At 70.6% G+C, this 179,002-nt stretch carries 177 protein-coding genes and 3 pseudogenes; 92 read left to right on the forward strand and 88 right to left on the reverse strand.

Annotation, left to right across the window (positions count from 1 at the left end):
• Positions 1-941, reverse strand: a pseudogene (locus Q8W67_RS09340) (IS3 family transposase); the annotation flags it as partial.
• A gap of 611 nt (positions 942-1,552) precedes the next feature.
• Between Q8W67_RS09340 and Q8W67_RS09345 the strand changes: the two are divergent.
• The gene (locus Q8W67_RS09345; protein WP_305544195.1) at positions 1,553-2,080 is read left to right on the forward strand and encodes a DUF3280 domain-containing protein; all 528 of its coding nucleotides are present in this window, start codon (positions 1,553-1,555) and stop codon (positions 2,078-2,080) included.
• Between the two features lie 66 nt (positions 2,081-2,146).
• Here Q8W67_RS09345 and Q8W67_RS09350 read toward each other — a convergent pair whose 3' ends face one another.
• Positions 2,147-2,389 carry a hypothetical protein gene (locus Q8W67_RS09350; protein WP_305544198.1) on the reverse strand — a complete coding sequence of 81 codons (243 nt, stop codon included), beginning with the start codon at positions 2,387-2,389 and terminating at the stop codon, positions 2,147-2,149.
• Between the two features lie 563 nt (positions 2,390-2,952).
• Here Q8W67_RS09350 and Q8W67_RS09355 point away from each other — a divergent pair.
• Both Q8W67_RS09355 and Q8W67_RS09360 read left to right on the forward strand, forming a co-directional pair.
• Positions 2,953-3,159 (forward strand): hypothetical protein, encoded by a 207-nt coding sequence (locus tag Q8W67_RS09355; protein WP_305544201.1) that lies wholly within the window; start codon positions 2,953-2,955, stop codon positions 3,157-3,159.
• A 157-nt stretch (positions 3,160-3,316) separates the two neighbouring features.
• Positions 3,317-3,487, forward strand: coding sequence for a hypothetical protein (locus Q8W67_RS09360; protein ID WP_305544203.1), 171 nt, complete (start codon positions 3,317-3,319; stop codon positions 3,485-3,487).
• 126 nt (positions 3,488-3,613) lie between these two features.
• Here Q8W67_RS09360 and Q8W67_RS09365 read toward each other — a convergent pair whose 3' ends face one another.
• Entirely contained in the window at positions 3,614-3,976 is a 363-nt protein-coding gene (locus tag Q8W67_RS09365; RefSeq protein ID WP_305544206.1) for a CsbD family protein, read from the reverse strand.
• Between the two features lie 172 nt (positions 3,977-4,148).
• Here Q8W67_RS09365 and Q8W67_RS09370 point away from each other — a divergent pair, with 172 nt between their 5' ends.
• The 3 genes from Q8W67_RS09370 to Q8W67_RS09380 all read left to right on the forward strand — a co-directional run bounded on the left by Q8W67_RS09370 (position 4,149) and on the right by Q8W67_RS09380 (position 5,413).
• Complete coding sequence (locus Q8W67_RS09370) at positions 4,149-4,592, forward strand: hypothetical protein (RefSeq protein ID WP_305544208.1); 444 nt, start codon at positions 4,149-4,151, stop codon at positions 4,590-4,592.
• A 9-nt stretch (positions 4,593-4,601) separates the two neighbouring features.
• Positions 4,602-4,997: a phage holin family protein gene (locus Q8W67_RS09375; protein ID WP_305544211.1), complete on the forward strand. Its 396-nt coding sequence runs from the start codon at positions 4,602-4,604 to the stop codon at positions 4,995-4,997.
• A gap of 62 nt (positions 4,998-5,059) precedes the next feature.
• A complete protein-coding gene (locus Q8W67_RS09380) occupies positions 5,060-5,413 on the forward strand; it encodes a hypothetical protein (RefSeq protein ID WP_305544714.1) in 354 nt (117 codons plus the stop codon).
• A 317-nt stretch (positions 5,414-5,730) separates the two neighbouring features.
• Here Q8W67_RS09380 and Q8W67_RS09385 read toward each other — a convergent pair whose 3' ends face one another.
• Together Q8W67_RS09385 and Q8W67_RS09390 are read right to left on the reverse strand one after the other, a co-directional pair.
• Positions 5,731-6,111 carry a nuclear transport factor 2 family protein gene (locus Q8W67_RS09385; protein ID WP_305544214.1) on the reverse strand — a complete coding sequence of 127 codons (381 nt, stop codon included), beginning with the start codon at positions 6,109-6,111 and terminating at the stop codon, positions 5,731-5,733.
• A 219-nt stretch (positions 6,112-6,330) separates the two neighbouring features.
• Complete coding sequence (locus tag Q8W67_RS09390) at positions 6,331-6,618, reverse strand: hypothetical protein (protein WP_305544218.1); 288 nt, start codon at positions 6,616-6,618, stop codon at positions 6,331-6,333.
• 711 nt (positions 6,619-7,329) lie between these two features.
• On the opposite strand from Q8W67_RS09390, the gene Q8W67_RS09395 reads away from it, so the two are divergent.
• On the forward strand, positions 7,330-8,451 hold the full coding sequence (locus Q8W67_RS09395; RefSeq protein ID WP_305544221.1) for a branched-chain amino acid ABC transporter substrate-binding protein: 1,122 nt from the start codon (positions 7,330-7,332) through the stop codon (positions 8,449-8,451).
• A 305-nt stretch (positions 8,452-8,756) separates the two neighbouring features.
• Here Q8W67_RS09395 and Q8W67_RS09400 read toward each other — a convergent pair whose 3' ends face one another.
• The 3 genes from Q8W67_RS09400 to Q8W67_RS09410 form a co-directional block, all read right to left on the reverse strand.
• Complete coding sequence (locus tag Q8W67_RS09400; protein WP_305544224.1) at positions 8,757-9,209, reverse strand: MucR family transcriptional regulator; 453 nt, start codon at positions 9,207-9,209, stop codon at positions 8,757-8,759.
• A gap of 323 nt (positions 9,210-9,532) precedes the next feature.
• A complete protein-coding gene (locus Q8W67_RS09405) occupies positions 9,533-9,721 on the reverse strand; it encodes a hypothetical protein (protein WP_305544227.1) in 189 nt (62 codons plus the stop codon).
• Positions 9,722-9,731: 10 nt separating this feature from the next.
• Positions 9,732-10,364, reverse strand: a complete 633-nt coding sequence (locus Q8W67_RS09410; protein ID WP_305544230.1) for an acyl-homoserine-lactone synthase — start codon at positions 10,362-10,364, stop codon at positions 9,732-9,734.
• A 106-nt stretch (positions 10,365-10,470) separates the two neighbouring features.
• Between Q8W67_RS09410 and Q8W67_RS09415 the strand changes: the two genes are divergently transcribed.
• Together Q8W67_RS09415 and Q8W67_RS09420 are read left to right on the forward strand one after the other, a co-directional pair.
• Positions 10,471-11,265, forward strand: coding sequence for a LuxR family transcriptional regulator (locus Q8W67_RS09415; RefSeq protein WP_305544232.1), 795 nt, complete (start codon positions 10,471-10,473; stop codon positions 11,263-11,265).
• Positions 11,266-12,117: 852 nt separating this feature from the next.
• Positions 12,118-12,877 (forward strand): annotated as a pseudogene (locus tag Q8W67_RS09420) (IS5 family transposase).
• Between the two features lie 89 nt (positions 12,878-12,966).
• On the opposite strand, the gene Q8W67_RS09425 reads toward Q8W67_RS09420, so the two are convergent.
• The 3 genes from Q8W67_RS09425 to Q8W67_RS09430 all read right to left on the reverse strand — a co-directional run bounded on the left by Q8W67_RS09425 (position 12,967) and on the right by Q8W67_RS09430 (position 15,387).
• Positions 12,967-13,227 (reverse strand): hypothetical protein, encoded by a 261-nt coding sequence (locus Q8W67_RS09425; protein WP_305544235.1) that lies wholly within the window; start codon positions 13,225-13,227, stop codon positions 12,967-12,969.
• 266 nt (positions 13,228-13,493) lie between these two features.
• On the reverse strand, positions 13,494-13,775 hold the full coding sequence (locus Q8W67_RS26795) for a PilZ domain-containing protein (RefSeq protein WP_370693846.1): 282 nt from the start codon (positions 13,773-13,775) through the stop codon (positions 13,494-13,496).
• A 559-nt stretch (positions 13,776-14,334) separates the two neighbouring features.
• Positions 14,335-15,387, reverse strand: coding sequence for a YeiH family protein (locus tag Q8W67_RS09430; RefSeq protein WP_305544679.1), 1,053 nt, complete (start codon positions 15,385-15,387; stop codon positions 14,335-14,337).
• 180 nt (positions 15,388-15,567) lie between these two features.
• Here Q8W67_RS09430 and Q8W67_RS09435 point away from each other — a divergent pair, with 180 nt between their 5' ends.
• Entirely contained in the window at positions 15,568-15,810 is a 243-nt protein-coding gene (locus tag Q8W67_RS09435; RefSeq protein ID WP_305544247.1) for a hypothetical protein, read from the forward strand.
• A 9-nt stretch (positions 15,811-15,819) separates the two neighbouring features.
• Here the strand turns inward: Q8W67_RS09435 and Q8W67_RS09440 are convergent, their stop codons facing one another.
• The 3 genes from Q8W67_RS09440 to Q8W67_RS09450 all read right to left on the reverse strand — a co-directional run bounded on the left by Q8W67_RS09440 (position 15,820) and on the right by Q8W67_RS09450 (position 18,697).
• Positions 15,820-16,077: a hypothetical protein gene (locus tag Q8W67_RS09440; protein ID WP_370693847.1), complete on the reverse strand. Its 258-nt coding sequence runs from the start codon at positions 16,075-16,077 to the stop codon at positions 15,820-15,822.
• A gap of 270 nt (positions 16,078-16,347) precedes the next feature.
• A complete protein-coding gene (locus Q8W67_RS09445; protein ID WP_305544250.1) occupies positions 16,348-17,211 on the reverse strand; it encodes an amidohydrolase family protein in 864 nt (287 codons plus the stop codon).
• A 67-nt stretch (positions 17,212-17,278) separates the two neighbouring features.
• Positions 17,279-18,697 (reverse strand): MFS transporter, encoded by a 1,419-nt coding sequence (locus Q8W67_RS09450; RefSeq protein WP_305544253.1) that lies wholly within the window; start codon positions 18,695-18,697, stop codon positions 17,279-17,281.
• A 221-nt stretch (positions 18,698-18,918) separates the two neighbouring features.
• Here Q8W67_RS09450 and Q8W67_RS26800 point away from each other — a divergent pair, with 221 nt between their 5' ends.
• Positions 18,919-19,101 (forward strand): LysR family transcriptional regulator, encoded by a 183-nt coding sequence (locus Q8W67_RS26800; protein WP_370693848.1) that lies wholly within the window; start codon positions 18,919-18,921, stop codon positions 19,099-19,101.
• Between the two features lie 321 nt (positions 19,102-19,422).
• Complete coding sequence (locus tag Q8W67_RS26805) at positions 19,423-19,800, forward strand: LysR substrate-binding domain-containing protein (RefSeq protein WP_370693851.1); 378 nt, start codon at positions 19,423-19,425, stop codon at positions 19,798-19,800.
• Positions 19,801-20,064: 264 nt separating this feature from the next.
• On the opposite strand, the pseudogene Q8W67_RS09455 reads toward Q8W67_RS26805, so the two are convergent.
• The 6 genes and pseudogenes from Q8W67_RS09455 to Q8W67_RS09480 all read right to left on the reverse strand — a co-directional run.
• A pseudogene (locus tag Q8W67_RS09455) lies at positions 20,065-20,517 on the reverse strand (CRISPR-associated endonuclease Cas1); the annotation flags it as partial.
• A 393-nt stretch (positions 20,518-20,910) separates the two neighbouring features.
• Positions 20,911-22,536: a phage terminase large subunit gene (gene terL, locus Q8W67_RS09460; RefSeq protein ID WP_305544256.1), complete on the reverse strand. Its 1,626-nt coding sequence runs from the start codon at positions 22,534-22,536 to the stop codon at positions 20,911-20,913.
• Positions 22,533-23,069 carry a DUF5681 domain-containing protein gene (locus Q8W67_RS09465; protein WP_305544259.1) on the reverse strand — a complete coding sequence of 179 codons (537 nt, stop codon included), beginning with the start codon at positions 23,067-23,069 and terminating at the stop codon, positions 22,533-22,535. Before Q8W67_RS09465 ends, terL begins: the two co-directional genes overlap by 4 nt.
• Positions 23,059-24,507 carry a DNA methyltransferase gene (locus Q8W67_RS09470; protein ID WP_305544262.1) on the reverse strand — a complete coding sequence of 483 codons (1,449 nt, stop codon included), beginning with the start codon at positions 24,505-24,507 and terminating at the stop codon, positions 23,059-23,061. The genes Q8W67_RS09465 and Q8W67_RS09470 overlap by 11 nt, the downstream gene beginning before the upstream one ends.
• Positions 24,508-25,304: 797 nt before the next feature.
• Positions 25,305-25,697: an HNH endonuclease signature motif containing protein gene (locus tag Q8W67_RS09475; RefSeq protein WP_305544265.1), complete on the reverse strand. Its 393-nt coding sequence runs from the start codon at positions 25,695-25,697 to the stop codon at positions 25,305-25,307.
• Positions 25,697-26,140 carry a hypothetical protein gene (locus Q8W67_RS09480; protein ID WP_305544269.1) on the reverse strand — a complete coding sequence of 148 codons (444 nt, stop codon included), beginning with the start codon at positions 26,138-26,140 and terminating at the stop codon, positions 25,697-25,699. The genes Q8W67_RS09475 and Q8W67_RS09480 overlap by 1 nt, the downstream gene beginning before the upstream one ends.
• Before the next feature lie 1,298 nt (positions 26,141-27,438).
• On the opposite strand from Q8W67_RS09480, the gene Q8W67_RS09485 reads away from it, so the two are divergent.
• Together Q8W67_RS09485 and Q8W67_RS09490 are read left to right on the forward strand one after the other, a co-directional pair.
• Positions 27,439-28,452 (forward strand): threo-3-hydroxy-L-aspartate ammonia-lyase, encoded by a 1,014-nt coding sequence (locus tag Q8W67_RS09485; RefSeq protein ID WP_305544682.1) that lies wholly within the window; start codon positions 27,439-27,441, stop codon positions 28,450-28,452.
• A 122-nt stretch (positions 28,453-28,574) separates the two neighbouring features.
• On the forward strand, positions 28,575-28,952 hold the full coding sequence (locus Q8W67_RS09490) for an iron-sulfur cluster assembly accessory protein (RefSeq protein WP_305544272.1): 378 nt from the start codon (positions 28,575-28,577) through the stop codon (positions 28,950-28,952).
• A gap of 32 nt (positions 28,953-28,984) precedes the next feature.
• Here the strand turns inward: Q8W67_RS09490 and Q8W67_RS09495 are convergent, their stop codons facing one another.
• From Q8W67_RS09495 to Q8W67_RS09505, 3 genes are all read right to left on the reverse strand, one after another.
• Entirely contained in the window at positions 28,985-30,043 is a 1,059-nt protein-coding gene (locus Q8W67_RS09495; RefSeq protein ID WP_305544274.1) for a GGDEF domain-containing protein, read from the reverse strand.
• Between the two features lie 104 nt (positions 30,044-30,147).
• Positions 30,148-31,668, reverse strand: a complete 1,521-nt coding sequence (locus tag Q8W67_RS09500; protein ID WP_305544277.1) for a DEAD/DEAH box helicase — start codon at positions 31,666-31,668, stop codon at positions 30,148-30,150.
• A gap of 184 nt (positions 31,669-31,852) precedes the next feature.
• Complete coding sequence (locus Q8W67_RS09505; protein ID WP_305544280.1) at positions 31,853-32,245, reverse strand: hypothetical protein; 393 nt, start codon at positions 32,243-32,245, stop codon at positions 31,853-31,855.
• A gap of 418 nt (positions 32,246-32,663) precedes the next feature.
• On the opposite strand from Q8W67_RS09505, the gene Q8W67_RS09510 reads away from it, so the two are divergent.
• Both Q8W67_RS09510 and Q8W67_RS09515 read left to right on the forward strand, forming a co-directional pair.
• A complete protein-coding gene (locus tag Q8W67_RS09510; RefSeq protein WP_305544283.1) occupies positions 32,664-33,533 on the forward strand; it encodes an outer membrane protein in 870 nt (289 codons plus the stop codon).
• A gap of 177 nt (positions 33,534-33,710) precedes the next feature.
• A complete protein-coding gene (locus tag Q8W67_RS09515) occupies positions 33,711-34,202 on the forward strand; it encodes a PRC-barrel domain-containing protein (RefSeq protein ID WP_305544286.1) in 492 nt (163 codons plus the stop codon).
• Between the two features lie 98 nt (positions 34,203-34,300).
• On the opposite strand, the gene parE is transcribed toward Q8W67_RS09515, so the two are convergent.
• Positions 34,301-36,361 (reverse strand): DNA topoisomerase IV subunit B, encoded by a 2,061-nt coding sequence (parE, locus tag Q8W67_RS09520; RefSeq protein ID WP_305544289.1) that lies wholly within the window; start codon positions 36,359-36,361, stop codon positions 34,301-34,303.
• Positions 36,362-36,719: 358 nt separating this feature from the next.
• Between parE and Q8W67_RS09525 the strand changes: the two genes are divergently transcribed.
• The gene (locus Q8W67_RS09525; protein WP_305544292.1) at positions 36,720-36,908 is read left to right on the forward strand and encodes a hypothetical protein; all 189 of its coding nucleotides are present in this window, start codon (positions 36,720-36,722) and stop codon (positions 36,906-36,908) included.
• A gap of 23 nt (positions 36,909-36,931) precedes the next feature.
• Here the strand turns inward: Q8W67_RS09525 and topA are convergent, their stop codons facing one another.
• The 3 genes from topA to Q8W67_RS09540 form a co-directional block, all read right to left on the reverse strand.
• Positions 36,932-39,616: a type I DNA topoisomerase gene (gene topA / locus Q8W67_RS09530; protein WP_305544295.1), complete on the reverse strand. Its 2,685-nt coding sequence runs from the start codon at positions 39,614-39,616 to the stop codon at positions 36,932-36,934.
• A 160-nt stretch (positions 39,617-39,776) separates the two neighbouring features.
• Positions 39,777-40,742, reverse strand: a complete 966-nt coding sequence (locus Q8W67_RS09535; protein ID WP_305544298.1) for a molybdopterin-dependent oxidoreductase — start codon at positions 40,740-40,742, stop codon at positions 39,777-39,779.
• Positions 40,739-41,602 (reverse strand): cytochrome b/b6 domain-containing protein, encoded by an 864-nt coding sequence (locus tag Q8W67_RS09540; protein WP_305544302.1) that lies wholly within the window; start codon positions 41,600-41,602, stop codon positions 40,739-40,741. The genes Q8W67_RS09535 and Q8W67_RS09540 overlap by 4 nt, the downstream gene beginning before the upstream one ends.
• A 174-nt stretch (positions 41,603-41,776) precedes the next feature.
• On the opposite strand from Q8W67_RS09540, the gene Q8W67_RS09545 reads away from it, so the two are divergent.
• The 3 genes from Q8W67_RS09545 to coaA all read left to right on the forward strand — a co-directional run bounded on the left by Q8W67_RS09545 (position 41,777) and on the right by coaA (position 44,175).
• Complete coding sequence (locus tag Q8W67_RS09545; RefSeq protein ID WP_305544305.1) at positions 41,777-42,724, forward strand: aspartate carbamoyltransferase catalytic subunit; 948 nt, start codon at positions 41,777-41,779, stop codon at positions 42,722-42,724.
• A 141-nt stretch (positions 42,725-42,865) separates the two neighbouring features.
• Positions 42,866-43,189, forward strand: a complete 324-nt coding sequence (locus Q8W67_RS09550) for a phosphoribosyl-ATP diphosphatase (protein WP_305544307.1) — start codon at positions 42,866-42,868, stop codon at positions 43,187-43,189.
• Complete coding sequence (gene coaA, locus Q8W67_RS09555) at positions 43,186-44,175, forward strand: type I pantothenate kinase (protein ID WP_305544310.1); 990 nt, start codon at positions 43,186-43,188, stop codon at positions 44,173-44,175. Before Q8W67_RS09550 ends, coaA begins: the two co-directional genes overlap by 4 nt.
• A 4-nt stretch (positions 44,176-44,179) precedes the next feature.
• Here coaA and thpR read toward each other — a convergent pair whose 3' ends face one another.
• Entirely contained in the window at positions 44,180-44,719 is a 540-nt protein-coding gene (gene thpR / locus Q8W67_RS09560; RefSeq protein WP_305544313.1) for an RNA 2',3'-cyclic phosphodiesterase, read from the reverse strand.
• A complete protein-coding gene (locus tag Q8W67_RS09565) occupies positions 44,719-45,318 on the reverse strand; it encodes an arylesterase (RefSeq protein ID WP_305544315.1) in 600 nt (199 codons plus the stop codon). The genes thpR and Q8W67_RS09565 overlap by 1 nt, the downstream gene beginning before the upstream one ends.
• A 204-nt stretch (positions 45,319-45,522) precedes the next feature.
• Between Q8W67_RS09565 and Q8W67_RS09570 the strand changes: the two genes are divergently transcribed.
• From Q8W67_RS09570 to Q8W67_RS09585, 4 genes are all read left to right on the forward strand, one after another.
• On the forward strand, positions 45,523-46,209 hold the full coding sequence (locus Q8W67_RS09570; RefSeq protein ID WP_305544685.1) for an ABC transporter ATP-binding protein: 687 nt from the start codon (positions 45,523-45,525) through the stop codon (positions 46,207-46,209).
• Positions 46,209-48,788 (forward strand): ABC transporter permease, encoded by a 2,580-nt coding sequence (locus Q8W67_RS09575; RefSeq protein ID WP_305544317.1) that lies wholly within the window; start codon positions 46,209-46,211, stop codon positions 48,786-48,788. The genes Q8W67_RS09570 and Q8W67_RS09575 overlap by 1 nt, the downstream gene beginning before the upstream one ends.
• A 385-nt stretch (positions 48,789-49,173) precedes the next feature.
• Positions 49,174-49,944, forward strand: coding sequence for a Bax inhibitor-1/YccA family protein (locus tag Q8W67_RS09580; RefSeq protein ID WP_305544319.1), 771 nt, complete (start codon positions 49,174-49,176; stop codon positions 49,942-49,944).
• Positions 49,945-50,038: 94 nt separating this feature from the next.
• A complete protein-coding gene (locus tag Q8W67_RS09585; RefSeq protein ID WP_305544321.1) occupies positions 50,039-50,932 on the forward strand; it encodes a dihydrodipicolinate synthase family protein in 894 nt (297 codons plus the stop codon).
• A gap of 30 nt (positions 50,933-50,962) precedes the next feature.
• Here Q8W67_RS09585 and Q8W67_RS09590 read toward each other — a convergent pair whose 3' ends face one another.
• Positions 50,963-51,337, reverse strand: coding sequence for a DUF2794 domain-containing protein (locus tag Q8W67_RS09590; RefSeq protein WP_305544324.1), 375 nt, complete (start codon positions 51,335-51,337; stop codon positions 50,963-50,965).
• A 378-nt stretch (positions 51,338-51,715) separates the two neighbouring features.
• On the opposite strand from Q8W67_RS09590, the gene bluB reads away from it, so the two are divergent.
• Positions 51,716-52,369, forward strand: a complete 654-nt coding sequence (gene bluB / locus Q8W67_RS09595) for a 5,6-dimethylbenzimidazole synthase (protein WP_305544334.1) — start codon at positions 51,716-51,718, stop codon at positions 52,367-52,369.
• Positions 52,370-52,535: 166 nt separating this feature from the next.
• The gene (locus Q8W67_RS09600) at positions 52,536-53,045 is read left to right on the forward strand and encodes a L,D-transpeptidase (RefSeq protein WP_305544338.1); all 510 of its coding nucleotides are present in this window, start codon (positions 52,536-52,538) and stop codon (positions 53,043-53,045) included.
• A 21-nt stretch (positions 53,046-53,066) separates the two neighbouring features.
• On the opposite strand, the gene Q8W67_RS09605 is transcribed toward Q8W67_RS09600, so the two are convergent.
• On the reverse strand, positions 53,067-53,375 hold the full coding sequence (locus Q8W67_RS09605; RefSeq protein WP_305544341.1) for a cupin domain-containing protein: 309 nt from the start codon (positions 53,373-53,375) through the stop codon (positions 53,067-53,069).
• Between the two features lie 62 nt (positions 53,376-53,437).
• Complete coding sequence (locus Q8W67_RS09610; RefSeq protein ID WP_305544344.1) at positions 53,438-53,659, reverse strand: DUF1674 domain-containing protein; 222 nt, start codon at positions 53,657-53,659, stop codon at positions 53,438-53,440.
• A 56-nt stretch (positions 53,660-53,715) separates the two neighbouring features.
• Between Q8W67_RS09610 and Q8W67_RS09615 the strand changes: the two genes are divergently transcribed.
• The 3 genes from Q8W67_RS09615 to Q8W67_RS09625 all read left to right on the forward strand — a co-directional run bounded on the left by Q8W67_RS09615 (position 53,716) and on the right by Q8W67_RS09625 (position 58,596).
• Positions 53,716-55,095: an RsmB/NOP family class I SAM-dependent RNA methyltransferase gene (locus tag Q8W67_RS09615; RefSeq protein WP_305544347.1), complete on the forward strand. Its 1,380-nt coding sequence runs from the start codon at positions 53,716-53,718 to the stop codon at positions 55,093-55,095.
• Between the two features lie 133 nt (positions 55,096-55,228).
• On the forward strand, positions 55,229-57,256 hold the full coding sequence (thrS, locus tag Q8W67_RS09620) for a threonine--tRNA ligase (protein WP_305544350.1): 2,028 nt from the start codon (positions 55,229-55,231) through the stop codon (positions 57,254-57,256).
• 257 nt (positions 57,257-57,513) lie between these two features.
• A complete protein-coding gene (locus tag Q8W67_RS09625; RefSeq protein ID WP_305544354.1) occupies positions 57,514-58,596 on the forward strand; it encodes a diguanylate cyclase domain-containing protein in 1,083 nt (360 codons plus the stop codon).
• Positions 58,597-58,645: 49 nt separating this feature from the next.
• On the opposite strand, the gene Q8W67_RS09630 is transcribed toward Q8W67_RS09625, so the two are convergent.
• From Q8W67_RS09630 to Q8W67_RS09650, 5 genes are all read right to left on the reverse strand, one after another.
• A complete protein-coding gene (locus Q8W67_RS09630) occupies positions 58,646-59,077 on the reverse strand; it encodes a hypothetical protein (RefSeq protein WP_305544358.1) in 432 nt (143 codons plus the stop codon).
• Positions 59,078-59,178: 101 nt separating this feature from the next.
• On the reverse strand, positions 59,179-59,412 hold the full coding sequence (locus tag Q8W67_RS09635; protein WP_305544360.1) for a hypothetical protein: 234 nt from the start codon (positions 59,410-59,412) through the stop codon (positions 59,179-59,181).
• 138 nt (positions 59,413-59,550) lie between these two features.
• Positions 59,551-59,805, reverse strand: coding sequence for a hypothetical protein (locus Q8W67_RS09640; protein ID WP_305544363.1), 255 nt, complete (start codon positions 59,803-59,805; stop codon positions 59,551-59,553).
• A gap of 83 nt (positions 59,806-59,888) precedes the next feature.
• Entirely contained in the window at positions 59,889-60,074 is a 186-nt protein-coding gene (locus Q8W67_RS09645) for a hypothetical protein (RefSeq protein WP_050731805.1), read from the reverse strand.
• Between the two features lie 34 nt (positions 60,075-60,108).
• Positions 60,109-60,315, reverse strand: a complete 207-nt coding sequence (locus Q8W67_RS09650) for a hypothetical protein (RefSeq protein WP_305544368.1) — start codon at positions 60,313-60,315, stop codon at positions 60,109-60,111.
• Between the two features lie 380 nt (positions 60,316-60,695).
• On the opposite strand from Q8W67_RS09650, the gene Q8W67_RS09655 reads away from it, so the two are divergent.
• The 5 genes from Q8W67_RS09655 to Q8W67_RS09675 all read left to right on the forward strand — a co-directional run bounded on the left by Q8W67_RS09655 (position 60,696) and on the right by Q8W67_RS09675 (position 63,658).
• Positions 60,696-61,145, forward strand: coding sequence for a MucR family transcriptional regulator (locus Q8W67_RS09655; RefSeq protein ID WP_305544371.1), 450 nt, complete (start codon positions 60,696-60,698; stop codon positions 61,143-61,145).
• A gap of 296 nt (positions 61,146-61,441) precedes the next feature.
• A complete protein-coding gene (locus tag Q8W67_RS09660) occupies positions 61,442-61,717 on the forward strand; it encodes a hypothetical protein (protein WP_305544688.1) in 276 nt (91 codons plus the stop codon).
• 477 nt (positions 61,718-62,194) lie between these two features.
• Positions 62,195-62,557: a hypothetical protein gene (locus Q8W67_RS09665; RefSeq protein WP_305544374.1), complete on the forward strand. Its 363-nt coding sequence runs from the start codon at positions 62,195-62,197 to the stop codon at positions 62,555-62,557.
• 341 nt (positions 62,558-62,898) lie between these two features.
• Entirely contained in the window at positions 62,899-63,081 is a 183-nt protein-coding gene (locus Q8W67_RS09670; protein ID WP_305544377.1) for a hypothetical protein, read from the forward strand.
• Positions 63,082-63,358: 277 nt separating this feature from the next.
• Positions 63,359-63,658: a PilZ domain-containing protein gene (locus tag Q8W67_RS09675; RefSeq protein WP_305544380.1), complete on the forward strand. Its 300-nt coding sequence runs from the start codon at positions 63,359-63,361 to the stop codon at positions 63,656-63,658.
• A gap of 451 nt (positions 63,659-64,109) precedes the next feature.
• Here the strand turns inward: Q8W67_RS09675 and Q8W67_RS09680 are convergent, their stop codons facing one another.
• A complete protein-coding gene (locus tag Q8W67_RS09680) occupies positions 64,110-64,301 on the reverse strand; it encodes a hypothetical protein (RefSeq protein ID WP_305544383.1) in 192 nt (63 codons plus the stop codon).
• A gap of 516 nt (positions 64,302-64,817) precedes the next feature.
• On the opposite strand from Q8W67_RS09680, the gene Q8W67_RS09685 reads away from it, so the two are divergent.
• Both Q8W67_RS09685 and Q8W67_RS09690 read left to right on the forward strand, forming a co-directional pair.
• Complete coding sequence (locus Q8W67_RS09685) at positions 64,818-65,306, forward strand: phasin (RefSeq protein ID WP_305544386.1); 489 nt, start codon at positions 64,818-64,820, stop codon at positions 65,304-65,306.
• 101 nt (positions 65,307-65,407) lie between these two features.
• Positions 65,408-65,650, forward strand: a complete 243-nt coding sequence (locus tag Q8W67_RS09690; RefSeq protein WP_305544389.1) for a hypothetical protein — start codon at positions 65,408-65,410, stop codon at positions 65,648-65,650.
• 269 nt (positions 65,651-65,919) lie between these two features.
• Here the strand turns inward: Q8W67_RS09690 and Q8W67_RS09695 are convergent, their stop codons facing one another.
• A complete protein-coding gene (locus Q8W67_RS09695; protein WP_305544392.1) occupies positions 65,920-66,177 on the reverse strand; it encodes a hypothetical protein in 258 nt (85 codons plus the stop codon).
• 468 nt (positions 66,178-66,645) lie between these two features.
• Between Q8W67_RS09695 and Q8W67_RS09700 the strand changes: the two genes are divergently transcribed.
• Positions 66,646-66,882 carry a hypothetical protein gene (locus tag Q8W67_RS09700; protein WP_305544395.1) on the forward strand — a complete coding sequence of 79 codons (237 nt, stop codon included), beginning with the start codon at positions 66,646-66,648 and terminating at the stop codon, positions 66,880-66,882.
• Between the two features lie 24 nt (positions 66,883-66,906).
• Positions 66,907-67,065: a hypothetical protein gene (locus Q8W67_RS09705; protein WP_305544398.1), complete on the forward strand. Its 159-nt coding sequence runs from the start codon at positions 66,907-66,909 to the stop codon at positions 67,063-67,065.
• A gap of 250 nt (positions 67,066-67,315) precedes the next feature.
• On the opposite strand, the gene Q8W67_RS09710 is transcribed toward Q8W67_RS09705, so the two are convergent.
• The 4 genes from Q8W67_RS09710 to Q8W67_RS09725 form a co-directional block, all read right to left on the reverse strand.
• On the reverse strand, positions 67,316-67,648 hold the full coding sequence (locus Q8W67_RS09710; RefSeq protein ID WP_305544401.1) for a hypothetical protein: 333 nt from the start codon (positions 67,646-67,648) through the stop codon (positions 67,316-67,318).
• Between the two features lie 73 nt (positions 67,649-67,721).
• On the reverse strand, positions 67,722-67,973 hold the full coding sequence (locus tag Q8W67_RS09715) for a hypothetical protein (protein WP_305544404.1): 252 nt from the start codon (positions 67,971-67,973) through the stop codon (positions 67,722-67,724).
• 88 nt (positions 67,974-68,061) lie between these two features.
• A complete protein-coding gene (locus tag Q8W67_RS09720; RefSeq protein ID WP_305544406.1) occupies positions 68,062-68,943 on the reverse strand; it encodes a hypothetical protein in 882 nt (293 codons plus the stop codon).
• A 75-nt stretch (positions 68,944-69,018) separates the two neighbouring features.
• A complete protein-coding gene (locus Q8W67_RS09725) occupies positions 69,019-71,055 on the reverse strand; it encodes a molybdopterin oxidoreductase family protein (protein ID WP_305544409.1) in 2,037 nt (678 codons plus the stop codon).
• Positions 71,056-71,161: 106 nt separating this feature from the next.
• Between Q8W67_RS09725 and Q8W67_RS09730 the strand changes: the two genes are divergently transcribed.
• The 6 genes from Q8W67_RS09730 to Q8W67_RS09755 all read left to right on the forward strand — a co-directional run bounded on the left by Q8W67_RS09730 (position 71,162) and on the right by Q8W67_RS09755 (position 76,742).
• On the forward strand, positions 71,162-72,061 hold the full coding sequence (locus Q8W67_RS09730; RefSeq protein WP_305544412.1) for a fatty acid desaturase: 900 nt from the start codon (positions 71,162-71,164) through the stop codon (positions 72,059-72,061).
• Positions 72,058-73,071, forward strand: a complete 1,014-nt coding sequence (locus Q8W67_RS09735; RefSeq protein WP_305544415.1) for an alpha/beta fold hydrolase — start codon at positions 72,058-72,060, stop codon at positions 73,069-73,071. The genes Q8W67_RS09730 and Q8W67_RS09735 overlap by 4 nt, the downstream gene beginning before the upstream one ends.
• Before the next feature lie 93 nt (positions 73,072-73,164).
• On the forward strand, positions 73,165-75,219 hold the full coding sequence (locus tag Q8W67_RS09740; protein ID WP_370693849.1) for a BON domain-containing protein: 2,055 nt from the start codon (positions 73,165-73,167) through the stop codon (positions 75,217-75,219).
• A gap of 70 nt (positions 75,220-75,289) precedes the next feature.
• Positions 75,290-75,559 (forward strand): hypothetical protein, encoded by a 270-nt coding sequence (locus tag Q8W67_RS09745; RefSeq protein WP_305544421.1) that lies wholly within the window; start codon positions 75,290-75,292, stop codon positions 75,557-75,559.
• Positions 75,560-75,664: 105 nt separating this feature from the next.
• Positions 75,665-75,835 carry a hypothetical protein gene (locus tag Q8W67_RS09750; protein WP_305544424.1) on the forward strand — a complete coding sequence of 57 codons (171 nt, stop codon included), beginning with the start codon at positions 75,665-75,667 and terminating at the stop codon, positions 75,833-75,835.
• Positions 75,836-76,037: 202 nt separating this feature from the next.
• The gene (locus tag Q8W67_RS09755; RefSeq protein ID WP_305544435.1) at positions 76,038-76,742 is read left to right on the forward strand and encodes a YidB family protein; all 705 of its coding nucleotides are present in this window, start codon (positions 76,038-76,040) and stop codon (positions 76,740-76,742) included.
• A 233-nt stretch (positions 76,743-76,975) separates the two neighbouring features.
• On the opposite strand, the gene fabF is transcribed toward Q8W67_RS09755, so the two are convergent.
• From fabF to fabD, 4 genes are all read right to left on the reverse strand, one after another.
• Positions 76,976-78,235 (reverse strand): beta-ketoacyl-ACP synthase II, encoded by a 1,260-nt coding sequence (fabF, locus tag Q8W67_RS09760; RefSeq protein WP_305544439.1) that lies wholly within the window; start codon positions 78,233-78,235, stop codon positions 76,976-76,978.
• A 189-nt stretch (positions 78,236-78,424) separates the two neighbouring features.
• A complete protein-coding gene (locus tag Q8W67_RS09765; protein ID WP_007559070.1) occupies positions 78,425-78,664 on the reverse strand; it encodes an acyl carrier protein in 240 nt (79 codons plus the stop codon).
• 394 nt (positions 78,665-79,058) lie between these two features.
• Entirely contained in the window at positions 79,059-79,796 is a 738-nt protein-coding gene (gene fabG / locus Q8W67_RS09770; protein WP_305544441.1) for a 3-oxoacyl-[acyl-carrier-protein] reductase, read from the reverse strand.
• 18 nt (positions 79,797-79,814) lie between these two features.
• Entirely contained in the window at positions 79,815-80,756 is a 942-nt protein-coding gene (fabD, locus tag Q8W67_RS09775; RefSeq protein ID WP_305544444.1) for an ACP S-malonyltransferase, read from the reverse strand.
• A 243-nt stretch (positions 80,757-80,999) separates the two neighbouring features.
• Between fabD and rpoZ the strand changes: the two genes are divergently transcribed.
• The 3 genes from rpoZ (at position 81,000) to Q8W67_RS09790 (ending at position 84,882) form a co-directional block, all read left to right on the forward strand.
• Positions 81,000-81,410 carry a DNA-directed RNA polymerase subunit omega gene (rpoZ, locus tag Q8W67_RS09780; protein WP_305544447.1) on the forward strand — a complete coding sequence of 137 codons (411 nt, stop codon included), beginning with the start codon at positions 81,000-81,002 and terminating at the stop codon, positions 81,408-81,410.
• Positions 81,411-81,612: 202 nt separating this feature from the next.
• The gene (locus Q8W67_RS09785) at positions 81,613-83,883 is read left to right on the forward strand and encodes a bifunctional (p)ppGpp synthetase/guanosine-3',5'-bis(diphosphate) 3'-pyrophosphohydrolase (RefSeq protein WP_305544450.1); all 2,271 of its coding nucleotides are present in this window, start codon (positions 81,613-81,615) and stop codon (positions 83,881-83,883) included.
• Positions 83,884-84,240: 357 nt separating this feature from the next.
• The gene (locus Q8W67_RS09790) at positions 84,241-84,882 is read left to right on the forward strand and encodes an NYN domain-containing protein (protein ID WP_305544453.1); all 642 of its coding nucleotides are present in this window, start codon (positions 84,241-84,243) and stop codon (positions 84,880-84,882) included.
• A 4-nt stretch (positions 84,883-84,886) separates the two neighbouring features.
• Here Q8W67_RS09790 and Q8W67_RS09795 read toward each other — a convergent pair whose 3' ends face one another.
• From Q8W67_RS09795 to dapA, 3 genes are all read right to left on the reverse strand, one after another.
• Positions 84,887-85,456: a peroxiredoxin gene (locus Q8W67_RS09795; protein ID WP_305544456.1), complete on the reverse strand. Its 570-nt coding sequence runs from the start codon at positions 85,454-85,456 to the stop codon at positions 84,887-84,889.
• Between the two features lie 135 nt (positions 85,457-85,591).
• Positions 85,592-86,065, reverse strand: a complete 474-nt coding sequence (gene smpB / locus Q8W67_RS09800) for an SsrA-binding protein SmpB (RefSeq protein WP_305544459.1) — start codon at positions 86,063-86,065, stop codon at positions 85,592-85,594.
• A gap of 15 nt (positions 86,066-86,080) precedes the next feature.
• Positions 86,081-86,980, reverse strand: coding sequence for a 4-hydroxy-tetrahydrodipicolinate synthase (gene dapA / locus Q8W67_RS09805; RefSeq protein WP_305544461.1), 900 nt, complete (start codon positions 86,978-86,980; stop codon positions 86,081-86,083).
• 248 nt (positions 86,981-87,228) lie between these two features.
• Between dapA and Q8W67_RS09810 the strand changes: the two genes are divergently transcribed.
• Complete coding sequence (locus tag Q8W67_RS09810; RefSeq protein WP_305544691.1) at positions 87,229-89,484, forward strand: lytic transglycosylase domain-containing protein; 2,256 nt, start codon at positions 87,229-87,231, stop codon at positions 89,482-89,484.
• A gap of 60 nt (positions 89,485-89,544) precedes the next feature.
• On the opposite strand, the gene Q8W67_RS09815 is transcribed toward Q8W67_RS09810, so the two are convergent.
• Positions 89,545-90,594: a ketopantoate reductase family protein gene (locus tag Q8W67_RS09815; RefSeq protein ID WP_305544463.1), complete on the reverse strand. Its 1,050-nt coding sequence runs from the start codon at positions 90,592-90,594 to the stop codon at positions 89,545-89,547.
• A gap of 354 nt (positions 90,595-90,948) precedes the next feature.
• Positions 90,949-91,557 (reverse strand): thermonuclease family protein, encoded by a 609-nt coding sequence (locus tag Q8W67_RS09820; RefSeq protein ID WP_305544466.1) that lies wholly within the window; start codon positions 91,555-91,557, stop codon positions 90,949-90,951.
• A gap of 175 nt (positions 91,558-91,732) precedes the next feature.
• On the opposite strand from Q8W67_RS09820, the gene Q8W67_RS09825 reads away from it, so the two are divergent.
• Genes Q8W67_RS09825 through Q8W67_RS09835 form a run of 3 tightly spaced genes read left to right on the forward strand, consistent with a single transcriptional unit; the run spans position 91,733 to position 94,104 of the window.
• The gene (locus Q8W67_RS09825) at positions 91,733-92,056 is read left to right on the forward strand and encodes a PepSY domain-containing protein (protein ID WP_305544469.1); all 324 of its coding nucleotides are present in this window, start codon (positions 91,733-91,735) and stop codon (positions 92,054-92,056) included.
• A 39-nt stretch (positions 92,057-92,095) separates the two neighbouring features.
• Positions 92,096-92,764: a response regulator transcription factor gene (locus Q8W67_RS09830; protein WP_305544472.1), complete on the forward strand. Its 669-nt coding sequence runs from the start codon at positions 92,096-92,098 to the stop codon at positions 92,762-92,764.
• On the forward strand, positions 92,761-94,104 hold the full coding sequence (locus tag Q8W67_RS09835; RefSeq protein ID WP_305544475.1) for an ATP-binding protein: 1,344 nt from the start codon (positions 92,761-92,763) through the stop codon (positions 94,102-94,104). The genes Q8W67_RS09830 and Q8W67_RS09835 overlap by 4 nt, the downstream gene beginning before the upstream one ends.
• A gap of 18 nt (positions 94,105-94,122) precedes the next feature.
• Here Q8W67_RS09835 and cysC read toward each other — a convergent pair whose 3' ends face one another.
• From cysC to Q8W67_RS09875, 8 genes are all read right to left on the reverse strand, one after another.
• Complete coding sequence (gene cysC, locus Q8W67_RS09840; RefSeq protein ID WP_305544693.1) at positions 94,123-94,743, reverse strand: adenylyl-sulfate kinase; 621 nt, start codon at positions 94,741-94,743, stop codon at positions 94,123-94,125.
• Between the two features lie 26 nt (positions 94,744-94,769).
• Positions 94,770-95,891, reverse strand: coding sequence for a hypothetical protein (locus Q8W67_RS09845; RefSeq protein WP_305544478.1), 1,122 nt, complete (start codon positions 95,889-95,891; stop codon positions 94,770-94,772).
• A gap of 376 nt (positions 95,892-96,267) precedes the next feature.
• The gene (gene metW / locus Q8W67_RS09850; RefSeq protein WP_305544480.1) at positions 96,268-96,960 is read right to left on the reverse strand and encodes a methionine biosynthesis protein MetW; all 693 of its coding nucleotides are present in this window, start codon (positions 96,958-96,960) and stop codon (positions 96,268-96,270) included.
• Positions 96,957-98,162, reverse strand: coding sequence for a homoserine O-acetyltransferase (locus tag Q8W67_RS09855; RefSeq protein WP_305544483.1), 1,206 nt, complete (start codon positions 98,160-98,162; stop codon positions 96,957-96,959). Before Q8W67_RS09855 ends, metW begins: the two co-directional genes overlap by 4 nt.
• A 184-nt stretch (positions 98,163-98,346) precedes the next feature.
• Positions 98,347-98,538: a hypothetical protein gene (locus Q8W67_RS09860; RefSeq protein ID WP_305544485.1), complete on the reverse strand. Its 192-nt coding sequence runs from the start codon at positions 98,536-98,538 to the stop codon at positions 98,347-98,349.
• Between the two features lie 83 nt (positions 98,539-98,621).
• Positions 98,622-98,864: a hypothetical protein gene (locus tag Q8W67_RS09865; RefSeq protein ID WP_305544488.1), complete on the reverse strand. Its 243-nt coding sequence runs from the start codon at positions 98,862-98,864 to the stop codon at positions 98,622-98,624.
• 18 nt (positions 98,865-98,882) lie between these two features.
• Positions 98,883-99,050, reverse strand: coding sequence for a hypothetical protein (locus tag Q8W67_RS09870; protein WP_305544491.1), 168 nt, complete (start codon positions 99,048-99,050; stop codon positions 98,883-98,885).
• A gap of 143 nt (positions 99,051-99,193) precedes the next feature.
• The gene (locus Q8W67_RS09875; protein WP_305544493.1) at positions 99,194-99,490 is read right to left on the reverse strand and encodes a hypothetical protein; all 297 of its coding nucleotides are present in this window, start codon (positions 99,488-99,490) and stop codon (positions 99,194-99,196) included.
• A 192-nt stretch (positions 99,491-99,682) separates the two neighbouring features.
• Between Q8W67_RS09875 and Q8W67_RS09880 the strand changes: the two genes are divergently transcribed.
• Complete coding sequence (locus tag Q8W67_RS09880; protein ID WP_305544496.1) at positions 99,683-100,798, forward strand: histidinol-phosphate transaminase; 1,116 nt, start codon at positions 99,683-99,685, stop codon at positions 100,796-100,798.
• Between the two features lie 70 nt (positions 100,799-100,868).
• Positions 100,869-101,771, forward strand: a complete 903-nt coding sequence (locus Q8W67_RS09885; RefSeq protein WP_305544696.1) for a prephenate/arogenate dehydrogenase family protein — start codon at positions 100,869-100,871, stop codon at positions 101,769-101,771.
• Positions 101,772-101,842: 71 nt separating this feature from the next.
• Here the strand turns inward: Q8W67_RS09885 and msrA are convergent, their stop codons facing one another.
• Positions 101,843-102,559: a peptide-methionine (S)-S-oxide reductase MsrA gene (gene msrA, locus Q8W67_RS09890; protein WP_305544499.1), complete on the reverse strand. Its 717-nt coding sequence runs from the start codon at positions 102,557-102,559 to the stop codon at positions 101,843-101,845.
• A gap of 156 nt (positions 102,560-102,715) precedes the next feature.
• On the opposite strand from msrA, the gene trpB reads away from it, so the two are divergent.
• Positions 102,716-103,957, forward strand: a complete 1,242-nt coding sequence (trpB, locus tag Q8W67_RS09895) for a tryptophan synthase subunit beta (RefSeq protein ID WP_305544502.1) — start codon at positions 102,716-102,718, stop codon at positions 103,955-103,957.
• Between the two features lie 226 nt (positions 103,958-104,183).
• Here trpB and Q8W67_RS09900 read toward each other — a convergent pair whose 3' ends face one another.
• Positions 104,184-104,702: a helix-hairpin-helix domain-containing protein gene (locus Q8W67_RS09900; RefSeq protein WP_370693850.1), complete on the reverse strand. Its 519-nt coding sequence runs from the start codon at positions 104,700-104,702 to the stop codon at positions 104,184-104,186.
• A 180-nt stretch (positions 104,703-104,882) separates the two neighbouring features.
• On the opposite strand from Q8W67_RS09900, the gene Q8W67_RS09905 reads away from it, so the two are divergent.
• Positions 104,883-106,727, forward strand: a complete 1,845-nt coding sequence (locus Q8W67_RS09905; RefSeq protein WP_305544505.1) for an ABC transporter ATP-binding protein — start codon at positions 104,883-104,885, stop codon at positions 106,725-106,727.
• Between the two features lie 286 nt (positions 106,728-107,013).
• A complete protein-coding gene (locus tag Q8W67_RS09910) occupies positions 107,014-107,922 on the forward strand; it encodes a cell envelope integrity EipB family protein (RefSeq protein WP_305544508.1) in 909 nt (302 codons plus the stop codon).
• Between the two features lie 113 nt (positions 107,923-108,035).
• On the opposite strand, the gene Q8W67_RS09915 is transcribed toward Q8W67_RS09910, so the two are convergent.
• A complete protein-coding gene (locus Q8W67_RS09915; RefSeq protein ID WP_305544520.1) occupies positions 108,036-108,332 on the reverse strand; it encodes a DUF3572 domain-containing protein in 297 nt (98 codons plus the stop codon).
• 80 nt (positions 108,333-108,412) lie between these two features.
• Here Q8W67_RS09915 and Q8W67_RS09920 point away from each other — a divergent pair, with 80 nt between their 5' ends.
• From Q8W67_RS09920 to Q8W67_RS09945, 6 genes are all read left to right on the forward strand, one after another.
• Positions 108,413-108,784 (forward strand): response regulator, encoded by a 372-nt coding sequence (locus tag Q8W67_RS09920; protein WP_243945167.1) that lies wholly within the window; start codon positions 108,413-108,415, stop codon positions 108,782-108,784.
• A gap of 79 nt (positions 108,785-108,863) precedes the next feature.
• Complete coding sequence (locus Q8W67_RS09925; RefSeq protein WP_305544527.1) at positions 108,864-110,237, forward strand: PleD family two-component system response regulator; 1,374 nt, start codon at positions 108,864-108,866, stop codon at positions 110,235-110,237.
• Positions 110,238-110,385: 148 nt separating this feature from the next.
• Entirely contained in the window at positions 110,386-111,594 is a 1,209-nt protein-coding gene (locus tag Q8W67_RS09930; protein WP_305544530.1) for a DUF2252 family protein, read from the forward strand.
• A 211-nt stretch (positions 111,595-111,805) separates the two neighbouring features.
• Positions 111,806-112,768, forward strand: a complete 963-nt coding sequence (locus tag Q8W67_RS09935) for an acetyl-CoA carboxylase carboxyltransferase subunit alpha (RefSeq protein ID WP_305544533.1) — start codon at positions 111,806-111,808, stop codon at positions 112,766-112,768.
• On the forward strand, positions 112,765-113,496 hold the full coding sequence (locus Q8W67_RS09940; protein WP_305544536.1) for a DUF1796 family putative cysteine peptidase: 732 nt from the start codon (positions 112,765-112,767) through the stop codon (positions 113,494-113,496). The genes Q8W67_RS09935 and Q8W67_RS09940 overlap by 4 nt, the downstream gene beginning before the upstream one ends.
• A gap of 225 nt (positions 113,497-113,721) precedes the next feature.
• Positions 113,722-115,194 carry a murein L,D-transpeptidase family protein gene (locus Q8W67_RS09945; protein WP_305544539.1) on the forward strand — a complete coding sequence of 491 codons (1,473 nt, stop codon included), beginning with the start codon at positions 113,722-113,724 and terminating at the stop codon, positions 115,192-115,194.
• Between the two features lie 13 nt (positions 115,195-115,207).
• Here the strand turns inward: Q8W67_RS09945 and Q8W67_RS09950 are convergent, their stop codons facing one another.
• From Q8W67_RS09950 to Q8W67_RS09990, 9 genes are all read right to left on the reverse strand, one after another.
• Positions 115,208-115,381 (reverse strand): YqaE/Pmp3 family membrane protein, encoded by a 174-nt coding sequence (locus Q8W67_RS09950; RefSeq protein ID WP_305544542.1) that lies wholly within the window; start codon positions 115,379-115,381, stop codon positions 115,208-115,210.
• 155 nt (positions 115,382-115,536) lie between these two features.
• The gene (locus tag Q8W67_RS09955; protein ID WP_305544545.1) at positions 115,537-117,123 is read right to left on the reverse strand and encodes a cytochrome c; all 1,587 of its coding nucleotides are present in this window, start codon (positions 117,121-117,123) and stop codon (positions 115,537-115,539) included.
• Positions 117,124-117,145: 22 nt separating this feature from the next.
• Positions 117,146-117,493, reverse strand: coding sequence for a hypothetical protein (locus Q8W67_RS09960; protein WP_305544701.1), 348 nt, complete (start codon positions 117,491-117,493; stop codon positions 117,146-117,148).
• The gene (locus tag Q8W67_RS09965) at positions 117,493-117,990 is read right to left on the reverse strand and encodes a TspO/MBR family protein (protein ID WP_305544548.1); all 498 of its coding nucleotides are present in this window, start codon (positions 117,988-117,990) and stop codon (positions 117,493-117,495) included. Before Q8W67_RS09965 ends, Q8W67_RS09960 begins: the two co-directional genes overlap by 1 nt.
• A complete protein-coding gene (locus Q8W67_RS09970; protein WP_305544550.1) occupies positions 117,987-119,267 on the reverse strand; it encodes a geranylgeranyl diphosphate reductase in 1,281 nt (426 codons plus the stop codon). The genes Q8W67_RS09965 and Q8W67_RS09970 overlap by 4 nt, the downstream gene beginning before the upstream one ends.
• A 4-nt stretch (positions 119,268-119,271) precedes the next feature.
• Positions 119,272-120,795 (reverse strand): BCD family MFS transporter, encoded by a 1,524-nt coding sequence (locus Q8W67_RS09975; RefSeq protein ID WP_305544552.1) that lies wholly within the window; start codon positions 120,793-120,795, stop codon positions 119,272-119,274.
• On the reverse strand, positions 120,795-121,679 hold the full coding sequence (gene chlG / locus Q8W67_RS09980; RefSeq protein WP_305544555.1) for a chlorophyll synthase ChlG: 885 nt from the start codon (positions 121,677-121,679) through the stop codon (positions 120,795-120,797). The genes Q8W67_RS09975 and chlG overlap by 1 nt, the downstream gene beginning before the upstream one ends.
• Before the next feature lie 441 nt (positions 121,680-122,120).
• The gene (gene ppsR, locus Q8W67_RS09985; protein ID WP_305544557.1) at positions 122,121-123,578 is read right to left on the reverse strand and encodes a transcriptional regulator PpsR; all 1,458 of its coding nucleotides are present in this window, start codon (positions 123,576-123,578) and stop codon (positions 122,121-122,123) included.
• A 31-nt stretch (positions 123,579-123,609) separates the two neighbouring features.
• Positions 123,610-124,515: a B12-binding domain-containing protein gene (locus Q8W67_RS09990; protein ID WP_305544560.1), complete on the reverse strand. Its 906-nt coding sequence runs from the start codon at positions 124,513-124,515 to the stop codon at positions 123,610-123,612.
• Between the two features lie 316 nt (positions 124,516-124,831).
• Between Q8W67_RS09990 and bchF the strand changes: the two genes are divergently transcribed.
• From bchF to Q8W67_RS10070, 16 genes are all read left to right on the forward strand, one after another.
• Positions 124,832-125,338, forward strand: a complete 507-nt coding sequence (gene bchF, locus Q8W67_RS09995) for a 2-vinyl bacteriochlorophyllide hydratase (protein ID WP_305544562.1) — start codon at positions 124,832-124,834, stop codon at positions 125,336-125,338.
• Positions 125,335-126,612 (forward strand): ferredoxin:protochlorophyllide reductase (ATP-dependent) subunit N, encoded by a 1,278-nt coding sequence (locus tag Q8W67_RS10000; protein WP_305544565.1) that lies wholly within the window; start codon positions 125,335-125,337, stop codon positions 126,610-126,612. The genes bchF and Q8W67_RS10000 overlap by 4 nt, the downstream gene beginning before the upstream one ends.
• Before the next feature lie 4 nt (positions 126,613-126,616).
• Positions 126,617-128,224 carry a ferredoxin:protochlorophyllide reductase (ATP-dependent) subunit B gene (bchB, locus tag Q8W67_RS10005; protein ID WP_305544568.1) on the forward strand — a complete coding sequence of 536 codons (1,608 nt, stop codon included), beginning with the start codon at positions 126,617-126,619 and terminating at the stop codon, positions 128,222-128,224.
• Positions 128,199-131,960, forward strand: a complete 3,762-nt coding sequence (locus Q8W67_RS10010) for a magnesium chelatase subunit H (protein ID WP_305544570.1) — start codon at positions 128,199-128,201, stop codon at positions 131,958-131,960. Before bchB ends, Q8W67_RS10010 begins: the two co-directional genes overlap by 26 nt.
• Positions 131,957-132,850, forward strand: coding sequence for a ferredoxin:protochlorophyllide reductase (ATP-dependent) iron-sulfur ATP-binding protein (gene bchL, locus Q8W67_RS10015; protein ID WP_305544572.1), 894 nt, complete (start codon positions 131,957-131,959; stop codon positions 132,848-132,850). Before Q8W67_RS10010 ends, bchL begins: the two co-directional genes overlap by 4 nt.
• 1 nt (position 132,851) lies before the next feature.
• The gene (bchM, locus tag Q8W67_RS10020; RefSeq protein WP_305544574.1) at positions 132,852-133,586 is read left to right on the forward strand and encodes a magnesium protoporphyrin IX methyltransferase; all 735 of its coding nucleotides are present in this window, start codon (positions 132,852-132,854) and stop codon (positions 133,584-133,586) included.
• A 32-nt stretch (positions 133,587-133,618) separates the two neighbouring features.
• Positions 133,619-135,013, forward strand: a complete 1,395-nt coding sequence (locus tag Q8W67_RS10025) for a BCD family MFS transporter (protein WP_305544704.1) — start codon at positions 133,619-133,621, stop codon at positions 135,011-135,013.
• A gap of 18 nt (positions 135,014-135,031) precedes the next feature.
• On the forward strand, positions 135,032-135,811 hold the full coding sequence (puhA, locus tag Q8W67_RS10030) for a photosynthetic reaction center subunit H (RefSeq protein ID WP_305544576.1): 780 nt from the start codon (positions 135,032-135,034) through the stop codon (positions 135,809-135,811).
• Positions 135,808-136,467 carry a photosynthetic complex putative assembly protein PuhB gene (gene puhB / locus Q8W67_RS10035; protein WP_305544579.1) on the forward strand — a complete coding sequence of 220 codons (660 nt, stop codon included), beginning with the start codon at positions 135,808-135,810 and terminating at the stop codon, positions 136,465-136,467. Before puhA ends, puhB begins: the two co-directional genes overlap by 4 nt.
• A gap of 10 nt (positions 136,468-136,477) precedes the next feature.
• Entirely contained in the window at positions 136,478-136,972 is a 495-nt protein-coding gene (gene puhC / locus Q8W67_RS10040) for a photosynthetic complex assembly protein PuhC (RefSeq protein WP_305544583.1), read from the forward strand.
• Positions 136,972-137,268, forward strand: a complete 297-nt coding sequence (locus Q8W67_RS10045; protein ID WP_305544586.1) for a hypothetical protein — start codon at positions 136,972-136,974, stop codon at positions 137,266-137,268. The genes puhC and Q8W67_RS10045 overlap by 1 nt, the downstream gene beginning before the upstream one ends.
• A complete protein-coding gene (gene acsF / locus Q8W67_RS10050; RefSeq protein ID WP_305544588.1) occupies positions 137,265-138,353 on the forward strand; it encodes a magnesium-protoporphyrin IX monomethyl ester (oxidative) cyclase in 1,089 nt (362 codons plus the stop codon). Before Q8W67_RS10045 ends, acsF begins: the two co-directional genes overlap by 4 nt.
• Position 138,354: 1 nt before the next feature.
• On the forward strand, positions 138,355-139,149 hold the full coding sequence (gene puhE, locus Q8W67_RS10055) for a putative photosynthetic complex assembly protein PuhE (protein ID WP_305544591.1): 795 nt from the start codon (positions 138,355-138,357) through the stop codon (positions 139,147-139,149).
• A gap of 199 nt (positions 139,150-139,348) precedes the next feature.
• On the forward strand, positions 139,349-140,566 hold the full coding sequence (gene hemA, locus Q8W67_RS10060) for a 5-aminolevulinate synthase (RefSeq protein WP_305544594.1): 1,218 nt from the start codon (positions 139,349-139,351) through the stop codon (positions 140,564-140,566).
• 138 nt (positions 140,567-140,704) lie between these two features.
• On the forward strand, positions 140,705-141,718 hold the full coding sequence (bchI, locus tag Q8W67_RS10065) for a magnesium chelatase ATPase subunit I (RefSeq protein WP_305544596.1): 1,014 nt from the start codon (positions 140,705-140,707) through the stop codon (positions 141,716-141,718).
• A 271-nt stretch (positions 141,719-141,989) separates the two neighbouring features.
• On the forward strand, positions 141,990-143,633 hold the full coding sequence (locus Q8W67_RS10070) for a magnesium chelatase subunit D (protein ID WP_305544707.1): 1,644 nt from the start codon (positions 141,990-141,992) through the stop codon (positions 143,631-143,633).
• Between the two features lie 51 nt (positions 143,634-143,684).
• Here the strand turns inward: Q8W67_RS10070 and Q8W67_RS10075 are convergent, their stop codons facing one another.
• On the reverse strand, positions 143,685-143,831 hold the full coding sequence (locus Q8W67_RS10075; protein WP_305544599.1) for a hypothetical protein: 147 nt from the start codon (positions 143,829-143,831) through the stop codon (positions 143,685-143,687).
• 207 nt (positions 143,832-144,038) lie between these two features.
• Here Q8W67_RS10075 and bchO point away from each other — a divergent pair, with 207 nt between their 5' ends.
• The 5 genes from bchO to Q8W67_RS10100 all read left to right on the forward strand — a co-directional run bounded on the left by bchO (position 144,039) and on the right by Q8W67_RS10100 (position 149,668).
• Positions 144,039-144,938, forward strand: coding sequence for an alpha/beta fold hydrolase BchO (bchO, locus tag Q8W67_RS10080; RefSeq protein WP_305544601.1), 900 nt, complete (start codon positions 144,039-144,041; stop codon positions 144,936-144,938).
• Between the two features lie 234 nt (positions 144,939-145,172).
• A complete protein-coding gene (locus Q8W67_RS10085) occupies positions 145,173-145,958 on the forward strand; it encodes a gamma-glutamyl-gamma-aminobutyrate hydrolase family protein (protein ID WP_305544604.1) in 786 nt (261 codons plus the stop codon).
• A gap of 302 nt (positions 145,959-146,260) precedes the next feature.
• Complete coding sequence (gene gntA, locus Q8W67_RS10090; RefSeq protein WP_305544606.1) at positions 146,261-147,019, forward strand: guanitoxin biosynthesis heme-dependent pre-guanitoxin N-hydroxylase GntA; 759 nt, start codon at positions 146,261-146,263, stop codon at positions 147,017-147,019.
• 35 nt (positions 147,020-147,054) lie between these two features.
• A complete protein-coding gene (locus Q8W67_RS10095) occupies positions 147,055-147,651 on the forward strand; it encodes an urea carboxylase-associated family protein (protein WP_305544709.1) in 597 nt (198 codons plus the stop codon).
• A 277-nt stretch (positions 147,652-147,928) separates the two neighbouring features.
• Complete coding sequence (locus Q8W67_RS10100) at positions 147,929-149,668, forward strand: methyl-accepting chemotaxis protein (RefSeq protein ID WP_305544609.1); 1,740 nt, start codon at positions 147,929-147,931, stop codon at positions 149,666-149,668.
• 251 nt (positions 149,669-149,919) lie between these two features.
• Here Q8W67_RS10100 and Q8W67_RS10105 read toward each other — a convergent pair whose 3' ends face one another.
• The 3 genes from Q8W67_RS10105 to Q8W67_RS10115 are packed head-to-tail and all read right to left on the reverse strand — an operon-like array spanning position 149,920 to position 152,713.
• Complete coding sequence (locus Q8W67_RS10105; protein ID WP_305544612.1) at positions 149,920-151,173, reverse strand: cytochrome P450; 1,254 nt, start codon at positions 151,171-151,173, stop codon at positions 149,920-149,922.
• A 21-nt stretch (positions 151,174-151,194) separates the two neighbouring features.
• Positions 151,195-152,466 (reverse strand): NAD(P)/FAD-dependent oxidoreductase, encoded by a 1,272-nt coding sequence (locus Q8W67_RS10110; RefSeq protein ID WP_305544615.1) that lies wholly within the window; start codon positions 152,464-152,466, stop codon positions 151,195-151,197.
• A 1-nt stretch (position 152,467) separates the two neighbouring features.
• Entirely contained in the window at positions 152,468-152,713 is a 246-nt protein-coding gene (locus Q8W67_RS10115) for a ferredoxin (protein WP_305544618.1), read from the reverse strand.
• A gap of 282 nt (positions 152,714-152,995) precedes the next feature.
• Between Q8W67_RS10115 and Q8W67_RS10120 the strand changes: the two genes are divergently transcribed.
• Positions 152,996-153,568: a hypothetical protein gene (locus tag Q8W67_RS10120; RefSeq protein WP_305544621.1), complete on the forward strand. Its 573-nt coding sequence runs from the start codon at positions 152,996-152,998 to the stop codon at positions 153,566-153,568.
• Here Q8W67_RS10120 and Q8W67_RS10125 read toward each other — a convergent pair.
• The 9 genes from Q8W67_RS10125 to Q8W67_RS10165 all read right to left on the reverse strand — a co-directional run bounded on the left by Q8W67_RS10125 (position 153,535) and on the right by Q8W67_RS10165 (position 164,285).
• Positions 153,535-155,307 (reverse strand): class I adenylate-forming enzyme family protein, encoded by a 1,773-nt coding sequence (locus tag Q8W67_RS10125; RefSeq protein ID WP_305544624.1) that lies wholly within the window; start codon positions 155,305-155,307, stop codon positions 153,535-153,537. The two genes, Q8W67_RS10120 and Q8W67_RS10125, sit on opposite strands and share 34 nt — an antisense overlap.
• Positions 155,304-156,074, reverse strand: a complete 771-nt coding sequence (locus Q8W67_RS10130) for an SDR family NAD(P)-dependent oxidoreductase (protein ID WP_305544627.1) — start codon at positions 156,072-156,074, stop codon at positions 155,304-155,306. Before Q8W67_RS10130 ends, Q8W67_RS10125 begins: the two co-directional genes overlap by 4 nt.
• A 166-nt stretch (positions 156,075-156,240) precedes the next feature.
• The gene (locus Q8W67_RS10135; RefSeq protein WP_305544630.1) at positions 156,241-157,023 is read right to left on the reverse strand and encodes an SDR family oxidoreductase; all 783 of its coding nucleotides are present in this window, start codon (positions 157,021-157,023) and stop codon (positions 156,241-156,243) included.
• Position 157,024: 1 nt separating this feature from the next.
• Positions 157,025-158,083 (reverse strand): phosphotransferase family protein, encoded by a 1,059-nt coding sequence (locus tag Q8W67_RS10140; RefSeq protein ID WP_305544633.1) that lies wholly within the window; start codon positions 158,081-158,083, stop codon positions 157,025-157,027.
• Positions 158,080-159,315: an acyl-CoA dehydrogenase family protein gene (locus tag Q8W67_RS10145; RefSeq protein ID WP_305544636.1), complete on the reverse strand. Its 1,236-nt coding sequence runs from the start codon at positions 159,313-159,315 to the stop codon at positions 158,080-158,082. Before Q8W67_RS10145 ends, Q8W67_RS10140 begins: the two co-directional genes overlap by 4 nt.
• Before the next feature lie 140 nt (positions 159,316-159,455).
• Positions 159,456-160,967, reverse strand: a complete 1,512-nt coding sequence (locus tag Q8W67_RS10150; protein ID WP_305544639.1) for an ATP-binding cassette domain-containing protein — start codon at positions 160,965-160,967, stop codon at positions 159,456-159,458.
• Positions 160,964-161,884: a branched-chain amino acid ABC transporter permease gene (locus tag Q8W67_RS10155; RefSeq protein WP_305544642.1), complete on the reverse strand. Its 921-nt coding sequence runs from the start codon at positions 161,882-161,884 to the stop codon at positions 160,964-160,966. Before Q8W67_RS10155 ends, Q8W67_RS10150 begins: the two co-directional genes overlap by 4 nt.
• Positions 161,885-162,131: 247 nt before the next feature.
• Positions 162,132-163,007: a branched-chain amino acid ABC transporter permease gene (locus Q8W67_RS10160; protein WP_305544645.1), complete on the reverse strand. Its 876-nt coding sequence runs from the start codon at positions 163,005-163,007 to the stop codon at positions 162,132-162,134.
• An 18-nt stretch (positions 163,008-163,025) separates the two neighbouring features.
• A complete protein-coding gene (locus Q8W67_RS10165; protein ID WP_305544647.1) occupies positions 163,026-164,285 on the reverse strand; it encodes an ABC transporter substrate-binding protein in 1,260 nt (419 codons plus the stop codon).
• 316 nt (positions 164,286-164,601) lie between these two features.
• On the opposite strand from Q8W67_RS10165, the gene Q8W67_RS10170 reads away from it, so the two are divergent.
• From Q8W67_RS10170 to Q8W67_RS10195, 6 genes are all read left to right on the forward strand, one after another.
• Complete coding sequence (locus Q8W67_RS10170) at positions 164,602-165,579, forward strand: transporter (protein WP_305544650.1); 978 nt, start codon at positions 164,602-164,604, stop codon at positions 165,577-165,579.
• 201 nt (positions 165,580-165,780) lie between these two features.
• On the forward strand, positions 165,781-166,806 hold the full coding sequence (locus Q8W67_RS10175) for a cyclase family protein (RefSeq protein WP_305544653.1): 1,026 nt from the start codon (positions 165,781-165,783) through the stop codon (positions 166,804-166,806).
• Positions 166,807-166,819: 13 nt separating this feature from the next.
• Positions 166,820-167,770 carry a 3-hydroxyacyl-CoA dehydrogenase family protein gene (locus Q8W67_RS10180; protein ID WP_305544656.1) on the forward strand — a complete coding sequence of 317 codons (951 nt, stop codon included), beginning with the start codon at positions 166,820-166,822 and terminating at the stop codon, positions 167,768-167,770.
• Positions 167,767-168,525, forward strand: a complete 759-nt coding sequence (locus tag Q8W67_RS10185; RefSeq protein ID WP_305544659.1) for an SDR family NAD(P)-dependent oxidoreductase — start codon at positions 167,767-167,769, stop codon at positions 168,523-168,525. Before Q8W67_RS10180 ends, Q8W67_RS10185 begins: the two co-directional genes overlap by 4 nt.
• A gap of 17 nt (positions 168,526-168,542) precedes the next feature.
• Complete coding sequence (locus tag Q8W67_RS10190) at positions 168,543-169,427, forward strand: 3-keto-5-aminohexanoate cleavage protein (RefSeq protein ID WP_305544661.1); 885 nt, start codon at positions 168,543-168,545, stop codon at positions 169,425-169,427.
• Positions 169,428-169,570: 143 nt separating this feature from the next.
• A complete protein-coding gene (locus tag Q8W67_RS10195) occupies positions 169,571-170,788 on the forward strand; it encodes an ABC transporter substrate-binding protein (protein WP_305544664.1) in 1,218 nt (405 codons plus the stop codon).
• Between the two features lie 234 nt (positions 170,789-171,022).
• Here the strand turns inward: Q8W67_RS10195 and Q8W67_RS10200 are convergent, their stop codons facing one another.
• The gene (locus tag Q8W67_RS10200) at positions 171,023-172,789 is read right to left on the reverse strand and encodes a methanol/ethanol family PQQ-dependent dehydrogenase (RefSeq protein WP_305544667.1); all 1,767 of its coding nucleotides are present in this window, start codon (positions 172,787-172,789) and stop codon (positions 171,023-171,025) included.
• A 160-nt stretch (positions 172,790-172,949) separates the two neighbouring features.
• The gene (locus Q8W67_RS10205; RefSeq protein ID WP_305544670.1) at positions 172,950-173,546 is read right to left on the reverse strand and encodes a TIGR00730 family Rossman fold protein; all 597 of its coding nucleotides are present in this window, start codon (positions 173,544-173,546) and stop codon (positions 172,950-172,952) included.
• Between the two features lie 228 nt (positions 173,547-173,774).
• On the opposite strand from Q8W67_RS10205, the gene Q8W67_RS10210 reads away from it, so the two are divergent.
• Complete coding sequence (locus tag Q8W67_RS10210) at positions 173,775-175,220, forward strand: LysM peptidoglycan-binding domain-containing protein (protein WP_305544712.1); 1,446 nt, start codon at positions 173,775-173,777, stop codon at positions 175,218-175,220.
• A 162-nt stretch (positions 175,221-175,382) separates the two neighbouring features.
• Complete coding sequence (locus Q8W67_RS10215) at positions 175,383-177,332, forward strand: ABC transporter ATP-binding protein/permease (protein WP_305544673.1); 1,950 nt, start codon at positions 175,383-175,385, stop codon at positions 177,330-177,332.
• A 14-nt stretch (positions 177,333-177,346) separates the two neighbouring features.
• On the opposite strand, the gene Q8W67_RS10220 is transcribed toward Q8W67_RS10215, so the two are convergent.
• Positions 177,347-178,249, reverse strand: a complete 903-nt coding sequence (locus tag Q8W67_RS10220) for an NAD(P)-dependent oxidoreductase (RefSeq protein ID WP_305544676.1) — start codon at positions 178,247-178,249, stop codon at positions 177,347-177,349.
• Between the last annotated feature and the right edge of the window lie 753 nt (positions 178,250-179,002).

Below are 179,002 nucleotides of genomic sequence, written 5' to 3' on the forward strand. Positions count from 1 at the left end.
TCGATAGGCCTCGGCGGCGTACTGGCTGCCGCGATCGGAATGACAGATGAGCCCAGCGGCCGGGCGCTGCCGTTGGGTGGCCATCATCAGGGCGGCCGACGTCAACTCGGTCCGCATGTGATCACGCATGGACCAGCCGACGATCTTGCGAGTGGCGAGATCGAGCACGGCGGCCAGGTAGAGCCAGCCCTCGCCGGTGGGTAGGTACGTGATGTCGGCGAGCCAGACCGTGTTGGGCAACGCCGCCGAGAACTTTTGCTTCAGGAGATTGGGGGCGATCGGCAGATCGTGGCGGCTGTCGGTCGTGCAGGGCCGGAATCGGCGCCCTGCCAGGGCTCGGATGCCATGACGGCGCATCAGGCGCTCCACTCGCCCGCGACTGGCCGTTCGTCCCTCCGCACAGAGGGTGGCATGCACCCGAGGCGAGCCGTAGCGCCTGTGATGCCCGGCATGAATACGCCGGACGTCGTCGAGAAGGCGACGGTTGGACGCCGACCGGGCACTCTCGGGACGGGATCGCCAGTCGTAGTAGCCGCTGTGAGAGACTTCGAGCACGCGGCACATGAGACGCACCGGCCAGGTGCTCGCATGCTGCTCGATGAAAGCGAACGTCACTTGGGCATCTCCGCAAAGATGCCGATCGCTTTTTTTAGGACGTCGCGCTCCATGCGCGTCCGATCGAGTTCACGCCGCAGACGAGCGATCTCGGCGGCTTGGTCGGAGGGGGAAGCCACCGGGCTCGCAGCCGCGGCTCTTGGCGATGCTGCTGCCCGTGGTGGTGGTGAAGAGCCTCCCATCAGCGCCGTGCGCCACTGCCTCAGCATGGAGGGTTGGATCCCAAGTTCGGCCGCGATCTGCATCTGTGGTCGCCCGCTGCTTTCCAGCAGGGCCACCGCCTCGCGTTTGAACTCGGGCGTGAACTCCCGTCTCGTCTTCGCCATCAAACACCTTCCCAGCCCACAAGGAGCGTATCAGAGGTGTCCGTAGAGCCGGGGGAGGATCAGACTTCGTCTCCCTGGTGCTGGCGGTGCTCCTCAGCTTCGTCCTCGGTCCCATCGCTAAGCTCCTGCGTCGGCTGCACTGGGCCGCGTGCCGTCCGTCATCGTCGCCGGGCTGCTCGCACTCTTAGCTGAAGCTGCAGCGGCGGGGCGCTCGCCCGAACAGGACGCCGCGATCGACCAGTGGCTAGCCGAGCGCTGGGTCGCATCATGCAAGAGGTGGCGAGGACCGCCTACAAGACCGGAGGCGGCCGACAGGGGCGGCTTGCGGCATCGATACGCTTAGCGCCACCGCCAACGTCGGACCTTCTCGGACCGTTATTCCCAGACGTGGCTCTGTTTGCCACCCTGGTCGCCGTCTCCGCGATCGACGCCCTCGTCTATGCTGTGACGGCCCGCCATCGGGCGGGGGGGGTCAGCGCGGCCGATAGGAGCCTGAGGGGGTCGAAGCGCTGCCCCGATGGGCGTCGAACCATCCGCGGCAAATATCACAGCGCGACGGATCGCCCGCTCGTGCGTTCTCTGATCGACGTCAGATCACCGAGGGCCCACCCATGAAGCTCCGCACAAGCGGGCTGTCTGCCACCGTTGCGATGCTGTTCGCTGCCACGGTCGCTCACGCCGAGCCGCCAAAAGCCGCCGTCTTCGACTTCCAGCTCGCCAATCTCGGAGCCCAAGGGCCGACCGAGGCCGATGTGGCCCGACTCGGCCCTTTGAGCGATCTGCTTCGCGCTCAGCTCAAGGAGACGGGTCGCTACGAGATCGTCTCGACGGCCCCTGTGAAAGCGGACGTTGCCAAGGGTGCAGAGTTGCGCAAATGCGGCGGCTGCGCGGACGATTTCGCCCGCAGGCTCGGAGCGGATGTGGCGATCACGGGCGAGATCCAGAAGGTCTCGAACCTGATCCTGAACATCAACGTCTATGTGAAGGACTTGAAGGCCGGGACGCCCGAGCGGGCCTACAGCGTCGATATCCGCGGCGACAACGACGCCTCGTTCGATCACGGGGTGAAGTACCTCGTGAAGAACAGTCTCCCGCCGCCCGGAGCGGACGCCGACGCGACCCAGGGCAAGCACAAGTAGGATGGCTGCCCCGCCGGTCCCGTGCTCAGATCGGGCGGCGGGGCTGAGGCGGTACCGGATCAGCCGCTACACAGGCAAGCGCTGTAGGCGGACGAGACCGGCGTCCGTGATTTGCCACGTCGCGAAGGTGCCGCCGATATGCGGCCCGGCCTGCTCACCGAGCCATACGAAATCGCCTCGGCTTTCGAGGCTACAGAGGTGACCGTGGTCGCTCGGCCAAGCCCGATCCAGCGCGCGCTTGACGGAGATGCGCCCGTTCGTCGAGCGGGCGGCCTTCGTGAGGAGGCGGTGTTCGTGGTTGACCAGCAAGAGCATTCTCCAAAGCGAGCGGGGAGAAACTACGCAGGCACTGCGTAGCAGATTACCCAATCAGAAATGTTTGGCAACAGACGGGGCGCGGCCTGGCGCCCCCTCTGTACGGGCTGGGCGGCCACATCATAACGGCTCGCCCGGTTCCCCACCGCGAGGCGCTACGCGCCCCGATCGTCGCGGCCTGAACCGTTCATCTCTGGCGGCCCCGCGATAGGGGTGCTGTCCACCAGGATCCGGATCATCTCGGATCGATTTGCGAGCATCGTGGCAGGCGGCTCCCCGACCAGGGCTTTCCACGCTGCGACAAACTCGGATCGCGATATGTCAGCAAGTCCGTCCGTGCGCAGAGACAGCGGCTCGACCGGCTTGGCGCGTTCGTTGACCATCGGCACGGTACGCACATGACTCGATCCAGGTTTCGCGGCACTGCAACCAGGGTAAGCGTGGCTTTAACGGAGTGGTCGAAATGGAGTCACACCTTCCCCAGCCTGTAGTCGGACCGCGCCGCGGGATCGAACTCGGCAGTGGCGTCATCGAAATCGGCCTGGCATAGCGTGTCGATGACCGACAAAGTCCCGTACCCCTATGCCATCGAGGTCTCGCCGCTTCCCAAGCCGGAAGGCCATTTCCAATGGGCGATTCGTCGAAGCGGCAAGCTGATCGAGCGATCTGACCGTCCGCATCGCAGCGAGGCGAAGGCGTATGAGAGCGCCCTGGAGGCCGTCGAGCGGGCGATGAAGCCGGGCGCCGATGGCGGCCGTCGCTGAGCGCGCCAACGTCCGCATGGCCCACCTCAGCGCCGCAGAATCACGTCAGCGGTAGGCTAGAAATAAGCATGTTTGGATGGACGGCGGTTTCGGTAGACCGCCGCGGCAGCGAGCTTGGCGGCAGCGACGTTTGAGGTCCGGTCGAAACTGGAGATCGATGATGCTCAAGACGCTGACCGCTCTGATCCCGGCCGTGGCACTCGCCGCTGCCGTTTCGGCCACGCCAGCCTCGGCCAAGACCATCATTATCAAGAAGGGCGGCCATCACCACGGCTTCATGCACCATCACGGTAGCAAGAAGGTCATCATCAAGAAGCGCGAGGGCTGATAGGCCGTCCGCTCAACGGCCTCGTTTCTTGCAACGGAGACGAGGATCGCGTCCACTGCTAATGTGCGAGCCCAGGCCGCCACCCTCACGGCTCGTCCGGCCTCGCGCAAATGCGGCCGAGGATCTCTACCGGCGCCCGTGAATCGCCAGAGCGAGCAGGTAGCCGATCGCTCCCGCCATGACGGCCAGTACCAACGGTGACTCCTTGGCATACTGGCTGAGTGCCTCGTTTCCCTGGCGGTAGGCGCGCTCTGCGTCGGGATAGCGCTCACGAGCCCGATCGAGAGTGTCGCTGGCAAATTCCTTTGCCTGGCTCGCCGCGTCCCCGAGTGTGTCTTTGGCCTGCCTGTACCGGCTCTGAGCCGAACCCTTCAACTCGGTCGCTTTGCCCTCGGCCTGCATCTGTCGGTCTCCGCTTAGTTCGCCGGCAGCACCTTTGATCTTGCCGCCGACTTCCTTCGCGGCACCGGTGACCCGATCCTCGTCCATAGCTCTTCCTCAGAAATCCGATACCCGTGTGTGCAGGGCGTCATCGCATTGATAACGCGCGGTCAGCCCCATTGGTCTCGACGGCGGACTTGGTGACTATCGACAGCGCAGCGGAACTGTATCGAGCCCTCATGGTTCCCTCCGGTCCAGACTGCCCCGGAGGAACAGCCCGATGCCGAACGGTGCTCAAGATCACCGGCCAAGCGCAACCGATCCAGGTTTTGGTGAGGCGCGCGGCTTTGCCGACGCACTGCGCGATCAGGCCCAGGGCTATGTGGACAAGCGCAAGGCTGACGCGGCGCGGATGGTCTCGGATGTCGGCGATGCCATCCGAGTCACAGGCGCCAGCTTCGACGGCCTGCCGCAGCTGAGAGAGTTCTTCGATCAGGCCGCCCTCGGCGTCGATGAGTTGGCCGAGGATATCTCCCGGCGCTCGTTCAGCGAGATGTACGACGAGGTCCACGCGGCGGCCCGGCGCCGCCCCGCTCTGGCGACCGCAGCCGCCGCGCTAGCCGGCTTCGCGCTCTTCCGGCTCCTGAACCTGCACGCTGTCCGGCCGGTCCCACGCTCGCATGCCTTGGTTCCGGTCGACACGCTCCCGCAGTCGACTCTGTAGGAGGGCGAGATGGCTGAGCCCGGAACACGAAGCATCCCCACGCTCGTGGGCGATGCGGTTCGCGAATTGCGGGATCTCGTCGGCAGCGAGATCACGCTGTTCCGCACCGAGATGGCGCACGGCGTACGTCGCATCTCCCTTGGTCTGAGCCTCCTCGTCGCGGCGGCGGTGTTTGCGATCGCTGGCCTGTTCACGCTGCTTCTGGCGTTGGTGAAGGGTATCGCGGTTCTCGTACAGTCGGATGCCCTTGCGGCGCTGATCGTCGGAGGCGTCTTCCTCCTGCTCGCGCTCGGTCTGGGGCTGTTTGGGCGCAGCAAAGCGGCGCTCTCCGGTCTGGAGCCAAGGCGGACAGAACGGCAGATCAGACAAGACGCGCAGATTTTGACGGAGCGCAGGGACGCATGAGCAACTCACCGGATGCACTGGAGCAGGATGTCGAGGCGAGCCGCGGGCGGTTGGACCGCACGTTGGGCGACCTGCAGATGCGTCTGAACGCCCCGGGCATGCCCCGTAATCTCGCCGACCTACGACGCTCCGGGCAGGAGGCTGGCGAGGTCGTCGAACGCCTCGTCGCCGATGTGCGGACCAATCCCGTTCCAGCGCTGCTGATCGCAGCCGGGTTCGGCTTGCTCGTCTTCGAAGCCTTCCGATCGGCGGCGGACCGACGGCGCTTGGCGGTGGTCGCAGCTGGCTCCGCGGTTGCACCGAACGATCGACATCTTCCGGAGAATCATCAGGATCGGATGCGCGAGCGGCTCGACGATGCGCTGGAGGACAGCTTTCCCGGAAGCGATCCGGTCTCGGTGCGGATCACGAAATAAGGCGTTCGATCCTCGGCGATGCGGGCCAGCGCGTCGTGCCGGCTGCGATCCTGGGAAAGCGTCCGCCGGGCGGTCGACGGCGCGGCGTCCCTTCGGCCGCCCGATCGGGCTCGAGCCCGGCGAGATGCGAAACGGCGCCCAACGCGGGAGAACCTGCCTCGGGCGGAGCTAGTGGTCAGAACCTGACGCTTGGTACCCGCTTGCAGGACCCGCTACAGATAGATAGCGGCCGTTCGGGTCGAGCCACACCGCAGATGAAACAGGGAAGGCGCGCGTGTCGAGCCTGCCTCGTTGGCCTCCTTCATGGCGACCCGGTCTCAGACCATCTGCTCGACCCATTGCGCGCGGGAAGACCCCGGCTCGAACGCGTCGCCAAAATACTGGGTTTCCCGGATCACCTTCCCCTCAAGAAATTCCATAATGCTCACAGCGTAAGAGGGTCGTCCGTCATACATCAAAACATATTCGGTGACCCAGAGACCGCCTGCACCGATGATCCGCCGCACCGTAAAGCGCTTCCGGTTCGGTTGCGCTGCGCGAGACGACTGGATGCGTTGTCGCCCGCGGATGCGCTCGCCTGATTGCGGGTACTCAAGGACCGCCTCCTCACGGTAGATTTCGTGCTCCTGATCGAAATCGTTCGCGTCGGATGCGGCCCAATGACGATCCAGAGCCGCTCGAACTTCTTGATCGTTCATATTGAGCCTCCTTGAGCATGGCCGATGATCTTATGCCGTCATACCACGCGCTTGCCCCGGAACAGGCTTCCGGAGGTGTGGGGGAAGAGCTGCTGCATCGTGAGCGCTGAGTGGTTGAGAACGGGCGAAAGCCACCCTTGGCGGTGGGTACCAAGTCTCAGTTTCTAACCACTAGCAGTTCGACGGCGGAGACCACCACCTGTTCCGGCCGCATCCTGCTCAGCCTCGCGCGCGCCTTCCGTGCGGCGAAGTCGGGTCTTGTTGGCCGTCGGGCCCGCGATCCATCTCCCCTTTGATCGGCAGTCGACCCAAGACTGATCCTGCTTCATCCCGTACGATCAGCGTCCACGGCTGGTCTGGATCGACTTCGATCACCGCGTCCGCCATCTCGGCGATGACGCTGCGCGCCTCGGCGAGCGCTTGGTCGAGGTTCCCGGCTTCGGCACCCTCGCCGTCGCGGATCACCTCCTCGCCGCTCACGAGATCGAAGAAGTAGCGCGCGGACATCGACAAATTCCCTGACGCACGAACTCGGAGAGGAGCGGCCGCGGTCGCCTACGTAGTTTGACCGACCCTAACTCCGCCCTTTCGCGAAACAAATATATCCCAACGATTTACCTGTGTATGTATTCTGACTTGTGAAAATGTAAAATGTATGGCGTATTAGGTCTCTGTAGGTATCCAACTGCTCCGCATCTCGCACCCACTCCGGTGATGTATTGAGTTGAAAACAGCCAATTTAGGGGAATTATTATGCTTGCGATGCTCGAGGATTTGCCGCAGAAAGCGGATATTTCGATTGACATAAATAAATATAAACTGCGATCACACATCGCCAAGATGATCGCGAAAATTCAAGCCGATAAGCGAATTGCACTGGGTGACGACAAAGATAGCCTCGAACCTAGGACTTGATCGATCGCCCGCCACGTGCGCGCTCTTCGCCGCTCGTTGATCCGCGTAGTTTGATGGCCGTTCGAGGTGGGCCCACCGCGCTCAGCGCGACCCGGGCCTCGGACTGATCACGCTGCAGGGTTGCCCGCTGGAGCGATCGTCCTGGAAGCCGCCGGCCTTGGGCGTGGCCGCCGACGCAGGCCACGCGATGTCGAGCCCCTGAGCTATGCTCCCCAGAGCGTCGACCTGATCGTCAGGCACGCCGGCCGCAATCTTGCGTCAGGGCAGACCGATTGCCCCTGGGCGACGGTTTGAGAGGACGCCATGCGAGCATCGATATCCACCGCACTCCTCCTGGGCCTGCTGATGGCCAGCGCCGCGCAGGCGCAGGTCAAAATCGGCATCGTGGGTTCGATGACCGGGCCGAACGCGGCCTTCGGGGCGCAGATCAAGAACGGCGCGAGCCAGGCGGTCGAGGACATCAACAAGGCTGGCGGGATCAAGGGTCAGAAACTTGAGGTGATCATCGGCGACGATGCCTCGGATCCGAAGCAGGGCGTCTCGGTGGCCAACAAATTTGCGAGCGCCGGCGTGAAGATGGTCGTCGGCCATTTCAACTCCGGCGTGTCGATCCCGGCCTCCGACGTCTATCTCGACGCCGGCATCATCCAGGTCACGCCCGCCTCCACGAACGTGAAGTTCACCGAGCGCGGGATGTGGAACACGTTCCGCACCTGTGGCCGCGACGACCAGCAGGGCGCGGTGGCCGGCGCGTATCTCGCCGTGCACCTCAAAGGCAAGAAGATCGCCTTCGTCCACGACAAGACCCCCTATGGCAAGGGCTTGGCCGACGAGACCCTGAAGGCGCTCAAGGCCAAGGGCGGCAAGGACGTGATGTACGAGGGCGTCAATCCGGGCGAGAAAGACTACTCGGCGCTCGTTTCCAAGCTGAAATCGGCCGAGGTCGACGTGGTGTACTACGGCGGCCTGCACACCGAGGCCGGGCTGATCCTGCGCCAGATGCGTGACCAGGGGCTGAAGGCGCCGATGATGAGCGGCGACGGCATCACCGACAAGGAATTCGTGCAGATCGCCGGTCCGGGTGCCGAGGGCACACTGATGACCTTCTCGCCGGATGCCCGCAAGAACCCGAACGCCAAGGCGGCGGTGGCCGCGTTCAAGGCCAAGGGCATCGATCCGGAGGCGTACACGCTGTACTCGTACGCGGCGGTGCAGGTGCTCGCCAAGGCGATGGCCGAGACCGGCTCCAGCGACGGCAAGACGCTCGCCGACTGGCTGCACCAGGGCAAGAGCATCGACACCGTGGTCGGGCCGATCGCCTACGACAAGAAGGGCGACATCACGCGGCCGGACTACGTCATGTACGCGTGGAAGAAGGGCGCCGACGGCAAGATCGACTACACCGGCAACGAGCTGACGCAGTAAACCCTACGTCCGCCACACCCTCCGCTCCGGGGCTTGCGGCGCCCGATCTCGCCGAAGCGCTGCCAGGCGGCATCGCGGTGGCGCCGGAGGCGGTCTACGCCGATCGCCTCGATACAGCGTCGCGCGTTCTCACCGAGACGGCCGCGGGCGCACCAGTTCAACCAGGGACGCGCATCTTCTCGCCTATGCCTGAGCCTTCGACGCTGATGTCCGAAGCCACGACTGCGACTTCGTCGGTACCGGCTGGCCGTCGTGGTCGAACGCGAATCTGCATCGCTTGATCGGCGCAGAACCGACTGCACAGCCTACTCCGCGGCGTGCCGCGTCGCCTGCGCCCCGGGCACGCCGAGCCCGATCCGCTTGGCAATCGCCGAACGCTGAGCGGCGTAGCTCGGTGCGGTCATCGGATAATCGGCCGGCAGGCCGTAGCGGGTGCGGTACTGCTCAGGCGTGAGACCATGCGCGGTGAGGTGGCGCTTCAGCATCCTGTAGGGGCGCCCATCGATAAAACTAATCAGCGCGCCCTTCGTCACCGACTGGGTGATCTGCCCGGGGCTAGGCCGCTCGATGCCGGACGCAGGGATCGCGGACCCATCGGATGACCGATCCAAGTCGCAGAAGGCCCTGTGGATGGCCGTAAGCAGCTTTGGCAGGTCGTAAGCCGCGACGTGGTTGTGGGCCACGTAGGCGGACATGGTCCTGGCCGCGAGCGCGACGAACTCGTGGGCTTCCAGATATCGGACGGTGGTTCTGGGCATTGGAGATTTCCTCGCGTTGGCTGTTAACGGGGATGCATTCGGCGGGGTGACGGCACGCCTCGCCGCTTTGAGGCGCCGGGGCCTTTCGGCTGTCCGTCGTGCTCTGTCCGCTGCGCTCCACCTTCCGAGGGCTGATCACCGGTTGTGGATTGGCGCGCGATGTAGTGGTGACGCACAGATGCAGAGGCGACTCGCGGACCGAGAGCGTTCCGTCGCCGGGTCCTGCAAGGACCGCATGACAAGGCGCGGGTGCCGGGCGGCGGGTGGGTCCGCCGCTCGACACTTGCCGCACACCATCAGCCCGAGCCGATGGTGCGACAGGGTTACCGACTCAGCGTGGCGATGCGCCGCCCGAGTTCGATCAGCACCACGTCCACGAGCTCGCGTAGCTGCGGATCGAATAGTTCAGCCACGGTTTGACGGAGATCGAGTGCTTGCTGCACCGCTCGCTCCATGCGGCTAGCCATCTCGTCGGGTTCGCTGTCGTTGGCCAGCTTGCTGCTCATGACCATGGTGCTTTCTTCAGCTCGCCAGTCGAGCGGCCACGCGGCTTTCCGGAGTCAGAACCGATTCCGTGCTGCCGCGCATCTTTTGCAATTGCTTGAGGCTGCGGCCATCGAAGCCGGCATTGACCGCAACGATCTCGACGTCGTCGATCGTTTGCGGGAGCCCGAGCGGCAAAGCGTGGATATGCAGCTGCAGGAGCCGCAGGAGCCAACTCGTCGGCATCTCAGAGACGAAGCCTCTCAGACCTCGCGGCAGCCCCCACTCTACGATCGCCGTGAGGAGCGCCAGGGCGGTCGGATTGAGCCGACGGCCCGAGGTGCGCATGCTGTCGGCGACCCCGATCCGGCTCCACTCGACGATGTGCGGCGAGGACGGCGGAGCGGCCTCACAAAGCTGCGGCAGATGCTTGGACAGGACGTAAGGACGCGATGTCGGAAGGAGCCGCGAATAACCGACAACTTCATCGTCTTCGACGGCGAGAAGATGGACGGCATATTCGTCATCGAACTCGTCGATCTCGCGCCTGTCGTCTCTAGCGATGGCCGACCAACCCATTTCCTCGACGAAGATTTTGTGACGCAACCGCCATGCTTGCTCCATCAGCTCTTTGTTCCGATCGATGTCGGCCGCGGTGATGACTTGAATCATGAAACACCTCCTTGCTTGGTGTGCGCGCGCAACGGGGCGCGCGACACCACGCGAACGCGTGGTGTCGGCACGCTTGCTGCGCGTGCCCGCCAGTGTCGGATGAGAGGTGCTCTATTTCGTAGGCGAGGCCGCCGATCCGGGTTACCAGGAGCGGAGGACAGGAGCCGTCGTGAGCAGGAAGCCGCTCGATCACACGCTCAAGCTGCTGAAGGAGCTCGACCGAGCGGGCAGCGTGCCGGAGGTTGTGGCCACGGTACAGCGACAGCTTGCGGGCTTCGGGATCGATGCGATCATCGCGGGTCTGCTTCCCACATCGCTCGCGCTGAATGGCTTCAACCGCCAGTTCCTAGTCATGGAAAGCGTGCCCGACGAGTGGCGCCAGAGATATCTGCATCGGCGATACGCTGCGCATGATCCGATCGTCGCGCAGACCCTGCAACGACAGACAGGGTTTGCATGGAGCGATCCCGCTCTGCCGCCACCGACGTCGGCGACCGCCATCCAGATCATGAATGAGGCGGCCGACTTCGATCTACGCGACGGCTACACGGTGCCCTTGACGACCGTCGAGGGCGAGATCGGCGGGATGAGCTTCGCGGGTTCTCGGCTGGAGCTCGCCCCGGAGCATCGTGGCATGCTCACGCTGGTAGCAAGCTACGCCTTCGGTCACGCCTTACTCCTGCGAGGTCAGCCCATAGAGAAATCGGCGAAGCTGTCGCCGCGCGAACGCGAGACGCTCCAGTGGGCTGCAGAGGGCAAGACCGACTGGGAAATCGGAGAGATCATGGGGATTTCGGAACACGGGGTCGATTCGAACCTCCGCTGCGTGCGCGCGAAACTTCGGACCCGCAACCGAGCCCAGTCGGTGGCCGAGGGTTTTCGGCTCGGCCTCATCGTCTAAGTTGTTTGCAGGCTGCATTGACCGGACACGCAGCGGAGCCGCGACCTTGGCAAATCACGAACAGCACGACCGTCTCCTACAGAGTATCTCGGCAGCCCTAGGCGTTCATATCGCCGCCTTCACTGGGGATCTGACTTCTGAGCAGGACAGTGCGACGGCCTATCATCATGCAATCCTACTCCATCGGTTGATCCGAGCGTTTCGCTCGCTTCCCGACGATGACACACGACTCAAGGCGATTCGCACACTTGAGGAACTGGCAAATCAAACAATATAGTGCCAATATATTTCATCATCGCATGACCTCGTCGTGAGCCGCAAGATCTATTGCCAATCAAGTTTGGTCATAAGCGTCGTCTCCGGCCGCTGTGATTGAGTCGCAGCATTTGGTTGGACCGAAGACTTCGAAGGTCCGTTGGATGGCGTCCGAGAGATCCAGGACTGGTCGAACGGCGGCTGTGCGCAGCAGTGCCGTGAGATTGGCGACGTTTTCTCATCCTCATCTTAGGCGCGTTTGCTAGTTTGCCCCTGTCGGGCGATCGATGCCGTGTCTTAGGTGGCCATCCGGGACCCGGCGGCCGTCCGTCGGGTCGACTTCATCGGATGCCGCTCGGGAATGAGGCTCAGCAGGATCGTGGACGACCCATTCATACGTTCCGATTGCCGATCCGCTCACATCGGGGGTGAGTGAGCCGTGCTCGCCGCCCTTCAAGCATGCTCCAGCACCACTGGCCTCCCCGCGGGCGCGACCAACATCAGAACCGCATGATTCTAGAGCCTGAACCGAACCAAGCTCTTGCAGGTGCAATCATTTTGTGGTTCAGGGCCGCCGCTTGCAACACAGAGGCTGCGATGGCGGACCTGTTCTGGCTCTCGGACGGGCAGTGGGCGGAGATTGAGCCATTCATGCCCAAGAACCAGCCCGGACCTGAGCGGAAGGAGGACCGGCAGATCATCTCCGGCATCCTGCACGTGCTCATCTCCGGGTGCCGCTGGCGCGACTGCCCGTCGGCGCGTGGACCCCGCACCACGGTCTACAACCGCTTCAACAGGTGGTCGCGACGTGGCTTCTGGAAAGCGATGCTCGCCGCGCTGGCCAAAGCGGGATGGTCGGGTGAGGCGGCCGCCATCGACAGCAGCTACGTCCAAGCCCACCGCTCTGCCCATGGCAGCAAAGGGGGGCGAAAGCACAGGCCATCGCCCCGTCGCGCGGCGGCCAGACGACCAAGATCCACGCGCTCACCGATGTGCTCGGCCGGCCTGGCGTCCTCCTGCTGACGCCCGGCAACGACAGCGACGTGACGACCGCCCCGGCGGTGTTGGCCGAAGCGCCTGGCCGGATCTCCAGCGTCTGGCCGCTGACAAGGGCTACGACGCCGACTGGCTGCGCGCTGACCTACCCAAGAGCGGCATCACGCCGGTTATCCCGCGCAAGCGCGGCCGCAAGCGCCGGATCCGCCATGACAGGCTCCGCTATCGGGAGCGCTGGCGGATCGGGGCCACCTTCTGTCGCCTCAAAGACTTCCGCCGACTCGCCACTCGCTACGATAAGCTGGCTCGCAACTACGCCTCAGCCATCGCGCTCGCAGCCATCATCGCGTTCTGGTGCTGAACGGGCCCACAGGGCAGGATGTGTCTTAAATCAATTGGTCAGATCAAAAAGGCGGTGCAATTCTGCCGGGAATCGGCCGTATTTACATCTTATAAGGTATAAAAATCCAGCTTTCCGCATTGAACGCAGCGCCACGCTGAAATCCTCCTCCGACTATTCTCAAGTTGTTTTCGTTTGATTTTTGACTCCTGAGCGGCGGTTCCGCAGCCGACGACGACCGTCCCCTGCGCATCATTCAGGCCAGGAATGACTTCAACCCATTCTATTGGGAAAGTTTGCTGTTTGATGCTAAGCTGACCTTCCTGCATGGATGCGCCGCATTGAATGCACTTAGCCTTGACCTCTGACATATCAGCTCGACTCCTTTGAGGTCGGGCGAGTACAGGCACCACAAGCCGCAGCCATGTGAAATGTGCGGAAAATAATTAAATAGTGTTTATTGTTGCAGATCTAATTTTAATTCCAGGCCGTTTCTGCCAACGGGCACATTCTTAATCCACCGGTGCTCGCGTCAGTTGGTCGAACCCCCATGTCCGGCAGCTAAAGCAATCGCGCCCAATAGCGTACCTCAGCCGTTACGTTCGCGCTCGTCCCTGATGTTGATCGAGTCCAAACCCTAACCCGGAATGACGTCCGGCACACGGGCTCGGGGAGCCAGAAAGGCCACGCCCACCACATCCTCCCGTCGCCAGACGACACGCACCGTGGAGGCGGCGGGCTCCGCCCCGATCGCGAGGTCAAAGACGCGTGGAACGGTTGTCCCGGCCGAGAACGCCAGGCACGCCCCAATGGGTGAGAAGTTTAGGACGATGCAGCGTACGTCCGCCTCGCGGCCGGGCAAGCTTGCTCGGCCTTCAACGGTAGCCTGGACACGAAGTTTTTCGCGGCGCTGTTGCATGATGCGGGCCCTGCGCAAATGTAGCGCAGTGAGTACGCAGACAGATTTAAGACTTTGCGCTCACCGGCGGGGCGTCCCCATCGCCCGACTGGCCGCGCCCGCATGCGTCCATTCAGCTCAGGAGAATATCAGGATCGAGAACGGTCTGCCTGAACGCGGAGGCCTCGCGCCTGAGCTTCCGCGCAGGGCCGGGTAGATAGAGGCCATTGAGAGGAATACCGGCCGCTCCGAGACAGCTCAGGTCATCGAGACCACCGTGTGGCCGGGCGCGGACGCGAGCGACGACCGTTCGCGACAGAAGAGTCCGGCCCCCACCTCGCGGACGGGCTAGAGATAGGCGCTTTCGTGGGCCAGATTTGACCCGAAGCGGACCATTGGAATGCTGGCTTCCGGATATACAATATTATCCGGTCCAGGAGACTTATTTTGGCTGAAGGCGGCAAATTCACATTTGGACTTCCGACGCCAGATTCGGACATATCGCTACCCACCAACGGGGCAAATATTGTCCAAATACTTCGATGGTGTTCACGTCGTTTGTTGGCATCGACGAGCGAACTCAGGATATCCCGAGCACGTGGATGAGCAACAGGCTGGTCCCCACCAGCACCACCAGCGAGCCTGTCACCGCCAGCGTCACTCTGCCGCCGACGCGGGCGAGCACGCGCACGTCCACGCCGAGACCCAAGGCCGCCATCGAGAGCACGGTAAGGAAGCCGGCGAGGTGGGCGAGCGGCTTCACCGCCGCGTCCGGGATCACACCGATCGAGCGGCAAGTGGCGAGCGCCAGGAAGCCGAGGATGAACCACGGAACCAGCTTGGTGAACCCGACGCGCCCGCCCTTTCCAGATACGGCCCCCGGCTCGGCGGGCAGGCGGGCGGCGACGAGGGAGAAGAACAGGACGACGGGGCCGAGCATCAGCACGCGCACGAGCTTCACCAGGGTGCCGACCTGGGTCGAGAGCAGGCTCACCGGGACGGTGGCGGCCAGCACCTGCGGCACCGCGTAGACGGTCAGCCCGGCGAGCACGCCGTACTGGTTGTCGCTCATGCCGGCGAGCGGCACGAACAACGGCAGGCCGAGCACCATCAACACGCCGAGCACCGCGGTGAAGGCGATCGAGGCGGCGATGTCCTTGGGCTGCGCCCCGATCACCGGCGCCACCGCGGCGATGGCCGAGTTGCCACAGATCGCGTTGCCGCAGGCCACCAGGATCGCCATCCGCACCGGCAGATCGAGTGCCCGGCAGATGAAAAAACCCGCTACGATGCCGATCGCCACGGTGCCAACGATGCCGGCCAGCAGAGCCGGCCCGGAGGCGAGGATCGCCCCGAGGCTCAACGAGGCCCCGAGCAGCACGACCGCCACCTCAAGGAGCTGCTTGGCGGAGAACGCGATGCCGGTCCGGTAGCGCACATCCGGCGACCAGACCGTGCGCACGGCGATGCCCAGAAGGATCGCCAGTACCAGGGCCTCGACATAGGGGTGCTCCAGCACGCGCTCCTCCAGGGCTTGGGCCGCCACCGAAACCAGGGTTATGGCGAAGCACAGAGCGATACCAGGCAACAGGTTATGCCAGTTCGCCAAGAAGCCCGGCTTGTCGCTGGCCACAGGGGGCGGGACGGCGGGTACATTCGGGGACGCGTCATTGCTCACGGGACGGGTTCTTGCCTCGCTTTGAAGGAAACGGTCGTCGCTTTGGCCGAGTTGGGAAGAAACCACTCCGGGTGGACGAAACGTCGAAAGACGCATCCATTGAACCGACGGCGGTCAAGCGCGACTTTGCCATTCATGAACACTGGCTCCAGCATACGCCCCACGGCGACGTTCGACCCATTCGGCGAGCCCGTCCCCGAGGGCGTGATCAGCGTCTGCACGCGCGATGCCGTAGACCGGGCCGCCCGCCGGGTCGGCGGCGCGGTGTTCTGGAGCCTCGCCCTGCTCAGCCTAGGCGGCCGGGTCTATGCCTACGACATGCAGGTAGTAGCCGCGCAGGTGGCTGCCTACATTACGCAGATAGTGGCGATGCGCTGAGGCGCGTCCTCAGTATGCGTCCGTGAAATAAGAACCGATCGCCTTGGCATCGGCCTCTTCGATCGGCGCGCGATAGACGTTGATCATCTTGGTCACCTCGGAATCCGAGAACGCTTTGCCCTGCCCGAACGGCTGCGTCGCGATGTCGTCGACCGAGTGACAGCCCAGGCAATTGGCCTGCGCCGCCTCAAGCCCGGCCTCGTGGCCCGTGAGTGGCTTGAGCTGCGGCCATCGGCTCCGGCAGCGCGTAGGTCGTCGGGGCGGCATGCGCCGCAAACGAGCAAGTGCGGTCGCGAGCGACCGAAGGGGAGAGTGACCTCGTCGGCCAGGGCGGAGCGGCCGGCAAGGGCTGAGGCGCCCGGGCCGAACAGGACATCGCGTCTCAGCATTGTCTTGGCCCTCCCACGTTTTTGTTCACGGCACCGCATAAACCGCCAGACTACCTCCGCTCCAACCCGTCATCTCGGAGCGCTGCAGGCCAACCGGGAACGATTATGTCTGCGGTGTTGGATTGGCGATCGGAGCATCATCTCCGACTCACCCGCCGAGCCCGAGCCCGAGGATCCGGTCGGCGTTGCGCCAGAGTGCTGCATCGAGCGCCGCCTCCGACAGGCCGAGCGTGCGGAAATCTTCCACGCCCTGCCGCATCGGTCGGAACGGGAAGGACGAGCCAAACAGGAATTGGTCCTTCATCGGGCCGTTGGCCGCCTCGATGTAGAGCTTCCCGCCCGCCGCAAACGTGTACATGTCCGGCGAGACATAGACGTTCTCATTACGGAACGCGACTGTGACCATGTTGGCGACGTTCGGATAGAATCCGTGGCAGCAGACCAACGGCAGCTTCGGGAACGTCCTGGCGACGCGGTCGACGGCGAGCGGATCGTTGAGGCGCAGGTCTGGCGTGGTCGGGCCCGACATTACGAAGGCCGGGACCTTCAGCTCCTGGCACAGCTCGTAGAGCGGCAGCAGACGTTCGTCGTCGGCGCGCATGCCATCCGCGTAGAAGCCGGCATCGAGATTGATCGCTTTGAACCCGAGCTCCGTCACCGCGCGCCTAGCCTCGGCCAAAGCCGCGTCGCGGCCGAGTTCGATCGGATCGACCGAGGCGATGCCGATCAAACGCTTGGGATCGTGCCTGGCGACCTCGGCCAGCGCATCATTGGAGATTCGAACTCCCGGCACCGAGCGGGCGACCATGATCGCTACGTCGATCCCGGCGCTGTCCATCTCGGCTTCGAACCCCTCGACGCTCATGCCGCGGTTGAAGTGGTCGATCTCGTGGGCGTGGGTGCCGACCCGCTTGTTCAGCCAACGCACCACCCCGTAGGACGGCGTCTGCGGCTCGGCCCCGAAGAAGGCGTGCAGGAAGGTCGGGCGGCTGCGCATGTCCACGACGGGCATTTTTTGACTCCACGATAGGGAAGCGGGGCCGGCGCGCGACGTCCAGGCGCGCCGGATGAATCGAGCCTCAGTGGGAGACGGCTTCGAGCACCTTGCCGCGGGTTTCGACGCCGAGTGTGAGGACCAAGACGGCGGCGATCAAAAAACCGCCCGCGCCGACTTGGAAGGCGGTTGCCGGGCCGTAGTCCCGCACCAACACCGGCACGATCATCGGCCCGAGGATGGCGCCGATCCGCCCGAAGGCCGAGGCGAAGCCGGCCCCGGTCGCCCGCGCGCGGGTCGGGTACAGTTCCGGCGTGTAGGCGTAGAGACAGCTCCACATGCCGAACATGAAGAACTGCATCACGAAGCCAGTGACGAACAGCCAGGTCTGGTCGACGGCGTTGCCGTAGAAGTAGGCCGCCACCGCCGCGCAGATCAGGAACGCCGCCGTCGTGGCCTTGCGCCCGACCTTCTCCAGCATCAGTGCCGCTGTGAAGAAGCCCGGGATGCCTCCGACCGTGATCAGGGTCACGAAGCCCACCGAGCCGACGATCGAGAAGCCGCGCTCCTTGAGCAGCACCGCGATCCACGAGTTGAGGCCGAAGAAGCCGATCAGCGCGAAGAACCACATCCCGAAGGCCATCACCGTCCGCAACCGGTATTCCGGCGAGAACAGCGTGAGGATCGGGTTCTGGTGCGGCGCTGGAGCGGCAGCGACAACAGCCAACGTGGGGGCGACAGGCGGCAGCGGTCGGCCGGTGGCGCGCTCGACCTCGCGCTCCATCATGGACATCACCGCATCCGCCTCGGCATGGCGACCATTGTCCGCGAGCCAGCGCGGTGACTCCGGCATGGAGCGGCGAACCACGAGCACAACCATCGAGAGTAGACCGACGACGGCAAACGCCCAGCGCCAGCCGAGATAGGGCAGCACGAAGAAGCTGATCGCCCCCGACAGCACGTAACCGATGGCCCAGAAGCCCTCCATGAAGGCGATGTACTTGCCGCGCACATTGGCGGGCACGATCTCTGAGACCATCGCTTGGGCCACCGGCGCCTCGCCGCCGACGCCGACGCCGATCAGGAAGCGGCAGACCATCAAGGCGGTGAGGCTCCAAGCGGCCGCCGCAGCGAGGCTGGCGAAGCCCCAGACCAGCATCGTGACCTGGAACACCGTCTTGCGCCCGAAGCGGTCGGAGGCGGTTCCGGCGATCACATTGCCGATGAGCTGGCCCGCGAAGGTCATCGCGGCGAGCTGGCCGGCCTCGGTGGGGGTCAGCCCGAAGGCGACGACGATCGAACCGAGCAGGAAGGTCAGCAGCGCCACGTCGACTTGGTCGACGAGCCATGCGGAGGCGATGATCGCGAAGATCTTCCGCTGGTAGCCCGACATCGGCAGCCGTTCGAGACGGCCGGCGATGTCGGTTGTGGCCGCCGCGGCGACCCGGTCGGAGGCGGTCAGTTCGATCCCCATCCCGATCGGAGGGTCGGTGGCAAGGCGCATGGCGTTCTCTCCCTAGACGCTGCTCTACGGACGCCCACGGCAGGTGCCTTCGGCGTTCATCCAGCTTTGTTGAACCTGCAAGCTCTCCCACCACACCCGATCGGGCGGTCGGCGGTCATGCATCATTTTTTCTTTTTTTCGTTTTTTAGACAGCGGGAACCTTCCTCATTTTGCCAGAACGACGCAAGTATAATTCTCTTATAGGTGTATAGCACTGTGTTATGGCTCTCAATCTCCATTTCCTGCGCTTTTTCTCCGCTGCCGCGCATACGGGCAGATTCTCTCGGGCAGCCTATGAGCTGAACGTCAGTCAACCTGCCATCGAAAGGTGTGCGCGACTTCGAGCTACAGGTGGGATGTCGGCTGCTCGACCGGGGTCCACGCGGCGTCCGGCTAACACGTGAGCGGGACGCACTTTTCCGGCATGCCAAGACACTGTTCGCGATGGAACGGGCCGCCGAGGAGGAATTACGTTCGTTGCGCGGGTTAGGAATTAGAATTTTGAGGATTGGCGCAAGTACGACGATGGATACCTATATCATACCAATGTATATCTGATCTTTTACTCGCGCAAATCCATGTATTGGACTTAGTATTTTCTGTGAAAATAAGCTTGCTATTGCCGGATTATTGCTCGAACACAAAATTGATTTCGCGTTGGTCGAGGGGCCTATCGATGATCTCTGTATCGTGAGTGAGGCCTGGATTGCAGACGAAATGGTCTGATCACCTCGGCAGAGCATGTCTTCGCGCGCGAGGTGGACCCAATTGATCCAATCCGACTTGAGGGTGAGACTTTCATATTCAGAGAGCCGGGATCCGGATCTCGCGAGGTGGTCGTCGAGGCTCTGAAGGCGAACAGGGTCAACCCCATCCGCCGACTTGACGTCGGGAGCACCGAAGCGATCAAACAACTCGTAGCGAGTGGCGTCGGGATAGCAATCACATCCGTAGCCACCATTCGTGATCAGCTTGCGTTAGGCACATTGATCGCCGTTCCGATCCGTAACATGCGATTCGAGCGTACACTATGGCGACTGTCTGTGCCTGGGCGGTTAGCCAATCAAGCTATAATAGCTTTCGAGCGCCTGATGCAGATTTAATTCACGGCGTTTATCTTGCTGTCGTGCCGCCTCTCCCGGCCTGCTAAGCCGTAATTTAAGTTCCAGAATGCCTTTTTCGCCCTGTTTTCAGCTATGACCCTGGCTATAAACGGCGCATACTGCGGAAAGCTCTCGTCATGGTCGATTAGAGGGTTGGCCAATTCCGAGAATATAAATGAGAGCGCTGAATGAAAGGGATGGGTGCGAGGCCGAAGATCCGCTTTCCGGCCGGGAGCCATGGTCCGGTGACGGCGCATTCCCGCCTTACAATGTCCCAGCGGCTACTTCGACGAGTCGCTTTGCCACCTGCGGGTTGAGCCGGCACACGCTATCCCTGCGGATCGTTAAATCCGCTGGGTTCAGGCCTTGCTCCATCGCAAAACCAAGCACAGCACGATTCAACATCGGGCGCACCGGCTCAACAAGATCGAGCGCGTAGGCCGGCCCTTCCCTGTACTCGTGGTGCATGATGCCGATGGTTGGATCGTACCCGTCCGCGAGCGCCCGGATCTTGGTTTGCCCTACGGCGACGGCACAGGCGTAGTTCAGCATGGCGTTGACCGGGTGCGTGGCGTTGTAGTTTTTGATCTTCTTAATGCCTCGCATTGATGAGCGCGGCCCCATTCTGCGCCACGCCTCCGGCATCGGGCGGCGCTTCACGCCGGCCCAGCGCAGCGGTAGGCCCTGCCACACACGGAAGTAGGCCTGTGCGGCCTGACCTTCGAGCCGATCATCTTCGGTTACCCAAAGGCAAGGCCAGCACGAACGAGCATGGTGGCGCTCTGACGGCGGACTACATCGCCTATACGGTCCAGGACACGCAGGTCACCTGGGAGTGCTAACGCGCGCTCAAGGCGCAGTACGAGGCGCTCGAGCTCGACCCGAGCCTGCACCCACATCTTCTCCGAGGCAAGCCTCGGCAAAGCCTACCTTGCCCAAATGGGTGCACCACGCGATCAGGCACAGAACCCAACAGGAATCCGATCCACACGCTGCCTGCCATGAGCTGAATTGGCTGGCCGGCGACCGACAGCCCTGAATTCTGCAGCTTGCGTCTGCACGCGCCAGCTCGCATCCGATCAAGCGACCCGCAACCGGAGTCGCACGCACTCAGTCGCGGTCACGCACCGAGCGGCGGACCGTCCGACCGCGCGGCTCGCTTGGCGCGTCATGCGCCGGGAACGGCGTCGAGGCTGGGACGCTGAGGATACGGCGTCCATCCACGACAGACACCTGCGCGCCCTCAACGATGAGGTCAGCAGGCTCCTCGGCCACGACCGCCGTGTCGTCGGCCCGACGGCGCGCGTTCGATCCACGGATACTCTCACGGCTTCGCCGGACCGGCGGCTCGGACCGGGGCCGGCACGCCGTCAGGTAATGGAGGGCGTACGTGGTGGCATCCACCTGATCGTCATGGCGTCCGTTTGGAAACGCCAACAATTCGCCGATGTACGCACCCAGCCACGGCGCATCGGCCGGGAGATGCACCTGCCCAGCCTCAAACCGGGCCGATTGCGCCAACAGCCGCGCTTCCTTGTCGTAGCGCGGCTCGACCAGAATCGGCGCCAATGCCTTGGTCCGGCGCAGGTCCTGCAGCAGTGCGTGCCCGAGTGGAGTCTTCTCGATCAAGGTCGCATCCGCCCGCCACCGCTCGCTCAGCGCGACGATCTTCTGACGCAACTCCCAAGACTCCCAGCGGCCCCGAACCACGTCGAGGAGATAGTAGTCGAGCCCCAGCGCGCCCCAGACCGTGCCCACCGACCAGTCGCTGGCCTCCGAGAGGGTCGAGGCGGTGTCCCAAGCCGCCACGACCCGATCAAAGCGCCTCGGCCGCGCGTCGTAGCTGCGCAGCCACGCGCGCCGGATCACGTTGCCGCCGGTAGGTGCGGGATCCTGCTGGTACTGCGCCTGAAAGGTCAGCGAGCCTTGGGCACGCCGCATCTGCTCCAACACAGCCATAGGTTCGCGCTCAGGGTGCAGCAACTCACCGACCCGGCGCCGGTACAGGTCCCCGGGCACATGACTCAGGCGATGACAGGTCTCCTCCGTCGCGATCGCGGGGAGCGACACCACCTCCCACGCATCTCGCTCCAGGACATGGCCGACGAGGTCATCCGCATGCAGCCGCTGCATCACGATGACGATCGCACCGCGCCGCTTGTCATTCAGGCGCGTGAGCAACGTGTTGTCGAACGCCTCGTTGACCCGCCGCCGCTCGGCCTTGGAGAGCGCATCCACCGCCTTGATCGGATCGTCGACCACGATGACATCGGCGCCGCGCCCGAGCACCGCCCCGCCCATGCCGGCGGCGAAGACCGAGCCGCGCAGCGTCGTCGTCAGTTCGAGGTCGCGGGGACGGGACCCCGTCAGCCGAAAGGTGGGAAAGGCCGCGTTGAACCACGGGCTCTGGGCCACCGTGCGCCGATCCAGGCTGAACTTTCGCGCGAGATCCTCCGTGTGCGAGACGCAGATGATCCGTCGGCTCGGGTCGTGACCCAAGGCGAACATCGGGAACGCCACGCTCGCGATGATCGACTTGCCCGAGCGCGGCGGTACGTTGATGATCAGCCGGCGCAGGTCGCCGCGCAGCACCCGCGCGAGCGCCCAGCACAGGTGCTCGTAGTGCCAATTCGGCGAGAACGCCGTTCCCGGCTCGAGGGTGGCGAAGGTCTGCTCGACGAAGGTGGCGAGATCGCCGCGTAGCGCGACCGACATCATGTCGACGAACGCAGTCATGGCGCTCGCTCCGGATCGGATGCGGGCCCCGGATTGTCGTTGTCGCCTGCGCCCGAACCTGCCGCGCTTGCCGCCGAGAGCTCGGCAATGATCTGGCGCCGCATCCGTGCGAGATGGTGATCGAACGCCGATTCACTCTGCGCTAGGCGTGCGTCCATCTCGCCGGCATCGGCCATCGCCTCGCGCGCCGCGACCAGCCTGAAGACATCCTTGCCGAGCCGCGGATCCGTCATCGCCCTGTGGCACAGCGCGCGAAAAATCGCCTCGCCGCACGGCATCTCCACGCGCTTCCCGCCGCGATTCAGCTGGACCGCCTCATTCAAGACGCGCGTCATCATCGCGATGACGGGCTCGGGCTGCTTGCGGGGGCGGCCCCGCGGGTTGCCGGACTGGCCCGGGCAGAAACGGCCGCCGCCAGCGCGCACGCGCTGGTGCTGTGCATCGTCTTCATCCCGCGCAGACGATGCCTGCGACGCGCGATCGTCGTCCCGCGCGACAGCGTTGTCGTTCGTCTCGATCGGCTCATCGGACATCGTGGCCTCCTCGCGCGTCAGCCGAGACGGCTGCGGCCCCCTGATGAGCCAAAAGCTCGCGCGCACGCATTTCCGCTTCTTGGGCGAAGGTCAGCCCGGTGCGCGCATGATGCGCCGGCGAACCCGTCAGAGCCTCCATCCGCCTGACAGCGACGTCGACGTAGACGGGGTCGAGCTCGATCCCATACCCGATCCGACCCGTGCGATGGGCTGCGAGCAGGGTCGTGCCCGAGCCGCAGAGCGGATCGAGGATCAGGCCGCCGCGGTGCGAGGTGTCGAGCAACGCCTCGGCGATCAGCCCGACCGGCTTCACGGTCGGGTGCAGGGCCAGCGCCTCTTGCCGCCCGGGCCCGAACCCGTTGAGCCCCGGCGCCGACCAGATCGTGGTGCGGTTGCGCCCGTGCCGGCCCAACGCGATGTTGTTGATGTGCCGGCCCGATCCGTACTTCATCACCAGCACGAACTCGGCTTGCTGGCGGTAGAGCGAGCCCATTCCGCCCACGCCTTTATCCCAGACGCAGGTGGTGAGCTGGGTGAGGCCAGCGCCCCGCGCGGCGTTCATCAACGGGAGCATCCCGCGCGAATCGATGAACATCTCGACGATCGCACCGTCTGTGAGATGAGGGACCATCGCGCCGAGAAATTCGGAGAAGAAGGCAGCCGCCTCCGCCTCGCTCATTCCGGAACCTTCGACGAACTCCCCGTGCGAGCCGCTGACATAGCCGCGGATGACGCATCCATAGGGCGGATCGGTCGAGACCTTTTGCACGCGCTGGCCGGCGAGCAAGGCGGCGTAGCTGTCATCGGCGCGGGCGTTGCCGCACAAGAGCCTGTGGCCTCCGGCGAAGGTCCAGAGATCGCCTGCGCGTGAGATTGGCGCGCTCGGCCTCTCTGGAACGGCGTCGTCCGGGTCAGTATCGTCGACATTGAGCGCCGTCAGCGCGAGGTCGATCTCCGGCATGTCGAACCCGCTGAACGCGACGAGGTCCGGCTCCACCGCCAGCAGATGCGCGAACTCGGCCGCGAGGGCATCGGGATCCCAGGTGCTCCTTTCAGCGATGCGATTCAACGAAAGGCGAAGGGCTCTGATCTCATCGGTCGAGAGATGGTCGATGACGATCGTCGGCACCGTCGTGTGCCCCAGTCGCCGGCAGGCCTCGTAGATGGCATGGCCGTCGATGATCTCGCCGGAGGCGGTGACCAATATCGCGACGAGGCAGCCGAAGCGCGCGATGTTGGCGGCGAGGCGCTCGACCTGCCCCTTGCCGCGTTTGCGCAACGGCTGATTCAACGGCCGAACGGCAGCGATCGGCTGGAGCGTAATGGTGATGCCCGGCGTGGGCGCATGCGCCCCCGTGCTGGGGGCAAGCGGCGAGGCCGGCGGTGCGCCCGCAGGGATACGGCGTTGGCGAACGCGGATCGGAGGTGCTGCAGACATAACGGATCAAGCTCCGCGAAGGACGGGACGATAGGCTGACGGAATTCGAGCTTCAGCGGGCCGCAGAGCGATACTGCAGCACGACAAAGCCTATTCCAGGTCTGCCAGTCGCTCGCCGAAAACGGGCGAAGCTTGATTGCCTGGTGCTCCTGCGTCGCAGGAACTTTTGTGAAGAAGAGGATGACGCTACGGATCACCCCTGAAAACCGGGGGGACCGGCGAATTCCTCGACGAGCCGCCGTTACGGCGGCCTCGAATTTCTAGATGCTAGCTTAACCGAAAGTCAACGGGTCTGATCGGGCTTGGTCACAGCTCCGACCTGAGCCTGTCGATTGAGCTGCTGCGCTGATCGGCGCACGGCTTGACGATCGCATTCGAGCGTCAGGTTATCGCCAGCAGCACGCGGATAAGTCGTCGACTGCCGTGCTCCATGAGGCAACTGCCCGGCCGGTTTGCTCACCACCATCCAAATTTGCCGCATGTCCTCGGAGCCGTCCTGATGATTGCGGACGAGGTGTTGGTCGCGCTGCCTTGAGGACCTCCGGGCTCGGAACCGTTTGGTCGACTTATCAGCCTGTTCGTGGAGTTCAGGCACCTGATGGCCGCCTGTTCGTTCTCAAGACTTCCTGCCCCACCTGCGCTCGCAACCCTCTGCTGGACCAGCAGAAACGCCCGCGACGACCCGGGAGCGTCACGCAAGGCGCCTGTAAAACCGCCATAACAGGCAGGCGACGCCCGCGCTGGCGCAAAGGCTGCCGTTTCCATTGTCATCGCGGGCAGATCGCCTCGGAAGCCCGTCAGTGATTTCGCTTATCCAGCCGCTCGCCGGTAGCGCGACAGATAACGCCGCCGCCGATCAGCCGCTTGAACGGGCTGGCCTTACTGCCCGGCAGCGGACGCCGGTACGGATCCACGATGCCCGCGTGCCGGTCGCGCACCCGGCGCACCCGGGCGATCGTGCCGACATCCACGACCGTCTTGGCTGCGTGGCACGGCCGGCACAACACCTGACAGTTCGCCAGTGAGGCGTCCTCCGTCAGGGCGGTCGGGATGATGTGGTCGTAGTGGAACCGGCCGACCTGCAGCCTGCACGGGCAGCGGCTGCCGTCCGTGAGCACCCCCTCGAAGCGCCCGTCCGCCCGGGCGAGTGCGGCCCGCAGTACCGCCTTGCTGAACTCCCGCCGGGCCATCACGCCGCTCCCGCAGGGGTTCTTGCGGTCGGGCCGCCCAAATCCGCCGCGATCACCGCGCGCTCGGCGGCCGTCTCGGCCAGACGGTAGGCGTGCAGTTCCCGCGCCCCGAGGCCGGCGCAAGCGGCGAGCCAGCCGAGAAAGCCGGGATCGCCCCTCTCGCAGGCGCGGGCGGCGACGATCGCACCCTGTCCCTGCGCCGCGCGAGCGACGGCGAGGACGAGCGCGGCGTCTTCGGCGACAAGATCAAGGGTGTCGAGCGGCTGGACCACGACGACATAGCGCCGGCCCGAGTGCCCCCGCCAAGCGCTCATGGCGAGGGCGGGCGCGCCGCGCAGGCCCGTGCTCGTGCGCAGGCGCTCCTCGCGCACAGGGGAGGGGGCGGCGCGGTCAGCCTTGAGTTCGCGCAGGGCAGCGGCCCAGGAGATGCTGCGGTTGGACATGGCCGCCCTCATGCCGATGGAGAGGAGGACGGCGTGAAGCGCAGGCTCGATGCCGCGCGGCACAGGGGTATCGGCGCCGGGTCGCCATCACGGGGTGCGGGGAGGGGGCGGATTCGGACCGGATGTCGGGTTTGCATGACGCGCCTCGAGCTCGCGGCGGGATCAGCCCCGCCACTGCCCCGACCCCGCACGCGGCTCGATGAGCCTGCGGGGCAACGCGATCGTGTGGGTCCCTATGCCCGGCAGCCGGTGGCGAGCCTCAGTCCGCCGGCATCGGACCGCTGAACGCTCTCCGCATCCGGCCCCTCGGGCACAGGGCGCCATGCAGTGCGGCGGCCGCCTGCGGCAGGGCATCGGCATCGAAGGGCGCGCACCCCGTTTCGGCCTCCGTGTCGTCCGCGACGGAACTCCGGATGTCTTTCAACCGCGCGGCCACGTTGGTCGGGCACACGTGGCTCGCGGGGGGACGAGGCGTCTGGCTCAGACTGGGCCTGCTCATAATCCTCTCGCCTCGACTCGCGGGAGCTCGCTATCCCGTGACGCGACCACTCACGCTCCATTCGTCGCGGCAGTCCAGTCGAATGTAGTCGGCGCCATGAAGTGCCTCCTGCAAGAGCATCAATGGTCCTCACAACTCGACCCTGCATTGAGCCTAAGTGCTCAATCTCGGATCGCGTGCGTGCGAGTTCTGCAACCCGCGGCTGAACAGCCCGCGAGCCGTGAGCCGCTGGTTCCGCCCGCACAACGGAGCGCGGCCAGCCGCCTCTACGGTGCGGCTCGTCTCGCGGTGGGAGGATGTGAAGGAGATCGCCTTCAAGGCCCCCACCCCAGGTGCCGGACGACAGTCCGGCTCAAGCGGATGCGGCGCGGATGTTGATCGCGGACAATGGGGTATTGGCGGCTAGCATGGTTGCCTTCCTGGGGCTGGCCGATGCCTGCCGCGAGGTCGAGCAGCCCTGTCAGCCAAGAGGCGACGTTACCCCGGCGCTCCACACGCTCCAGATCCGCAACCAGAGTGACCTTGCCTCCTGCGCCGCGTCACCCAATCGCCGCACCCGCATCCCGTCGCTCATCCCGCGGCTGCGCCGTACGGCTAAATCCGGGCCGGGACACGCCCGCCGGTCGAATTCGTCGGCACGGCAAGGCAACCCCGATCGCGCTCAGGACTGCAAGCTGCGAGCCAGCGAATGGCTCCGCTTCGCATCGGGATCCTTGGCATCGGGATCCTGGGCATCGGGATCCTGGGGATGCGCGAGTGCGGAATCGTCCGTATGACTCGCTCCGGCAGGGCGGGAGCGATGCGAGGCACGATGCCGGGCGAGCAGGCAGAGACGACGGCCGTGAGCGGCCTTCCCACCTTCGCGGACGTGGCGCGCGCGGCAGAGCGCATCGCCGGGGTCGCACACCGCACACCCGTGCTGACGTCGCGCACGGCGGACGCGATGACCGGCGGCCGGCTGTTCTTCAAGGCCGAGAACCTGCAGCGGGCGGGCGCCTTCAAGTTCCGTGGCGCCTACAACGCGATCAGCGCCCTGCCGGAGGCGGCCCGCGCCCGCGGCGTCCTGTCGTTCTCCTCGGGCAACCATGCCCAGGCGATCGCCCTGGCGAGCCGGCTGCTCGGCGTCCCGGCGACGATCATCATGCCCAGCGACGCGCCGGCCGCGAAGATCGCGGCGACGCGGGGCTACGGCGCCGAGGTGGTCCTGTACGACCGCTATACGCAGGATCGGGAGGCGCTGGGCCGGGAGATCGCGGCGCCTCGGGGCCTGACGGTGATACCGCCGTTCAATCATCCCGACGTCATCGCCGGGCAGGGGACCCTGGCGCAGGAGCTGATCGAGGCGGTGGGCCCGCTCGACGTGCTGGTGGCATGCCTCGGCGGCGGCGGCCAGCTCGCGGGCTGTGCCCTGGCCGCCGATGCCCTGTCGCCCGGCTGCCGGGTGATCGGCGTCGAGCCTGAGGCGGGCAACGACGGCCAGCGCTCGTTCCAAGAGGGCCGGGTCGTGACGATCCCCGTCCCCCGGACCATCGCGGACGGGGCGCAATCGACCGCGCTCGGCGACCTCACCTTCGCGATCATCCGGGCGCGCGTCGCCGACATCGTCACCGTCACCGACGCGCAGCTCGTCGAGACCATGCGGTTCTTCGCGGGCCGGATGAAGCTCATGGTCGAGCCGACCGGCTGCCTCGCGGCGGCGGCGGTGCTGCACGGGCTCGTCGACGCGCGGGACAAGCGCGTCGGCGTGGTGATCAGCGGCGGCAATGTCGACCTCGCGGCCTTCGCACGCCTGATCGGCGACGCGGAGGCCTGACGCGCCGAATGCCGCGGCGGCGTGCCTCCGCCGCGGTGGACCGGCGGGGTCGGGATGCTTATCTTGTCGGTGTCAGAATGCGCGCTCCCGGGCCTTGAACCCGGATGGGCGGGAGGGTGACGATGTCCGCAAGTTTCAAGGTTCTCTCGCTGACCGATCGGGCTGCCGATCGGATCAAGGCGATCATGGCGGATGCCGACCGGCCGATCGCCGGCCTTCGCGTCGGCGTCCGGAACGGCGGTTGCGCCGGGATGTCCTACACGATGGAATATGCCGAGGCGGCCAAGCCCGGGGAGGATGTGGTCGAGGACCGCGGCGTCCGGGTCTTCGTCGACCCGAAGGCGGTGCTGTTCCTACTCGGCACGGAGATGGACTTCACCACCACCAAGCTCGCCTCGCAGTTCGTGTTCAACAACCCGAACCAGACCTCGGCCTGCGGCTGCGGCGAGTCGGTGGCGATCACACCGGTCGCGGAGGACCGGATCCCGGCGCGGGCCTGAGCGGACCGGGACAGCCGCCGTCAGGCCGGTCGTCAGGCCACCTGCGAGAGCGACTCGGCCGCGTCGTCTACGACGCGGTTCCGGCCGGCACGCTTGGCCGCGAACATGCACAAATCGGCCCGCTCGAGGAGCGAGGCGGGGGTATCGCCGGCGCGCAGCACCGCGATGCCGAGGGACACCGTGACCTTGCCGAGGGACTCGCCGGTCGAGCGCTTGACGAGTTCACGCCCCATCACGCTGGACCGGACCGTCTCGGCCACCTGCCGGGCCGTGACCCGGTCCGCCCCCGGCAGCACGATGCCGAATTCCTCGCCGCCGAAGCGGGCCAGCTGGGCCTGCTTCCCCGCGTTCTCGCGCATGACGATCGCCACCAACCGCAGCACCTGGTCGCCCGTGAGGTGACCGTAGAGGTCGTTGAAGCGCTTGAAGAAATCGATGTCGAGGACGATCAGGCTCATCGGAGCGGCTCGCCCGCGCGCGGCGTCGAGGGACGCCTTCAGCATCTCCTCGAAATGCTTGCGGTTCGACAGCCCCGTCAACGCGTCGGTGAGGCTCTCGAGGCGCGTCGCCTCCAGCTTCTCGCGCAGGGTCTCGATCTCGCTGCGGGTCTCGCGCATCCGCGCCTCGAGCACCCGGTTGTCGGCCGCGACTTCGCGGGTCGTGGACACCAGGGTCGAGACGATCTCGCCGAGCCGGGCCCGAGTCGGCATGCCCTGCGCCAGGTCCTGGGCCAGCCCGCGCAGGGATTCGCCGTACTGCGTGGCCGAGCCGAGCGACAGGTCGAGGATCTCGGTCACCGCGGCGATCTCGCCCAGCACCCCGCGGCTGATGTCGCCCGTGGCGTTCGTCAGTCGGCGCTCGTCGACATAGGTTTCGTGGAGATCGTCGATATCGGCTTCCGTGAGGCAGCCGTTCTGCGTTGTTAGGCGCTTGACCGCGTCGCCGAGGAGCGGAAGCTCTCCCGAGACATAGGAATACCAAACCGCGTAGGCGCGCGGGGTCGCGGATGGGCCGTAATCGCGAATCAGCTCATGCGTGCGTTTCGCCAACGCGAAGCTGCGATCCCGATCCGAATAGGTCTCCTGGCTCATCCGTATCCTGCGGTCCGGGGCCGCCAGCACGGTGCTGATTCACGGCCCGAAACCTAATCTAGGACGGCTTGGTAGCCGGACGGTTAAGCCGAGAGCGTGAAACGTTACTTCTCTTTCTTCGCCAAGACTGGACGAAGCAAGAAGGCAGGGACATGCGAGCCGAGTCCGATCGGCGTGTCGCCATCGGCCTCGCTCCGGCGGCCTCGCTCGTCGCGCGCCGGCTCGGGGCGTGGCGCCGGACGGCCCTCCGTCCGGGGGGTCGCGGGCCCGCCGCGGCCGGCGCGAGCCTTCGGGCGCTCCGCGACTTCGCCGGCACTCTTCCCGGTGGACCTGACCTCCGCCTTCGCATCCGCCCTGACGTCCGATTTCGCCTCCGACCTAGCTTCGGATTTGGCTTCGGACTTGCCGTTGGACCGCCCGGGGCGCGCACCCCGGCGGCTCTCGCTCGAACGCCCGCGGTGACGCGTGCCGGTCTCGGCCGACGGTTCGGCGACCGTGGACAGGTCGCCGTCGAGCCAGGGGATCGGCTGACCGATCAGGGCCTCGATGGCGCCCAGGGATCGATCGTCCCCGGGGGCGACCAGGGTATAGGCTTTACCGCTCCGGCCTGCGCGGCCGGTGCGGCCGATGCGGTGAACGTAGTCCTCGGGGTGGTGCGGCACGTCGAAATTGAAGACGTGGCTGACCGCCGGGATGTCCAGGCCCCGCGCGGCCACGTCGCTGGCGACCAGCAGCGCGGTCTCGCCGTTGCGGAACGCGTCGAGCGCGGTCGTGCGCGCGCGCTGGTCCATGTCGCCGTGCAGGGCTGCGGCATCGAAGCTGTGGCTGACCAGCGACTTCTGCAGCAGGGCGACGTCGCGCTTGCGATTGCAGAAGATGATGCCGTTGGTCAATTCGGTCTCGCCGCGGATCAGGCTGCGCAGGCGCTCGCGCTTGGCGTGCCCCTCGGACCCGACCGCGACCAGCCGCTGCGTGATGGTCGAGGCGGTGGAGGCCGGCCGCGCCACCTCGACCCGCTGCGGATTGTGCAGGAACATGTCGGCGAGCCGCTCGATCTCCGGCGGCATGGTCGCGGAGAAGAACAGGGTCTGCCGGGTGAACGGCACCATCTTGGCGATCCGCTCGATGTCGGGGATGAACCCCATGTCGAGCATGCGGTCGGCTTCGTCGATGACCAGCAGCTCGACGCCGGTGAGCAGCAGCTTGCCGCGCTCGAAGTGGTCGAGGAGACGGCCCGGCGTGGCGATCAGCACGTCCGTGCCGCGCGTGAGCTTGGCGTCCTGGTCGGCGAACGACACGCCGCCGATGATCAGCGCCACGTTGAGCTTGTGGTTGGTGCCGTAGCGGTCGAAGTTTTCGACCACCTGCGCCGCCAGTTCGCGGGTCGGCTCCAGGATCAGCGTACGCGGCATGCGAGCGCGGGCGCGACCATTCTCCAGCAGCGTCAGCATCGGGAGCGTGAAGGCCGCGGTCTTGCCTGTGCCGGTCTGGGCAATCCCGAGAACGTCGCGACGCGCCAGCACATGCGGAATGGCTTGAGCCTGGATCGGGGTCGGCTCGGTGTAACCCGCCGCCGTGACGGCGTTCAGGACTTTTTCGCTCAGTCCCAAGTCGGAAAAAGGCATCTGCGTTCAGGAACCGTTGCGCGCCCGGCCGGCGCGATGGACACCGTCGCGGCAACGGCTGGAATGGCTCTCAAGGGCGCTCGTACGCTCCCGTGGCCGCGGGGCGCGTGTGACTGTCAGTTAGGGGCTTGGCGCAGCTTGTCAATCTCGCAATGCGCGCTTGCGCGTCACCACGCACAGGCGATCAGGGTTGCGCAGGGTCCAGGGCGGGCAGCAGGCAGGGGTCCAGGCGGATCGCCCGCGCGGCACCGGCCGGGGTGATCGAGCCGGTCGTCTCCGGCTCGGCCGGCAGTGGGCGGCCGTTGGATGCGAGTCTTGCAGGCGCTTGAGCAGGAGCTTCGGCGAGAACCTGGGCACCGGCTCCGGCCGGCTGGCCGAGCCGGGCGAGGTGGTGGACTGCGAAGACCGCCAGGAGCCCGACGACCGCCGAGACGCGCAGAGCCCAGGCGAGGGATCTCGCCGGCCGGTCCGGGCCATCCCGGTCCAGGGTTGTCGGCGAGGTTGCGCGCGCGTCTGCTTCCGCCGCGACCCGGCGGCTCCCGAACGGCTTCGTGACCCGGTCGCCGGGCGCGAGCATGGGCGGTCCTTTCAGCCGGGCGGCAAGCCGGCGAGGGGTTGAAGCGGCATCCTGAGCGAACTCGGTTAACTGCCACCTTACGCGACTCAAGCCGCGGGCGCACAAAACGTGCCGAAATAAAACGCCCCCTCCGGCCTCCGGATGCGGCGAGCAATCCAATGCCGGCTCCTAGAAGCCCAGATGCCACCGCATTCACGAGCACCAATCCTGATGCGTCTTCACGGCTACTCTGACCGCCGATGTGGCACCCGGAGTCGTACTGCGTCCCGGCGAAAAGGAATGTCTGGCGCTAACCTTCATCTTTCGTTGACGGGATCCGGCTAATCTAGCCAGGCTTGTTGCAGGAAAGCGACAGACCCACCGACCGAGAGCGCCTAGAAGGCCGCCGGCATCAGCCCAACCCAGGACCCACGACCCGATGAAAAAGCTCCTCCTCGCATCGACCGTTCTCGCCGGCATGTCCGCCGCGGCTTCCGCGGCCGATCTTCCGCGCCGCGCTGCGCCGCCGCCGGTGTTCACGCCGGTGCCGGTGTTCACCTGGACCGGTGCCTATTTCGGCGTGAACGCCGGCTACGGCTTCGATGCCAGCAGCCGCAACACCGCCAACTACGCCCTGCCGGCCGGCTCGCTGATCAACTCGCCCGGCACCAACGGCATCGTCAGCGTCAACAACCGCAGCAACAACGACGGTTTCACCGGCGGCGCGCAGATTGGCTACAACTACCAGTTCACGCCGGGTTCGGGCATCGTGATCGGCTTCGAGGCTGACGCCCAGTACGTCGACTTCGCGCGCCGGGCCAACGCCACCCAGAACTACGCCTTCACGGGCAGCAGCACGGGCGTGGCCTTCGCGGCTCCGCGCGCCTTCGTGGCCACGAGCGGCAACGGCCTCGACTACTTCGGCACCGTGCGCGGCCGCCTCGGCTACGCCTTCGACCGCACCCTCGTGTACGGCACCGGCGGCTTCGCCTACGGCTCGGGCCAGGACGATCAGAACTTCGCCGGCAACAGCTTCCGCAACAGCTTCCGCACCGGCTACGCGGTCGGCGGCGGCATGGAATACGCCCTCCCCACCGACTCGTTCCTGAACTTCTTCAAGTCCTCGGCCGTGACGCTGAAGGTCGAAGGCCTGTACGTGAACCTCGACCGCCAGAAGAACACCGCCGGCGGCGTGTTCTACGGCAACCTGCTGGCCCCGAACGGCACCGCCTATCTCAACGGCGCGGCCGCCAACACCGAGTTCGCCGTCGTCCGCGCCGGCGTGAACTACAAGTTCGGCTCGTACTAAGATCGGACATCGGCGCCGGTCGCACCGGCGCCGACGCCCAGAGGGGTCTGGCCGCAAGGCCGGGCCCCTTTTTCGTTCTGGGGTGGCCGGGGCGACATGCACGGCAGGAACCGCGCCCGATCCGGGCGATTGTGACCGCGGCACCCGGACGGATCGGGCGCTCCGGAGCGATCCCCGATGCGTAGCCCCATCCTTCTCCTGCCCCTCGCGATCATCGCCCTGGCTTGGTCCCCGGCCCGCGGGCAGGATGCCAGCGTGATCGGCTCGGGCACGGTGTTGCCCGGCACCGGACCCGGCACCTCGACGGACGGAACCGGGGGCGGACAGCTGATGGAAGCCGCGAGCGCCGAGGCCGCAGCCAAGCGTCAGGGCCTCAAGCCGGCGGCCGTCCTGGCCTCGACCATGATCGGCGTCGAGGTGCGCAACATGGCCGGCGACAGCGTCGGCAAGATCGACGACCTGCTGATCGCGGATGGCGGCAGCCTGAAAGCGGTCGTGCTGGACGTGGGGGGCTTCCTCGGCCTCGGCAGCAAGCACATCGCGGTAGAGCCCGGCGCCCTCGTCCTGCGGCCGGGTGGCAACCGCTTCTCGGCCGTGCTGAACATGAGCAAGGAAACGATCGCCGCCGCCCCGGCCTTCGACCCGGCCGCCGCGATGGCCTCGCATTAGGACGCCGCTTCGAGACGAAGTCCGGTTCGGCGCCGGGGGCACTTGGCATCAAGCGCGTTGAGCCGCTCCACGACGCGACCGGGACGCGGGGCGTGCCCTCAGATGTCGAGATCCGCCCCTTCGGCGAAGGCCGCGCGCTCGCTGATGAAGGCGAAGCGGGCCTCGGGCTTGTTGCCCATCAGGCGCTCGACCGTGTCGCCAGTGGATTCCCGGGCCTCGTCGAGGATCGCGACCCGCAGGAGCGTGCGCTTCTTCGGGTCCATGGTGGTCTCCTTGAGCTGGGCCGGCATCATCTCGCCCAGGCCCTTGAAGCGCCCGATCTCGACCTTGCCGCCCTTGAACACCGTCTTGGTGATCCGCTCCCGATCGGCATCGTCCCGGGCGTAGGCCACCTTCGAGCCCTGCTGCAGCCGGTAGAGCGGCGGGATCGCGAGGTAGAGGTGCCCGCGGTCGATCAGCTTCGGCATCTGCCGGTAGAAGAACGTGATGAGCAGGGACGCGATGTGGGCGCCGTCCACATCGGCGTCCGTCATGATGATCACCTTGTCGTAGCGCAGGTCCGCCTCGCGGAAGGCCAAGCCTGTGCCGCAGCCCAGCGCCAGGGTCAGGTCCGAGATGAGCTGGTTGGCGCCGAGCTTGTCCCGGCTCGCCGAGGCGACGTTGAGGATCTTGCCCCGCAGCGGCAGGATCGCCTGAGTCATGCGGTCCCGGGCCTGCTTGGCCGAGCCGCCGGCGGAATCGCCCTCGACGATAAAGATCTCGGAGCCCGCGGTGCCGGCCGCCGAGCAATCCGCCAGCTTGCCGGGGAGGCGGAGCTTCCGGGTCGCGCTCTTGCGGGCGACCTCCTTCTCCTGGCGCCGCCGCAGCCGCTCCTCCGCCCGGTCGATGACCCAGTCCAGCAGCTTGTTGGCCTGGGCCGGGGAGGCGGCCAGCCAATGGTCGAAGGCGTCGCGCACCGCCGTCTCGACGATGCGCTGCGCCTCCACGGTGGCGAGCTTGTCCTTGGTCTGGCCCTGGAACTCCGGCTCGCGGATGAACACCGAGAGCATCGACGCGCAGGTCGCCATCACGTCGTCGGTGGTGACCGCCGTCATGCGCTTGGCTTGGTTCACGCGCTCGGCGTGCTCGCGCAGGCCCCGGAGCAGGGCGACCCGAAGGCCGGCCTCGTGGGTGCCGCCCTCGGGCGTCGGAATGGTGTTGCAGTAGGAATGCGAGACGCCGTCCTCGGTGACCATCCAGGCCACCGCCCATTCAAGGGAGCCGTGCGAGCCCGGCTTCGTCACCTTGCCGGAGAACATCGCCTCGGTGACCAGCTCCTTGCCGTCGATGTCCCGAGCGAGGTAGTCGCGTAGGCCGTCGGGGAACCGGTGCACGGCCTCGGCGGGCACGTCCTCCAGCCCTTCAAGCAGGGCGGGCGCGCAGCGCCAACGGATCTCGACGCCGCCGAACAGATAGGCCTTGGAGCGGGCCATCTTGAACAGACGCCGCGGGTCGAACTTCAGCGAGCCGAAGATCTGGGCATCGGGATGGAATCGCACCCGAGTGCCGCGCCGGTTCTGCACCCGGCCGACCAGTTCCAAGGCCCCCTGCGCATGTCCGCGCGAAAACGTCTGGCGGTAGAGGGTCTGGTTGCGGGCGACCTCGACCTCCAGGAGGTCGGACAGGGCGTTGACCACCGAGATGCCGACGCCGTGCAGGCCGCCGGAGGTCTCGTAGACCTTCGAGTCGAACTTCCCGCCGGCGTGCAGCGTGGTCATGATGACCTCGAGCGCCGACTTGCCGGGGAATTTCGGGTGCGGGTCGACCGGGATGCCGCGGCCGTTGTCGGTCACCACGAGGGCGCCGGTCTCCTCCAGCTCCACCTCGATGAAGCTCGCATGGCCGGCCACCGCCTCGTCCATGGAATTGTCGATCACCTCGGCGAAGAGGTGGTGCAGGGCACGCTCGTCGGTGCCGCCGATGTACATGCCGGGACGGCGCCGCACCGGCTCCAAGCCCTCCAGCACCTCGATGTCGGAAGCAGTGTAGCCGGCCTCGGGCTCCGCCGCCGCGATCGTCGGGACCGGGGCCGAGGCAGCCAAGCGCCGCCGCGGCTCGGCCGGCTGCGGAGAGGGGGGTTTGCTCCCCGGTCCGAACAGGTCGCGCGCGGGGTCGCTCACGCGCGGCCTCCGTGAGCGCGGCCCATCGGCCGGGTCGGTGTCGCGCAAACGGATGTCGGGTCGTGCAGCATGCGCCTTCATCCCCGCATGATAGCGGAACAAAACGTAAACATCAAAGCCGTTCGGCGCGTCGCCGAACGTCCGTACCATCGCATGCTGCGCCGCCGCGAGCGAGGGGCAGGGCGAGGTCGAGACGGCATCGGCGCAGCGCCGGGTGTCATCTCGACGTTGCACAACAGTGGGTTAAGGCTTCCTCGCCACCCACCCGTCCGGCGTGCACGGCGTCGGCCGGAACCGTGTGCACCGAGCCGCGTTACGGCCGGGAAACAGCGTGACCGTGGTCAGGGAGCCGCCGTCGATGAACAACGCCGCACTCGAGGCGCGTCGCCTCACCCTGATCCGTTTCGAGCATGCCGCCGGCGCTGCCTTCGGCTGCGACGAGGAGACGGCGACCGTTCCGCCGGCCCGCTTCCTCATGAATTCCGTGGCGATCGCGCTCGCGACCTTCGCGACGGCGGTGGCGGCGACGATCTCGTACCTCGCCTGACGCGGAAAACCGGTTGCCGGCCCTCAGCCGGCACCCGTCTTCTTCGCTGTCGTCTTCTTGGCTGCCGGCCTCTTCGCGGCGGTCTTCTTCGCCGCCGGCTTATCGCCCGCAGATGCCCGCGCCGGCGCCTTTCTGGCGGAGCCGCGCTTGGCCGGCTTGCCGCCGCCGGACGCCCGCTTGGCGTTCACCAGCCCGATCGCCTCCTCGAGAGTCAGCGCCTCGGCGCTCATCGTCTTCGGCAGTGTGGCGTTGACCTCGCCGTCGGTGACGTAGGGGCCGTACTTGCCGGCCTTGACCACGAGGTCGCGCCCGCTGGCCTCGTCCTTGCCGAGCGGCCGGCCCGGGTCGGCGGCCGGTCGGCCGCGACCGCCGCCCTGCTCCTTGGCCACGATCAGATCGATGGCGCGGTTGCCGCCGATCTCCAGCACGTCGTCGTCCCGGCCGAGATTGGCGTAGGTCTTCCCGTGCTGCACGTAGGGACCGAAGCGGCCGAGATTGGCCAGGATCGGCTCCCCGGTCTCAGGATGGCGCGCCACCTCGCGGGGCAGCGCCAGCAGGGCCAGAGCCTTCTCCAGATCGACCGAGGAGGGCGAGAGGCCCTTCGGCAGCGAGGAGCGCTTCGGCTTCTCCGCCCCCTTCTCGGTGGAGGCCTCTCCGAGCTGGACGAAGGGCCCGAAGCGCCCGTCCCGGATCGTCACCGGCATCCCGGTCACGGGATCGTTGCCCAGCACGCGGACGCCCGGCTGGCCGCCCTCGGCCGAGGATCCGTCGCCGTCGCCGTCGACCCCCGAGGCGGAGAGCTGGCGGGTGTACTTGCACTCGGGATAGTTCGAGCAGCCGATGAAGGCCCCGAACTTGCCGAGCTTCAGCGAGAGCTGGCCGGCGCCGCAAGTCGGGCAGGTGCGCGGGTTCGAGCCGTCGCCCTTGTCGGGGAAGATGTGGGGCCCGAGCAGGCCGTTCAGCGCTTCCAGCACGTCGGTGACGCGCAGTTCCTTGGTCTCGCCGATCGCCGCGGAGAAATCACGCCAGAAGTCGCGCAAAACCGCGCGCCAGTCGATCTCGGCGTTGGAGACGCGGTCGAGCTGCCCCTCGAGGTCGGCGGTGAAATCGTACTCGACGTAGCGCCGGAAGAAGCTCTCCAGGAAGCCCGTGACGAGACGGCCCTTGTCCTCCGGCTGCAGCCGTTTCTTTTCGATTTTCACGTATTCGCGGTCGCGAAGAGTCTGGAGAACGGCCGCGTACGTGGAGGGCCGACCGATCCCCAATTCCTCCATGCGCTTGACGAGGCTCGCCTCCGAATAGCGCGGCGGCGGCTCGGTGAAGTGCTGGGTCGAGGCGATGCGCTCGCGGGTGAGCGGGTCGCCTGCCTTCATGGGCGGCAGGCGCTTGCTCTCCTCGTCCTCCTCGTCGTCCTTGCCCTCCTGGTAGAGGGCCAGGAAGCCGTCGAACTTCACGACCTGGCCGGTGGCGCGCAGGTCGATCCGGCGCGGGCCGACGCTCGCCGCGACATCCACGGTGGTGCGCTCCAGCTCGGCCGATTCCATCTGGCTCGCCATGGTGCGGGTCCAGATCAGGTCGTAGAGCTTGGCCTGCTCCGGCTCCAGGTGGCGCGCCACCATCTTGGGCAGGCGGCCCATGTCGGTCGGGCGCACGGCCTCGTGGGCTTCCTGCGCGTTCTTGGCCTTGACGCTGTACTTGCGCGGGACGCTCGGCACGTAGCGGTCGCCGAACTCCTTGCCGATGACCTGCCGGGCATCCTGAATCGCCTCCGGCGCCATGTCGACGCCGTCGGTCCGCATGTAGGTGATGATACCGACCGTCTCGCCGCCGACATCGACGCCCTCGTAGAGGCGCTGGGCGACCCGCATGGTCTGCGCTGGCGCCATCCCGAGCTTGCGGGAGGCCTCCTGCTGGAGGGTCGAGGTCGTGAAGGGCGGCTGCGGGTGGCGCTTGGCGGGCTTGGCCTCGACGCTCGCCACCTGGAAGGTCGCGAGTTCGAGGTCGCGCTTGAAGGCGGCGGCCTCTTCGCCGGTGCCGACATCGAGCCGCTGGATCCGCTTGCCGTCGGCGCCGACGAGACGGGCCTCGAAGGTGGCGCCCTCGGCGGTCGTCAGCGTGGCGATGAGGGTCCAGTACTCGCGCGGTTTGAAGCTCTCGATCTCCATCTCGCGCTCGACCACGAGCCGCAGCGCCACCGACTGAACGCGGCCGGCCGAGCGGGCGCCCGGGAGCTTGCGCCACAGGACCGGCGAGAGATTGAAACCGACGAGGTAGTCCAGGGCGCGGCGGGCCAGGTAGGCGTCGACCAGCGCCTGGTCGATCTCCCGGGGCTTGCGCATCGCCGCCTCGACCGAGGCCTTAGTGATGGCGTTGAAGGTCACGCGTTCGACAGGGATGCCTTTGAGCACCTTGCGGGCGTTCAGGGCCTCCAGCACGTGCCAGGAGATCGCCTCACCCTCGCGATCCGGGTCGGTGGCGAGGATCAGCTTGTCCGCCCCCTTGACCGCCTTGGCGATCTCGCTGACGCGGCTGGCGCCCCGGTCGGCCAGCTCCCAGACCATGCGGAAATCCTGGTCGGGATCGACCGATCCGTCCTTGGCCGGCAGATCGCGGATGTGCCCGAAGGAGGCGATCACCTCATAGTCCCGGCCGAGATACTTGTTGATCGTCTTGGCTTTGGCCGGCGACTCGACGACGACGACTTTCATTCAGACCTCTGCCCCTCGACGGAGCCTGGGCGCGACGGACGAATTCTGTTCGAAATTCGCGTGGGACGAGTGCCCGCCGTCGGGCCGGGGCCGCGCGCCGGGCACAAGTGGGTCACGGGCGACGGGTTGTCAAATGGCGGCCCACCGCGACCGGGACGGCTCAGATCCCCGCGTACCACTCGTAGCCGCGATCCTCCCAGTAGCCGCCGCGGCCCTGGCCGAGGCCGGAGAGCGTCTCAACCAGCTCGACCCGCATCACGTACTTCGCCTGCTTGTAGCCGAGCTGACGCTCGACCCGCAGGCGCAAGGGGGCGCCGTTCGACACCGGCAGCGGCTTGCCGTTGAGATCGTAGGCCAGGATCGTCTGCGGGTTGAAGGCGTCGAACAGGTCGATGCTCTCGTAGTAGCGGATCGGCGTGCGCTTATCCGCGGGCCCGGCATCCGCGGGGGTATCCGCATCCGGCGCGCCCTGGCCCCAATCGTCCTTCTGCGCATCGTCCTTGGCCGGCGCACCGCCCCAATCCTCGGCGGCGGCGAGCTGGATAGTGCCGTCGCGGACCGTGCCCGGATGCTCGGGGCGCCACAGGGAGGCGCCGTCGCCGCCCTCGAGACCGCCGCCGGCATATTCCAGCGTGTCGGCGCAGTGGAACACGGCGTAGCGCGCCTGCGGCTTCAGCCCGGCCCGGTTCAGCACTTCGGCCAGCGGCACGCCGGACCATTGGCCGATGCAACTCCAGCCCTCGACGCAATCGTGGCGGGTCACCTGGGTGCGGCCCGGCAGCCCGCGCAGATCCGCCAGGCTGAGCGACAGCGGCGTCCGCACGAGCCCGTCGACCGTGAGCTTGAAATCCGCGAACTTCCTCGCCGCCAGCGCGCGGAAATCCCGGTCCGGCGGGTCGATGGTGCCGTTCGGCTTGAACCACGGCGAGATCATCGCGGCCGGGTATTCCCGGGCCAGGGTGGCGGGCGAGAGCAGCAGGCGCTGGACGAAGAGGTTGGCATCCTCGCCGGCCTGGAGAGTGCGGCGGCCGGCATCGGTCCCGGCGAAGCGGTCGCAGCCGCCGAGCAGGGCGGTTCCCGCCAGCCCGGCGCCGGCGGTGAGCAGCTTGCGGCGGTGGAGGATCATCGCGCGGTCTCCGTTCCGGGACGGCCGAGGCTGAACCAGCCGGTGATCATGCCGCGCATGTTGTTGGCGAGGCCGGAGACCACCACGAGCAGCACGTGGACCACCACGAACAGCACGATCAGCCCCGCGGCGATGAAGTGCACGCTGCGCGCCGATTGCCGGCCACCGAACAGCTCCGGGAGCCAGGGCCAGGCCGCATCGACGCCCGGGGACATGGCGAGCCCGGCCAGGACCATCGCGGGCAGGAGACCCAGCACCACGACCAGGTAGGTGAGCTTCTGGATCACGTTGTAGCGCTTGGCCTCCTCGCCTTCGGGGAAGCGCAGCAGCAGATGCTCCTTCACGGATCCGCCGAAGTCGCGGATCTGATCGCCGTCGGGGATGAGACGGCGGCGGAGCTGGCCGCTGAAGAGACCGTAGAGGAGATAGAGGGCGCCGTTCAACACCAGGAACCATGCGAACAGGAAGTGCCAGCGCCGACCCGTGGCGAGGTCCTGGTCCGACGGGAGGGTCGCCCAGGACGGAAACGCCCGCTCGGCCTCGGTGCCGCCCGCCCGCGAGAGGCCGAGCACCCCGGTGGTGTCGAACCTGTGCGCGCCGATCGTCACCACGCCGCGGTTCCTGCCGTCGCCGCCCGGCTCGCTGGTGATCGCAAAGGCGGGCGTGTCGAAGGTCGAGACCGCGCCCCAGTACAGGGCCGGGTGGGCGTTGAAGATCTGCAGGCCGCTCATCAGCAGCACCAGCAGCACCGCCGCGTTGATCCAGTGCGCGACCCGGATCACCAGCGGGTGGCGGTAGAACCAGCGGCGCCCCTGCCGGTCGACGGTCTCGGGGGCTTCGAGGGCGGGGGAGGCGGCCAAGCTTTCGGTTCCCAGGCTTTCGGTTCCCGAGCGTACGCTCGAAGGGAGCGGTTCGCCCCCCGGATCCGGCTGATACGTGGGGCAGGCGCCGAAGTTACCAACCGACGAAAAAAGGCCGCAGGGCCGGCGCCGCCTTGCCCGGACGGCGAGCCGGACCTACACCCCGACCTCATCATGACGACCCCCGCGCCTCCGGCCTTCCCGCACCGGCACCTCCTCGGCATCGAGGGCCTGACCCGGCCCGACATCGAGGTCCTGCTCGACGCGGCCGACGCCGCCGTCGACATCTCGCGGCAGGTCGAGAAGAAGCGCACGACGCTGCGGGGCCGCACGCAGATCAACCTGTTCTTCGAGCCCTCGACGCGGACGCAATCCTCCTTCGAGCTGGCCGGCAAGCGGCTCGGCGCCGACGTCATGAACATGTCGGTGGCCTCGTCCTCGGTGAAGAAGGGCGAGACCCTGATCGACACCGCCGCCACGCTCAACGCGATGCGGCCGGACATCATCGTGGTGCGCCACGAATCAGCCGGCGCCGTGCACCTGCTGGCGCGCAAGGTCGATTGCGCTGTGGTCAACGCCGGCGACGGCGCCCACGAGCATCCGACCCAGGCGCTCCTCGACGCCCTCACGATCCGCCGCAACAAGGGCCGCATCGAGGGCCTGCAGGTGGCGATCTGCGGCGACGTCCTGCACTCGCGGGTGGCGCGCTCGAATCTCATCCTGTTGCAGGCGATGGGCGCGCGGGTGCGCCTGATCGCCCCCTCGACGCTGCTGCCGTCCGGGATCGAGCGCTTCGGCGTCGAGACCTTCACGGACATGCGCAGGGGTCTCGTCGGCTGCGACATCGTGATGATGCTGCGCCTTCAGCGCGAGCGCATGAACGGCTCGTTCGTACCCTCCGTGAAGGAGTACTTCCGTTATTTCGGCCTCGACGGCGAGAAGCTGGCGCTGGCCAAGCCCGACGCTCTGGTGATGCATCCGGGACCGATGAACCGCGGCGTCGAGATCTCCTCGGAGGTCGCCGACGGCGCGCAGTCCCTTATCCGCGAGCAGGTCGAGATGGGTGTCGCCGTGCGCATGGCCGTATTGGAGGCCCTGGCCCGGCACCTGCCGAACGGCTGAACGCGCCGCCGTCAACCCTGGCCGGACAAAGCCGGGCCGCCTTCACCCGCGCCGCTTGCCCGCGAGGCGGCCGTAGCGCAGTTTCCTGCCGACCGCGGCCCCGACCGATCCTGCGGAGCCGGCCCACATGCAGATCGCTTCATGACCGCCTACACGCTCGCCGACCTCGCCGCCCTCGTGGCGAGCCGCGCCGGGACCGACCCGGAGACCTCCTACACGGCCAAGCTCCTGTCCGAGGGCCCCGCCAAGGCGGCTAAAAAACTCGGCGAGGAGGCGGTGGAGGCAGCCATCGCGGCCGTCCAGGGAGACAAGACCGGCTTGAAGAACGAAGCCGCGGACGTGCTCTACCACCTCATGGTGCTGCTGCGGGCCGGCGGGGTCGAGCTCGACGCCGTCATGGCGGAACTGGAGCGCCGCACTGCGCAGAGCGGGCTCGCCGAGAAGGCCGCGAGGCGCCACGCGTGAACGCGGCCGCTCTGCCGGGCTCGGTCGAGGCGATCCTCGACGAATCGGACCGGCTCTCGCCCTATCGCCGCTTCAGCCGCGAGGAATGGGCGCAGCTGCGCGCCGACACGCCGCTGACCCTCAAGGTGGAGGATATCGAGCGGCTGCAGTCGCTCAACGACCCGATCTCGGTCGAGGAGGTTGTGGCGATCTACCTGCCGCTGTCGCGGCTGTTGTCGCTCTACGTCGCGGCGACGCAGGGGCTGTTCAAGGCGACGCAGCGCTTCCTGCTCGCGGAGCGCGAGACCAAGGCGCCCTACATCATCGGGTTGGCCGGGTCGGTGGCGGTGGGCAAGTCGACCACGGCCCGCATCCTGGCCGCGCTGCTGGCGCGCTGGCCCAACACTCCGAAAGTCGACCTCGTCACCACCGACGGGTTCCTCCTGCCCAATGCCGAGTTGGCCGAGCACGGGCTGATGGAGCGCAAGGGCTTCCCCGAGAGCTACGACACCGCCGCCCTGTTGCGCTTCCTCCACGACGTGAAGGCCGGCCACAAGCGGGTGACCGCGCCGCTCTACTCCCACCTCGTCTACGACCGGGTGCCCGGCGAGGAGCGGGTGGTGGAGAGCCCCGACATCCTGATCGTCGAGGGCCTGAACGTGCTCCAGCCCGCCCGCCTGCCGCGGGACGGCACGGCGATCCCGTTCGTGTCCGACTTCTTCGATTTCTCGATCTATCTCGACGGCCACGAGGACGACCTGCACCGCTGGTATGTCACCCGGTTCATGCGGCTGCGCCAGACCGCGTTCCGCGACCCGCGCTCCTACTTCCGGAAATACGCCGAGGTGCCGGAGACCGAGGCGCTCGACATCGCCGACCGGCTCTGGACCACGATCAACCTGCCGAACCTGCGCGAGAACATCCTGCCGACCCGTCAGCGCGCGAGCCTGATCCTCACCAAGGGCGCGAGCCACCGGATCGAGAGCGTGGCGCTGCGGCGGCTGTAGCGCCTCACGCGAACCGGTACTCCGCCTCCGCCAGGTAGGGGCCGCCGCCGGTCGATTCCCGCGCCGAGAACAGCGTCACCCGGTCAGCGGTGAAGGCCAGCGGCGTGAAGACCGGCGCCTGGGAGAGATACATCGCCACCGCCTCCGGGCTGGCCTCGCGCTTCAGGCGGGCCAGGGTCACGTGCGGGGTGAACTTCCGGCGCTCGGGCTCGACGCCGGCGCGGCGCACCAGCCGCTCCTGCTCGGCCTGGAGGTCGATCAGGTCCGCGCCCGGGGCGACCGCCGCGTAGAGCGCCCGGGGCTTGTCGCCGCCGAAGATGCCGAGCCCTTCGAGGGTCACCGTCAGGGCGGGGCGCGCCCGCATCTCGGCGAGCGCCTCCAGCACATCCTCGGCCACGGGCACCTCGACATCGCCGAGGAACCGCAGGGTGACGTGATAGTCGGCCGGCTCGATCCAGCGCGCGCCCGGCAGGCCGCCGCGGTATGTCCGGAGGGTCTCAGCGATCGCCGGCGGCATTGCGAGCCCGGTGAACAGGCGCGGCATTACCGGGACGCCCCCTGCCGGAGCCCCCCCAGAAACGCCTCGACCGTGGGCAGGATGTGGGCCGCGATGGTCTCGACCCCCTGCCTGTTCGGATGCAGCCCGTCGTCGAGGTGCTGCACACGGTCACCGACGATCCCGTCGAGGAAGAACGGATAGAGGGTGAGGCCGTAGCGCTTGGCGAGGGTGGGATAGATCGCGTCGAAGCGCGCCTTGTAGTCCGGCCCGAGATTGGGCGCGGCCTGCATGCCCGCCAGCAGCACCGGGATCCCGCGCGCCTTCAGCCGCTCGATGATCGCCGCGAGCGCGCCCTCGGTCACCTTCGGGTCGGTGCCCCGCAGCATGTCGTTGGCGCCGAGTTCGAGGATCACCCCGGCGGTCCCGTCCGGGACCGACCAGTCGACCCGGTCGAGGCCGCCCGTGGTGGTGTCGCCGGAGACGCCGGCATTGGCCACCGTGGCGTCCTCGCCCTTGGCCTTCAGCAGGCGCTCCAGCACCGTGGGGAAGGCGGCGTCGGCGGGCAGGCGGTAGCCCGCGGTCAGGCTGTCCCCGAGCGCCACGAGCCTGAGCGCGCCCCCCGGCTCGGCCCGGGCGGCTGTCATGAAAGGGACCATGACAAGCGCTAGCGCTGCGGCAAACAGGGCACCGCGCCCTGGGCGGCGCGCTTCGTCATGGCGCGGCCCCAATGCGGGACCCATATCGCGGTGCAACCGCAACCCGTGCAGCCCAGAACGCATCCCAGTCAGGACCTCGCGCGCCATGCTCGTCATCGCCCACAGATCGGCCGCCCCGTGAGCCATGGCAAGATGCCGCGCGAGCCGGCGATCGCGCTGTCCGACATCGATCTCAGCCTCGGCCGCGGCGCCGCGCGGGTGCACATCCTGCGCGGCATCTCGCTCACCGTCGAGCGCGGCGAAGCGGTGGGTCTGGTCGGCCCTTCCGGCTCGGGCAAATCGACGCTGCTGATGGTGATGGCGGGGCTGGAGCGGCCGGATTCCGGCGGCGTGGTGATCGAGGACACCGACCTCGTCCGCCTCGACGAGGACGCGCTCGCCCGCTTCCGGGGCCGGCGCATCGGCATCGTGTTCCAGGCCTTCCACCTGGTGCCGACCATGACGGCCCTGGAGAACGTCGCGCTGCCACTCGAACTCGCGGACCGGCCCGGCGCCCTGGAGCGCGCCCGCGCCGAGCTGGAGGCCGTCGGCCTCGGGCACCGGCTGCATCACTATCCGGCGCAGCTCTCGGGCGGCGAGCAGCAGCGCGTGGCCATCGCCCGCGCGGTCGCCCCCGATCCCGCGATCCTGGTTGCCGACGAGCCCACCGGCAACCTCGACGAGGCCACCGGCCGCCAGATCGTCGACCTGCTGTTCCGGCTCAAGCGCGACCGGGGTGCCACCCTGGTCCTCGTCACCCACGATAACGGCCTCGCGCGCCTGTGCGACCGCACCGTGCGCCTGCGCTCGGGCCGGATCGAGCAGGCGGTGACCGCCTGATGCACGGCACGGTCACCCGCCCCGAACCCACACCCCGGCGCATCCCGCTCACCCTGCGCTTGGCGCTCCGCGAGCTGCGCGCCGGCCTAACCGGCTTCGCGGTGTTCCTCGCCTGCATCGCGCTGGGCGTCGCGGCGATCGCCGGCGTGGCCTCGATCTCGCGCTCGCTCTCGGACGGGCTCGGCCGGGAGGGGCGGCGGATCCTCGGGGGCGACCTCGCCTACAACCTGATCAACCGCGAGGCGACCGAGACGGAGCGCGACGCCCTGGCGCGGGAGGGCGGGCTCGACGTGGTGGCGTCCCTGCGCGCCATGGCGGTGGCGGCGAATCGCGACGCGGCGCTCGTCGAGCTGAAGGCCGTGGACCCCGCCACATACCCGGCTGCGGGCGAACTGGTCACCGATCCGCCGGGTCCTCTCGCCGACCTGCTGGCCGAGAGGGACGGGGATCCGGGCGCCCTCGCCGACCCGGCGTTGCTCACCCGCCTCGACGTCAAGGTCGGCGACCGCGTGGCGCTCGCCGGCCACGACGTGGCGATCCGCGGCACCATCGTGTCGGAGCCCGACAAGATCGCCGGCGGCATCGGCTTCGGGCCGCGCCTGATGGTGTCGGAACCGACCCTGCGCGCCACCGGCCTCGTCCAGCCGGGCAGCCTCAGCCGCTGGAGCTACCGGATCATCCTGCCCCGCGACGCGGCCCGGGATGCGGACCTCGACGCCGCGCAGGTCCGGATCCGCGCGGCGACGCCGGAGGCCGGCTGGGAGATCCGCGCGCGCACCAACGCCGACCCGCGCTTCGCCAAGAGCATCGAGCGCTTCACCCAGTTCCTGACCCTGGTGGGCCTCACCGCACTGATCGTCGGCGGCGTCGGCGTCGGGAACGCCGTCCACGCCTTCGTGGATCGGAAGCGGCCCTCGATCGCGACGCTCAAGAGCGTAGGCGCGCCGGGCTCGCAGGTGGTCGCACTCTACCTGACGCAGGTGATGCTGATCGCCGGTCTCGGCACGGTGATCGGGCTCACGATCGGCGCGAGCCTGCCCTTCATCCTGGACGCGCTGTTCTCCGCCGACCTGCCGCTGCCGCTGAACCCGACGCTCGCCCCGGTCGAGCTGCTGCTCGCCGCCGCCTACGGCCTGATAACCGCCTTCGCGTTCGCGATCACGCCGCTCGGCCGGGCCCACGACGTGCCGGTCTCCGGCCTGTTCCGCGACACGGTCGACCGGGCCCGGGTCAGCCCGCGCTGGCGATACCGGATCTGGCTGGCGTTGAGCCTCGCGGCCCTGGTGGGCCTGTCGGTCGCCACCGCGTTCGACCGGCGCGTTGCACTGATCTTCATCGCCGCGGCCGCCATCGCGTTCGCCCTTCTGCACGGGGTGGCGCTCGGCCTGATGGCGCTCGCCCGCCGCCTGCCGCATCCGCGCTGGCCCGCGCCCCGGATGGCGCTGGCCAACCTGCACCGGCCCGGCGCGCTGACGCCCGCCATCGTCCTGTCGCTGGGGCTTGGCGTGACCCTGCTGGTCACGCTCAGCCTGATCGACGCCAACGTCCGCCGGACGATCAGCGCGACCCTGCCGGCGCGGGCGCCGAACCTGTTCTTCCTCGACATCCCGTCCCGCGACGCGGCCGAGTTCCGCGCGTTCCTGGGGCGCTCGGCCCCCAACGGGAAGATCGAGGACGTGCCGATGATGCGCGGCCGGATCGTCGCCCTGAACGGCGTGCCGGCGAGCAAGATCCGGCCGCCGGAGGACGCCGCCTGGGTCCTCGACGGCGACCGCGGCATCACCTACGCCGACACGGTGCCGGAGGGATCGAACCTCACCGAGGGCGCGTGGTGGAGCACCGAGCAGGGGGCCAAGCCCCTGGTCTCCTTCGAGGCCGACCTCGCGCGCCAGCTCGGGCTCAAGGTCGGCGACAGTGTGACCGTCAACGTGCTCGGCCGCGACCTCACCGCGACGATCTTCAACCTGCGCCGTGTGGAGTGGCGCAACCTCGGCATCAACTTCGTGATGGTGTTCTCGCCGGGCACGTTCCGCGGCGCGCCGCACTCCGACCTCGCTACGCTGACGCTCCCGGGCGGCACCGACGCGACGGCCGAGAACCGCATCCTGCGCGACGTGGCCAAGACCTTCCCGTCGGTGAGCGCCGTGCGGGTCAAGGACGCGCTGGACGCCATCGGCGATCTCGTCGGCCGCCTGGTCCTGGCGATCCGCGGGGCGAGCGCCGTGGCGGTGCTGGCAAGCCTGTTCGTATTGGCCGGCGCCATCGCGGCGGGCCACAGGGCGCGCCTCTACGACGCCGTCGTGCTCAAGGTGCTGGGCGCCGGGCGAGCCCGGCTGCTCACCGCCTACGCCATCGAGTACGCCGCCCTGGGGCTCGCGACGGCCCTTTTCGGTCTCGCCGCCGGAAGCCTCGCCGGCTGGGTCATCGTCGCGAAGGTCATGCATCTCGACTTCCGCCTCGACCTTTCGGGAGCGCTCGTCGCGGCGGCGGCCGCGGTGGCCCTCGCGATCCTGCTCGGACTCGCCGGCACTTGGCGCATCCTCGGACAGAAGCCGGCGCCCTATCTCCGGCAGATCTGAGGTACGCGGGCCCCGGCGCTTCGGGCGGCGGCCGCGAGCCCGCGGCGCTGTCGATCCCCGTGCGTGGCTGCGGTCCGGACCGCGCCAGATGCCGCCCGGCGTCTTGTCGGCTTTGACTTCAGTCGAGGGCTGACGATCGGTGCCATCCGGGCAACCGGCAGTCGAACCACCGTCCCTTCAAGGGTGAAGCCATTTTAATCCCTGACTTCATGGACAAAAATACATCGTCCAGGACCTGAAAAGCGGCGGCGTAACCGTGGCCGGGGACTTGTGCGGGAGGCGGCCGCGCAACATATTCCGGTCCGAGGCGCCAGCCTGGCGCCAGAGGTCCTGCGTGGGCCTCGCCCGAACACCACGCTGAGAGAGCCTCCGCAAGGAAACTCCCATGGCATTCGAGAACTCTCCCTTCCGGTACGGCGCCCAGCAGCCCTCCGGTTACGCCGGCACTCAGGTCGAGGTCGATCAGGGCCTGCGCACCTTCATGCTCGGCGTCTACAACAACATGGTCGTCGGGCTCGGCATCTCCGGACTGGTCGCGCTCGGCCTGAACATGGCCTCGGTCGCGGCCTATCAGGGCACGCGCCCGATCCTGACCCCCTTCGGTCAGGCCCTCTATACGAGCCCGCTGAAGTGGGTCCTGATGCTCGCCCCGCTCGCGTTCATCTTCGTCTTCTCGATGCGGATGGACCGGATGTCCGCCTCCTCCGCCCGGACGATGTTCTGGGCCTTCGCGGCGGTGATGGGCGCCTCGATGTCCTCGCTTCTCCTGGTCTTCACCGGGGCGAGCGTGGTGCAGGTGTTCTTCATCACCGCGGCCGCCTTCGGGTCCCTGAGCCTGTACGGATACACCACCCGGCGCAGCCTGTCGGGCATGGGCTCGTTCCTGATGATGGGCCTGATCGGCATCATCATCGCGTCCCTGGTGAACATTTTCTTCGCCTCGTCGGCTCTGCAGTTCGCGATCTCGGTGCTCGGCGTTCTGATCTTCGCGGGGCTCACCGCCTACGATACGCAGAAGCTCAAGGAGATGTATCTCTACGGTGGCTTCGACGGCGAGATGGCGGCCAAGATGTCGGTCAACGGCGCCCTGACTCTCTATCTCGACTTCATCAACATGTTCCAGTTCCTGCTAAGCCTGATCGGCGACCGCCGCTAAGCCTGCAAGAACGCGGATCGAGGAAGCCCCGGCGGATATCCGCCGGGGCTTCTTTTTTGCCTGTATCGCGGGGCCGGTCGCGCTATCGTCCCGTATGCTTTCGCTCTCCGGCCTCTCCGCCTTCCCGATCACCCCGAGCGACGCCGAGGGACGTGTCGACGCGGCGGCCCTGCGCCGGCTGCTGGAGCCCCTGGCGGCCGCCGGCATCGATTCGATCGGGCTGCTCGGCAGCACCGGGACCTACGCCTACCTCTCCCGGGACGAGCGCCGCCGCTCCGTGGAGATCGCGGCGGAGACGGTGGGCGGGCGAGTGCCGATCCTGGTCGGAGTGGGGGCGCTCCGCACCGACGCAGCGATCCGGCTGGCCCAGGATGCACGGGCGGCTGGCGCGGATGCGGGTCTGCTCGCGCCGGTCTCGTACACGCCGCTCACCGACGAGGAGGTTGTCCGGCACTTCGAGGCTGTGGCGGGGGAGGGCGGCCTGCCGCTGGTGATCTACGACAATCCCGCGACCACGCATTTCCGCTTCTCGCCGGCCCTGATCGGCCGGATCGCGCGCCTGCCCGGGGTGCTGGCCGCCAAGTGCCCCGCGCCCGAGCCCGCCGCCGCAGGGGTCGGCGTCGCGGCCCTGCGCGAGGCGGTCCCGGCGGCGTTCCCGGTCGGGTTCAGCGGGGATTGGAACGTGACCGAGGCGCTGATCGCGGGTGGCGCGGCTTGGTTCAGCGTGGCGGCGGGCCTGTTCCCCCGGACATGCTTGGCGATCGTGCGCGCGGTCCAGTCAGGCGACGCGGCCCGGGCGCGGGCGCTCGACGCGGAATTGGCGCCCCTCTGGGCGCTGTTCAAGGCGCATTCGAGCCTGCGGGTGGCCTACGCCCTGGCAGACCATCTCGGCCTCTGCCGCGCCGAGCCGCCGCGGCCGATCCTGCCGCTGGCGCCGGAGATCCGGGCGGAGATAGGCGCCACCGTCCGGGCGATGTCCCTCGCCTGACGGGCCGCCCCGGCGAGAGAGCCGGGATGCTCAGACCGCCCGCGGCGGCGGCTCCAGCACGGCCAGCACCCGGGCAAGCTCGGTCCCGCGCTTCATGACGAGGCCGCCGGCAGCGATCACCGCGTAGGCACCCTGGCGACGGGCGAGCTTAGGATCCTTCTCGATGCGGTACAGGGGCATCTCGGAGGCGCGGCGATAGATCGAGAACACCGCCTTGTCGCGGCGGAAGTCGAGGGCGTAGTCGCGCCACTCGCCCGCGGCGACCTGACGGCCATAGAGGTTGAAGATCGTGCGCAACTCGTCCCGATTGAAGGCGATCTGCGGAGGAGCCGCGCGGGCAGGGAACGGAATGACATGGCCCGCCGCTTCGTCGGGCCTCGGCCCGGCGCTCGTCCTCTCCGTCATCGTCACTCCCATGTGCCCATCCTTTGCGGGATGATGGCCTCCGCCGGGGCGGCCCGCAAGAGAGGCGGCAGCGGGGCTCCGTGTCGCCCACGACACACCCAAGCGACAAAAAACACGGTTCTGCCCAAATACCGCCTTTTGCGGGCCGCGTTGCAGCAGCACAACAGCGCCTGAACCTCGCCGGGTCCTGCCCGGCCGGCGGCCGAAACCCAGCTCCCCAGCCTCGGTCGCCGGTCCGGACACTCAGAATTCGGCACTCCGAGGTTTCGAGACCCAAGACTTCAGGCCGCCCATCCGGGCGGCCTTTTTTCGTCCGCCCCTCTACCGCCCGATCCGGTCGGCCGTTTTTCCAGTTCCGGTTTGCGGTGGGATGCGGGTATGGCGAGCGGCATCATGGGGCCACCCGCCTTCGACGACACCTTCGTGCAGACCCTCGACGCGCTGTTCGCGTGGCGTCGCGACGTGCGCCGCTTCCGGCCGGACGCGGTCGACGCGGCGATCCTGCGCGCCTGCCTGGGGGCCGCCCACCGGGCGCCGTCGGTGGGCAACAGCCGGCCCTGGCGCTTCGTGCGCGTGTCCGATCCCGGGCGCCGGGCCGCCATCGCGGGCAATTTCTCCCGCTGCAACGCCGCGGCGGCCGAGGGCTACGACGCGGCCCGCGCCGCACGGTACAGGGCCCTCAAGCTCGCCGGGCTGAACGAGGCGCCGGTGCATCTCGCGGTCTTCTGCGACGGTGCCACGGAGACCGGCCTCGGGCTCGGCCGGGCGAGCATGCCGGAGACGCTGGACTACTCGGTGGTCGGGGCGGTGCAGTGCTTCTGGCTGGCGGCCCGGGCGCGGGGGCTCGGCGTCGGCTGGGTCTCCATCTTGGAGCCCGCGACCGTGACGGAGATCCTGGCCGTGCCGGAGACGTGGCGGCTCGTCGCCTATCTCTGCGTCGGCCACCCGGTCGAGGAGCACCTCGACCCGGAGCTGGAGCGCCACGGCTGGCAGGCCGAAGACCCGCGCGGGACCGAGTTGTTCGAGCGCTGATCCACCGCCCCGTCGCGCTTTCCGGAGGTCGGATTCACGCTGATCCTTTACCGTCCCGGACGGTTCCTGGGATGTGGGCCACATCAACCATAGCTTTTCCTGGAACGACAAGCTCGGCCGTGGATTACTGGCCCGCATACGCTCACGCTTGTCGAGGATTACGGTGATGTCGGGTCGGGTGGCGGCTTCATTCGGGTTGGCCGGCGCGATGCTGGCGGGTTGCTGCGGGGTGGTTCAGGCGCGCGAGGTCGTGCCGTTCCAGAACGGCGTCGCGCCGGGCTCGATCGTGATCAGCGTCACCCAGCGCAAGCTCTACCTGGTGAACGGCGACGGGACCGCGATCCGCTACCCCGTGGCGGTGGGAAAGCCCGGCAAGCAGTGGTTCGGCACGGCCTCGATCGACGGCAAGTACGTCGCCCCCGCCTGGTCGCCGCCGGCGGAGGTGAAGCGCGACAACCCCCGGCTGCCGAACCTCATCGCCGGCGGCTCACCGCACAACCCGATGGGCGCAGCCGCCATGACCCTTGCGGGCGGCGAATACGCGATCCACGGCACCAACCGGCCGACCTCGGTCGGCACCTACGCATCCTATGGCTGCATCCGGATGTACAACCAGGACGTGGTCGACCTCTACGCCCGGGTCGACGTGGGCACGCCGGTCTACATGACCCGGTGAGGCGGACCGCCCGCGACGCCCCTACTTGGCCGGCGGCGCGGTCGCCTCGACGGCCGTGAAGGTCTCCATGATGCGGTAGGTGTGCTCCGCGCCGGCAGGCACGCAGTACGAGTCGCCGGCGGCGAGGGGGACGGTCTCGCCCCCGACCACCAGCTCAGCGCGGCCGCTGATCACGTAGCCCACGGTCTCGTAGGGCGAGGTGGTCTTCGGCTTGTCGGTGCCGGGCTCCTCGGCCCGCCACATCCGCATCCCGAGGCGTTCGCCCTTGGCCAGGACGATTTCGCCGTGCGGTCCCGCGGCCGCGCCGTGGGCCGATACTCTCGTCGCCATGGTGTCGTCTCCCTGTCCCTGAGGCAGGGCAACGGCGCGTGGACCGCCGCGTTCCGGCGGGATCAGAAGTCGACGGCGAGCCCCTTCACCTCCCAGTCGTCGTAACGCACCGGCTCAAGGCCGCCGCGCCCCTTGCGCTCCGGCGCGGCGCTGATCGCGGCGGCGCGGGCGTCGATCGCGGCGCGGCGCGCGGCCGCCTCTGCCAGCGCGCGCTCCGCCGCGGGGCTGAGCGTGCGCGGGGCGGCCCCCCGATCGTCCGCGTCTTGTCCGTTGGGGTCTTGCATCGAACTCGCTCGGGTGTGAGGGCGTGGGCCTGAAGGCATCGGGTTCGGGAGTAGAAGTGGCATCGCGGGACAAAGGCCGCAACACGCGGGTCGAGACTTCGACGGGTGCGACGGCGCCCGACAGCGCGGGCCTCGGCGCCCGGCGGGCGGCGATGCAGGCGGTGGCCGAGCTGATCGGCCAGGAGCGCCCGCCCGCCCTCGACGAGGCGCTCGCCCAGGCGATCCGGGCTGAGGCGCTGAGCCCGGCCGACGCGGCGCTGGCGCGGGCCATCGCGGTGGCGACCTTCCGCCGCTACGGGATGATCCGGGCGGCCTTGTCCGCCCGGCTAGAGCGTGGCCTGCCCGCCGCGAAGCCGCGGCTCACGGCGCTCCTGGCCACAGCAACCGCCCAGATCCTCGACCTCGCGGTCCCCGATCACGCCGCGGTCGACCTCGCGGTGCGGCTCGCGAAGGCGGACAGCCGCACCGTGCATCTCGCAGGCCTCGTCAATGCGGTGCTGCGCCGTATTGCCCGGCAACGCGACGCGATCCTGGCCGAGTCCGTCGACGCGCTCGCCATCAACACGCCGGACTGGCTCGCCCGCCGCTGGGTGGCGGCCTATGGGCCGGAGCGCGCGGGCGCCATCGCGCGGGCCCATCTCGCGGGGGCGGCTATCGATCTGACCCCGCACGGCGACGCGGCCGATTGGGCTGATAGGCTCGGCGCCGTGCGGCTGCCGACCGGCTCCCTGCGCCTGCCGGAGAACGGCCCGGCGATCCCCGACCTACCGGGCTTCGCGGAAGGCGCGTGGTGGGTGCAGGACGCCGCCGCGGCGATCCCCGCCCGGCTGCTCGGGCCCGAGCCGGGTGCCCGCGTGCTCGACCTCTGCGCCGCGCCGGGCGGTAAGACGATGCAGCTCGCCGCCACGGGCGCCCGCGTCACCGCGGTCGACCGCTCCGCGCCGCGGCTGGAGCGCCTCCGCGAGAACGTCGCCCGGCTCGGCCTCGACGTGGCGATCATGGTCGCCGACGCTCTGGACCTGAAGGCGCAGGATCACGATGCGGTGCTGCTCGACGCGCCGTGCTCGGCCACCGGGACGATCCGGCGCCATCCGGACGTGGCCTGGACCAAGTCGGAGGCCGACGTCGCCCGGCTCGCCACGCTCCAGGCCAAGCTCCTCGATCACGCGGCCGGGCTGGTCCGGCGAGGCGGCCGCCTCGTCTACTGCACCTGCTCGCTGGAACCCGAGGAGGGGGAGGCGCAGATCGCGGCCTTCCTGGCGCGCGATGCACGCTTCGCGCGCCTCCCGGTGCAGCCGGAGGAGGTCGGCGGCGCGGCCGAGTTGATCGACGGCAACGGGGATCTCCGCACTCTGCCGTGCCACCTGTCCGAGGTCCCGGGCGCCCGCGGCGGCCTGGACGGGTTCTTCGCGAGCCGCCTCCAGCGGCGCGCGTGACGCGCCCGCTCCTGGGAGCGGCCGGGACTGGCGCGCAACGCCGTTCCCTCTCGGAAGAAATCGGTCTAAACGGCCGCTCCCCGAAGACGCTTACCTGCCGCGTATGCAGGACTGAGCCTGGAGAGGCCGAACCATGCCGATTCTCACCTTCCCCGACGGCAACACGCGGGAGGTCGCCGCCGGCACCACCGGCCGCAGCGTGGTCGAGGGCATCGCCAAGTCGCTGGCCAAGCGCACCGTCGCCATGGCGCTCGACGGCACGGTCGCCGATCTCGACGATCCGATCGCCCACGACGCGCGCATCGAGTTTTTGGATCGCACCGACCCGCGCGCCCTGGAGCTGATCCGCCACGATTGCGCGCACGTGCTCGCCGAGGCCGTCCAGAGCCTTTGGCCCGAGACGCAGGTGACGATCGGCCCGGTGATCGAGAACGGGTTCTACTACGACTTCTACCGCGAGACCCCTTTCACGCCTGAGGACTTCCCGAAGATCGAGGCGAAGATGCGCGAGATCATCGCGCGCGATGCGCCCTTCACCAAGGAAGTCTGGACGCGCGAGGACGTGCGCGCGCTGTTCGCCGACAAACAGGAACAGTTCAAGGTCGAGCTGGTCGACGCGATCCCTCCGGGTGAGGACCTGAAGATCTACCGGCAGGGCGCGTGGTTCGACCTTTGCCGGGGCCCGCACATGACCTCGACCGCCAAGGTCGGCACCGCCTTCAAGCTCATGAAGGTCGCGGGCGCCTACTGGCGGGGCGATTCGAACAACCCGATGCTCACCCGCATCTACGGCACGGCCTGGGCGAACCAGGCCGATCTCGACGGCTACCTGCACCGGCTGGAGGAGGCCGAGCGCCGGGACCACCGGCGGCTCGGGCGCGAGATGGACCTGTTCCACTTCCAGGAGGAGGGGCCGGGCGTCGTCTTCTGGCACGCCAAGGGATGGACCATCTTCCAGGAGCTGATCGCCTACATGCGCCGGCGGCTGCGGGGCGACTATGCCGAGGTGAACGCCCCGCAGATCCTCGACAAGGCCCTGTGGGAGACCTCCGGCCACTGGGGCTGGTACCGGGAGAACATGTTCGCCGCGCAATCGGCGGGCGACGAGGCCGAGGACAAGCGCTGGTTCGCCCTCAAGCCGATGAACTGCCCGGGCCACGTGCAGATCTTCAAGCACGGCTTGAAATCCTACCGCGACCTGCCGCTGCGGCTCGCCGAGTTCGGCGTCGTGCACCGCTATGAGCCGTCCGGCGCCATGCACGGCCTCATGCGCGTGCGCGGCTTCACGCAGGACGATGCCCATGTCTTCTGCACCGAGGACCAGCTCGCCGACGAGTGCCTGAAGATCAACGACCTGATCCTCTCGACCTACGCGGATTTCGGCTTCGGCGAGATCGTCGTGAAGCTCTCGACGCGGCCCGAGAAGCGCGTCGGCTCCGACGCGCTCTGGGACCACGCCGAAGAGGTGATGACCCGGGTGCTGGCGCAGATCGAGGAACAGTCGGGCGGCCGGATCAAGACCGCGGTCAACCCGGGGGAGGGCGCCTTCTACGGGCCGAAATTCGAGTACGTCCTGCGCGACGCCATCGGCCGCGACTGGCAATGCGGCACCACGCAGGTGGACTTCAACCTGCCCGAGCGGTTCGGCGCCTTCTACATCGACGCCGATGGCACAAGGAAGCCGCCCGTCATGGTGCACCGGGCGATCTGCGGCTCGATGGAGCGCTTCACCGGCATCCTGATCGAGCACTTCGCCGGGCATTTCCCGCTCTGGCTCGCGCCGGTCCAGGTGGTGGTGGCGACGATCACCGGCGAGGCCGACGCCTATGCCCGGGACGTCGTGCGCGCCCTGGAGCGCGCGGGCCTGCGCGTCGAGGCGGATCTGCGCAACGAGAAGATCAACTACAAGGTCCGGGAACACTCGCTGGCCAAGGTGCCGGTTCTACTGGCTCTGGGCCGGCGCGAGGCCGAGGAGCGGACGGTCTCGATCCGCAGGCTCGGCAGCCCGCAGACCCGCACGCTCCCCCTCGCCGAGGCGGTGGCGGCCTTCGTCGCGGAGGCGACCGCGCCGGATCTCCGGCGGGCGCAGGCCGTGGCCGAGACGGTCCCGACCAGCGACACGGTCCTCGACGGGCACCACGGCGTGCACGACGCGCCCTGATGTTCCGGCAGCGCGATCGCAGCTTTGGACGGACAAGGCGGCGCGAAACGAGGTAAGGGCGACCGCCGTGGGAAGAAGTCACGGCGGTCATCCCGACATCACGCTCGATTCCGCCGGCTCGAAGCGCAACTCTAGGTGATCGATCTTTCGTGCGTGCCGGCGCCGAATCGTGAATATTTGTGAGGCGCAATCGCGATTGCCGCGCCTCCCCGGACGCACGTCGATTTCGTCAAGGTAGGCGAAAGGAATCCCATTCTATGACGCTCCGGAAGCAGTTTCCGATGGAGCGTCCAGCGGCCGAGCGGGGCATGGTCCCGGCCGGACGCTTGAAGGGGGTCGCCATGATGGCGCGAACGGGCAGGGTTTCGGCGAAGCGGGAGCGGCGCGAGCGCGGCCCGATCTTCGGTCCGCAGCCATATGGGCTCCGTCGAGACCGGCGGCTCGGCGCCAGGATCATCCGCGCGCTCGACAGCCTGCCGCACGGCTTCTGCCTGTTCGACGCCACCGACCGGCTGCTGTTCGTCAACGACGGCTACCGGCGCATCTTCGATCAGCCGGCCACGCAGGTGAGGCCCGGCATGCACGCCCGCACCCTGATCGCGGCGAACATCGCCAGGGGCCTCAAGGCGGGGCAGGATCCATCGGAGATCTGGGCGGAGCGGCGGCATATTCTCGCCCGGCGCGAAACCGGCTCCCTGCTGCAGACGCTCGTGGACGGGCGCCAGATCGCGATCACGCTCCAGCCGCAGGCGGCCGGCGGCTGGGTCGCGCTCTACGAGGACGTGACCGAGCGTTGCCGGGCGGAGTCGCTGCTGCGCTACATGGCCCACCACGATCCGCTGACCGGCCTGCCCAACCGCTACCTGTTCGAGGCCCGGCTCGACCGGGCCACCGCCGGTCCCGACAGCGGGGGCTGCGCCCTGCTCTGCATCGACCTCGACGATTTCAAGCCGGTCAACGACCGCTACGGCCACGCCGTGGGCGACGCGCTGCTTCGGCAGATGGCCGAGCGGCTCCGGGAGAGTCTCGGCGAGCGGGACACCGCCGCGCGCCTCGGCGGCGACGAGTTCGCCGTGCTCCTGGGCGATGCCACGGCGGAGACAGCGCTGGCCTTCGCGCAGCGCGTCCACGGACGGCTGGCCGAACCCTACGCAGTCGCCGCCGGGCAACCGGTCCGCGTCGGGGCCGCCATCGGCGTGGCCTGCGCTCCGCAGCACGCCTCCCGGGCGCTCGCGCTCGTCGAGCGGGCGGATGCTGCGATGTACGAGGCCAAGCGCCTCGGCCACCCCTGCCTGTGGAGCGACGCGCTCGGTTTCGGGCCGGCGCCGGCCGGCAGTTGATCACCGGCGGCCACGCGACTGCGCTCGACCTGGGCGGCCGATGCCGGGTTCACTGCGCCTTCTCGTGCTCCGCAAGACCGACAGCCTTGTAATCATAGGTCGGGTAAAACTCGGTGCGGTACGCCCCCCAGGCGGTGTCCTCCAGGACGCGGTTGACCTCGCGCAGGCGGGAGGCGGGCAGCCGCAGGGTGATGATCTGCCCGATGCCCATGACGACGTTCCAGGAGACGACCTCGATGCCCGGCGGCGGGAAGGCCTTGTAGAAACCCTGCCTGGCGAGTTCGTCGTTCAGCGCGGCCAGCGGACGCGACTGGTCGTGGCGGAGGAAGACCGTCAGAAGCACGGCGTTGTCGGGCGTGGCAGCGGCCGAGCCGACCTGAGGCGGGGGGGTCGTCTGGGCCGTCGCCGACCGCCCGGTGGCGAATACGAGCAGCACCAACGCCGCCATGAGGGACCCGGCCGCGATTCCTGAGCGTCTCATGCGATCGCCTCGATCCTCGGGCCGATATCGGCCCGGCAGCAACGCGCCGAGCGCCTACGCTATCCCGGCGCGGTCGCCCGGAACACGCTCCGCTGCCGCTCTCAGCCGGACTCGACATCGTACGACAGGCGGAGCCGCAGGCGGACGACCCCGTGCTCGTCGCGCACGGCGATCACGTAATCCTGCCGCACCTGCGGATCCGTGAGTCCCTGCGCGATCCGCGTCATCATGCGGACGGCCTGCGCCTGCGCCGCCGCCAGGTCGGGCAAGTCGAAGCCCTTACGGTCGCGAACGAGGTTGGCACCGTCGTGGAGATCGATGAAATAGCGGGGCACGGATCTGGCTCTGCGAGCACGTCAGCTTGCAAGGGTCGTGCTACGTTGTTTCTACGTAGTTTCTGATGATCGTCGGCCCAGTGTAGCCCGTGTCGCACCCGCAGCCCGGGACGAGAGCCCGGCGGGCGCCCGCCCGTTTCAGCCGCCCTGGAGGCTTTCGGCGAAGTCGTCCGGCACGTCGCCGAACTGGCCGAGGATCGTCACGCCCTCGAGTTCCCCGGTCTCGTCGTCGGCGACCACCTTCAGCGCCGCCGCGCCCGGCATGCGTCCGGCCAGGGCCTCGGCCTTCTTGAGAGCGCCGAACTCGCTCTGGGCCGGCTCCTGCCGGGCCGGCCGCAGCCGCTTCCGATGCAGTTCGAACGGCTGCACCACGAATGTCGTCTTCATCGCCATGCCGGTTCCTTTGAAGCACGCGGCGGCGTTGCGATAGAGCGATCACGACCGAATCGGACCGGGCGCGAGCCGGGCCCGGTCCGTCACAGGCTGCGCGTCGTGACCCCAAGCGCCAGCAGGGCGTAGGCGCCGATGAAGAACCATTGCCGGTGCGCCACCACCGTGCGCCCGACCATGGGGATGCGGGTGTAGAGGCTGGCGACAGCCAGGCCGATCAGCACGGCCGAGACGAGGAACGTGAGCAGGCGCGGGGCGGACAGCGTGGGCATGGCCCATGCTCGCGCCGGCACGGTTACGGGATCGTTAGCGATCGAGCCCGGGAACGCGGGGCCGCTCCGGCGTCAAAGGGCCGGTGGAGCCGGGCAGCAGCCCGACCTGGGCCAGCCACAGGGCCATGATCGCGCCCGCGATCAGGGTCGCGAGCGAGGCCAACCGGCCAGTCCAGCGCCGCGTCACGATCATGACAGTCAGGACGGCCAGGAGAGCGAGGAGGAGCGCGAGCATCAGCATGGCCGCGCAATGCCACGGCCGCGCGCCCGCGTCACCGAGAGGGAGAGGCCGCGGGGGGCGCGGCCCCGGACCGGGGGCTTCTTGGCCCGGGCCGTCGTCCGCCGGATCCGAATCACCAGCCGCAACGAGCCGGTGAGCCGTCGCCCGATCGGGCGCGGTGGAGAAACACTGCCACAGTCGATAGTCGATCGCCGATCGGCGCAGGATAGTTCACGCGTCAATGTTGCCAGAATTTCCGGGCCGGCGCAGGGAGCATGCCGACGGATCGTGCCCGGGATGCACCGCATCGAGCGGTTTTGTAACTTGCATTGGGGCGCCAAAAGTAGCAAATCGCCCGTGAGGGGCGCACCGGGAACCTTAAAGTGACAGAAGAAAAAATTGTGCACACTCTAGATTTCATCGAGCTGGCGGGTGATATCATCGCCGCCTACGTCTCGAACAATCCGGTTCCGGCCTCCGAGCTGCCGGCCCTGATCGCGCGCGTGCACGGCGCGATCGCAGGCCTCGCCTCCGGCGCGCCCATTCTCGAGACCGGGGCGGCCCCGCGCGCCGCCGTCGAGAAGCCGGGCCCGGCCCAGATCCGCAAATCGGTCCAGCACGACGGCCTCGTCAGCTTCATCGACGGCAAGACCTACAAGACGCTGAAGCGGCACCTGACCAGCCACGGCCTCGATCCGCGCAGCTACCGCGAGCGCTACGGCCTGCCCGCCGACTACCCGATGGTCGCCCCGAGCTACGCCGAGCAGCGCTCCGCCCTCGCCAAGGCGATCGGCCTGGGCCAGCCCGGCGCCATGGCCGAGCGCGAGCGCAAGGGCCGCAAGGCCGCGTGAATCGCGCGGAGGCGTCCGGCGGCGGCACTCCGCCGCGGCCGCCGCTCTAACCGCGATGCTGTTCTGGCGTGCGCGCCCTCCGGATCCATGATCCGCGAACCGCGCGCCGCCAGCCTCGACCCTTCATCGCCACGATGGATCGCCCGGCGCATCCGGATCACCGGCCTGCGCCAGGATCGTTGCCGCGCGGCAACACTGGTCAGGGACATCGCGCAACACGGACAAGCTGCCACACTCTGCACAAAGCTGATGCCCACGCCGGACACCGAGAGTGACAGGCGCGGGGTCGAAGCATGATGAAGCCAGAGCAGACGAGGCCGAGTTCGGTCGTGGCGTTCCCGGCGCATATCGCGCCCGCCGTGGCCGACGAGGATACGGCATCGGTGATCGCGGTGCTGCAGGACCAGCTCGCGCTCGCCCGCGAAGGCCGGTTGCGCTCGGTGGCGGTCGTCTCCGTCTCGGCGGACGGCGAGGCGATCGGCACGCAGTGGTCGTGCAAGGGCGCCGACATCACCAGCCTGATCGGCAAGCTGACCGTGCTCACCCACGACATGATGGCCGCCCGGAAGTGACAGACCGCCGTTGGAGCATGGTGCGGGGAGGTGGGATCCGGCTTTCCGGAACCGTCATGCGGCATCAGAGAGATGGAGCCTGATGCCGTTGCCGTGAGATGGAACCGGGCTCTCGAGCGATCTCGCCGACGGGGATGCCGGTTCGGCGCCAGAGAGCGCGTCGAAACAGGGCACGCGAGCGCGATGCCGTCTCACCGGAATGGCGTCACGCTTTGCATGTCCGGCCTCCTGTGGCGACTTCGGGAGACCGGATCCCGCGTCACGGATCATGCCCTGGACCGCTCACGGCACGCGGGATCGCGGTAGAGGCTCGGGCGCGTGCGTCGAAGCCTAACCGCGATCGGATGTCGCTTCGGCACATCCCGGGCCCCGGGGCGGCATCTTGCGGGGGTCGCCCTATTTCCGCTGCCGCGGGCGTGCCCGCACCGCTCCGCGCCATCGCGCGGCTGGGCTTCAGGACCGGAGGATCGCCCCAGGATGAGACGCGCCCTGCTCAACACCATACTGGCCGCGTCGACCCTGTCCTGCGCCGCCGCAGCCGCCGAGGACGACAAGCGGACCGAGACCATCGCGGGGCTGGTGCGGATCGTCGGCGCACAGGCGGGCATCGTCCTGTATTGCCGCAAGTTCCACTCCGTCGACGATGCGGTCTCGGAGGGATTGTCCCGGACCGTCCGCCGGGCCCTCGACACCGCGGTCGGCCGCCGTCAGGCCGAGGCCGCCATCGCCGAGGAGGGCCGACGCGTCGCCAAGGAGATCGAGGCGGTGGGCGCCGAACAATGGTGCGCCGACCAGCGCGACATCCTCAATACCGACGGCGTCCGGGTCTTCATCGACTGAATCCTCACCCGGCAGTCCCTGACCTCTCGGGGCCGCCGGGGGCTCTTGCCCCCTCGGGCGGGATCCGACGGCCTCGAAACGCGCCTGTCGTTTGGAGGCCACAGCGGGGAGCCGAAATCCGAAAGGGGTCGGCCGCAGGCGGCCAATCTGGCACCGCCGGGACCAGATGTCGGCGATGCAAGCGTCCTCGCGGTCTGCAGTGCAGAACAGATTATCTCCTTGTTCCGCCTTCGAACGTCTGTCATGTTTCGATGACAGACGACATTAAACAGATCACGCCGGCTGTGATCGTCCACCTAAGAGCCTCAAGGGCCGAGGTGCCGGCGTAGGAGGATTACGCCATGTCCAGACCGATCTACATCGCCATCGCCCTCGTCGTATGCGGCGTGGCGCTCACGGTGTTTGCCTTCACCCGCGCGCCCCGATCGAAAGAATTCGCCGGGTGGGACGTGATGTTCATGAGCGGGATCGGCGCCGTGGCGCTCGGCTTCCTGGCGACCCTGGTCGAGGTGGTGACCGGGTAGGCGGCTGTCGAAGCAGACGCCGCTCCGTCCGGGCGTGCCTCGACGACGGGCGTCCCTGCGAGAAATTGGCTCGGCGCAGAGCGGTGGCGGCCTCCCGGCCTGCCGCCGCTTTGGTGGCCGGACGCCAAATCTCTGACCCATGGGTGAAGATTGCCCATGAGCAGGCGAACACTGCGATTCACAGCTTGTTGTGGATCGCGAGAATCCGATGCTTTTCGAAGATCAATTTTGAAACTGATTCGCCGATCCTCCGCCCACCGATTTCCATGAGGCGGCGATGTTTGAACGACGCAGCACCCCGCGGACGCTCCTGAACGAGACCGGCAGCATTTCGGTCGACGAGCATCGAAGCCTGCCCTGTATCGTGTACGATCGCTCCGCAGGCGGCGTCCGCGTCGCGCTGCCGGACGCCGACATCGTCCCGGACCGGTTCGTGCTCAGCATCGATGCGAGCAACGAGTTCCTCATCTGCCAGGCAGTATGGCGCAAGGCCGAGGAGATCGGGGCCATGACGGACGAGCCGGAGGTCGGATGGTCGACCCGGCCGAGCATCCGGCGCGAACCGGAGCCGGCCTGACGCCCCGGCAACGCGCGATCCTACGTCTTTGCGTTGGGGCACTTCCCGAACTGAAACGGTCGCCGCAGAGCGCGCGGTGCGGTTTTTGCGCACCCGGGTGCTTCGTGCGCGGGCGGAACGCGGCCCGGGCTTCGGCTCAGGACGATGCGATGCCCGTGAAACAACGGGATTGCCAATAGGTCCTGTGCCCTTTGGCGGGTGATCGGCGCAGAGCCCGGCGGACGCCGGCGTTCGTCCAGCAACCACAGAAGGTCACGGAGCCATTGGATCCAGGACGTCTGAATCGGAGACCACGATAAGCTAGCGTACGCCCCGGGCCGCCTGCGATGAGACGTCCAAGAGCCTCGGCTGGAAAGCCGGCGGCCGCGTCTCGTGGCGATGCCCTGGAGCCTTATGGGGTCTGCGAAAACAGCGCAGGCTGCCGAACCGTGTGGCCCGATCGGGCGCCGGCTCACTCCCAATCGATATCCAGCGACCGCTCGAATGCGGCCGCGGACATCTCCTTGCCCTTCGGATCGGCCACCGTGATCTCGCGGAAACCGCGCCGGGCGAGTTCCCAGGTCTTTTCCATGGCCTGCTCGTCGGTCCCGCACGCGAAGGTCATGACGCGGCCGGACGGATCGATCCCCTTGACGGTGAACACGACGCTCTCCTTGCTCTCCGGTGAGCATATAGCGCTGCGGGCCCGATCCCGCCTCCTGCGGATCCGGGACCCGCGAGGCCGGCGCCGCGTTGCCATGGGGCAGGAAGGCCCCGGATGACGGACGCACCCCACCCAACGCCTAAGCAGACTTGCGTCGGCAGGCCAGCGCGAGCCGGCTCGGGTTCTGGGAGCGAGCCCAGGTTTTTGACGCAAAACCGCAGCACACCTTTGCGATACCGGCTCGGATCGGAACGGGACCCGCGCCCCGTCCGATCCGGGGGGAAGGCCGGCGGAAGCCGAGCCGGCCCCTTCGGACGAGCCGTCGGCGGTCGCGACCGGCACCCGGGAGGTCGGGCGGTCGCAGAAGGGCGACGGCGAGGACGCGGTCGTCCGGCGCGAGACCGGGATCCGGGCGGTCCGGGCGGCGGCTTCCCCGCCCATCCCTGGACGATCGACCTCGTGCAATGCGCAATCAACAGGGCCGCAGCAGGATGCGGGGCCCACAGGAGTCCAACCATGGCGAACATTCCCGGCTACGAGGTCCCGCCTCAGATGCGCGACCTCGCCGAATCCAGCCTCGATCAGGCCCGCAAGGCCTTCGGGAGCTTCATCGCCGCCGCGCGGCGTACGACCGATACCGTCCAGGATTCGGCCGAGTTCGCGCGCACCAACGCGCAGGACATGTATGCCCGCGGCCTCGGTTACGCTGAGCAGAACGTCCAGGCCGCGTTCGACCTGGCCCAGAAGCTCGCGGCCGCGCGCTCCCTCTCCGAGGCGACGCAGATCCAGGCCGAGTACGTGCGCGAGCGCTTCGCGGCGATGCAGGCCCAGGCGAAGGAGATGGGGGGCCTCGCCCAAGCGGCGATGCAGCAGGGCGCAGAGCGCGCCGGAACGGCCATGCAGCAGGGCGCCGAGGCGACCCGCAAGGCGGTGGAGCAGGGGCAGAATGCGGCCCAGCAGATGGGCCACGAGGCGCAACAGGCCGTCGAGAAGGCGACGCACTGATCGCAGGCCGGAGGCAGCGGGCTCCTCGGGGCCGCCGTCCAGGGTCGTGGGCCGGCGACGCGTCCGAGTGCCGCCGGTCGTATCGGAACGCGGAGTTGCGAATGATGTACGGCGAGGTCGGCCGTCTGGCGGACGAGGGGCTCCGGCTGAGCATGTGCCAGGCGGAGAATGCCGCCCTTCTCGCGGTGGCGGCGCAGTATGCTTGGCTGGACCTCTGCGTCGAAACCTGCCGGGCGGCGGGCGCAGCCTTGAGCGCCGAGATGGAGCAGCAGGCGCGCACGCGCCGTCTCATCCGGCGTGGCGTCTCGCCCATGGCCGCCGCCCAGGAATTACGCATCGTCTAGAGCCGCCCCCGAAAGGTGGGGGCCGGCTTTCGGACATCGCGGATGCAAGATCGAAGGCCCGGAGCCTCGTCCTGGATCCGATAGCCGGAGCGGTGCGCTCGTTCCCTGCGGGGCGTGTTCCACCGGCTTCGCGATGCGGCGTCATCCGGGGTCGTTGCTACGGCTGGCCGCGTTCGTCCCGCCCACCGCGACGCCGGACCGGGCGGCTCAGGCGCCGATACCCCGGCGGAGGGGTATCCACTCCGCCGGCGAATGCTCGGGACGCGCGCTCAGCGAACCGCTTCCATCGAGGCCTGGACCATCGGCCGTTCGACGGCCGAGACCGTCCGGTGGCTTCCGGTTCCGATGCCCCGAACGGGCTGGGGCGTGGTGGTCAGGTCGCCGACCGGGTGGACCTGCTGCGCGGCGCGGGCCTGATCCCGATACAGCGGCGGCGTCAGGTGCAGACGGTCATCCGCGGCGGCGGGACCGGTGAAGAGGGCGGCCGAGGTGAGCGCGGCCGACGCGAGGACGAAGATCGTGCGCATGGTGCGACTCCGGTTCGATCGCGGGGTGCGATCGGCAAACCCTATGAGAGCATGCTTTTGTGCGATGCGGTATGCTGATTGCGCATTGCACCATAGCGCAGATCCGGAACGGTTTTGCAGTGATCGTCCCAATGACCCATGGACAATCCGGTTTCTCGACGGCCGCCGTCATGCATTCAGCTCAAATGAACTAAATTTCCACTGATGAACTCTCAAATGAAAATTGAGACGGCGAGAGATTTAATTTTGCCCCACTGCAGCCGCGCCGGTTCGATCGCCGTTCCGCTGCCTCTGCGGGGATCTGGTCGCGGGATTACGAAACGGGCGGGTATGCGGGCGGCCGCATGCGCGGGAACCGTGTCGCGGCTTCGTGATGGCGCCGATACGAATCGGCAATGCGTTCGCCGGATCCGCGTCACACGGCTGCGCGAGACCCACGCCCATTCCAGAGCCTCCCGGAGCGACAGCATGGCGCCCGCCGACCTCGACAAGCGCGCCGAGCTGACCGTGTGGCCGAGCCGTTCGCTCGGCCGCTCCGCGGAGGGTCGTCCGTTCGCGACCCTGCGCGAGGCCCTCGCAGCCGCGGCCGAGGATGCGCAACCCTGGATCATCACCGAGGCCGGCGACATCCTCTCGCCGCGCTGGATCCGGGCGAACAGTCCTCCCGCCCCCTGCAGCAGTCGAATTTTCAACGTCCGCGCGTAATCCGGCCCCTTTGCACGCATCGGTTTGTCGCGCCCCGGCGTTGAGGGCGGTGAACTGCCCGACGACCGGGCAGAGCGAACCGAGGAAACGGAGGCCACAATGCTGAAGGGCGGACTTCTCTGGCTGCTGGGGATCCCGATCCCGATCATCCTGCTGCTGTGGTTCCTCGGCGTGTTTCACTGAGCGCCTTTCACAGGACGCCCTCTGCGCCGGGCCTTGCAGGCGAAGAACTCTCGGTGATCGAGAGTTTCACGAGGTCCTACCGGCATCATTGGCCGGAGCCGTCACCGGTTCGACAGCGAACGTGATGCAAGAGCAAGCACCTGAGCGGACGTGCTTCCGGTACGCCCCCTCAGGACGTGGCGATTCAGGAAAAATGCCGGGTCGGCGGCCCTGCCTGCCGGATCGGCGAACCGCCCCGGCGCGGTCCCGTTCAGCACCCGATGCAGATGTCGTGCACCACATGCTCGTGCCGGGGCCCGGTGCGCTGGTTCGGAAGCCGGCCATCGGTCGATGGAAAACCGCTGCCGAGCGTGGGAATCCGCCTGCGGCCGCCGGTCAGGTCCGCCGTGGTCGGGAGCGGTGTCGGGGCGGACGGGGCTGTCTCGGGCAGCGGCGCAACGGGGGGAGCGCCGCTCGCGATGCCGGGATCGGCGAGCGGGATCGCCATCCCCTGCACCGGGCGCGCCGATGCGAATTCGCCGGCATGGGCGGGCAACGGCGCGACGGCCAGGGCCGCGAGGACGAGGCGACACCGCACCCGCATAGCGCAATCTCCGAGGCTCTCCCCTCGCACTGCAGGGAAGCCGGCGCGTCGAGACGCGCTGGCCGGGCGGTCCTTAGTACGACCGGCCATAAAAGGGTTTGGATACCGGATGATAGCGGTCGCCGACCGGCCAAGTATACGGCTGGTCTTTCCCCATATGCATGCCGGACCTGAACCTCGGCTCGTTGAAACCGATGCCGTGAAGCCCGCCGGCGTGGACTTTGGCGCCTCGGGCCGGGGAGCCGGCCTCACGCGCCATGGTGACACCCGACCCCCCCAGAACCAGAACGGCCGCGAGCGAGACGCGGCCCAGCATGACGGTCATCCCCGCCTCCTGTCCCGGCCGAATTGCCGGCACAAAATGAACGACGGCTCACCTCTGCAGTTCCGCCCGGGGTCACGGCTCCGAATCGTCAGAACGTGCCGGCCCCGGCGAGGCAGGCCTCCGCGATCGCACCGCCGCAGACATCTGTGGTCCGGCTCGCCGCAGCCGCCCCACCGATGCCGGCACCGCCGGTCGATCCGCCGCCGGCCGCGCTCGTCCCCTGGACCTTGTCAAGACCCCGGCTCGTCACCGCGTTCGAGCCGGTCGCAATCCCCGCTCCGCTGGCCGCCCCACCGTTGCCGGAGGGCGGCACGACGACCGGTATGGCGGCGGAATTGGCCGCGAACCCGGCGCTGCTCGCGACCGCACCGCCGACGGCGGAGGTGACCAGGCCCGCATTCGAAGGGGCGCCGGTCATGAACCCGATGCTGCCGACGGAGGTCGTCGTGAGGGAGGTCGAGGCGGACCCGAAGCCCAGGCCCGCGGTGAGACCCGATCCGATCCCGAGCCCCGTCAGGCCGAAGCTCGAAGACAGGGTGTTGCCCGAGATCGCGCCGAGGGCGGCGTTCGTGGAGGTGCCGAATCCGTTCCGCGTCCCGGCCGCGCCGATGGTATTGCCGGTGCCGGTCGAGCCGCGCGACGCCGTGAGACCGACGCCGCCGGTCAGACCGGCCCCCGTGAGGCCGAGTTGGCCTGCGCTGCTCCCGCCGGCGGGCGGTCCGATGCCGCCACCGCCGCCTGCGCCGCTCAGGCTCAGCTGGCCGGCATTCACCAGCCCACCGGTCTGGGCCGACAGGGTTGGAAAGGGACCGGTCGAGGACGAGCCGCCGAGGCTGAGCTGCCCTGGATTGGCGATCGCCGTGATCGGCTCCAGCGAGGCCGAGGCGGGGACTGTCGCGGTGGCGGACAGGCTCTGCGCGCCGGCCGAAGTGGCGATCGGCAGCAGCAGGGCGGCGAGGATAGCCCGCATGACGGTCTCCGCGAGAAGGACTGTCGGGAGCCAACCGCGCCGATTCGGACGGGTTCCGCCGGTGCGCGCCCGCCGTCAGGCCGCCCGGACCCACACCGCGGTGTCGTGGAAGGTGGCCCCGTCGTTGGGGGCGGCCGGCGTGTCGCCGATCAGCGCGTTGATGCCGCCTCCGCCCGCGAAGGCCGCGCTCGGCCACAGGCTCTCGACCACGACGATCCCGGGCGGCTGCCCCTCCGCGAGGCGCGCGTGCAGCCGCACCCGGCCGCGGGCATTGCCGAGTTCCACGGGGTCGCCGGTGGCGATCCCGAGCCGCGCGCCGTCCTCGGGGTGGAGCAGGCAGGTCGGGCGCCCCTCCCGCCGAATCGACTCGGGCAGGTTGGTGAAGGTCGTGTTGAGGAACTGGCGGGCCGGCGGCGCGACCAGGCGGAACGGATGCTCCGGGCCGGCCGGCTCCGCCACCGCCCAATGGTCGGGCAGGGCCGGCATCCCGGCCGCGCGCGGCCCGAGGGACGCCCAGTCCGGACCGAACCGGAAGCGCCCGTCCGGATGGCCGAAACCGGTGAGGAAATGGCTTTCGGCGAAGCCCGGCTGCGCGTCGATCCAGCGCTCCCGTTCGAGCCGATCGAGGCCGCCCCAGCCCGAGCGGGCCAGGGTGGCGTCGGCGAGGTCCCGCGCGCTCAGGCGGAAGCCCGCGTGCTCGGCCCCGAGCCGGCCGGCGAGATCGGCCAGCAGGTCGTGGTTCGAGCGGCACGCGCCGGGCGGTTCCAGGATTGCGGGCCCCGACTGGATGTGGCTATGGCCGCCGGCCCCGTAGATGTCGTCGTGCTCCAGGAAGGTGGTTGCCGGCAGCACGATGTCGGCGAGAGCGGCGGTCTCGGTCATGAACTGCTCGTGGACGGCCACGAACACGTCCGGCCGCATCAGGCCCGCGCGCACGCGGTTGCTGTCGGGCGCGGACGCCGCCGGGTTCGCAGACTGGATCAGCAGGGCGCGCACCGGCGGGCCGCCCTGCAGCGCCTCGGGATCCTCGGCCAGCACCGCGCCGATCCGGCTCATGTCGAGTTCGCGCACCCCAGGAGTCTTGGCGTCGAGCCCTTCGGTCAGGCTCTTGTCCCAGTTGAAGATCGCGGCGTTCTGCCAGAGCGCTCCCCCGCCTTCGTGCTGCCAGGCACCGGTCACGGTGGGCAGGCAGGTCACCGCGTGCAGGTTCACGGCGCCGTTGCGCGTCCGGGTGAAGCCGAAGCCGCAGCGGATGTAGCTGCGCGGCGTCGCGCAGTAGAGCGCCGCGAAGGCCTCGATCGCCGCCGCGTCGAGGCCGGTGATCGAAGCCGCCCAGTCGGGCGTGCGTGTGGCGAGGTGCGCCTCCAGCGCCGCCGTGTCCTCGGCATGGGCCGCTAGGTAGGCTCGGTCGGCGTAGCCGTCGCGGAACAGGACGTGGAGCACCGCGCAGGCCAGCGCCCCGTCGGTCCCGGGCCTGGGCGCGAGGTGGAGGTCGGCCGCCGCCGCGGTGCCGGTGCGGTAGGGATCGATCACCACGAGCTTGGCGCCCCGCGTCTTGCGGGCCCGGCTGATGTGGCCCATCGCGTTGACCTGGGTGCTCACCGGGTTGCCGCCCCAGACCACGATCAGGTCGGAGAGCGCCATCTCGCGCGGGTCCGGCCCGGCGATGCGGCCGACCCCGGCGCTCCAGCCGGCGGCGGCGATGGCCGTGCAGATGGTGCGCTTGCGTCGCGAGTAGCCCATCACGTGCGTCAGCCGGTGGATGCCGTCGCGCTGGACGAGGCCCATGGTGCCGCCGGAATTGTACGGCCAGACCGCCTCGGGGCCGTGGCGCTCGGCAGCCTCCGTGAAGGCCGCCGCCACGCGGTCGACAGCCGCGTCCCAGGAGATCTCCCGCCACCGGCCGCCGCCCTTCGGACCGACGCGCTCGAGCGGGTGCAGGATCCGGTCCGGGTGGTGGACGCGCTCGCCGTAGCGGCTCACCTTGGCGCAGATCACGCCGGCGGTGTACGGGTTGTCGCCGCCCCGGACCGAGACGACCCGGCCGTCGGCCACCTGCACGTCGAGGCTGCAGGCGGAGGGGCAATCGTGCGGGCAGACGGTCCGGACCAAGCGACGAACTCCCAGGCGATTCAGGCGCGGCGCAGGCACGGATGATGCAAGCACCGTGCTTTTTTGAGGCTCCGTCAAGCCTCACGGACAAGTCGGAAGGCGATCTATGACGGCGGCCAGCGGACGGATCCTCACGGGTGCGGAGTTGAAGGCGCTGTCGCGGCGCTCGGACCTGTGCGGCGCCCTGCAGCTGTCCGCGCACGGGCTGATGCTGGCGGGCACCGGCTGGCTGGTCTGGCGGGCCGGGCCCTGGACGCTCCTACCGGCCATGCTGCTGCTCGGCATCGTCCAGGCGGCCCTGTTCGCGCCGATCCACGAGACCATGCACCTGACCGCGTTCCGGTCGCGGCGCGCCAACACGGTCGTCGGCTGGCTGGCCGCATGCCCGTCGCTCCTGAACTGGCACTTCTACACGGCCTTCCACCTCGCCCACCACCGCCACACCCAGGATCCCGAGCGCGACCCGGAACTGGCGGCGCTGCCGCCCTCGACACTCGACGCCTATCTCTGGCGCGTGCTGGCGCTGCCCTACTGGCGCACACGGCTCCAGGTGGCGTGGGCCGGCCTGCGCGGCGACCTCTCCGCCTATCCCTACATCACCGAGCGCGCCGCGCCGCGCATCGTCCGTTCGCTCCGGCTGATGTGCGCCTTCGTGCTCGCCGGCTCGGCGCTGGCGATGGTGCGGGTCGGCTGGTGGGCGCCCCTGGTGTTCTGGATCGGCCCGCAGTTCCTCGGGCAGCCGTTCCTGCGGCTCTACCTGCTCGCCGAGCACACGCTCTGCACGATGGACGACAACGGACTGACCAACACCCGCACGACCTTGACCAACGGCCTGATGCGGCTGCTCATGTGGAACATGCCATTCCACACCGAGCACCACCTCTATCCGTCGATCCCGTTCCACCGCCTGCCGGAGGCCCACGCCGCGATGCGCGCGCGGCTCGGCGTGCTGCAGCGCGGCTACGCGCGCTGGCACGTCGGCTACGTGCGGACCCTGCGCCCGTGACCGGCTGGCCGACCGCCACCGGAACCTTCGCCCTCGGCGATCTGCCCCTCCAGTCCGGCGCGGTGATGCCGGGCGCGCAGCTCCGCTGGAAGACGCACGGGACCCTGGCGCCCGCGCGCGACAACGTGGTGCTCTACCCGACGAGCTACGCGGCCCGGCACCCGGACATCGAATGGCTGATCGGACCCAACGGGGTGCTCGATCCGGGGCGCTGGTTCATCGTCATCCCGGACATGTTCGGCAACGGCCTGTCGTCGAGCCCGTCGAACAATCCGGACTGGCCGGGCCTCGTCACCGCCTGGGACAACGTCCACGCCCAGAGCCGCCTGCTCGCCGAGATCTGGGGGATCGAGCGTCTGCACGCGGTCTACGGATGGTCCATGGGGGCGCAGCAGGCCTACCATTGGGCGGCCCTGTTCCCGGAGCGCGTCGCCCGGGCGGTCGTCAATTGCGGCAGCGCCCGCACCGCAATCCACAACCGTGTCTTCCTCAAAGGCCTGATGGCGGTGCTGGAGGCGGCCCCCGAGCATCGCGGCGACGGGCGTTTCGCGGCCGAACCCGCGGGCGCCCTGCGGGCCTTCGGGCGCATCTACGCCGGCTGGGCGCTGAGCCAGGATTTCTACCGGGCGGACCTGCACCGCACCGCGCTGGGCGCGCCCGATCTCGACACCTTCCTGCGCACCGACTGGGAGGAGCGCTTCGCCCGCCGCCCGGCCGCCGACCTCTACGCGCAGCTTTGCACCTGGGAGGCCGGCGACATCAGCCGCGACCCGCGCTACGGCGGCGACCTGGGGCGGGCGCTCGGCGCGATCACCGCCCGGGTGCTGCTGATGCCCGGAGAGACCGACCTGTACTTCAGGGTCGCCGACAACGAAGCCGAGCTGCCGCACCTGCGCGACGGGGTGCTGCGGCCGATCCCGAGCCTCTGGGGCCACCGGGCGGGAAATCCCTCGCACAACCCGGCCGACGCCGCGTTCCTGCGCGAGACCGTGCGGGCCGTCTTCGAATAACCGCGGCGGCTTCTTCGAAGAACCGGCCTTCATGCTGCCGGAAAGGCGGTATGGTCTCGCCACCGGGATCCGCCTGAACTCACGATTGTGCCGTTGCCCGAACCGTTCGCCAGAGGCTTGAGCCGCGCCGGCTGGCTCGCCGGCCTGCCGGCGCTCGCGCTGATCTGGGCGAGCGCGGCCCTCTACGCCGCCCCGCGGATCGCCGACCGGCTGGAGGCCGAGGGCGCGGCGGTGGCGGCCGGCACCGCCACCGCCACCGGCGAGCCCTGGCTGCGGCTGGAAGCGCGGGGCCGCGACCTCGCGGCGGCCGGCGAGGCGCCGGATGTCGGCGAGCGCGAGACCGTGCTGGCCCGGCTCGCCGCCCTGGAGGGGCCCCGGCGGATCGTCCCGGAGATCGGGCTGGTGGAGACGGCCGCGCCGTTCCAGTGGTCGGCGATCCGCACCGGTCCGGCCCGGGTCGCCCTGGAGGGCAGCCGCCCCGTGGAGATCGGCCGGCGGGCCCTGGAGGCGCGGATCACCGGGGCGCTGAGCCCCGGCACCGCGCTGGACGACAGCGCCCGGGCGGCCCGGGGGGCGCCTCCCGATTTCCCGAGCGCGGCGGCGTTCCTGGCGGCGCGGCTGTCGGGGCTCGCCCCGGGCGGCCGGGCGGCGCTGAGCGACACCGTGCTCAGCCTGTCCGGCGAGGCCCTGGACGTGCCGGCCTACGAGGCGCTGCGGGCTTCCCTGTCGGACCCGCCGACGGGCTTCAGCGTCGGGCGGATCGAGATCCTGCCGCCGGCGGTGCCGCATTTCCGGTTCTCGGTGGAGAAGACCGCCCGGGGGATCGTGCTCGACGGCTTCGCGGCCTCGGCGGCGGACCGGGAGGCGGCGTTGCGCGCCGCCGCCGAGGCCGCCGCCGGCGGCGCCGTGGAGGATCGGCTGCACGCCGCCCGGGGTCTCGACCCGTCGATCGACCCCAAGAGCCTGACCGCCTTCGCGTTCCGCCTCGCCGAGCTGATCCAGACCGGGACCGTCGCCTTCGCGGACGACGCCATCTCGGTGACCGGGGACGCCATCGATGGGCAGGCGGTCCCCGACGCGGCAGCGCTGATGCGCGACGCCCGCCCCGCCGGCGTGAAGGCCGGGCCGGTGGCGCTGACGGCGCGGCCGCTCTCGCCCTACCGGGTGACGATCCGGCGGACCCCGGAGGCGGTCACGCTGACCGGCCACCTGCCCGACGACGCCACCCGGGAGCGGGTGCTGTCCGCCCTGCGCCCGCGCCTGTTCCGCGAGCCCGTCATCGACCGCACCCGGCTGGCCGATGGGGCGCCCCCGGATCTCGGCGACGCCCTCGCGGCCGCGTCTCCCCTGGTGGCCAGCCTCGCCTCCGGGGAGGTGGCTGTGCAGGACCGGGCGCTCACGCTGACCGGCGAGAGCCTCTACCGGGAGGCGGCCGCCCGGGTTCCGGACCGGCTGGCCGAGGTGCTGCCCCCCGGCTGGATCGGGCACGCGGCGGTCTCGGCGCGCCAGCCGGCCGAGCAGCGTGACCCGGCCTCCTGCCGCACCGAGGCCGCCGCCGCCATCGCGGGGGCGGTGCTGCGCTTCCCGGCGGGGAGCACCGTCCTGGCGCCGTCCTTCTACCCGGTCCTCGACGCCCTGGCGGCGCTCGCCAAGACCTGCCCAGCGCTGCGCATCGCCGTCTCCGGCCCCGCGGATCCGGCCAAGCCGAAGGTCACGCCGACCCCGGCCGCAGGCCCGGGGGAGGGCGCCCAGCCCGCCGAGCCTGCGCCGACCCGGGTCGCGAGCGCGGCCAAGCCGGGGCCGGCCGACGAGCCATCTGCGCAGCCGGCAAAGGAGGCCGCCAAGGCCCCGCCGAAGCCCGGGGCGGCCACCGCCAAGGCGCCGCCCCAGAAGGCCGCCCAGAAGGCCTCCAGCGGCTCCGACAAGGACACCGAGAAGCACCCCAAGGCGGCGGCGAAGAAGCCCGAGGCCGCCGCCAGGAAGCCTGCCGCGCCCAAGGAGGCCTCCGACGAGCCGCCGCCCGATCTGCCGCGGCTGCGCGCGCAGGCCGTGATGGAGTATCTGCTCCAGGCCGGGGCCCGGCCCGAGCAGGTCGTCGCCGGGCCGGACGCCCCGGCCGGCCCCCTCGCCCTCGCGCTGCTGCCGTGAGGGCCGGAAGCCCCGCCGCGCGCCCGTCCGCCGGGCCGCGTCCACGCGCTCGCAGGGAGGCCGGACGGCCGTGACGCTGCTGCTCGACGGATTCTGGCCCGGGCTCGCCGGGGCGGCCGCGCTCGGCCTGCTGGTCGGCGCCCTGGCGGGCTGGCCGGCCCGGCCCCGCGTGCCGCTGGCGCTCTGCGGGCTGGCGGCGCTCCTGGCGGCTCTGGCGCTGGCCGGGCTCGTCCCGGGCCTGCCCGGCCTCTGGCTGGAGGGCGCCGGCCTGATCCTGCCGCCCTACCTCGCCGGCTGCGCCTTGGGGGCGCTGGGGCGCCGTCTGGCCGCCCGGGGCTGAGACGACCGGACGGGGGGGACCCCCGGCCGGGAACCGGCACGCCCCCCGGCGGCGTTGCTTCTGCGAGAATGGCCCGAGCGGCCTACACCCAGAAGAGGCGATCAGATGCCGAACCTGACGCGCTCCGTACGACGCCACGCCCTCCGCCTGCCGCGCCCCCGGGCCGGCGCCGCCGCCACCGGCCTGTTCCTGGCCGCCCTGGCGCTCTCGGCCGCCACGGTGCCGCTGGGGGAGCCCGGTGCGGCCAGCACCGCGCAGGCCTCGCTGATGCAGTGAGGGGGACCGACAAGAGAGGGGCGGCCCTCGCTCCACCCGAAAACCCGCCCCGTTGATCACAAGCGCCCTCCCCCCACTGCGGGGGAGGGGATGCACACGCGGCGGCCGCTCGCAGCCTGCAACCTTCGAAGGCCCGACAGGCAACCCGCGCCCGTCCGGCGCCGTTGTCCGCCCGGGCCCATCCGGCCCCGGAGTGACGCACATGGGACTGCTCGAATCGGCGATCGGCGGCGTGCTCGGTCAGGTCTTCGGCGGCCAGAGGCAGGGATCCGGGGGGATGTCGCCCCTGGTGAAGGCGCTGTTGATGCTGCTGCTCGCCAAGGGCGCCAGCGGCGGCTTCGGCGATATTTTCGGGCGCGGCCGGCAGGGTGAGCCGGGCCCCGAGGCCGACCGGTCCGGCGGCGCCGGACCCTACGGGCGCGACCCCGGCCAGCACCCCGCCGATGGCGGCGGGCGCGGCTTCCCCAACGACACGGGCGATATCGGCGGCTTCGACCAGTCCGGCGGCCGCCGCGACACCGGCCCGGCCGACCCGTCGCTGCCCCCGGGCGACTTCTCGGATCTCTCCGGCATGCTCGACGGCCCGGGCGAGGCCCCGGCCCGGCGCGGCGCGGCCCCGGACGGGCAGGGGGATCTCGGCGGCCTCGACGGGCTGGTGGACCGCTTCCGCCAGGGCGGCCTCGGCGACGTGATCGAGTCCTGGATCGGCCACGGCGCCAACCGCCCGGTGGCCCCGGACCAGCTCGCCCACGCGCTCGGCCCCGACACGCTCGACACCCTCCAGAGCCAGACCGGGATGGACCGCGCCACGCTCCTGTCCCAGCTCGCCCAGGCCCTGCCGGAGGTGGTGCACGCGCTCACGCCGCAGGGGCGGGTGCCGGGGGCAGAGGAGCGAAGAGGTTGGTAGGCAAGGATTTTACAAAACCTTAAGTTTACAAGCGCGATATCGACCTGGCATCAAGAAAAAGCTTTTGATCCGGCTACGTTAGCTCATCGGGACCGAATTGCTGCATTTTTTAAAACACTTGGCCCGTTTGATCGAGATCGAATTAAAGCATCTCGCTTTGTTCAAGAAATCAGACAGGTCTCATTATCTATCAGAGCCTCTTAGAGTCTGCTTTCACAAGTTATGCGGCACACTTAAACCCGCCGCATCACCAGCGAGGCATTCGTACCCCCGAACCCGAACGAATTCGACAGTACCACGTCCACCTGCTTCCGCTTCGCCTCGAACGGCACGAGGTCGATCTTGGTCTCGACGGAGGGGTTGTCGAGGTTGAGCGTCGGCGGGATCACACCGTCGCGCAGGACGAGGATGGAAAAAATCGCCTCGACGGAGCCGGCGGCGCCCAGCAGGTGGCCCACCGAGCTCTTGGTGGACGACATGGTGGCGTGCGCGGCGGCATCCCCCAAAAGACGCTCCACGGCCTTCAGCTCCAGCTCGTCGCCCATGGGCGTCGAGGTGCCGTGGGCGTTGATGTAGCCGATCTCGGAGGGCGAGATGCCGGCGCGCTTCACCGCGGCGGTCATGCAGCGGAAGGCGCCGTCGCCGTCCGGGGATGGGGAGGTGATGTGGTAGGCGTCCCCCGAGAGGCCGTAGCCCACCACCTCGGCGTAGATCCGCGCGCCGCGGGCCTTGGCGTGCTCGTATTCCTCCAGCACCACGATACCGGCGCCCTCGCCCATGAGGAAGCCGTCGCGGTCGCGGTCGTAGGGGCGCGAGGCCTTCTCGGGCGTGTCGTTGAAGCCCGTGGTCAGGGCCCGGCAGGCGGAGAAGCCCGCGATCGAGAGGCGGTTGACCGGCGATTCGGCCCCGCCCGCCACCATCACGTCGGCGTCGCCGAGGGCGATCAGCCGGCTCGCGTCGCCGATGGCGTGGGCGCCCGTGGAGCAGGCCGTGACCACGGCGTTGTTGGGGCCCTTGAGGCCGTGCGCGATCGAGACCTGGCCCGAGGCGAGGTTGATGATCCGGCCCGGGATGAAGAACGGCGAGATCCGGCGCGGGCCCTTCTCGTGGAGGGTCACCGAGGCGTCGTAGATGCCGCCGATGCCGCCGATGCCGGAGCCGATCAGCACGCCGGTGGCGCACTGGTCCTCGTGGCTCTTGGGCGCCCAGCCGGCATCCTTCAGGGCCTCGTCGGCCGCCGCCATGGCGTAGACGATGAACGGATCGACCTTGCGCTGCTCCTTGGGCTCCATCACCGCGTCGGGGTTGAAGGTGCCGTCGGTTCCGTCGCCGAAGGGGATCTGGGCCGCGATGCGGCAGGGCAGGTCGGCGGATTCGAAGCCGCGGATCGGGCCGGCGCCGCTGTCGCCCGCGATCAGCCGGCTCCAGGTGTGCTCCACCCCGCTGCCCAGCGGCGTGACCATCCCCAGACCCGTGACCACCACCCGCCGCATGCTACCCGTCCCGTCTTGGAGCGCTCCCCGCCGCCACCGACGCCGGTTCATCACCGGAGCGCATCTTGAACACCCGATTGAGGCGGGACCCGACCCGTCCAATGGACCGCGGCGTCCCAGCCTCGAAACGCATAACGGCGCGGGGGCTGTTTCGCCTCACCCGCGCCGCGTGAAATCCGATCCGGCGCCTCAGGCGGCGGAGTTCTTCTCCAGGAACTTCACCGCATCCCCGACCGTCTGGATGGTCTCGGCGGCGTCGTCCGGGATCTCGACGTTGAACTCCTCCTCGAAGGCCATCACCAGCTCGACCGTGTCGAGGCTGTCGGCACCGAGGTCGTCGATGAAGTTGGCGCTCTCGACCACCTTCTCGGGCTCCACGCCCAGGTGCTCGACGACGATCTTCTTCACGCGCTCAGCGATATCGCTCATCGGTCTTCCGTCCTCGTCCTTTTGGTCTGTCAGTCTTCTCAGGGTGGTGCCGTGGCCACGCCGCGCCCTTGCGGGCTTGTTGACGGGCCGGTGTCCGATCGCGCGTGCTTCGAGGTGAACCGGCGAGGTGAACCGGGATGGCCCCGCCGTGGGGCCTTGGACTGAAAACCCGCTGAACCGTCAACCCCCTGTACGGCTGCGGGGTCTGGTAGCACAGGGTTCCAGCCCTGGCGAGAGCCGTTCAGAAACCCTTCATCGGTGTGGCACTTGCGTGTCGGCGGGGGTGATTCGGGGCGCGCGCGGACCCGGATCCGGTCTCCGGGGCGAGGGTCCGGGCTCGGGATCGGGCCGCCGCTCGGCGCGAAGGCCGGCCGCGACCATGCGGGACGATGCCCTAGAACATCGCCATGCCGCCGTTCACGTGCAGGGTGTGGCCCGTGACGTAGGCCGCCTCCGCGGAGGCGAGGTAGACGCAGGCCGCCCCCACCTCGGCGCCCTCGCCGAGCCGCCCGGCGGGCACCCGGGTCAGGATGGTCTCGCGCTGCTTCTCGTTGAGCGCGTCGGTCATCGGCGAGCTGATGAAGCCCGGCGCGATGCAGTTGACCGTGATTCCCCGGGAGGCGACCTCGGCGGCCAGCGCCTTGGTCATCCCCACGAGCCCGGCCTTGGCGGCGGCATAGTTGCCCTGCCCGGGATTGCCGGTGCTGCCGACCACCGAGCCGATGTTGACGATCCGCCCGGCGCGGCGGCGCATCATCCCCTTCACGGCCGCCCGCGACAGGCGGAAGGCCGCCGTGAGGTTGACGGCGAGCACCTGATCCCACTCCTCGTCCTTCATGCGCATGAAGAGGTTGTCGCGGGTGATGCCGGCGTTGTTGACCAGGATGTCCAGAGGACCGATCGCGGCCTCGGCAGCCGGCACAAGCCCCTCCACCGAATCCTTGTCGGAGAGGTCGGCGGCCACGGGGCTCGCCCGCTCGCCGAGTTCCGCGGCCAGCGCCTCGAGCGCCGCCGGGCGGGTCCCCGAGAGCGCCACGGTCGCCCCCTGGGCGTGCAGCGCCCGGGCGATGGCCTGGCCGAGGCCGCCGGTCGCCCCGGTGACGAGGGCCTTCCGGCCGGTGAGATCGAACATGCTGTCGTCCTGCCGTGGTTAGAGCGCGAAGGCCGCGACGTCCGCGGGCGTGCCGATCGCGGTGGCCGTCGCCTGCGGCGCGATGCGCTTGACGAGGCCGGTGAGCACCTTGCCGGCGCCGAGTTCGTGGAAGCGGTCGACGCCCGACGCCGCCATCGCGGCGACGCTCTCGCGCCAGCGCACGGTGCCGGTGACCTGCGCCACCAGCGCCGCCCGGATCGCCTCCGGCTCGGAGACCGGCGCGGCCGTGACGTTGGCGTAGAGCGTCACGCGCGGGGCGTTCAGGGCGACGGCAGCCAGCGCCCGCGCCATCGCCTCGGCGGCGGGCGCCATCAGGCGGCAGTGGAACGGCGCCGAGACGTTGAGCATGACCGCGCGCTTGATCCCGCGCCCGGTGGCGATGCCGAGGGCGCACTCCACCGCCGGCCGGTCGCCCGAGAGCACGACCTGGCCGCCGCCATTGTCGTTGGCGACGTCGCAGACCCCGCCGCCGGATTCCAGCGCCGCCGCTTCGGCGATGGCCCGGGCCGCCTCGAGATCGGTGCCGATCAGCGCCGCCATGGCGCCTGCCCCCGGCGCCACCGCCGCCTGCATGGCCTCGCCGCGCAAGCGCAGCAGACGGGCCGCATCCGCGACGGAGAGGCTGCCGGCGGCCGCGAGCGCCGCGTATTCGCCGAGCGAATGCCCCGCCACGCAGGCCACGTCGCGGGCGAGGTCGAGGCCGCGCTCGGCCTCCAGCACCCGCAGCACCGCGAGGCTCGCCGCCATCAGGGCCGGCTGGGCGTTGGCCGTGAGGGTCAGTTCCTCGGCCGGGCCCTCGAACATCAGGCGCGAGAGCGGCTGGGACAGTGCGGAATCGACCTCGTCGAGCACCGCCCGGGCCTGCGGAAAGGCCTCCGCGAGATCCCGGGCCATGCCGACCGCCTGGCTGCCCTGGCCCGGAAAGATGAGTGCGCGCATGGCCCGTCTGGTCGCTCTCGCCGTGCGACGCGCGAACGCCGCCCCTGTCGGCAGAAATCCTGTGATGAGGGCCGCGGAGTCGCACCCGCGGCGGCGGGTGTCAACAATGCGCCGCACAATCATCGACGCGCCCGCCAGACGCGCGTTCGGCGCAACCCGCTGTGCTTGTTGCACAACGGCATTCCGTGTAGAGTGCCGTCACACCCGACATCACCCGTCGCTTAAGCTGAGGAGCCGCCCCGCATGGCGCGCGTCACCGTCGAAGACTGCATCGAGAAGGTCGAGAACCGTTTCGAGCTCGTGCTGCTGGCGAGCCATCGGGCGCGTCTGCTCGCCGCCGGCGCCCCGCTCACCATCGACCGCGACCGCGACAAGAACCCGGTCGTGGCCCTGCGCGAGATCGGCGACGAGACGATCACGGCCGACGACCTCAAGGAGCAGCTGATCCACTCGATGCAGAAATACGTCGAGGTCGACGAGCCGGAGGCCGAGACCGTGCCGCTGCTGTCGAGCTCGCCCGCCGCGGCCGCGGTGGCGCCGCAATCCTCCAGCGACGAGGCGGCGGTCCAGTTCGACCGCATGAGCGAGGAGGACCTCCTGCGCGGCCTCGAGAACCTCGCACCGCCGGTCGAGACCGACGACGAGGGCGAGTGAGCCTCACCGCGTGGGTCTGGACGATCACGACCTGAGCGAGACCGGACCCGGCGGAGACGCCGGGTTCTCTCGTTCCGAGGGCGACGCGGCCGCGGCCGGCGCTTTTCCCTCGCCGGGGACTGGCGCGCCACCCCGCGTTGCGGGAGGATCGGGCGCGACCCCGACACCGCGTGCTCCCCAGGAGGCGACGATATCCCGGCGGATGATGCGCCAGTACGAACTCGTCGAGCGGGTCAAGCACTACAATCCTGCCACCGACGAGGCTCTGCTCAACCGCGCCTACGTGTATGCCATGCAGGCGCACGGCACGCAGAAGCGCGCCTCCGGCGACCCGTTCTTCGCGCATCCGCTCGAAGTCGCCGCGATCCTCACCGACCTCCATCTCGATGACGCCACCATCGTGGCCGCGGTCCTGCACGACACCGTGGAGGACACCGAGGCGACCCTGGAGGAGATCCGCCGCCTGTTCGGCGCGGAGATCGGCGCCCTGGTCGACGGGCTGACCAAGCTCAAGCGGCTCGATCTCGTCTCCAAGCAGGCCGCCCAGGGCGAGAATTTCCGCAAGCTGCTGCTGGCCGTGGCGGCGGACGTGCGCGTGCTTCTCGTCAAGCTCGCCGACCGCCTGCACAACATGCGCACCCTGCAGCACATGCGGGAGGACAAGCGCCACCGGATCGCCCAGGAGACGCTGGACATCTACGCGCCGCTCGCCGGCCGCATGGGCATGCAGGAGCTGCGCGAGGAGCTGGAGGATCTGGCCTTCCGCAACATCGAGCCGGAGGTCTACGCCACCATCACCCAGCGGCTGACGCGGCTCACGGCCAAGTCCGAGCGCGTGGTCGAGACCATCGCGCAGGTGCTGACCGAGAAGCTCGGCGCCCAGGGCATCACCGCCGAGGTGAGCGGCCGGCAGAAGCGGCCGTTCTCGATCTGGTCGAAGATGGAGCGCAAGTCGGTCGCCTTCGAGCAGCTGTCCGACATCTTCGGCTTCCGGGTGGTCGTGGACACGGTGCAGGACTGCTACGCGGCGCTCGGCATCGTCCACACCAGCTGGCCGATGGTCCCCGGCCGGTACAAGGACTACATCTCGACGCCCAAGCAGAACGATTACCGCTCGATCCACACCACGGTGATCGGGCCGAAGAGCCAGCGCGTCGAGCTGCAGATCCGCACCAGCGCCATGGACGACATCGCCGAGTACGGCATCGCCGCGCACGCGCATTACAAGGACCTCGGCAAGGAGGCCGGGAAGGACCTGGCGCGCCGCGAGGGCGAGGGCAGCGTGCATCCACGGCTGGCGGCCGAGAGCGGCGCCTACCTGTGGCTGCGCCGGACCATCGAGCTCCTGGCCGAGGGCGACAGCCCGGAGGAGTTCCTGGAGCACACCAAGCTGGAGCTGTTCCAGGACCAGGTATTCTGCTTCACCCCGAAGGGGCGGCTGATCGCCCTGCCGCGCGGCGCGACGCCGATCGACTTCGCCTACGCGGTGCACACCGATGTCGGCAACTCGGCGGTCGGCGCCAAGATCAACGGCCGGATGGCGCCGCTGCTGCACGAGCTCGCCAACGGCGACGAGGTCGAGATCAGCCGCTCGGACGGGGCCTCGCCGCCCGCCGCCTGGGAATCCCTGGTGGTGACCGGCAAGGCCCGGGCGGCGATCCGGCGGGCGACCCGGACGGCGGTGCGCCGGCAATATGCCGGGCTCGGCCGCCAGATCCTCGACCGGGCGTTCGAGCGCGCCGCCAAGACCTTCTCGGAGGACAAGCTGCGCGGCGCCCTGCCGAGGCTCGCCCGGGCGACCACCGAGGACGTGTTCGCCGCCGTCGGGCGGGGCGAGATGTTCTCCGGGGACGTGGTCCGCGCCGTGTATCCCGACCATCGCGACGAGCGCCGGCCCGCCACGCCGCAGGGCGCGATGAACGGCGCCGGCCGCCTCGTGCGCTCGTCCGACCAGACGATGCGGCTGACCTTCGCGGGTGCCGAGGGCGGCAAGGAGCGCGGGACCTCCGAGGACCGGGCCGACGCGATCCCGATCCGGGGCCTGGCGGGCGACCTTCCGGTGACCTTCGCGCCGAACGGGGGCGCCGTCCCGGGGGACCGCATCGTCGGCATCCTGACCCCCGGGGTCGGCGTCACCGTCTACCCGATCCAGTCCGCGGCGCTCGCCGCCTTCGACAACGAGCCGGAGCGCTGGCTCGACGTTCGCTGGGACACGGAGGCCTCGGGCAGCGAGCGGTTCCCGGCCCGGCTGGCGCTGAAGTCGATCAACGAGCCGGGGGTATTCGCCCAGATCGCCCAAGTGATCGCCGACCACGACGGCAACATCGACAATATCTCGATGAAGCGCCGCACCCAGGATTTCACCGACATCACCATCGACCTGTCGGTCTGGGACCTCCAGCACCTCAATGCGATCATCGCCGAGCTGCGCGGCAAGCGCCCGGTCAACAGCGTCGAGCGGGTGAACGGCTGAGCTCCGCCCCGTGGCAGGCAGACCTCAGGTTCGCCGCTTCAACTCCAGCATAGCGTCACGACACCGAAGCGAGATACATCCCGATACGCATTCTTCATCTGTTTCCCCGAAAATCGACGGCCTCGATGTCGGTAGTTCTTCAAGTCTACTTGACATAAGCGCGCTCCGACCGAATGGTCGGGCGGCCTGGGTGACGGTCACATGGAAAGGGACCGGACTTTACTTCTACGCCCCGGATTTCAGGCCCTATCGCCGTTCGATCGCGACGATGCGTCCCCGGGCAGTCGCCCCGGACCGCGCCCGGCCGTTTCATCACACGATTTCCGTCAACCGACATTCTTCAGGATTCACTTATCCATGACCGCGATGCACCGCAGCGCCCTCTTCATCGACGGCGCGAACCTGTACGCCACCACCAAAGCCCTCGGCTTCGACATCGATTACAAGAAGCTGCTCAAGGAATTTCAGGCCCGCGACAATCTTCTGCGCGCATTCTACTACACCGCGATGATCGAGGATCAGGAATATTCCTCGATCCGTCCTCTGATCGACTGGCTCGACTACAACGGCTACCGCGTCGTGACGAAGCCCGTGAAGGAGTTCACGGACTCGACGGGGCGGCGCAAGTACAAGGGCAACATGGACATCGAGCTGGCGATCGACGCCCTCGAGCTCAGCCCGCACATCGACCACATGGTGCTGTTCTCCGGCGATGGCGACTTCCGCTCGCTGGTCGAGGCGATGCAGCGGCGCGGCGTCAAGGTGACGGTGATCTCCACCATCCAGACCCAGCCGGCGATGATCTCGGACGAGTTGCGGCGGCAGGCCGACGAGTTCGTGGACCTCGCGAGCCTCGCAGCCCGGATCGGGCGCGAGCCGAGCGAGCGGCCGATCCGGGCTCCGGGCGAGTCCCCCAGCCGCTACCGCGGCGAGGGCCGGTCGAACCCGAGCCTCGAGAACCGCTACGGCATCCGCCAGCCGGAGGCCGAGGAAGGCTGAGCCGTCACGTATCCCGGCCGTCGAGCCAGTCGAGCACCTGTTGCGCGCTGCGGTCGGCCGGGAAGACCGGGTAGAACAGGTGGCTGACCACGCCATCGTCGATCACCAGGGTGAGGCGGCGCAGGAGCACCTGTCCGCCCGCCTCGAAGACCGGCAGGCGCGCCGCGAGCGCGAAGGCGCGGTGCGGATCGGCCAGCAGCGGGAACGGCAGGTGCAGGCGCCCGGCCGCCTCGCGCTGATAGGCGCTCGTCTGCGTCGAGAGGCCGAAGACCTGGGCGACGCCGCGTTCCTTCAGGGCGGCGTGGTGGTCGCGGAAATCGCAGGCCTGAGGCGTGCAGCCGCGCGCGCCGGGGATCGCGTCCCAGTCCGGCGTGAGGCCGGGCCGGCCCGGCTCGCCGGTGCGCGGATAGGCGTAGGCCACGGTGCGGCCGGAGAGCCGCGCGAGCGAGACCGTGCGGCCGTCCGTGGCGGTGAGCGCCACGTCGGGCAGCCGCATCCCGCGCAGGTGATCGGCGGCGCCGTCGTCGACGGGGGCCGGAAGGCCGGCGGGCAGGGCGTCAGGATCTGATGACATGGCCGGAATGCCTCCACGAACAAGCGACGGGGGAGACCGGCCCGAGGCCCGGTCCGCTCGGAGCCTGCCTCGTCCCGGCCGCCGATTCGGTGTGCGTCCCCAGGCGAACCCGGCCGTCCTTCGGCCGAAGACGCCCTAGCCGCGGTCCCGCAGCAGCCGCGCCCGGTCGCGCTGCCAATCGCGCTCCTTGGACGCCTCGCGCTTGTCGTGGGCCTGCTTGCCCTTGCCGAGGCCCAGCTCGACCTTCGCGCGGCCCTTGTCGTTGAAGTAGATCTTCAGCGGCACCACCGTGTAGCCCTGGCGCTGGGTCGCGCCGATCAGCTTGTCGATCTGGCGGCGGTGCAGCAGCAGGCGGCGCGGGCGCTTGGTGTCGTGGTTGAAGCGGTTCGCCTCCAGGTATTCCGGGATGTAGGCGTTGAACAGCATCAGGTCGTTGCCGGAGGGCCCGGCATAGGCTTCGCCGATCGTCGCCTTGCCGCCGCGCAGGGACTTCACCTCGGTGCCGGTCAGCGCGATGCCGGCCTCGAGGGTGTCCTCGATCGTGTAGTGGTAGCGCGCGGCGCGGTTGTCGGCGACGATGCGTCGGCTGGGCTCCGGTTTCGGGGCCATGACTGGTGACCTTCCTCAGCCTTCGAGGAGACCGGCGTGGCGCAGGGCGTCGTCCACGACGCGCCGCGCGGCGTCGGAGATCGGCACCAGCGGCAGGCGCAGCTCCTCGGTCATGTGGCCGAGCCGCGCGAGCGCGTACTTCACCGGACCCGGGTTGGCCTCGACGAACAGACCGGCCTGGAGCGGGAACAGCCGATCCTGGATCGTGAGCGCCTTGGCGTAGTCTCCCGACAGGGTCGCCTCCTGGAGATCGGCGCAGAGGCGCGGCGCCACGTTGGCCACCACCGAGATGCAGCCGTGGCCGCCCTGGGCGTTGTAGCCGAGCGCCGTCGCATCTTCGCCCGAAAGCTGGATGAAGCTCTCGCCCATGGCCTGTCGCTGCTGGCTGACGCGGTCGATCTTGGCGGTCGCATCCTTCACGCCGGCGATGTTCTTCAACGCGAAGAGCCGGGTCATCGTCTCGACGCTCATGTCGACGACGGAGCGCGGCGGGATGTTGTAGATGATGATCGGAATGCCGACCGCATCGTTGACGGCCTTGAAGTGGGCATAGAGGCCCTCTTGCGTCGGCTTGTTGTAGTACGGCGTCACCACCAGGACGGCGTCGGCCCCGGCGCGCTCCGCGTGGCGCGCCCGCGCGACCGCCTCTGCGGTCGAGTTGGAGCCCGCGCCCGCCACCACGGGCACGCGCCCGCCGGCCTCGTCGATGCAGGCCTCGACCACCCGGTCGTGCTCGGCATGGGTGAGGGTGGGGCTCTCGCCGGTTGTGCCGGTTGGCACGAGGCCGTGGCTGCCCTGCTCGATCTGCCAGCGAACGAATGTCCGGAACGCGGCCTCGTCGAAGGCACCGTCCCGGAACGGCGTCACAAGCGCGGTGAGCGAGCCCCGCAGGCGGCTCCCGGTCATCTCGGTCATCTCAGGCGTCCCAAAGGGTCTCAGCTGGGGTCTCGGCGTTCTCGGCGCCGCTCGTCCTGCGCGCCATTCGGGCACGGACGGGCAGACATAGGCGGTCGCGCCACGGCGCGCAAACAGATCGTGGCGAGGGTTGACGCGATCTTAATGGTCTCGCGCCGATCCTCGATTCTTTCCACTCCGGTCGTGAGAAGGGGGGAAACGTGATCCGAGCCCTGGCCTCGAAGCGCACGCCCCTCGCGGCGGCCGCGCTGGTCACGACCCTCGGGGTCGCGCTCGCCGGGCCGATCGGCGCGGACGCTCCGGCCGGTCAGCCGACGCCGCCCGCGAGCGATGCCGCCCTGTCACCGGCCCAGGTCAAGGGCGCCGTGGCCGAGAAGGCCGCCGACCCGGTGGCCGCCGACGCCCTGAAGCTCGATCCTGTGCGGGCCGCCAAAGGCGACGAGAAGGGGGAGGAGCCCGCCGGGACGCTCCCCGCCGCCGCCGCCGCCTACGCGTCGGCCGACCCCGACGCGGCCGTGGCCTTCCCGCTGCCCGACGCCGCCGTCACCCCGGCCGCCCCGGTGCCCGAGGTGCCGGACCCGGGCCGTCCGACGATCTCGGGCGACACCGATCCGACGCTGCTGCGCGGTGCGATCGATCTCTACCGCAAGGGCCGGGTCGCCGACGGCGACCGGATGCGCGACGGCTTCAACGACCCCGCGGCGCGGGCGCTGCTCGAATGGGTGGCGATCCGCGCGGGCGCCGGCATCGGCTTTTCCCGCACCGTGGCGTTCGCGCGGGCCAACCCGAGCTGGCCGGCGGGCCCGCTGCTGCGCCGCCGGGCCGAGGAGGCGCTGCTCTCCGAGCGCAAGCCGGCCGCCACGGTCCGGGCCTATTTCGCCACCGCCAAGCCGGTGAGCGCGCCGGGAAAGTTCGCCCTGGCGCTGGCGCTGCGCGCCGACGGCTACGACGGGGATGCCGCCGAGATCGTGCACGACCTCTGGCGGAGCGAGAGCTTCGGGCGCAGCCTGGAGGCGAAGGTGATGGACGCCTTCCCGGGGGTGCTCACCCGGATCGACCATCGCTACCGCATGGAGCGGGCGCTCCTGAAGGACGATTGGGAGAGCGCCGGTCGCGCGGCCGGCTATGCGGGCGGCGCCTATGCCAGCCTCGTGCGCGCCCGCCGGGCCGTGGAGGACAAGTCCGGCGCCCCGGCCGCGCTCGCCGCGGTGCCCCCGTCCCTGCGCAGCGACGCCTCCTACATCTTCTCCCGGGCGCAGTATTTCCGCCGGGCCGACAAGCCCGAGGAGGCCGCCGCGATCCTGGCGGCGGCGCCGAGCAACCCGGACGTGCTGGTCGACGGCGACGAGTGGTGGGTCGAGCGCCGGATCGTGGCGCGCAAGCTCCTCGACCTCGGCGACGCCAAAACCGCCTTCGCGGTGGCGAGCGGCCACGCGGCGCGCACCCCCGAGAAGCGGCTGGAGGCCGAGTTCCACGCCGGCTGGATCGCCCTGCGCTTCGCCGGCGACCCGGCGAGCGCCGCGCAGCACTTCGCCCGGATGGCGACGATCGCCGAGAGCCCGGTCTCGGTGGCGCGCGCCGCCTACTGGCAGGGCCGGGCGGCCGAGGCCCTGGGCCAGACGGAGGAGGCCAAGCGCGACTACGAGCGGGCCGCGCTCCAGCCGATCGCCTATTACGGGCAGGTGGCCCGGGCGCGACTCGGCCAGACGAGCCTGCCCCTCCGCGCCCCCGCGGAACTCGAGGGCGTCGAGCGGCAGGCCTTCGAGGACCGCCTCTACATCCGGGCCCTGCGCCTGCTCGGCGAGGCGGGGCTCAAGGACCTCGCGCTGCCGCTCTACATCGACGCCGCTCGGGACCTGACCGACCCGCGCGAGGTCCAGGCGCTCGGCGACCTCGCCGCCGAGATGAAGGACGCCCGCGCCCTGGTGGCGGTCGGCAAGCTCGCGGTGCAGCGCGGCCTGCCGCTGGACGCCCACGCCTACCCGACAATCGGGATCCCGGATTACGAGACCTTCTCGGCGGTCCCGCAGGTGGAGCGGGCCATGGTCTACGCCATCGCCCGGCAGGAGAGCCAGTTCGATCCCCGGGCGCAGTCCGGCGTCGGCGCGCGGGGCCTGATGCAGATGATGCCGGCCACCGCCCAGCGCACCGCGCGCCGGGTCTCGGCCGCCTTCGACGTCGACCGCCTGACCAGCGATCCCGCCTATTGCGCCAAGCTCGGCCAGGCCCATCTCGGCGAGCTGATGGAGGATTGGCGCGGCTCCTACGTGCTCGCCTTCGCGTCCTACAACGCCGGCGGCGGCAACGTGAAGAAGTGGATCGACGCCTACGGCGACCCGCGCAAGGGCGACGTCGACGTGATCGACTGGGTCGAGCGGATCCCGTTCACCGAGACACGCAACTACGTGCAGCGGGTGATGGAGAACCTGCAGGTCTACCGCTCGCGGCTCGACAACCGCAGCGCCCTGCTGATCGACGGCGACCTGCACCGCGGGGCGCGGTAGGGGCGCCCCCTGGGCGGGTGCCGCGTGAGGCCGGACGGGCCCGCCCCACGCGGCTCCGGATCACCCCTCGATGATCCGCTCGTCGAGCTTCCGATCCACGGTCTCGACCGTGCGGTCGATCTCCGCGCTGGGTTCGCCGATCTGGTGCGAGATCAGCTTCACGAGCAGATCGACGCGCTCGATGAACGGCGCCCCGTTGGCGACCGCCCGTGCCGCCGAGGACGGCTTCAGCAGGCTCTCGGCCGCCTTGGCGTATTTCTCGAACGGCACCTGATCCGCCGGATCGGCCCCGAGGCGCCGTGCGATCGCGTCGACGTGCTCGTAGATCGCGCGGGAGCGGGCCAGATCGCCGTGCACGGCGTCGTGGATCGATTGCGGCTCGCCCGGCGTGATGCAGCGGTAATTGCCGGTCAGCAGCATCGACCATTTCGCGAGCGGCACGAACAGCGAATCGAACACCTTGAGCTTCACCGGCACGTCCTGCCCGTCGAGGCGCACCGCGTCGATGTCCGCCTCGAGCTCCCGGAGCATCTGGTTGTGCGCCGCGTCCGCGAAGGTCGCGGCCTTGAAGTTCGTCGGCAGCCCGACATGGAGCACGTTCGCGCCCTCGTCCGGCGGCCGGAAGGCCTGCGGATCGGGTGAGCAGAGCGACATCAGCCCCGGCTCGAACCGGTCCCAGACGCCGGCATTGGTGTAGGCGTCCTCAAGCGCCATGGCGGCGAGCGCCGGGATGCGCTTGAGATACGGCAGCGGCGGCATGTTCATGATCGACAGGCACGGCAGCTTCGCCGCGGCGATCTTGATCATGAGGACCCGGATCGTGTGGTTATTGTACTGCGGCTCCTGCATGGCCAAGCCGACCAGGTCGTAGCGCGAGACGTCGACGTCTTCCGGCGGCGTCGCGTCCAGCGTGCCCGGCAAGTCGCGCGACAGGATCGACCGGTGGGTCGCCTCGTCACGCAGCTTGATGCGGACATCGGTGCCTTCGCGGTTGATCAGATCCGCGGTCTTGCGTCGGCAGACCAGGGTCACGTTGTGCCCGGCCATCAGCAGCTTGGTCGCGAGCAGGGAGCCGTAGGAGGCCCCCAGAATCAGAATGTTCCTCGGCACGTCAGCTCCCCAGCATTCGTATCGCTGTTTATCTGTTGGTTGCGGGGCGCTGCGCATCACGGCACGGCCCCATCCGCACGACCGAGGGATGGCAGCCGGCCCGAGGGAAGGCAACCCTGCCGCCGCTCTCTCCAGGGCTCCGAGCCTGGGCCCACAGAACGCGCGGCAACCTGCTCGTCCCGGACAATCGACGACACACGCTCCGTCATTCCGGGGCGCCGAGGGCGAGCCCGGGATCCGGAACCGTCCCCTGGTCCGATCTGAGCGCATGGCGGTTCCGGATTCCGTCCCCCTGCGCGGTCCCGGAATGACATGTCGGGCCGGGTTCGAAATCCCCAGGCCGCCCGCCCCGTCTCAGATCGCCGGTGCGAAACCCGCGCTGCGGAGCGCGGCCGCGTCGGCGCGCCGGCCCCGCCGCTCGGCCGGGTCCTGGAACACGCCGGACCACAGGCCCAGGCGGCGCCCCCAGGCGCGGTCGGCCGCCGCCGCGTAGCCCGGCGCGGCCCCGCGATCGGGCAGAGCGAGGCCCCGCCCGACCATCCAGGCCGCGAGATCCTCGTCGCCGATCCGGCAGAGCGCCACCAGCGCGCCGCCGGCATCGCGCGGACGCGGCTCGCAGGTGATCGCGGCCCCGCCGATATGATCGGCCAGCGCCCTGGCGGCCTCCCGGCCGCAGGCATAGGGGCGGTCCTGGGCATCCGAGCAGGTCTGGTCGGCGTCCGGCGCGGCGATGCCGAACAGGCTGACGCGGCTCGGCCCGACCATCAGGGTTCCGCCGTCGATCACCCGCGCCGTCCCGCGCAGGGCCTCGTCGGCCCGGGCAGGGGCGTGCCAGGCGAGGCCGCCCGCCAGGACGCCGACGAGAAGCGGCAGGCGTGAGCGGCTCGAGGCCGGGTCGGGGCACAGCAGGGTGCCGGCGAGGCCGGCCGCGCAGGCGAGGAGGGCGCCGAGGATCAGGGACATGGTATCGCGTCTCCGGGACAGGTATGGGCTCCCGTATGCCCGGGAGACGCCCCGCGACCCTGACGGCGCCTGTCAGCGTCCCGTCAGGCGGGCCCCCCCCATCCCTCGGCCGTCGCAGGGTGATTCCGGACGATCGGAGTCCACGTCGTCCCATCCTGCCCGAGCCCGCACCCGCATGACCCTGCCCCCCTCGCGCCGCACCGCCCTGCTCCGGCTGCTCGCCGGGGGGACGTTCGCCTGCCTGAGCCTGGCCGCCCTTGCCTCCGAGGATGCCGATCGCGCCCGCCGCGCCCTGGAGCGGGGCGAGATCCGCCCCCTCGACGCGGTGCTGCGCGCGGCCCGCGAGGCCGTGCCGGGCGACGTGGTGGCGGTCGATCTCAAGCACGACGACGGGCATTGGCTGTACAAGCTGCGCATCCTCGGCGCCGACGGGAAGCGCCGGACTTTGAAGATCGATGCCGGCTCGCTCAGGATCCTGGACGAGGACGACGATGATTGAGGCACGGGCCGCGCGGTCGCAGGATTCCAGGAGCGGGCCGTGCGCGTCCTAGTGGTCGAGGACGAGCCGCGCATCGCCGCGGACGTGAAGCGCGGGCTGGAGCTCGCCGGCTACGTCGCCGACGTGGTCTGCGATGGCGAGGCGGCATGGTTCCGCGCCGAGGTCGAGCCCTACGACGCGATGGTGCTGGACCTCGGCCTGCCGCGCCTCGACGGCCTCGGCGTGCTGCGCCGGCTGCGCGCCGCCGAGGTGACGGTGCCGGTGCTGATCCTCACCGCCCGGGACGGCTGGCGCGAGCGCGTCGAGGGCATCGATGCCGGCGCCGACGACTACCTGGTCAAGCCGTTCCGGATGGAGGAGCTGGTCGCCCGCCTGCGGGCGATCCTGCGGCGGACCGCCGGCCACGCCTCGCCGGTGCTCCGGGCCGGCGCGGTCGAACTCGACACCCGCACCCGGGCGGTCAGCGTCGCGGGCCGGCCGACCGAGCTGACCGCCCTCGAATACCGCCTCCTGGCCTTCCTGCTGCACCGGCAGGGGCAGGTCGTGCCGGCGGGCGAGGTGCTCGACCACCTCCACGGGGTCGGGACCGAACGCGAGGCGAATGCCCTTGAGGCGCTGCTGACCCGCCTGCGCCGCAAGCTCGGGCCGGGGGTGATCGAGACCCGGCGCGGCCAGGGCTACCGCGTCCCCGCGGCGGAGGGGACGTGAGGCGCGACTCCCTGCGCCTGCGTCTCGGCCTCGCGGCGGCGGCCCTGATCGCGCTGGCCCTGCTGCTCGCCGGCGCCGGCCTGACGGTGATCCTCGACCGGGTGCTCGACGCGCGCACCGCCGACGAGCTGGACCGGACCGCCAAGCTCATCGCCGGCCGCGTCGGCCTCGCGCCGGACGGCAGCCCGACGGTGTCGCGGGAGCCGCCGGACCCGCGCTTCGCCACCCCCTACGGCGGCCTCTACTGGCAGGTCGAGGCGGGCCCGCACGTCCTGCGGTCGCGCTCGCTCTGGGACAGGCGCCTCGACCTGGGTCAGGCGGCTGCCGGCGGCCAGGCCCCGGCGACCGTGGACGCTACCGGGCCCGACGGGGGCCGGCTGATCGCCATCGCGCGCCCCCTGGAGATCGGGCCGCGCGGCGCCGAGACCGGGCTGCGTGTCATCGTGGCGGAGGACCGGCGCGGCCTGGCGGCGAGCCGGGCGACGTTCCTGCGCCTGCTGATCCCGGCGCTGGCGGCGCTGTTCCTGGTGCTTACCCTCGCCATGTGGCTGTTCGTGCACCGGGCGCTCGCCCCGTTCCGGCTGCTGCAGGAGGATCTCGGCGCGGTCCATGCCGGAACGCGGACCCGGCTGCCGGAGCACTTCCCCGACGAGGTCCGGCCGCTGGTGGCCGACCTCAACCGGCTGCTGGATGCGCAGGAGCGGGCCCTGATCCGGGCCCGGGCCGCAGCGGCCGACATGGCCCACGGGCTGAAGACGCCGCTCGCGGTGCTCGACGCCCTGGCGCGCCGGACCGGATCGGCCGATCCAGGCCTGTCGACCGAGATCGCCGAGCAGGCCCGGGCGATGGGCGGCCAGGTCGAGCGCGCTCTGGCCCGGGCCCGGATCGCCCCGGCCGGCGACCTCCGGCGGCGGGCCTGCCGCATCGCCCCGGTGGCCGAGCGCCTGGTCGCGACCCTGCGCCGGCTGCCGGAGGGCGATTCCCTGGACTGGCAGATCGCCGTGCCGGACGCGTTCGCCTATCCGGGGGAGGAGGGCGAGCTGATGGAGGTGCTGGGCAACCTCCTCGACAATGCCCGCAAGTGGGCACACCGGCGGGTCCGGGTCTCCGGGCGATCCGAGTCCGGGTGCCTGCGGCTCACGGTCGAGGATGACGGCCCCGGCATGAGCGACGCGGCCATCGCGGGCATCGGCCGCGGCCAGCGCTGGGACGAGAGCCGCCCGGGCACCGGCTTCGGCATCGCCATCGCCCGGGACGTGGCCGAGGCCGCGGGCGCGCAGATCACGTTCGGGCGCTCGGAGATGGGCGGGCTGTCGGCCGAACTGAGTTGGCCGGACTGAACCGGCCGACGGGCCGGCTCACCGCCGGGGCTTCGGTGTCCTGCCCTCCATCGGGCGGCTGAGGCGCAGGAGCAACCGGCTCAGCGCCAGGGCGGAATCCTCCGTGGCGCGGTCCTGCGTCGGGATGGTGAGGTCCGGCCGCTCCGGCGCCTCGTAGGGCGCGGATATGCCGGTGAAGCCCTCGATCCGGCCGGCGCGCGCCAGCCGGTACAGGCCCTTCGGGTCGCGGGCCTCGCACAGGCCCAGCGGCGTATCGACGAACACCTCCAGAAACGGGATGTCGGCGGCGATCCGCCGGGCCAGCGCGCGGTCGGCGCGATAGGGCGAGATCAGCGAGACGATCACGATCGAGCCCGCCTCGGCCATCAGCCGGGCGACCTCGGCGGTGCGCCGGACGTTCTCGGACCGGTCCTCCGGCGAGAAGGCGAGGTCGGCGTTGAGTCCGTGGCGCAGGTTGTCGCCGTCGAGGACGGCGCTGTGCCGGCCGCCCGCGATCAGGGTCCGGTCGGCGGCGGCCGCGATGGTGGACTTCCCGGCCCCCGACAGGCCGGTCAGCCACGCGATCACCGGCGCCTGGCCCAGCAATGCCCAACGGTCCTCCCGGGGCTGGAGCCGGTGCCAGGTGATGCCGGTCGGAATTTTCTGCACGACGCCCCTATCCACGCCTAAGGGACACGCCAGGCCGGATAGCCGGCCGCTTCGGCAAGACGCTCCCCGATCCGCTCGAACAGGCCTTCCGCCCGCCGGCGCCATGCGGGCGGCGCCCGGAAGGCGGCGTGCGCCTTCGCGGCCTCCACCAGCGCGCCGACCTGCGCCTCCGTCTCCGGGGCGATCGGGCGCCCGGCGATCTCGTTCGGTGGGGCGGCGGGCGCCCGGGCGACGACCGCGTCCCAGGGCCGGCCCCAGCAGGCGGCGGCAAGGCGCGCGTTCGAGGCGGCGTGGTGGGCCGCGACCCGCGCCAGCGCCTCGGGTGCGTCCCCCCGGAACCGCTCCGCGTCGAGCCCGCGGTCCCAGGCCCAGTGGTCGAGGAAATGGCCGAGCAGCCGCGGATGCCCGATGACCTGCCGGTGGACGCCGAGCCCGCGCAGGCGGCGGGCGGCCTCGACCGCGATCGGGCCCGCGCTCCGGTTCGTCCGGTAGTCCGGGTCGGTGGGGAGAAGGAGCGGGGCGAGGCGAGCGCCGAGGCCGAGGCCGTCGATCAGGCGCGCGAGCAGAGGCGCGTCGGAGCGGCGGTCGCCCAGGGGCAGGGCGACGACCCGCCCGTCGGCGGCCTGTCGCCAGGGTTCGAGCCGGGCCGCGTAATCGTAGCGCCCCGAGAACCCCTCGTGCCGCACGAAGTCGCGGAAGGTCCGGGCCTCCCCGAGAACCTGCGCGCGCAGGGCGTAGGCGGAGGCCAGCTGCTCGCCCTGCGGCTTGACCACGAGCGCCACCTCCAGGGCGAAGCCGTGGCGCGCGAAGGTCTCGCGCAGGATGGCGGGGACCTGCCAGCGCGGCCGCTGCACGGCGAAGTCCTCGTAGGAGAGGATGACCGTATCGGCCTGCGTGCCGGCCAGGACCGCGTCCAGGCGCGCGAGGCCGTCCCGGCGCTCCGCGGCCGGACGGCGCCGGTCCAGCGCCTGGCCGAGGCGATGATGGTTGACGTCGCTGCTCTCCGGGGAGCCCGGCGGGGCGAGCTTCGGATAGCAGATCCCGACCGACGGGAGCTGCGGCCGCAGGCGGGCCAGCACCTCCTGGAACGAGGTCGAGCCGGTCCGCGGCATCCCGATGTGAACGATCGCGCGTCGCACGTTTGCTGATGCCCTGGATGGATCCTGCGATCTCGGCAAGTCTTTCGCCCGGCAGATCACAGTCCAAAGCCGCAGCCTGGACGAGCTTGTCTGGGGCGATAGCCGAGCAGATCCGTAATCACGACCCGATCACGGGATCGCGATCAGAAATAGCCAAGCTTGGTTTCTATTCTATTTCTGGATGATCTCGGCGAGCGGGAGCGCCGGACTGCGCGCGGTCGCCGCTCAAAATGCCGCGCCCTGCGTTGACGTCCGGGCGACCCCTCCGTCCCGGCGCCGGCAGCGACGGCCCCGGGGCAGGCCGGTCCCGAACGAGCCCTCCCCGGAGCGGGAACCCGCGCCTCGCCTGGCGCCGCGCGGACGACGGCTCCGCGCCCTATTCCGGCTCCCGCCGGAGCAGGAACACCCCTTGCGCGCCGAACAGGTTCCACACCCACCAGGGCATCGAGAAGCGCATCGGCCGGCCGCGGGCGTCGAGCGCAGCGGCGGTCTCGATCCGGGCGCCGATGAGGCGGCACAGGCCGACGAAGTCGCGGATGGTGCAGTGGTGGATGTTGGGCGTCTCCCACCAGGCATCCGGCATGATCTCGGTGACCGGCATGCGGCCCCGCAGGGCCAGCTCGGTCCGGACCCGCCAATGCCCGAAATTCGGGAACGAGATGATCACCTGCCGGCCGATGCGCAGCAGGTGCTCCAGCACGATCCGGGGATTGCGGGTCGCCTGGATGGTCTGGGACAGCACGACCACGTCGAAGGCGTCGTCCGGGTAGTTGGCGAGGTCGGTGTCGGCGTCGCCCTGGATCACCGAGAGGCCCCGGGCCAGGCAGGCATTGACCCCGTCCCGGGACAGTTCGATCCCGCGGCCGTCGATGCCGCGCCGGTCGCGCAGGAGCGCCAGCAGCGAGCCGTCGCCGCAGCCGATGTCGAGGACGCGCGCGCCGGCCGGCACGAGGCCGAGCACCACGATGTGGTCGACGCGCGCGCCGCCGCCCTCGGCGGTGTGGGGCAGGGCGTCGGCGGTCTCCCACGGCACGCCGTGCGCGGACTTGTTCAGGGCCGAGCCCGTCACAGGCCGCGCGCCCGGGCGGCGGCGTCGATGAAGCCGCGGGCGGCGGAGAACATCGCCGGTTCGTCGAGCAGAAAGGCGTCGTGGCCCTTGTCGGTCTCGACCTCCACGAAGGCGACCGGCGCGGCCGCGGCGTTCAGCGCGTGCACGATCACCCGCGAATCGGCCGTGGGGAACAGCCAGTCCGACGTGAAGGAGATCACGCAGAAGCGGGTCTTGGTCCCCCGGAAGGCGTTGGCGAGCACGCCGCCATGGTCCTCGGCGAGGTCGAAATAGTCCATCGCCCGGGTCAGGTAGAGATACGCGTTGGCGTCGAACCGCTCGACGAAGCTCAGGCCCTGATGGCGCAGATAGCTCTCGATCTGGAAATCGGCGTTGAACGAGAAGGTCGGCGCCGAGCCGCCCTGGAAGCGCCGGCCGAACTTCCGGTGCAGCGCCGGCTCCGACAGGTAGGTGATGTGCGCGCCCATCCGGGCGACGCCGAGGCCCTTGGAAGGCCGGGTGCCCTCCTCGAGGTAGCGCCCGTCGGCCCAGGCCGGGTCGGCCATGATCGCCTGCCGGCCGACCTCGTGGAAGGCGATGTTCTGCGCGGAGTGCCTGGCGCCCGTCGCGATCGGCATCGCGGCGAAGACGCGCTCGGGATAGAGCGCGGCCCATTGCAGCACCTGCATGCCGCCCATCGAGCCGCCGATGCACAGGAACAGGTCGCGGATGCCGAGCCGCTCGAGCAGCATCGCCTGGGCGCGGACCATGTCGCGGATCGTCACGAGCGGGAAGTTCAGCCCGTAGGGCCGCCCCGTCGCCGGGTCGATCGAGGCCGGGCCGGTGGAGCCCATGCAGGAGCCGATCACGTTCGAGCAGACGACGAAGTAGCGGTCGGTGTCGACCGGCTTGCCGGGGCCGACCAGCGTCTCCCACCAGCCGGGCTTGCCGGTGACCGGATGGGTGTGGGCGAAATGCTGGTCGCCGGTCAGCGCGTGGCAGATCAGCACCGCGTTGGAGCGCGCGGCGTTGAGGGTGCCGGCGGTCTGGTAGGCGATCTGGAAGGGCGCCAGCTCGACGCCGGCATCGGTCAGGAGCGGCTCGTCCAGGCCGAAGCGCATGACCGGGCTCTTCGGGTCGAGCGCCTGCGACGGCTCGGATGCGCGCCGGGCCGGCTCATCGATCGGGTCCGGCCGCAGGGCGGTGTCCGGTTGGCTGTCCATGGCGGGTCTAGACGACCGTGTGTCGGCGATCCCGGTCCGAACCGGAGAGCACGGTGCCGCCTGATGGGCCGCACTCGCCCGGCGCGGCCAGCGAAGACGGGAGGTAATGCTCCGGGCCGCGAGCGTCAACGCACGCGGCCGGCGCAGGGCGCCCCGTTCGGCGTCCCGGCCGGGACCGATCGGCTCACACGCCGTCGCGGCGCCCGGCCGGGTCCGTCGGCGCGGCGGGCCCCGGCGCGGCGGACGCTTCGGTCGGCAGCGCCGAGGCGGCCACCTCGCAAACGGCCTGGGCCGGCACGGCTTGCATCACCACCTCGAACGCGGCGTGCGCCGCCGCGGCCGCGCCGTCCAGAATCACGCCGAAGATCGCGTCCATGGTCTGCCTCCCTGTCCCGATGACGAAGGCCTACCGTGAACGGCCGAGCTCCACGGTGCGAAGGGGCACGCGCGCCGGGGGCCTCACACGGTCGGGGCGGCCATGAGCGCCAGTCCCAGCGCGGGAAGGCCGAGGGCCAGAGCCGCGCGGGCATCCAGCCGGTCGGCGTGGACGCCGGAACGCCAGTGCCGGCTCGCCATGCTCTCGATGCTGAGCCCGGTCAGGACGAGCGCGCAGCCGACGATCGCCTGGATCGAAACCATGAAGACCTCGCCGCGCCCGCCGCGCACCCGCCGCGGCCCTGGATCACGGCTGGGGAAATCCACGCGGGACCTGCCGGTTCCTCAGCGGATCGCGGCCGCGCAGGCGAAGAACACCAAGGCCGCACCGGCCGCGGTGATGCACCCGTTCGACCAGGGCGCTGCGTCGACGCGGCGGAGGCGGAAATCCGCGGCGACCGAGGTGAGGATCCCGATCAGGAACAGGCTGCAGGGGATCAGGTCACCGGGCATCGTCGATCCGTCGAGGTGGACGCGGGGCGCGACGCGCCCGACGCGGCCCCTTCTCCGGGATCAACAGGCCGAAACGTGGCGAGTGCCCCGCGGCATTTGCGCATCGCCGTCTGGCCGCGCCGCGCGCAGTCCGACCTTAGGGATCAGAGCTTGGCCGGAGCTGGCCCCGCCTCGAAATCCTCCGGCCCCATGTCGAGGAGGTCGTTCGGCGTCTCGGTCTGGTCGTAGGCCCGGCTGGCGGCCGCCTCGATCGCCGCCTGGTTGCGGGCGAACAGGTCCAGGGGGGCGATGTCGGCCCCGGCGCCGAAGTGCCGGCGCAGCACCGGGATCGGCACGTCGATGCCGATCACCCGCTCGCCGTTCGTCATCGCGAAGCGGATCAGGCTTTCGTCGGCGGGCAGGATATGGGCGCCGCCGCCCAGGTAGCGTTCGAGGGGCATGGGATCCGTCCTTGTCGCGTCGGGATCCAGGAAAGATAGCGACGGCCCGCGTGGCAACCAGTGCGTGTCCCGTGCCGGCGGCAGCCGCCCCGGGGCGCGGCGGCGCAGGCCCCTGCGGCTTCACCGGCGGAGGAAATGCTGTAGACGGACGCGGGAAGCCAAACCCTGCCCGCGCATCCGAGTCGCACACGCATGTCCGCCCCCTCCCTCGCCCGCCCGGAACCGCGCCCCGGCGTCCTGGCGATCGACACCTACGTGCCCGGCAAGAGCGGGCGCCCCGGCGCCGGCAAGGTCTACAAGCTCTCGTCCAACGAGACGCCGCTCGGCCCGAGCCCGGCCGCGCTCGCGGCGCTGCACGAGGCCACCGCCAAGCTGGAGACCTACCCGGATGGGCGGGCGACGGTGCTGCGCACGGCCATCGCCCGGCGCTACGGGCTCGATCCCGAGCGGATCGTCTGCGGCGCGGGTTCGGACGAGCTGCTCTCCCTGCTGGCCTACGCGTATTGCGGGCCGGGGGCCGAGGGCATCTATTCGGAGCACGGGTTCCTGGTCTACCGGATCGCGATCCTGGCCTCGGGCGGCACGCCCGTGGTGGCGCCGGAGCAGGACCTGACCGTCGACGTCGACGCCATTCTGGCCCGGGTCACCGAGCGCACCCGGATCGTCTATGTCACCAACCCGAACAACCCGACCGGCACCTACCTGCCGTTCGACGAGATCCGCCGCCTGCATGCGGGCCTGCCGCCGCACGTGCTGCTGGTGATCGACGGCGCCTATGCCGAGTACGTGCGGGCGAACGACTACTCGGCCGGCCTGGAACTGGCCCTCGAGGCCGAGAACGTCGTGATGACCCGGACCTTCTCGAAGATCCACGGGCTCGCCGCCGTGCGGATCGGCTGGATGGTGGCGCCGGTCCACGTGGCCGACGCGGTCAACCGGATCCGCGGGCCGTTCAACGTCTCGGGGCCGGCGATCGCGGCGGGCTCGGCCGCCATCGCCGACGAGGCCCACATGGCGGCGGCCGCGGCCCACAACGCGGAGTGGCTGCCGAAGCTCACCGAGGGCGCGCGCGCCCTGGGGCTGACGGTGACGCCGAGCGTGGCGAACTTCGTGCTGGTCCACTTCCCCGACGCGCCGGGCCGCTCGGCGGCCGACGCCGATGCCTTCCTCACCGAGCGCGGCTTGATCACGCGCCGCGTCGCCGCCTACGGGCTGCCGAACGCCCTGCGGGTGACGGTGGCGGGCGCCGAGGCCAACACCGCTTTCCTGGCCGCGCTCGGCGACTTCGTGCGGGGCTCCCATGCCTGAAGCGCCCTTGCCTGACGTACCCTTGCCTGAAGCCTCCTTGCCTGAGACCGGAACCCCGCCCGTCGGCCGGATGGCCATCGTCGGCCTCGGGCTGATCGGCTCCTCGATCGCCCGGGCCGCCCGGCGCTACGGGCTCGCCCGGGAGATCGTCGCGGTGGACCGGGACGCGGCCGTGCGCGCCCGGGTCGCGGAGCTCGGCATCGCCGATGTCGTCACCGGCGACCCGGCGGAGGGCGCGGCCGGCACCGACCTGGTGATCCTGTGCGTGCCGGTGGGCGCCATCGGCGCGGCCGCGGCCGAGATGGCCCCTTATCTCAAGCCCGGCGCGATCCTGTCGGATGTCGGCTCGGTCAAGGGTGCGGTGGTGGCGGCGATCCGGCCGCACCTGCCCGAGGGCGTCGCCCTGGTCCCGGGCCACCCGATCGCCGGCACCGAGTTCTCCGGTCCGGATGCCGGGTTCGCGACCCTGTTCACCGGCCGCTGGTGCATCCTGACGCCGCCCGAGGGCACGGATCCGGACGCGGTGGCGCGGGTGCGGGCCCTGTGGGAGGGAATGGGCGCCAACGTCGAGACCATGAGCGCGGAGCACCACGACCACGTTCTGGCGATCACCAGCCACCTGCCGCACCTGATCGCCTACAACATCGTCGGCACCGCCGCCGACCTGGAATCGGCGACCCAGTCCGAGGTGATCAAGTTCTCGGCGAGCGGCTTTCGCGACTTCACCCGCATCGCCGCTTCCGACCCGACCATGTGGCGCGACATCTTCCTCAACAACCGCGACGCGGTGCTGGAGATGCTCGGCCGGTTCAACGAGGACCTCTCGGCGCTCGCCAAGGCGGTGCGCTGGGGCGACGGCGACGCGCTGCACGCGATGTTCACCCGCACCCGGGCGATCCGGCGCAGCATCGTGGCCTTGGGCCAGGAGACCGCGGCGCCCGATTTCGGCCGTCCGCGGCCGCCGGAGGAATAGGGAACCGCGACATCTCTCGAGAGGCTCGTCCGCCGGGTGGCGGCCACGCTGTCGTCTCGGGCCGCCCCGGCTCAGGCCGGCGGCCGGTTGACCAGGACCGGTTCCGGCGTCGCGCGCTCCGGGAACAGGCGCATCAGGGCGTCGAGCTTCGGTGCGTCGTTGGCGGCGATGTAGGGGTGGTCCGGGTGCAGCGCCAGGAAATCCTGGTGGTAGCTTTCAGCCGGGTAGAACGAAGCCTCCGGCTCGATCCGGGTGGCAATCGGCCGCGCATAGGTCTTCGCCGCGTCGAGCTGGGCGATGTAGGCGCGGGCCACCTGCGCCTGCCCGGCGTCCCGGGGGAACAGGGCCGAGCGGTACTGCCGCCCCTGGTCCGGACCTTGGCGGTCCACCTGGGTCGGATCGAGCGCCACCGAGAAGAAGATCCGCAGCAGCTCGTCGTAGCGGATCACGGCCGGGTCGTAGGTGACCTCCACGGCCTCGGCATGGCCGGTCCCGCCGCCGCTGACGGTGCGGTAATCCGCGTCGGCGCGGGCGCCGCCGGCATAGCCCGAGACCGCGCCGCTCACCCCGCGCACGTGCTGGAACACCCCCTGGACGCCCCAGAAGCAGCCTCCCGCGAAGATCGCGACATGGTGACCCGGTGCCTCGCTCGACCGGGTCGCGGCCTCCGGCAGGCGTCGCGGGGCCGCCTCGGCGAAGGCCGGCAGGCGTGGCATGAGGACGGCCGCCGCGAGGCCGAGCCCCAGGGCAGCCCCGAAAATCGGGCGGATCAGGTCGCGACGAGCCATGCCATCCTCCTGCGAGACGCGCGCGCCTCGATGTGACAGACCTTTCGCCGTCTGGTGCGATCCGGTTACGTGGGCGGGAGGCCGCATTGCGGCGGCGCCCGCATGGGTCTACGCACCCGGCAACAGATCGAACTCCGCGCGCGCAGGATCCGTCCCGTGACCATCGCCCCCGAACCGAACTCCTTCCGCACCGGCCCCGACGAGCGCGGCCGCTTCGGCATCTTCGGCGGCCGCTTCGTGGCCGAGACGCTGATGCCGATGATCCTCGAGCTGGAGGCGGCCTACGAGGCCGCGAAGGTGGATCCGGCCTTCGCGGCTGACATGGCGAGCTACGGCACGCACTACATCGGCCGGCCGAGCCCGCTCTACTACGCCGAGCGGCTGACCGAGTACTTGCGCGCCAAGGCGCCGGCCGGGCAAGGCGCCAAGGTCTATTTCAAGCGCGAGGAGCTGAACCATACCGGCTCCCACAAGGTGAACAACGTGCTGGGCCAGATCCTGCTGGCCCGCCGCATGGGCAAGCCGCGGATCATCGCCGAGACCGGCGCCGGCCAGCACGGCGTCGCCACCGCGACGCTCTGCGCCCGCTTCGGCCTGAAATGCGTGGTCTACATGGGCGCGGTCGACGTCGCCCGGCAGGCGCCCAACGTCTTCCGGATGAAGATGCTCGGCGCCGAGGTGATCCCGGTGGAATCCGGCACCCGGACCCTCAAGGACGCGATGAACGAGGCCCTGCGCGACTGGGTCACCAACGTCGCCGACACGTTCTACTGCATCGGCACCGTGGCCGGCCCGCATCCGTATCCGGCCATGGTCCGCGACTTCCAGTCGGTGATCGGGCGCGAGACCCGGGAGCAGATGATCGCCCAGGAGGGCCGCCTCCCCGATTCGCTCATCGCCTGCATCGGCGGCGGCTCCAACGCCATGGGCCTGTTCCACCCGTTCCTGGACGACCGCGAGGTCGAGATCTTCGGGGTCGAGGCGGCGGGCCACGGGGTGCATTCCGGCTTTCACGCGGCCTCGCTCACCGGCGGCAAGCCCGGGGTGCTGCACGGCAACCGCACCTACCTGCTCATGGACGCGGACGGACAGATCTCCGACGCGCACTCGATCTCGGCCGGTCTCGACTATCCCGGCATCGGCCCGGAGCACGCCTGGCTGCACGAGATGGGTCGCGTGACCTACATCTCGGCGACGGACACCGAAGCCCTCGAGGCGTTCAAGCTCTGCTCGATGCTGGAGGGCATCATCCCGGCGCTGGAGCCGGCCCACGCCCTCTCCAAGGTGCTGGAGCTGGCGCCGCAGCGCCCGGCCGACCACCTGATGGTGCTCAATCTCTGCGGTCGCGGCGACAAGGACATCCCGCAGGTCGCGGAGATCTTCGGCACGAAGCTCTGAACGCGGCGTCTCACCGCCCGCGGCCTGGATCCGCGGCGCGCCGCGGCGATGAGGAACACCGATCGGGCGGGGCCGCAACGGGTGCCAGACATGACACGGTGTCCTTCCGGGGCCGCGAAGCGGAGCCCGGATCCGGATCCAACGGCAGTTCAAGGTCTTGCGCTGACGGCCGGAATCCAAAACATCGCAGACGCGGCTTGTCTGCGATGAGCCCATCGCTCCGAGCTCAGCGCACTGTGACCTGATCCTTGATCCGGTCGTAGACGGCCCGGCTGAGGACGCGCTTCGACAGGAGCTGCTCCACCGACGTGTAGGGCCGCTTGGCGACGATCGCCCGGCCGATCGCGCCGCCGCCCCGCAGCTTGTTGAGGTCGGAGACCGAGGCGGTGTTCAGGTCGAGGATGGCGAACGCCCGCGGGCCGGTCGCGTCCTCGGCCCGGTCGACCTCGGCCTGCCCCTGCTGGACCGGGGCCTCGGGGGCGACCGGCTCGGGCGGGAAGGCGAGGGCATCGGCCGGCATCTGCTGCGCCGGGCCGGGGGGCGCCCCCGCGCCCTCGGGCGGGGCGGCCGGCTGGGGCGCCGGCTCCGGAGCCGGCTCGGCCGGTGCCGGCGGGGCGGCCTCCGGCGGAGGCGGCTCGGCCGAGCGACGGCTTGCGGGCGCCTCGGCCTGCGGCGCGGGCACGGGCGCCGGGCTCGGCAGCATGTACTGGACCAGCGCCGCGAGTACGCCGGCAATGATCAGCAAGACGGAAATTCGCACGATTGCAGGGCCGCTGAGCACGCACCACTCGACGATGAAATTCACTATAAGGTCTGAGAATATGCTCTCCCCACCCGCCGGCCAACCGGCCGGCGAGGCCGCGGGCCGGTGGGCCGGCGCCGTCAACAGGCGATCGCGTGAAGGCCGGCCCGGAACGCGGGTGCGATGACCGGCCTGACGCCCCGCCTCGGCGAGCGCCTCGGGGCGCTCCGCTACCTCCCGGCCCTGTTCCGCGAGATCGCCGCCGCGAGCCCCCGCCTGCTCGCCGCGAGCTTGGGGCTGCGCCTGGTGGCGGCCTGCCTGCCGATCCTGTCGCTGTACCTCGCCAAGCTGATCCTCGACGGCATCGTGGCCGAGCACGCGCACCCGGCGCCGGGGGCGGGGTTCGCGGACTGGCTCGCCGATCCCGGGCGGGCACGGCTCGCCGGGCTGGTGGCCGCCGAACTCGGCCTCGCCCTGCTCTCCGACCTCACCGGCCGCCTCGCGAGCCTGACCGAGACCCTGATCGGCGACCTCTACGCCAACGCGGCCTCCCTGCGGCTGATGGAGCACGCCGCCTCCCTCGACCTCGCGCAGTTCGAGGACAGCGCGCAGCAGGACCGGCTGGAACGGGCGCGCCGGCAGGTCAGCGGGCGCACCGGGCTGATCGGCACGGTGTTCGGACAGTTCCAGGCGTTGCTGACCCTGGCTTCGCTCACCGCCGGCGTGGCCGCCTTCACGCCCTGGCTGGTGGTGCTGATCGCCGCCGCCCTGGTGCCGGCCCTGCTCAACGAGTGGCACTTCACCAAGGCCGGCTATCGCCTCGCCTGGATCCGCAGCCCCGAGCGGCGGCGGATCGACTACCTGCGCTACCTCGGCGCCAGCGTGGAGACCGCCAAGGAGGTGAAGCTCTTCGGCCTCTCGGGCTACATCACCGCGCTCTACGCCGACCTCGCCGGCAAGCTGCTGGCGGAGAATCGCGGCCTCGCCGCAGCCCGGGCGCGCTGGGGCTTCGCCTTCGCGAGCCTCGGCACGCTCGCCTATTACGCCGCCTACGCGGTAATCGTCTGGCGCACGGTGGCCGGGTCGTTCTCGATCGGCGATCTCGCCTTCCTGGCCGGCGCCTTCCAGCGCCTGCGCGGCGGCATCGAGGGGCTGCTGCTCGGCCTCACCCAGATCACCGGCCAGGCGCAGTACCTCGACGACTTCTTCTCGTTCTTCGCGATCCGCCCGCAGATCCGCGCGCCGGCACGGCCCGTGCCGGTGCCGAGCCCGATCCGGGAGGGCCTCGTGTTCGAGGATGTCGGCTACCGCTATCCCGGGACGGAGACCTGGGCTCTGCGCGGCCTGTCCTTCGCGGTGCGGGCCGGGGAGACCGTGGCGCTGGTCGGCGGCAACGGCGCCGGCAAGACCACGATCGTCAAGCTGATGACCCGGCTCTACGACCCCCACGAGGGCCGGGTCCTCCTCGACGGCCTGCCGCTCGGGGCCTACGACCTCGACGCGCTCCGGGCCCGGGTCGGGGCGATCTTCCAGGATTTCGTCCGCTTCGACCTGACCGCCGGCGAGAACGTCGCGGTCGGGCGGATCGGGGCCGCCGGGGACGAGGACCGCATCGCCGCCGCCGCCGCCCGGGGGCTCGCCGCACCGGTGATCGAGCGCCTGCCCCTGCGCTACGCCCAGCCGCTCGGCAAGCGCTTCGCGGGCGGCCTCGATCTCTCGGGGGGCGAGTGGCAGAAGGTCGCCCTGTCCCGGGCCTACATGCGCGAGGCCGAAATCCTGATCCTCGACGAGCCGACCGCTGCCCTCGACGCAAGGGCCGAGCACGACGTCTTCGCGCGGTTCCGGGAGCTGTCGGCGGGGCGCACGGCGGTGCTGATCTCGCACCGCTTCTCCACGGTGCGCATGGCCGACCGCATCCTCGTCCTGGAGGGCGGCCGGGTGCTGGAGGCGGGCAGCCACGCCGCCCTGATGGATCGGGGCGGGCGCTACGCCGAGCTGTTCACCCTGCAGGCCGAGGGCTACCGGTGAGCTGCGCCCGGAGCGAGACGGTCCGGCGGATCCCGGCCCTGCGGCCGCCAGCCCGGTGGAACGCGGGTCTGGGCCTCCCGTGCGGACGCGGACGATCCGAAGCCCGATGCGCCGAGCCGGGACGCCGCCGCTTTCGGGACGGCCGAGACCGTCGTAGACAGGGAGCGGAAAACGCGGCACGCTTGCACGGAGCCGGGCCCGATGGCGTATGCCGGCCGCGGCGCGGCCCGAGGATCGCCCGTTTCCCGTGGCCTGCTACCTGCCGCACGCTGAACCGGAATTGTCCATGCGCCTGCGCCTTTCGCGTCTCCTGACGGCCGGCCTTCTCGTCTCAGCGTGGGGCGCGAACGCGGCACCCGCCGTGCCCGAGCCCTCCGACGCCAAGCCGCAGGCCCAGGCGCCCGAGATCGTGCTGGCCAACCACCGGGCCGTCTACGACCTGTCGCTCGCCGAGGGCGGCGGCACCCGCTCGGTGGAGAGCGCCCGCGGACGGATCGTGATCGATTTCCGGGGAGATGCCTGCCGCGGCTATACCATGCTGACCCGGCAGGTGACGGAACTCTCCTCCGGCGAGACCGGCCCGCGCCTGTCCGACATGCGCAGCACCACCTTCGAGGGCGGCAAGGGCCGCGAGTTCCGGTTCAAGACGACGACGCTAACCAACAACCAGCCCGCCGCCCCCGTGGACGGCACCGCCTCGGAGCAGGGCGACGCCCTGACGGTGAAGCTGAAGGGCGGGGCCAAGCCGTTCACCGTGGACGGGCCGGTGCTGTTCCCGAGCGAGCACATGCGCCACTTGATCGAGGCGGCGCGGGCCGGCCAGTCGACCGTCTCCGCCAAGGTGTTCGACGGCTCCGACGACGGCCGGAAGATCTACGACACGTTCGCGGTGATCGGCCACACCGAGACCGGGCTCGCCCCGGCTTCCGGCTCCGGCCGCGACAAGCCCCTGCGCGACGGCGCACTCGCCGGCATGCCGCACTGGCCTGTGCGCCTGAGCTACTACACGGCCGGGGAGGGGGAGCGGACCCCGATCTACACCCTCGGCTTCGACCTCTACGAGAACGGGGTCAGCGGCGCGCTCAAGCTCGATTACGGCGATTTCGCCATCCTGGGCGACATGACCGCCCTCGACATCGACGCGCAGGCCGGCCGGGCCGCCGCGAAGGATGGCGACAAAGGTTGTACGCCCTGAGGGCGGGCAGTTCCGAAACCGCCGCGTCATTCCGGACCCGCTGACGGTTCGAGGTTTTGCGCCGTCGGCGGCTCCGGGATGACGAGGCGGGTGACGAGACGTCGGTTATCGGCTCACGCCCAGTCATCCTCCGGCTGCGGCGACAGCCTGCGCCACGCCTCGGCGATCCGCTCCGGCTTGACCGCGAGCGCCCCCGCGCAGGCGACGAGCACGTTCTCGTCGCCCATCACGTGGTCGAGCACGCCCGCCAGGAAGGCCGGCTCCCGGGCGCTCTCACGCAGGGTGTCGGGGCCCAGCCCGCTCGCCGCCAGGAAGGGCAGGAGGCGGTCCTCCTCGGCGGCGATCCACAGCAGAACGTCGAGGGCGAGCCGTTGCGCGGATTCATCCCCTTGAAGAGGTTTGCCATTCATCAACATGTGATCGCTACAAAGGTGATGGAGGGGCTTCACCGCCCGCTAATCATGATCGGCGCGCACCGGGACATCGGATCATGAAAAAGACGGTGCTGATCGTCGAGGACAACGAACTGAACATGAAGCTGTTCAACGACCTCTTGGAGGCGAACGGCTACGCGACCCTCAAGACCGCCCACGGAATCGAGGCGATCGAGCTGGCCCGCGCGCATCATCCCGACCTGATCCTCATGGACATCCAGCTCCCCGAGGTCTCCGGCCTGGAGGTGACCAAATGGCTCAAGGAGGACGACGACCTCAAGGACATTCCGGTCATCGCCATCACGGCCTTCGCCATGAAGGGGGACGAGGAGCGGATCCGCGAAGGCGGCTGCGAGGCCTATCTGTCGAAGCCCATCTCGGTCGCGAAGTTTTTGGCAACGGTTCGCGCGTATCTTGAGCCGCGGTGACGCCGCAGAGGCGCGCCCTTAGCGGCGCACGGCCGACCCGCCCGGGCGGGGCCGCGAAACCGCGCGTCAGCGAGGAACCATGTCGGCCCGCGTCCTGATCGTCGACGATCTCTTCCCGAACGTGAAGCTTCTGGAGACGAAGCTCGGGCTGGAATATTTCGATACCCTCGCGGCCATGAACGGCCGGGACGCGATCGCGATCTGCGAGAAGGGCCTGTGCGACCTGGTCCTGCTCGACGTGATGATGCCCGGCATGGACGGGTTCGAGGTCTGCCGCTACCTCAAGAACAATCCGATCACCGCCCACATCCCGGTGGTGATGGTCACGGCCCTCGACCAGCCCTCCGACCGGCTGCGCGGCCTCGACGCGGGCGCCGACGACTTCCTGACCAAGCCGGTGGACGACACCGCCCTGTTCAGCCGCGTGCGCAGCCTCGTGCGCCTCAAGGCGGTCACCGACGAATTGCGCCAGCGGGCGCTGGCGTCGCGCGAGTTCGGCATCGGCGATCCCCTGGCGCTCGCCACCGCGGAGACCGGCCTCGACGCCCGGATCCTCCTGATCGAGGATCGCCCCGGATCGGCCGAGCGCATGGCCGGGGCCCTGCGCCAGCATCACGCGGTCACGATCGAGCCCGACCCGCAGGCGGGCATCGGCCTGGCGGCCGAGGGCGCCTTCGACCTCGCCCTGGTCAGCCTCAATCTCGAAGCGTTCGACGGGCTGCGCCTGTGCAGCCAGCTCCGCTCGCTCGACAGCACCCGCGCCATGCCGCTGATCATGCTGGCGGAGGAGCACGACCGGACCCGGGTTGTGCGCGGCCTCGATTTCGGCGTCCACGATTTCCTGATGCGCCCGGTCGACCGCAACGAGCTGATGGCCCGGGTCCGCACCCAGGTGAAGCGCAAGCGCTTCTCGGACGCGCTGCGGGGCGCCATGCAGGCCTCCCTGCAGATGGCCGTGACCGACGCGCTCACCGGCCTGCACAACCGGCGCTACCTCGACAACCATCTCGGCGCCCTCTTCGCCGACGAGGCCGCCCGGCGGCCGGTGCTGGCCGCGCTGATCCTCGACATCGACCACTTCAAGGGCATCAACGACAGCTTCGGCCACGAGGCCGGCGACGAGGTGCTGCGCACCTTCGCCGAGCGGGTCCGCCAGCACACGCGCCCCGTCGACATCGTGGCGCGCTACGGCGGCGAGGAGGTGGTGGTGGTCCTTCCGGAGGCGGGCCTGGCCGAGGCGCAGAGCATCGCCGAGCGCATCCGCGAGCGCGTCGAGGCGGTGCCGTTCTCGGTGCAGCGCGCAACCCGGGCGATCCCCGTCACGGTCTCGATCGGGGTGGCGGTGCGGCACCCGGAGGATACGGGTCCCGGCGACATGCTCAAGCGGGCCGACATCGCCCTCTACCGCGCCAAGGCCGCGGGCCGGAACCGCGTCGAGCCGCAGGCGGCCTGAGCGGCGGCGCCGGGCAGGCCGCCTGCGTCGAAATGCTCATGCCTGTTTAAGGATGAAAATCTAAGGTCGCCGCCGCCGACGTCCGCAGATGCGGACGTGGGCGCCCGTTTCCACCCGGATCGGGCTCGGCAAGGATCGGACGACGCGGATGGATATGCAGGTGCCGGCTCGGTCCGGGCGCGAGGCGAGCGTGCTGGAGCACCGCCGCCTGTGCAAGATCGCCTCGTCGCCGCACGCCTATGTCCGCGGCACCACGGCGCACTTCTACGAGCTGATCGCCGGCATGCCGAAGGACGCCCTGCCCGAGGGGCCGCCGGTCTGGATCTGCGGCGATGCGCATCTCGGCAATCTCGGCGCCGTGGCCGGCCCGGACGGGCGGATCGACATCCAGATCCGCGATCTCGACCAGACCGTCGTATCGAACCCGGCCTTCGACCTCGTCCGGCTGGCGCTGTCCCTGGTCACCGCCGCCCTGAACGCGACCCTGCCCGGCATCGTGACCGCCCGGATGATGGACGCCATGGCGGTGGGCTACGCGGACGGGATCGCCGACCCGGAGGACGCCGAGCGGGACATCGCGGAATCCGACATCGTCGCCACGACGCGCCGGCGCGCGCTCGGCCGGCGCTGGCGCCACCTGTCCCGGGAGCGGCTGAAGGGCAAGGTCGGCCGCCTGCCGCGCGGCGACCGGTTCTTCGACCTCGACGACGACGAGCAGGAGGCCTTCACGGCGCTCAGCCGCGACCCGGAGGTGCACCGGCTCGTCCTGGCGCTGGGCGGCGCGGAGGCGGGGGGCAAGGTCCGGCTGCTGGACGCCGCCTACTGGATCAAGGGCTGCAGCTCGCTCGGCCGGCTGCGCTATGCCGGCCTCGTGGCGATCGGAGGCGGGGCGCGTCCGCATCTCGCGCTCCTCGACGTGAAGGAGGCGGTGCCCCACCTCGCCCCGGCCGCCCCGAGGGCCGACATGCCGGACGACCACGCCCGGCGGGTCCTGGCCGGTGCCCGCGCCCTGTCGCCGAATCTCGGCCAGCGCATGGTCGCGGCCGATTTCCGGGGCACGCCCGTCACGGTCCGCGAGCTGATGCCCCAGGACCTCAAGATCGACGCCGAGCAGTTCTCCCGCGGGGAGGCGGTGCGCGTGTCGGGCCACCTCGCCGCCATCCTCGGGCGGGCCCACGGCCGCCAGATGACCGAGGCCGACCGCCGCGCCTGGAGCGTGACCGTGCGCGCGCCCGGCCCGGGTCCCGATGCGCCCGGCTGGCTCTGGTCCGTGGTCACCGCGCTGATGGGGGCCCATCAGCGCGGCTACCTGGAGCATTGCCGCCGGATCGCCCAGGAGGATCTGGCGGCGGCCTGAGCGGCGGGCGGGCGCCGCGGTCCCGCGGGTCCCGCGCATGGCGCCCCCGCGACGCGCGCAACAGGGACCGGGAAATCGCGGCCGCGCGGCCGCCGACCGGAGGCGGCGCGACGGCCGTTCAAGACAGTCGCCGGTTGACACCACCCGCGCCATCGCCAACACCTCGCGCCCGCCGCTCCGGAGCGGCGAACCCGGGAAGACCTGTGACACGATGGCGGTGACGCGCACCTACCTCGACTTCGAGAAGCCGGTTGCCGAGCTGGAGGCCAAGCTCGAGGAATTGCGGGCCGTGGGCGAGCGCGACGGCGCGGTCTCGATCTCCGAGGAGGTCGGTCGGCTGGAGGCCAAGGCCGGCCACGCGCTCGCCGAGATCTACGCGAGCCTCAGCCCCTGGCAGAAGACCCAGGTGGCGCGCCACCCGCAGCGCCCGCATTTCGTCGATTACTGCGCCGGGCTGATCACCGAGTTCACCCCGCTCGCCGGCGACCGCAGCTTCGGCGAGGACGAGGCGATCCTGGGCGGCTTCGGCCGCTTCCGCGGGCGCCCGGTCCTTGTGCTCGGGCAGGAGAAGGGCGCCACCACGGAGGCGCGGCTGCGCCACAATTTCGGGATGGCCCGCCCCGAGGGCTACCGCAAGGCGGTCCGGCTGATGGAGACCGCGGACCGGTTCGGCCTGCCGGTGATCGCCTTCGTGGACACGGCCGGCGCCTATCCGGGCATCGAGGCGGAGGAGCGCGGCCAGGCCGAGGCCATCGCCCGCTCCACCGAGGCGTGCCTCGCGCTCGGCGTGCCCAACGTCGCCGTGGTGATCGGGGAGGGCGGCTCGGGGGGCGCGATCGCGCTCGCCACCGCCAACCGGGTCCTGATGCTGGAGCACGCGATCTACGGGGTGATCTCGCCGGAGGGCGCCGCCTCGATCCTGTGGCGCGACCAGGGCCGGGCCCACGAGGCCGCCACCGCCATGAAGATCACCGCCCAGGACCTGTTGCGCCTCGGCGTCATCGACGCGATCGTCCCGGAGGCCACCGGGGGCGCGCATCGCGACCGGGAGGCGGCGATCCGGTCCGCGGGCGACGCCATCGCCGATTCGCTCGCCCTGTTCGAGGGCCTGAGCGCGCTCGAGATCCGCGACCGGCGCGCCGAGAAGTTCCTCGCGATCGGCCGGACCCTGTGAGCACCCCCGGCGCGACCGGGGGCCTGCTGGGCGCCCTCGGGCGGCTGCTCAAGCGCGGCGACGCCCGGGAGCCCGGCGGCCACAACCACGTCTCGCTCGGCTGCAATTGCCAGATGGCGCACGTGCTCAAGACCCTGGACCTGCGCCACTGGTCCGGCCCGCTCGACTGGATCTTCTCGATGCCCGGCATGGTCCGGGACTGCCTCGAGGACGATTTCGCCGCGCTCACCGACCGGGGCGAGCTGGAGAGCATCCCGGAGACGGAGCGGCGCGGACCCGACATCTGGCGCGGCCGCCACCGCCTCTACCGCGAGCGCCACGGGCTGGAATGCGTGTTCAACCACCACGACCCGGCGACGAGCGAGGCGGATTACGCCTTCCTGACCGAGGGCGTGCGCCGCCTGCGCAAGGCGCTGGACACGCCGGGCACCGACAACCGCCTGTGGATGATGACCCATCTGCACACGCCGCGGACCATGGTCGAGGCGATCGACGACCTGCTCGGGCGCCGGGCGAGCCGCAACCACCTGACCTTCCTGCAACTCGAGCCTGAGCATCCGCGGGTGTCGCTGGTGGAGGCAACCGACCTCCGGCCGAGCCTGCGCTGGCTCACCGTGCGCACCCGATCGGCCCCGGTGGGGCTGCGGCTCGCCGACCCGGCCGAGGACGCCCAGCTCGTGGAGATCATCCGCACCGAAGCGAGCCGCCGGCCGGCCCTGTTCGGCTGAGCGGGCGCGGGATGCATGCCGCCCCGGCTGAGCGTCCGGACCGCCCCGCGGGCGGGACGATCCATCGAAACCTGCACCGATCCACCGGTGAGAGCGGTGCAGTGTTGCAGCCGGGACCTTGCGGTAACAAAGGCGCAAGCTTAACGACGCTATTGGGTTGGGGAGTGGCGCCCGAGGTCGGCTATTAAAAGGCCGCCGGGCGCGCGTAGGACGACGAGGTTCCCCATGACGGCGCGTCTCGCGACTGCGCGTATGCTGGCGGCCGCTTCCCTGCTGGCCCTCTCGCTGGCCGCCTGCCAGGACGGCTCCGGCATCAACGGCCCGACCGCGCGCAGCATCGCGCCGATCGCACCCCAGACCCTTGCGCTGATGCAGACCAAGGGCATGCAGCAATCCGACCCGATCCTGATCCGCGCCTACAAGAAGGAAGCGGAGATGGAGGTCTGGAAGAAGGGCGGCGACGGGCGCTACGCCCTGCTCAAGACCTACCCGATCTGCCGCTGGTCCGGCCAGCTCGGCCCCAAGGTCCGCGAGGGCGACCGGCAGGCGCCGGAGGGGTTCTACACGATCACCCCGGGCCTGATGAACCCGAACTCGTCCTACTACCTCTCGTTCGATACCGGCTTCCCCAACGCCGTCGACCGGGCCAACGGGCGCAGCGGCAAGTACCTGATGGTGCACGGCACCTGCTCGTCGGCGGGCTGCTTCGCCATGACCGACGCCACCATCGCGGAGATCTACGCGGTGGCGCGCGAGGCGTTCATCGGCGGCCAGCGCAGCTTCCAGTTCCAGTCCTACCCGTTCCGGATGACGGCCCAGAACATGGCCAAGTTCCGCAACGACCCGAACATGCCGTTCTGGGAGAACCTCAAGGAGGGCTCGGATTATTTCGAGGCCCTGCGCGAGGAGCCGAAGGTCGGCCAGTGCGGGACCAAGTACGTCTTCGGCGGCTCCGACGCCGCCGCCGGCTCGTGCAAGCCGCGGGTCGACCCGGTGGTGGCCGAGAAGCGCGAGCGCGACGCACGCGAGGTGGCGGAGCTCGTCGCCAAGGGCACGCCCGCCGTGCGGGTTGTCTACCAGGATGGCGGCCAGAACCCGGTCTTCCGCCCGCAGAACGCCAGTGCCTTCGCGAGCCTCGGCGGCACCGAGACGGTGCTGCCCTACGATGCCAAGGAGTACGGGCGGCACAATCTGGGCGACGTGAGCCGCCCGGAGACCCTGGCGGCGGGCCCGCAGGAGATCGAGGTCGGTCCGAAGGGGCAGACCACGATGATGGCCGGCGCCGAGCCGGCGATCCCCGGCAAGGCGGCGGCCGCAAGGGCTGCGGGCAAGGCGAACGGCCCCAGGGAGCCGTCCAAGCCCGCCGCCACGACCCTCATGGCGAATCGGGCCGAGCCCGAGCTCCGGGTCGAGACCACCGCTTCGCTCTCCGAGAAGCCCGCCCGGATCGCCGTGGCCGATGCCGAGGGCGATCCGAGCAGCTACCAGAAGCTGCTCGGCAAGCTGTTCGCCAAGGATGCCCCGCCGGCCCCCGCGACCCCGGCGGCGGACGCCGCGATCGCGCCCGAGCCGGCCAGGAGCGCGCATGCCGCGGAGCCGGCCGGCACGAAGCCGAGCGCCAAGCCCCACGCCGTGAAGACCGCCAAGGTGGAGCCGAAGGCCGCCCTCAGGAAGGGCGAGCCCGAGGCCAGGCCGTAAGCCGGCCGCCCGCTCAGAGCAGGGGCCGGTCGCGGTTCATGAGCCACAGCGCATGGACGGTGCCCGGCAGCCAGCCGAGGACCCACAGCAGGATGTTGAGAAGGAACTGCAGGCCGAAGCCCGTGGTGACGAGCACCGCGACCGGCGGGATGAAGATCGCGAGCAGGATGCGGACGAGGCTGGACACGGGAACTCCGGGGCTGGGCGTCTGAGCGAGTCCGGGCTCAAACGAAGCTCGGCCTTGTCCGTTCCCGCAGACCTGCGGTGCGGGTCGGGAACGGCATCGCGGTTGCTGCGATACGCTGCGTGATTCCGGGGCGCCGCAGGCGCGCCCCGAACCCCTCAGTTCTTCGTCGGCGGCGTGATGGCGGCGGGCAGGTTCACCGCCTGCTTCTCCGGGTGCTTAACCTGGCTGTAGGCGACGTTGGCGAAGGTGCCGATCACCGCCGGCCAGCTCGGGCTCGCGTATTGCGGGTCGTCGCGGCCGACCTTGCAGAAGGCCGTGGTCAGCGCGTTGACGACGTCGTCGTCGGAGGCGCCCGTGGGAATCGCCTTCACCTGCTGCACCACCCGGGCGAGCGTCGGCACGAAGTCCTGCTGCTTCAGCCCCGTCAGGGTCGCGGCGACCCCGGCTTGGTCGAACGCGGCCTTGAGCTTGTCCTGCTCGATCTCCGCGCAGGGCGCCGTGCCGGACAGCATGGTCTTGGTGGCGGCGCGCGCCTCGGAGGCCTTGTCGCCGGTCAGCGGCGGGGCCTTGTTGCCCCAGGAATTGCGGATGTAGTCGGTGACGTTCTTCACCTCGACGTCGCTCATCTGCTGGCCGATCGCCACCATCGGGGCGAGGCCGCTCTGGGCGCCGAGGCCGCCGTAGATCACCCGCAGCACCGTCTCGGGGCCCTCCGACATCACCGAGGTGTTGCCGGCCAGCGCCGGCACCGCGCCCTCGATGCCCTTGCCGTCGGGCTGGTGGCAGGAGGAGCAGTAGGTCAGGTAGGTCGAGGCGCCGGGCGCGTCCGGCGTGTCGAAGGCGGTGAGGTCCTTGGGCTTGTAGGTCTGCTTGGCGGGAACCGTGCGCAGGTAGGCCACCATCGCCTTCAGGTCCTCCTCCTTCACCTGGGAGAGGGATTCCATGATGGTCTGGCGCATCGGGCCGGCCGCGACGCCGGGGCGATCGCCCGGGGCGGTGCCGGTCTTGAGGTAGGTCACCACCTGCTCGTCGGTCCAGGCGCCGATGCCCTGGTGGCCGTCCGGGGTGATGTTGGGGGCGTACCAGCCGTCGATCACGCCGCCGCCGAACCGGCCGGCGAAGCTCGAATTGCCCACCAGCTTGTTCTCGTTGTGGCACATGGCGCAGTGCCCGAGCCCCTCCACCAGGTAGCCGCCGCGGTTCACCTCGGCGCTGGCGTTGGGGTCGGGCTTGAAGCGCGCGTCGGTGAAGAAGGCCGTGCGCCAGGTCACCAGCGCGGTGCGGACGCTGAACGGGAACGGGATCTGGCTCTCCCGGCGCTTCTCGTTCACAGCCGGGATCGACTGCAGGTAGGCCCAGATCGCCTGCGTGTCCTCGTCGCTGACCTTGGTGTACCAGCCGAACGGGAAAGCCGGGTACAGGTAGCCGACATGCTTGCTGTAGCCCTGCCGGAACGACTTCTCGAAATCGGCGTAGCTGTAGTCGCCGAGCCCGGTCTCCTTGTCGGGTGTGAGGTTGGGGGTCATGATCACGCCGAACGGCATGTTCAGCGCGTAGTTGCCGGCGAGGTACTTGCCGCCCGGCGCCGTGTGGCAGGCGGCGCAGTCGCCCATGGTCACGAGGTACTTGCCGCGCTCCACCGCACTGCCGCCATCCTGCGCCAGGGCCGGAGCCGACAGCAGGAGACCTGCCAGCAGCGGGACCGCGGCGCGGCCGGGCGAGAGGGCATTCGTGCGCTGCATTGCGACCTCTCCCGAGCCGACCTTAGAGATGTTCCAGGATGCTGCGCGTGAACGCGGAGCTTCGCGGCGTTGTTCCTGTCTCCGCCGGGGTGCGGCGACGCGCCCTGGCGGCCGCGCGGAACCGCAATCCGAGATCGGCGAGGTGGGCGAAGAGCCCCGCGAGCATCCAGGCGGCGACGCTGGTCCAGGCGGCCCCCACCAGGGCGGCACGCAGGGCCAGCATCAAGGCGGCCCCGGAGGCAAGGTTGGCCAGCAGCGCCGTCAGGGGCAGCCCTGCGCGGCGGCACAGCCAGGCCAGGAGCAGCGCCTCCACGGCCACCAGCGCCAAGATCCCGTCGACGATCCGTCCCGAGGCGAACAGCGCGTCCATCATGCGATCCCCCGGAAGGGCGCGTTGAGGCGCACGATACGCAGGTTCAGGCAGGCGGCGACGCTGACCCAGGTCAGGTAGGGCAGATTCATCAGCCCGGCCGCGGTGGAGACCCGGCCGGTCACCGCCGCCAGCACGGCGATCGACAGCCACAGGGCCGCGACCTCGACGAGCGCCCAGTCGGGCCTTCGGAGCCGGAAGAACAGCACGCTCCAGGCGATGTTGAGCACCGCGTTCACCGCGAAGGCGGAAAGCAGCAGGCGCCGGGCACCGGGATCGGCGTCGCCGTTCCAGGCGATCACCCCCGAGGTCGCGGTGCACACGAAGATCACCGTCCAGACCGGCCCGAAGGCCCAGTCCGGCGGCTTCCAGGCCGGGACGCGCAGGCGCCGGTACCAGGCATCCGTGGTGGTCGTGACGGCACCGGCCACCGCCACGAGCACGGCGGCCGCAGCCGCGACGGCGGGTGGCCCCCAGTCGGCGCCGGGGAGGTTCACGGCGAGACCCACCGGAACAGGTGGGCGAGGTCCTTGAAGAAGATCCGCGCATGGGCGGCGGGCTTGGACCGGACCAGCTCCTTGTTCATGTAGCTGTCCCAGGTGAGCTGCTGCACGTCCTTGTCGCGGCAGATCGAGACGAAGCGCTCCCGCAGCCCGTCGCTGCGGTACCAGACCCACTGCATCATCCCGAGGATCCAGAACACGCGCCCGTGCAGCTTCATGAAGCGGCGGCGGGCCTGCGCCAGGGCGCGGGGCTCCCCGGTCTTCAGGAACGTCGCCGCCGCCTCGGCCGAGAGCCTCCCGCCGAGCATCGCGTAGTAGATGCCCTCGCCGGAGGCCGGCGCGACCACGCCGGCGGCGTCGCCCGCCAGCAGCACGTCCCGGCCGTTGTCCCAGCGCTTCAGGGGCTTGAGCGGCAGAGGCGCGCCTTCCCGGCGCAGGGTCTCGGCGCCGTCGAGGCCCGTGGCGACGCGCAGCGCGCGGATCGAGGAGCGCAGCGAGAAGCCCTTCTTCGCGCTGCCGGTGCCGATGCTGGCGGTGTCCCCGTGCGGAAAGATCCACGCGTAGAAATCCGGCGAGTGCCGCCCCTGGTAGTACACGTCGCAGCGCGTCGCCTCGACGGCCTCGCCCCCCGGTGCGCCCCGGTCCGGCACCCGCACGATCTCGTGATAGGCGAAGACCTGCTTCATCCGATGGTGGCCCGGCACCTCCGCCCGGCCGACCGGGGAGCAGGCCCCGTCGGCGCCGATGACGAGCCGCGCGCGCACGGTGTGGCGCGCGAGGGACTCGCCCTTGCCGGTGGTGAAGTGGACGAGCGGTGGCCCGTCATCGGGCCGGGTGATCCCCTCGTAGGCGGCCTCGCGCAGGTCCGCGCCGGCCTCCTCAGCCCGGGCGCGCAGCCACGGGTCGAACTGCGCGCGGTCGACCATGCCGACGAAGCCCTCGCCCACCGGCATGTCCACGGCCTTGCCGCTCGGCGCGATCATCCGGGCGGAGCGGATCTTGGCCACCAGCAGCGAATCCGGGATGGCGAAGTCGCGAATCAGGCGGGGCGGGATCGCGCCGCCGCAGGGCTTGATCCGGCCGGGCTTGTCCAGCAGCAGCACCGAATGCCCGGCCCCGGCGAGATCGGTGGCCGCGGTGGCGCCAGCCGGGCCGCCGCCAACGATGACGACGTCATAGGCGTCGCCGGCTCCGCGCGCGCTCCCTCCCCCCTCCGCGGGGGGCAGGCGGGTTCCGCGGCCATCGCCGCCCGCAACATCCAACCGAGTCATGCCATCACCTCGCGCCGAGGACGGGATTGAGCGGGACCTGTGCCCGGCCCGGCGCCCGCACGGGATCGATGCGGAGCGCCAGGATGACCGCGACGAGGAACAACAGCCCCTCCGCGGCGAAGACGGCGGCGTAAGCCTGGACCGGCTCGGCCGTGACGAGCCGCATCGCGTCGACGGCGGCGGCGCCAAGGAAGCCGCCGGCCCCGAAGGCGACGCCCTGCGCCGCCCCCCAGACGCCCATGCGGGTGCCGCGCTCCCGCTCGCCGCCGCGCCCGGCGAGCGCCATCATCGAGCCGATGGCCGCGACCGCGTAGGCGCCGTTGGCGAGTCCCAGCGCGAACACCGTCGGCCGCAGCGGGAAATCCGGGCCGGTCGGGGCGCCCGTCGCGAGGGCGAACAGGGCCGCCGCCGAGCCGGCGCAGCCCAGCGCGGTCCAGAGCCGCAGGGAGGCCAGGGGCGTGCCGCGGGCCACGAGGGTCACGCCCGCCACCAGCAGCATCCCGGCGAGCACGCCGCCGTGCTGGAGCCCCGCGAGCTTGGTGGTGGCGCCCGGCCCCATGGCGAAGACGAGCCCGGCATAGGGCTCCAGGATCAGCTCCTGGGCGCTGTAGGCCAGCATCGAGACGAACACGAACACCGTGAAGGTCCGGGCGACGGGATCGGCCAGGATCTCGGCCAGGACCGCGCGGAACGGCGGCCGGGCCTCGGCAGCCGCGGGCGGTGGCAGGCGGCCCTCGACGCCCGCCACAGCCAGCGCCGCGACGCAGAAGGCGATGAGCGAGACCGTACCCGACACGGCGACGAGCCGCAGGCCGGAGAACGGCTCCACGAAATGGCCGGCGAGCGGCGCCGTGACGGCGAAGCCCAGGATCATCATCACCCATACGATGGTGGCCGCCGCGCCCCGGCGGGCCGGCGCGACGCCCCCCGCCAGCAGGACGAGGAGGGAGGTCCCGGCGGCCCCGACCCCGATCCCGACGCACAGGAACGACACGGCCGCCAGCGCGAGGCCGAGCACGAGGTTTGTGGCGGCGAGGGCGGTGCCGGCAGCCGCCCCGAAGCCGCCGAGGCAGAGCGCCGCCATGCCGCCGACGATCCAGGGGGTACGCCGCCCGCTCCGGTCGGAGCCGTAGCCCCAGCGCGGGCGCAGCATCTGCACGGCGTAGTGCAGCGCCACCAGCAGGCCCGGCACCAGGGCGGGAAGCGCCAGCTCGACGACCATCACCCGGTTGAGGGTCGCGGTCATCAGCACGACGACGCCGCCGAGCGCGGTCTGGACGAGGCCGAGCCGGACGATCTGCGGCCAGCCGAGGTCCTTCTCGGGCGCGCCTGAATCCCTGCTGCGCAGGCCGCCCTTTTGCCCGGGGCCGAGGTCCGGGCGGGCTCGATCGGAGACGTCCTCCGAGACGATCCCCGGAGAGGGGGCGCGTGGCGACGGGTCGAAACGCCGCGCCTCGGGTCCGACGCGCGCAGTCCCCGCAGAGGGGGGAGGGCGGGTGCCGCCCGCGATCCGTCCCAAGAGGCCCATCACGGCACTCCCACCAGCGGCCGCAGCGCGAAGGCCGAGACCAGCATGCCGAGCACGTAGAGGGTGGTGCCGGTGCCGTTGTACCAGGCCGCCCGCTCGCGGGGACTGCGGAGGAACCGCGCCATCAGGGCGAACTGGCCGGCCAGCAGCAGGGCGACGACGCCGGCGTGCCAGGTCCGCTCCCAGGCCAGCAGCAGAGCGATCACCACGACCTGCGGCACGGCCATGACCAGGCAGGCGAAGCGCGCCGCCCGATCGGAGCCCATCTGCACGGGCAGCGACAGCAGGCCCATGCGCCGGTCGCCCTCCACCGACTTGAAGTCGTTCAGCGTCATGATGCCGTGGGCGCCCGCCGAGTAGAGAAGGGCAACGATGAGCACGCGCCGGTCCGGCAGGGCGGCGGCCATCACGGCGGCCCCGGTGAACCAGGGCAGGCCCTCGTAGCAGAGGCCCACCGCCGCATTGCCCCACCAGCCGTTCTTCTTGAGACGCAGGGGCGGCGCGGAGTAGATCCAGGCGAGCACCAGGCCGAACAGGGCGGCCCCGAGGATCCAGGGTCCCAGCGCGGCGGCCACCGCCAGGGACAGCAGCGTCCAGCCGAGCGCCAGGTAGAGGCCCCAGCGGCCCGGGATCCGCCCGGAGGGAATCGGCCGGCCCGGCTCGTTGATCGCGTCGACGTGGCGGTCGAACCAGTCGTTGGCGGCTTGGCTGGTGGCGCAGACCAGCGGGCCCGCCAGCAGCACCCCCGCGGCGATCACCGGCCACTGGCCGTGCGCCGGCTGACCCGACGAGACCACGCCGCAGGCGAAAGCCCACATCGGCGCGAACCACGTGATCGGCTTGAGCAGCTCGACGACTGCGCTCGGGGCGGGCGTGGTGGCCATGCAGGCAGGCTACCGGGGCCGCGTCAGGTGTCAAGTTTGATTTACACGTGAACGGCCGGTGTATCCTTACTCAGGCACGCGAACACATCCGCAGATCACGAATACATTATCCAATATCGTTGCGGGTTGGAGTCGCGTGCGCCAGGAAGCCGCGGCGAAATCAGGCCCGGCCACTCCGGCGCGAAGACCCTGCGCATCCTGCGGGGCGACCAGGACGCGCAGACCGACCGGCACCGCCCGCCGTCCCGGCTTCGCCGCGCGCCGGCCAAGCGTCCGACCCGGCAGGCGTCCGCGCTGCCGGGTTCACGCGTCGGCGGCGGATCGAATCGGCGGGTGGACGCACGCGCGCCTCTCCACCGCTCAGGCCGGTTGGCCCAGGCGGGTGAATCCGTCCGGCCCGGTATTCCCGTGCCGGACGTGGCGCGCCCGTCGAGCCGGGACTCAGGACTCCTCGGCCGGACCGTCGAGGTCGCCGACGCCGTAGCGGCGCATCTTGGCGTAGAGGCCCTGCCGGCTCAGGCCGAGCATCTCGGCGGCCGATGCCCGGTTGTCGCGGGTGATGCGCAGGGCCGCCTCGATGCAGAGCTTCTCGATCAGGTCGGTGGTCTCGCGGACCAGGGTCTTCATCGAGACGCGCCCGACCAGCTCCGCCATCTGCTCCACCGAGCGCGGCACCTCGCGGCCGCCCGCCAGACGGCCTTCGAGCCGGCCCTCCACGATCCGCCGGGGGGCGGAGCGGATCGCGAACCCGAGGCAGGAGCGGGCCCCGGCCACCGAGACGGCGGCGACCTCGACATCCTCGACGCCCCCATAGGCGCCGCGGACCACGGTGGCGAAGCGGCGCACGGAGCCGTGGTCGACCAGCGTCGCGAACAGGGCCTGCGCCTCGGAATCCTCGCGGCCGAGCCAATGGTCGAGGGTGCGGCCACGGACCTGGCTCTCGGTGGCGAGCTGCGCCAACTCAAGGAAGGCGGCGTTGGCCATCAGCACCCGCCGGGCCGAATCGGTGACCACGAAGCCTTCCGGCATCGCCTCGATCACCGCGCGGGTCGGCGCGTCCCGGTCGGGCCCGGCCTCAGCGGCCGTCGGATCGGCCACGAGCCGCATCAGCGCGCTCGGGCCCCCCTCGCCGCGGAACAGGGAGACGGAGACGGTGACCTCGCCGCGCCCGTGCGGCAGGGTCGCGCGCACCTCGCCCGCCTGTCCGGTCGCCCGCAGGGCGGAGAACTGCGCCTCCATCGTACGGGCGCTGCCCGCGTCGAACAGGTCGACGGCGTCCTGACCGGCCAGCCGCTTGGCGGGGCGGCCGAGCAGGCGCGCGGCGGCCGGGTTCGCCTCGGCCACCCGGCGCGTCCCGGCATCGACCACGAGCACCGGCTCGCCTGAGATCTGGAACAGCAGCCGGTACCGGGTCTCGGAGGCGCGCAGGCGATCGTAGTCGCGCTCCAGTGCCTGCTGGGTGTCGGTGAGCCGGCGCTGGAGCGCGGCCACGGCGCGCATGTCGCGGCCGAGAACGAGGATCGGGCCGCCCTCGACGGAGCGGATCGAGGCGTAGCGGATCGGCAGGTCGATGCCGCTGGGGGAGGGGTGGTTCACCTGCCGCCAGCGGGTGATGCCGCCGGTCTGCGCGTCGCGCAGCAGGGCGTCGACCTTGGGCCGGCTCTCGATCGTCACGGTGTCGATCCAGCGCCGCCCGAGCCAGCCGGGGATGTTCTCCGCATCGAGGTCGGCCCCGACCGTCGCGCCGCGAATGACGCCGTCGGAATCGACAACGAGGGACAGGTCGGTTGCTGCCGCAACGAGGCGTCCGGCCGCCTCGCCGTCGAGGTGGCCGGCCACCTGCTGCAGCGCCGCGGGCGGCGGCTGCGGGGTGGGGCGAGGCTGGGGCGTCACGTTCACCGTTGCAGTGTTGTCTTGAATTGCGACCCTTTCAGCAGGCCAAGGCCCGTCTGTCCAGCAACGCTTCCGCAGTCGCCGGCGCCAGACAGCCGTCCGGCGCGCAGGCGTCGGCGCCGACGATGCCCGCCTCGCCGCCGTAGCGGGCGAAGTACGGGCCGCCGACGATCACGCGGATCTCCGGATTGCAGGACGCGCGCCGCACGGCCGAAACCGTGCCGGACAGCGCCGACAGGAACACGTCGCAGGACAGCGACAGGCCGACCACGTCGAACCACTCCGCCTGCAGCAGCTCCATGGGATCGAGCGCGGGCCCGGGAATCGCCGTGGTCACGTCCCAGCCCGCCTCGCGGAAGAAGCTCGCGACGATCGACAGCCCGAAATGATGGCTCTCGCCGGGGCAGGGCAGCAGCAATACGCTGCGGCCGTTTGCGGGCACCGATTCGTCCTCGAGTTGCGCGCAGAGGCGCCGACTCACCGCCTGCAGGCGCCCGAGCGCCTCGGTCACGGCGAGGAAATCGCAGTCGTCCTCCTCCCAGAGCACGCCCAGGTGGCGCGCCGCCGGGGCGAGCAGGTCGAGAAGCAGGCGCGGCAGGGGCAGGCCGCCGTCGCGCAGCGCGGCCACCTCCGCGTCGAGGTCGATCGGCCCGGGGGCCAGGAGAAGGGCGCTGAAGGCCGCGATCTCCTGCCGGCTCGGCGCCCGATCGGACCGGGCGCGGCGCCCGGGCGGACGGTGGGCCAGCATCAGCCGCGGCAGGATCTCCGCCTCCACGAGGCGGGCCAGCGAGCCGGGGACATCGCCGCCGTGGCCGGGCCGCCGGGGGGCGGCGCGCGCGAGCGGTTCGTCGTCGAAAGAGGCCAGCCGATCGCCGATCGGGCAGCAGCCTCCGGAAGGCGGGCCAGGTTCGAGCCGTTCCCCCAAATGCCTCCAGTCTCCCATCGGCATCCCTCCCAGAAGCGGCCCCGGCCCGGAGGGACCGGCGGCTCCGCGTGCGTATCGGGTGCGGCGCTGCTCGCCTGTCTATTCTTCGTTCGTCGACCCCTGGACCACACCAGCCAAGTCGCCACGGCATCTGCCGGCGTTCGGAACGATACGCTTCCCAACGATCTTGGCAATGACTTCGGAAAAAGAAAAATGACACCTGCGCTGTCATCGCATCGGATCGTCAAGCGCACTTGACACTTCGGGGACCGGAGCCCTAGCCTCTTCCAACGACGGGGCACGACGGCTCCGCCGAGCACAAGGGAGCGGATGCATGGGTCTCGGCGACCGGCCAGCACGACCGCTCTACACGCAAGCCGAGCGCCGGCGGCGCGACGGCTCGCCCTGGACCCTGGTGCAGGGCCTGCTGGCGCCCCTTCAGTTCGCGATCTTCTTGGTGAGCCTGATCCTGGTGCTACGCGCGCTCGCCACCGGGCACGGCCTGCTGGCCGCCCAGGTCTCGGTGGTGGTGAAGACCCTGGCGCTCTACGCGATCATGGTCACCGGCTCGATCTGGGAAAAGGCGGTGTTCGGCCGTTGGCTGTTCGCTCCCGCCTTCTTCTGGGAGGATGTGGTCAGCATGCTGGTGCTGGCGCTCCACACCGCCTATCTGGCCGCGCTCGCCACCGGCGCCCTCAGCGAGCAGGCCCTGCTGGTCCTCGCGCTGGCGGCCTACGCGACCTACGTGGTCAATGCCGGCCAATTCCTTCTCAAGCTCCGGGCCGCCCGCCTGGAGGGCGCCGGCACAGGCCAGCCGCACTTCGCGGAGGCGCTGTCATGAACGCGCCCGTCCCGCCCCCAGCCGCTCCCTGCGGCAGCATCGACCTGCATCAGGAGCACGGGCAGCGCGCGGTGTTCTGCGGGCTCACCGGAATCGTCTGGCTGCACCGGAAGATCCAGGACGCCTTCTTCCTGGTGGTCGGCTCGCGCACCTGCGCCCACCTGATCCAGTCCGCCGCCGGGGTGATGATCTTCGCCGAGCCGCGCTTCGCCACCGCGATCATCGACGAGCGCGACCTGGCCGGGATCGCCGACGCCAACGAGGAACTCGACCGCGTCGTCACACGGCTGATCGAGCGCCGGCCGGACATCAAGCTCCTGTTCCTGGTGGGCTCCTGCCCGTCCGAGGTGATCAAGCTCGACCTGTCCCGGGCGGCCCAGCGCCTGTCCGGGCGCCTCGCACCCGTTCGGGTGCTGAACTACTCGGGATCCGGCATCGAGACGACGTTCACGCAGGGCGAGGATGCCTGCCTCGCCGCACTGGTGCCGGAGCTGCCGCGCGCGCCGGCGGAGGCCGCGCCGTCCCTGCTGGTCGTCGGGGCGCTCGCCGACGTCGTCGAAGACCAGTTCCTTCGGATCTTCGCCGCGATGGGAATCGCCGACGTCCGGTTCCTTCCAGCCCGCCGGGCCGGAGCGATGCCGCCGGTCGGGCGAAACACCCGCTACCTTCTCGCCCAGCCCTTCCTGGCCGACACCGCCCGCGCCCTCGACGAACGCGGCGCGCGCCGGCTCGCCGCTCCGTTTCCGCTGGGCGCCGAAGGCACGACCGGCTGGCTGCGGGCGGCCGCTGAGGCGTTTGGCGTCTCCGACGACGCGTTCGCGGCGGCGACCGCGGCCGGCCGCGCCCGGGCCGAGACCGCGCTTGCGCTCCATCGCGAAAAGCTCGCCGGCAAGCGCGTGTTCTTCTTCCCCGATTCGCAGCTCGAAGTGCCGCTCGCCCGCTTCCTCGCCCGGGAGCTCGGCGCGACCCTCGTCGAGGTCGGGACACCCTACCTGCACCGGGCGCACCTGGCGGCGGAGATCGAGTGGCTGCCCCCGGGCACCCGCGTGACGGAGGGCCAGAGCCTCGACGACCAGATGGATCGCTGCCGGGCGGCGCGGCCGGACCTCACGATCTGCGGCCTCGGCCTCGCCAACCCGCTGGAGGCGGAGGGGCTGTCCACCAAGTGGTCGATCGAGCTGCTGTTCACGCCGGTCCAGGGCTACGAGCAGGCGGGCGACCTCGCCGAGCTGTTCGCGCGCCCGCTCCGGCGCCGCGCGATGCTGGAGGTGTAGGGCCATGCAGCTCACCCTCTGGACCTACGAGGGTCCCCCCCATATCGGCGCGATGCGCGTCGCCACCGCGATGAACGGGCTGCACTACGTTCTGCACGCGCCGCAGGGCGACACCTACGCGGACCTGCTGTTCACGATGATCGAGCGGCGGGACGCAAGGCCGCCGGTCACCTACACGACCTTCCGGGCGCAGGATCTCGGCCGCGATACCGCGGAGCTGTTCAAGGCAGCCGTCGCGGAGGCCCACGCACGCTTCCAGCCGCAGGCGATGATCGTCGGCGCCTCCTGCACCGCCGAGCTGATCCAGGACGATCCGGGTGGCCTGGCCAAGGCCCTCGACCTGCCGATCCCGGTGATCCCGCTGGAGCTGCCGGCCTACCAGAAGAAGGAGAACTGGGGGGCCTCCGAGACCTTCTACCGCCTGGTCCGGGCGCTTGCCGGTCCGGCGTCTCCCCGTCCGGACGGCGCAACGCGGCCGCGCCCGCTCTGCAACATCCTGGGGCCGACGGCTTTGGGCTTCCGCCACCGCGACGACCTGATCGAGATCCGCCGGCTGCTCGACACCCTCGGGATCGACGTGAACGTCGTCGCGCCGCTGGGCGCGAGCCCCGCCGACCTCGGCCGGCTCAAGGATGCCGACTTCAACGTCGTGCTCTACCCGGAGACGGCGCGCAGCGCGGCCGAATACCTCAAGAAGACCTTCGGGCAGCCGTTCACGCAGGCTGTGCCGCTCGGCGTCGGCGCCACAAACCGCTTCGTCGCCGAGGTCGCGGCACTCGCCGGCCTCGATCCGGCCCCTGTCCTCGACGGCCCCGGCTCGCGCCTGCCCTGGTATTCGCGCTCGGTCGATTCGACCTATCTCACGGGCAAGCGCGTCTTCGTGTTCGGGGACGCGACGCACGCGATCGGCATCGCCCGGATGGCGGCTCGCGAGCTTGGCTTCACGGTGGTCGGCCTCGGGACCTACAGCCGCGAATTCGCCCGCGAGGTCCGCGCCGAGGCGGCCCTGCACGGCATCGAGGCGCTGGTCACGGACGATTACCTCGACGTCGAGGCGGCGATCCGCGCGGCCGCGCCCGAACTCGTCCTCGGGACGCAGATGGAGCGCCATGTCGCCAAGCGGCTCGGCATCCCCTGCGCGGTGATCTCCGCCCCCGTCCACGTCCAGGATTTCCCGGCGCGCTACGCGCCGCAGATGGGTTTCGAGGGCGCCAACGTCCTGTTCGACACCCTGGTCCATCCGCTGATGATGGGCCTCGAAGAACACCTCCTCGGCATGTTCCGGGAGGATCCCGAATTCCACGATGGCGTCGGGCCGTCGCATCTCGGTGGCACGCCTTTCGAGGCTCCGCCGGTCGCGGCGCCCGAGGCCGCGGGACGGGCGCCGACCGCAGCCCCTCCGACACCGGCGCCCGTCCCGATCCTCCTGGACCAGGAGGTCCCGGTCACGGCGGCGTCCTGGGCTCCCGAAGCCGAGCGGGAGCTGAAGAAGATCCCGTTCTTCGTGCGCGGCAAGGCGCGCAGCAACACGGAACGCTTTGCCCGCGAGCGCCGGGTTCCGCTCATCACCATCGAGACCCTCTACGATGCCAAGGCACATTATGGCCGCTAGAGGGAACTCCCCCGGACTCGATGCCGGCTCGGTGCGCGGGAGCGCGGCGCGGCAACGCCCGCCGATCCGCGTCGTCATCGTCACGCTCGACAATCATTTGGCGAGCGCGATCGAGCGGGCGCGCCTGCGCCTCCGTTCCGAAATGCCGGGGCTGGTGCTCGGCTTCCACGCGGCCGCCGAGTGGGAGACCGACCCGTCGACCCTCGAGGCCTGCCGGGCCGACATCGCGCGGGCCGACATCGTACTTTCGGCCATGCTGTTCATGGACGAGCACGCCCGGGCGATCCTGCCGGCGCTCACCGCGCGGCGCGAGGCCTGCGACGCGATGATCGGCTGCATGTCGGCGAGCGAGGTGGTGAAGACGACCCGGCTCGGCCGTTTCGATATGAGCGGCACCAAGCGCAGCCCTCTGGACTTCCTGAAGAAGCTGCGCGGCAAGCCCGGCCAGCCGGGCAATGCCGGCCGGCAGATGGCGCTGGTGCGCAAGCTGCCGAAGATCCTGCGCTTCATCCCGGGCTCGGCGCAGGACGTGCGCGCCTATTTCCTGACGCTGCAATACTGGCTCGCGGGCTCGGACGAGAACGTCGCCGCCCTGGTCCAATTCCTGGTCCACCGCTACGCCGCGGGGGAGCGCGCGGTCTGGCGCGGGGGACCGGCCGCGCCCGCGCCGCTGAACTACCCCGAAACCGGCCTCTACCATCCGCGCCTGCCGGGCCGGATCGGCGAGGACCCGTCCCGGCTGCCGCACCGGGCTGCGGCGAGGGGCCGCGTCGGGCTGCTGCTGATGCGCAGCTACGTGCTAGCCGGCAACACCGCCCATTACGACGGGGTGATCGCCGCCCTCGAGGCCAGGGGCCTCGACGTGGTGCCGGCCTTCGCCAGCGGCCTCGACAACCGCCCCGCCGTGGACGCCTTCTTCATGCGGAACGGCCGGGCGCGAATCGACGCCCTCGTGTCGCTCACCGGCTTCTCGCTCGTGGGCGGCCCCGCCTACAACGACGCGGCGGCGGCCGAGGCGATGCTCGGGCGGCTCGACGTCCCCTACCTCGCCGCCCAGGCTCTGGAATTCCAAACGATCGAGCAGTGGGAGGCGGGCGAGCGCGGCCTGTCGCCCGTGGAGGCGACCATGATGGTCGCGATTCCCGAACTCGACGGCGCCACCGCCCCGATGGTGTTCGGCGGCCGCTCCTCAGCCTCGGGAAGCGACAATCCCCGGGACATGCGCGCCCACCCGGAGCGGGTCGCGCGGCTCGCCGAGCGGGTCGAGCGCCTCGTGTCCTTGCGCCGCACCCCGAAGGCCGAGCGCCGGCTCGCCGTGGTGCTGTTCAACTTCCCGCCGAATGCCGGCGCAACCGGCACGGCGGCGTTCCTGTCGGTCTACGCCTCGCTGCTCAACACCCTGAAGGGCTTGGCGGCGGACGGCTACGCCGTGGAGGTCCCGGAGAGCGTCGACGCCCTGCGCGAGCGGATCCTGGAGGGCAACGCGAAGCGCTACGGGACCCAGGCCAACGTCCATGTCCGCATCCCGGCCGAGAATCATCTGCGCCGCGAGAGCTACCTGGCTGAGATCGAGGCCCAGTGGGGCCCGGCGCCTGGGCGCCACCAGACCAACGGCTCCGACCTGTTCGTGCTCGGCGTGCAGTTCGGAAACGTCTTCGTCGGGGTGCAGCCGGCCTTCGGCTACGAGGGCGACCCGATGCGGCTGCTGTTCGAGCGGGGCTTCGCACCGACGCACGCGTTCTCTGCCTTCTACCGCTACCTGCGCGAGGATTTTTCCGCCGACGCCGTGCTGCATTTCGGCACCCACGGGGCTCTCGAATTCATGCCCGGCAAGCAGACCGGCCTGTCCGAGGCCTGCTGGCCGGAGCGGCTGATCGGGGCGCTGCCCAACGTCTACCTCTACGCCGCCAACAACCCCTCCGAGGGGACGCTGGCCAAGCGCCGCTCGGCCGCGACGCTGGTGAGCTACCTGACCCCGAGCCTCGCCACCGCCGGGCTCTATCGCGGGCTGATCGACCTGAAGTGCTCGATGGAGCGCTGGCGCGGGCTCGCCCTCGACGCGACGGACGAGCGCGAAACGCTCGCCCGTCTGATCCAGGACCAGGGCGCTTCCGTCGACCTCGTGGCCGCCGAGCCGGCTTGGACCGGCGATCTCGGCGCCCGGGTCGGGAGCCTCTGGACCGCCGTGCAGGAGCTGGAGCAGACCCTGATCCCGCACGGGCTCCACGTGGTCGGCGAAGGCATGCCGGACGCGGAGCGGGTCGATCTGCTCCTGGCTTTGGCCGAGGCCTCGCACGGTCTCAGGCCCGAGCGGGCCGGGATCGACGCCCTGGTCGCCGGGAAGGGTGTCGAGGCGGCGCTCAAGGCATCCGGCCTGCCCGCCGACGAGGCGGCACGCGCGGCACTCGCGAGCCTCGCCGAGACCGACCGCCTGCTGGCCCGGGACTACGAGCTCCCGGCGCTGCTGCGGGCGCTCGACGGCCGCTTCGTGCCGCCGGTGGCCGGGGGCGACCTGCTGCGCAACCCGGCGATCCTGCCCACCGGCCGCAACCTGCACGGCTTCGATCCCTACCGCCTGCCCACCGCCTTCGCGGTGGCCGACGGTGCCCGGCAGGTGGACCGGATCCTCGCACGCTTCGCCGCGGACGGGAAACCGTGCCCGGAGAGCGTCGCCCTGGTCCTGTGGGGCACCGACAACCTCAAGAGCGAGGGCGGCCCGATCGCCCAGGCGCTGGCGCTGATCGGCGCCGCGCCGCGCTTCGACGGCTACGGACGGCTCAGCGGCGCCGAGCTGATCCCGCTGGAAACCCTCGGCCGCCCGCGCATCGACGCGGTGGTGACCCTCTCGGGCATCTTCCGCGATCTCCTCCCGCTCCAGACCAAGCTCCTGGCCGAGGCCTCCTACCTCGCCGCCACCGCGGACGAGACCATCGAGCAGAACTTCGTCCGCAAGCATGCGCTGGCGATCCAGGCCGAGCAGGGCTGCGACCTGGAGACCGCGGCATTGCGGGTCTTCTCCAACGCGGAAGGCGCATACGGCGCGAACGTCAACCACATGGTCGAGTCCGGCAGCTGGGACGACGACGCGGAGCTGTGCGAGACCTTCTCGCGCCGCAAGAGCTTTGCCTATGGCCGGACCGGCCGTCCGGCGCCGCAGCGCGCCCTGATGCAGGCGGTGCTGGCCTCCGTGGACATGGCCTACCAGAACCTCGACTCGGTCGAGGTCGGCGTCACCTCGGTGGACCATTACTTCGACGGGCTCGGCGGCATGGGCCGGGCCGTGGCGAAGGCCCGCGGCGAGGCGGTACCGATCTACATCAGCGACCAGACCCGCGGGGAGGGGCGCGTGCGCTCCCTGGAGGAGCAGGTGGCGCTGGAGACGCGCACCCGCATGCTCAACCCGAAATGGTACGAGGGCCTGCTCGGCCACGGCTACGAGGGCGTCCGCCAGATCGAGTCCCACCTGACCAACACGGTCGGCTGGTCGGCCACCGCCAACGCGGTCCAGCCCTGGATCTACGAGCGCATCACCGAGACCTACGTCCTCGACCCCGCCATGCGCGAGCGCATGGCATCCCTCAACCCCACCGCCTCCGCCAAGGTCGCCCAAAGGCTGATCGAGGCTCACCGGCGCGGCTTCTGGACTCCCGACGCGGCGACGCGTGACGCCCTCGACCGGGCCGAAGAGGAGCTGGAGGATCGTCTCGAAGGCGTCACCACAGGAGTCGCCGCATGAACATCGCCATCCGCAATCCCGTCGTTGCCCGGAAGGAGGAGGGCAGCGTCCAGGTCGCCCTCGATCCGGACCTGAGGATCGAGACCGCGAAGGTGTTCGCGGTCTACGGCAAGGGTGGCATCGGCAAGTCCACCACCTCGTCCAACTTGTCGGTGGCGTTCTCGAAGCTCGGCAAGCGGGTTCTCCAGATCGGCTGCGACCCCAAGCACGATTCGACCTTCACGCTGACCAAGCGGCTCGCCCCCACGGTGATCGACGCCCTGGAGGCGGTGAACTTCCATTCCGAGGAGCTCCGCGTCGAGGACTTCGTGGTCGAGGGCTACAACGGCGTCATGTGCGTCGAGGCCGGCGGCCCCCCGGCCGGCACCGGCTGCGGCGGCTACGTGGTCGGCCAGACGGTGAAGCTCCTCAAGGAGCACCACCTCCTGGAGGATACCGACGTCGTCGTGTTCGACGTGCTGGGCGACGTGGTCTGCGGCGGCTTCGCCTCGCCGCTCCAGCACGCCGACCGGGCGCTGATCGTCACCGCCAACGACTTCGACTCGATCTTCGCGATGAACCGGATCGTGGCGGCGATCCACGCCAAGTCGAAGAACTACCCCGTGCGGCTCGGCGGCGTCATCGCCAACCGCTCGGCCAAGACTGACGAGATCGACCGGTTCAACGACGCGGTCGGGCTCAAGCGCCTCGCCCATTTTCCCGATCTCGACGTGGTCCGCCGCTCGCGGCTCAAGAAATCGACCCTGTTCGAGATGGATTCCTCTCCCGAGCTCGACGCCGTCACGGCCGAATACATGCGGCTCGCCGAGACGCTCTGGTCCGGCGGCGAGCCCTGCGAGGCGCTGCCGATGAAGGACCGCGACCTCTTTGAATTCCTCGGGTTCGATTGAGATGGCTGGGAACACCTACGACGCCCGCCGGGGCGAACTCACCACCTATTTCGACCGCACCGCGGTCGAGGCCTGGTCGCGCCTGACCTCGGATGCGCCGGTGAGCCGCATCCGTGCGACCGTGCGGGCCGGCCGGGACGCGATGCGCGGGACGCTGCTCTCCTGGCTGCCCGCCGACATGACCGGCCTGCGCCTGCTCGATGCCGGCTGCGGAACCGGGGCGCTCAGCGTCGAGGCCGCCCGGCGCGGCGCCGAGGTGGTCGCCATCGACGTCTCGCCGACGCTCGTCGGGCTGGCGCAGGAGCGGTTGCCGGCGATCCCGGGCCCCGGACGCGTCGCGTTCCAGGTGGGCGACATGCTCGATCCGGGCCTAGGCCGGTTCGACCACGTGGTGGCGATGGATTCGCTGATCCACTACCGCCCGGCTGACATCGTCCGGGCGCTGGCGGCCCTGGGGGCGCGCACGGACGGGTCGGTGCTGTTCACGGTGGCGCCCCGCACGGCCCTGCTCACCGTGATGCATGCGGCCGGACAGTTCTTCCCACGCGGCGACCGCTCGCCGGCGATCGTGCCGGTGACGGAGGGCGGGCTGCGGCGGCGGATCTCGTCCGAGCCTGCGCTCGACGGCTTCACCTGGACCAAGAGTCATCGGATCAACAGCGGGTTCTACCTGTCGAACGCCGTAGCGCTGACGCGTGCGCTCCCTCGCCCCTCTGCGCCCGGGGTGCAACCGTGAGCACCGCCACGCAAAAACTCACCCGCGCCCTGATGCGCCTCGGCCCGTCGGTCCTGCCCTTCGCGGACGCCGCCACCGTCGAGCTGCCGATGGGGCGGCTGCTGCGGCTCGCCCTGTTCCAGGTCACGGTCGGCATGGCGGCGGTGCTGCTGATCGGCACGCTGAACCGTGTGATGATCGTCGAGCTGGGGGTCCCGGCCTGGATCGTCGCGGCGATGCTGGCGCTGCCGCTGATCTTCGCGCCCTTGCGCGCGCTGGTCGGGTTCCGCTCGGACACCCACCGTTCGGTGCTGGGCTGGCGGCGGGTGCCCTATATTTGGTTCGGCACCCTGTTGCAGTTCGGTGGGCTGGCGATCATGCCGTTCGCCCTGCTGATCCTGTCCGGCGACACCACCGGGCCGCTCTGGGTCGGCGACGCGGCGGCCGCGCTCGCCTTCCTGCTGGTTGGAGCCGGGCTTCACACGACCCAGACCGTGGGGCTGGCGCTCGCCACCGACCTCGCCCCCGCGCATGCGCGGCCGAAGGTGGTGGCTCTGCTCTGCGTGGCGCTGCTGTTCGGCATGATGGCGAGCGCCCTGCTGTTCGGGCTGTTCCTCGCCCAGTTCTCGCCCGTGCGGCTGATCCAGGTGATCCAGGGCGCGGCGCTCGTCACCATCGTGCTGAACGGGCTCGCCCTGTGGAAGCAGGAACCGCGCGATCCGCACCGGATTCCGGCAGGGCCGCAGCGCGACTTCCGCTCCTCCTGGCGCGAGTATGCGGGGCAGGGCACCGCGCGCCGCCGCCTCGTGGCGATCGGGCTGGGCACGGCGGGCTTCTCGATGCAGGACATCCTGCTGGAGCCCTATGGCGGCCAGATCCTGCACCTGTCGGTGGGTGCCACCACGGCGCTGACCGCGCTGCTCGCCGCCGGCGGCGGGCTCGGCCTGCTGATCGCCGCCCGCTGGCTCGGGCGCGGCGGCGACCCGTTCCGGGTCTCGGCCGTGGGGGTCGGCATCGGCATCCTGGCCTTCTCGGCGGTGGTCTTCGCAGCGCCGCTGGCCTCGGCCGACCTGTTCGCGGCGGGCGTCAGCCTGATCGGGCTCGGCGGCGGCCTGTTCGCCCACGGCACGCTCACCGCCTCGATGAACCACGCCGGCCCCGAGGATACCGGGCTGGCGCTGGGCGCCTGGGGCGCCGTGCAGGCGACCGCGGCGGGGCTCTCCATCGCCGCCAGCGGCCTCGTGCGCGACGTCGGCGGCGCGATCGCCCAGTCGGGCGTGCTCGGCGAGGGCATGAACGAGCCCGCGATCGGCTACCTGATCGTCTACCACATCGAGATCGCCCTCCTGTTCGCGGCCCTCATCGCCCTGGGGCCGCTCGTGCGGGAGGACGCGCGTGCAGAAGTTCGAGATCACGTCGGCGGTCAAATCGCCGAACGGGCGGCCTGAGACTCGGGGAGGATAGCCATGCCAACAGGCGCCATTACGGGTTACGTCGACGTTGCACAGATCGTGCTCTACGCGTTCTTCATCTTCTTCGCGGGCCTCGTGTTCTGGCTGCGCCGGGAGGACAGGCGCGAGGGCTACCCACTGGAGAATGAGGCCGTCGGGCGCAGGAAGGCGCCGGACCCGATCCTGATTCCCCGGGCCAAGGCGTTCCACCTGCCGGGCGGAGAGACGACCTACGCGCCGCAGGCGATGCGGAGCCGGGACGACATCGAGACCGGCATCCCCGCCCGCAAGGTCGAGCCCTGGCCGGGCGCGCCCTACGAGCGGACGGAGGCGGCTCTCCAGGCCGGCGTCGGGCCCGGCTCCTGGGTGAAGCGTCACGACGTGCCCGACAGGACCTGGGACGAGGAGTTCCGGATCGTGCCGCTGCGGGTGGCCACCGCCTTCGTCATCCACGAGGATGGCCCGAACCCGATCGGCATGACGGTGTTCGGCACCGACAACGCGGTCGCCGGGATCGTCAGCGATGTCTGGGTCGACCGCGGCGAATCGCTGATCCGCTACTACGAGGTCGAGCTGCCCACAGGTGGCCGCCGGCTGATGCCGGCCACGTTCTGCCGGGCCGGCGGCTTCACCAAGACCGTGAAGACCGAGGCGCTGCTCGCCGCCCAGTTCGCCGACATCCCGGCGACCCGCGATCCCGACAGCGTGACCTTTCTCGAGGAGGAGCGGATCATGTCCTACTTCGGCGCCGGCACTCTCTACGCCACGGCGGCCCGCGCGGAGCCCCTGCTATGAGCGGCGACTTCCTGCCCGAGGGCACCCTGCGCGGGCTGCCGGGCCCGCTTCCGGCGGGCGAGCGCATCCTGTGGCAGGGGGCGCCGACCACCGCGGGGCTTCTGGTTCGGGTGTTCCATGCCCGGGTCGTGACCGCGTGGTTCGCCGTCTGCGCCCTGGCCTTCGGCCTCGCCGCCGGCTCGCCCGGAGCGGCTCTGGCAACCGTCGGACCGACTCTGCTGGTCGGCGCGGGCGCGGTCGCGCTGCTCTGGCTGCTGGCGTGGCTGACCCACCGCACCACGGTCTACACGGTCACGAACCGCCGGATCGTGCTGCACGCCGGCATCGCCCTGCCGGTGACTCACAACCTGCCCTTCGCTCAGGTGGAGGGTGCGGCGTTGCGGCCCTTCACCGATGGAAGCGGCGATCTGCCATTGCGGTTGCGGCCGGGCCTGCGCATCGCCTACCTTCAGCTCTGGCCGCATGCCCGGCCCTGGCGCCTGTCCCGGACCGAGCCGATGCTGCGCTCGGTTCCGGAGGCGGACGCGGTGTCGGGGATCCTGGTGCGCGCGCTCGAGGCACACGCCGACGCGTCGGAGACGGCGCTGCCCGTGATCGTGCCGCGTCCGCGGGCGGCGGCCCAAGAGAATCCCGGCCGCCTCGTCGCGGCCGAATAGGGAGGGCGGGATGCGCGATCGGGCCGACAGCCTCGAGATGCCCGGCCGGGCCAAGGGCCCGGCCCCGGCCCTGCTGATGATCGGCGCCGGGGCGCTGATGGGCTTCACCATGCTGGCCGTCCTGATCGGCCGGACTGAGCAAATCGGCATGATCGCCTTGCCGCCGGCCAAGCCGGTCGCGCGGCTCGCGTTCCGGGCCGAAGATCAGGTCGACGGCTCGATCGCCCTGCGCGACGTGTCGGACGGCCACGTCGCGGCCTGGATCCGCCCCGGAGAGGACGGCTTTCTGCGCGGGACGCTGCGCGGCCTCGCCCAGGCGCGCCAGCGCGGCGGCCTCGGGCCGGAGCAGCCGTTCAGCCTGACCCGCTACGACGACGGCCGCCTCTCGCTCGCCGACGATGCCACCGGCCGCCGGGTGCCGCTCGAGGCGTTCGGCCCGACCAACGCGGGGGCCTTCGCCCGGCTGCTCCCCGCCCCCGGCGCGCCTGCCACGGAGACGCGCTGATGGGCCTGTTCGGCGCCCGCACCGTGACCGTGCCCTGCACGGTCGAGATCGAGCAGACGCCGGAGAGCCTGCACGCGCACGTCACCCTGGATGCGGGCTTCGAGATCGCGCCGGGCGACGCTGTCCAGGTCCACGATGCGCCGACCTCCGTGCCCTACGGCGAGCGGCTCACCGTGCGCCGCACCGCCACCGTCACCCGCGCCGGCCCGCTGGAGCGGGCCTGGACCAAGCTCATCGCCCATCTCGAGCTGACCGAACTCTACGAGGTCAGCTTTTCCGAGAGGAGGAAGCTGTGAACGCTCCCGTCGCACCACTCTCCGGCGAGCCCGTGCCGAAGGCCCCGGTCAACGAGTCGACCCGGTCCGCTCAGGAGACCACCTTCCTGAGCCCGCGCTTCTACACCACCGATTTCGACGAGCTCGACCGCACCGACGTCGAGCCGGTGCGCCGTGACTGGGACCTGCTCATCGCCGAGCTGCGGGCGGACCCGAACAAGCGCCACTTCACCCGCAACGGTGAGTTCGACTGCGACCTGTCGCAGATGGAGCCCGAGCTGCGGAAGGAGTTCCTGGACTTCCTGGTCTCGTCGATCACCGCCGAGTTCTCCGGCTGCGTGCTCTATGCCGAGATGAGGAAGCGGGCGAAGAACAAGGACATCAAGGAGCTGTTCGGCTTCATGAGCCGCGACGAGGCCCGGCACGCCGGCTTCATCAACGACACGCTCAAGGATTTCGGCATCGGCGTCGATCTCGGCTTCCTGACGAAGTCCAAGAAATACACGTTCTTCCGGCCGAAATTCATCTTCTACGCGACGTACCTGTCGGAGAAGATCGGCTACGCCCGCTACATCACCATCTTCCGCGAGCTGGAGAAGCACCCGGAGCGGCGCATCCACCCGATCTTCAAGTGGTTCGAGCTGTGGTGCAATGACGAGTTCCGCCACGGCGAGGCCTTCGCGCTCTTGATGCGCGCCAACCCGAAGCTGACGAGCGGCGTGAACCGCTACTGGATCCGGTTCTTCCTGCTCGCGGTGTTCGCCACGATGTATGTGCGCGACCATCACCGGCCGGCCTTCCACGCCGCGCTCGGGGTCGATCCCACCGATTACGACTTCCGGGTGTTCCGCATCACCTCCGAGATCTCGAAGCAGACCTTCCCGCTGGAGCTCGACCTCGACAGCCCGAAGTTCCACGCGGGGCTCGACCGGCTGCTCGCCTGTTCCAGGGGGATCGCGGACGCGAAGGCCCGGGGCGGCTTGGCCGGCAAGGCCCTGCAGGGCCTCCACGCCCTGCGCGCGGCGGCCACCTTCGTCCGGCTCTACCTGTTGCCCGTCAAGGCGAACGCCCTGCCGGCCGACATCCGCCTCCAGCCGGTCTGGTAGGATGGCGACCTACGCCGCCCCGGTCCTCTATGCGGTGCTGGTCTGGTGGTTCTCCACCGGCCTGATCCTGCTTCTCGACCACGCTCCGCGCCGCACCCATCCGTGGAGCATGGCGGGTGCGACGCTGCTGCTCGCCGCCGCCCTGGTGGCGATCCACGTGAGCGCCGGGGACACGACCGCCACGGGGGCCTACACGGCCTTCACGGCGGCGCTGGTCGTCTGGGGCTGGCAGGAGATGAGCTACTACATGGGGTTCCTCTCGGGCCCGAAGCCGGCCGCCTGCGCGCCCGGCCTGCGGGGGCTCGACCGGTTCCTGGCGGCGCTCGCCACCAGCCTGTGGCACGAATTCGCCATCGTGATCGGCGGGCTGGCGATCCTGGCCCTCGTCTGGGGCAGTCCCAACACGTTCGCCCTGTGGACCTACGGCACGCTGGTGGTGATGAACCTCTCGGCCCGGCTCAACCTGTTTCTCGGCGTGCGCAACCTGTACGCCGAGTTCCTGCCGGACCATCTCGGCTATCTCGCCTGCTATCTCACGAAGAAGCCGATGAACATGCTGTTCCCGGTCTCGGTGAGCCTCGGGACCATTGCGGCGGCCCTGCTCGGGCGTGCGGCTTCCGGCTCGGATGTGCTGGCGCACGAGCTGATCGGCTTCACCGCGCTGGCGACCCTGATGGCGCTCGCCACCCTGGAGCACTGGTTCCTGATGCTGCCGCTGCCCTCGGCCGAGCTGTGGCGGTGGAGCCTGCCGGCGCGCACTCCGGACGGAGCGGCGCGGTCGCGGGACAACGGGTAGATCCAGCATCATTCGCCGACGTCGCCATCGGTTCGGCGGCAAGACTGATGCAGGAACGAAAGCCTCGGCGGCCCTGCCTCGTGCGGGTCTGCCGGGGGATCACCGCCGGGCGCGGCACGGGCACCAATCTGGAATTGGTCTCGTGCGACATTCGGTGTCACAGGCGGGGGCAACCCGCGGACGTTCGGGGAGAGGCGGTATGGACTACGAGACCTTCTTCGGAGCCGAGATCACCGGCCTCCACCGCGAGGGGCGCTACCGGGTCTTCACCGACCTCGAGCGCCACGCCGGAAACTTCCCGCACGCCACGCACCACCATGCCGCAGGCACCCGGCCGGTGACCGTCTGGTGCTCGAACGACTATCTCGGCATGGGACAGCACCCGGCCGTCACGGGGGCGATGCACGAGGCGATCGACCGCTGCGGCGCCGGAGCCGGGGGCACCCGCAACATCTCCGGCACCAACCACTACCACGTGCTGCTGGAGCGCGAGCTCGCCGACCTGCACGGCAAGGAGGCGGCCCTGCTGTTCACCTCCGGCTACGTGTCCAACTGGGCGGCGCTCGGGACGCTGGCCTCGCGCCTGCCGAACTGCGCGGTCTTCTCCGATTCCGAGAACCACGCCTCGATGATCGAGGGCATCCGGTTCTCCCGGGCCGAACGCCACATCTTCCGCCACAACGACCCCGAGGACCTGAACCGCAAGCTCGCCCTGGTCGATCCGGCCCGGCCGAAGCTCGTGGCCTTCGAGTCGGTCTACTCCATGGACGGCGACATCGCGCCGATCGGCGAGATCTGCGACGTGGCCGAGGCGCACGGGGCGCTGACCTACCTGGACGAGGTCCACGCGGTCGGCCTCTACGGCGCCCGGGGCGGCGGCATCTCGGAGCGCGACGGGGTCGCCCACCGGCTCGACGTCATCGAGGGCACGCTCGGCAAGGCGTTCGCGGTCCATGGCGGCTACATCACGGCCTCGGAGAAGCTCTGCGACTTCGTGCGCAGCTTCGCCTCGGGCTTCATCTTCACCACCTCGCTGCCCCCCGCGGTGGCGGCGGGCGCGGCGGCGAGCATCCGCCACCTGAAGGCGAGCGGCGCCGAGCGCGCCCGCCATCAGGAGCGCGTCGCGAAGGTCCGCGAGGCGCTGGAGGCCGCCGACATCCCGGTGATGCCCAACGACAGCCACATCGTGCCCGTGATGGTCTGCGATCCGGTGCTGTGCAAGGCGATCTCCGACACCCTGCTCGACGAGTTCGGCATCTACGTGCAGCCGATCAACTACCCGACGGTGGCCCGCGGCACCGAGCGCCTGCGGATCACCCCGTCGCCGCTGCACTCGGACGCGGACATCGCGCGCCTCGTGGACGCGCTGAGCGCGATCTGGGGGCGGATCGGGCTGCGGCAGAAGGCGGCGGAATAGGGCGCTCTTCCCTCCCCCTCGCGGGGAGGGGTAGGAGGTTGGGGTGGTGCAGACGGCACCGCTCCGATCCATCCTGCACCACCCCCACCTCCGGCTCCTCCCCGCGAGGGGGAGGAGAGGTGCCAGAGCCAGAGCCACGTGCCAACTTTCCCCTTCTCGGCCATCGTCGCCCAAGACGAGATGCGCCAGGCGCTGCTGATCGCCGCGGTGGATCCGTCCATCGGCGGCGTGCTGGTGTTCGGCGACCGGGGCACGGGCAAATCCACCGCGATCCGGGCGCTGGCCGCCCTGCTGCCGCCGATGCGGGCGGTGGCGGGCTGCCCGTACAACTGCGATCCCGACAGCCCCGCCGAATCCTGCCCGCACTGCGCGAGCGCGCCGGGCCCGCGAAAGAGCCACAGGAAACCGGTGCCCGTGGTGGATCTGCCGCTGGGCGCCACCGAGGACCGGGTGGTCGGCACCCTCGACCTGGAGCGGGCGCTGGGCGCCGGCGTGAAGGCGTTCGAGCCGGGGCTTCTCGCCCGGGCCAACCGCGGCTTCCTGTATATCGACGAGGTCAACCTGTTGGAGGACCACCTCGTGGATCTCCTGCTCGACGTGGCGGCCTCCGGGGTCAACACCGTCGAGCGCGAGGGGCTGTCGCTCCGCCATCCGGCGAAATTCGTTCTGGTCGGCTCCGGCAACCCGGAGGAAGGGGAGTTGCGCCCGCAGCTCCTCGACCGGTTCGGGCTCGCCTGCGAGGTGGCGACCCCGAAGGACATCGCCACCCGCATCGCGGTGGTGCGCGCCCGGGACGCCTACGAGCGCGACCCGGAGGGGTTCTGCGCCGCACGCGCGCGGGACGAGACGGCGATCCGCAAAAGGATCCTGCTGGCGCGGGAGCGCCTGCCGAGCCTGGCGGTGCCGGATTCCGCCCTGGAGCGCGCGGCGCAGCTCTGCCTCGCGCTCGGCACCGACGGCTTGCGCGGCGAGCTGACCCTGATGCGCACCGCCCGGGCGCTCGCGGCCCTCGACGGCGCCGAGGCGGTGACGGACGACCACATCCGCCGGGTCGCCCCGGCGGCCCTGCGCCACCGCCTGCGCCGCAACCCCCTCGACGAATCCGGCTCGACCGCCCGGGTGGAGCGGGCCGTGGCGGAAGTGTTTTCGTGACCCGCGGCCCACTCCCGCCCCGCTCCGCGGCCCATGACGTTCGGACATCCCCTCTTGCAGGACGTCGCGCGCGCTCCTCCCCCTTCCGGGGCGACGGCGGGGGTGGTGCCGGATGAGGCTCGGCGGTCCCGTCTGCGCCACCCCCACCCCCGGGCCCTCCCCGCAAGCGGGAGGGAAAGAGCGTGGCGTCTCAGATGATGGCCTTCGAGCCGGACGTGTCGATCCGCGCAGGCCGGCGGGTGAGGGGGGAGGAAAGGCCGAAGCGCCCGGGATCTGGCCCGACGCCGTTCTCGCCGCTCGGCTGCTCGCGACCGACCCGCACGGCTTCGGCGGCACGGTGGTGCGGGCGGCCCCCGGGCCGGTGCGCGAGCGCTGGCTTGACCTGCTGCGGGCGGCGCTGCCCCCCGGGGCACCCTGGCGGCGCCTGCCGCCGGGCATCGGCGACGAGAGCCTGCTCGGCGGTCTCGACCTCGCCGCGACGCTCTCGGCCGGCACCCCGGTGGCGCGGGCGGGACTGCTGGCGGAGGCCGATGGCGGGCTGATCGTCGTGCCCATGGCCGAGCGGCTGCCGCCCGGCATCGCGGCGCGACTCGCCGCCGCCCTCGACACCGGCACCGCCTCGGAACGCGGGGCCCGATTCGGCCTCGTCCTGCTCGACGAGGGCGAGGGCGACGAGACCGTCGCCGAGGCCCTGGCCGACCATCTCGCCTTCCGGATCGACCTGAGCGGCCTCGGATCCGCGGAGGCGGCCCGCGACGGGGCGGGGGCGGAGGCCGGTTCGGGCCCTGCGGCGCCCGATCCTGTCGGCACCCTCTGCGCGGTGGCGGAGGCGCTGGGCGTCGCCTCGCTGCGCGGCCCGATCCTGGCGGCCCGGGTGGCGCGGGCGCTCGCGGCGGATCGGCCGGTCGGCGACGTCGAGATCGCGGCCGCCGGCCGCCTCGTCCTGGCCCCGCGGGCCACGCGCCTGCCCGCCCCGCAGGAGGATGGTCCGGAGGAGGCGGACGCACCGCCGGCGGACGACCGGCCCGCGGAGGATGCGGCGGATCCCGCCGAGGGCGGCCCGAGCGACGACGTGGTGCTGGAGGCCGTGCGCGCGGCGATCCCCCCGAAACTCCTCGACCAGCTGCTGGCCGGAGGAGCCCGCCTCTCGGCAGCGAAGGCGGGCCGGGTCGGCCAGCCGGCGGCGTCCCGCACCGGGCGGCCGGTCGGAAGCCGGCGGGGCGACCCGCGGCGGGGACGCCTCGACCTGCTGGCCACCTTGAGGGCGGCGGCGCCCTGGCAGGCCCTGCGGCGCGGGCCGGAGGAGGCGCGCCGGATCGTGGTGCGGCGGGACGACCTCCGGATCCGGATCCTGCGGCAGCGGACCGAGACCACGACGGTATTCTGCGTGGACGCGTCGGGCTCGGCCGCCCTGGAGCGGCTGGCCGAGGCCAAGGGCGCGGTCGAGCTGCTGCTCGCCGAGGCCTATGTCCGGCGCGATCGGGTCGCCCTGGTGGCGTTCCGCGGCGGCGGCGCGGAGCTGGTGCTGCCGCCGACCCGCTCGCTCACCCGGGCCAAGCGCGGCCTGTCGGGCCTGCCGGGCGGAGGCGGAACGCCGCTCGCCGCAGGGATCGACGCGGCGCTCACGGTGGCGCTCGGCGTCCGCCGGAGCGGCAGCCGGCCCGTGATCGTCCTGTTGACCGACGGCCGCGCCAACGTGGCGCGCTCGGGGGAAGGCGGTCGCGCCCGGGCCGGCGCGGAGGCCCTGCAGGCGGCCCGGACCCTGCGCGCGGCCGGCCTGCCGGCCCTGGTGATCGATACCGGGGCCCGGGGCGAGGGCGCCCGCGCGGTCGCCGAGGCGATGGCCGCCCGCTACCTGCCGCTGCCGCGTGCCGATGCGGAGCTGCTCAGCGCGGCGGTGCGGGCCGCGCTCTGAGTGTCGTGACGGGTGGCTTCCGCGGCCGCGTGGACGGGGAAGGCGCCGGGATCAGAGGTCGCCGCGGACGCCGAGATCGGCGAGGCGCTGGTGATGGGCGAGCCAGGCGTTCAGCATCTCGCGGAACAGGCCGCGCAGGCTCCAGGGGCCGGAGGCCGGGGCGGTGAGGTGCGCGGTGGAGGAGGTGAAGAGGATCATGACCGGTTCCGAAGGTGAGAAAGGTGCGCGGCCCGCGTTCGATCCGGAAATGCCGGCCTCGTTGCGTTGCAGCAATCCGATTCCGGTCAGCGGTGGCATGCGGTTTTCGCATGCCGTTCCAATGTCTTACGAAATACTTCCGATGCGGAACGATAGCGCGTCCTCGGAGGGCGCCGCGAATTTTGGTGCGCTGCGGGATCCGGGCCCGTGCTGAACTCGTTCGATGCGGACCGGCCCGATTGGGCGGTCGACGGCCGGGACTGGCCGCACCGGGAGGCGAGCCGCTTCGTCGAGGCGGCGGGCCTGCGCTGGCACGTCCAGGAATTCGGCCGGCCCGAGGCGCCGACGCTGCTCCTGCTGCACGGGACGGGGGCGGCGACCCATTCCTGGCGCGGCCTCGCGCCGCTGCTGGCCCGGGACTTCTTCGTGATCGCTCCGGACCTTCCGGGCCACGGCTTCAGCGATCCCCTGCGCGATCCCGACCTGTCGCTGCCGGGCATGGCCCGGGCCGTGGCGGGCCTCGTGGCGGCGCTCGGGCGGCCGCCGGCCGTGGCGGCCGGCCACTCGGCCGGCGCGGCGGTCCTGGCGCGGATGTGCCTCGACGGCGCGATCGCGCCGCGGCTGCTGGCGGCCTTCAACGGCGCGCTGGCACCGCTGCCGGGGGCGGCCAACCTCCTGTTCCCCAGCATGGCGCGGCTGCTGTTCCTCAATCCGTTCACCCCGAAGATCTTTGCCTGGACGGCGGACCGGGCGGCGGCCAAGCGGCTGATCGAGGGGACCGGATCGCGCCTCGACGCCGAGGGCGTCGATCTCTACCGGCGGCTCTTCGCCCGCGCCGGCCACGTGCGCGGGGCGCTGGGCATGATGGCGAACTGGGATCTCGCCGGCCTGCACCGGGCGCTGCCGGGGCTGACGACCCGCACCCTGCTGATCGTCGGCGGCGACGACCGGGCGATCCGGCCGGACACTGCCTTCGCGGTGCGCGATCGCCTGCCCGATGCCCGCGTGGCCCTGATCCGCGGGCTCGGCCACCTTGCGCACGAGGAGGCCCCCGAGCGCGTCGCCGAGGTGCTGACCGAGGAGGCGCGGGCGGTCGGCCTCATCTGATACCGTGTCCGCTCGAATCGCCCGGTCGGTCCGCTCCGTCATCGCGCGCGCGGCGAAGCGCCCAGGGGACGCGCCAGGCATCGAGACGTGGCGCTGCCCGGCCGCGGCCCCTGTAGGGGCGACGAAGGCCGGATGGAACCCTGGGACTGGCGCCGGGCTTGCGTGGATCGTAGAGCCAGCCCCGGTCGCGGGTGTCCGCGGCGAGGCCAGGACCAGCAAGGAGCAGCCGGGACGATGGCGAGACCCGTGATCGGCGTCATCGGCAATGCACGCCTGCTCGACAACCGCTTCCCGGCCCAGATCGTCGGCCAGAACAACCTGCGCGCGGTGGCCGAGGTGGCCGGAGCCCTGCCGCTGATGTTCGCGGGCTCCCCCGCGATCACCGATCTCGGCGATCTCTTCGACACGGTGGACGGCGTGCTGCTCACGGGCGGCCGCGCCAACGTCCACCCGACGCGCTTCAAGGTCGAGCCCTGCGCGGCGCACGAACCCTACGACGAGGCCCGGGACGCCGTGGCGCTGCCGCTGATCGAGACCTGCGTCGCCCGCGGCGTGCCGCTTTTCGGCATCTGCCGCGGCTTCCAGGAGATGAACGTCGCCTTCGGCGGCAGCCTGCACCCGGAGATCCGCGAGTTGCCGGGACGCCTCAACCACCGGATGCCACGGCTGGAGAATGGGGAGATCCATCCGGACCTGGAGGTGATCTTCGCCGAGCGCCACGCGGTCCGCCTGACCCCGGGGGGGGCCTTCGCCCGGCTTCTCGGGCGCGAGACCATCCGGGTGAACTCCCTGCACGGCCAGGGCATTCTGGAGCCCGGGGCGCGGGTCGTGATCGAGGGCGTCGCCGAGGACGAGACGATCGAGGCGATCCGCATCCACGAGGCCCCGGGATTCGCCCTGGGCGTCCAGTGGCACGCCGAGCACGATCCCGCGACGAACCCGATCAATCGCGCCCTGTTCGAGGCCTTCGGGGCCGCCGCCGAGGCGTGCCGGCGCGGGCGGTCCGCGGGAAGGCGCTGATCCGCCACGACCGTACGCGCATGCGGGATCGTCTCCCCAAGTCAGGGGGCGGGCACGGCCAAATGCTGGCCCCGGCACATCGAGTCTTCCGCGCCTTGATCTATGTTGGCAGCTCCGCCGAACACTGCGGCAGATCTTTCCCGGAACGCCGGGATTCTTTCGGCGTCCCCCCAAAACGGGCGGTTTCCCCGGACGACCTGTCGCAGGCCGGAACGGCTGAACGGCATCGGTGTTGCCCGAGTCCCGAACAGCGGCTGCCTCCTTCGCGGGCAGCCTTGCGCAGAACACGGGCCAAGGACCGCATGCAGCTTCCCCGCGACGACCGAGAGCATCCCCGTGCCCAGGCCTTCCGCGACTTCATCCGGAATCCACCCTTCCCCTGCGTCGGCGCCAAGTCGGCCCTGTCCCGGGGCCGCATGAAGATCGTGGTGGCTCGGGACATCGCCTCGGGCTGGGACGACATGCGCATCTACCCGGCGCTGCTCGCCTTCGTGGCCCGCTATCGCCAGGAGCCCGACCTGTTCCAGAGCTTCGCCGTCGTGTTCGAAGGACCTGAGGACCTGTCCGAGGAAGACTTCGAGCAGAACCTCTGGGCGCGCGCGCAATCCCTGTCCGACAAGGATGCGTGGCTCGGCCAGCCCTACGACGGGCGCGTCGCCGAGGATCCCGACAATCCGCACTTCTCGCTCAGTTTCGGCGGGGAGGCTTTCTTCGTGGTCGGGCTGCATCCGAACGCGAGCCGGCCGGCGCGGCGCTTCTCCTCGCCGGTGCTGGTGTTCAATCTGCACGCGCAGTTCGAGCGGCTGCGCGCGGAGGGACGCTACGAGAAGCTGCGCGCTTCGATCCTGGAGCGCGACGAGGCGCTGGCCGGCAGCCTCAACCCGATGCTGGCGCGCCACGGCGAGACCTCGGAGGCGCGCCAGTACAGCGGGCGCGCGGTCGAGGCCGACTGGCGCTGCCCGTTCCAGGGCCGCGCGGCGGCCTCACCCGAGCCGGCCGCCGATGACTGGCATCCGCTGGCCCTGCCGCGCGGCGCTATGATCCCGACCCGCAGCGCATGATCGATAACGGGAGCGTGCGTGTGAGCGGAGCGATCATGGACCCGGCGGACGTGCAGCGGATCGAGCCCCGCTCGGGCGTGGCCTTCACCCTCGACCGGGGGCAGCGCCTGACGGTGATCGACCCCCGGGGCGAGCAGGTGGCCGACCTCGTCGCCTACAACCGGCACGACACGGGCGAGGTGATCTCGTCCGGACGGACCCTCGACTATGCCAGCCGGATCTACCTGACCACCGGCGACCCGCTCTACTCCAACCGCTCGAACGTGCTGCTGCGCATCGTCGAGGACACGGTGGGCCGCCACGACTTCCTGCTGACGCCCTGCTCGGCCGACACGTTCCGGATCATCTACGGCGACACCGACCCGCATCGCGGCTGCTTCGGCAACCTCGCTGCCGCGCTGGCCCCCTACGGCATCGCGCCGGACGCGATCCCGGTGGCATTCAACTGCTTCATGAACGTGCCGATCGACGGGGTCACCGGGGCGCTCACCGTCGCGCCGCCGCTCAGCCGGGCCGGCGACCGGATCACATTCGTCGCCGAGACGGACCTGATCATCGGGCTGACCGCCTGCTCGGCGCTGCAGTCGAACAACGGCAGCTTCAAGCCGATCCACTATCGGGTGGAGGGCTGAGGGGAGCACGTTGCCCGCCGGTATGTCGATCCGGAACCGTCGCGCGGATCAGTACGGCAATCGCGAGAGCCGGCCGCGCGCAGGACCGGAGCGGAGCGTCGCATGCTCGGCGGTCGACCAAATACTGCCGACATCCCCCATCGGAGAGCTGGCGTTTACCAATCCCGTAGCAGAACTCTGACCCGGAACAGCGTCAGGGTCCCGGCATCCGCTTGCGGTCCGGCCCCGCGCATTCAGCGTCTCGACGGCCCGCGGCCGTCCCGTTCTCGGTGCTCGGATGACACGCTCGCAGACAAGCCGCACAGCCGCCGACCACGCCGCGCCGTGGCGAGGCCTCTCGAGCGTCAAGCTGCGCCACAAGCTGGCGGCCGTGATGGCCCTGGTGGTGCTGGCGATCGGCGCCCTCAGCGCCCTGAGCTTCGTCGACACCCGGGATGCGGCGCTCGAAGATCGCGCGCTCATGACGCGGCGCCTCACCGAGGTCGCGCAGAGCCTGCTCGTCCACTACGAGGCGCTGGCATCCTCGGGGCGGATGCCCGTCGATCAGGCCCGGACGGCCGCCCTCGACGCGATCAGTGCCCTGCGCTTCGGCAACGAGGATTATTTCTTCGTCCTCGATTCCGAGGGCAGGCTGATCGCCAACGCGTTCAACGCCAAGAACGTCGGCAAGCAGGTGCTGGATCAGACCGACATCCCGGGGGGGAAGCGCTACTTCGCCGAGATGGTTGAGGTCGCCACGCGTCAGGGTTCCGGCTTGGTCGACTACATGAAGCCGCGCCCGGGCGGGACCGTCCCGGTCGAGAAGGTCGCGAGCGTCCAGCTGTTCAAGCCGTGGGGCTGGATCGTCGCCACGGGCCTCTACCGCGACGACGTGCACGTGGCCGTGCGCGGCCGCGCGGTCACCAACGCCCTCTGGTCCGCCTGCCTCGCGGTCCCGGTGCTGGCCCTGCTCCTGCTCATCGGCAACAGCCTGTCGCGCCCGATCACGCGCCTGACCGAGGCGATGCGCGCGCTGGCGGGCGGGGATCTCACGGTCACGGTCGAGGACCAGCGGCGCGGCGACGAGGTCGGCGCGATGGCGCGCGCCGTGCAGGTCTTCAAGGAGGCGCTCATCGCCAAGCGCGAGGCCGACGCGGCGTCCGTCGCGGAGAATGCCGCGAAGATGCGCCGGGCCCAGGTTTTGGACGCGCTCACATCCCGGTTCGACGCGCGGGTGAGCGCGCTGACCCAGGGCCTGTCCTCGGCCGCCGTGGAGATGGAAGCCACCGCGCGGGAGATGACCCGCACCGCCGGGCGCACCACCGAGCAGTCCGTGCGCGTGGCCGCGGCCTCCGAGCAGACCTCGACCAACGTCCAGACCGTGGCCGCCGCCAGCGAGGAGATGTCCGCCTCGATCCAGGAGATCGCGTCCCGCGTCGCCCAGTCCTCCGCGATGGCCGACCGGGCCAGCGTGGACGCGGCCCGCACGAACGAACTCATGCAGGTCCTGTCCCAGGGGACGGACCAGATCAGCGAGGTGATGAGCCTGATCGCCGGCATCGCCGGGCAGACCAACCTGCTGGCGCTGAACGCCACCATCGAGGCCGCCCGGGCCGGTGCGGCCGGCAAGGGCTTCGCCGTGGTGGCCGGGGAGGTGAAGGCCCTGGCGGCCCAGACCGCCAAGGCGACCGACACGATCGCCGGGCAGATCGCCGCCATCCAGAGCGAGACGCGGCACGCCGTCGACTCCATCCGGACGATCGGGGGCACGATCGACGCGATGCGCACGGTGGCGCTGAGCGTGGCCGCCGCCATGGAGGAGCAGGGCGCGGCCACCGGCGAGATCGTCCGGAACGTCACGCAGGCGGCCCAGGGGACGCAGGCGGTCAGCGCCGACATCGCCCACGTGCGCCAGGCCGCCGGCGAGACGGGAGCGGCCTCTGGCCAGGTCCTGAGCGCCGCGCAGGACCTGGCCCGCACCTCCGCCAGCCTCGGCCAGGAGGTGGCCGCGTTCCTCGCCGAGGTCAAAGCCGCCTGAGGCCGGGACCGGGCACGCGCATCAACCCTGGACTGGTAGACGACACCGGGCGGTCCGACGACGGAGCCGGTCACCGAATCCCGGGCCGGTCGGGCAAAGCTCCGGTCGTCCCGCGCGCCCGAGGGGCCGGCCGATGCGCGTCGCCCCTGTCGCCCTGTGGACCCGGGTCGGCTGGGCGCATGTGGCCATCGCACCCGCGCGCGGCGCGGAATCCGGATGTCATCGGCCGCGCAGCTGCCGCCGCTCCCCTCTCAGGCGATCCCCTCGATCGCCACCCGCAGGTGCTCCGGCCCGCGCAGGGCCGCACCGGGCCGGTAGGGCGGCGGGTCGGCGATCAGGCGGGGCGCCTTGAGGCGGCGGGCCAGGGCCGTCAGCGCCGCCTCGGCCTCGAAGCGGGCGAGCGGCGCGCCGACGCAGTAATGCAGGCTGCCGCCGAACCCGAGGTGGCGGGTGCCGGCGCGGTCCGGATCGAAGCGGTCGGGATCCGGGAACACGGCGGCGTCGCGGTTGCCGGCGGCGAGCAGCAGGACGAGGTCGGCCCCCTCGGGAATCGTGACATCGGCGATGTCGATGGCGGCGAGCGTCCTGCGGGTCCGGAACTGCACCGGCGGCTCGTAGCGCAGGAGTTCCTCGATCAGCCGCGGGGCGCGGCCCGGATCCTGCCGCAGGCGCTCCAGCTCGTCGGGATGCCGCAGCAGGGTGAGCAGTCCGTTGGTGATCAGGTTCACCGTGGTCTCGTGGCCCGCAACCAGCATCAGGATCGAGGTCGCGATCAGGTCGTAATCGCCCATCTTCACGCCCTCCGGCGTGGCCTCGTTGGCGAGCCCCGAGAGCATGTCGTCCTGCGGGTGACGGCGCTTCTCCTTGATCAGGTCGGCCATGTAGCCGCCGATCGCGTCGAAGGTCCGGCTGTTCGCGGCGCGGATCTCGGGATCGGACAGGCTGTCGGGCTCCAGCGCGGTGGCGAGCTGCGTCGCCCAGCCGTGGAATTTGGGCTCGTCCTCCCGGGGCACGCCGAACAGCTCGCAGATCACCGTCACGGGCAGCGGGTAGGCGAGGTCGTCGACGGCGTCGATCTCCCGCGCCGCGCATTTCTCGTCCAGCAGGTCGGCGACCAATCGGTCGGAGCGGGCGCGCATGGCCTGCACCCGCTCGCGGGAGAACTGGTGCATCACGGATGCCCGGAGGGCGTCATGGTCCGGCGGATCGCGGAAGATGAACACCCGGTGCCGGTCCATCATCCAATCCTTCAGCGGCTTGACGATCAGGTCGGTGAACGGGTTGCCGGTGCGCGGACGGTCGGCCGGGGGCAGCGTCTCGGAGCTGACCCGCGGGTCGTGCAGGAGGCTGGAAATGGTGCCGTGGGTCGCCGCGACCCAGGTCCCGGCCTCGGTCCCGTCATCCTGGCGTGAGACGGGAGTCTCCCGCAGCTTGGCGTAGACGGGATAGGGATTCGCCCGGTTGGCGAAGTCCTTCACCTGGCCGAGGAGGGTGGCGTCGGGCATGGCTTATCCGTGCTGTGCGCGTCAGGGGAAGCCCGGGGCGAGGATCTCGATCCCCTTCGGCCGGTCGGCCGCCGCCCCGCGCGGGGGAAACGGCGCGCCGGCGGCGACCAGCGCGGCATGGGCCGGCAGCCAGCGGGCGGAATCCACCGCCACGGCCGCGATGCAGCGGCCCGCGCGGCCATAGAGCGCGACGAACCGGCCCGAGGCCGGCTCGCCCTGGGTGAAGGCCAGCGCATCCGCGCCTTCGGTCAGCCCCACGGACTTGACCACGACGGCACCCTGCGTCGACCAGAAGGTCGGCAGCTCTCCATAGGGGGCTTCGGGTACCGCCCCGGCGAGCAGCCGGCCGGCATGGACGCCCTGAGCCACAGCCTGGCTCCAATGCTCCAGGGCGACCCGCCGCCCGCCGTAGAGCGGATGCGGGAACCGCGCCACGTCACCGGCCGCCGCGATGCGCGGGTCGGGCCGCCCGTCGGCGTCGAGGACATAGCCGGCCTCGTCGCAATCGACGCCGCCCGGATCCGCCGACAGGCCGGACCCGGCGAGCCACTCGGTGTTGCGGACGGCCCCCAGCGCGATGACGGCCACGTCCGCGTCGATCCGGGTGCCGTCGGTCAGGTGGCCGCGCACGAGGCGGCCGCCTTCGTCCTCCAGCCACTCGACCTCGCCGCCGCAGCGCAGGTCGACGCCCCGACCCTCGTGGATCGCCCCGATGAGCGACCCGACGGTGGTCCCAAGGACGCGGGCCAGCGGCGTCGGGCCGGGCTCGACCAGGGTCACGGGCAGGCCGAGCTGCCGGCACAGGTTGGCGACCTCGCAGCCGATGAAGCCGCCGCCGATCACCAGCACGCGCCGGGGGCCGGCGGCGAGGGCGGCCCGCAGCGCGGCGGCATCGTCCCGCCCGCGCAGGGTGAACACGCCCGTGAGCCGCCCCTCGTGCGGGTTCGGCCAGGGGCGGGCGCGGGTGCCGGTGGCAACCAGCAGGCGGTCGTACGGGAGGCGGCGCCCATCGGCGAGGCGCAGCGTGCGGGCCGCGCGGTCGAGGCCCAAGGCCGGGCTGCCGAGGTGCCAATCCACGTCCGCGCCCAGGCTGCTCGGCAGGGTGGTGGCGTCCGCGCGGATCGCGCCGGTGAGGACGTGCTTCGAGAGCGGCGGCCGGTCGTAGGGGCGGTAGGGCTCGGCGCCCACGATGGAGAGGGAGCCGGAGAACCCGGCCTCGCGCATCGCCTCGGCCCCGCGCAGGGCCGCGAGCCCGGCGCCCACCACCACCGCGCGTTCGGATGTCGGCATCATCTCAGGCGCCCCGCCCCGGATCCTCGACCCGGATCGCCTGGACCGGGCAGGCGACGCGCGCCCGCTCGATGTCGGCGCGGTCCCTCGCGGCGGGGGCCGGATCGTAGAACAGGGCCTCGTGCCCCTCGATGCGGAAGTGCCGCGGCGCCGCGTAGCAGCACTGGGCGTAGCCCTGGCAGAGATTGAGATCGACGCACACCCGCAAGCCGGGGGGTGAGCCGGGAGACGCATCGGCGGGGGCGGACATGGCGGTGCAACCGCCCCGGGGCCGGCGGGTTCCGCGGGAGCGGCAGGCCTCCACCGTCGCAGGCGGGGGCGCACTCGGCCTCGCCGGCGCATCGCGAGCCCGGGACTCCCCGGCCTCGCGGATAGAGTCATCAGTCGAGCCCCGGCACGATTCACTGATCTGAAAATGTGCTGATCGGTCACCGCCGAAATGGAGCGGCGCAATTCCCCTCGGCAACGGTTCGCTCTATTGTCGCTCCGCCCCGCGGACCTGTCCGAAGCGCCGCGATCCCAGGAGGGCGCCATGCCGTACGGTGCGCGAACGAGCCTCGCCGCTCTCATCCTGTCCCTCGCCCTGGGCGTGACAGGCGCCTGTGCCGAGCCTGCCTCCGGCACGACCTGGACCGACCCGCCGGCCCACAGGCCGGTCCCGGAGAAGCCGCCGGCCGAGGCCCGGAAGGCCGCCACTCCGGCGCCGTCGACGCCCGCCGCCGCGTCGCAGGGCGTCCAGCCCGCTCCGGTCGCCCGGAAGGCACTGGCCGCGCACCGCGTCCGGCCGCGCGTGGCGGTGCACCGCGCCGCACCGTCGCCCAAGCGCGTCGCCGCGACCGCGCGCCGGGCGCGGGTCGCCGCCGCCCCGGTCCGGACGGTCCGCCAGCCCAGGCTGGTGGCGGCCGAGCCGCCGCCGCCGCCCCCGGGCGGCACCGCGCGCTACAGGACCTACGGCTACGGGCCGGGCTACGCCGACGAGCGCCTGGAGCGCCTGAGCGCCGCGGAGGCTGCCGGCTACCTCGTCGTGCGCCGCCGGACGGTGGAATTCCCGGACGGCCGCTCGCTGCGCGTCTACCGCCCCGTCGACGAAGCCGAGCCGTTCTGATCCGGCGGATCGGCGAAGACCGCCCGCAGCGACGTCCGCAACACCTTGCCGGCGGGGTTGCGCGGCAGGAGCCCGTCCCAGACCACGACGCGCACCGGCACCTTGAAGGCCGCGAGCCGCCCGGCCGCGAAGGCGCGGATCTCCTCCGGCCCGGCCCGGGCCCCCTCGGCGAGCGCCACGATCGCGCCCGGCTCCTCGCCGAGCGTCGGATGGGGCACCGGCAGCACCACGGCGTCGATCACGTCCGGGTGCGCGTAGAGGGCGTTCTCGACCTCGCAGCAATAGATGTTCTCGCCGCCGCGGATCAGCATGTCCTTGATCCGGTCGACGATGGTCAAAAAACCCTCGTCGTCGGCGCGGGCGAGGTCGCCGGTGCGCAGCCATCCCTCGGAGAGGGTCTCGGCGGTGGCCTCCGGGTCGTCCCAGTAGCCGCGGACCACGTTCGGCCCCTTCACGCAGAGCTCACCGACGCTGCCCGGGGCCAAGTCCTGCCCGAGCAGATCGACGATCCGCACCTCGCAGACCGGCAGGGGCGGCCCGCAGGAATCGGGATGGGCGAGGTAATCCTCGCCCTGGTGGTGGGTGAAGGTCGCCGAGGTCTCGGTCATGCCCCAGCCGGTTGCGGCGGTGACGTTCGGGAAGGCCTCGCCCAGCGCGCGCACGAGGTCGCCCGCGGCGGGCGCGCCGCCATACGTCACGGTCTCCAGGCTCGGTAGCGTCCGGCCTGCCTCCCGGGCGGCGGAGGCGAGCTGCCAGGCGATGGTCGGCACGCCGCCGGCGCCGGTGCAGCCCTCGGCCTCGATCAGGTCGAGGGCCTCGCGCGCGTCCCAGCGATGCATCATCACGAGGCGGTGGCCGCCGTAGAGCGCCGAGCCGAGGCTCGCGTGGCAGCCGGTGACGTGGAACAGCGGAATGACCAGGAGGGAGGCCCGCTGCGGCGCGGACGGATCGGGCCTCGGCGGCGTCTCGCCCCGGCGCAGACAGGTGCGCGCCGCCGAGTAGGGATAGGCCATCACCGTGGTGGCGGCGGCCCGGTGGGTGCCGACCGCGCCCTTGGGCCGGCCGGTGGTGCCCGAGGTGTAGAACAGGGTCGCGTCGTCCTCGGGATCGAGGGCGATGTCGGGCAGGGGCCGCTCCGGCAGCGCGGCCCAGCCCGCGACCGGGCCGGTCACCTCCGAGAGCGGCGTCGCCCGGGGATCGGCCTCCATCCGGGTGGTGAAGATCCGCTCCAGCGCCGGACATTCCGCCAGATGCGGGGCGATCCGGGCGAAGCGCTCGCCGTCGGCGATCAGCACCCGCGCGCCCGAATGCCGGAGCCCGTAGGTCAGTTCGGGCCCGGTCCACCACGCGTTGAGGGGCGTCGCGATCGCACCGGCGAGCAGGGCGCCGTAATAGCAGACCGGCCATTCAGGCAGGTTGCGCAGCGCGATGGCCACCCGGTCGCCCTTCCGGATCCCGGCCGCCACCAGGGCCTGCGCGAAGGCGGTCGCCGCGCGGGAAAAACCCGTGAACGTGACGCGCTCGTCGCGGTAGACCACGAAGGTCCTGTCCCCGTGCGCCCGAGCGATCAGGTACAGGTCGCGGAGCGTCGGCGGGGCGGCCTTCCAGATCCGGGTCGGCACGCCCCGGATCGGCACCGTGGCGATCTCGAAGGGCGCGCCCGGGGCGGTGAGCCGGGCCTGCGCGTCGCGGAAGGACAGCGCCGGCCAGCCGGCGGGGATGCGCGGATCGGAGCTCATCGCGCGATCGTCACGCCGCCATCGACCACGAGCGCCTGGCCGGTCACGAACCGCCCGGCCGGGGAGGCCAGGAACACGGCGGCGCCGGCGATCTCGTCGGGCTCGCCGATCCGGCGCAGCGGGGCGGTGGCCGTCGTCGCCTCCAGCATCTCGGGATCCTCCCACAAAGCCCGGGCGAAATCGGTGCGGACCAGCCCCGGGCAGAGGCAGTTCACCCGCACGTTGGCCGGGCCGTACTCCACCGCGTAGTTGCGGGCGAGCTGGAGATCGGCAGCCTTCGAGACGTTGTAGGCGCCGATCACCGGCGATCCCTTGAGCGCCCCGATGGAGGACACGATGACGATCGCGCCGTCCCGCCGCTCGACCATGCCGGGGGCGACCATCTGGATCAGCCAGTGGTTCGACAGGACGTTGTTCTCGAGGATCTTGCGGAACTGCGCGTCGGAGATCCCCGCCAGCGGCCCGTAATAGGGGTTGCTGGCGGCGTTGCAGACCAGAATGTCTACCGGCCCAAGGCGGGCCTCGGTCTGTGCCACGAGGTCTTGCAGCTCGGCCTTGACGGAGATGCTCGCCGGGATCGCCACCGCGCGGCCCGCCCCGTGGGCGGCCTCGATCTCGGCCACCACCGCCTCGCAGGCCGCGCGCTTGCGCGACGAGACCACCACCCGGGCGCCGTGCTCGGCCATCCGCAGGGCGATCGCCCGGCCGATGCCCCGGGACGAGCCGGTGATGAGCGCGACCTTATCGGTCAGATCGAACAGGGACATGGCTAGATCATCCGTATCAAACCCGTCGTCCCGGGGCGCCGCAGGCGAGCCCAGGACCCGGAGGCGCCGCGGCGGCCGGATGAGGCGGGACGGCGCGTCTGGATCCCGGGCTCCGCTCCGCGGCACCGGGACGACGGGGTTGGAACGGGCAGGTCGGAGACCATCGTCACGCCTCCGGCCCGGCCAGCTGCGACCGGCGCAGGCGCGCCATGCCGGCGAGCCAGCGCTCGGGATCGTCGGCCCGGCGGCGGGCATAGTTCGCCACCTGCGGGTGCGGCAGAATCAGGAACCGGCCGGCCGCCAGCCCGTCGAGGGCTGCCTCCGCCACGGCCTCGGGCGACAGCACGCCGTCGCGGGCGGCGGCGCTCGCGTTCCCCAGCATGGCGGTCTCGACCCCCTGCGGGCACAGGGCGGCGACCCGGATGCCGTCGTCGGCATGGGCGATGGCGAGGTGCTCGAGGAAGGCGAGGGCCGCGTGCTTGGTGGCCGAATAGGTGGCGCTGCCGATCTGGCTCAGCAATCCGGCCGCCGAGACGGTGCCCAGCAGGGCACCCCCACCCCGGGCGCGCCAGAGCGGGACGAGGACACGCGCCGCGTGGACATGGCCCATCACGTTCACCGACCATGCCCGCGCCCAGCTGCCGAGATCCGCCGAGGTCGCGAGATCCGGATCGGGGTCGCGCTCCAGGATGCCGGCATTGGAGCAGTACAGCGCCACCGGCCCGATCTCGGCCTCGATCCGCGCGAGGGTCCCGGCGACGGCCCCCGCGTCCGCCACGTCGAGCGCGTAGGCGCGGCCGCCGAGCCGGGCGGCCACGGCCTCAGCGCCGGCGCCGTCCCGGTCGAGGGCGACCACCGTGGCGCCCCTCGCCTGCGCGGCCACGGCGAGCGCCCGGCCGATGCCGCGCGCGGCCCCGGTGACGGCGACGACGCGGCCGGCGAGATCCATCTCAGGCCCCCGCGCGCGCGGCGAAGGCCCAGGCCGCGGCGGCGAGATTCGGCACCCGCGCCGCCATGGCGGCGGCGTGCTCGCTCGCGGCGTTGCCGGCCTTCGCGCGGGCGGCCACGCCCTGGAGGATGCCCACCAGCCGGAACAGGTTGTAGGCGAAGTACCAGTCGAGATCGGGCATCTCCGCCCGGCCGGCGGCACGGCAGTAGAGCGCCACCGCCTCGTCCCGGGTCGGGATGCCCAAGGCCGGCAGGTCGAGGCCGCCGAGCGAACTGCGCCCGTCGGCGGGCAGCTCCCACTGCATCAGCAGGTAGCTGAAATCGGCCAGCGGGTCGCCGAGCGTCGACAGCTCCCAGTCGAGCACCGCGCTGACGCCGCCGTCCCCGGAAAAGATCAGGTTGTCGAGGCGGTAATCGCCGTGGACGATGGCGGCGCCCTGCTGTGCGGGCACGGTGCGCGGCAGCCACGCGATCAGGCGCTCGACATCCTCCAGGCGGCCGTCCTCGGCGGCGCGGTACTGGCGCGTCCAGCGGTCGACCTGGCGGGCGAAGTAGTTGCCGGGCCGGCCGTAATCGGAAAGCCCGGCCGCCTCCGGATCGACCGCGTGCAGGCGGGCCAGCGTCGCGATCATGCCGGCATAGTGCCGGTGGCGGGCATGGAGGTCGAGGCCGGGCAGGGCGCCGTCCCAGTGCACGGTGCCGTCCACCGCCTCCATCACGTAGAAGGCCGCGCCGATGATCGTTTCGTCCTCGCACAGCGCGAAGGGCCGCGGTACCGGAAAGCCCTCGCCGTAGAGCGCGCCGATCACCCGGAACTCGCGTTCCACCGCGTGCGCGGAGGGCAGGAGCCGGCCGAACGGCTTGCGCCGGAGCACGTAGGCCTGGCCCGGCGTCTCCAGCCGGTAGGTCGGGTTCGACTGGCCGCCGCGGAACTGCTGCACGGTGAGCGGCCCGGAGAAGCCGCGCACGTGGTCGGCGAGCCAGGCGGCGAGCCGCGCCTCGTCGATCCGGTGGCGCGGCTCGACCGGCTTCACGCCGGAGAAGGCGTCGGGGCCGCTCATGCGCCCTCCCGGGCATTGGTGTAGCGCCCGAATTCCAGACGGGCGATCGAGCGGTTGTGCACCTCGTCGGGCCCGTCGGCCAGCCGCAGGGTGCGGATATGGGCGTACATCTTGGCCAGCCCGAAATCCTCCGACACGCCGGCGCCGCCATGGGCCTGGATCGCGTCGTCGATCACCTTGAGGGCGATCCGGGGGGCGGCGACCTTGATCATGGCGATCTCGAGCTTGGCGCCCTTGGCGCCGACCTTGTCCATCATGTCGGCGGCCTTCAGGCAGAGGAGCCGGGTCATCTCGATGTCGATCCGCGCCTCCGCGACCCGCTGCTCCCAGACCGATTGCTCGCTGATCCGCTTGCCGAAGGCGACCCGCGACACGAGGCGGCGGGCCATGGCCTCGAGCGCCACCTCCGCCGCCCCGATGGTGCGCATGCAATGGTGGATGCGGCCGGGCCCGAGGCGCCCCTGCGCGATCTCGAAGCCGCGCCCCGGCCCAAGAATCAGGTTCTCGGCCGGGACGCGCACGTTCTCCAGCACCACCTCGCCGTGGCCCTTGGGCGCGTCCTCGTAGCCGAAGACCGGCAGCAGCCGCTCGACGCGCAGGCCCGGCGTATCCATCGGCACCAGGATCTGGGATTGCTGCCGGTGGCGGGGCGCGTCCGGGTCGGTCTTGCCCATCAGGATCGCGATCCGGCAACGCGGATCGCCGACCCCGGTGGACCACCACTTGCGCCCGTCGATGACGTAATGGTCGCCGTCGCGGCGGATGGCAGTCCTGATGTTGGTGGCGTCCGAGGAGGCGACATCCGGCTCGGTCATCAGGAAGGCCGAGCGGATCTCGCCCGCCATCAGGGGCCGCAGCCACGCCGCCTTCTGGGCCGGGCTGCCGTAGCGGTGCAGCACCTCCATGTTGCCGGTATCGGGCGCCGCGCAGTTGAAGCATTCCGACGCGATCCCGACCCGGCCCATCTCCTCGGCGCACAGCGCGTAATCGAGGTTGGTCAGGCCGGCACCACGGTATTCCTCGGTGTCGTGCTCGGGGGAGGGCGGCAGGAACAGGTTCCACAGGCCTTCGGCCCGCGCCTTCTCCTTCAGCCGCTCCAGGGTGGGCGAGGGCGCGCGGCTCGCGGCGCGCTCGGCCGCCACCGCGCCGGCGGCGGGCAGGACCGCGTCGGCGATGAAGGCGCGGACGCGCCCGAGCCAGTACGTCTGGGACTGGGACAGATTGAAGTCCACGGCGTCCGCTCCCTACGGTTTTTCTGATTGGCTAGCGCGCCAAGCTTGCGCGAGCCGGGGGTTGCCTCCGGCTACTCATTCCCCCCGCGAAGGGGGAAGGAAACGTGCGTATCTGACGGTTTCCGTTCTCCAGGCCGCCCTCACAGATACTGCGCCCCCATCTCGCCGGCGAAGCGGTCCGGCGGACCTTCCCAGACGATGCGGGCCTGTTCCAGGACGTAGACCCGGTCGGCATGGGGGAGCGCGAAGGTGACGTTCTGCTCGCCCAGCAGGACCGTGATCGGCGTGGTCTGGCGCAGGCGCTCCAGCGCCTTCGACAGCAGCTCCAGGATCACCGGGGCGAGGCCGAGCGTCGGCTCGTCGAGGATCAGGAGGCGCGGACGCATCATCAGGGCGCGGGCGATGGTCAGCATCTGCTGCTCGCCGCCCGAGAGGGTGCGGGCGGTCTGGCCCTCGCGGGCCTTGAGGATCGGGAAGAGCTCGTAGAGCCATTCGCGCTGCTTGGCGCTCTCGGCCTTCGGGAAATGCTGCCCGCCGAGATCGAGATTCTCGCGGACGTTGAGATCGCCGAACAGCTCCCGGGTCTCGGGCACCTGGACGATGCCGGCCCGGGCGATGGCGGCGGGCTTCATCTGGGCGAGGTCCCGGCCGTCGAACCGGATCGTGCCCGTATGCGGGACGAGGCCCGAGATGGCGTTGAACAGGGTGGTCTTGCCGGCGCCGTTCAAGCCCACCACCGAGACGAACTCGCCCTCGTGGACGTGGATCGCGGCGCCGCGGAGCGCCTGCGCCTTGCCGTAGAGCACGTCGACGTTCTCGACCGTGAGGAGCGAATCCGGCTTGAACGCGGCCTCGGGCCGGGCCGCCGTCTCGATGCTGCCGCCGAGATAGACCCGGCGCACGGTCGGGTCGGCCATCACGGCTTCGGCCGAGCCCTCGGCGATGCGCTCGCCGAGATACATGGCGAACACCCGGTCCACGAGGGCCGCGACGCTCTTCACGTTGTGGTCGACGAGGAGCACGGCCTTGCCCTCGTCGCGGAACCCCCGGATCAGCTCGGAGAAGGCGGCGACCTCGCCCCCGGTGAGGCCGGCGAAGGGCTCGTCCACCAGCACGACCCGGGGATCGCGGGCGATGGCCTTGGCGAGTTCCAGCCGGCGCAGGTCGGCGAAGGGCAGGGTGCCCGGCCGCCGGTCGACCACGGCGCCGAGGCCGACGCGCTCGGCGATCTCCTTCGCGCGGCGCGCCACGTGGGGATCCGCGGCGAGCCGGATCAGGCTGTCGGGCAGGAGCGCGAGGCTGATGTTCTCCAGAACGGTCTGCCGCTGGAGCGGCCGGGCGTGCTGGAACACGAGGCCGATGCCCGAGCGCGCCACCCGGTGGGCCGGCAGCCCGCCGATCTCAGCGCCGTCGAGGCGGATCGAGCCGGCGCTCGGCCGCTCCAGGCCCATGATCAGCTTCATCACGGTGGACTTGCCCGAGCCGTTCGGCCCGATCAGGCCCAGGATCTCTCCGGGCCGCAGGTCGAGGTCGATGTCCTTGACGGCGACCAAACCGCCGAAGCGCTTGGTCAGGCCGCGCACGGTGAGGCAGGGCTCGGCCGGAGCGGCCGATACGGCGCGGGGCGGCGTGGGCCTGACGGCGACGGTCATCGCGCTCTCCGGACGGATGCGAGGCCGAGCAGCCCCGAGGGCACGAACAGGATGACGAGCAGCGCCACCGCCGAGACCACGAAGGTCGAGAGCGCGCCGAGTGGCCGCAGCAGCTCGCCCGCCGCGATCAGGAACACAGCCCCGAGCGCGGCGCCCACGATGGTCCGGCGTCCGCCCAGCACCGCCGCGATGATCACCTGCACGCCCACCGCCGTGTCGATCAGCGTGCCCACCGAGGCGGTGCCCATGTAGAAGACCACCAGCCCCCCCGCGAGGCCCGAGAAGGCGGCGCTGACCGCGAAGGCCGCGAGCTTGTGCTTGGCGACGTTGAAGCCGAGCGCCCCGGTCACCACCGGATCCTGGCCGGCGGCCTGGAGGATCAGCCCCGCGGGCGAGCGGGCGATGGCCGTGAGGATCAGCCCAGAGAGGGCCATGAAGCCCAGCGCGATCCAGTAGTTGGTGTCGGCGTCGATGGAGATGACGTCGGGCACGGTGAGCCCGATCTCGCCGCCCGTCAGGCCGGAGAACACCACGATCATGTTCTGCAGGAGCAGCACCGCGACCAGGGTGATCAGCCCGAAATAGGGGCCCCGCACCTTGAGCGCCGGCAGCGCGAGCGCCAGGCCGCCGACCACCGCCAGCAGGGTGCCCGCCGCGAGGCAGTAGGGGATCGGCAGCTCGTAGCGGTTGTTGAGGATGCCGGCGCCGTAGGCCCCGAGGCCGATCAGGAAGGTCGGGCCGAAATTGACCTCGCCGGCGAAGCCGAAGAGCAGGTCCCAGGCCATGGCGAACACGCCGAAATAGTACGCGATGGTCAGGAGGCCGAGGATGTAGCCGGAGACCCACAAGGGCAGGAACGCGGCCACCGCGAGGGCGAGGAGGGCGGCCCAGAAGCCGGGGGTGGTGAGCAGCTTCATGAGGACACAAGGGCTCCACGCGTGTCCCTCCCCCCTCTTCGGGGGAGGGTGGGCCGGCCGTCAGGCCGGGTCGGGAGAGGGGAGCGCGGCGTCCGGAACGGTCGCGACGGGCGCGAGATTCTGCATCGTCGCGCTGCCCCTCTCCCGACCCGATCCGCGGGCCACCCTCCCCCGCAGAGGGGGGAGGGACAGCTGCGGAGGTCGCGCGCTTCCCACTCGGACCGGCGGAAAAGTCCCAAGAATCCCATCACCGCCGCCCCAGCAGGCCCTGCGGGCGCAGGTACATGACCGCCACCAGCAGCAGCAGCGCCGGGATCACCCGGTAGGCCGGCGAAACCAGATAGGCGGTGGCGGTCTCGAGATAGCCGACTACGTAGGCGGCGATCAGCGAGCCGGTGACGCTGCCCAAGCCCCCCAGCACCACGATCGAGAAGGCGCTCGCCGTGAGCGGCCCCACCGAATAGGAGGAGACGCCCAGGAACATCCCGAGCAGCACGCCCGCGATCCCGGCGAGCAGCCCGTAGATCGCCCAGACCGCGACGTAGATCCGGGCCATGTCGTGGCCGAGCAGCGTCACCCCGCGCGGGTTCATCGAGGCGGCGAGCAGGACCTTGCCGGCCCGCGCCCGGTTCACGAACAGCCACAGCAGGGCGATCACGACCCAGCAGATCACCGCGGTGAAGATCTCGTTCTTCGGGGTCCGCACCCCGGCGATCTCGATCACGCCCTCGACGATCGGCAGCACCGTCTTCGGGTTGTCGGTGAAGAAGTAGGCCACCAGCTCCTGGATCATGATCCCCCAGAGCAGCGTGCCGGTGAGCACGAAGATCTCCTTTTCCTCGCGCGGAATGGCGCGGCTGCGCTCGATCGGCGCGACGATCGCGAAATAGGTCACCAGCGCGGCGGCAAGCCCGCACAGGACGCCGATCGCCGCCCCCGCGTAGGAGCCGAGGCCGAAGAGCGCGGAGGCCGCCCAGGCCGCGACCGCGGCCATCACCATCAGCGCCCCGTGCGAGAGGTTGAGGACCCCCGACACGCCGAAGATCAGGGTGAAGCCCATCGCGCCCAGCGCGTAGAGCGCCGAGATCGCGAAGCCGTCGACGAGGATCTGGAGCCCGATCATCGCGCTCTCCCCGCCGGACTACTGGACCGCCGCCTTGACCGCGGGCGGAAGGACCATCGCCCCGTTGGCCACCTCCGCGGGCCAGATCGCGACCTGCTTGCCGTTCTGCCACTGGCCGAGCACGCTGGTCATCAGGCCGGGGCCGTACTGGACCGAGTGCGTGAAGGGCTCGTCCTTGCCGTAAAACTTGAGGTGCCCGACGGTGCCGACCCAGTCGGTCTTCTCCAGGGCGTCCACGAGCTTGTCGGCCTCCGTGGAGGCGGCCCGCCTGATCGCGTCCGCCACGTAATACGTCGCGTCATACGCCATGTAGCCCGCGTAGGACGGTGCCCCGCCGAAGCGCTTGGTGAAGGCCTCGGCGAACGGGATCGTCTTCTCGGTCAGCGCCACGCCCGGCAGCGCCACGCTGTCGAACAGCACGCCCTGCGTGCCGCCGTTGGTGTTGGCCCAGAAGGTCGAGGAGGTCGCCTGGCCGCTGATGCCGGTCATGGCGATCGGCACCTGCTGGTTCTGCCACTGCACGGTCGGCTGTACGCCGACATGGGCGATGCCGGTGACGATCAGGTCCGGCTTGGCCGCCTCGATCTTGTTGTAGATCGGCGTGAAGTCCCCCGTGTCCGGCGAGAAGCGGACATGCTCCACAACCTTCAGCCCCGATTTCGGCAGGCACTCCTCGTAGGCGGCGTCGAGCGGGCGGGTCCAGGCCGCGTCCTCGCTCATGATCGCCGCCGTCTTGGCCTTCAGGCGCCCGACCAGGACGTCCTTGGCCGAATCGCAGACCGCCTGCGCGAGAGCATGCGAGGTCAGGTACCCGTGGAAGGTGTACTTGTTGCGCGCGTAGTCCTTGTGGACGTTCACGCTGATCTCGTTGGAGGCCGCGCCCGGGGTGATCATCGGGGTCTTGAGCCGCGCCGCCCAGGGCATCAGGGCGAGCACCACCTCGGAGATGTAGCTGGCGATGACGAGGTTGACCTTGTCCTCCGAGACCGCGCGCTGGAAGGCGCGCACCGCGTCGGAGGCCGAGCTCTTGTCGTCGTAGGTGACGACCTGGATCTGCCGGCCGTCGACCCCGCCCTTGGCGTTGATCTCGTCGGCGGCGAGTTGCACCGCCTGCGGGATCGAGGCGCCGGCCACCGACTGCGCTTCCGCGATCACGCCGATCTTGATCGGGTCCGCGGCACGCGCCGGTCCCGCGAGCATGGATCCAGCCGCCAGCAGAGCGGGCAGCAGGCGCCGGATCTGAACGCGCCTGACGACAGCGCGCGCGGTCTCGGACATCGGCGTTTCCTCTTTCGTCACGCCCGAATTTTTTATTCGCGGGCTTGCGGCCGACTCTAGCCGGCGTCCGGCGGATCACAAGGGGCGGGCGGCCCGGGGCTGGTGACGTTTCCGGCCAGTCGTTGGCTGCGCGATCTCCCCGGCGCGCGGCATGTTGCACCTCGGCAACATGCCGCGCCGTTTCGACTGCGATCCGCGCCCGTCACCCTGCGCGGCCGCATCGGAGTCCAGCCTCAGCACAGGAACATGGTGTCGCGATCGGTCCCTACCGGACCCGGCAGCAGGTGCGCCGCGGAGCGTCGGGAGGGGGAACGCCATGCTGAGACAGATAGCGACCGCGGCTCTGGCCACGGTCACCTTGTTCCTGGCGGTGACCGGCCAAGCCGACGCCGCGGCCGTGACGCAGCCAGGGGAGCAGGTCGGCCTTGCGCCGGGCCTGCCGCTGCCGGAGGGCTTCTACGCGTTCGACACGTTCAGCTGGGGACGGGCGGACCGCCGCGACGCCGCCGCTATCGGCGTCAACATCCCGTTCGTGATCTACGCTTCGCCGCTGAAAATCTTCGGCGCCCGGATCGAGCCGGTGGTCGCGTTCCCGTCGGTGTTCATCAACACCCGCTTCCCGGCCCCGATCCCGAACAGAGATGTGAGCGTCTTCTACACCCCGTTCCTAGGCAACATCTTCGCCTGGAATCTCGGCGGCGGGCTCGGCGTGTCCTACATCGCCGGCGCCTATCTGCCGGTCGGCGACCGCGGCTCGGTGGGGCTTGGCCTGCGGGGCACGCCGCTGATCCCGGCCGCGAGTTCGGCCACGCTGACTCAGCGCGTCGGTGCGACCTATGTGGGCGACGGCACCCTCAACCTCTCGGCGATCCTCACCTACAACCGTCCGTTCGACGAGCATGGCCGGTTCGGCGGCCCGATCGGGGCGGCGATCGGCCCGCTCCCGCTGGCCGACCAGCTCAACCTCGACCTGACCGCCACCAAGAAGTTCGGGCATTTCGAGATCGGCGCCGTGGCGTTCGGCTACACCGACCTGCCGGTGAACCGCCGCGACCGGCTGTTCGCGCGGTTCCAGCGGGAGGGGAACGTCGCCGCCGGCGGCCTCGTGGGCTACGATTTCGGACGGGTCATCCTGCAGACCTTCGTCACGCGCGAGATCGCGGCCCGCGACACGCTCGACCGCGCGGGGCGCCGCGAGCACAACGAGGAGACCCGGGGCTGGTTTCGCGTGATCGTGCCCTTCCCGATGGCAGCCGCCGCGCCCCCGGCCGAACCGCTCATCCGCAAGAACTGAGACCGCGGCGGGTTTCAGGAAGCCCGCCCTGTCCGCACCCGGGCTTTCGAGCCCGGCCCTCCGGGCCTAGGCTTCGTCCAGCCCCGCCCAAGGCGGGCTCGACGGCCTCGAAGAAGGGCGCAGACAGGTGAGAAACGCACGCTCGGCCGTGCCCGGGCTCCTCCCGGGCCGCGGCGCCCGGCCATGCCGGGGACGCAATCCGTGAGCCTTCGCTGGACCCGCCGGCCCGAGGGCTCGACCTGGGGGGATTTCGGCCCCGACGACGAGCTCGGGCGCCTGAACCTGCTGACCCCCGAGAAGGTGCGCCAGGGCGTCGCCGAGGTGCGCGAGGGCCTGACCTTCTGCCTCAGCCTGCCCCTCGACCTACCGGGCGGCAACGTCCTGAACCCCCGGCGCCATCCGCCGCAGATCACCCCGACCCGGCGCGCCAACGGCCGGCCGAACATGAACTTCCCGGTCTGCGAGGAGGTCGACGGGGCCACCGACGTGATCTGCGACGACCGCGCGCTGATCCACCTGCAATACTCGACGCAGTGGGATTCGCTGGCCCATGTCGGCGCGCTCTACGACGCGGACGGCGCGGGGGCGGCGCCGACCTTCTACAACGGCTTCCGCGGCGGCCGCGACATCGTCGGGCCGAGCACCCCCGAGACCGCCGACCAGCCGTCCCGGGCGCGGCGCCTCGGGATCGAGCGGCTGGCCGAGGTGGGCATGCAGGGCCGGGCCGTGATGATCGACCTGCGCGCCCATCTCGGCGACGCCAAGGCCAAGGTCGGCTACGACCGGCTCGCCCGGATCCTCGAGGCCGACGGCGTCGTGGTCGAGCCCGGCGACATGGTCTGCCTGCACACGGGTTTCGCCGAGCGGCTGATCGCCATGGGCGGCGACCCGGACCCGAAGCAGGTCCACAATCTCTGCGCCGGGCTCGACGGCCGGGATCCGGCGCTGCTCGACTGGATCACCCGCTCCGGCCTGTGCGCGCTGATCGCCGACAACTACGCCGTGGAGGCCTACCCGGCCGGGCCAGGGCCCGCCTGCTGCGCCACGCTGCCGCTCCACGAGCACTGCCTGTTCAAGCTCGGGGTCAATCTCGGCGAGCTGTGGCACCTGACGCCGCTCGCCGACTGGCTGCGCGCGCACGGGCGGAACCGCTTCCTGCTCACCGCTCCGCCGCTACGCCTGCCCGGCGCGGTCGGCTCGCCGGTGACGCCGATCGCGACAGTCTGAGGGAGAACGCGGCATGGCGGAGATCGCGGTCATCGGCGGCGGCCTGATGGGGCACGGCATCGCGCTGGTGCTGGCGCTGGGCGGGCACGGCGTGCGGATCACCGACACGCAGGCCCGGACGCGCGCCGCGGTGCCCGTCCTCATGGCCTCGGCGCTGGCGACCCTGCAGGAGGCGGGCGCGGCCCCTGAGGGCTGGGATGCCGCGCGGCTGGCGCAGGCCGTCCGGGTCGAGGCTGAGCTGGAACCGACGGTGGCGGGGGCCGGCCTGGTCATCGAGGCGATCACCGAGAACCCCGAGGCCAAGCGGGCGCTTTTCTCCGAGCTCGACCGGATCTGCCCGGCCGACGCGATCCTGGCCAGCAACACCAGCTACCTCGACGTGTTCCCGCTGATCCCCGATTCCCGGCAGGCCCGGGCGCTGGTCATGCACTGGTACACGCCGCCCTACATCATCGACCTCGTCGACGTGGTCCCGGGGCCCGGCACGGATCCGGCCGTGATCGAGGCGATGCGCGACCTCGTGCTCGGCCTCGGGCAGGTGCCGATCGTGCTGAAGCGCTTCATCCCGGGCTACGTCGCCAACCGCATCCAGTCGGCGATCAGCGCCGAGGTGTTCCGGCTGCTCGACGAGGGGGTCGCCTCGCCCCGGGAGATCGACGACGCGGTGATCCACGGGCTGTCGCTCCGCATCCCGATCCTCGGCCACCTCGCCAAGGCCGACTTCACCGGCCTGGAACTGACGCAGCGCGCGCTGGCGAATGCCAGCTACGCGCCGCCGCCCGCCCGGTCCCGGTCCGAGACCCTCGAGGCGCTCTGCGCCGAGGGCCGGACCGGGGTGATGGCCGGACGGGGCTACTTCGACTGGGGCGGCCGCGACCCCGCGGAGCTGTTCCGCGAGCGCGACCGCAAGCTCCTGGCGCTGAAGCACGCGATGGCCGGGATCGGCCGGATGGAGGGAACATGATCGGAGCCGACCTGTCCGGACGGCGCGTCCTGGTCACCGGCGCCTCCTCGGGCATCGGGCTCGCGACGGCGGCGATGTTCGCGCGCAACGGCGCCCGCGTGGCGCTGAACCACCTGCCCGACGATCCCCGCGGCCCCGCGGAGGCCGCCCGGCTGGCCGGCGAGGGCCTGTCGGTGGTCGCGCTGCCCGGGGACGTCGCGCAGGCCGACGCCGCCGAGGCGATGGTGGCGGCCGGGATCGAGGCCCTCGGCGGCCTCGACGTGCTGGTCAACAACGCCGGCACCTCGGGCACCGCCGCGCCGATCGCCTTCGAGGATCTCGACGCGATGACCGAGGCGTTCTGGGCCGAGATCCTGGCGACGAACCTGCTCGGCCCGTATCGCTGTTCCCGCGCCGCGGCCGCGGCCCTCCGGACGAGCCGGGGGGCGATCGTCAACACCGCCTCGGTGGCCGGGCTCGGGCGGCGGGGCTCCTCGATCGCCTATTCGGCGAGCAAGGCCGGGCTGATCAACCTCACCCGCAGCCTCGCCCGGGCGCTGGCCCCCGACGTGCGCGTCAACGCGGTGGCCCCGGGCCTCGTCGCCACCCCCTGGACGGCCTCCTGGCCGGACGAGCGCAAGGCCGCGACGGTCGAGCGCACGATGCTCCGCCGCATGGCCCGGCCCGAGGACATCGCCGAGACGATCTTCTTCCTGGCCGCCGGCGCGGGCTACATCACCGGCGAGACCATCACGGTCGACGGCGGGGCGATCTGAGGGCCGAGGAGGACACGATGTCGAGCAAGACCGTCATCACCTGCGCGCTCACGGGCTCGTTCGACACGGCCGGCAAGAACCCGGCGGTGCCGGTGAGCCCGAAGGCCATCGCGGCCTCGGCCCTGGAGGCGGCCTCGGCCGGGGCGGCGGTGGTCCACATCCATGTCCGCGATCCCGAGACCGCCGCGCCCAGCATGGAGCTGGCCCATTACCGCGAGGTGGTCGAGCGCGTGCGCGAGCGGAACGCCGACGTGATCCTCAACCTCACCACCGGGCCCGGGGGCCGGTTCGTCCCGGGCGATCCCGACCCGGCCATCGCCGGCCCGGGCACCACCTTCGTGGCGCCGGAGGCCCGTACCCGGCACGTGGCGGCGCTCAAACCGGAGATCTGCACCCTCGACATCGCGACGATGAATTTCGGCGAGCACTTGTTCCTCAACACCCCCGCCCACCTGCGGGCCATGGCGGGGCAGATCCGCGCGGCCGGGGTGAAGCCCGAGATCGAGGTGTTCGATCTCGGGCAGATCGAGCTGGCCCGGCACCTTATCGCCGAGGGGCACCTGGCGCGGCCGCCGCTGTTCCAGATCTGCCTCGGCATCCCCTGGGGGGCGCCGGCGACGGCCGAGGCGCTGGTGGCGATGCGGGCCCGGCTGCCGGAGGACGCAGTCTGGTCGGCCTTCGGCATCGGCCGCCAGGAATTCCCGATCCTGGCGGTGGCCGCCGGGATGGGCGGCAACGTCCGGGTCGGGCTAGAGGACAACCTGTACCTGTCCCGCGGGACGCTCGCGCCGAGCAACGCGGCCCTGGTGGACAAGGCGGTGAGCCTGCTGTCCCATCTCGACCGCGAACCGGCGACCCCCGACGAGGCGCGGGCGATCTTCGGGCTGGCCCCGCCTGGGTGAGGTTGAGAGCCGCACGCGCCTGACGGATCGCCCGCATCCTCTCACCCGCCCGTATCGGCCCCGATCCAGGCCGACTAAGCTGTCCTCGGACGACGCTCGAGCGGCGAACAACGCCGCCGGGTGAAACACACAGGGAGAGAGACATGCCGGTCCGCCACCATCTCGCGCGGCTGATAGGGACTCTGTGCGCGCTGGGTGCCGGGGCGGCCCTGGCGGCCGATCTCGTGCCGGTGAAGATCGGCGTGCTGAACGACCGCTCCGGCGTCTACTTCGATTCCGGCGGCGAGGGCTCGGTGGTGGCCGCCCGCATGGCGGTGGAGGACTTCAAGCCGGAGGCGCACGGGCTGAAGGTCGAGGTGATCGCCGCCGACCACCAGAACAAGCCCGATGTCGGCGCCTCGATCACCCGGCAATGGTACGACCGCGACGGCGTCGACGCGGTGTTCGACGTGCCGACCTCGTCGGTGGCGCTCGCCGTCGCCCAGATCACCAAGGAGAAGAACAAGGCGTTCATCAACTCGGGCGGCGGCACCGCGGACCTGACCGGCCCGGCCTGCACGCCCAACACCGTTCACTGGACCTACGACACGGCCGCCATGGCCAACGGCACCGGCAAGGCCATTCTCAAGCGCGGCGGCAAGACCTGGTACTTCATCACCGCCGACTACGCCTTCGGGCTCGCCCTGGAGCGCGACACCAAGGCCGTGGTCGAGAAGAACGGCGGCAAGGTCCTGGGCGGCGTGCGCACGCCGTTCCCGAACCCGGACTTCTCCTCGTTCCTCCTCCAGGCGCAGGCGTCCCGCGCCCAGGTGATCGGCCTGGCCGATGCCGGCCTCGACGCGGTCAACGCGATCAAGCAGGCGCACGAGTTCGGCATCCGCCAGGGCGGCCAGACCCTCGCCGGCCTGCTGATCGCCGAGACGGACATCCACTCCCTGGGCCTCGACGTGGCGCAGGGCCTCGTGTTCACCGCCTCGTTCTACTGGGACCTCAACGACGGCACCCGCGCCTTCGCGGAGCGTTACGAGCAGCGCATGCCCGGCAAGAAGCCGACCTCGTACCAGGCCGGCGTCTATGCCGGCACGCTGCACTACCTGAAGGCGGTGGCGGCCCTGCACTCCGCCAAGGACGGCGCCGCCGTCGTCGCCAAGATGAAGGAGATGCCCACCGACGATCCCCTGTTCGGCAAGGGCACGATCCGGCCGGACGGGCGCAAGATCCACCCGATGTACCTGTTCGAGGCCAAGGCGCCCGCCGAGTCGAAGGGTGAGTGGGACATCTACAAGGTGCTGGAGACGATCCCCGCCGAGCAGGCGTTCCGGCCGATGAGCGAGGGCGGCTGCCCGATGCTGGCGAAGTAGGGCGCTTGGACGAAGCCTGGCTCGCAGCATGATGCGGGAAAGCAGGAGCCGATTTTCCGAAGACATCGTGCAATGACGAACGCCTCGCGTCTGCCGTTTCCGCGAACGATGGCAGGCGCGAGGGCGCGGGTCCTCACGACCCGAAGGCGCGGCAACCCCGCCGACATCGGCGCTGGTCCCGGGTCGCCGCGCGCGATCACGGGCAGGACCCTCCCCGGGCGCGAGCCGCGCACGTCACTCCGGCAGCGCGAACACCGTCAACTGCCCCCCCGCCGCGGTGTATTGCGACAGCGCCGCGTAGCCGCCCACCGCCCCCGAGCCGTCGGCCGGATCCGTGAGCCCGGCCGCCAGCCCGATTCCCGCCCAGCCGCCGATTCCGGACAGAACCGCCACGTATTGCCGTCCGTCATGCAGGTAGGTGGTGACGTTGCCGACGATGCCCGACGGCGTCTTGAACCGGTAGAGTTCGCGTCCGTCCCGGGCGTCCACGGCCTTCAGATAGCCCTCCAGCGTGCCGTAGAAGACCACGTTCCCCGCGGTGGCGAGCGCCCCCGACCAGACCGAGAAGGCTTCCGGGATCGTCCAGGCGATCCGGCCCTTCGCGCCGTCCCAGGCGATGAAGGCGCCGGTCCGGTCCGAGCCCTCCGGCGGGTGCAGGGTCAGCGTCGCGCCGACATAGGGCTGGCCCGGGGTGTAGGTCACCCGGAAGGCCTCGTAATCCATGCACATGTGGTTGGTCGGCACGTAGAACAGGCGCGTCACCGGCGAATAGGCGGCGGGCTGCTGGTTCTTGGCGCCCAGCGCCCCCGGGCAGATGTTCTTTGTGGTCTCGTCCTCGTCGGCCTCGCCCGGGGCGTAGCGCTTGTCGACCACGGGCCGGCCGTAATCGGGGGCGGCCGGGTCCAGGGGGATCCGGCTGGCCCAGTTGACGCTGGGGTCGAATTTCTCGGCCACCAGCAGCGCGCCGGTGGCGCGGTCGATCGTGTAGCCGAAGCCGTTCCGGTCGAAATGCGTGAGCACCTTCCGGGGGTGCCCGTCGATCACCTGCTCGGTGAGGATCATCTCGTTGACGCCGTCGTAGTCCCACTGGTCGTGGGGCGTCATCTGGTAGACCCAGCGGGCCATCCCGGTATCGGCGTCGCGGGCGATGATCGCCATGGCCCAGCGATTGTCGCCGGGGCGCTGGGCCGGGTTCCAGGTCGAGGGATTGCCGGTGCCGTAATAGACGAGGTTCAGATCCGGGTCGTAGGCGAACCAGCCCCAGCTGCAGCCGCCGCCCGTCTTCCACTGGTCGCCCTCCCAGCTCTTCAGGGAGGAATCCCGGCCGATCGGGCGCCCGAGCTCCGTGGTCGTCTCCGGGTCGACCAGCATGTCGGCATCCGGCCCGGTGGCGTAGGCGCGCCAGAGGCGCCGGCCCGTCGCCTGATCGTAGGCGGTGACGTGGCAGCGCGCCCCGTACTCGCCCCCCGCGATCCCGACGATGAGCTTGCCGTGCACCGGCAGGACCGTGGCGGTGTTGGTCTCGCCGCGGGCCGGGTCGCCGTTCTGCACGGACCACAGCACCCGGCCCGTCTCCGGATCGAGGGCGACCACATTCGTGTCGGCCTGCTGCAGGAACAGCCGTCCGTCCGCATAGGCGAGGCCGCGGGAGACCGTGTCGCAGCACATCACCGCGATGACGTTGGGATCCTGCCGCGGGGCGTAGCGCCACAGAATCCGGCCGTCCCGGTCGAGGTCGAGGGCGTACACCACGTTGGGGAACGGGGTGTGCACGTACATGACGTGCCCGACCACGATCGGCGCGCCCTCGTGCCCGCGCAGCACGCCGGTGGAGAAGGTCCAGGCGACCTTCAGGCGCGAGACGTTGCCGGCATCGATCCGGTCGAGGTCGGAATAGCGGGTGTTGGCGTAGTCGAGGGTCTGGAGCACGGGCGGCCCTTCCGCCGACGCCGCGGCTGAGAGGAGGGCGAGCGACAGAGCCGCCAGGGTCGGAACACGCATCCTCGGATGTCTCCTGCGGCTCCCGGCGGACAGCCCCGTCGCGGAGCGGCCTCTCACGCCGAGCCCGGGGCGGAATCCCGGCGGGCCCCGCCTCTGACGTCACGGGCGGGGCCTGCCCGCATCGCCGCCGCGTGGTGCGGCGGACGCCCCCAGCTTCGCCTCACATCCGTTCCCGCACGATCCCCTCGGCCTGGGGATCCGGCTCGTGGCCGGCCTCGCGCAGCATCGGCACGACGGCGCCCGCGTCCCGGGCGACGAGGTAGCTCAGATCGAGCCCCTCGCGGATGAAGCCGTGGCCGCGCATGTGCTCGAACAGGGCCAGCAGCGGCGCCCAGAAATCGGCCACCGACACCAGCACCACCGGCTTCCGGTGCCGCCCGAGTTGCGCCCAGGTGAGCTGCTCGACCAGCTCCTCCAGGGTGCCGATGCCGCCGGGCAGGGTCACGAAGGCGTCCGAGCGCTCGAACATCAGGCGCTTGCGGGTGTGCATGTCGGGGACCACCACGGTCTCCTGCACGTCGTCGAGCATGTGCTCGCGCGCCTGGAGGAAGTCGGGGATGATGCCGGTGACGTGGCCGCCGGCCGCGAGCGCGGCGCGGGCCACCGTGCCCATGAGGCCCACATCGCCGCCGCCGTAGACGAGGCCCATCCCGGCCTGCGCGAGCGCCGTCCCGAGGAGCTGCGCGGCCTCGCGGAACACCGGGTCTCCGCCGAAGCCGGAGCCGCAATAGACACAGACTGTCCTCACCGGGGCCATCCGGCGCCCTCCATCGTGCATCCGCGGCGCGCCGTCGGGAGAGAGTCCCACGCCCGGCACTCCACGGGCCAAACTGCTGAATTCGCGTGGGATTCCCCCGCCTGGGCGGCGGGACGGCTTGGTGTCGGGACCATGTACGGTATTATGGGCGGCGCAGTCGACGGTTTTCGAGCGGGCAGGCGGCCCGCTCGCCGGGCGGCAGGCGTATCAGGGGAGGCCTTCGTGGCGATGTCGAGACGGGTGCGACGCAGTCTCGCCCTGGCGCTCGCCGGCCTCCTGGGCGGTCTCGGCCTCGTGCTGGCTCTGTTCGGCGGAGAGTCCCTGCGGCGGATGATCGGCCGGCACGAGGCGGAGCCGCCCGCCGCCGTCGCACCCAACGGCAGCCTGCGAACCCTGACCGACCCCGGGACGACGGCCGGACCCGGCGGTCCGCCGATCGATTTCCGCGACGACAAGCCGGGACAGGCCTCGTCGGGCGAAACGAGGCCGGGGAACACCAAGCCCGGCGACACCAAATCCGCCGCGCTCCCATCGACCGACACGCCCCCGCGCGACGCCCCGCCGGCGGGCGGCGGGGCCGCCGACGGACAACCGCCGGCCGCGCCCGACGCGGCCGAGGCGCCGCGCTTCGACATCGTCCGGGTCGAGCCGAACGGCGACGCGGTGGTGGCCGGGCGCGGGGCGCCGGACGCCGTGGTCGAGATGCTGGTCGACGGCAAGCCGGTGGCCCGGGCGACCACCGACGCGAACGGGCAGTTCGCCATCGTGCCGCCGGCTCTGCCCGCGGGCTCCAGCGAGATCCGGCTGCGCATGACCGGCAAGGACGGGCGCGCGTCCACGTCGAGCCAGAGCGTGGCGGTGAACGTGGCTCCGGGCCGCGACCGCCAGCCCCTGGTGGCTCTCACCGCCCCGGACGCCGCGACCGTGGTGCTGTCCCAGCCGGGCGAGCCCGCGGCGTCGGGCCCGGGGCCCAAGGTCGCGGGCGCACCGCCGCAAGGGAAGCCGGCGGATGCCAAGGCGCCCCACGGCAAGGCGCAGGCCGCCCGGATCGTCAGCGTCGACGTGCAGGAGAACGGCCGGCTGTTCGTGACGGCGACCGGGACGCCGGGCGCGAAGCTCCGGCTCTACCTCAACGACACGCTGATCGCCCCGGGCAGCGTCGGCCCGGACGGCCGGGCGAACTTCACGATCGGCCGCGGGGTCAAGCCCGGCCAGTATCAGGTGCGCATCGACCAGATCGAGCCGGGGACCGGCCGGGTCGGGGCCCGCGCCGAGGTGCCGTTCTCGGTGCCAGAGCCGGCCCGCATCGCCGCCCGCGAGCCCGCCGGTCCGGGACCGTCCGGTACGCCCGCCCCCGGGAGCGGGCAGGGGGCGCCGGCGGCGGGCATGCCCCGGCCGGAGGCCACAGGCCCCGGCGCGGCGGACATGCCCTCCGCGCTCAGCCGGGATGCCGCGGAGACGGGCGCCCCGGCACGGGCCGGCGCGGTCTTCGTGCCCGAGATCACCACGGCCAAGATCACCCGCGGCGACAGTCTCTGGCGGATCAGCCAGCGCACCTACGGCCGCGGCGAGCGCTATACGGTGATCTACGACGCCAACCAGAACCAGATCCGCGACCCGGACCTGATCTATCCGGGCCAGATCTTCGTCCTGCCGACCGACAAGCGCGGCTGAGCGGCCGGTCACTCGACGACCTGATCGTCCTCCGCGCAGGCGAGGCGCCGCAGCGCCACGTGTCGAGCCGCCGCGTCCTCGCGCTTCAGCTCCGCGGATGATCCGGACCGCCGCCTTGCCTATATGCGGGGCAGACCTTCCGTATCCGGTACAGATTCCCCCATGACCGACCACACCGCGCCCCCGGCCGGGCCGACGCTCCAGAGTGGGCGCCCTCCCGCCGAGCGCCCCGGCCTGATCGCCACCTATCGCCGCCTGTGGCCGCATCTCTGGCCGCATGGCCGGCCCGACCTGCAGCGCCGGGTGTTCCTGGCCTTCGGGCTGCTGCTGGCGGCCAAGCTCGTGACCATGGTGACGCCCTTCACCTTCAAGTGGATCACCGACGCGCTGGTCGCCGCCGTGGGGGGCAAGGATGCGCCGACGCCCACGGGGCTCCTCGCCGCCCCGATGCTGCTGATCGCCCTCTACGGGGTCTCGCGGATCGCGATGTCGGCGCTCACCCAGGTGCGCGACGGGCTGTTCGCCAAGGTGGCGATGCACGCGGTGCGGCGCCTCGCGCTCCAGACCTTCGAGCACATGCACCGCCTGTCCCTGCGCTTCCACCTGGAGCGCAAGACCGGCGGCCTCACCCGGGTTCTGGAGCGCGGCCGCGCCGGCATCGAGGAATTGTCGCGCCTGATGGTGCTGACCCTGGTGCCGACCATCGTCGAGTTCGTGCTGGTGCTCGGCGTGCTGGCCTACGAGTTCGACTGGTCCTACGCGGCGACCGCGTTCCTCACGGTCGCGGCCTATCTCGGCTTCACCTACAAGGCGACCGAGTGGCGGATCGCCATCCGCCGCCGGATGAACGCGTCGGACACCGACGCCAACACCAAGGCGGTCGATTCGCTGCTCAACTACGAGACGGTGAAGTACTTCGGCGCGGAGGCCCGGGAGGCCGCCCGCTACGACGTCTCGATGGCCAAGTACGAAAAAGCCTCGACCCAGACCTACGTCTCGCTCGCCGTGCTCAACGCCGGCCAGGCGGTGATCTTCACTTTGGGGATGACCGCCGTGATGTGGCTCGCAGCCCGGGACATCCTGGCCGGGCGCACCACGATCGGCGGCTTCGTGCTCGCCAACACCATGCTGGTGCAGCTGTCGATGCCGCTGAACTTCATGGGCATGATCTACCGGGAGATCAAACAGGCGCTGATCGACATCGACGACATGTTCCGCATCCTCGGGCAGAACCCCGAGATCGCCGACCGGCCGGGCGCCGGGCCGCTCAAGGTCACGGGCGGCACGGTGCGGTTCGAGGACGTGCGCTTCGCCTACACCCCCGAGCGGCCGATCCTGCGCGGCGTCTCCTTCGAGATCCCGGCCGGCCAGACGGTGGCGGTGGTCGGCCCCTCGGGAGCCGGGAAGTCGACGCTCTCGCGCCTGCTGTTCCGGTTCTACGAGCCGTCGGCCGGCCGGATCAGCATCGACGGGCAGGACATCGCCGCGGTGACGCAGGCGAGCTTGCGGGCGGCGATCGGCATGGTCCCGCAGGACACGGTGCTGTTCAACGACACGATCGGCTACAACATCCGCTACGGCCGCGCCGAGGCCACCGACGCCGAGCTGCGCGCGGCGGCCCAGCTCGCCCAGATCGACCGGTTCGTGTCGGGCCTGGCCGAGGGCTACGACACCCCGGTGGGCGAGCGCGGCCTGAAGCTGTCGGGCGGCGAGAAGCAGCGGGTCGCCATCGCCCGCACGATCCTGAAGGCCCCGCCGATCCTCGTGCTCGACGAGGCGACCTCGGCGCTCGATTCCTTCACCGAGGCCGAGATCCAGTCGGCCTTGGACCGGGTCAGCCGGGGCCGCACCACCCTGGTGATCGCCCACCGGCTGTCCACGGTGGTGAACGCCGACGCGATCCTGGTGCTCGACCACGGCCGCATCGTCGAGCGCGGCACCCATGCCGAGTTGCTGGAGGCGGGCGGCGTCTACGCGGCGCTCTGGGACCGCCAGCGGGAGGCGGACGCGGCGCTGGAGGTGCTCCAGCGGGCCGACGCGCCGGTGCTGCCGGTCCGCGCCGGACGCGCGGCGGGACTCGGGGCCGTGCCGGAGACGGAGCCGGCGGAGTAGGGGTCAGGCGGCGCCTAGCCCCGCGCCCGGACCGTCACCCCGAGCAGATCCTCGAACGGCAGCACCATCGCGCCCTTGTCCTTGTCGCCGTGCCCCTGGCGCAGGGCCGTCTGGTAGGTGGCGGTGGCGGCGGCCGTGACCGGCATCGGGAAGCCGCGCTCGGCCGAGATCGCCGCCGCGGCGACGAGATCCTTGTAGGCCGCGCCCAGGGGGTAGCCTTCGTCGAAGCGTCCCCGGAGGATGCGCGGCACGAAATACTGCGCCGCGTAGCTCCGGCTTGTCCCCGTGGTGACCACCTCGGCGACTCGCTCGGGATCGAGCCCCATGGCCACGGCCATCGGCAGCACCTCGGCGAGCGCCGCGATGTTGATGTCGTAGAGCACGTTGTTGATCGTCTTGGTGAGCTGGCCGGCCCCGACCGGCCCCATATGCAGGACGCTGGTGCCGATCCGCTCCAGGAACGGGCGCACGGACGCGACGCTCTCCGCATCGCCGCCGCACATCACGGTGAGCGTCCCGGCCTCCGCGCCGGCCGGCGCCCCGGAGACCGGGGCATCGACGAAACGCCGCCCGGTCGCCTCCAGGGCGCGGCCGATCGCCAGAGCCTGGGCATGCGCTATGGTGCTGAGATCCAACACGATCGCCCCCGGCGCCAGCCGCTCGGCGAGACGATCGCCGCCGAACAGGGCCGCCTCGACCACGGTGCCGTTCGGCAGGCACAGGAACAGCACTTCGGCGCCGTCGATCGCCCTGGGGTCCGCCGTTGCGACGAGTCCCGGCGCTTCGAGACCCGCGAGACGCGAAGGATCGGGATCCACCGCGACGATCGTCTCGGATGCGCCCTCGCGCTTGGCGGCGAGATTGCGGGCGATGGGACGGCCCATCGCGCCGAGGCCCAGGATGGCGAGTTTTCGCACCGGACGGCTCCCTCAAGACGGCCACGCACCGGGCCACCGGCCCTACGTCGGGTGAACCCGCGATCCCGGCCAGGACAACCGCACGATGGAGATTCTCGCTAACAAACCTCGCGATTTCCTAGATCTGTCATCGATCGGCGAAATAACGGCTGCAGGCTGCCACCCCGTCATTCCGGGGCTCCGTTGCGCGGTCCCGGAATGACGGGGTGGAAATTTGGGCGTCCGAGCAAGGCTCGAACGCCTCCGCTTGCGCGCCCCTTCTTGACAATGTTCCTATTTTGTGCTCATTAGCCGCCACCTGTTCCCCGGCGCCGCGGGGGTGATCCCGCAGCGCTCGGTTCGGGGCCGTCCCGGTGGCTGACCGGGCGGGCTCGGGGCGACAGGGCGGTGCCCGCGTCGGTGGCTCTCAGCCGCCATCGCCCCGGGCGGCGTGCCGGTACGGGGCGTGTCTCGGATGCGGGCGTGAGACCGGGCGGCCCTTTGCCCGGCGGGGTGCGGAAATGCCCCCGCGCCGACCCGGGTCTGGGCCGACCCTGAGCGACCTGCGGACCCGCCCACTACGAGGCGGGGGGCGGCTGGAAGGCCACGGCGGTGATGCGGGTTCCGGAGGCCGAAAGCCTCGTCCGAGACCGCTAACACGGAGTCGCAGGATCGGGGCGCCGCGAAGACATCGCGACGAGAAAGACGGCACCGGCCGGGGACCAGGCCCGTCCGATGCCGCGGGACGCCGCGGGGATCGGATCCCGCGCGTCT

It is taken from the genome of Methylobacterium sp. NEAU K (assembly GCF_030700285.1).
Classification (GTDB): Bacteria; Pseudomonadota; Alphaproteobacteria; order Rhizobiales; family Beijerinckiaceae; genus Methylobacterium.

Coding starts and splice junctions, on each gene's coding strand:
- Q8W67_RS09690 (WP_305544389.1), top strand. CDS start 65,408: ATGATGTACGGCGAGGTCGGCCGTCTGGCGGACGAGGGGCTCCGGCTG.
- Q8W67_RS09515 (WP_305544286.1), top strand. CDS start 33,711: ATGCGTAGCCCCATCCTTCTCCTGCCCCTCGCGATCATCGCCCTGGCT.
- Q8W67_RS09400 (WP_305544224.1), bottom strand. CDS start 9,209: ATGCCCAGAACCACCGTCCGATATCTGGAAGCCCACGAGTTCGTCGCG.
- Q8W67_RS09585 (WP_305544321.1), top strand. CDS start 50,039: ATGCTTTCGCTCTCCGGCCTCTCCGCCTTCCCGATCACCCCGAGCGAC.
- Q8W67_RS09440 (WP_370693847.1), bottom strand. CDS start 16,077: ATGCCGCCCCGACGACCTACGCGCTGCCGGAGCCGATGGCCGCAGCTC.
- Q8W67_RS10130 (WP_305544627.1), bottom strand. CDS start 156,074: ATGTCCCTGTTCGATCTGACCGATAAGGTCGCGCTCATCACCGGCTCG.
- Q8W67_RS09730 (WP_305544412.1), top strand. CDS start 71,162: ATGACGGCGGCCAGCGGACGGATCCTCACGGGTGCGGAGTTGAAGGCG.
- Q8W67_RS09715 (WP_305544404.1), bottom strand. CDS start 67,973: ATGACCGTCATGCTGGGCCGCGTCTCGCTCGCGGCCGTTCTGGTTCTG.
- Q8W67_RS09365 (WP_305544206.1), bottom strand. CDS start 3,976: ATGGACGAGGATCGGGTCACCGGTGCCGCGAAGGAAGTCGGCGGCAAG.
- Q8W67_RS09860 (WP_305544485.1), bottom strand. CDS start 98,538: ATGGACGCGATCTTCGGCGTGATTCTGGACGGCGCGGCCGCGGCGGCG.
- Q8W67_RS09600 (WP_305544338.1), top strand. CDS start 52,536: ATGTCGGGTCGGGTGGCGGCTTCATTCGGGTTGGCCGGCGCGATGCTG.
- Q8W67_RS10105 (WP_305544612.1), bottom strand. CDS start 151,173: ATGCCCGACGCCACCCTCCTCGGCCAGGTGAAGGACTTCGCCAACCGG.
- Q8W67_RS09590 (WP_305544324.1), bottom strand. CDS start 51,337: ATGACGGAGAGGACGAGCGCCGGGCCGAGGCCCGACGAAGCGGCGGGC.
- Q8W67_RS09425 (WP_305544235.1), bottom strand. CDS start 13,227: ATGTCAGAGGTCAAGGCTAAGTGCATTCAATGCGGCGCATCCATGCAG.
- Q8W67_RS09765 (WP_007559070.1), bottom strand. CDS start 78,664: ATGAGCGATATCGCTGAGCGCGTGAAGAAGATCGTCGTCGAGCACCTG.
- puhA (WP_305544576.1), top strand. CDS start 135,032: ATGCCAACAGGCGCCATTACGGGTTACGTCGACGTTGCACAGATCGTG.
- Q8W67_RS10025 (WP_305544704.1), top strand. CDS start 133,619: ATGCGCCTCGGCCCGTCGGTCCTGCCCTTCGCGGACGCCGCCACCGTC.
- bchM (WP_305544574.1), top strand. CDS start 132,852: ATGGCTGGGAACACCTACGACGCCCGCCGGGGCGAACTCACCACCTAT.
- Q8W67_RS09395 (WP_305544221.1), top strand. CDS start 7,330: ATGCGAGCATCGATATCCACCGCACTCCTCCTGGGCCTGCTGATGGCC.
- Q8W67_RS09915 (WP_305544520.1), bottom strand. CDS start 108,332: ATGAATGGCAAACCTCTTCAAGGGGATGAATCCGCGCAACGGCTCGCC.
- Q8W67_RS09435 (WP_305544247.1), top strand. CDS start 15,568: ATGAACACTGGCTCCAGCATACGCCCCACGGCGACGTTCGACCCATTC.
- Q8W67_RS09445 (WP_305544250.1), bottom strand. CDS start 17,211: ATGCCCGTCGTGGACATGCGCAGCCGCCCGACCTTCCTGCACGCCTTC.
- Q8W67_RS10120 (WP_305544621.1), top strand. CDS start 152,996: ATGCCGTACGGTGCGCGAACGAGCCTCGCCGCTCTCATCCTGTCCCTC.
- topA (WP_305544295.1), bottom strand. CDS start 39,616: ATGAAAGTCGTCGTCGTCGAGTCGCCGGCCAAAGCCAAGACGATCAAC.
- Q8W67_RS09360 (WP_305544203.1), top strand. CDS start 3,317: ATGATGCTCAAGACGCTGACCGCTCTGATCCCGGCCGTGGCACTCGCC.
- terL (WP_305544256.1), bottom strand. CDS start 22,536: ATGACTGCGTTCGTCGACATGATGTCGGTCGCGCTACGCGGCGATCTC.
- fabD (WP_305544444.1), bottom strand. CDS start 80,756: ATGCGCGCACTCATCTTTCCGGGCCAGGGCAGCCAGGCGGTCGGCATG.
- puhC (WP_305544583.1), top strand. CDS start 136,478: ATGCGCGATCGGGCCGACAGCCTCGAGATGCCCGGCCGGGCCAAGGGC.
- Q8W67_RS10135 (WP_305544630.1), bottom strand. CDS start 157,023: ATGGATCTCGCCGGCCGCGTCGTCGCCGTCACCGGGGCCGCGCGCGGC.
- Q8W67_RS09475 (WP_305544265.1), bottom strand. CDS start 25,697: ATGGCCCGGCGGGAGTTCAGCAAGGCGGTACTGCGGGCCGCACTCGCC.
- Q8W67_RS09755 (WP_305544435.1), top strand. CDS start 76,038: ATGGGACTGCTCGAATCGGCGATCGGCGGCGTGCTCGGTCAGGTCTTC.
- Q8W67_RS10155 (WP_305544642.1), bottom strand. CDS start 161,884: ATGAAGCTGCTCACCACCCCCGGCTTCTGGGCCGCCCTCCTCGCCCTC.
- Q8W67_RS10140 (WP_305544633.1), bottom strand. CDS start 158,083: ATGAGCGGCCCCGACGCCTTCTCCGGCGTGAAGCCGGTCGAGCCGCGC.
- Q8W67_RS09490 (WP_305544272.1), top strand. CDS start 28,575: ATGTCCGCAAGTTTCAAGGTTCTCTCGCTGACCGATCGGGCTGCCGAT.
- Q8W67_RS09710 (WP_305544401.1), bottom strand. CDS start 67,648: ATGCGGGTGCGGTGTCGCCTCGTCCTCGCGGCCCTGGCCGTCGCGCCG.
- Q8W67_RS09720 (WP_305544406.1), bottom strand. CDS start 68,943: ATGCGGGCTATCCTCGCCGCCCTGCTGCTGCCGATCGCCACTTCGGCC.
- Q8W67_RS09385 (WP_305544214.1), bottom strand. CDS start 6,111: ATGAACGATCAAGAAGTTCGAGCGGCTCTGGATCGTCATTGGGCCGCA.
- thrS (WP_305544350.1), top strand. CDS start 55,229: ATGCCGATTCTCACCTTCCCCGACGGCAACACGCGGGAGGTCGCCGCC.
- Q8W67_RS09345 (WP_305544195.1), top strand. CDS start 1,553: ATGAAGCTCCGCACAAGCGGGCTGTCTGCCACCGTTGCGATGCTGTTC.
- Q8W67_RS10190 (WP_305544661.1), top strand. CDS start 168,543: ATGTCGAGCAAGACCGTCATCACCTGCGCGCTCACGGGCTCGTTCGAC.
- Q8W67_RS10100 (WP_305544609.1), top strand. CDS start 147,929: ATGACACGCTCGCAGACAAGCCGCACAGCCGCCGACCACGCCGCGCCG.
- Q8W67_RS09945 (WP_305544539.1), top strand. CDS start 113,722: ATGACGGCGCGTCTCGCGACTGCGCGTATGCTGGCGGCCGCTTCCCTG.
- Q8W67_RS09670 (WP_305544377.1), top strand. CDS start 62,899: ATGTCCAGACCGATCTACATCGCCATCGCCCTCGTCGTATGCGGCGTG.
- Q8W67_RS09580 (WP_305544319.1), top strand. CDS start 49,174: ATGGCATTCGAGAACTCTCCCTTCCGGTACGGCGCCCAGCAGCCCTCC.
- Q8W67_RS09370 (WP_305544208.1), top strand. CDS start 4,149: ATGCCGAACGGTGCTCAAGATCACCGGCCAAGCGCAACCGATCCAGGT.
- Q8W67_RS09820 (WP_305544466.1), bottom strand. CDS start 91,557: ATGTCCCTGATCCTCGGCGCCCTCCTCGCCTGCGCGGCCGGCCTCGCC.
- Q8W67_RS10045 (WP_305544586.1), top strand. CDS start 136,972: ATGGGCCTGTTCGGCGCCCGCACCGTGACCGTGCCCTGCACGGTCGAG.
- Q8W67_RS10125 (WP_305544624.1), bottom strand. CDS start 155,307: ATGAGCTCCGATCCGCGCATCCCCGCCGGCTGGCCGGCGCTGTCCTTC.
- rpoZ (WP_305544447.1), top strand. CDS start 81,000: ATGGCGCGCGTCACCGTCGAAGACTGCATCGAGAAGGTCGAGAACCGT.
- Q8W67_RS10095 (WP_305544709.1), top strand. CDS start 147,055: ATGGACCCGGCGGACGTGCAGCGGATCGAGCCCCGCTCGGGCGTGGCC.
- Q8W67_RS09545 (WP_305544305.1), top strand. CDS start 41,777: ATGACGACCCCCGCGCCTCCGGCCTTCCCGCACCGGCACCTCCTCGGC.
- Q8W67_RS09375 (WP_305544211.1), top strand. CDS start 4,602: ATGGCTGAGCCCGGAACACGAAGCATCCCCACGCTCGTGGGCGATGCG.
- Q8W67_RS26795 (WP_370693846.1), bottom strand. CDS start 13,775: ATGCAACAGCGCCGCGAAAAACTTCGTGTCCAGGCTACCGTTGAAGGC.
- Q8W67_RS09630 (WP_305544358.1), bottom strand. CDS start 59,077: ATGAGACGCTCAGGAATCGCGGCCGGGTCCCTCATGGCGGCGTTGGTG.
- Q8W67_RS09795 (WP_305544456.1), bottom strand. CDS start 85,456: ATGTCATCAGATCCTGACGCCCTGCCCGCCGGCCTTCCGGCCCCCGTC.
- Q8W67_RS09665 (WP_305544374.1), top strand. CDS start 62,195: ATGAGACGCGCCCTGCTCAACACCATACTGGCCGCGTCGACCCTGTCC.
- Q8W67_RS10210 (WP_305544712.1), top strand. CDS start 173,775: ATGTCGAGACGGGTGCGACGCAGTCTCGCCCTGGCGCTCGCCGGCCTC.
- puhB (WP_305544579.1), top strand. CDS start 135,808: ATGAGCGGCGACTTCCTGCCCGAGGGCACCCTGCGCGGGCTGCCGGGC.
- Q8W67_RS09925 (WP_305544527.1), top strand. CDS start 108,864: ATGTCGGCCCGCGTCCTGATCGTCGACGATCTCTTCCCGAACGTGAAG.
- Q8W67_RS10160 (WP_305544645.1), bottom strand. CDS start 163,007: ATGATCGGGCTCCAGATCCTCGTCGACGGCTTCGCGATCTCGGCGCTC.
- bchB (WP_305544568.1), top strand. CDS start 126,617: ATGCAGCTCACCCTCTGGACCTACGAGGGTCCCCCCCATATCGGCGCG.
- fabG (WP_305544441.1), bottom strand. CDS start 79,796: ATGTTCGATCTCACCGGCCGGAAGGCCCTCGTCACCGGGGCGACCGGC.
- Q8W67_RS10010 (WP_305544570.1), top strand. CDS start 128,199: ATGCCAAGGCACATTATGGCCGCTAGAGGGAACTCCCCCGGACTCGAT.
- Q8W67_RS09405 (WP_305544227.1), bottom strand. CDS start 9,721: ATGGTCATGAGCAGCAAGCTGGCCAACGACAGCGAACCCGACGAGATG.
- gntA (WP_305544606.1), top strand. CDS start 146,261: ATGCAGCTTCCCCGCGACGACCGAGAGCATCCCCGTGCCCAGGCCTTC.
- Q8W67_RS09535 (WP_305544298.1), bottom strand. CDS start 40,742: ATGATCCTCCACCGCCGCAAGCTGCTCACCGCCGGCGCCGGGCTGGCG.
- Q8W67_RS26800 (WP_370693848.1), top strand. CDS start 18,919: ATGGCTCTCAATCTCCATTTCCTGCGCTTTTTCTCCGCTGCCGCGCAT.
- Q8W67_RS09870 (WP_305544491.1), bottom strand. CDS start 99,050: ATGCCCGGTGACCTGATCCCCTGCAGCCTGTTCCTGATCGGGATCCTC.
- Q8W67_RS09700 (WP_305544395.1), top strand. CDS start 66,646: ATGGCGCCCGCCGACCTCGACAAGCGCGCCGAGCTGACCGTGTGGCCG.
- Q8W67_RS09610 (WP_305544344.1), bottom strand. CDS start 53,659: ATGCAAGACCCCAACGGACAAGACGCGGACGATCGGGGGGCCGCCCCG.
- Q8W67_RS09525 (WP_305544292.1), top strand. CDS start 36,720: ATGAACAACGCCGCACTCGAGGCGCGTCGCCTCACCCTGATCCGTTTC.
- Q8W67_RS09695 (WP_305544392.1), bottom strand. CDS start 66,177: ATGCGCACGATCTTCGTCCTCGCGTCGGCCGCGCTCACCTCGGCCGCC.
- Q8W67_RS09825 (WP_305544469.1), top strand. CDS start 91,733: ATGACCCTGCCCCCCTCGCGCCGCACCGCCCTGCTCCGGCTGCTCGCC.
- Q8W67_RS09465 (WP_305544259.1), bottom strand. CDS start 23,069: ATGTCCGATGAGCCGATCGAGACGAACGACAACGCTGTCGCGCGGGAC.
- Q8W67_RS10195 (WP_305544664.1), top strand. CDS start 169,571: ATGCCGGTCCGCCACCATCTCGCGCGGCTGATAGGGACTCTGTGCGCG.
- thpR (WP_305544313.1), bottom strand. CDS start 44,719: ATGCCGCGCCTGTTCACCGGGCTCGCAATGCCGCCGGCGATCGCTGAG.
- Q8W67_RS10150 (WP_305544639.1), bottom strand. CDS start 160,967: ATGACCGTCGCCGTCAGGCCCACGCCGCCCCGCGCCGTATCGGCCGCT.
- Q8W67_RS09880 (WP_305544496.1), top strand. CDS start 99,683: ATGTCCGCCCCCTCCCTCGCCCGCCCGGAACCGCGCCCCGGCGTCCTG.
- Q8W67_RS09935 (WP_305544533.1), top strand. CDS start 111,806: ATGGCGGTGACGCGCACCTACCTCGACTTCGAGAAGCCGGTTGCCGAG.
- Q8W67_RS09875 (WP_305544493.1), bottom strand. CDS start 99,490: ATGCCCCTCGAACGCTACCTGGGCGGCGGCGCCCATATCCTGCCCGCC.
- Q8W67_RS09675 (WP_305544380.1), top strand. CDS start 63,359: ATGTTTGAACGACGCAGCACCCCGCGGACGCTCCTGAACGAGACCGGC.
- Q8W67_RS09550 (WP_305544307.1), top strand. CDS start 42,866: ATGACCGCCTACACGCTCGCCGACCTCGCCGCCCTCGTGGCGAGCCGC.
- Q8W67_RS09970 (WP_305544550.1), bottom strand. CDS start 119,267: ATGACTCGGTTGGATGTTGCGGGCGGCGATGGCCGCGGAACCCGCCTG.
- Q8W67_RS09960 (WP_305544701.1), bottom strand. CDS start 117,493: ATGGACGCGCTGTTCGCCTCGGGACGGATCGTCGACGGGATCTTGGCG.
- Q8W67_RS09785 (WP_305544450.1), top strand. CDS start 81,613: ATGATGCGCCAGTACGAACTCGTCGAGCGGGTCAAGCACTACAATCCT.
- chlG (WP_305544555.1), bottom strand. CDS start 121,679: ATGGCCACCACGCCCGCCCCGAGCGCAGTCGTCGAGCTGCTCAAGCCG.
- Q8W67_RS09975 (WP_305544552.1), bottom strand. CDS start 120,795: ATGGGCCTCTTGGGACGGATCGCGGGCGGCACCCGCCCTCCCCCCTCT.
- Q8W67_RS09575 (WP_305544317.1), top strand. CDS start 46,209: ATGCACGGCACGGTCACCCGCCCCGAACCCACACCCCGGCGCATCCCG.
- Q8W67_RS09470 (WP_305544262.1), bottom strand. CDS start 24,507: ATGTCTGCAGCACCTCCGATCCGCGTTCGCCAACGCCGTATCCCTGCG.
- bluB (WP_305544334.1), top strand. CDS start 51,716: ATGGCGAGCGGCATCATGGGGCCACCCGCCTTCGACGACACCTTCGTG.
- Q8W67_RS10115 (WP_305544618.1), bottom strand. CDS start 152,713: ATGTCCGCCCCCGCCGATGCGTCTCCCGGCTCACCCCCCGGCTTGCGG.
- bchL (WP_305544572.1), top strand. CDS start 131,957: ATGAACATCGCCATCCGCAATCCCGTCGTTGCCCGGAAGGAGGAGGGC.
- Q8W67_RS10000 (WP_305544565.1), top strand. CDS start 125,335: ATGAACGCGCCCGTCCCGCCCCCAGCCGCTCCCTGCGGCAGCATCGAC.
- Q8W67_RS09750 (WP_305544424.1), top strand. CDS start 75,665: ATGCCGAACCTGACGCGCTCCGTACGACGCCACGCCCTCCGCCTGCCG.
- Q8W67_RS09500 (WP_305544277.1), bottom strand. CDS start 31,668: ATGCCTTTTTCCGACTTGGGACTGAGCGAAAAAGTCCTGAACGCCGTC.
- Q8W67_RS09930 (WP_305544530.1), top strand. CDS start 110,386: ATGGATATGCAGGTGCCGGCTCGGTCCGGGCGCGAGGCGAGCGTGCTG.
- Q8W67_RS10180 (WP_305544656.1), top strand. CDS start 166,820: ATGGCGGAGATCGCGGTCATCGGCGGCGGCCTGATGGGGCACGGCATC.
- Q8W67_RS09650 (WP_305544368.1), bottom strand. CDS start 60,315: ATGCTGATGCTCGCGCTCCTCCTCGCTCTCCTGGCCGTCCTGACTGTC.
- Q8W67_RS09855 (WP_305544483.1), bottom strand. CDS start 98,162: ATGGACAGCCAACCGGACACCGCCCTGCGGCCGGACCCGATCGATGAG.
- Q8W67_RS09645 (WP_050731805.1), bottom strand. CDS start 60,074: ATGCCCACGCTGTCCGCCCCGCGCCTGCTCACGTTCCTCGTCTCGGCC.
- Q8W67_RS09640 (WP_305544363.1), bottom strand. CDS start 59,805: ATGGCGATGAAGACGACATTCGTGGTGCAGCCGTTCGAACTGCATCGG.
- hemA (WP_305544594.1), top strand. CDS start 139,349: ATGGACTACGAGACCTTCTTCGGAGCCGAGATCACCGGCCTCCACCGC.
- Q8W67_RS09485 (WP_305544682.1), top strand. CDS start 27,439: ATGCGAGGCACGATGCCGGGCGAGCAGGCAGAGACGACGGCCGTGAGC.
- bchF (WP_305544562.1), top strand. CDS start 124,832: ATGGGTCTCGGCGACCGGCCAGCACGACCGCTCTACACGCAAGCCGAG.
- Q8W67_RS09955 (WP_305544545.1), bottom strand. CDS start 117,123: ATGCAGCGCACGAATGCCCTCTCGCCCGGCCGCGCCGCGGTCCCGCTG.
- Q8W67_RS09605 (WP_305544341.1), bottom strand. CDS start 53,375: ATGGCGACGAGAGTATCGGCCCACGGCGCGGCCGCGGGACCGCACGGC.
- Q8W67_RS10215 (WP_305544673.1), top strand. CDS start 175,383: ATGACCGACCACACCGCGCCCCCGGCCGGGCCGACGCTCCAGAGTGGG.
- Q8W67_RS09390 (WP_305544218.1), bottom strand. CDS start 6,618: ATGTCCGCGCGCTACTTCTTCGATCTCGTGAGCGGCGAGGAGGTGATC.
- Q8W67_RS10165 (WP_305544647.1), bottom strand. CDS start 164,285: ATGTCCGAGACCGCGCGCGCTGTCGTCAGGCGCGTTCAGATCCGGCGC.
- Q8W67_RS09910 (WP_305544508.1), top strand. CDS start 107,014: ATGCGCCTGCGCCTTTCGCGTCTCCTGACGGCCGGCCTTCTCGTCTCA.
- Q8W67_RS09410 (WP_305544230.1), bottom strand. CDS start 10,364: ATGATTCAAGTCATCACCGCGGCCGACATCGATCGGAACAAAGAGCTG.
- Q8W67_RS09905 (WP_305544505.1), top strand. CDS start 104,883: ATGACCGGCCTGACGCCCCGCCTCGGCGAGCGCCTCGGGGCGCTCCGC.
- fabF (WP_305544439.1), bottom strand. CDS start 78,235: ATGCGGCGGGTGGTGGTCACGGGTCTGGGGATGGTCACGCCGCTGGGC.
- Q8W67_RS10085 (WP_305544604.1), top strand. CDS start 145,173: ATGGCGAGACCCGTGATCGGCGTCATCGGCAATGCACGCCTGCTCGAC.
- dapA (WP_305544461.1), bottom strand. CDS start 86,980: ATGACCGAGATGACCGGGAGCCGCCTGCGGGGCTCGCTCACCGCGCTT.
- Q8W67_RS09885 (WP_305544696.1), top strand. CDS start 100,869: ATGGCCATCGTCGGCCTCGGGCTGATCGGCTCCTCGATCGCCCGGGCC.
- Q8W67_RS09685 (WP_305544386.1), top strand. CDS start 64,818: ATGGCGAACATTCCCGGCTACGAGGTCCCGCCTCAGATGCGCGACCTC.
- Q8W67_RS09495 (WP_305544274.1), bottom strand. CDS start 30,043: ATGAGCCAGGAGACCTATTCGGATCGGGATCGCAGCTTCGCGTTGGCG.
- Q8W67_RS09355 (WP_305544201.1), top strand. CDS start 2,953: ATGACCGACAAAGTCCCGTACCCCTATGCCATCGAGGTCTCGCCGCTT.
- Q8W67_RS09510 (WP_305544283.1), top strand. CDS start 32,664: ATGAAAAAGCTCCTCCTCGCATCGACCGTTCTCGCCGGCATGTCCGCC.
- Q8W67_RS10075 (WP_305544599.1), bottom strand. CDS start 143,831: ATGATCCTCTTCACCTCCTCCACCGCGCACCTCACCGCCCCGGCCTCC.
- Q8W67_RS09505 (WP_305544280.1), bottom strand. CDS start 32,245: ATGCTCGCGCCCGGCGACCGGGTCACGAAGCCGTTCGGGAGCCGCCGG.
- Q8W67_RS09660 (WP_305544688.1), top strand. CDS start 61,442: ATGAAGCCAGAGCAGACGAGGCCGAGTTCGGTCGTGGCGTTCCCGGCG.
- Q8W67_RS09565 (WP_305544315.1), bottom strand. CDS start 45,318: ATGACAGCCGCCCGGGCCGAGCCGGGGGGCGCGCTCAGGCTCGTGGCG.
- Q8W67_RS10205 (WP_305544670.1), bottom strand. CDS start 173,546: ATGGCCCCGGTGAGGACAGTCTGTGTCTATTGCGGCTCCGGCTTCGGC.
- Q8W67_RS09450 (WP_305544253.1), bottom strand. CDS start 18,697: ATGCGCCTTGCCACCGACCCTCCGATCGGGATGGGGATCGAACTGACC.
- puhE (WP_305544591.1), top strand. CDS start 138,355: ATGGCGACCTACGCCGCCCCGGTCCTCTATGCGGTGCTGGTCTGGTGG.
- Q8W67_RS10110 (WP_305544615.1), bottom strand. CDS start 152,466: ATGATGCCGACATCCGAACGCGCGGTGGTGGTGGGCGCCGGGCTCGCG.
- smpB (WP_305544459.1), bottom strand. CDS start 86,065: ATGGCCCCGAAACCGGAGCCCAGCCGACGCATCGTCGCCGACAACCGC.
- Q8W67_RS09790 (WP_305544453.1), top strand. CDS start 84,241: ATGACCGCGATGCACCGCAGCGCCCTCTTCATCGACGGCGCGAACCTG.
- Q8W67_RS09920 (WP_243945167.1), top strand. CDS start 108,413: ATGAAAAAGACGGTGCTGATCGTCGAGGACAACGAACTGAACATGAAG.
- Q8W67_RS09480 (WP_305544269.1), bottom strand. CDS start 26,140: ATGTCCAACCGCAGCATCTCCTGGGCCGCTGCCCTGCGCGAACTCAAG.
- Q8W67_RS10185 (WP_305544659.1), top strand. CDS start 167,767: ATGATCGGAGCCGACCTGTCCGGACGGCGCGTCCTGGTCACCGGCGCC.
- Q8W67_RS09625 (WP_305544354.1), top strand. CDS start 57,514: ATGACGCTCCGGAAGCAGTTTCCGATGGAGCGTCCAGCGGCCGAGCGG.
- msrA (WP_305544499.1), bottom strand. CDS start 102,559: ATGGCTCGTCGCGACCTGATCCGCCCGATTTTCGGGGCTGCCCTGGGG.
- Q8W67_RS10200 (WP_305544667.1), bottom strand. CDS start 172,789: ATGCGTGTTCCGACCCTGGCGGCTCTGTCGCTCGCCCTCCTCTCAGCC.
- Q8W67_RS10170 (WP_305544650.1), top strand. CDS start 164,602: ATGCTGAGACAGATAGCGACCGCGGCTCTGGCCACGGTCACCTTGTTC.
- Q8W67_RS09990 (WP_305544560.1), bottom strand. CDS start 124,515: ATGGGAGACTGGAGGCATTTGGGGGAACGGCTCGAACCTGGCCCGCCT.
- Q8W67_RS09570 (WP_305544685.1), top strand. CDS start 45,523: ATGCCGCGCGAGCCGGCGATCGCGCTGTCCGACATCGATCTCAGCCTC.